The organism is Bradyrhizobium zhanjiangense, from assembly GCF_004114935.1.
Lineage (GTDB): Bacteria > Pseudomonadota > Alphaproteobacteria > Rhizobiales > Xanthobacteraceae > Bradyrhizobium > Bradyrhizobium zhanjiangense.
In genome coordinates, this window is the sequence record NZ_CP022221.1 from 6,669,220 (window position 1) to 6,898,467 (window position 229,248).

At 64.3% G+C, this 229,248-nt stretch carries 206 protein-coding genes and 2 pseudogenes (1 of these 208 only partly in view); 77 read left to right on the plus strand and 131 right to left on the minus strand.

Translation table 11 applies throughout. The features are described from left to right. On the plus strand, positions 1-1,279 hold the 3' portion of the coding sequence (locus XH85_RS31990) for a thiamine pyrophosphate-dependent enzyme (RefSeq protein WP_128935031.1). Its footprint begins 350 nt before the window's first position; only the last 1,279 of its 1,629 coding nucleotides appear in the window; its start codon lies beyond the left edge, outside the window; it ends in the stop codon at positions 1,277-1,279. A gap of 3 nt (positions 1,280-1,282) precedes the next feature. Here XH85_RS31990 and alkB read toward each other — a convergent pair whose 3' ends face one another. The 4 genes from alkB to XH85_RS32015 form a co-directional block, all read right to left on the minus strand. Next, entirely contained in the window at positions 1,283-1,936 is a 654-nt protein-coding gene (gene alkB / locus XH85_RS31995; RefSeq protein WP_208758062.1) for a DNA oxidative demethylase AlkB, read from the minus strand. A 9-nt stretch (positions 1,937-1,945) separates the two neighbouring features. Beyond that, positions 1,946-2,692, minus strand: a complete 747-nt coding sequence (locus XH85_RS32000; RefSeq protein WP_128935033.1) for a 2OG-Fe(II) oxygenase — start codon at positions 2,690-2,692, stop codon at positions 1,946-1,948. Positions 2,693-2,848: 156 nt separating this feature from the next. Next, the gene (locus XH85_RS32010; protein ID WP_128935035.1) at positions 2,849-3,535 is read right to left on the minus strand and encodes a DUF2848 domain-containing protein; all 687 of its coding nucleotides are present in this window, start codon (positions 3,533-3,535) and stop codon (positions 2,849-2,851) included. Next, a complete protein-coding gene (locus tag XH85_RS32015; RefSeq protein ID WP_128935036.1) occupies positions 3,528-4,877 on the minus strand; it encodes an amidase in 1,350 nt (449 codons plus the stop codon). Before XH85_RS32015 ends, XH85_RS32010 begins: the two co-directional genes overlap by 8 nt. 178 nt (positions 4,878-5,055) lie before the next feature. Here XH85_RS32015 and XH85_RS32020 point away from each other — a divergent pair. The 4 genes and pseudogenes from XH85_RS32020 to XH85_RS32035 all read left to right on the plus strand — a co-directional run bounded on the left by XH85_RS32020 (position 5,056) and on the right by XH85_RS32035 (position 8,756). Further along, positions 5,056-5,468 (plus strand): annotated as a pseudogene (locus XH85_RS32020) (Zn-ribbon domain-containing OB-fold protein). A gap of 3 nt (positions 5,469-5,471) precedes the next feature. After that, positions 5,472-6,611 carry a thiolase C-terminal domain-containing protein gene (locus XH85_RS32025; RefSeq protein WP_128935037.1) on the plus strand — a complete coding sequence of 380 codons (1,140 nt, stop codon included), beginning with the start codon at positions 5,472-5,474 and terminating at the stop codon, positions 6,609-6,611. Between the two features lie 5 nt (positions 6,612-6,616). Continuing rightward, positions 6,617-7,531, plus strand: a complete 915-nt coding sequence (locus XH85_RS32030; RefSeq protein WP_128935038.1) for an SDR family oxidoreductase — start codon at positions 6,617-6,619, stop codon at positions 7,529-7,531. A gap of 115 nt (positions 7,532-7,646) precedes the next feature. Then, complete coding sequence (locus tag XH85_RS32035) at positions 7,647-8,756, plus strand: SMP-30/gluconolactonase/LRE family protein (protein WP_128935039.1); 1,110 nt, start codon at positions 7,647-7,649, stop codon at positions 8,754-8,756. Positions 8,757-8,810: 54 nt separating this feature from the next. Here the strand turns inward: XH85_RS32035 and ppc are convergent, their stop codons facing one another. The 3 genes from ppc to XH85_RS32050 form a co-directional block, all read right to left on the minus strand. Beyond that, positions 8,811-11,609 carry a phosphoenolpyruvate carboxylase gene (gene ppc / locus XH85_RS32040; protein ID WP_128935040.1) on the minus strand — a complete coding sequence of 933 codons (2,799 nt, stop codon included), beginning with the start codon at positions 11,607-11,609 and terminating at the stop codon, positions 8,811-8,813. Between the two features lie 779 nt (positions 11,610-12,388). Then, positions 12,389-12,583: a hypothetical protein gene (locus XH85_RS32045; RefSeq protein WP_245473815.1), complete on the minus strand. Its 195-nt coding sequence runs from the start codon at positions 12,581-12,583 to the stop codon at positions 12,389-12,391. Next, a complete protein-coding gene (locus tag XH85_RS32050) occupies positions 12,583-13,995 on the minus strand; it encodes an IS1182 family transposase (RefSeq protein ID WP_128935042.1) in 1,413 nt (470 codons plus the stop codon). Before XH85_RS32050 ends, XH85_RS32045 begins: the two co-directional genes overlap by 1 nt. 675 nt (positions 13,996-14,670) lie before the next feature. Between XH85_RS32050 and XH85_RS32055 the strand changes: the two genes are divergently transcribed. Then, positions 14,671-16,206: a PAS domain-containing sensor histidine kinase gene (locus XH85_RS32055; RefSeq protein ID WP_128935043.1), complete on the plus strand. Its 1,536-nt coding sequence runs from the start codon at positions 14,671-14,673 to the stop codon at positions 16,204-16,206. A 190-nt stretch (positions 16,207-16,396) separates the two neighbouring features. Here XH85_RS32055 and XH85_RS32060 read toward each other — a convergent pair whose 3' ends face one another. The 4 genes from XH85_RS32060 to XH85_RS32075 form a co-directional block, all read right to left on the minus strand. Further along, a complete protein-coding gene (locus XH85_RS32060; protein ID WP_245473265.1) occupies positions 16,397-16,756 on the minus strand; it encodes a hypothetical protein in 360 nt (119 codons plus the stop codon). Positions 16,757-17,357: 601 nt separating this feature from the next. After that, the gene (locus XH85_RS32065; RefSeq protein ID WP_128935044.1) at positions 17,358-17,762 is read right to left on the minus strand and encodes a YccF domain-containing protein; all 405 of its coding nucleotides are present in this window, start codon (positions 17,760-17,762) and stop codon (positions 17,358-17,360) included. 159 nt (positions 17,763-17,921) lie between these two features. Next, entirely contained in the window at positions 17,922-19,463 is a 1,542-nt protein-coding gene (locus XH85_RS32070) for an acyl-CoA synthetase (protein ID WP_128935045.1), read from the minus strand. 162 nt (positions 19,464-19,625) lie between these two features. After that, the gene (locus tag XH85_RS32075; protein WP_128935046.1) at positions 19,626-20,435 is read right to left on the minus strand and encodes a crotonase/enoyl-CoA hydratase family protein; all 810 of its coding nucleotides are present in this window, start codon (positions 20,433-20,435) and stop codon (positions 19,626-19,628) included. A 105-nt stretch (positions 20,436-20,540) separates the two neighbouring features. On the opposite strand from XH85_RS32075, the gene XH85_RS32080 reads away from it, so the two are divergent. Both XH85_RS32080 and XH85_RS32085 read left to right on the plus strand, forming a co-directional pair. Further along, positions 20,541-21,413 (plus strand): SDR family oxidoreductase, encoded by an 873-nt coding sequence (locus tag XH85_RS32080; RefSeq protein ID WP_128935047.1) that lies wholly within the window; start codon positions 20,541-20,543, stop codon positions 21,411-21,413. 224 nt (positions 21,414-21,637) lie between these two features. Further along, entirely contained in the window at positions 21,638-23,215 is a 1,578-nt protein-coding gene (locus XH85_RS32085; RefSeq protein WP_128935048.1) for a fatty acid--CoA ligase, read from the plus strand. Positions 23,216-23,449: 234 nt separating this feature from the next. Here the strand turns inward: XH85_RS32085 and XH85_RS32090 are convergent, their stop codons facing one another. Then, positions 23,450-24,724, minus strand: a complete 1,275-nt coding sequence (locus XH85_RS32090; protein WP_128935049.1) for an acyl-CoA dehydrogenase family protein — start codon at positions 24,722-24,724, stop codon at positions 23,450-23,452. 211 nt (positions 24,725-24,935) lie between these two features. On the opposite strand from XH85_RS32090, the gene XH85_RS32095 reads away from it, so the two are divergent. Next, a complete protein-coding gene (locus tag XH85_RS32095) occupies positions 24,936-25,715 on the plus strand; it encodes an enoyl-CoA hydratase-related protein (protein WP_128935050.1) in 780 nt (259 codons plus the stop codon). 343 nt (positions 25,716-26,058) lie between these two features. Here XH85_RS32095 and XH85_RS32105 read toward each other — a convergent pair whose 3' ends face one another. From XH85_RS32105 to XH85_RS32115, 3 genes are read right to left on the minus strand one after another with little or no spacing between them, the layout of a single operon-like run. Continuing rightward, entirely contained in the window at positions 26,059-26,436 is a 378-nt protein-coding gene (locus XH85_RS32105; protein ID WP_128935052.1) for a DUF6285 domain-containing protein, read from the minus strand. A 2-nt stretch (positions 26,437-26,438) separates the two neighbouring features. After that, entirely contained in the window at positions 26,439-27,425 is a 987-nt protein-coding gene (locus XH85_RS32110; RefSeq protein ID WP_128935053.1) for a phosphotransferase family protein, read from the minus strand. Then, positions 27,422-28,210, minus strand: coding sequence for an enoyl-CoA hydratase/isomerase (locus tag XH85_RS32115; protein WP_128935054.1), 789 nt, complete (start codon positions 28,208-28,210; stop codon positions 27,422-27,424). Before XH85_RS32115 ends, XH85_RS32110 begins: the two co-directional genes overlap by 4 nt. A 167-nt stretch (positions 28,211-28,377) precedes the next feature. Here XH85_RS32115 and XH85_RS32120 point away from each other — a divergent pair, with 167 nt between their 5' ends. The 3 genes from XH85_RS32120 (at position 28,378) to XH85_RS32130 (ending at position 31,245) form a co-directional block, all read left to right on the plus strand. Beyond that, positions 28,378-29,157: an SDR family NAD(P)-dependent oxidoreductase gene (locus tag XH85_RS32120; RefSeq protein WP_128935055.1), complete on the plus strand. Its 780-nt coding sequence runs from the start codon at positions 28,378-28,380 to the stop codon at positions 29,155-29,157. 131 nt (positions 29,158-29,288) lie between these two features. Continuing rightward, complete coding sequence (locus XH85_RS32125) at positions 29,289-29,669, plus strand: VOC family protein (RefSeq protein ID WP_128935056.1); 381 nt, start codon at positions 29,289-29,291, stop codon at positions 29,667-29,669. 298 nt (positions 29,670-29,967) lie between these two features. Continuing rightward, entirely contained in the window at positions 29,968-31,245 is a 1,278-nt protein-coding gene (locus tag XH85_RS32130; RefSeq protein WP_164935241.1) for an acyl-CoA dehydrogenase family protein, read from the plus strand. A 186-nt stretch (positions 31,246-31,431) separates the two neighbouring features. Here XH85_RS32130 and yghU read toward each other — a convergent pair whose 3' ends face one another. Then, positions 31,432-32,304, minus strand: coding sequence for a glutathione-dependent disulfide-bond oxidoreductase (gene yghU / locus XH85_RS32135; protein ID WP_128935058.1), 873 nt, complete (start codon positions 32,302-32,304; stop codon positions 31,432-31,434). Positions 32,305-32,573: 269 nt separating this feature from the next. Here yghU and XH85_RS32140 point away from each other — a divergent pair, with 269 nt between their 5' ends. Both XH85_RS32140 and XH85_RS32145 read left to right on the plus strand, forming a co-directional pair. Next, positions 32,574-33,707, plus strand: a complete 1,134-nt coding sequence (locus tag XH85_RS32140) for a nitronate monooxygenase (RefSeq protein WP_128935059.1) — start codon at positions 32,574-32,576, stop codon at positions 33,705-33,707. Positions 33,708-33,893: 186 nt separating this feature from the next. Then, positions 33,894-35,408 (plus strand): acetyl-CoA acetyltransferase, encoded by a 1,515-nt coding sequence (locus tag XH85_RS32145; RefSeq protein WP_128935060.1) that lies wholly within the window; start codon positions 33,894-33,896, stop codon positions 35,406-35,408. A 104-nt stretch (positions 35,409-35,512) separates the two neighbouring features. Here XH85_RS32145 and XH85_RS32150 read toward each other — a convergent pair whose 3' ends face one another. The 6 genes and pseudogenes from XH85_RS32150 to ltnD all read right to left on the minus strand — a co-directional run bounded on the left by XH85_RS32150 (position 35,513) and on the right by ltnD (position 43,599). Beyond that, complete coding sequence (locus tag XH85_RS32150; protein WP_128935061.1) at positions 35,513-36,709, minus strand: efflux RND transporter periplasmic adaptor subunit; 1,197 nt, start codon at positions 36,707-36,709, stop codon at positions 35,513-35,515. After that, on the minus strand, positions 36,696-39,875 hold the full coding sequence (locus XH85_RS32155; protein WP_128935062.1) for an efflux RND transporter permease subunit: 3,180 nt from the start codon (positions 39,873-39,875) through the stop codon (positions 36,696-36,698). The genes XH85_RS32150 and XH85_RS32155 overlap by 14 nt, the downstream gene beginning before the upstream one ends. A 169-nt stretch (positions 39,876-40,044) precedes the next feature. Beyond that, a pseudogene (locus XH85_RS32160) lies at positions 40,045-40,353 on the minus strand (methyl-accepting chemotaxis protein); the annotation flags it as partial. Positions 40,354-40,608: 255 nt separating this feature from the next. Then, the gene (otnK, locus tag XH85_RS32165; RefSeq protein ID WP_128935063.1) at positions 40,609-41,886 is read right to left on the minus strand and encodes a 3-oxo-tetronate kinase; all 1,278 of its coding nucleotides are present in this window, start codon (positions 41,884-41,886) and stop codon (positions 40,609-40,611) included. Then, positions 41,883-42,665, minus strand: coding sequence for a 2-oxo-tetronate isomerase (gene otnI / locus XH85_RS32170; RefSeq protein ID WP_128935064.1), 783 nt, complete (start codon positions 42,663-42,665; stop codon positions 41,883-41,885). Before otnI ends, otnK begins: the two co-directional genes overlap by 4 nt. 16 nt (positions 42,666-42,681) lie before the next feature. After that, complete coding sequence (gene ltnD / locus XH85_RS32175; RefSeq protein ID WP_128935065.1) at positions 42,682-43,599, minus strand: L-threonate dehydrogenase; 918 nt, start codon at positions 43,597-43,599, stop codon at positions 42,682-42,684. 105 nt (positions 43,600-43,704) lie between these two features. Between ltnD and otnC the strand changes: the two genes are divergently transcribed. Then, positions 43,705-44,379, plus strand: coding sequence for a 3-oxo-tetronate 4-phosphate decarboxylase (otnC, locus tag XH85_RS32180; protein WP_164939975.1), 675 nt, complete (start codon positions 43,705-43,707; stop codon positions 44,377-44,379). Positions 44,380-44,622: 243 nt separating this feature from the next. Then, positions 44,623-45,024: a hypothetical protein gene (locus XH85_RS32185; RefSeq protein WP_128935067.1), complete on the plus strand. Its 402-nt coding sequence runs from the start codon at positions 44,623-44,625 to the stop codon at positions 45,022-45,024. A gap of 16 nt (positions 45,025-45,040) precedes the next feature. Here XH85_RS32185 and XH85_RS32190 read toward each other — a convergent pair whose 3' ends face one another. The 6 genes from XH85_RS32190 to XH85_RS32215 form a co-directional block, all read right to left on the minus strand. Further along, on the minus strand, positions 45,041-45,745 hold the full coding sequence (locus XH85_RS32190; RefSeq protein ID WP_128935068.1) for an ABC transporter ATP-binding protein: 705 nt from the start codon (positions 45,743-45,745) through the stop codon (positions 45,041-45,043). Next, positions 45,729-46,460 (minus strand): ABC transporter ATP-binding protein, encoded by a 732-nt coding sequence (locus tag XH85_RS32195; protein WP_128935069.1) that lies wholly within the window; start codon positions 46,458-46,460, stop codon positions 45,729-45,731. Before XH85_RS32195 ends, XH85_RS32190 begins: the two co-directional genes overlap by 17 nt. Next, positions 46,457-47,440 (minus strand): branched-chain amino acid ABC transporter permease, encoded by a 984-nt coding sequence (locus XH85_RS32200; RefSeq protein WP_128935070.1) that lies wholly within the window; start codon positions 47,438-47,440, stop codon positions 46,457-46,459. Before XH85_RS32200 ends, XH85_RS32195 begins: the two co-directional genes overlap by 4 nt. Beyond that, the gene (locus XH85_RS32205) at positions 47,440-48,318 is read right to left on the minus strand and encodes a branched-chain amino acid ABC transporter permease (RefSeq protein ID WP_091895304.1); all 879 of its coding nucleotides are present in this window, start codon (positions 48,316-48,318) and stop codon (positions 47,440-47,442) included. Before XH85_RS32205 ends, XH85_RS32200 begins: the two co-directional genes overlap by 1 nt. Before the next feature lie 229 nt (positions 48,319-48,547). Beyond that, a complete protein-coding gene (locus tag XH85_RS32210; protein WP_128935071.1) occupies positions 48,548-49,792 on the minus strand; it encodes an ABC transporter substrate-binding protein in 1,245 nt (414 codons plus the stop codon). A gap of 89 nt (positions 49,793-49,881) precedes the next feature. Beyond that, positions 49,882-50,697, minus strand: coding sequence for a putative hydro-lyase (locus XH85_RS32215; RefSeq protein WP_128935072.1), 816 nt, complete (start codon positions 50,695-50,697; stop codon positions 49,882-49,884). A 120-nt stretch (positions 50,698-50,817) separates the two neighbouring features. Between XH85_RS32215 and XH85_RS32220 the strand changes: the two genes are divergently transcribed. From XH85_RS32220 to XH85_RS32235, 4 genes are all read left to right on the plus strand, one after another. Continuing rightward, entirely contained in the window at positions 50,818-51,735 is a 918-nt protein-coding gene (locus XH85_RS32220) for a LysR family transcriptional regulator (protein ID WP_128935073.1), read from the plus strand. Positions 51,736-51,767: 32 nt separating this feature from the next. Beyond that, positions 51,768-53,018 (plus strand): Zn-dependent hydrolase, encoded by a 1,251-nt coding sequence (locus XH85_RS32225; protein ID WP_128935074.1) that lies wholly within the window; start codon positions 51,768-51,770, stop codon positions 53,016-53,018. Positions 53,019-53,030: 12 nt separating this feature from the next. After that, entirely contained in the window at positions 53,031-53,942 is a 912-nt protein-coding gene (locus tag XH85_RS32230) for an NAD(P)-dependent oxidoreductase (RefSeq protein ID WP_128935075.1), read from the plus strand. Between the two features lie 125 nt (positions 53,943-54,067). After that, positions 54,068-55,141: a malate/lactate/ureidoglycolate dehydrogenase gene (locus XH85_RS32235; protein ID WP_128935076.1), complete on the plus strand. Its 1,074-nt coding sequence runs from the start codon at positions 54,068-54,070 to the stop codon at positions 55,139-55,141. 267 nt (positions 55,142-55,408) lie between these two features. Here the strand turns inward: XH85_RS32235 and XH85_RS32240 are convergent, their stop codons facing one another. Further along, positions 55,409-56,482 (minus strand): tartrate dehydrogenase, encoded by a 1,074-nt coding sequence (locus XH85_RS32240; protein ID WP_128935077.1) that lies wholly within the window; start codon positions 56,480-56,482, stop codon positions 55,409-55,411. Between XH85_RS32240 and XH85_RS47460 the strand changes: the two genes are divergently transcribed. The 3 genes from XH85_RS47460 (at position 56,475) to XH85_RS32250 (ending at position 58,954) form a co-directional block, all read left to right on the plus strand. After that, positions 56,475-56,609, plus strand: coding sequence for a hypothetical protein (locus tag XH85_RS47460; protein ID WP_276484778.1), 135 nt, complete (start codon positions 56,475-56,477; stop codon positions 56,607-56,609). The two genes, XH85_RS32240 and XH85_RS47460, sit on opposite strands and share 8 nt — an antisense overlap. Before the next feature lie 28 nt (positions 56,610-56,637). Then, positions 56,638-57,414, plus strand: a complete 777-nt coding sequence (locus XH85_RS32245) for an SDR family oxidoreductase (protein ID WP_128935078.1) — start codon at positions 56,638-56,640, stop codon at positions 57,412-57,414. 121 nt (positions 57,415-57,535) lie between these two features. Beyond that, positions 57,536-58,954, plus strand: coding sequence for an amidase (locus XH85_RS32250; protein ID WP_128935079.1), 1,419 nt, complete (start codon positions 57,536-57,538; stop codon positions 58,952-58,954). Positions 58,955-59,106: 152 nt separating this feature from the next. Here the strand turns inward: XH85_RS32250 and XH85_RS32255 are convergent, their stop codons facing one another. Both XH85_RS32255 and XH85_RS32260 read right to left on the minus strand, forming a co-directional pair. Beyond that, on the minus strand, positions 59,107-60,213 hold the full coding sequence (locus XH85_RS32255; protein ID WP_128935080.1) for an amino acid ABC transporter permease: 1,107 nt from the start codon (positions 60,211-60,213) through the stop codon (positions 59,107-59,109). Positions 60,214-60,215: 2 nt separating this feature from the next. Further along, positions 60,216-61,403, minus strand: a complete 1,188-nt coding sequence (locus XH85_RS32260) for an amino acid ABC transporter permease (RefSeq protein ID WP_128935081.1) — start codon at positions 61,401-61,403, stop codon at positions 60,216-60,218. Between the two features lie 88 nt (positions 61,404-61,491). Here XH85_RS32260 and XH85_RS32265 point away from each other — a divergent pair, with 88 nt between their 5' ends. From XH85_RS32265 to XH85_RS32280, 4 genes are all read left to right on the plus strand, one after another. Continuing rightward, entirely contained in the window at positions 61,492-62,364 is an 873-nt protein-coding gene (locus XH85_RS32265) for a MurR/RpiR family transcriptional regulator (RefSeq protein WP_128935082.1), read from the plus strand. A gap of 3 nt (positions 62,365-62,367) precedes the next feature. Further along, the gene (locus XH85_RS32270) at positions 62,368-63,717 is read left to right on the plus strand and encodes an aspartate aminotransferase family protein (RefSeq protein WP_128935083.1); all 1,350 of its coding nucleotides are present in this window, start codon (positions 62,368-62,370) and stop codon (positions 63,715-63,717) included. Positions 63,718-63,729: 12 nt separating this feature from the next. Continuing rightward, positions 63,730-64,743 carry an amino acid ABC transporter substrate-binding protein gene (locus tag XH85_RS32275; RefSeq protein WP_128935084.1) on the plus strand — a complete coding sequence of 338 codons (1,014 nt, stop codon included), beginning with the start codon at positions 63,730-63,732 and terminating at the stop codon, positions 64,741-64,743. A 155-nt stretch (positions 64,744-64,898) separates the two neighbouring features. Next, positions 64,899-65,537: an aspartate/glutamate racemase family protein gene (locus XH85_RS32280; protein ID WP_128935085.1), complete on the plus strand. Its 639-nt coding sequence runs from the start codon at positions 64,899-64,901 to the stop codon at positions 65,535-65,537. Here XH85_RS32280 and XH85_RS32285 read toward each other — a convergent pair. After that, a complete protein-coding gene (locus XH85_RS32285) occupies positions 65,534-66,178 on the minus strand; it encodes a TetR/AcrR family transcriptional regulator (protein ID WP_128935086.1) in 645 nt (214 codons plus the stop codon). The genes XH85_RS32280 and XH85_RS32285 overlap by 4 nt on opposite strands. Positions 66,179-66,310: 132 nt before the next feature. Here XH85_RS32285 and XH85_RS32290 point away from each other — a divergent pair, with 132 nt between their 5' ends. The 5 genes from XH85_RS32290 to XH85_RS32310 are packed head-to-tail and all read left to right on the plus strand — an operon-like array spanning position 66,311 to position 71,069. Then, a complete protein-coding gene (locus XH85_RS32290) occupies positions 66,311-66,520 on the plus strand; it encodes a ferredoxin (protein ID WP_060911080.1) in 210 nt (69 codons plus the stop codon). Between the two features lie 56 nt (positions 66,521-66,576). Next, positions 66,577-67,797 carry a cytochrome P450 gene (locus tag XH85_RS32295; protein WP_128935087.1) on the plus strand — a complete coding sequence of 407 codons (1,221 nt, stop codon included), beginning with the start codon at positions 66,577-66,579 and terminating at the stop codon, positions 67,795-67,797. A 33-nt stretch (positions 67,798-67,830) separates the two neighbouring features. Then, positions 67,831-69,153 carry an MFS transporter gene (locus tag XH85_RS32300; protein WP_128935088.1) on the plus strand — a complete coding sequence of 441 codons (1,323 nt, stop codon included), beginning with the start codon at positions 67,831-67,833 and terminating at the stop codon, positions 69,151-69,153. Positions 69,154-69,156: 3 nt separating this feature from the next. Then, positions 69,157-69,819 carry a sulfite oxidase-like oxidoreductase gene (locus tag XH85_RS32305; protein WP_128935089.1) on the plus strand — a complete coding sequence of 221 codons (663 nt, stop codon included), beginning with the start codon at positions 69,157-69,159 and terminating at the stop codon, positions 69,817-69,819. 26 nt (positions 69,820-69,845) lie between these two features. Beyond that, the gene (locus XH85_RS32310) at positions 69,846-71,069 is read left to right on the plus strand and encodes a bifunctional alpha/beta hydrolase/OsmC family protein (RefSeq protein WP_128935090.1); all 1,224 of its coding nucleotides are present in this window, start codon (positions 69,846-69,848) and stop codon (positions 71,067-71,069) included. A gap of 1 nt (position 71,070) precedes the next feature. Here the strand turns inward: XH85_RS32310 and XH85_RS32315 are convergent, their stop codons facing one another. The 16 genes from XH85_RS32315 to XH85_RS32395 form a co-directional block, all read right to left on the minus strand. Further along, positions 71,071-72,150 (minus strand): YeeE/YedE family protein, encoded by a 1,080-nt coding sequence (locus XH85_RS32315; protein WP_128935091.1) that lies wholly within the window; start codon positions 72,148-72,150, stop codon positions 71,071-71,073. Positions 72,151-72,268: 118 nt separating this feature from the next. Next, positions 72,269-73,273 carry a quinone oxidoreductase family protein gene (locus tag XH85_RS32320; RefSeq protein WP_128935092.1) on the minus strand — a complete coding sequence of 335 codons (1,005 nt, stop codon included), beginning with the start codon at positions 73,271-73,273 and terminating at the stop codon, positions 72,269-72,271. 64 nt (positions 73,274-73,337) lie between these two features. Continuing rightward, positions 73,338-74,669 (minus strand): phenylacetate--CoA ligase PaaK, encoded by a 1,332-nt coding sequence (paaK, locus tag XH85_RS32325; RefSeq protein WP_128935093.1) that lies wholly within the window; start codon positions 74,667-74,669, stop codon positions 73,338-73,340. Between the two features lie 42 nt (positions 74,670-74,711). Then, positions 74,712-75,161, minus strand: coding sequence for a hydroxyphenylacetyl-CoA thioesterase PaaI (paaI, locus tag XH85_RS32330; RefSeq protein WP_128935094.1), 450 nt, complete (start codon positions 75,159-75,161; stop codon positions 74,712-74,714). A gap of 55 nt (positions 75,162-75,216) precedes the next feature. Then, positions 75,217-76,299: a 1,2-phenylacetyl-CoA epoxidase subunit PaaE gene (paaE, locus tag XH85_RS32335; RefSeq protein WP_128935095.1), complete on the minus strand. Its 1,083-nt coding sequence runs from the start codon at positions 76,297-76,299 to the stop codon at positions 75,217-75,219. A gap of 131 nt (positions 76,300-76,430) precedes the next feature. Then, a complete protein-coding gene (gene paaD / locus XH85_RS32340) occupies positions 76,431-76,934 on the minus strand; it encodes a 1,2-phenylacetyl-CoA epoxidase subunit PaaD (RefSeq protein ID WP_128935096.1) in 504 nt (167 codons plus the stop codon). Further along, positions 76,928-77,704, minus strand: a complete 777-nt coding sequence (gene paaC, locus XH85_RS32345) for a 1,2-phenylacetyl-CoA epoxidase subunit PaaC (RefSeq protein WP_164939974.1) — start codon at positions 77,702-77,704, stop codon at positions 76,928-76,930. The genes paaD and paaC overlap by 7 nt, the downstream gene beginning before the upstream one ends. Continuing rightward, entirely contained in the window at positions 77,704-77,991 is a 288-nt protein-coding gene (gene paaB / locus XH85_RS32350) for a 1,2-phenylacetyl-CoA epoxidase subunit PaaB (protein ID WP_106942621.1), read from the minus strand. The genes paaC and paaB overlap by 1 nt, the downstream gene beginning before the upstream one ends. A gap of 10 nt (positions 77,992-78,001) precedes the next feature. Next, positions 78,002-78,994, minus strand: coding sequence for a 1,2-phenylacetyl-CoA epoxidase subunit PaaA (gene paaA, locus XH85_RS32355; protein WP_128935098.1), 993 nt, complete (start codon positions 78,992-78,994; stop codon positions 78,002-78,004). 76 nt (positions 78,995-79,070) lie between these two features. Next, on the minus strand, positions 79,071-79,937 hold the full coding sequence (gene paaX / locus XH85_RS32360; protein WP_128935099.1) for a phenylacetic acid degradation operon negative regulatory protein PaaX: 867 nt from the start codon (positions 79,935-79,937) through the stop codon (positions 79,071-79,073). Between the two features lie 225 nt (positions 79,938-80,162). Next, positions 80,163-80,933, minus strand: coding sequence for a lipase family alpha/beta hydrolase (locus XH85_RS32365; RefSeq protein WP_128935100.1), 771 nt, complete (start codon positions 80,931-80,933; stop codon positions 80,163-80,165). A gap of 202 nt (positions 80,934-81,135) precedes the next feature. After that, positions 81,136-82,422 (minus strand): DUF445 domain-containing protein, encoded by a 1,287-nt coding sequence (locus XH85_RS32370; protein ID WP_128935101.1) that lies wholly within the window; start codon positions 82,420-82,422, stop codon positions 81,136-81,138. A 172-nt stretch (positions 82,423-82,594) separates the two neighbouring features. Further along, positions 82,595-83,050, minus strand: coding sequence for a phasin (locus XH85_RS32380; RefSeq protein ID WP_128935103.1), 456 nt, complete (start codon positions 83,048-83,050; stop codon positions 82,595-82,597). 215 nt (positions 83,051-83,265) lie between these two features. Further along, a complete protein-coding gene (locus tag XH85_RS32385; protein WP_164939973.1) occupies positions 83,266-83,859 on the minus strand; it encodes a GNAT family N-acetyltransferase in 594 nt (197 codons plus the stop codon). Continuing rightward, the gene (locus tag XH85_RS32390) at positions 83,856-84,938 is read right to left on the minus strand and encodes a PHA/PHB synthase family protein (RefSeq protein WP_128935105.1); all 1,083 of its coding nucleotides are present in this window, start codon (positions 84,936-84,938) and stop codon (positions 83,856-83,858) included. The genes XH85_RS32385 and XH85_RS32390 overlap by 4 nt, the downstream gene beginning before the upstream one ends. Next, positions 84,935-85,318: a hypothetical protein gene (locus XH85_RS32395; protein ID WP_128935106.1), complete on the minus strand. Its 384-nt coding sequence runs from the start codon at positions 85,316-85,318 to the stop codon at positions 84,935-84,937. The genes XH85_RS32390 and XH85_RS32395 overlap by 4 nt, the downstream gene beginning before the upstream one ends. 158 nt (positions 85,319-85,476) lie before the next feature. Here XH85_RS32395 and XH85_RS32400 point away from each other — a divergent pair, with 158 nt between their 5' ends. Both XH85_RS32400 and XH85_RS32405 read left to right on the plus strand, forming a co-directional pair. Next, complete coding sequence (locus XH85_RS32400; protein ID WP_128935107.1) at positions 85,477-86,391, plus strand: alpha/beta fold hydrolase; 915 nt, start codon at positions 85,477-85,479, stop codon at positions 86,389-86,391. Positions 86,392-86,508: 117 nt separating this feature from the next. Continuing rightward, positions 86,509-86,973: a nuclear transport factor 2 family protein gene (locus XH85_RS32405; protein ID WP_128935108.1), complete on the plus strand. Its 465-nt coding sequence runs from the start codon at positions 86,509-86,511 to the stop codon at positions 86,971-86,973. Positions 86,974-87,002: 29 nt separating this feature from the next. Here XH85_RS32405 and XH85_RS32410 read toward each other — a convergent pair whose 3' ends face one another. The 6 genes from XH85_RS32410 to XH85_RS32435 all read right to left on the minus strand — a co-directional run bounded on the left by XH85_RS32410 (position 87,003) and on the right by XH85_RS32435 (position 94,847). After that, on the minus strand, positions 87,003-87,677 hold the full coding sequence (locus XH85_RS32410) for a spermidine synthase (protein ID WP_128935109.1): 675 nt from the start codon (positions 87,675-87,677) through the stop codon (positions 87,003-87,005). Between the two features lie 153 nt (positions 87,678-87,830). Next, the gene (locus tag XH85_RS32415) at positions 87,831-91,067 is read right to left on the minus strand and encodes a bifunctional cytochrome P450/NADPH--P450 reductase (protein ID WP_128935110.1); all 3,237 of its coding nucleotides are present in this window, start codon (positions 91,065-91,067) and stop codon (positions 87,831-87,833) included. A 117-nt stretch (positions 91,068-91,184) separates the two neighbouring features. Beyond that, the gene (locus XH85_RS32420; protein ID WP_164939972.1) at positions 91,185-92,180 is read right to left on the minus strand and encodes an alpha/beta fold hydrolase; all 996 of its coding nucleotides are present in this window, start codon (positions 92,178-92,180) and stop codon (positions 91,185-91,187) included. 10 nt (positions 92,181-92,190) lie between these two features. Then, positions 92,191-93,741 carry a WS/DGAT/MGAT family O-acyltransferase gene (locus XH85_RS32425; protein WP_128935112.1) on the minus strand — a complete coding sequence of 517 codons (1,551 nt, stop codon included), beginning with the start codon at positions 93,739-93,741 and terminating at the stop codon, positions 92,191-92,193. Positions 93,742-93,789: 48 nt separating this feature from the next. Further along, complete coding sequence (locus XH85_RS32430; RefSeq protein WP_128935113.1) at positions 93,790-94,590, minus strand: alpha/beta fold hydrolase; 801 nt, start codon at positions 94,588-94,590, stop codon at positions 93,790-93,792. Then, entirely contained in the window at positions 94,590-94,847 is a 258-nt protein-coding gene (locus XH85_RS32435) for a DUF6489 family protein (protein WP_091891548.1), read from the minus strand. The genes XH85_RS32430 and XH85_RS32435 overlap by 1 nt, the downstream gene beginning before the upstream one ends. A gap of 398 nt (positions 94,848-95,245) precedes the next feature. On the opposite strand from XH85_RS32435, the gene XH85_RS32440 reads away from it, so the two are divergent. The 12 genes from XH85_RS32440 (at position 95,246) to XH85_RS32495 (ending at position 108,948) form a co-directional block, all read left to right on the plus strand. Then, a complete protein-coding gene (locus tag XH85_RS32440; RefSeq protein ID WP_128935114.1) occupies positions 95,246-96,844 on the plus strand; it encodes an ABC transporter substrate-binding protein in 1,599 nt (532 codons plus the stop codon). A 101-nt stretch (positions 96,845-96,945) separates the two neighbouring features. After that, entirely contained in the window at positions 96,946-97,926 is a 981-nt protein-coding gene (locus tag XH85_RS32445) for an ABC transporter permease (protein ID WP_128935115.1), read from the plus strand. 1 nt (position 97,927) lies between these two features. Further along, positions 97,928-98,890: an ABC transporter permease gene (locus tag XH85_RS32450; protein WP_128935116.1), complete on the plus strand. Its 963-nt coding sequence runs from the start codon at positions 97,928-97,930 to the stop codon at positions 98,888-98,890. 13 nt (positions 98,891-98,903) lie between these two features. Then, positions 98,904-99,890 (plus strand): ABC transporter ATP-binding protein, encoded by a 987-nt coding sequence (locus XH85_RS32455; protein WP_128935117.1) that lies wholly within the window; start codon positions 98,904-98,906, stop codon positions 99,888-99,890. Continuing rightward, positions 99,887-100,876, plus strand: a complete 990-nt coding sequence (locus XH85_RS32460; protein ID WP_128935118.1) for an ABC transporter ATP-binding protein — start codon at positions 99,887-99,889, stop codon at positions 100,874-100,876. Before XH85_RS32455 ends, XH85_RS32460 begins: the two co-directional genes overlap by 4 nt. A gap of 81 nt (positions 100,877-100,957) precedes the next feature. Further along, positions 100,958-102,763 (plus strand): gamma-glutamyltransferase family protein, encoded by a 1,806-nt coding sequence (locus XH85_RS32465; protein ID WP_128935119.1) that lies wholly within the window; start codon positions 100,958-100,960, stop codon positions 102,761-102,763. A gap of 10 nt (positions 102,764-102,773) precedes the next feature. Next, positions 102,774-103,484 (plus strand): DUF1028 domain-containing protein, encoded by a 711-nt coding sequence (locus XH85_RS32470; protein WP_128935120.1) that lies wholly within the window; start codon positions 102,774-102,776, stop codon positions 103,482-103,484. Then, entirely contained in the window at positions 103,481-104,470 is a 990-nt protein-coding gene (locus XH85_RS32475) for an ABC transporter ATP-binding protein (protein ID WP_128935121.1), read from the plus strand. The genes XH85_RS32470 and XH85_RS32475 overlap by 4 nt, the downstream gene beginning before the upstream one ends. Further along, positions 104,470-105,576 carry an ABC transporter ATP-binding protein gene (locus XH85_RS32480; protein ID WP_164939971.1) on the plus strand — a complete coding sequence of 369 codons (1,107 nt, stop codon included), beginning with the start codon at positions 104,470-104,472 and terminating at the stop codon, positions 105,574-105,576. The genes XH85_RS32475 and XH85_RS32480 overlap by 1 nt, the downstream gene beginning before the upstream one ends. Positions 105,577-105,598: 22 nt before the next feature. Continuing rightward, a complete protein-coding gene (locus tag XH85_RS32485) occupies positions 105,599-107,107 on the plus strand; it encodes an ABC transporter substrate-binding protein (RefSeq protein ID WP_128935123.1) in 1,509 nt (502 codons plus the stop codon). Between the two features lie 10 nt (positions 107,108-107,117). Then, the gene (locus XH85_RS32490) at positions 107,118-108,059 is read left to right on the plus strand and encodes an ABC transporter permease (RefSeq protein ID WP_128935124.1); all 942 of its coding nucleotides are present in this window, start codon (positions 107,118-107,120) and stop codon (positions 108,057-108,059) included. Positions 108,060-108,063: 4 nt separating this feature from the next. Continuing rightward, a complete protein-coding gene (locus XH85_RS32495; RefSeq protein WP_128935125.1) occupies positions 108,064-108,948 on the plus strand; it encodes an ABC transporter permease in 885 nt (294 codons plus the stop codon). Between the two features lie 105 nt (positions 108,949-109,053). Here XH85_RS32495 and cnbZ read toward each other — a convergent pair whose 3' ends face one another. The 9 genes from cnbZ to XH85_RS32540 all read right to left on the minus strand — a co-directional run bounded on the left by cnbZ (position 109,054) and on the right by XH85_RS32540 (position 120,470). Then, the gene (gene cnbZ / locus XH85_RS32500; protein ID WP_128935126.1) at positions 109,054-109,800 is read right to left on the minus strand and encodes a 2-amino-5-chloromuconate deaminase CnbZ; all 747 of its coding nucleotides are present in this window, start codon (positions 109,798-109,800) and stop codon (positions 109,054-109,056) included. 9 nt (positions 109,801-109,809) lie between these two features. Next, the gene (locus XH85_RS32505; protein WP_128935127.1) at positions 109,810-111,060 is read right to left on the minus strand and encodes an adenylate/guanylate cyclase domain-containing protein; all 1,251 of its coding nucleotides are present in this window, start codon (positions 111,058-111,060) and stop codon (positions 109,810-109,812) included. Beyond that, entirely contained in the window at positions 111,057-111,446 is a 390-nt protein-coding gene (locus XH85_RS32510; protein ID WP_018315558.1) for a response regulator, read from the minus strand. Before XH85_RS32510 ends, XH85_RS32505 begins: the two co-directional genes overlap by 4 nt. After that, a complete protein-coding gene (locus XH85_RS32515; protein ID WP_128935128.1) occupies positions 111,443-114,025 on the minus strand; it encodes a sensor histidine kinase in 2,583 nt (860 codons plus the stop codon). Before XH85_RS32515 ends, XH85_RS32510 begins: the two co-directional genes overlap by 4 nt. A gap of 125 nt (positions 114,026-114,150) precedes the next feature. After that, on the minus strand, positions 114,151-117,249 hold the full coding sequence (locus tag XH85_RS32520; protein ID WP_128935129.1) for a MexW/MexI family multidrug efflux RND transporter permease subunit: 3,099 nt from the start codon (positions 117,247-117,249) through the stop codon (positions 114,151-114,153). A gap of 69 nt (positions 117,250-117,318) precedes the next feature. Continuing rightward, positions 117,319-118,512, minus strand: a complete 1,194-nt coding sequence (locus tag XH85_RS32525) for an efflux RND transporter periplasmic adaptor subunit (protein WP_164934647.1) — start codon at positions 118,510-118,512, stop codon at positions 117,319-117,321. A 1-nt stretch (position 118,513) separates the two neighbouring features. Next, positions 118,514-119,200 (minus strand): TetR/AcrR family transcriptional regulator, encoded by a 687-nt coding sequence (locus XH85_RS32530; protein WP_164939989.1) that lies wholly within the window; start codon positions 119,198-119,200, stop codon positions 118,514-118,516. A 140-nt stretch (positions 119,201-119,340) separates the two neighbouring features. Beyond that, positions 119,341-119,931, minus strand: a complete 591-nt coding sequence (locus XH85_RS32535) for a thiamine pyrophosphate-dependent enzyme (RefSeq protein WP_128935132.1) — start codon at positions 119,929-119,931, stop codon at positions 119,341-119,343. Then, positions 119,928-120,470 (minus strand): phosphonopyruvate decarboxylase, encoded by a 543-nt coding sequence (locus XH85_RS32540; protein ID WP_128935133.1) that lies wholly within the window; start codon positions 120,468-120,470, stop codon positions 119,928-119,930. The genes XH85_RS32535 and XH85_RS32540 overlap by 4 nt, the downstream gene beginning before the upstream one ends. 106 nt (positions 120,471-120,576) lie before the next feature. On the opposite strand from XH85_RS32540, the gene XH85_RS32545 reads away from it, so the two are divergent. The 3 genes from XH85_RS32545 to XH85_RS32555 all read left to right on the plus strand — a co-directional run bounded on the left by XH85_RS32545 (position 120,577) and on the right by XH85_RS32555 (position 125,378). Next, positions 120,577-121,809, plus strand: a complete 1,233-nt coding sequence (locus XH85_RS32545) for a cytochrome P450 (RefSeq protein ID WP_128935134.1) — start codon at positions 120,577-120,579, stop codon at positions 121,807-121,809. 228 nt (positions 121,810-122,037) lie between these two features. Further along, positions 122,038-123,252 (plus strand): ornithine--oxo-acid transaminase, encoded by a 1,215-nt coding sequence (rocD, locus tag XH85_RS32550; protein ID WP_128935135.1) that lies wholly within the window; start codon positions 122,038-122,040, stop codon positions 123,250-123,252. 593 nt (positions 123,253-123,845) lie between these two features. Next, complete coding sequence (locus tag XH85_RS32555; RefSeq protein ID WP_245473264.1) at positions 123,846-125,378, plus strand: Spy/CpxP family protein refolding chaperone; 1,533 nt, start codon at positions 123,846-123,848, stop codon at positions 125,376-125,378. A 120-nt stretch (positions 125,379-125,498) separates the two neighbouring features. On the opposite strand, the gene XH85_RS32560 is transcribed toward XH85_RS32555, so the two are convergent. The 9 genes from XH85_RS32560 to XH85_RS32605 all read right to left on the minus strand — a co-directional run bounded on the left by XH85_RS32560 (position 125,499) and on the right by XH85_RS32605 (position 135,483). Then, entirely contained in the window at positions 125,499-126,362 is an 864-nt protein-coding gene (locus tag XH85_RS32560; protein WP_128935136.1) for a sugar phosphate isomerase/epimerase family protein, read from the minus strand. Next, the gene (locus XH85_RS32565) at positions 126,362-127,567 is read right to left on the minus strand and encodes a dihydrodipicolinate synthase family protein (protein ID WP_128935137.1); all 1,206 of its coding nucleotides are present in this window, start codon (positions 127,565-127,567) and stop codon (positions 126,362-126,364) included. The genes XH85_RS32560 and XH85_RS32565 overlap by 1 nt, the downstream gene beginning before the upstream one ends. A 165-nt stretch (positions 127,568-127,732) precedes the next feature. Continuing rightward, positions 127,733-128,884, minus strand: a complete 1,152-nt coding sequence (locus XH85_RS32570; protein ID WP_128935138.1) for a Gfo/Idh/MocA family protein — start codon at positions 128,882-128,884, stop codon at positions 127,733-127,735. After that, positions 128,881-130,278 (minus strand): enolase-like domain-containing protein, encoded by a 1,398-nt coding sequence (locus XH85_RS32575; RefSeq protein WP_128935139.1) that lies wholly within the window; start codon positions 130,276-130,278, stop codon positions 128,881-128,883. Before XH85_RS32575 ends, XH85_RS32570 begins: the two co-directional genes overlap by 4 nt. 204 nt (positions 130,279-130,482) lie before the next feature. Continuing rightward, positions 130,483-131,313, minus strand: a complete 831-nt coding sequence (locus XH85_RS32580) for an ABC transporter ATP-binding protein (protein ID WP_128937502.1) — start codon at positions 131,311-131,313, stop codon at positions 130,483-130,485. A 14-nt stretch (positions 131,314-131,327) separates the two neighbouring features. Further along, positions 131,328-132,320, minus strand: coding sequence for an ABC transporter substrate-binding protein (locus XH85_RS32585; RefSeq protein WP_164939970.1), 993 nt, complete (start codon positions 132,318-132,320; stop codon positions 131,328-131,330). A gap of 74 nt (positions 132,321-132,394) precedes the next feature. Further along, a complete protein-coding gene (locus XH85_RS32590; protein ID WP_128935141.1) occupies positions 132,395-133,204 on the minus strand; it encodes an ABC transporter permease in 810 nt (269 codons plus the stop codon). Between the two features lie 485 nt (positions 133,205-133,689). Continuing rightward, the gene (locus tag XH85_RS32595; protein WP_206732758.1) at positions 133,690-134,427 is read right to left on the minus strand and encodes a TetR/AcrR family transcriptional regulator; all 738 of its coding nucleotides are present in this window, start codon (positions 134,425-134,427) and stop codon (positions 133,690-133,692) included. A 207-nt stretch (positions 134,428-134,634) separates the two neighbouring features. After that, the gene (locus tag XH85_RS32605; RefSeq protein WP_128935143.1) at positions 134,635-135,483 is read right to left on the minus strand and encodes a VOC family protein; all 849 of its coding nucleotides are present in this window, start codon (positions 135,481-135,483) and stop codon (positions 134,635-134,637) included. Between the two features lie 219 nt (positions 135,484-135,702). On the opposite strand from XH85_RS32605, the gene XH85_RS32610 reads away from it, so the two are divergent. After that, positions 135,703-136,596, plus strand: coding sequence for a sugar kinase (locus XH85_RS32610; RefSeq protein ID WP_128935144.1), 894 nt, complete (start codon positions 135,703-135,705; stop codon positions 136,594-136,596). 18 nt (positions 136,597-136,614) lie between these two features. Next, positions 136,615-137,523 carry a ribokinase gene (gene rbsK, locus XH85_RS32615; RefSeq protein ID WP_128935145.1) on the plus strand — a complete coding sequence of 303 codons (909 nt, stop codon included), beginning with the start codon at positions 136,615-136,617 and terminating at the stop codon, positions 137,521-137,523. A 167-nt stretch (positions 137,524-137,690) separates the two neighbouring features. Here rbsK and XH85_RS32620 read toward each other — a convergent pair whose 3' ends face one another. After that, on the minus strand, positions 137,691-138,911 hold the full coding sequence (locus XH85_RS32620; RefSeq protein WP_128935146.1) for an NAD(P)/FAD-dependent oxidoreductase: 1,221 nt from the start codon (positions 138,909-138,911) through the stop codon (positions 137,691-137,693). A 228-nt stretch (positions 138,912-139,139) separates the two neighbouring features. Between XH85_RS32620 and XH85_RS32625 the strand changes: the two genes are divergently transcribed. Continuing rightward, a complete protein-coding gene (locus XH85_RS32625) occupies positions 139,140-139,934 on the plus strand; it encodes an enoyl-CoA hydratase/isomerase family protein (RefSeq protein WP_164939969.1) in 795 nt (264 codons plus the stop codon). A gap of 17 nt (positions 139,935-139,951) precedes the next feature. Here XH85_RS32625 and XH85_RS32630 read toward each other — a convergent pair whose 3' ends face one another. From XH85_RS32630 to XH85_RS32645, 4 genes are all read right to left on the minus strand, one after another. After that, entirely contained in the window at positions 139,952-141,292 is a 1,341-nt protein-coding gene (locus XH85_RS32630; RefSeq protein ID WP_128935147.1) for a TRAP transporter large permease, read from the minus strand. After that, a complete protein-coding gene (locus tag XH85_RS32635; protein ID WP_128935148.1) occupies positions 141,289-141,867 on the minus strand; it encodes a TRAP transporter small permease in 579 nt (192 codons plus the stop codon). Before XH85_RS32635 ends, XH85_RS32630 begins: the two co-directional genes overlap by 4 nt. A gap of 209 nt (positions 141,868-142,076) precedes the next feature. Further along, a complete protein-coding gene (locus tag XH85_RS32640) occupies positions 142,077-143,084 on the minus strand; it encodes a TRAP transporter substrate-binding protein (protein ID WP_128935149.1) in 1,008 nt (335 codons plus the stop codon). A gap of 61 nt (positions 143,085-143,145) precedes the next feature. Next, positions 143,146-144,864: an IlvD/Edd family dehydratase gene (locus XH85_RS32645; protein WP_128935150.1), complete on the minus strand. Its 1,719-nt coding sequence runs from the start codon at positions 144,862-144,864 to the stop codon at positions 143,146-143,148. A 177-nt stretch (positions 144,865-145,041) separates the two neighbouring features. Between XH85_RS32645 and XH85_RS32650 the strand changes: the two genes are divergently transcribed. The 3 genes from XH85_RS32650 to XH85_RS32660 all read left to right on the plus strand — a co-directional run bounded on the left by XH85_RS32650 (position 145,042) and on the right by XH85_RS32660 (position 147,696). Further along, positions 145,042-145,728, plus strand: a complete 687-nt coding sequence (locus tag XH85_RS32650; RefSeq protein ID WP_128935151.1) for a GntR family transcriptional regulator — start codon at positions 145,042-145,044, stop codon at positions 145,726-145,728. Between the two features lie 355 nt (positions 145,729-146,083). Next, entirely contained in the window at positions 146,084-147,085 is a 1,002-nt protein-coding gene (locus XH85_RS32655) for a TAXI family TRAP transporter solute-binding subunit (RefSeq protein ID WP_245473262.1), read from the plus strand. Between the two features lie 35 nt (positions 147,086-147,120). Then, positions 147,121-147,696: a hypothetical protein gene (locus tag XH85_RS32660; protein ID WP_128935153.1), complete on the plus strand. Its 576-nt coding sequence runs from the start codon at positions 147,121-147,123 to the stop codon at positions 147,694-147,696. A gap of 190 nt (positions 147,697-147,886) precedes the next feature. On the opposite strand, the gene XH85_RS32665 is transcribed toward XH85_RS32660, so the two are convergent. Genes XH85_RS32665 through XH85_RS32675 form a run of 3 tightly spaced genes read right to left on the minus strand, consistent with a single transcriptional unit; the run spans position 147,887 to position 150,378 of the window. Then, positions 147,887-148,429, minus strand: coding sequence for a 4-hydroxylaminobenzoate lyase (locus XH85_RS32665; protein WP_128937504.1), 543 nt, complete (start codon positions 148,427-148,429; stop codon positions 147,887-147,889). 24 nt (positions 148,430-148,453) lie between these two features. Further along, entirely contained in the window at positions 148,454-149,134 is a 681-nt protein-coding gene (locus tag XH85_RS32670; RefSeq protein ID WP_245473255.1) for a nitroreductase, read from the minus strand. A 23-nt stretch (positions 149,135-149,157) separates the two neighbouring features. Beyond that, complete coding sequence (locus XH85_RS32675; protein WP_128935155.1) at positions 149,158-150,378, minus strand: ABC transporter substrate-binding protein; 1,221 nt, start codon at positions 150,376-150,378, stop codon at positions 149,158-149,160. Between the two features lie 209 nt (positions 150,379-150,587). Between XH85_RS32675 and XH85_RS32680 the strand changes: the two genes are divergently transcribed. Continuing rightward, positions 150,588-151,565 carry a LysR family transcriptional regulator gene (locus XH85_RS32680; protein WP_128935156.1) on the plus strand — a complete coding sequence of 326 codons (978 nt, stop codon included), beginning with the start codon at positions 150,588-150,590 and terminating at the stop codon, positions 151,563-151,565. 163 nt (positions 151,566-151,728) lie between these two features. Here XH85_RS32680 and XH85_RS32685 read toward each other — a convergent pair whose 3' ends face one another. After that, the gene (locus XH85_RS32685; protein WP_128935157.1) at positions 151,729-152,553 is read right to left on the minus strand and encodes an NAD-dependent epimerase/dehydratase family protein; all 825 of its coding nucleotides are present in this window, start codon (positions 152,551-152,553) and stop codon (positions 151,729-151,731) included. 90 nt (positions 152,554-152,643) lie between these two features. Between XH85_RS32685 and XH85_RS32690 the strand changes: the two genes are divergently transcribed. Next, positions 152,644-153,624: an SMP-30/gluconolactonase/LRE family protein gene (locus tag XH85_RS32690; RefSeq protein ID WP_128935158.1), complete on the plus strand. Its 981-nt coding sequence runs from the start codon at positions 152,644-152,646 to the stop codon at positions 153,622-153,624. A 160-nt stretch (positions 153,625-153,784) separates the two neighbouring features. On the opposite strand, the gene XH85_RS32695 is transcribed toward XH85_RS32690, so the two are convergent. After that, positions 153,785-155,215 (minus strand): aldehyde dehydrogenase family protein, encoded by a 1,431-nt coding sequence (locus tag XH85_RS32695; RefSeq protein WP_128935159.1) that lies wholly within the window; start codon positions 155,213-155,215, stop codon positions 153,785-153,787. Between the two features lie 275 nt (positions 155,216-155,490). Beyond that, positions 155,491-157,854, minus strand: a complete 2,364-nt coding sequence (locus XH85_RS32700) for a transketolase (protein ID WP_128935160.1) — start codon at positions 157,852-157,854, stop codon at positions 155,491-155,493. Positions 157,855-157,988: 134 nt separating this feature from the next. Here XH85_RS32700 and XH85_RS32705 point away from each other — a divergent pair, with 134 nt between their 5' ends. Then, positions 157,989-158,450: an Lrp/AsnC family transcriptional regulator gene (locus tag XH85_RS32705; protein WP_091891703.1), complete on the plus strand. Its 462-nt coding sequence runs from the start codon at positions 157,989-157,991 to the stop codon at positions 158,448-158,450. Positions 158,451-158,551: 101 nt separating this feature from the next. Here the strand turns inward: XH85_RS32705 and XH85_RS32710 are convergent, their stop codons facing one another. The 11 genes from XH85_RS32710 to XH85_RS32765 form a co-directional block, all read right to left on the minus strand. After that, positions 158,552-159,631, minus strand: coding sequence for a zinc-binding dehydrogenase (locus tag XH85_RS32710; protein WP_128935161.1), 1,080 nt, complete (start codon positions 159,629-159,631; stop codon positions 158,552-158,554). Positions 159,632-159,690: 59 nt separating this feature from the next. After that, on the minus strand, positions 159,691-160,632 hold the full coding sequence (locus tag XH85_RS32715) for a DMT family transporter (RefSeq protein ID WP_206734901.1): 942 nt from the start codon (positions 160,630-160,632) through the stop codon (positions 159,691-159,693). A gap of 188 nt (positions 160,633-160,820) precedes the next feature. Then, on the minus strand, positions 160,821-161,660 hold the full coding sequence (locus XH85_RS32720) for an aldo/keto reductase (RefSeq protein WP_128935163.1): 840 nt from the start codon (positions 161,658-161,660) through the stop codon (positions 160,821-160,823). A 179-nt stretch (positions 161,661-161,839) separates the two neighbouring features. Then, positions 161,840-162,736, minus strand: coding sequence for an SMP-30/gluconolactonase/LRE family protein (locus XH85_RS32725; RefSeq protein ID WP_128937505.1), 897 nt, complete (start codon positions 162,734-162,736; stop codon positions 161,840-161,842). Between the two features lie 234 nt (positions 162,737-162,970). Beyond that, positions 162,971-165,673, minus strand: coding sequence for a nitrate reductase (locus XH85_RS32735; RefSeq protein ID WP_128935165.1), 2,703 nt, complete (start codon positions 165,671-165,673; stop codon positions 162,971-162,973). Between the two features lie 14 nt (positions 165,674-165,687). Next, the gene (locus XH85_RS32740) at positions 165,688-166,905 is read right to left on the minus strand and encodes an NAD(P)/FAD-dependent oxidoreductase (protein WP_164940597.1); all 1,218 of its coding nucleotides are present in this window, start codon (positions 166,903-166,905) and stop codon (positions 165,688-165,690) included. Positions 166,906-166,915: 10 nt separating this feature from the next. Continuing rightward, positions 166,916-167,344: a globin family protein gene (locus tag XH85_RS32745; RefSeq protein ID WP_128935167.1), complete on the minus strand. Its 429-nt coding sequence runs from the start codon at positions 167,342-167,344 to the stop codon at positions 166,916-166,918. 122 nt (positions 167,345-167,466) lie between these two features. Then, on the minus strand, positions 167,467-168,858 hold the full coding sequence (locus XH85_RS32750) for an MFS transporter (protein WP_128935168.1): 1,392 nt from the start codon (positions 168,856-168,858) through the stop codon (positions 167,467-167,469). A 340-nt stretch (positions 168,859-169,198) separates the two neighbouring features. After that, positions 169,199-169,993, minus strand: coding sequence for an ABC transporter ATP-binding protein (locus tag XH85_RS32755; RefSeq protein ID WP_128935169.1), 795 nt, complete (start codon positions 169,991-169,993; stop codon positions 169,199-169,201). 13 nt (positions 169,994-170,006) lie between these two features. Further along, positions 170,007-170,903: a nitrate ABC transporter permease gene (gene ntrB / locus XH85_RS32760; RefSeq protein WP_128935170.1), complete on the minus strand. Its 897-nt coding sequence runs from the start codon at positions 170,901-170,903 to the stop codon at positions 170,007-170,009. Positions 170,904-170,963: 60 nt separating this feature from the next. Further along, positions 170,964-172,283, minus strand: coding sequence for a CmpA/NrtA family ABC transporter substrate-binding protein (locus XH85_RS32765; protein ID WP_128935171.1), 1,320 nt, complete (start codon positions 172,281-172,283; stop codon positions 170,964-170,966). A gap of 166 nt (positions 172,284-172,449) precedes the next feature. Between XH85_RS32765 and XH85_RS32770 the strand changes: the two genes are divergently transcribed. The 3 genes from XH85_RS32770 (at position 172,450) to XH85_RS32780 (ending at position 175,592) form a co-directional block, all read left to right on the plus strand. Continuing rightward, positions 172,450-172,731 carry a hypothetical protein gene (locus XH85_RS32770; RefSeq protein ID WP_128935172.1) on the plus strand — a complete coding sequence of 94 codons (282 nt, stop codon included), beginning with the start codon at positions 172,450-172,452 and terminating at the stop codon, positions 172,729-172,731. 224 nt (positions 172,732-172,955) lie between these two features. Then, positions 172,956-173,795 (plus strand): formate/nitrite transporter family protein, encoded by an 840-nt coding sequence (locus XH85_RS32775; protein WP_128935173.1) that lies wholly within the window; start codon positions 172,956-172,958, stop codon positions 173,793-173,795. 60 nt (positions 173,796-173,855) lie between these two features. Beyond that, positions 173,856-175,592, plus strand: coding sequence for a bifunctional protein-serine/threonine kinase/phosphatase (locus XH85_RS32780; RefSeq protein WP_164940600.1), 1,737 nt, complete (start codon positions 173,856-173,858; stop codon positions 175,590-175,592). A 125-nt stretch (positions 175,593-175,717) separates the two neighbouring features. Here the strand turns inward: XH85_RS32780 and XH85_RS32785 are convergent, their stop codons facing one another. Continuing rightward, a complete protein-coding gene (locus XH85_RS32785; protein ID WP_128935175.1) occupies positions 175,718-176,635 on the minus strand; it encodes an intradiol ring-cleavage dioxygenase in 918 nt (305 codons plus the stop codon). A gap of 179 nt (positions 176,636-176,814) precedes the next feature. Here XH85_RS32785 and XH85_RS32790 point away from each other — a divergent pair, with 179 nt between their 5' ends. Next, entirely contained in the window at positions 176,815-178,089 is a 1,275-nt protein-coding gene (locus XH85_RS32790; RefSeq protein WP_128935176.1) for a serine hydrolase domain-containing protein, read from the plus strand. Positions 178,090-178,154: 65 nt separating this feature from the next. Here XH85_RS32790 and XH85_RS32795 read toward each other — a convergent pair whose 3' ends face one another. The 4 genes from XH85_RS32795 to XH85_RS32810 form a co-directional block, all read right to left on the minus strand. Further along, positions 178,155-179,474, minus strand: coding sequence for a TRAP transporter large permease (locus XH85_RS32795; RefSeq protein ID WP_091892777.1), 1,320 nt, complete (start codon positions 179,472-179,474; stop codon positions 178,155-178,157). Beyond that, positions 179,471-179,986 (minus strand): TRAP transporter small permease, encoded by a 516-nt coding sequence (locus XH85_RS32800; protein WP_128935177.1) that lies wholly within the window; start codon positions 179,984-179,986, stop codon positions 179,471-179,473. The genes XH85_RS32795 and XH85_RS32800 overlap by 4 nt, the downstream gene beginning before the upstream one ends. Positions 179,987-180,067: 81 nt before the next feature. After that, positions 180,068-181,066 (minus strand): TRAP transporter substrate-binding protein, encoded by a 999-nt coding sequence (locus XH85_RS32805; protein WP_128935178.1) that lies wholly within the window; start codon positions 181,064-181,066, stop codon positions 180,068-180,070. Positions 181,067-181,453: 387 nt separating this feature from the next. Further along, the gene (locus tag XH85_RS32810; protein WP_128935179.1) at positions 181,454-181,687 is read right to left on the minus strand and encodes a hypothetical protein; all 234 of its coding nucleotides are present in this window, start codon (positions 181,685-181,687) and stop codon (positions 181,454-181,456) included. Positions 181,688-181,826: 139 nt separating this feature from the next. Here XH85_RS32810 and XH85_RS32815 point away from each other — a divergent pair, with 139 nt between their 5' ends. Next, positions 181,827-182,171: a DUF1236 domain-containing protein gene (locus XH85_RS32815; RefSeq protein WP_128935180.1), complete on the plus strand. Its 345-nt coding sequence runs from the start codon at positions 181,827-181,829 to the stop codon at positions 182,169-182,171. Positions 182,172-182,657: 486 nt separating this feature from the next. Here the strand turns inward: XH85_RS32815 and XH85_RS32825 are convergent, their stop codons facing one another. The 3 genes from XH85_RS32825 to XH85_RS32835 all read right to left on the minus strand — a co-directional run bounded on the left by XH85_RS32825 (position 182,658) and on the right by XH85_RS32835 (position 185,584). Continuing rightward, positions 182,658-183,122 (minus strand): DoxX family protein, encoded by a 465-nt coding sequence (locus XH85_RS32825; RefSeq protein ID WP_128935182.1) that lies wholly within the window; start codon positions 183,120-183,122, stop codon positions 182,658-182,660. Between the two features lie 67 nt (positions 183,123-183,189). Beyond that, positions 183,190-184,548 (minus strand): MFS transporter, encoded by a 1,359-nt coding sequence (locus tag XH85_RS32830; protein ID WP_128935183.1) that lies wholly within the window; start codon positions 184,546-184,548, stop codon positions 183,190-183,192. Further along, entirely contained in the window at positions 184,517-185,584 is a 1,068-nt protein-coding gene (locus XH85_RS32835) for an amidohydrolase family protein (RefSeq protein WP_128935184.1), read from the minus strand. The genes XH85_RS32830 and XH85_RS32835 overlap by 32 nt, the downstream gene beginning before the upstream one ends. A 159-nt stretch (positions 185,585-185,743) precedes the next feature. Between XH85_RS32835 and XH85_RS32840 the strand changes: the two genes are divergently transcribed. Then, positions 185,744-186,298 (plus strand): MarR family winged helix-turn-helix transcriptional regulator, encoded by a 555-nt coding sequence (locus XH85_RS32840; RefSeq protein ID WP_164940866.1) that lies wholly within the window; start codon positions 185,744-185,746, stop codon positions 186,296-186,298. Between the two features lie 20 nt (positions 186,299-186,318). After that, a complete protein-coding gene (locus tag XH85_RS32845; protein WP_128935186.1) occupies positions 186,319-187,515 on the plus strand; it encodes a 3-hydroxybenzoate 6-monooxygenase in 1,197 nt (398 codons plus the stop codon). A gap of 46 nt (positions 187,516-187,561) precedes the next feature. Here the strand turns inward: XH85_RS32845 and XH85_RS32850 are convergent, their stop codons facing one another. Together XH85_RS32850 and XH85_RS32855 are read right to left on the minus strand one after the other, a co-directional pair. Beyond that, on the minus strand, positions 187,562-188,293 hold the full coding sequence (locus XH85_RS32850) for a cytochrome c biogenesis CcdA family protein (RefSeq protein ID WP_128935187.1): 732 nt from the start codon (positions 188,291-188,293) through the stop codon (positions 187,562-187,564). A gap of 203 nt (positions 188,294-188,496) precedes the next feature. Further along, positions 188,497-188,763 (minus strand): hypothetical protein, encoded by a 267-nt coding sequence (locus XH85_RS32855; RefSeq protein ID WP_091892755.1) that lies wholly within the window; start codon positions 188,761-188,763, stop codon positions 188,497-188,499. 481 nt (positions 188,764-189,244) lie between these two features. Here XH85_RS32855 and XH85_RS32865 point away from each other — a divergent pair, with 481 nt between their 5' ends. From XH85_RS32865 to XH85_RS32880, 4 genes are all read left to right on the plus strand, one after another. Next, entirely contained in the window at positions 189,245-190,294 is a 1,050-nt protein-coding gene (locus tag XH85_RS32865; RefSeq protein ID WP_091892753.1) for a LysR family transcriptional regulator, read from the plus strand. Positions 190,295-190,320: 26 nt separating this feature from the next. Further along, positions 190,321-190,692 (plus strand): helix-turn-helix domain-containing protein, encoded by a 372-nt coding sequence (locus XH85_RS32870; RefSeq protein ID WP_020608151.1) that lies wholly within the window; start codon positions 190,321-190,323, stop codon positions 190,690-190,692. Positions 190,693-190,987: 295 nt separating this feature from the next. After that, entirely contained in the window at positions 190,988-191,809 is an 822-nt protein-coding gene (locus tag XH85_RS32875; RefSeq protein WP_128935188.1) for an enoyl-CoA hydratase, read from the plus strand. Positions 191,810-191,914: 105 nt separating this feature from the next. Further along, positions 191,915-192,202 carry a hypothetical protein gene (locus XH85_RS32880; RefSeq protein ID WP_128935189.1) on the plus strand — a complete coding sequence of 96 codons (288 nt, stop codon included), beginning with the start codon at positions 191,915-191,917 and terminating at the stop codon, positions 192,200-192,202. A gap of 34 nt (positions 192,203-192,236) precedes the next feature. Here XH85_RS32880 and XH85_RS32885 read toward each other — a convergent pair whose 3' ends face one another. From XH85_RS32885 to XH85_RS32920, 8 genes are all read right to left on the minus strand, one after another. Continuing rightward, positions 192,237-193,316, minus strand: a complete 1,080-nt coding sequence (locus XH85_RS32885; protein ID WP_128935190.1) for an isocitrate/isopropylmalate dehydrogenase family protein — start codon at positions 193,314-193,316, stop codon at positions 192,237-192,239. Between the two features lie 134 nt (positions 193,317-193,450). Then, positions 193,451-194,518: an alcohol dehydrogenase gene (locus XH85_RS32890; RefSeq protein ID WP_128935191.1), complete on the minus strand. Its 1,068-nt coding sequence runs from the start codon at positions 194,516-194,518 to the stop codon at positions 193,451-193,453. Between the two features lie 80 nt (positions 194,519-194,598). After that, entirely contained in the window at positions 194,599-195,570 is a 972-nt protein-coding gene (locus XH85_RS32895) for an ABC transporter ATP-binding protein (protein ID WP_091892747.1), read from the minus strand. Continuing rightward, positions 195,567-196,559, minus strand: a complete 993-nt coding sequence (locus tag XH85_RS32900) for an ABC transporter ATP-binding protein (protein WP_128935192.1) — start codon at positions 196,557-196,559, stop codon at positions 195,567-195,569. The genes XH85_RS32895 and XH85_RS32900 overlap by 4 nt, the downstream gene beginning before the upstream one ends. Further along, positions 196,556-197,428, minus strand: coding sequence for an ABC transporter permease (locus XH85_RS32905; RefSeq protein ID WP_128935193.1), 873 nt, complete (start codon positions 197,426-197,428; stop codon positions 196,556-196,558). The genes XH85_RS32900 and XH85_RS32905 overlap by 4 nt, the downstream gene beginning before the upstream one ends. Beyond that, complete coding sequence (locus XH85_RS32910; RefSeq protein WP_128935194.1) at positions 197,415-198,365, minus strand: ABC transporter permease; 951 nt, start codon at positions 198,363-198,365, stop codon at positions 197,415-197,417. The genes XH85_RS32905 and XH85_RS32910 overlap by 14 nt, the downstream gene beginning before the upstream one ends. A gap of 7 nt (positions 198,366-198,372) precedes the next feature. After that, complete coding sequence (locus XH85_RS32915) at positions 198,373-199,908, minus strand: ABC transporter substrate-binding protein (protein ID WP_128935195.1); 1,536 nt, start codon at positions 199,906-199,908, stop codon at positions 198,373-198,375. Positions 199,909-200,042: 134 nt separating this feature from the next. After that, positions 200,043-201,239, minus strand: a complete 1,197-nt coding sequence (locus XH85_RS32920; RefSeq protein ID WP_128935196.1) for a CaiB/BaiF CoA transferase family protein — start codon at positions 201,237-201,239, stop codon at positions 200,043-200,045. A 194-nt stretch (positions 201,240-201,433) separates the two neighbouring features. Here XH85_RS32920 and glgA point away from each other — a divergent pair, with 194 nt between their 5' ends. After that, complete coding sequence (glgA, locus tag XH85_RS32925) at positions 201,434-202,849, plus strand: glycogen synthase GlgA (protein WP_128935197.1); 1,416 nt, start codon at positions 201,434-201,436, stop codon at positions 202,847-202,849. A 141-nt stretch (positions 202,850-202,990) separates the two neighbouring features. Here glgA and XH85_RS32935 read toward each other — a convergent pair whose 3' ends face one another. From XH85_RS32935 to XH85_RS32945, 3 genes are all read right to left on the minus strand, one after another. After that, positions 202,991-203,941, minus strand: a complete 951-nt coding sequence (locus XH85_RS32935) for an oxygenase MpaB family protein (protein WP_164939234.1) — start codon at positions 203,939-203,941, stop codon at positions 202,991-202,993. A 91-nt stretch (positions 203,942-204,032) separates the two neighbouring features. After that, positions 204,033-205,181, minus strand: a complete 1,149-nt coding sequence (locus tag XH85_RS32940; protein ID WP_128935199.1) for a patatin-like phospholipase family protein — start codon at positions 205,179-205,181, stop codon at positions 204,033-204,035. Positions 205,182-205,251: 70 nt separating this feature from the next. Then, a complete protein-coding gene (locus XH85_RS32945; RefSeq protein WP_128935200.1) occupies positions 205,252-206,076 on the minus strand; it encodes a 3-hydroxybutyrate dehydrogenase in 825 nt (274 codons plus the stop codon). A 193-nt stretch (positions 206,077-206,269) separates the two neighbouring features. Between XH85_RS32945 and XH85_RS32950 the strand changes: the two genes are divergently transcribed. Continuing rightward, a complete protein-coding gene (locus XH85_RS32950; RefSeq protein WP_128935201.1) occupies positions 206,270-207,157 on the plus strand; it encodes a LysR family transcriptional regulator in 888 nt (295 codons plus the stop codon). Between the two features lie 107 nt (positions 207,158-207,264). Here the strand turns inward: XH85_RS32950 and XH85_RS32955 are convergent, their stop codons facing one another. The 3 genes from XH85_RS32955 to XH85_RS47725 form a co-directional block, all read right to left on the minus strand. Then, the gene (locus XH85_RS32955; RefSeq protein WP_128935202.1) at positions 207,265-208,611 is read right to left on the minus strand and encodes an IS5 family transposase; all 1,347 of its coding nucleotides are present in this window, start codon (positions 208,609-208,611) and stop codon (positions 207,265-207,267) included. 250 nt (positions 208,612-208,861) lie between these two features. After that, positions 208,862-209,590, minus strand: coding sequence for a peroxiredoxin-like family protein (locus XH85_RS32960; RefSeq protein WP_128935203.1), 729 nt, complete (start codon positions 209,588-209,590; stop codon positions 208,862-208,864). Between the two features lie 81 nt (positions 209,591-209,671). Further along, positions 209,672-209,956 (minus strand): hypothetical protein, encoded by a 285-nt coding sequence (locus tag XH85_RS47725; RefSeq protein ID WP_128943982.1) that lies wholly within the window; start codon positions 209,954-209,956, stop codon positions 209,672-209,674. A 237-nt stretch (positions 209,957-210,193) separates the two neighbouring features. Between XH85_RS47725 and XH85_RS32970 the strand changes: the two genes are divergently transcribed. After that, entirely contained in the window at positions 210,194-210,673 is a 480-nt protein-coding gene (locus tag XH85_RS32970) for a cupin domain-containing protein (RefSeq protein WP_128935205.1), read from the plus strand. An 86-nt stretch (positions 210,674-210,759) separates the two neighbouring features. Continuing rightward, positions 210,760-211,962, plus strand: coding sequence for an MFS transporter (locus XH85_RS32975; RefSeq protein ID WP_128935206.1), 1,203 nt, complete (start codon positions 210,760-210,762; stop codon positions 211,960-211,962). On the opposite strand, the gene ccoS is transcribed toward XH85_RS32975, so the two are convergent. The 10 genes from ccoS to XH85_RS33025 form a co-directional block, all read right to left on the minus strand. Then, a complete protein-coding gene (gene ccoS / locus XH85_RS32980; protein WP_128935207.1) occupies positions 211,940-212,125 on the minus strand; it encodes a cbb3-type cytochrome oxidase assembly protein CcoS in 186 nt (61 codons plus the stop codon). The two genes, XH85_RS32975 and ccoS, sit on opposite strands and share 23 nt — an antisense overlap. After that, on the minus strand, positions 212,125-214,314 hold the full coding sequence (locus XH85_RS32985) for a cation-translocating P-type ATPase (protein WP_128935208.1): 2,190 nt from the start codon (positions 214,312-214,314) through the stop codon (positions 212,125-212,127). Before XH85_RS32985 ends, ccoS begins: the two co-directional genes overlap by 1 nt. 12 nt (positions 214,315-214,326) lie before the next feature. Beyond that, on the minus strand, positions 214,327-214,812 hold the full coding sequence (locus tag XH85_RS32990) for a FixH family protein (RefSeq protein WP_128935209.1): 486 nt from the start codon (positions 214,810-214,812) through the stop codon (positions 214,327-214,329). 16 nt (positions 214,813-214,828) lie between these two features. Then, positions 214,829-216,295 carry a cytochrome c oxidase accessory protein CcoG gene (gene ccoG, locus XH85_RS32995; protein ID WP_128935210.1) on the minus strand — a complete coding sequence of 489 codons (1,467 nt, stop codon included), beginning with the start codon at positions 216,293-216,295 and terminating at the stop codon, positions 214,829-214,831. A 120-nt stretch (positions 216,296-216,415) separates the two neighbouring features. Further along, entirely contained in the window at positions 216,416-217,288 is an 873-nt protein-coding gene (gene ccoP, locus XH85_RS33000) for a cytochrome-c oxidase, cbb3-type subunit III (RefSeq protein WP_128935211.1), read from the minus strand. 6 nt (positions 217,289-217,294) lie between these two features. After that, entirely contained in the window at positions 217,295-217,459 is a 165-nt protein-coding gene (locus XH85_RS33005; RefSeq protein ID WP_063691463.1) for a CcoQ/FixQ family Cbb3-type cytochrome c oxidase assembly chaperone, read from the minus strand. Between the two features lie 13 nt (positions 217,460-217,472). Next, on the minus strand, positions 217,473-218,207 hold the full coding sequence (gene ccoO, locus XH85_RS33010) for a cytochrome-c oxidase, cbb3-type subunit II (RefSeq protein ID WP_128935212.1): 735 nt from the start codon (positions 218,205-218,207) through the stop codon (positions 217,473-217,475). 12 nt (positions 218,208-218,219) lie between these two features. Further along, positions 218,220-219,869, minus strand: a complete 1,650-nt coding sequence (gene ccoN, locus XH85_RS33015; protein WP_128935213.1) for a cytochrome-c oxidase, cbb3-type subunit I — start codon at positions 219,867-219,869, stop codon at positions 218,220-218,222. A gap of 309 nt (positions 219,870-220,178) precedes the next feature. Beyond that, a complete protein-coding gene (locus tag XH85_RS33020; RefSeq protein ID WP_091892710.1) occupies positions 220,179-220,604 on the minus strand; it encodes a CBS domain-containing protein in 426 nt (141 codons plus the stop codon). A gap of 42 nt (positions 220,605-220,646) precedes the next feature. Next, positions 220,647-221,480 (minus strand): universal stress protein, encoded by an 834-nt coding sequence (locus XH85_RS33025; RefSeq protein ID WP_128935214.1) that lies wholly within the window; start codon positions 221,478-221,480, stop codon positions 220,647-220,649. A 204-nt stretch (positions 221,481-221,684) separates the two neighbouring features. On the opposite strand from XH85_RS33025, the gene fixL reads away from it, so the two are divergent. From fixL to XH85_RS33045, 4 genes are all read left to right on the plus strand, one after another. Continuing rightward, on the plus strand, positions 221,685-223,202 hold the full coding sequence (fixL, locus tag XH85_RS33030) for a sensor protein FixL (RefSeq protein ID WP_128935215.1): 1,518 nt from the start codon (positions 221,685-221,687) through the stop codon (positions 223,200-223,202). Between the two features lie 3 nt (positions 223,203-223,205). Further along, positions 223,206-223,823: a response regulator FixJ gene (gene fixJ / locus XH85_RS33035; protein ID WP_128935216.1), complete on the plus strand. Its 618-nt coding sequence runs from the start codon at positions 223,206-223,208 to the stop codon at positions 223,821-223,823. Positions 223,824-223,881: 58 nt separating this feature from the next. After that, on the plus strand, positions 223,882-224,298 hold the full coding sequence (locus tag XH85_RS33040; protein WP_128935217.1) for a response regulator transcription factor: 417 nt from the start codon (positions 223,882-223,884) through the stop codon (positions 224,296-224,298). Positions 224,299-224,401: 103 nt separating this feature from the next. After that, entirely contained in the window at positions 224,402-225,100 is a 699-nt protein-coding gene (locus XH85_RS33045; protein WP_164934639.1) for a helix-turn-helix domain-containing protein, read from the plus strand. Between the two features lie 41 nt (positions 225,101-225,141). Here the strand turns inward: XH85_RS33045 and XH85_RS33050 are convergent, their stop codons facing one another. The 3 genes from XH85_RS33050 to XH85_RS33060 are packed head-to-tail and all read right to left on the minus strand — an operon-like array spanning position 225,142 to position 229,228. Beyond that, on the minus strand, positions 225,142-226,455 hold the full coding sequence (locus XH85_RS33050; RefSeq protein ID WP_128935219.1) for an MFS transporter: 1,314 nt from the start codon (positions 226,453-226,455) through the stop codon (positions 225,142-225,144). Between the two features lie 23 nt (positions 226,456-226,478). Continuing rightward, entirely contained in the window at positions 226,479-227,000 is a 522-nt protein-coding gene (locus tag XH85_RS33055) for a PRC-barrel domain-containing protein (RefSeq protein ID WP_164939904.1), read from the minus strand. Positions 227,001-227,023: 23 nt separating this feature from the next. Next, a complete protein-coding gene (locus XH85_RS33060) occupies positions 227,024-229,228 on the minus strand; it encodes an amylo-alpha-1,6-glucosidase (RefSeq protein ID WP_128935220.1) in 2,205 nt (734 codons plus the stop codon). Between the last annotated feature and the right edge of the window lie 20 nt (positions 229,229-229,248).

Sequence of the window (229,248 nt, forward strand, 5' to 3'; positions counted from 1 at the left end):
GCCGGACCAGCTCGCGACCGTGCGGACCTATGTGAAATGGGCCGATCGCATCGAATATCCCGGCAACGCGCCGACGGTCGTCGCGCGCGCGTTCCAGGAGATGACCTCCGGCCGCCGCGGGCCTGCTTCTGTCGAGATGCCCTGGGACGTTTTCACCCAACGCGCCGACACCGCGGCCGCACAGCGGCTGGAACCGCTGCCTGCGCCGCAGCCCGATCCTGACCTGATCAAGCAGGCCGCCGCGCTGATCAAGACTAGCAAGGCGCCGATGATTTTCGTCGGCAGCGGCGCCATCGATGCGCGCGAGGAGATCCTCGAACTCGCCGAGATGATCGATGCGCCCGTCGTTGCCTTCCGCAGCGGCCGCGGCATCGTCTCCAATGCGCACGAGCTCGGACTCACCATGGCCGCCGCCTACAAGCTGTGGCCCACGACCGATTTGATGATCGCAATCGGCACCCGCGCGGAGCTGCCGGCCTCGGGCTTCCGCTGGCCCTATCAGCCGAAGGGACTGAAATCTGTCAGGATCGACATCGATCCGGCCGAGATGCGCCGGCTCGCTTCCGATACCGCTATTGTCGCCGACGCGAAGGCCGGCACCGCCGATCTCGTCGCAGCCGTGAAGAAGGCCGGCTATGCGCGAAGCCGCGGCCGGCGCGGAGACATCCGCGAGGCCACCGCAACCGCGCAAGCGGAGATCCAGCGCATCCAGCCGCAGATGGCGTATCTCAACATCCTGCGCGAGGTGCTGCCGGCAAACGCGATCGTGACAGATGAATTGTCACAGTTCGGCTTCGCCTCCTGGTACGGCTTTCCAGTCTATGAGCCGCGCACCTTCATCACGTCAGGATATCAGGGCACGCTCGGCTCCGGCTTTCCGACTGCGCTCGGCGCCAAGGTCGCCAACCCCGACAAGCCGGTGGTGGCGATCACCGGCGACGGCGGCTTCATGTTCGGCGTGCAGGAGCTCTCGACCGCCGTGCAGTTCAACATCGGCGTGGTGACGCTGGTGTTCAACAATAATGCCTACGGCAATGTGCGCCGCGACCAGCGCGAACGCTTTGACGGCCGCGTGGTAGCCTCGGATCTCGTCAATCCGGATTTCGTCAAGCTCGCCGAATCCTTCGGCGTTGCGGCGGCGCGCATCACCGCGCCGGACCAGTTCAAGGCGGCGATGGAGAAGGCGCTCGCCCATGGCGGGCCCTATCTGATCTCGGTCGAGGTGACGCGGGACTCCGAAGTCAGTCCGTGGGCGTTCATTCACCCGCCGAAGCCGTAAGCGTCAGCGCGTCCTGCGGAAGGTCAAATTGATCCGCTTCCGTCCGAGCAGCGCATGTTCGCCGTCGGCGAGCGGCGCGACGCCGTGATAGGCGAGCCTGCTAGCGCCGCCCCAGACCACGACGTCGCCATGCACCAGGCGGAAGCGGCGCGGCTTATCGCTGCGCGCCAGGCCGCCGAACAGGAAAGTCGCGGACAGGCCGAGCGAGACCGAGGCGATCGGGGCCGAATAGTCGAGCTCGTCCTTGTCCTGATGCAGCGACAGCCGCGTGCCGGGCTCGTAGCGGTTGACGAGGCAGGCATCGGGCGCGAAGTCTTTGAAGCCGCCCTGCTCCGCCGCGCGGCGGGCGAGAGCCCGAAACACGGGCGGCATCGCGGGCCAAGACGCGCCAGTTCGCGGATCGATCGGATCGTAGCGATAGCCGGTGTGATCGGTGATCCAGCCGCGCTCGCCGCAATTGGTCATGGCCACCGACATCTGGTAGCCGCCGGGCGTCGTCATGCGCCGGAACGGCGATTGCGCCACGATGGCGCGCACGGCTTCGAGCAGCTCGCTCTCGATCGGCTTGACGAAGCCGCGCAGCAGCACGGCGCCGTCGGCGATCTCCTCGCGCGATGGCTGCGCCTCGGCGACGCTGTCGAACAGATCACCCATCAATCGCAGCGCTCATTTGGCATCATGAAAAATCACACCCAGCGTGTGGCGCTGGCCGGACCTGATACGGCTGACGCCATGGCGGAGATTAACGCGGTAGGTGCCGCGTGTCCCCTGCACCGGCCGGTGATGCACGGCAAAGGCCACCGCATCGCCCTGTGCCAGCGGCACCACCTCGGCGCGGGACTGCATGCGTGGCCGTTGCTCGGTCAGCACGAACTCGCCGCCGGTGAAATCGCGCCTAGGCTCTGACAGCAGGATCGCGACCTGGATCGGGAACACGTGCTCGCCATAGAGATCCTGATGCAGGCAATTGTAGTCGCCAGCCTCATATTGCAGCAGCAGCGGCGTCGGCCGGCTCTGGCCGGCCTCGTGGCAGCGCTTCAGGAAAGCTGCGTGCGCGGCGGGATAGCGGATGTCGATCCCCATCGCCTCGTTCCAGCGGTTGGCGACGCCCTGAAGATGCGCATAGAGCGCCGGACGCATCTGCGCGATCAAGTCGGGGAGTGGATAGGAGAAATATTTGTACTCGCCTCGGCCAAAGCCGTGGCGGCCCATGACGATGCGGCTGCGGAAGTGTGTGTCGTCGGGATAGAGGGCGGTCACGGCGCGGCATTGGTCCGGCGTGAGCAGGTTCTTCAGGACGGCGCAGCCCTGGCTGTCGAGTTCGGCGGTGATCTGCGGCCAGTCGAGGATGTCGACGTGGGAGGCAATGTCGACGGATAGCTTAGGGGCTGATTTGCGTGCTGTTGCTGTCATGGCTACGACTCTCGCAATATGCCGCCCTCCGCCGCCACCCGATTTCCGACTATCTTCCCGTCATTGCGAGGAGCCCTTGCGACGAAGCAATCCAGAGTCCCTCCGCGGAACCAGTCTGGATTGCTTCGCTTCGCTCGCAATGACGATGGAGAGCTATCAACCCAGCACCGGGAGCGTCACCACGTCATAGCCGTGCTTGATCGTGCGCTTCAGCACGGGATCCTCCAGCTCGAAATCGAAGCGGCCGGCGGGGCGGATGCCGCCCTTGGCGGCGAAGGTGCCGCCGAACATGGCGCAGCCGTCGGGCAGCTTCCCGCCCGGAAAGCCGCGCGTGATGAGGTCAGGGACCGGGAGCATCGCATCGAGCGTGCCCTCCTGGTAGAGCACGCGCTCGCCGTTGATCGTGGCGTAGGATCGCAAAATCATCCTGTCCCAATGGCCGATGACGTCCTCGAGCTCCCACAGCGTGGAGGCGATCGGCTTGTCGCACATCTGCTTTGAGACCGTGACGCTATAGGCCTCGACCTTGCGGTCGGTGTGATCGGAGCCGCAGCCGACGAAGATGCGGCCCTGCCAGCCGATCAGCACGAACTCGACCTCGCCGGACGACTCGCCGCCGGTACATTCGATGCGGTCTTCCATCGTCAGCCGCCGCGCCGAGGCGCGGTAGTAGATCGGCGTCGAGGCCGGAGGGGCGATGCCCATCTCTTGCAGCTCGGCGATGTGCTTGTCGCGCGCGACAGGATCGCGGCCGGTCCAGCCGGCGATGATCATCTGGTCGATCGCCAGCGTCAGCGGCGTCGTGGTGTCCTGGGCGTCGACGGTGAAGGTCAGGTCAAACACGGATCACGGCCTCCATGCCGGCAGCAAGTTCGAAGATACGGCGGTCGGATCCGCCGGCGCCGGCCAGCATCAGGCCGACGGGAACGGCGCCCTGACGATGCGCAGGCAGCGAGATGGCGCAGCCGTCGATCATGTTGATCAGGGTGCAATTGCGCAGGGCACGCAGGTTCTGGGTGGTGAACGCCTTGTCGTCGGCGAGATCGGCAATCTTCGGCGGCGTGTTGGCGGTGGTGGGCAGCACCAGGGCGTCATAGGGCGCGATGCGTGCATTGACGCGGGCGATCAGCGAGCGGCGCTCGTTGAGCAGATCGATGTAGTCGGCCGCGCTCTGCGCCTCGCCGCGCATGATGCGGACAGCGACGCGTGGATCGTAGACATCGCCCTTGGACGTGATGAGATAGCGGTGCCAGGCATAGCTCTCGGCCGCGGCAAAGCCGCCCTTGGCGTTCATCGGGCCGATGTCGTGGAATTCAGCCATCTCGATGCGCTCGATGATGGCGCCGTGATCGGCGAGCGCCTTCAGCGCGCGCTCGAAGGTTTCAGAGACGGCTGTGTCGAGGTCGTCGAGCGCGATCGTGGTCGGCACGGCGAGCCGCATGCCCTTTACGGGTCGCGGCTTCACCGCGGTGATCGGCTCGTTGGCGAGCACCGCATCGAGTATGGCACAGCAACTGACCGATCGCGCCAGCGGGCCGATGCTGTCGAGCGAGAACGACAGCGGCACAGAGCCGTCGAGCGGCACACGGCGCTGCGTCGGCTTGTAGCCGACGATGCCGTTGAAGGCGGCCGGAATCCGACAGGAACCGCCGGTATCGGTGCCGAGCGCGCCATGCGCCATGCCGTCGAGCACGGACACTGCCGCGCCCGAGGACGAGCCGCCGGGGACGTGGCCCTCCGCCCGGTTCCAGGCGCCCTTCGGCGTGCCGTAATGCGGATTGATGCCGATGCCGGAATAGGCGAACTCGGTCATGTTGGTTCGCCCGATCACGACGAAGCCGGCGCCGCGCAGCCGCGCAACCGCCGCCGCGTCGTGCTCCGCCGGATCGGAATCGTCGAGCGCACGGGAGCCGGCGCGCGTCGTCTGCCCCTTGATGTCGAAGAGATCCTTGATCGAGATCGGAATACCGGCATAGCGCGATGGCGCGGCCTTGGCCTTGCGCAAGCCGTCCATCGCGTCCGCCGCCGCGAGCGCGGCGTCCTTGTCGACATGTATGAAGGCGCGTTGGCCCTCACCGGTGGGATCGGCGATCCTGGCAAGGCACGCCTCGACCAGCTTGCGGGAGGTGGTGCGGCCGCTTTCGAGGTCTTCGGCGAGCTTCGCCAGCGTCGGAAAATCGGGCATGTCTGTCTCACGGAATATTGGCGCGCGCAATCTATAGCGCTGGCTCAGTTCGACACAAGCATTGTGCGCATGATGGCATGCATGTGCATTGCTGGACCGTTGACGCACTATGGTCGATTGTCGCATCAAGATCGAAACAGGCGGGCGCGAAGCCTGTCTCTTGGGAGGAGCTGCCGATATGGCCGAACCGCAGCGCGCGCGACCGAAACCAACGCCGGAAACCAGCATTTCTGGGACGGTACAAAGGCGGGCGAATTGCGCCTGCAGCGTTGCGACGCCTGCGCGCATGTCTACTTCCCGCCGCGCCCGTTCTGCCCTTCCTGCGCCTCGCGCAAGGTCTCGGTGTTCAAAGCAAGCGGCAAGGGCTTTCTTTACAGCTACGTGATCAATCACCGCCCTGCCGCGCCCGGCTTCACGCCGCCCTACGCGATCGCGGTGGTCGAGCTCGCCGAGGGGCCGCGGATGATGAGCAACATCATCGACTGCCCGCAGACGCCGGAGGCACTCGAGCTCGACATGAAGCTCGAGGTCGCCTTTGAGAAACTCGACGACAAGATCACCCTCCCCGTCTTCCGTCCGGCGAAGGGGTAAGCCATGCGCAAGAACCAGGTTGCCGTCGTCGGCGCGGCCGAGACCACCGAACTCGGTGTCATCCCCAACGCCTCGCAGCTCCAGCTCCATGCCGACGCGGCGCTCAATGCCATCGCCGATGCCGGGCTGAAACTCTCCGACATTGACGGCTTTGCCACCGCGGTCGAAACACCGCAGCAGGTCTGCCATTATCTCGGCATCAAGCCGACCTGGGTGGACGGCACCTCGGTTGGTGGCTGCTCCTTCATGCTGCACGTCCGGCATGCCGCCGCGGCGATCGAGGCCGGCCTGTGCAAGACCGTGCTGATCACCCATGCCGAGAGCGGCAAGTCGATGATCGGCAAATTGCCGCGCTCGACGCCGGCAGACAGCCTCAACGGCCAGTTCGAGGCGCCCTATGGTGTCTACGGCCCGCCCAGCATGTTCCCGATCCCCGTGCTGCGCTTCATGAAGACCTACGGCATCACGCATGAACAGCTGGCTTCGGTCGCAGTGGTGCAGCGGGAATGGGCGGCGAAGAATCCGCGCGCGACGATGAAGGACCCGATCACGGTCGCCGATGTCCTCAACTCGCGCATGATCGCCTATCCGTTCCGCCTGCTCCAATGCTGCCTGGTCACCGATGGCGGCGGCGCGCTGATCCTGACCTCGGCGGATCGGGCCAGGGACTTTCCGCGCAAGCCCGTCTACATCATGGGCACCGGCGAGAGCGTCGAGACGCCGATGGTCAGCCAGATGGAGACCTTCAACTCCTCGCGCGCGTTCAAGACCGCAGGGCCCCTCGCCTTCAAGGAAGCCGGCATCGCGCACGCCGACGTCGACCATCTCATGATCTACGACGCGTTCGCACATCTGCCGCTGTTCGGTCTCGGCGATCTCGGCTTCATGCCGTATGAGGAGACCGGCGGGTTCATCGCAGACGGCAACACGCGGCCGGGGGCCAAGCTGCCGCTCAACACCAATGGCGGCGGATTGAGTTACATGCACTCCGGCATGTACGGCATGTACGCGCTCCAGGAGAGCGTGCGCCAGATGCGCGGCATCGCGCCGGCGCAGGTCCCTGGCGCGAAGATTTCGGTGTGTCACGGCGTCGGCGGCATGTTCGCGGCATCAGGCACGATCGTGTTTACGAACGAGAGGTAGTTCACATGAGCAAATCACTGCAGGACAAGGTCATCATCGTCACCGGCGCAGGCCGCGGCATCGGGCGGGAGATCGCGCTGCTGTGCGCCGCGGAAGGCGCCAAGGTCGTGGTCAACGATCCCGGCGGTGCCGCCGACGGCGCCGGCTCGAACGCGGCGCCTGCCGAGGAGGTGGTCGAGGAGATCAAGAAGCGCGGCGGCACTGCGGTTGCGAACTTCGAGTCGGTGGCCGAAGCAATTCCCGCCAGCAAGATCGTGAAGACCGCGACCGATCATTTCGGCCGGCTCGATGGCGTCGTCAACAATGCCGGCATCTTGCGCGACATGATCTTCCACAAGATGAGCGTGGAAGCGTTCGAGGCCGTCATCAAGGTGCATTTGATGGGCTCGTTCTACGTGTCCCACGCCGCGGCGCGGATCTTCCGCGAGCAGGAGTCAGGCTCCTTCGTGCACTTCACCTCGACCTCCGGCCTGATCGGCAACTTTGGACAAGCCAATTACGCCGCCGCCAAGCTCGGCATCGTCGGGCTCTCAAAATCCATTGCGCTCGACATGGGCCGCTTCAACGTCCGCTCCAACTGCGTCTCGCCGTTCGCCTGGACCCGCATGATCGGCACCATCCCGACCGAGACCGAAGCCGAGAAGGCGCGCGTCGAGAAGATCAAGCAGATGGGACCGGAGAAGATCGCCCCGCTCTGCGGCTATCTTCTCTCAGATCCCGCCAAGGACGTCACCGGGCAGATCTTTGGCGTGCGCATGAACGAGATCTTCCTGTTCAGCCAGAACCGTCCGATCCGCTCGGTGCAGCGGAGCGAAGGCTGGACGCCGCAGTCGATCGCGGAACATGGCATGCCGGCGCTGAAGGGCTCGTTCTACAAGCTCGACCGTTCCGCCGACATCTTCACCTGGGATCCCGTCTAGCCGCGTTTCCGGCATCCCTGCCCTGCGATCTCCGGCTGCCTCGGCCTGAGATCGCCCTGCTTTACGCCCGAATGCGGGCGGATGGTGCCCTCCCAACAAACTTTGGGAGGAAACCATGACAAGAATACTGACTAACCCCGACATCTCTGCCACCGGCGGCCTTGGGCGCCGCGCTCTCCTCAAAGGCACGGCGGCTCTCGCCGCCTCCACCGTCCTCGCCTCGCAGGCCAACGCGCGCGACTTCGGCGCCAATGCCGAGCCGCAGCGCTATCCCGACCCCGACATCGTCGTCATCGACCCCAAGCGCTTCAAGGCCAAGGTCGGCAACACCGCGATCAAGCGGCTCTATACCGGCTGCCTGTGGGCGGAGGGACCGGCGTGGAATGCGCAGGGGCAATATCTCGTCTGGAGCGACATCCCAGCCAACCGTCAGCTTCGCTATCTCGACGACGACGGTCACATCTCCGAGCAGTTCCACAAGCCGTCGAACGAAGCCAACGGCAACTCGTTCGACACCGAAGGACGTCAGATCAGCGCCGAGCGCACCCGCCTCGTCCGCTACGAGCACGACGGTTCGGTAACGGCGCTGGCCGAGCAGGCAGGCGGCAAGCCGCTCAACGGCCCGAACGACATGGTGGTGCATCCTAACGACAAGGCGATCTGGTTCACCGATCCCGGTTATGGCGCGATCAGCATCTACGAAGGCAAGCTTGCCAACACCGGCTCGCTCCAACCTCATCAAAAGGAAGCTGTCTATCGCCTGGACACCCAGACCGGGCAGGTCGCGAAGGTCGCCGACGAGCCGTTCAAGCCGAACGGCATCGCCTTCAGCCACGACTACAAGAAGCTCTATGTCTGCGATACCGGCATCACGCATTATCCGCAGGCCGAGAACGTGGTGTGGTCCTACGACATCGACGGTGCCAAGCTGTCGAACCCGAAGAAGCTGATCGACATGAAGCTCGACAGCAAGTCGGGTTTCCCCGACGGCTTGCGCGTCGATACCGAAGGCAACATCTGGGTCGGCGCCGGCTGGGTCGGACCCGGCTATGACGGCGTGCAGGTGTTCGCGCCGACCGACGGTGCGCGCATCGGCCAGATCCTGCTGCCCGAGACCTGCGCCAATGTCTGCTTCGGCGGCAAGAAGCGCAACCGCCTGTTCATGACCGCAAGTCAGTCGCTCTATGCCGTGTATGTGGAGACGCAGGGCGCGCATTTCTGTTGAAGTAAGCGAATAGTGAGTGGCGAATGGCGCTACTCGCCATTCGCCACTCGCCGCTCAACCCGTATTCCTCAGCCCCGCCGAGATGCCGTTGATCGTGAGCTGGATTCCACGCAGCACCTGCTCATCCGGGTTCTGCGCGCGGTGCTCCTTCAACAGCTCGACCTGCACATGGTTGAGCGGATCGAGATAGGGGAAGCGGTGGCGCACGGAGCGCTCCAGCAGCGGGTTGCTCTGAAGCAACCGATCCTGGCCCATGATGTCGAGCAGCGTCTCGATGCAGGAATGCCATTCGCGGCGGATACGACCGAAGATCTTCTCGCGCAGGGCTTCGTCCGGCACGAGTTCGGCATAGCGCGAGGCGATCGCGATCGAGCTTTTCGCCAGCACCATGTCCATGTTCGAGAGCAGCATGCGGAAGAACGGCCATTCCCTGTAGAGCTCTTTCAGGAACGGCATGCCCTGGTCGGGATGATCAGCGATCCACTGCTCGACCGCGCTGCCAAAACCGTACCAGCCCGGCAGCATCAGGCGGCATTGCGCCCAGGAGAACACCCAGGGGATCGCGCGCAAATCCTCGATCGCCCGGGTCTTCTTGCGCGAGGCCGGGCGACTGCCGATGTTGAGCGTTGCGATCTCGTTGATGACGGTGGAGGCCCAGAAATAATCGACGAAGCCGTCGGTCTCGTAGACGAGGCCACGATAGGCTTTGAAGGCGAGGTTCGACAATTCGTCCATCGCGGTCAGGTATTCGCGGCGCGGCGCGCTCTGGCGCGGATTCAGGAGACTCGCCTCCAGCGTCGCCGCGGCGAGGATCTCCAGATTGCTGCGGCCGACCTCGGCGTTGGAATATTTCGACGAGATGATCTCGCCCTGCTCGGTGATGCGAATCTGGCCGTTCACGGCACCGCCGGGCTGCGCGATGATGGCATCATAGCTCGGCCCGCCGCCGCGGCCGACCGAGCCTCCGCGGCCGTGGAACAGGCGCAGCCGGACGTGATGCCGCTCGAATACTTCGACGAGCCCGATCTCGGCCTTGTAGAGCTCCCAGCCCGAGGTGACGAAGCCGCCATCCTTGTTGCTGTCGGAATAGCCGAGCATGACCTCCTGCACGCTGCCGCGGCTGTCGACGAGGCGGCGGTAATCGTGCAGCGACAGCATGCGGTCCATGATGCCGGCGGAAGCCTGCAAATCCTCGATGGTCTCGAACAGCGGCACGATGTTGATGGCGCTGCGCCCGGAGGGATGGACGAGGCCGACCTCCTTCAAGAGCACCGCGACTTCGAGCATGTCGGACATGCCCTTGCACATCGAGATGATGCATTGGGGGATGGCGTCCGAACCGAACTTCGCATGCGCTTCCGCGGCGGCATGGAACACGTTGAGCTCGCCCATCGTTTCGTCGCTGTATTTGACGAAGGGCGAGACCAGCGCGCGCGTTGAGCGCAATTCGTTGGTGAGCAGCGAAATGCGGGCGTCCTCGCCGAGCGCGAGATAGGACATGCCGGGGTTGGCAGCGTCCATCAGCTCGGCGATGGTGCGCTCATGCACGGCCGAGTTCTGGCGGATGTCGAGCCGCGCCAGATGGAAGCCGAAGCAGTCCACCGCGCGCCGCAAGCGCCGCAGCCGGCCGCGGGCGATGACGCGGGCATTGTTGGAAATCAGCGAGCGGTGCAGCACGTCGAGATCGGCTTGTAGCTCCCTGACGCTCTCGTAAGGCTTGCCCTTGCCGACCGGCCGGCGGGTGATCTCGACCTCAAGCTTTTCGGCCGTCGCGGTGAGGCGCGCATAGATGCCGGAGACCGCGAGGCGATAAGGCTCGCCGCTTCGGTGCGGCGAGGTGTCCGGCGAGCGTTCCGCGAGTGTGCGCAGCTCTTCGGAGACGTCGGCGAGATGGGCTGCGATGGAAAGTTCGGAGCCGAGCACGTGCAGCTCGTTGAGGTAGAACTGCATCACGCGGCTCGACTGCAGCCGCAGCGTGCCGCGCATCACGTCGGCGGTGACGAAGGGATTGCCGTCGCGATCGCCGCCGATCCAGCTGCCCATGCGCAGGAACGAGGCGAGCTCGCTTGCCGCCTGCTCGCCGCCCTCCTCCAGCCGGTCTTCCAACGCGTTGACCAGGCGCGGCACCTCGCGCAGGAAGGTGTAGTCGTAGAACGACAGGCCGTTGGAGACCTCGTCGAGCACGGTGAGCTTGGTCCGACGCAGGAGATTGGTCTGCCACAGCGTCAGCACCTCGCGGCGGAGTTGCTCGTCGCTTGCGGCGGCCTCCTCCGCGGTCAGCGCAACGCGCTCGCGGCGGTCGAGCAGGGCTGCAATCTCCATCTCGCGGTCCATGGTGCTCTTGCGGCGGACCTCGGTCGGGTGCGCGGTCAGCACCGGGCTGACCAGCGCGGACTTGAAGAAAGTGCGCAGCGCGTCGGGGCCGATGCCCGCCGCCTTGGCATGGGCGAGCGTTTCCGCCAGCACGCCGGAGCCGCCGTTCTTGCCCGCGCCGCGGGCACGCATCTGGCGGATGTTGTTCTGGTCCTCGGCGATGTTGGCGAGATGGGAGAAATAGCTGAAGGCGCGGACGATCCGCACCGTCTCGGAGGTCGACATGCCATCGAGGATCTGCTCGAGCTCGCGGCGCGCGAGCCGGTCCTCGTCGCGATGGAAGCGGATCGAGGTCTGGCGGATGCGCTCGACCAGATCGAACACGTCAGCGCCCTCCTGGTCGCGCACGGTATCGCCGAGAATGCGCCCGAGCAGGCGGATGTCGTCGCGCAGGCGCGCATCCGCCTCCATCGCCTGGACGTCCTCCGGGCGGTTGGGGCGATGCTCAGTGGCGTCGGATGATATGGTCTGGAGGGACATGGCTCGCTCCCCTTTAAGAGCTCCCTGGCTCCTCGGTCCGGAGGAGTGTGCGATATTTGTCTACCGCAGTGCAAGATGAACTTGGTGGCGGCGCGGCAGAACAGCGTACACACGTCCTCGGTCTCGCGGCGCAGGCGCCCGAGCTTTGCTGTCCGTTTCGCCCTCATCGAGAAGAAAGGGCGCAGGGAAGGCCGGGCGCCGGCTGGCACCCAGGGTCCGCACGCGAGAAACGCACGCGGGGTGACCACAGGTGACGCCGGGACATCCCGGCCTTCCCTGCGCAACGGTTTTACGGCTTATGGCGCGCTCTCCCCGGGGAGCGATGCACTATTGCCCCCGCCGCCTTGCGGTTGACTGATGCGCGCGGTCCGGTCGGGCCGCTTCACCACCGCAAGCCTTGACGCACAGACCCCGGGCGTCAGGACCACACGCTTTTGCCGCCGCGGACGTCCCTCCCAAACATTCGGAAGCTCGCGCGTGCTCGCCCCCGAAGCCGAAAGGAAACGCTGTGACCGCGCCGTGTCGATCGCGCGGATCGCGATGGCTCACAGGCGTAGCCCGCCCTGCCACCTCGTCACGCGCCGGCGCTACCGCGTCCATCGCATCCCGGCCTACGTATCGTGACGATCGCGAAACGTCCCTTTGACGGGCCGGGATGCCTTGCGGTTTAACCGAAAGCGTGAATTCGGTCAATCAGAATATTTTGTGCCCCTCTCCCTTGACCTGCATGTGGCGTGATTTGCCCGTCGAGGCCGGGCAAGAATTGGTCGTTGGCGGCCTCAGGCCGGAACGGACCGGCCGATTGCGAGCCGCTGCCGGATATTGGTCCAGAATGCCTCTGGAGCAGCCAAGATGCGCTGCAGGAGGGCTGCAAGGATACATCGGCAAACAGCAAGCGTCTTTGCGAGCGCGGCCAGAAACCCGTCAAAGCCAAGGATGTTGAGCGCACGGGTGAAGTTGTAGCAGAGCGCCATCAGGCTCCATTCGCCGCGGACCTTGTCGAAGCCGCGGACCAGGAAATGACGATAGCCGGCACGGCATTTGAGCGTGCCAAACGGATGCTCGACAATCCCGAACGACGGCGCATCAGATCGCCCGCGCCCTGCATGCGCGCGCGGTGACGTTCGAGAACATCTTCATGCTCCCAGCGACCGATGGTCCGGTAGGTCGTGGTCGGTGAGAGACAGCGGACCTTGAGCGGGCAGGTCCTGCAGATCGCTCCGCGGGCTGCGTAGCGGATCTCGATGCGGCCGCTGGTGTTCTTTTGCCTGCTCTTGAGCGGATGCAGCGGCTGGCCCGCGGGACAACGGTAGGTGTCGGTTGCGCCGTCATAGTTGAAGTCCTTGAGCGCAAAGCGGCCTTGCTTCTCGAGCCGCGCGTTACCTTCGGGCAGCGGCACATAGGCAATGATGCCCTCGTCCTCGCACGCCTTCAGCTCGAAACTGCTGTAATAGCCCTCATCGGCCAGCGCCTGCAGTGTCTCGGCTCCAAGGGCTTCTTTGGCCGCCTTGGCCATCGCAGAGAGCTGTCGAACATCGCTGCTGTCATTGACCACCTCGCTTGCGACAATGAGCTTGTGCTTGTCGTCAACCGCGGTCTGCACATTGTAGCCTGCAATGCCCTGACCGTTCTTGACCAGAAGCCGGGCGTCCGGATCGGTCAGCGACAGTTGTGTCTCGCCATTCTCTTCCAGCCGAGCGAGATCGGCCTCGGCACGCGAACGCTTCGCCATCAGCGCCGCGACCTTCGCACCGATATCGCCGCCATCTCCTCGGCCATCACCGCCCGCGCGGTCCTTCCCCACCTTCTTGGCTTCTGCCGCATCATTGTCTTCGAGAGACTTGCGGTAAGCCTCGATCTCCTGGTCCAGCCTTGCGATCTGGTCGCCGAGCCGCTTGCGCGTGAAGATGGAAGCCTTGCTGGCGTCGCCGTGGAACAGGGAGCCATCAATCGCAACGATCGTGCCGCCGACAAGCCCAAGCTCCCGAGCCAGCAGCACGAAGCTCCGGTTCGCGGCCTTCAGGGCCTTCCAGTTCTCCTTGCGGAAGTTGGCGATCGTCCGATAACCCGGCTTCAGTCCCTTCAGCAGCCAGATCAGCTCCAGATTGCGGCCAGCTTCCCGCTCCAGCCGGCGCGACGACCTGACCTGGTTGATGTAGCCGTAAAGATAGAGCTTCAGCAGATCGGCAGGATCGTAGGGCGGCTGCCCGACTTCTTCCGCGCCACGATCCGCGTGGCGGAAGCCAAGCTTTGCAAGATCGAGCGCGCAAACGAAGCTCTCGATCGCCCGGACCGGATTGTCCGGCCCGACATAGTCCTCAATCCGCGCAGGCAGAAGACTGGGTTGTTCCCGGCTCTCGCCGGTCTTGAAAGTGCGATTCGCCATAAGACGAATCCTACATCAACTCCCAAAAAGCGCCGTTCTTGCCCAGCCTCGTCGGGCAGCGCGAGGGATTGGGCGCGCAAGCGCCCGAGCTGCCTCCTTCCACCCGCACTGGTCGGGTAAAGATACAAGTCAGCAGTCAAGTCGGGCGGGCCAAATGAAAGGCGCTGTCGCAAGGTGGTCTCGCGGCTCATGAGTGTTCATAGCACACGGCGGAGCGGCGACCACCCTTGGTACGGTCCGCTCCAGGTAAAATAGCGCCGGCTCAAGTGCCCACGAATGAGGTCTGATTCACCCCAATCAGCTGAGGTCCTTCGCGTGAGTGCCAACAGGCGACCTTACTCGGTCGGCCACTGGCGGCGGACATTGGTCGATGCCAGCGGCACAAGAAACAGGCTCCGCCCCATACGCATGCGTTGATGGAACCGGAGTTCAGCTCGCGTTGTTTTCGGGTCAGGCGTCAAAGCAATATGGCTCAGAGAAGCCTTGTATACGTGAGTATAGTCGTCACAAGGCACATTCCTGATCGATCATTGGCCGCTGCGAGGCCAGGTTCGACCCGCCGTGCATCGTTAGCGATCGCCGGCGCTATTTGCCACTCCGGGGGCGAGAAGCAGCCCCGCAAGCCGGTACGAGAGATGCGTCGGTTGATTCATCGCTCGTGAGCAAGAGGTGATTATGCAACATCCGATTCAAGTGCCGTCGGTCGCGCTCGATTCGAATGGGCGCAAGCGCCCCGAGGAGGCACTGCGCGAGAGCGAGGAGCGCTTTCGCACTTTGGTGCAATTCTCCTTTGATGTGTACTGGGAAACTGACGCGCAGCATCGCTTCATCCGCCAGGAGTTCGCTGAGACACTTCCCGAACCGCCGGTCTCCGAGATCGGCAGGACACGATGGGAGGTCCCTTATCTGGAGCCTAGTGCAGAGGGCTGGCGCAAGCACCGGGAGATACTCGATGCCCGCCTCCCGTTTCGTGATTTCGAGCTCGCGCGGCCGACGCCCGACGGCGGCAAGCGCTATGTTTCCGTCTCTGGGCTGCCCATCTTTGACGAGACGGGGCAGTTCATGGGCTACCGCGGTGTGGGGCGCCACATCACGGAGCGCAAGCGCGCCGAACAGGCGCTGATCGAGAGCGAGGCCCGTTTCCGTACCTTCGTGGACCACGCGACCGATACGTTCATGCTCCACGGTGAAGACGGTCGCGTTCTCGATGTGAATCGAAATGCCTGCGAAAGCCTCGGCTACAGCCGGAGCGAACTGGTCGGGGCAACTGCGTCCTTGTTCGATCTGGAGATGGATGAAGCGACCTGGCGTATCAACCGCGAGCGCCTCAAGGCCGGCGGCATCGCTACGCTCGAGAGTCGCTATTGCCGAAAGGACGGCACTGTGTTTCCCGTCGAAGTGCGTATGCGGGAATTCTACGAAGGCGGCCAGTCACGGATCATTTGTCTGAGCCGCGACATCACCGAACGGAAGCGAACCGCCGAGACGTTCCGCGAGATGCAGGCTGAACTAACACGCGCCAATCGCGCGGCGGCAATGGGCCAGGTCACGGCTTCGGTGACACACGAATTAAGCCAACCAATCACCGCGATGCTCTGCAACGCAGAAGCCGCACTGAACTGGCTAGGAACTCAATCTCCGAATCTCGAAAAGGCACGGCAGGCGCTCGCATCCATTGTCGCAGAAGCCAAGCGAGGCAGCGAGATCATCGGTTGGATCCGTTCCCTGATCAAGAAAACTCCGGCGCCGAAGGAGAGCGTCGACATCAATGGTGCAATCCTGGACGTGATCACCATAGCCCGGAGCGAACTGCTCAAACATGATGTCTTGATCCAGACTGACCTCGCCCCGGGCTTGCCGCTCGTGAACGGATATCGCGTCCAGCTGCAACAGGTTGTTCTCAATTTGATCCTCAACGCGATCGAGGCAATGAACTGCCTCGACGTCGGGAGACGGAAGCTGCGGATCAGCACGGCTGTAGATGCCTCAAGTCTAGTAGTTGTCGCCGTGCGGGATAACGGTCCCGGATTTGACGTGGCAATGGTTGACCGCCTGTTCGAGCCCTTCTACACCACCAAGCCGGACGGGACCGGCATGGGGTTGTCGATCTGCCAAACGATCATCGAGGCGCACGGAGGACGACTTTGGACCCGTGCGAATGAACCACGCGGGGCCGTGTTTCTGTTTAGTCTGCCTTCGGAACAGGGGTGATCCACTTCGCTTTTCATGAGCGGGCGCTGCGCAGGCGGGAGCCCACGGCCTCAAACGCAGCACGTAGGATGGGTTGAGCCCTTGCGAAACCCATCATGCTGCGTCATAGGCGGGAATTGATGGGTTTCGCTTCTACCCATCCTGCGAGCTCTGCTCCCTGCGGGCGACCTCTGGCCTTGGCTCAGCGCCCTCAATTGCGCTGTGCGGTCCAGTAGCCCGAACAGCGCGCGTTTCCTGAATGGCCGCTCCACGTCCCGCGGCCAAAATTGCTGGAGAGCCTACCTGAGCCGGAGGCGAATTTATCCTGAACTGTCACCGACGCCCGAACTGCGCCGGAACGCGCCACATAGCCTCTGAACCTGACTAAATTCGGATGTGTCACTATTCCGTTGGTGATGTTGACGGTGAAGTTATAGGTCGCGTCGCAAGGTCCTCTTTGCGTCACGAAAACGAGGCCCCAGGAGCCGTCGAATGCAGAGCGGGCTTGCGCGACGGAGTGGAAGGCGACCAGGCAGCCCAGGATCGCCACACAGGTGAAAAGCTTCTTCATTGTCTGCTCCAAGCTGTCTCCCACACATGGCGAGCGAAGCTGGCGAGTTCAATGCGGCTCGCCGGGGGCCGGAGAAGTGATGTCGGCTACGGGTCCGAATGCGCAGAACTCAACCTGAGCAAATCTAGCACGGAGGATGGGTTGAGCCCTTGCGAAACCCATCATCGCTTCGTCATCGCCTGGCGGATTGATGGGTTTCGCTTACGCTCTACCCGTCCTACGAACTAAGGTTCCGAAGACGATCGACGTAGGCGGAAGAGTGGCCAGATCGCGAACGACATTACGATCCACCAGAAGCCAAGGAGGCAGAGCCCGAACCAAAGGTGATGTGCGCCTTGGCTGACCGACCCAGAACGCATCTCACGCCTATCGGTGGACATAGCACGTTCGACAGACGAACCAGCCAGGTTGCTGGCATCCAAACGACTGCGAAAACGGGCTCTGCAGCTCCGTGACTAACAACACCTATTGCAATCACGGCCAGCGCGCAGATCAATCCGACGACCAAGTGCAAAATCAAACGCATTGCGTCCTTAGACCTTCGTAAGCAGCGGACGAATCGATGGGTTTCGCTGGCGCTCCACTCATCCTACATCTACGCCTAGGCCGGCACGATCACCTTGCCGATCGGCCAAAGCGCGATGCCCGCGAGCTTCAGATGGGCCCAGGCGAAGGGGATGCCGATGATGGTGACCGCGAGCACCAGCGCGGTCACGAGGTGGCCAAGCGCCAGCCACCAGCCGGCCAGCACGAACCAGATGATGTTACCGATCACCCCGAGCGGGCCGGTGCCGATATCCTCGACACCGGTGACATCGTAGCGGCTGACCGCCTTCGAGCCGAACGGCAGCAGCGTGTAGACCGCGATGTTGAACGCCGCACGGGCCCAGGGCAGGCCGATGATGGTGATGGCCATGATGATCGCAGCGACCAGCCAGCCGAACGCCATCCAGGCGCCGCCGATCAGGATCCAGAGCAGGTTGAGCAGGATGGAAACGGGAGCCATGGGATGATCCGGAAGTGGATGACCACGTCTATATAGGCTCGAAATCTGTCGCCGCTAAGACGGACGTAGCCCGGATGGAGCGCAGCGCAATCCGGGGTCGTGCCACAAGCTGCGACGGTCCCGGATTACGCTTCGCTCCATCCGGGCTACGAACTGCGGCTAGATCTTCCGGCCCAGCTGCTCCCAATAGGGATCGCGCAGGCGGCGCTTGAAGATCTTTCCGGAGTCTTCGCGCGGCAGCCCGGCGCGGATCTCGATGTGCTTTGGCACCTTGTAATCGGCGAGATGGGCTTTCAGGCTGGCGCGTATGGAGGCTTCATCGAGCGCGACGCCGGCTTGCGGCTCGACCACCGCCATCAGCGCCTCGCCGAATTCGGCATCGGGGATGCCGAACACCGCGCAATCGTGCACGCCGGGCACGGCATGCAGCACGGATTCGATCTCGGCCGGGTAGATGTTGACGCCGCCCGAGATCACCATGTCGCGCTTGCGGTCGCAGATGAAGACGTAGCCGTCCTCGTCGATATAGCCAACATCGCCGGAGGTGATGAAGCCGTCGCGATCGATCTCGACGCGCTTCTCCGGCTTGTTGTGATAGGTGAAATCGGCCATATCAGGCATGCGGGAATAGATCTCGCCGATCTCGCCGACGCCGAGCACGCGGCCGTCCTCGCTGAGGAAGCGCAGCTCGGCGCCGGGCGAGATCTTGCCGACCGTGCCGGGCTTCTTCAGCGCGTCCTCGGAGGTCGCGAAGGTAACGGCGCCGGATTCGGTCGAGCCGTAGAATTCATAGATCACCGGCCCCCACCATTCGATCATGGCGCGCTTGACGTCGGCCGGACATGGCGCGGCGGCGTGGATGACGTGGCGCAGCGAAGAGACGTCGTACGTCTTGCGGACCTGCTCCGGCAGCTTCATCAGGCGGATGAACATGGTCGGCACCATGAAGATGGTGTCGACCTTGTAGCGCTCGATCAGCTGCAAAAACTCCTCCGCCTCGAAACGCGGCATCAGCACCAGCGCGCCGCCGAGCTTGCCGGCACGGATGCCGAAAGAATTCGGCGCGGAATGATAGAGCGGGCCCGGCAGCAGCGCGCGGGCGCCGGGCTTGAGCCCGTAGATCATCGCGCGCATGCGCTCGCCGGCGGCCTGCTGCTCCAGTGTCGGCGCATTGCGGCGGACGCCTTTGGGATGGCCTGTCGTCCCCGAGGTGTAGATCATGTTCATCGGCTGCGGCACGACCGGGCCGTCATAAGGCTGGTGCTGCGCGAGCCAGGACTCGAAATCGATTGCGAAGTCCGGCGTCGCCAGATGATGGGGATCGATCTTGTAGCTGGACAGGATCTCCGGCGGCGTCGGCACGCTGAGCACCGTAACGCCTCTCGGGATCGCATCGCGCAAGGCATGCAGCATATCGGCATGTCCGATCAGCACGGACGTGCCAGTATCTCCGAGGATGTAGTTGATCTCCTCCGGCTTGAAATGCCAGTTGATCGGCACGCCATAGGCGCCCAGACGCATCGCGGCGTAGGCGGCCTCCAGGAAGGCGATGTCGTTGCGCATCAGCATGCAGACGCAATCACCTGGCTTGACGCCGAGCTTGGCGAGGCCGGAGGCGATGCGATCGGCACGGTCAGCGATTTCGGCGTGGGCACGGCGGCCGCCGGAGACGATGCCGAGGAATTGGGACGTTTCGCTCATTTTTGTTTTCCGATCTTTCGTCGGGTTAAGAAATGTGGAGACCACCAGCCCGTCGCTCCGGGGCGATGCGAAGCATCGAGCCTGGAATCCATTTCACCTCAAAAAATGTGGCTCGATGGATTCCGGGCCTGCGTCTACGGCGCATTCCGGAATGACAAGTTGCTAATCCGCAAATTTCGGCGCGCGCTTCTCCAGATTGGCGCGGACCGCCTCGGTCTGGTTGGCACTGCCGATCAGCTTCTGCTGCTCGACGGATTCGGCGAGCAGCGCGGGGCCCGGATCGACCGAGAGATTGTTGAGCAAACGCTTGCCGGCGCGGATCGCATCGGGACTCTTGCCGGCGATCTCGCGCGCGACTTCGAGGGCGCTAGCGCGCGGGTCGTCGCAGATGCGCGTGGCGAGACCGTAGGTCATCGCCTCCTGCGCGGAGAAGATGCGGCCGGTATAGGTGAGATCGCGCAAGATATCGTCGCGCACGAGCGAGGCCAGGATCGGCGTGCCCGCCATATCAGGGACGAGGCCCCATTTGATCTCCATCACCGACATCCGCGCGTCCGCCGAGAGGAAGCGCATGTCGGCGCCGAGTGCGAGCTGGAAGCCGCCGCCGAAAGCGACGCCGTGCACGGCCGCGATCACCGGCACCGGAAGCTGGCGCCAGCCCCACACCGCCTGTTGCGGGAAGTTCGCCTGGCCATGGGTGCGCTTGGTGAGATCACGATTTTCGCCACCCGGAATTCCGTTGCCACCTTTCTCCTTCATGGCGGCAAAGCGCCCCATGTCGAGGCCGGCGCAGAAGGCGCGGCCCTCGCCGGACAGCACGACGACGCGTACACTCTTGTCGTTCGAGAGACGCTCGGTTGCGGCGACAAGGGCCTCGAACATGGCCTGATCCAGCGCATTCATCTTGTCCGCGCGCACCAGCCGGACGTCGGCAACGCCTTCCGAGATCGAGATCGAGACGCGCTCTTCCATGGATGAATTCTCCCCTGTTCTTGTTCGGTGCCGCTTTACAGGAAGCCGGCGGCCAGATTTAGTCAATCGACCAATTAACTGACAATCCGTACGGGAGAAACAGCCATGTTCAAGGAAAATCTTCTGGCCGGACGGCGCATTCTCGTCACCGGCGGCGGCACTGGGCTGGGCAAGTCGATGGCGGCGCGGTTCCTCCAGCTCGGCGCCGAGGTGCACATCTGCGGCCGGCGCAAGATCGTGTGCGACGAGACCGCGACCGAATTGATGGATCTCCATGGCGGCCGCGTCACCAGCCACGGCGTCGATATCCGCAACGCGCTCGCGGTCGAGGAGATGATCGAGACCATCTTTCGCGACGGCCCCCTCACCGACCTCATCAACAATGCCGCCGGCAATTTCATCTCGCGCAGCGAGGAGCTCTCGCCGCGCGGCTTCGATGCCGTCGCCAACATCGTCATGCACGGCACGTTCTACGTCACCCACGCGGTCGGCAAGCGCTGGATCGCCTTGAAGCAGCCCGGCAACGTCGTCTCGATCACCGTGACCTGGGTGCGCAACGGCTCTCCTTACGTGGTGCCATCGGCGATGAGCAAGTCGGCAATCCACGCCATGACGATGTCGCTCGCCACCGAATGGGGCCGCTACGGCATCCGCCTCAACACCATCGCGCCGGGCGAAATCCCGACCGAAGGCATGAGCAAGCGCATCAAGCCCGGTGATGAAGCCGGCGCACGCACCAAGGCGATGAACCCGATGGGCCGCGTCGGCACCATGGAGGAACTGCAGAACCTCGCAGTGTTCCTGATCTCCGGCGGCTGCGACTGGATCAACGGCGAGACCATCGCCATGGATGGCGCGCAGGCGCTCGCGATGGGCGGCAATTTCTATCAGCTCCGCGACTGGAGCGACGACGACTGGAAAGCCGCGCGCGAGAGCATCATGGCGCAGAACGAGAAGGACCGGGCGAAGCGGGGGTAGTTATCGTCGTCCCGGCGAAGGCCGGGACCCATACGCACTGAATTTTGTTTGGCGAAGATTGGTCACGACCAGTCTTCGTCAAATTGCGTTCAGTGGTTATGGGTCCCGACCGTCGCCGGGACGACGGCGTTGAGAGAGTTGCGCACTCTCCCTCCCCCACCTTGTCTTCACCTGCGGATGACGCCACACTTCCCCGCATAAAAACAAGACGCGACGGGAGAAACATGACCACACAGCCATTGGCCAATCTCGCCGACATGGTGCGCGAGCGCGCGACAAGCCGCGGCGACGCCATCGCCTACGAGTTCGAGGGCCGCCTCACCAGCTTTGCAGAGTTCGATATCAAGACGAACCAAGTCGCCAACGCACTGATCGCGATGGGCGTGAAGAAGGGCGACCGCATCGCCTATCTCGGCAAGAACAGCGACTTCTATTTCGAGCTGTTGATGGGCGCGATGAAGGCCGGCGTGGTGATGGCGCCGGTGAATTGGCGGCTCGCGGGACCCGAGGTCGCATTCATCGTGGAGGACTGCAAGGCGCCGGTGCTGTTCGTCGGGCCGGAGTTCATCACGCTCGTCCGCCAGATCAAGGACAAGCTATCGAGCGTACGGACAATCATCACCACCGAGGGCGGCGCGCCGGAATGGCCGGATTTTGCGGCCTGGCGCGATGCGCAGAGCGGTGAGGACCCGAAGGTGCCGATCGCTACCCGCGACATCGCGATCCAGCTCTACACGTCGGGCACGACGGGCAAGCCGAAGGGCGCGATGCTGTCGCACGCAAACTTCCTTAACCTGGTGCAGTCAGGCAATGCCGAAGACAAGCCGGAGTGGAACCGGTGGTCAACCGACGATGTCTCGCTGGTGGCGATGCCGGTCTTCCACATCGGCGGTTCGGGCTGGGGCGTGATGGGGCTCTATCACGGCGCGCGCGGCGTGATCGCGCGCGAGTTCGATCCGACAAAAGTGCTGGATTTCCTCGAGCAGTCGGGGATCACAAAGCTGTTCATGGTGCCGGCGGCGATGCAGTTCGTGGTGCGGCAGCCACGCGCCAGGACAGTCGATTTCTCGCGCCTGAAATACATGCTCTATGGCGCCTCGCCGATACCAGCGGCGCTGCTGAAGGAGTGCATCGAGGTTTTCAAGTGCGGCTTCGTGCAGCTATACGGCATGACCGAGACCACGGGCACGATCGTCGCCCTGCCGCCGGAAGACCACGTCGAGGGTCTGGAGCGGATGCGTTCGGCCGGCAAGGCACTGCCGGGCGTCGAGATCGCGATCCTGGACGTGGACGGCAAGCCACTGCCGCCGCGTGAGGTCGGCGAGATCGCGACGCGCTCCGGCTCGAACATGGCCGGCTATTGGAACCTGCCCGAGGCGACCGCCGCGACGCTGCGCTCGGACGGCTGGCTGCGCACCGGCGATGCCGGCTACATGGACGAGGACGGCTATCTCTACATCCACGACCGCATCAAGGACATGATCATCTCCGGCGGCGAGAACATCTACCCCGCCGAGGTCGAGAGTGCGTTGTGCGATCATCCCGATGTCGCCGAGGCCGCCGTGATCGGCGTGCCCGACGACAAATGGGGCGAGGCGGTGAAGGCCGTCGTGGTGATGAAGCCGGGCAAGCAGGCGAGTGCCACCGACATCATCAACTTCACCCGCGAGCGCATCGCCGGCTACAAGACGCCGAAGAGCGTGGAGTTCCTGCCGGCGCTGCCGCGCAATCCATCAGGCAAGATCTTGCGGCGGCAATTGCGCGAGCCGTATTGGGCGGGGAAGGACCGAAGGGTGAATTGATCGTCATTGCGAAACCGAAGCGATGAACAATCCAGCATCCCGCCACGGCGACATTCCTGGATTGCTTCGCTCCGCTCGCAATGACGATGTAGAAGCAGATGCACACCTCTCTCCTCCGTCATTGCGAGGAGCTCGCGACAAAATTGCGGAGCAATTTTGCGCTGATGCGACGAAGCAATCCAGACTGTCTCTGCGGAAACTCTCTGGATTGCTTCGCTCCGCTCGCAATGACGGCTAATGTTTCCCCGGCCCCATATAGCCGAACAAAAACCCCGCCACTTTCCGCATCTGGATCTCCTCGCTGCCCTCGGTGATCCTATAACGCCGGTGGTGGCGGTAGATGTGCTCGAACGGCTTGTGGCGTGAGTAGCCCATGCCGCCGTGGACCTGCATGGCGCGGTCGGCGGATTCGCAGCAGAGGCGGTTTGCCCAGTAGTTGCACATCGAGACGCGGTCGGAAAGCGTGCGCTCGATCTGCTCCTCGGTGAGCTGGTCCATCTCCCAGGCGGTCTTGCGGATCAGAAGACGCAGCATCTCGGCCTGCGTGGCGAGCTCGACCAGCGGGAACTGGATCGCCTGGTTCTCGGCAAGTGCCTTCCCGAACGGCTTTCGCTCGCGCGCGTACTTCACGCTCTCGTTGATGCAGTAGACCGCAGCTCCCAGCGAGCTCGCGGCCTGCCGGATACGGTTCTGGTGCACGAAGCACTGCGCCAAGGACAGGCCGCGGCCGACCTCGCCGAATAGCGCATCCTCCGGCACGAACACGTCGGTAAAGCTGACGCGGGGATGGTCGGTCGGCATGTTGAAGGTCCACATGTATTCTTCGACCTTGACGCCGTGGCTCTTCGCCGGCACCAGGAAGCAGGTGATGCCGCGCGCATCGCCATCATTGCCGCTCGTGCGCGCAAACAGCGCGCAATGCGTGGCGACATGCATGCCGGTCGTCCACATCTTCTCGCCGTTGATGATCCAGCCCTTGACGTTATCCCGGGTCGCCGGCACCGCACGCGTCTCCATGTGGGTCGCGTCCGAGCCGTGATGCGGCTCGGTCAAGCCAAAGGTGATGCGGTACTTGCCTTTGATCGAGCCGTCGATCATCGCCTTCTGGTCGTCGCGGCCGTAGCGGTCGAGCATGGTAACGACGGGGAAATTGCCGACGATGGAGTGCTCGTTCTGGAGGTCGTTGTGCAGGCCGAGACCCTTTGCGGCAAAATGCTCGCGGATCACGGCCATCCAGAGATTGGAGCCGTCCTTGCCGCCATATTGCTTCGGCACCGGAAAGCGCAGATGGCCGGCGGCGTCCGCAAGGTCCTTGGCCTTGCGCAGCAACACCTCCCATTCGTGGCGTGGCAGGCCGCCATTCTCGAAATCGGTGCGCGCCCATTCGCGGCGGTGATCGAAGAAGCGGATGTTGTCGTCGGCTTCTTCCAGCGGCTTGATCTCGCGTTCGATGAAGCGGTCGAGCTCTCCGAGATAGGCGACGAGATCGGCAGGCAATGAGAAATCCAAGGGCTCTCTCCCGGAATGATTTTTCGTTTTGCGTTAAGGCGCTACGCGCATTCTTGCTTCGCATGATTAAGCGGAGAAGAGCGCATCCAAGTCAAGCAAGCCGAGACGTGTGAGGCGCGCAAGGCGCGCTTGCGCAATTCGATGGTGTTCAGACGCACCCGCGCGCTACTATGCCGGCAATATTCCTTCACGAGAAAATGCGGGAGCGATCATGGAGCTGAAATTTTCGAAGGTGGAACGCAAGGGCCCGATCACGATCGTCACGCTGTCGCGCCCCGAGGTCTACAACGCGCTGCACACCGATGCGCATTTCGAGCTCAACAAGGTGTTCGACGACTTCTCCGCCGATCCCGAGCAATGGATCGCGATCGTCACGGGTAGCGGCGACAAAGCGTTTTGCGCCGGCAACGATCTGAAGTGGCAGGCGGCGGGCGGCAAGCGCGGCTGGGACAAGGGCGGCTTTGCCGGCCTGACCTCGCGGTTCGACTGCGACAAGCCGATCATCGCAGCGGTGAATGGCGTCGCGATGGGCGGCGGCTTCGAGATCGCGCTGGCCTGCGACCTCATCATCGCCTCGGAGAACGCGACCTTCGCTCTGCCCGAGCCGCGCGTCGGCCTAGCCGCACTCGCCGGCGGCCTGCATCGGCTGCCACGGCAGATCGGGCTCAAGCGCGCCATGGGCATGATCCTCACCGCACGCCATGTCAGTGCCAAGGAAGGCCTCGAGCTCGGCTTCGTCAACGAGGTGGTGCCGCAGGACGAAGCACTCAACGCCGCGCTGCGCTGGGCAGAGATGATCACCAAGAATTCGCCGATGTCGATCCGAGCCTCGAAGCAGGCGATCCAGAAGGGGCTTGGCGTCTCCCTGGAGCAGGCGATCGAGGAGCAGCGCGAGTATCCGGCGGTGAAGGCGATGGCGGCGTCGCAGGATTACATCGAGGGCCCGAAGGCGTTCTCGGAGAAGCGGCCGCCGAAATGGGTGGGGAAGTGACCGCGCTCGGCGCCGTCATTCCGCGCGCCCTAACATCACTGGTGTCATGCCCCGGCTTGACCGGGGCATCCAGTACGCCGTCGCTTCTCCGTATGTCACTGCCGTCTCTCGAATACTGGATCGCCCGCCTGCGTGGGCGATGACAGCTGAGAGCTTGGATGACGAGTACCACAAACTCGTCATTGCGAGCCAGCGCCGCGGGAAGCGCGGCCCGATGACAGGCTCCGCGAAGCAATCCAGAATCTTTCCGCGGAAGCAGTCTGGATTGCTTCGTCGCATCAGCGCAAAATTGCTCCGCAATTTTGTCGCGAGCTCCTCGCAATGACGGAGCAGGTGGCTACGCCTACCCGCCTCGCCCGAGCTCCCGCTTGTATGACGCGTAATTCGGCTGATCGACTGCGAGCTTGTCCATCGTGGTCGCCCAGAGGTGCTCGGCAAGGCCCGGCGTTGCGAGATCGACCTCGCCTTTGGCGATGCGATCGGCGAGCGCTTGATTGAGCTCGGCGACGGAGCCGTCCACGCCCAGCAGCGCGCGCAGCCGCTCCACCTCCCGTGCATCGCTCTCCTCCTCCCGTGTCAACTGCCGCGTGACGAGGTCGAGGATGTTGATGGCGACGCGCAGCTTGAAGGCCTGGTGGCCGGAGATCAGCGGCGTGATGTCGTTGCGCAAGAAATCTGCGACTGACTTGGTCAGCTCGATCGGTGTGGGTTCGTCCTGCATGGTCAACTCCCGCGCGGCGCCAGCAGCCGCAACAGATCGATCTCGGTCTCGGACGCGCGGCGGCCGATCATGGCGCGCTCCATGGAATGGTCGGGCCCCTCGCGGAACCGCTGCATCATGCCGCCGCACATGATGCCCCAGCGCAGCGTGCCCATCACTTCCCAGAATTTCACGCGCGCCGGATCGACCTTGCGGCCCGCGGCCTCATAGCCCGCGAACAATTCCTCGCGCGAGCCAAAGCCGCCGACCGGCTTGTCGATCTCGCCGAAGCGCCAGGAGTTGACGCAGACCCAGCCGAGATCCTCCATGGGATCGCCGAGATGGGCGAGTTCCCAATCTAGGACCGCACGGACACCGTCGGCGCCGATGATGAGATTGCCGTTGCGGAAATCGCCATGCACCAGCGTCTCCACGGCCGAGGGGCCGGGATCGTGATCGCGCAGCCAGCGCAGCGCCAGCTCGAACACGGGCTTTGGCCAGTTCAGGCTGCGATAGTCGCGCTCGAACTCGCCGATCTCCTTCGTTGCGGTCATGCGGCGCAGCTCGGGCAGCTTGTCCAGCGGCAGCCTGTGCAGGCCGGCGAGCACGCCGCCGATCTGCCGCGCGAGATGCGGCCGTGCAGCTGCGAACTCGTCATCGCGAAGGATCTTGCGGGCGATGGTCTCGCCCTCGACCCGCTGCATGATGAAGCCGGTGCCGAGATCGTCCTCCGGCGCGAGCACATGCATCACCCGCGGCGACGGCACGCCGGCCTCGTATGCGAGCTGCATCAGCTGCGCTTCAGCGGCAAGACCGGCCGCACGCGTTGGCGCAGCGCCATAGCCCTTCGGCGAGCGGCGCAGGATCGCGCCGATCGGCCCATCAGGATGCACGACGTCGAAGCGCCAGGTTTCCTGGCTGGCGCCGCCCGAGAGCTTTGCCGCGCCGGTGACGCCGGTCGCACCTTCGCACCAGCGCACCACGCTGCGGGAGAGTTCCGCCTCGATCATTTGCCTTTGAACTGCGCGGGCCGCTTCTCCAGGAACGCGCCGACGCCCTCGCGAAAATCCTGGGTGTCGCCGGCGCGGAGCTGGCACTGGAATTCAAGGTTGAGCTGATCCTCGAAGGAATTTTCCGGGCTGTCCCAATAGAGCTTGCGGATCAGCGACAGCGCGACCGTCGGGCCGCTGGCGAGCTCGCGCGCGAGCTTCATCGCTTCCTCCATCAGCACGCCGTCATCGTAGACGCGGTTGACGAGACCCCATTCCAGCGCCTTCTCGGCCGGCAGCCGCTCGCCCATCAGCGACAATTCGATCGAGCGCGCCCGGCCGATGAGGCGCGGCAGTAGCCAGGTCGAGCCGCAATCGGGCACGAGACCGATGCGGCGGAAGGCTTGCAGGAAATACGACGAGCGCGCACACAGGATCATGTCGCCGAGCAGCGCGAAGCTCATGCCGGCGCCGGCGGCCGGGCCGTTGACCGCAGTGATGATGGGGCAATGCAGGTTGCGGATGCGGCGCAGGAAGGGATGAAAGCCGGTCTCCAGCGTCAGGCCGGCCTTGGTCTTCTTCGACTGATTGTTGCGGCCCTGGAGATTCGCGCCGGTGCAGAACGCCCGCCCCGCGCCGGTCAGCACGACGCAGCGCACCTCGTCCCTCTTCTCCTCGATGGTGTCAAGCGCTTCGGCAAGACCGCCCAGCATGTCCAAGGAGACTGCGTTCATCACCTCCTGATGGTCGAGCTTGAGGATCGCGACCGCGCCATCGAAATCGAGCGTGACGTGTTTGAACTGCATGGTTTCCTCGTCAGTTGCGGGCCTGCGTCAGTTTCGCAGACCGGAATTTGTTTTGCCGGGGCGCATATTTGATTTTTGGCGCGGCCTTGTCCATGGTGATCGGGACATAGCAAGCAATCTTGTGCGCAGCGGCTGACGCGCGCCATGCCAAATATGGGAAACGCGCCATGAACCTTTTCGACCTCACCGGCCGCGTCGCCGTGATCACCGGCGGCAATGGCGGCATCGGGCTCGGCATCGCGCAGGCGCTCGCCGGCCAGGGCTGCAACGTCTCGCTCTGGGGCCGCAATCCTGACAAGAACAGAAGCGCTGCCGCGAGCCTGGCCGACCTTGCCGGCAAGGTCGATACCCGCGTCTGCGACGTCACCGATCCGGCCTCGGTCAATGCCGCGATGAAGGCGACGCTCGACACGTTCGGCCGGGTCGACGGCTGCTTTGCCAATGCAGGCATCGGCGGCGGCGGCCGGCGCTCCTTCATCGAGCGCACCGAGGAGGAATGGCGCACGATGTTTTCGACCAATCTCGACGGCGTGTTTCATGCGTTCCAGGCCGCGGCGAAGCACATGACCGAACGCGCCAATGCCGGCGATCCCTTCGGCCGGTTGGTTGCCACCTCGAGCCTCGCCTCGATCTTCGGCACCGCGCGCAACGAGCACTATGCGGCGACCAAGGCCGCCATCAACGCGCTGGTGCGCGCGCTCGGCGTTGAGCTGGCGCGTTACGGCGTCACCGCGAACGCGATCCTGCCCGGCTGGATCAAGAGCGACATGACCGCCGGCATCATGGCGAACGACAAATTCGTCGCCAATGTGATGCCGCGCATTCCGGTGCGCCGCTTCGGCGAAGCCTCCGATTTCGGCGGCATTGCCGTGTATCTGATGAGCAAGGCGTCGTCGTATCACACCGCCGATACGTTCGTGATCGACGGCGGCTATACGGCGTTCTGATTTTTTGTAGGGTGGGCAAAGGCGCTCTTGCGCCGTGCCCACCATAGGCATCTTCCAATGTCGTGGTGGGCACGCTGCGCTTTGCCCACCCTACGGCTTCTCGTTTTGTCAGCGCAGAAGGGAATGGGCAAATGTTCTCGCACGTCATGATCGGCACCAACGACTTGGACAAGGCCAAGGCGTTCTACGACAAGCTGCTCGGCACGCTTGAGGTACGGCCGGCCAGGGTCGACGGCCATCGCATCTTCTACATCACCAAGACCGGTGTGTTCTCGGTGTCGAAGCCGATCAACGGCGAACCGGCGACCTGCGCGAATGGCGGCACGATCGGCTTTGCTTGCAATTCGCCGGAGCAGGTCGAGGCTTGGCACGCGGCCGGAGTCGCCGCCGGTGCAAAATCGATCGAGGATCCGCCTGGCATCCGCCAGGGCCCCGGCGGCAAGCTCTACCTCGCCTATTTGCGTGATCTCGACGGCAACAAGATCTGCGCGATGCATCGGCTGCCGGCGTGAGCTAGCTACATCCACCGCTGTCATTCCCCGCGAAAGCGGGGAATCCAGTACGCCGCGGCTTCTCGATTCAATCACTGCGGTCTCTGGAATACTGGATCGCCCGGTCTTCGCCGGACGATGACAGCGGAGAGTGAGGCGCGCGCCTGCCGCCTCTCGCCCAGCACCATTCAAACAACATTTCAAACGCCCGCGCAAAATTCCATCGCATGGCATGGCGCGCGTGAAAAATGCGTGCTCGCACTTTGGCAGCGCTGCGACTATTCTCCGGCTCAGCAGTCTCAACGATCCGGGAGGAACAATGACAAAACACACCTACATTCCCCGCACCACCAACTACACTCTCAATCCCGGCGACGAGCTCAACGACCTCAGGATGTCGGACCAGGTCCGGCCGCTCTATGATCACGTCAAGAAGTTCATCCGCGACACCGTCGAGCCGATGTCGATCGAGTTTGCCAAGGCTGGCGAGAGCAAGGAGGATCGCTGGAGCTTTACCCCGAAGCAGCTCGAGGTGCTGGAGAAGGCCAAGAACAAGGCCAAGCAGGAAGGCCTCTGGAACTTCTTCCTGCCCGACGACGAGACCGGCCAGGGCCTGAAGAATCTCGACTACGCCTATATCGCGGCCGAGCTCGGCAAGAGCCCGCTGGCTTCGGAGACCATGAATTGCTCGGCGCCCGACACCGGCAACATGGAGGTGCTGGAGCGCGTCGGCACCAAGGAGCAGAAGGAGAAGTGGCTAAAGCCGCTGCTCAACGGCGAGATCCGCTCGGCCTACGTCATGACCGAGCCGAACGTCGCCTCCTCCGACGCCAAGAACATCTCGACGACGGCCAAGCTCGTCGGCGACGAATGGGTCATCAATGGCGAGAAGTACTACATCTCAGGTCTCGGCGATCCCCGCTGCAAGATCCTCATCGTGATGGTGAAGACCAATCCGGATGCGCCGCCGAGCAAGCAGCAGTCGCAGATCCTGGTGCCGCGCGACACGCCCGGCGTCGAGGTGCTCGGCCCCATGTACGTGTTTGGCCAGGACCACGCCCCGCGCGGCCACATGCATATGCGCTTCAACAACGTCCGCGTGCCGAAGGAGAACATGCTGCTCGGCGAGGGCCGCGGCTTCGAGATCTCGCAGCTCCGCCTCGGACCGGGGCGCATCCACCATTGCATGCGCACCATTGGCAAGGCCGAGAAGGCGCTCGACCTCATGGTGCAGCGTGGCCTCACCCGCGAGGCCTTCGGCAAGAAGATCGCCCATCTCGGCGGCAACATGCAGATCATCGCGCAGGCGCGCTGCGAGATCGAGGCGATGCGGCTGATGGTGCTGAAGGCGGCGAAGGCGATGGATGTGCTCGGCAACAAGGAGGCCCGCGTCTGGGTCTCCATGGTCAAGGCCATGGTGCCGGAGCGCGCCTGCAAGATCATCGACCAGGCGATCCAGATGCACGGTGCCACCGGCATCTCGCACTGGACCCCGCTGGCCGAGATGTACCAGGACGTCCGTCACCTGCGCTTCGCCGACGGCCCGGACGAGGTGCACTGGATGGTGGTGGGGCGCCACGAGTTGAGCATGGCGTGAGGCGCCGCTCTATCTTTCCCCTCTCCCCGCTTGCGGGGAGAGGGTCAGGGTGAGGGGACTCTCCACAAGGACGGTGACAGATGGACTCGCGGAGACTCCCCTTCACCCGCCGCGCTCAGGACGATGCCTCGCATCGCCCAGAGCGCGTCGGCCTCTCCCCGCAGGCGGGGAGAGGCGAAGACCGCCTCACGTCACCGGCGCGAGCTTGTCCTGCGTCTTGGTCTCGAAGTCGCTCGCATCGTGGCGTTCGTGGAGCTGGCTGGCGGGATCGCCGGAGACGCGGTTGACCATGCGGCCGCGCTTCACGGCCGGGCGCTTGGCGATCCGGTCGGTCCAGCGCTGCACGTTTTTGTAGTCCTGCACCGAGAGGAATTCGCCGGCACCATAAACCAGCCCCTTGGCGAGCGCACCGTACCAGGGCCACACCGCCATGTCGGCGATGGTGTACTCGCTGCCCGCGAGATATTCGTTGTCGGCGAGCCGCCGATCGAGCACGTCGAGCTGGCGCTTGGTCTCCATCGCGAAGCGATCGATGGCGTATTCGATCTTGGTCGGCGCGTAGGCATAGAAGTGGCCGAAGCCGCCGCCGAGATAGGGCGCGCTGCCCATCTGCCAGAACAGCCACGACATCGCCTCGGTGCGGGTCTTGACGTCCTTCGGCAGGAAGGCGCCGAACTTCTCGGCGAGGTAGAACAGGATCGAGCCGGACTCGAACACGCGGATCGGCTCGGGCCCGGAGCGGTCCATCAGCGCCGGGATCTTGGAGTTCGGATTGATGTCGACGAAGCCGCTGCCGAACTGGTCGCCGTTGCCGATCCTGATCAGCCAGGCGTCGTATTCGGCGCCCTTATGGCCGAGCGCCAGAAGCTCCTCCAGCATCACCGTGACCTTCACCCCGTTCGGCGTCGCCAGCGAGTAGAGCTGGAGCGGGTGGCGGCCGACCGGCAGCTCCTTGTCGTGGGTGGGCCCGGCGATCGGGCGGTTGATGTTGGCGAACTGCCCGCCATTTTCCTTGTCCCAGATCCAGACTTTGGGCGGTACGTAGGGGGTGTCGGTCATGAAAATGCTCCGGCGCGGAAGGGCGCGTGCAACGTTAGCTAGCGAGACCGGTAAAATTGACAAGGGCGCCGACATGCATTGCCGGGCGGGGCCGCTCTCCATTTCGTCATGGCACTCGTCCCTGCAACCCGTCCTGCACATGGCGCCTGCACGCAAGATGCGCCTCAGAATCCGGCGTGGCATCGCCGGTGGTGATGGGCTAGCGTCGGGATGCCTTCGCCCGAGGAAAGCAACAAGAGCAAGCGAAGGCCCGCCGCCGGGAGAGAGCCATGAAATCGCCGATCTGCGACATGCTGGGCATCGAGTTCCCGCTGCTCGCCTTCAGCCATTGCCGCGATGTCGTTGCCGCCGTCAGCCGCGCCGGCGGCTTCGGCGTGCTGGGCGCCACTGTGCACACGCCCGATACGCTCGAACGCGAACTGAAGTGGATCGACGATCACGTCGACGGCAAGCCCTACGGCATCGACGTGCTGATCCCCGAAAACATCTCCACCGCAGGCGAAAAGGACGTCACCTGGAAGAGCCTGGAGGCGCGCGTGCCGCAAGAGCACCGCGACTACACACGCGATCTTCTGAAGAAATACGATATCGAGCTGACCGCCACTGAAGTGGCAGACAATCAGCCGCAACCGTTCGACGGGAAGACCGCACTTCAATTGCTCGAGGTCTCCTTCAAGCATCCAATCCGCTTAATCGCAAATGCGCTGGGCGTGCCGCCGAAGGCGATGATCGAGATGGGCAAAAAGCATGGCGTGCCCGTTGCCGCACTTGTCGGCGCCAAGGAGCACGCACTGCGCCAGGTCGCGGCCGGCGTCGACATCCTCGTCGTGCAGGGCACCGAGGCCGGTGGCCATTGCGGCGAGGTCTCGACCATGGTGCTGGTGCCGGAGGTGATCAAGGCGATTAAGCCGATCCGCGACGTGCCGGTGCTGGCGGCCGGTGGCATCATGACCGGACGGCAGATGGCGGCCTGCATGGCGATGGGCGCGGCCGGCGCCTGGACCGGCTCGGTGTGGCTGGCCACCGTCGAGGCCGAGACCACGGAGATTTTTCGCGAGAAGATGATCGCGGCGTCCTCGCGCGACGCGGTGCGCTCGAAGGGCCGTACCGGCAAGCCGGCACGGCAGCTTCGCTCGGTCTGGACCGATGCCTGGGACCGCGCGCCGGACAGCCCGGGCGCGCTGCCGATGCCGCTCCAGAGCATCATCAGCCGCGACGCTTTCAACTCGATCGACCGCGCGGCGGCGAGCGGCAACGCCAAGGCGCGCGATCTCGTCAGCTATTTCGTCGGCCAGGGCGTCGGGTTGATCGACAGCGTGAAATCGGCCGGCGCCGTGGTGCAGGAGTTCAAGGAAGAGTTCGCCGAAGCCGTCGAGCACATGAATGCGCTGGTGGCGGAGTAATGGTGTGTGGCCGCACTAGCGCCCGTGGCCCATCCTTCGAGGCTCGCCCGACCGCGCGTTGCGCCGTCAGCCTCGCACCTCAGGATGACGCTTCCCCCGTAGCCGTCACCCTGAGGTGGCCGCTTCTTCAGCGGCCCTCGGAGGGCGACGGCGTGCCCAAGATCTGAAACGTGAAGCAAGAAGAAAATGAACAACTCCTCTATCCCCGCAGACCGCATCCCCGTTATCGTCGGCATCGGCGAGATCGTCGACCGTCCCAAGGAGATCACGGATGGCCTCGAGCCGCTCGATCTCCTGGAACAGGCCCTGCGCCGCGCGGAAGCAGACGCCGGCGCAAAGCTGCTCGGCGAGGTGCAATCGCTCGACGTCGTCAACTTCCTGAGCTGGCGCTATCGCGATCCGGAGAAGCTTTTGGCGCATCGGCTCGGCATCTCGCCGTCGCATTGCTACTACGGCCCGGTCGGCGGCGAGAGCCCGATCCGCTACATCCACGAAGCCGCAAAGCGCATCGCGCGGGGTGAATGCACCGTGGCGGCCATCTGTGGCGCCGAGGCGCAGTCGACCGTGACCAAGGCAGAGCGCGCCGGCGTCAAGCTGCCGTGGACGCCGTTCGCGCACGACGTCGAGGAGCCCAAGCGCGGCGCGGCGTTCCAGAAGCCGCTCGCTGTGAAGCTCGGCGTGTTCCGCCCCGTCACCGTCTATCCGTTCTATGAGGCGGCCTCCTCCGCGCATTGGGGCCAGACGCCGCGCGAGGCGATGGCGGAATCCGGCACGCTGTGGTCGCGCTATTCGGAAGCCGCCGCACAGAATCCCAACGCCTGGCTGAAGCGGCGCTATGCGCCTGACGAGATCACGACGCCGACCGCGGACAACCGCCTGATCGCGTGGCCCTACAACAAGCTCATGGTCGCCAATCCCAGCGTCAACATGGGCGGCGCGCTGCTGCTCACGAGCCTCGCCAAGGCGCAGGCCGCTGGGATCGCCGAGGACAGACTGGTCTATCCGCTCGGCGGCGCCTCGGCGGAGGAGCCGCGCGACTATCTCCTGCGCGACCAGTTCTACGAGAGCCACCCGCAGAACGCGGTGCTGAAGGCCGTGATGGACCTCGCCGGCGGCGACGGCAAACAGTTCGACGCCATCGAGCTCTACAGCTGCTTTCCGTGCGTGCCCAAGATGGCGCGGCGGACGCTGGGCCTGGGCGTCGACGTGCAGCCGACCGTGACCGGCGGCCTCACCTTCTTCGGCGCCCCGCTCAACACCTACATGACGCACGCGGCCTGCGCGATGGTCCGCCGCGTGCGCGACGGCGCCAAGCTCGGCCTGCTCTACGGCCAGGGCGGCTTCGTCACCAAGCATCATGCGCTGGTGGTGTCGAAGACGCCGCCGCACGAGGCGCTGGTGCAGGAGACGAGCGTGCAGGCGGTGGCGGACCGCAACAAACGCACGGTGCCGGAGTTCGTCACGGAGGCAACTGGCAAAGGCAAGGTCGAGAGCTTTACCGTGCTCTACGGCCGCGGCGGCGACGTCGAGCACGGCGTGGTGATGCTGCGCACGGAAGACGACCGGCGCACGCTCGCGCGGATTCCGGCGAGCGACAGCGCGACGCTGGCGCATCTGCTCAACATGGATCGCACGCCGGTAGGCTCACGCGGCGAGATCACAATGGCCACCGACGGGGTGCCGGAGTGGCGGGTGGTGTAGCTCTCGTAGGGTGGGCAAAGCGGAGCGTGCCCACCATCTTGCCACGATGGCGGACGTAATGGTGGGCACGGCGCAAGAGCGCCTTTGCCCCCTACGATACTGCCTCAGCTCCTCGGCGCCTGCTTCTCCGAAGCTGTCGCCGGCTTGGCCTTGGCGCCAACCACGCGCACCGCATCCCCATCCGACAGGCCGTCCGGCGGTGCGGTGACGACGCGATCATCCGCTGCGATCCCCGAGGCCAGCTCGATCTCGCGGCCGAGGTCACGGGCGATGGTGACGGTCTTGAACAGCACCTTGTCGTCGGGACCGACAGTCGCAACGCGCAGGCCGCTGCCGTTGAAGATCAGCGCGCTGGCGGGGATGCTGAGCGGCGCGGCATCGCGCTGGAGGTTCAGCTTCACGCTGGCATAGCCGCCGGGCATCAGCTCGCCTGAGGAATTGCCGAGCCCGAGCTGCATGCGCGTGGTGCCGGAGGCGACGTCGACGGCCTGGGAGGAGGCTTCCACTGTCGCCTGGAACGTCCGGTTCGGATATTCCGGCAGGGTGATGGTGGCCTTGGCGCCGATCTTGATCGCCGGCACATAGTTCTGGGGCACGTTGACGTAGACGCGCAGCTTGGTGATGTCGGACACCACGAACATCGCCGGGCCCGCCCCGCCGCCGGCATTGATCAGCGCGCCGACGTCGGTGTCGCGCGCGGTGACGACGCCGTCGAACGGCGCGGTGATCTTCTTGTAGCCGGCCAGCGCTTCCAGGCGCTCCACATTGGCCTGGCCCGAATGCACGGCGGCGTTCTTGTTGGAGAGATCGGCGGTGCGCTCGTCGATCTCCTGCGCGGAGACGAAGTTCGAGGCGACCAGCGTCTTGCGCCGGTTCAGCGTTGCCTCGGACAGCCTGGCGCTGGCCTGCTGGCTGGCGAGGTCGGCGCGGGCCTGCAAGAGCTGCTGATCCAGGTCCGGCGCCTCGATCTCGGCAATCACCTGCCCTGCCTTGACGCGGGCGCCGATGTCGGCGTTCCAGGTCTTCAGGTAGCCCGACACGCGCGCGAAGATCGGCGCGCGGTAATAGGCTTCCAGCCGGCCCGGCAGATCGATGGTGGCGTTGAGGACCTTGGCGTTGGGCTGGGTCACCGCAACGCTGGGAACGGCCTGATCATCGGTCCATTCCTTTAGCTTGGAGCCCTGCTCCTCGCGGGCACGGATGCCGGTGCCCACGACGAGGCCAGCCGCGATCAGCGCCACCACGCCGAAGATGCCCAGTTTCCGGCGCGACACCGGGGAGCGGGGTTCAGTGGGCGACATGCGGGGTCTCCAATGAGGCGGCGGCTTTGGCGCCTTGTTTCTTGTGTACCATGCTGAACACGACAGGAACAAACATCAGCGTGGCGAAGGTTGCAAAGATCAGGCCGCCGATCACGGCGCGGCCGAGCGGCGCATTCTGCTCGCCGCCCTCGCCGAGCCCCAGGGCCATCGGCGCCATGCCGATGATCATGGCGAGCGCGGTCATCAAGACGGGGCGGAACCGGACGAAACCGGCTTCGAGCGCAGCGGCGACGGGATCGCCGAGCTCCTCGTAGCGTTCGCGCGCGAAGGAGATCACGAGCACGCTGTTGGCGGTGGCAACGCCCATGCACATGATGGCGCCGGTGAGCGCCGGCACCGACAGCGTCGTCTCCGTCATGAACAGCATCCAGACGATGCCGGCGAGCGCCGCCGGCAGCGCCGTGATGATCACGAAGGGATCGGACCAGGACTGGAAGTTCACGACGATCAGGAAATAGATCAGCACGACGGCGCCAAGCAGGCCGAACAGGAGACCAGTAAAGGCGCTGTTCATGGTCTGCACCTGACCGAGCAACACCACGGAGGACCCCTTCGGTACCTCCTTCGCGGTGTCGGCGATCAGCTGACGGATATCGGCGGCGACCGCGCCGAGATCGCGGCCCGACGTGGTCGCGAAGATCTGCACCATCGACTGGATGTCGTATTGCGAGACCACGGCGCTCGAGGTCGAGCGCTTGATGTCGGCGATGCCGCCGAGGATCGGCGACTGCGCATTGCCGGCGGCGGTGATCGGCAGCGTCTGCAGCGCGCTGAGCGAGTCGATCTGGTATTGCGGCGTCTGCATCACGATCGAGTAGGACACACCGTTGTCGGGGTTGAGGTAATAAGTCGGCGCCACCTGCGAGGAGCCGGCGAGGTTGACCACGAGGCTGTTGGTGACGTCGCGCTCGGTCAGGCCGACATATTGCGCGCGGGTGCGATCGACATCGATGTTGAAGGTCGGATTGTTCGGCGACTGCTGGATGCGCGCATCGGCAACACCGGGAATCCTGCGGACCTTTGCCAGCAGATTATTCGCGTAAGCGAAGTTGGCGCTGAGATTGGCGCCGCGGATCTGCAGGTCGATCGGTGCCGGCGCGCCGAAATTCAGGATCTGGCTGACGATATCGGCGGGCAGGAACGCGAAGCTGACGCCGGGGAACAATCGCGGCAGCTGCTCACGCAGCACGCGCACATGTTCTTCGGTCGGCTTGTGGCCTTCTTTCAGCTTGATCTGGATATCGCCGTCCTGCGGGCCGATGACGCCGGTGTTGTTGTAGGTCATATTGATGCCAGAGATCGGCATGCCGATATTGTCGGTCATGGTCTCGATCTCGCCCGGGATCAGCTTGCGGACGGCCTTCTGCACGTCGGCAAGCTGGTTGGCGGTCTCCTCGACCCGGGTGCCGACCTGGGTGCGGACGTGCATCAAAATGTTGCCGGCGTCGACCGCAGGAAAGAAGTTGCGTCCGAGGAACGGCACCAGCGCGAAGGACGCGCCGACGACGCAGAGGAAGCCGATCACGAACACCGCACGGTGCGCCAGCGCGAGCCCGAGCAAACCACGATAGCCGCCGCGAATGCGCTCGAACCGGGCCTCGAAGCCGCGCTGGAACCAAACGAAGGGATTGCGCGACTTCGGCGGCCCGCCGTCGTGATGGACATGCGCCTGCAGCAGGTAGTTCGCCATGGTCGGCACCAGCGTGCGCGACAGGATGAACGACCAAATCATCGCGAACATCACGGCTTCCGCCATCGGCACGAACAGGAAGCGCGCGACGCCGGTCAGGAAGAACATCGGCACGAACACGATGCAGATGCAGAGCAGCGACACGAAGGCCGGCGTCACGATCTGGTTGGCGCCGTCGAGGATCGACTGCTCGACCGGCTTGCCCTGCTCCAGATGGTAATTGATGTTCTCGATCGTCACGGTGGCGTCGTCGACGAGGATGCCGACCGCGAGCGCGAGGCCGCCGAGCGTCATGATGTTGAGCGTCTCGCCGATCGCCGACAGCATGATGATGGCGCCCAGCACCGACAGCGGGATCGAGACCGCGATGATGATGGTCGAGCGCCAGCTGCCGAGGAACAAGAGGATCATGACACTGGTGAGCAGCGCCGCGATCACGCCTTCGAAGGCGACGCCCTGGATCGCGCCGCGGACGAACACCGACTGGTCGCCGATGAAGCCGATCTTCAGCGCGTCGGGCAGCTGGTCCTTGACGTCGATCACCTTCTGCTTGATGCCGGCGATGATGTCGAGCGTCGAAGTCGCGCCCGCCTTCAGCACCATCATCAGCACCGAGCGGTTGCCATCGACGTGGACGATGTTGGTCTGCGGCGGGTTGCCGTCGCGCACGCTTGCGACGTCGCGCACATAGACCATGGCGCCGTTGACGGTCCTGATCGGCAGATTGCCGAGTTCGTCGATCCGGAGCGGCGAGTTGTTGAGCTGAATGTTGTATTCGAACTGGCCGATCTTCTGAGTGCCGACCGGCGTGATCAGGTTCTGGGCGGCCAGCGCATTGGCGACGTCCTGGCCCGAGAGGCCGCGGGCCTGCAGCGCGGTCGGATCGAGATCGATCTGGACCTGGCGCTGCTTGCCGCCGAACGGGTACGGGATCGCCGCGCCGGGCACGGTGACCAGCGGCGTGCGAAGCTGGTTGATGCCGATATCGGCGAGGTTCTGCTCGGTAAGCCCCTCGCCCGACAGCGCCACCTGAATGATCGGCACGGTGGAGGCGGAGTAGTTCAGGATCAAGGGCGGCGTCGCGCCCGGCGGCATCTGCTTGAGCAGCGTCTGCGAGATCGCGGTAACCTGCGCGTTCGCGGTGCGGATATCGACGTTGGGCTGGAAGAAGATCTTGATGATGCCAAAGCCGTTATAGGAATTGGCAGTGATGTGCTCGATGTCGTTGACCGTCGTCGTCAGCGCGCGCTGGAACGGCGTCGTGATGCGGCCGGACATCTGGTCGGGCGGCAGGCCGGTGTACTGCCAGACCACGCCGATCACGGGAATGCGAATGTCCGGGAAGATGTCGGTCGGGGTCCGCAGTGCCGCGAGCGGTCCGATGATCAGCAGCAGCAGCGCGAGCACCACGAAAGTATAGGGCCGGCTCAGGGCAATACGGACCAGAGCAATCATGCGCCAGACAATTCCAGGTCAACGAGGATGTGGAATCCGCCCCCGGGCGATCCCCATTTCCCCCTTTACCCGAGCACCGCCGGAAACGCTAACCTCCGGCGGCCTTCGCGCATTCACTTCCCTGCTACCGCACTGCGAAATCTACATTGCAGCCATGCGGCCGCGTGCTTCACGCAGCGCGGACCGAGTCCAGGAACTTGCCGACCTCGAGCTTGGGGCGGTTGGAATCGCGCGACAGCATCTGCGCCGCTGACAGTACCTGAGACGAGGCCGAGCCGGTTTCGGAGGCGCCGCGCTGGACGTCGGTGATGTTGGAGGAGACCTGCTGGGTGCCTTGAGCAGCCTGCTGGACGTTGCGGGCGATCTCCTGGGTCGCCGCGCCCTGCTCTTCGACGGCCGCCGCGATCGCCGATGCGATCTCGGACAAGCGCGCGATGGAGCCGCCGATTTCCCGGATCGCAGCGACGGACTCCTGGGTGCCCTTCTTGTATTCTTCCGACTTTTTGGACCACTCGCTGTACAGAGCTCGTTCTTCGGGCGAGCTGATCATACCCTCGTAAGACTTGCGGAATTTTGTGTTCGCCTCGACCACTGTTGCCAAGGTTTTCTCGGCCGCAAGCTTTTCCTCCAGCGTCTCCGACAGCATGTGCTCGCGTTGCGGTAGGTGATGACTCCGGCACGGAGGTCGCCGATCACGCGGACGCTGGAACGGGCGACTAAGAATGCTCTGCGCTCAGCGCATGAGCCCAAGCGCGTCGGAGAAAAACTCCGGACCGCCAAAATTGCCGGATTTCAGAGCGAGCAACATCTCGCCTGCCTGCGCACCGACCGCACGCAGCACCGGGACGCCCGCGGCTATTTCCACGCCCACGAGAAACCCAGGAATCCTCAACCGGTCGACCACGGCGCCCGACGTCTCGCCGCCCGCAACGATCAGGCGCCGGACCCCGGCCTGCACCAAATCCTCGGCGATGTCGGCCATCGCCTGCTCGATGGCATGCCCGGCCGCGTCACGGCCGTGACGCGCCTGAACGGCGGCAACGGCTTCCGGTGTCGCGCTCGAGGCGATCAGCACAGGACCATCCGCCAGGCGCGGCCGCGCCCAGGCCAGCGCGCGCTGCGCTTCGCCAGTACCTGCAACGATCTGCTCGGGATCAAGATGTAACACCGGCATGACACGCTCGGCGCTGGCGATCTGCTGAAGCGTCGCCTGCGAGCAACTCCCGGCAAGGCAGGCCGCGGGGCCGCCAACCGCCGCGCCCCCCTCGGCGCCCGCCGCGCTCGACCGCACCTTTCCGGTCGACACCAGCGCCCGCGCCAGGCCAAGGCCGATGCCGGAGGCGCCGACCGACAGCCGATGCTCGGCGGCAACGAGGCCGATGGTCTCGAGGTCGCGGTCGAACACGGCGTCAATGATCGCGGCACCGATGCCCTTGCCCGCGAGCTCGGCCAGCCGCGCCCGCACCGCGTCTGCCCCGCGCGTGACGGTTGCGAGATCGACGAGGCCGATCTGCGTCTTGCTCTGGCGCGCCAAGACGCGCACCAGGTTGGAATCCCGCATCGGGTTGAGCGGATGGTCCTTCAGCGGACTCTCGTTCAGCGGCACTGCACCGACGAAGAGGTTGCCCTGATAGACGGTGCGGCCGGTCTCCGGAAAGGCCGGCGTCACCAGCACGGTCGCCTCGCCGCAATCGGCGCGGAGTGCGTCCATGACGGGGCCGATATTGCCGGCGTCGGTGGAATCGAAGGTCGAGCAGATCTTGAACAGCACGTGGCCGGCGCCGCGGCCGCGCAGCCATGTCTCCGCCGCGCGTGAGCGCGACACGGCAAGGCCCGCCTCGATCGAGCGGCTCTTCAGTGACACAACGACGGCATCGACCTCGGGCAACGCCAGATCCTCGGCAGGCACGCCGATGGTCTGCACCGTGCGCAGGCCGGCGCGCGTCAGCGTGTTGGCGAGATCGGAGGCGCCGGTGTAGTCGTCGGCGATGCAGCCCAACGCAAGTGTCACGGCTTCACTCCAGCGTAAGGCTTGAACCAAGCGAGCCCATCCGTTGTCTTGCCGCGCGGATTGTATTCGCAGCCGACGAAACCGGCATAGCCGAGTCGGTCGAGCTCTTCGAACAGGAACGGATAGTTCAGCTCCTCGCCGTCGGGCTCGTTGCGCGAGGGGATGCTGGCGATCTGGATGTGGCCGATGATCGGCATCATCTCGCGCAGCCGCATGGTGACGTCGCCATGGATGATCTGGCAGTGATAGATGTCGAACTGGAGCTTCAGGTTCGGAAGTCGCAACTCCTGGATCAGGTCGCGGGCGAAGCCGAAATCGTTGAGGAAATAGCCGGGCACGTTGCGTGCATTGATCGGCTCGAGCACGATATCGATGCCGTGGGGCGCGAAGAACTCGGCGGCCCACGCCACCGATTTGTAGAACGCCTCGATCGCGACGCGCTCGCCGCGGTTGGCGATACCAGCCATCAGGTGCAGGCGCTTGACGCCGGTCGCCTTGGCATACGGCAGCGCCGTCTCCAGGCTCGCCTTGAGATCGGAGAAGCGCGCTGGCAACGCCGCAAAACCTTTCTCGCCGGCATTCCAGTCGCCCGGCGGCAGGTTGAACAGCGCCTGGGTCAGGCCGTTACGCTTGAGCCGCTCGCCGACCGCCTCGGCCGGATGCTCGTAGGGAAAAAGGAACTCGACGGCGGCGAAGCCGGCTTGCGCGGCGGCATCGAAGCGGTCGAGGAACGGCACCTCGGTGAACATCATCGAGAGGTTGGCGGCAAAACGGGGCATCGGAGTCCTCTCAGTTCTACTTGTCGCCGGGCAGCTTGACGCCGGTGACCTGCGCATACATCCGCGCCACCGACGCGTCGTCGTCGCGGCCCATGCCGGCGGCTGATGTCATCAGAAACATCTGAAGTGCGGCGGCAGAGACCGGCACCGGGAATCTGGCGCTGCGCGCCATGTCCTGGATGATGCCGAGGTCCTTCACGAAGATCTCGACCGCGCTACGCGGCGTGTAGTCGCCGTCGAGCACATGCGGCATCCGGTTCTCGAACATCCAGGAATTGCCGGCAGAGGCCGTGATCACCTCATAGACCTTGCGGATGTCGAGGCCCTGCTTGGCCGCGAACGCCATCGCTTCGGAAGCCGCGGCAATGTGGACACCGGCGAGGAGCTGATTGATCATCTTGAAGGCAGCGCCCTGCCCCGCGGCCTCACCGAGCTCATAGAGCTTTGCGGCCATGGCGTCGAGCGCTGGACGCGCCTTGGCAAAAGCGGCGGAGCTGCCGGAGGCGAGGATGGTCAGCTCACCTTGCGCGGCGCGCTGCGCCCCACCGGAGATCGGCGCATCCAGATAATGCCGGCCGGTGGCCTCCAACTGCTTGGCAAGGCGCCGCGCGATATCCGGGTCCATGGTCGCCGAGGATATGAAGACGCTGCCCTTCGGCATGGTCTCGGCGGCGCCGTCCTTGCCGAACAGGACGGTTTCGGTCTGGGCGGCGTTGACCACGACGCTGACGACGATATCGGCGTCCTTGGCCGCCTCGGCCGGCGTCTTGGCGCCTGCGCCGCCGTCCTTCACGAAGCGCGCGACGGCATCCGCCGAAACGTCGCAGCCGGTCACGGCATGGCCGGCGCGCTTCAGCGAGGTCGCCATGCCAAAGCCCATCGAGCCGAGCCCGATCACGGCGGTGCGCTGATTTTGTGACGTGGAGGCGGACATGCAACTAACCCTTGCGAAACGTTTCCCGGACGGCCGCCCTTTGCGGCGGCTCGGCGAACCGATAACACGGCTTGGCCGCGCTGCCAAAGCATGAGACAAGCAGGCATGACGGCCATGAACAACGAGACACGGCTGCGTGAGGATATCTGCCGCTTCGGGCGGTCGCTGTTCGAGCGCGGACTGACGCCGGGCTCCTCCGGCAATATCAGCGTCAAGCTGGACGATGGCGGCTGGCTGGTGACGCCGACCAACGCCTCGCTCGGCTTCCTCGATCCGGCGCGGCTGTCGCGGCTGGACGGCCGGGGACGGCTGGTTTCCGGCGATGCGCCGACCAAGGAAGTTCCGCTCCACAGCGCGCTCTACGACACGCGCGGGAGCGCACGCGCAATCGTGCACCTGCATTCGACCCATTCGGTGGCACTCTCGATGCTGCCCGAGATCGATCCGCGCGCCGCGCTGCCGCCGATGACGGCCTATTACCTGATGAAATGCGGCGCCACCGCGCTCGTGCCCTATTACCGCCCGGGCGACCCTGCGGTGGCGGACGCGATCAAGGGCCTGGCGGGGAAATATTCATCGGTGCTTCTCGCCAATCACGGCCCTGTCGTCGCCGGCGACACGCTAGAGGCCGCGGTGTTCGCCACGGAAGAGCTGGAGGAAACGGCGAAGCTGTACCTGCTGCTGCGCGGAATGAACCCGCGGTATCTGTCGCCGGAGCAGGTGAAGGATCTGGTGAAGGTGTTCGGGGTGACGTTGCCGGAGCATGGGGATGGGCATTAGCCCGGCTCTAACCCCGTCATTGCGAGCTTAGCGAAGCAATCCAGAATCCCTCCGCGGGAAGACTCTGGATTGCTTCGCTGCGATCGCAATGACGGAGGATGTGGTGACGACAGTAGCCCGCATGGGCGGAGCGATATGCGGGACCAGCGGACCGGAATTGATTTGCATCACCGGGATCGCGAGCACATGATCCCCCTGTAATTGACTGAAGGAGTTGTTTCATCGATCGCTAGGAGAATTGTCATGGATTTCAAAATATCCTGCGCCCTCCTCTCTGCCGCCTGCTTTATTGCCCTGCCACTTTCCGCAAACGCCCAGACGTCCGCGCGCGGCGGCGTCCCCGATCTCAAGGTCGAGGCCAATTGCAAGGCAACTCAGGAGATCGACAAGTCGCTGACCGAGCCGCAGTCCTACGAGGCCTGCATGAGCGACGAACAAACCGCACAGCAACAGCTCGGGTCCATCTGGACGACAACGCCGGAGAAAATTCGCACCCAATGCTACGCCGAGGCCTCCGCCGGTGGCATCGAAAGCTATGTCGACCTTCTCTCCTGCATCCAGATGAATGGCTTCGGGCAACCCTCGGCACCCGCGTCAACGCTGCGCGGCGCAAGCAAGAACCGGAACAAGAAGCAATCAGGATAGGGATCGTCGCGAGCGGCTATAATCCGAGGTACGCCTTCCTGACGTCGGGATTGCCCTTGATCTCCGCGGACGGGCCCTGCATCAGCACGCGGCCGGTCTGCAGGATGTAGGCGCGGTCGGCGATCTCGAGGCACTCGGCCATGCGCTGCTCGACGATCAGCACGGTCATGCCGGCGTCGCGGATGCGCTTCACCGCCTGAAAGATCTCGTCGACGAGCTTCGGCATGATGCCCTGCGAGGGCTCGTCCAGCATCAACAGCCGCGGGCGCGTCATCAGCGCGCGGCCGATCGCGAGCATCTGCTGCTCGCCGCCGCTTAGCGTCTCGGCGCGCTGCTCGAGGCGTTCGGACAAGCGCGGAAACAGGTTGAAGACGAGATCGAGCGGCTCCTCACGGTTTGCCTCGCCGCGATAGAGATAGCTGCCGAGGCGGAGATTGTCGCGCACTGACAGGCGCGGAAACAGCCGGCGGTTCTCCGGCACATAGGCGATGCCGGTGGCGGTGATGTGGTGCTGCGCCATGCCGTCGAGGCGCTTGCCGTCGAACATCACGGAGCCCGAACGCGGGCGCTCGGCGCCGGCGATGGATTTGAGCAGCGTCGACTTGCCCGCGCCGTTGGCGCCGGCGACGCAGACGATCTCGCCCTTCTGAACCTCGATCGAGACCGAGGAGATCGCGACCAGGCCCTGATAGGCCGTCGTGACTTCACGCACCGACAGCATGACGATCTCCCAGATATGCGCTGATCACCTTGGGATCGCGGACCACCTCGGAAGGCTTGCCCTCGACCAGCACCTTGCCGAGGTCGAGCACGATGGCGCGATCGACCAGCGGCATCACGATCTCCATGACGTGCTCGACCATCAGCACGGTGATGCCGGCATCGCGCACCTTACGCACCAGCGCCACGCCGGTCTGTGCCTCGGTCGGAGTGAGGCCGGTGAGAACCTCGTCGAGCAGCAGCAGCTTTGGCTCGGTCGCGAGCGCACGGGCGACTTCGAGGCGGCGCTTCTCGGCCGGCACCAGGTCGCTTGCGAGCACGTCGGCGCGCGCGGCAAGGCCGGTGAACTCCAGCACCTCATGCGCCTTGCGGCGCGCCTCGCGCATCACGGTGTTACGAACCAAAGCGCCGACAATGACGTTGTCGACAACCGTCATGGTCTCAAAGCTCTTGACCACCTGGAAGGTGCGCCCGATGCCGCGCTGGCAGCGCTCGGTCGCCGGCATATGGGTGACGTCCTCGCCGTCGAACCAGATCGAGCCTTGCGTCGGCGGCAAGACGCCGGCGATGAGGTTGAACAGCGTCGACTTGCCGGCGCCGTTCGGGCCGATCAGGCCGACGATCTCGCCGCGGCCGACCGAGATCGAGACGTCGCTGTTGGCGACGAGGCCACCAAAACGCTGCCAGACGCCGCGGGTTTCAAGGAGCGCGGTCATCGCGTGGCCCCCTTCGCCTTGGTACGCGAGAACAGGCTCACCAGACCCTGCGGCAGCGCCAGCGAGATCAGCACGATCAGGGCGCCGTAGACGATGAGGTCGACGCCGCGCCCGGAGCCGCCGATATAGGAGCGCGTCAGCTCGGTCATCGGGATCAGGATGGCGGCCCCTAACACCGGCCCCCAGAGGGTGCCGATGCCGCCGAGCACGGCCGGCAATGCCATCAGCAGCGAGAACTGGAAGCCCATCACGCTCTCGGGATCGATATAGGCGAGAAACTGCGCATAGAAGGCGCCACCAATGGCGACGAGGAAGGCGGAGACGGCCGCCGCGCCCATCTTGGAGTTGAACACGACGACGCCGAGGCTTTCGGCCGCCTCCGGATTGTCCTTCACCGCACGCCACCAAAAGCCCCATTTGGAGTCTTCCAGCCACCAGGTGACGAACCAGGCGAGGCAGCAGAGTGCCAGCGCGAAATAGAAGTACGGCAGCTTGGTGCGCAGGAACTGGAATTTCAGCCAGCTGTCGCCGCGGATCGGAATGGTGATGCCCATCGCAGCTCCCGCCCACTCCCAGTTCTGGAACAGCAGCAGACCGATTTCGGCGATGACGATGGTCGCGATCACGAAGTAATGGCCGCGCAGGCGAAAGAAGGGATAGCCGAGGCCCATCGCGATCAGGGCGGCAATCACGCCGCCGCCGAGCATGCCGAACCAGGGCAGCACGCCGAACTTGGTGAAGAAGAGCTCGGTGGTGTAGGCGCCGATGCCGAAATAGAGCGCGTGGCCCAGCGAGATCTGTCCGCAATAGCCGGAGAGAATGTTCCAGCTCTGCGACAGTGCCGCATACATCAAGGTCAGGATCAGGATGTTCTGGACGTAGACATCCTTGATGAACAGAGGCGCGAGCGCGGCGAGCCCGGCCAGCACCGCGGCGATGATGAGGTCGCGGCGGCGCCGCGCGGCAAAATTCTTGTCCATCACATCGACCCGAACAGGCCGCGCGGCCGGATGAAGACGACGAGCAGGTAGACGGCGTAGATGCCGACCGACTTCAGCGACGGCGGCAGCACCAAGGCGGTGACCGCTTCGACGAGACCGACGATGATGCCGCCAGCGAAGGCGCCGAACACGCTGCCGAAGCCGCCGAGCGCCACGGTGACATAGGCGATCAGCGCAAAGGAGGCGCCGACATCGGGATAGATGTAGAAGAACACCGCCATGATCGCGCCGGCGAGGCCGACCAGCGCGGCGCCAAGACCCCAGCCGAGCGCGAACACGCGGTTCTTGTCGATGCCGACGAGGGCCACCGCGCCGGGATCCTCACGCGTCGCTTCCAGCGCGCGGCCGAAATCGGTGCGATGGATGAAGAAGTAGAGACCGGCAAAGGCGAGAATCGAAACCAGCGCGCCGATCAGCTGCGGCTCCGGCAGGAAGATGCCGGCGACCGAAATAGTTTTGCCGCCGAGCCATGACTGCGGAATGCTGCGATAATCCGGCGTGAAGAAGAACTGCGCCAGGCCGCGCATCACGATGGCAAGGCCAAAGGTGGAGAAGATCTGCACCATGCCGGCATTGGCCTTGGCTCGCATGGCGAAGCGTACAATGAGCAGGTAGACCACCGCTCCGAACACGAACAACGCCGCCGCAACCAATGGCGCCGACAGCAAGGGATCGATGGCGAAGAAGGCGAACAGAAAGAAGCTCGCATACATCGCGATCATCAGGAACTCGCCATGGGCGAAGTTCACGACGTCCATCAGGCCGAAGATCAGCGCGAGGCCGACCGCGATCAGTCCGTAGAGCAGGCCCATGAGCAGGCCGCTCGCGAGACTCTGGATAATGGCTTGGGCTGTCACTGCTTTGCCTCCACCAGAAAAACGTCACGGTAGGGCTCCGTCATTGCGAGGAGCTCGGGACAAAATTGCGAAGCAATTTTGTGCTGATGCGACGAAGCAATCCAGATTGTCTTCGCGGATTCATTCCTGGATTGCTTCGCTTCGCTCGCAATGACGGAGAATGCGGTTAGCGGCTCGATCTTCTCGGCTCTCACAATGCTTGGTTCCCTGCCCCGGCGCTGCGTCCCGCTTACTTCATCGGCCAGATCGCCTCGGCGATCGCGGCCTGCGGCGGGAAGATGGTGACGAACTTGCCGCCGACATATTGCAGCAGCACCGGGTCGGCGTCGTTGTTCTGGCCCGCCTCGTCGAACTTGACGCGCTTCCAGGGCATGATGGTCTGCTCGCCGGGGATGTCTGTCGCCGCCAGCGCATCGCGGATCTTCTCGCCGTCGGTCGACTTGGCGCGGCTGATGGCGTCGGCGAGGATGATCAGGCCCATGAACTGGCGCGAGGTGAGGTCGTTGAAGTCCTTGCCCGACCGCGCCTTGAACATCGCGTTGATCTTGCCGACCATCGGGCGCTTCTGCGCGAGGTCGAGCGAGAAGGTGCCGCGCGAGATCACGCCTTCGAGCTTGTCACCGACGGCATCATAGAGCGCCTTCTCCGAGAAGCCGGCGTCCTGCGCCACGATCGCGTTCGGCTTGTAACCGAGCTCGGCCATGGTCTTGACCAGCAGGATGCCGTCGGTGGTGTAGCTCGAGGGCATCAGCACGTCGGCATTGGCGGTCTTGAGCTGCTGCACCTCGGCCGAGAGCGACGGCGAGTTGGCGCGATACTTGATGTCGGTGACGATCTTGTAGCCGCGCTCGCCGGCGATCTTGGCCTGGGCGTTGCCGGAATCGGTGCCGAAGATAGTGTCCTCGTGGAACAGCGATAGCGTCTCGATCTTGGTGCCCTTCTTCTTCATGGCATCGAAGAAGTCGAACATCGCGGCCGAGTACATCTCGTCATGCGGCGCGGCGCGGAAATAGTATTTCAGGCCGCGGCGATGCAGGCTCGGCGAGGAATTGTCGGCGGAGACGAACGGGATCTGGTAGCGTTCGCAGATCTGGCTGACGGTGACGGCGACCGCGCTCTGATAGGTGCCGATGATGGCGGCGACCTTTTCCTGCGTGATCAGGCGCTCGGCCTCGGCGCGGCCCTTCTGCGGATCGGCCTGATGGTCGGCGAACACGAGGCGCACTTTTGCGCCGCCGAGGCCCGGCAGGCCCTCACCTTTCGCCAGCGGCAGGTCGAAATCGGTGTCCTTGTTGATCACCTCGAGCGCGGTCTCATAGGCCTTCTGCGCATCGACGCCCTGCTGCGCGCTGCCGCCGGAGAACGGATAGATCACGCCGATCACGACTTCCGAAGTCTGTGCGCGCGCTGCCAGCGGCACCAGGGCGGCTGTAGCGGTAGCTCCCAACAACACGTCGCGGCGAGAGATCGTCATGGCAAAGTCCCCTGTTACTGAATTTCGGCTGATCGAATGAAGTGATTGATGGCTGCGGTAAAGCCCGAACAAGCAGCAAACGCTGCCTGCTAAATCACGGCCATGGTCCTGTTCTTGAGATCCGTCACCAGCATCAGGCCGGGCGAATGCGTGATCGCGAACGGCAGCTTCGCGGCGTTGATGACGGATTGCGGCGTGACGCCACAGGCCCAGAACACCGGAATCTCATCATCGGCGACCGGCACGGGATCGCCGTAGTCGGGCTTGGCAATGTCCTTGATGCCGATCAGATGCGGATGGCCGAGATGTACCGGCGCGCCGTGCACGGCGGGATAGCGCGAGGTGATCTGCACCGCGCGGATCGCATCCGCCGGCTTGAACGGACGCATCGACACCACCATCGGGCCGGCAAACGGTCCGGCCTCGCCGCAGGGGATGTTGGTGCGGTACATCGGCACGCGCACGTTCTTCTCGATGTGGCGGATCGGCATTCCCTCCTCGAGCAGGGCCTCTTCGAACGAGAAGGAGCAGCCGAGCACGAAGGTGACGAGATCGTCGCGCCAATACGACGTCACGTCGGTCGGTTCGTCAACGACCTCGCCGTCGCGCCAGACGCGATAGCGCGGCACGTCGGTGCGGATGTCGAGATCGGCGCCGAGCGAAGGGATGTAAGGGCTGCCGACGTCGGACATGCCGATGATCGGGCACGGCTTGGGATTGAGCTGGCAGAAGCGGTGAAAGGCGCTGGCATATTCCGCCGGCAGGATCGCCAGATTGCCCTGAACGAATCCTGGGGCGACGCCGGCGGTGGAGGCGACCAGCCCGTTGCGGTAGGCGAGCCGGGCCTTGCGGCTCGGGAGCATGTCGGGCGTTTCAGTTTGCTGCGCTGCCACCAAAACAGTCATGGGATCGACCTGCCTATAAACTCGACAAAGACAAGCCAACACCAAGCGTGCTATAAAGTCTAATCGTCGTTTCTAATCAATCTCGATAAATCTGATTTATCGACTGGGAAAATCCTTCCAATGCTGGACTTCAGGTCGATCGAGACATTCCTCTGGGTTGTGAAGCTCGGCAGCTTTCGGGGCGCTGCACAACGGCTCAACACCACCCAGCCGGCGATCTCCCAGCGCATCGCCCAGCTCGAGCGCGAGATGGGCGTGAAGCTCCTCAATCGCGATCATCGCGTCGCTTCGCCGACGCCGAGCGGCCGGCAGATGATGGTCTATGCGGAGAAGCTGATCGGCCTGCGTGCCGCGATGATGGCGGAGATCGGCGACCGCTCGGCGATGCGCGGCGTCATGCGCCTCGGCGTCGCCGAGACCATCGTGCACACCTGGCTGCCGCGCCTGGTGAAGAGCGTGAACGAGGTCTATCCGAACCTGTCGCTGGAGATCGAGGTTGACATCACGCCGAACCTCACCGCGCGCCTGCTCGCGCAGGAGATCGAGCTTGCGTTTGTGGTGGGACCGCTGTCCGCTTCCGGCGTGCACAATCGCGTGCTCGCTGATTATCCGATCGGCTTCCTCGCAAGCCCCTCGCTCGGCCTCGGCCAGGGTCCGGTGACGCCGGCGGAGCTCGCGCGATTTCCGATCATCACCTTCCCGCGCAAGACCAAGCCTTACGAGGTCGTGCGCGAGGTGTTCGACCGGCCTGAGCTGCCGCCGATCCGGCTGCACGCCTCCGCCTCGCTGGCCACCGTCATCCACATGGCGGTCGAAGGACTCGGCATCGCCGTGATCCCCGATGCCATCGTCGAGAACGAGCTTGCCGACGGGCGGCTGCAACTGCTCGACACCGATCTCGCGATCGCGCCGCTGACCTTCACCGCGAGCTGGCTCGCCTCGCCCGACGTCGTGGCAGTCGAGCGCGTCGCTGAGCTGGCACGGCAAATTGCGCAGAGCAGCCTCACGGTTGACGCGCCCACGCTGGCGCGTCATTGAAAAAGGCGCCGGACAATTGAGAGACTGACCGCATGAGCCGAGCCGCCACCAACCTGCAGATCGATTCCGCCCGCCTCTGGGGCTCCATCCACGACACCGCGCAGTTCGGGGCGACGGCCAAGGGCGGCGTGCGGCGGCTGACGCTGAGCTCCGAGGACAAGCAGGTCCGCGACTGGTTCCGCAAGGCCTGCGAAGACGCGGGCCTGGAGGTGCATGTCGATGCGCTCGGCTCGATGTTCGGCCTGCGCAAGGGCCGCGACATGTCGAAGCCGCCCGTCGGCATCGGCTCGCATCTCGATACCCAGCCGACCGGCGGCAAATATGACGGCATTCTGGGTACGCTCGGCGCACTCGAAGTGATCCGCACGCTGAACGATGCCGGCATCGAAACCGAAGCGCCGATCTGCGTCGTCAACTGGACCAATGAGGAAGGCTCGCGCTTCGCGCCGGCGATGATGGCCTCTGCCGCCTATGTTGGCGACTTCACCACCGACGACATTTTGTCGCGCAAGGACGCCGAGGGCACGACCGTCGGCCAGGCGCTCGACGGCATCGGCTATCGCGGCGACAAGCCGGTCGGTTTCCAGAAGCTCGGCTGCTTCGTCGAGTTGCACATCGAGCAGGGCCCGATCCTTGAGGCCGAAGGCAAGACCATCGGCGTGGTCGATTCCGGTCAGGGCGTGCTGTGGTACGACGGCAAGATCAGCGGCTTCGAGAGCCATGCCGGCTCGACGCCGATGCCGCTGCGGCGCGACGCGCTGGCAACGCTGTCCGAGATCGTGCTGGCGATGGAGGAGATCGCGAAAAAGCATGGACCGAACGCGGTCGGCACCATCGGCGAGGCCGTGATCGCAAACCCCTCACGCAACGTCATTCCCGGCGAGATCGCTTTCACCATGGATTGCCGCAGCGCGGATGGCGCCATCATGGACGCGCTCGATCGCGATTTGCGCGCCGCGATTGCCGAGATCGCCGCGCGCCGCAAGGTCGAGGTCAAGATCGACCTGGTCTGGCGCAAGCCGCCGACGCATTTCGATCCCAAGCTGATTGCGGCGGTCGAGAATGCGGCGAAGACGCTCGGCTATTCGTCTCGCCGCATCACCTCCGGAGCTGGTCACGACGCCTGCAACCTCAACACCGTCATGCCGGCGGCAATGGTGTTCGTGCCCTGCAAGGACGGCATCAGCCACAACGAGCTGGAGGACGCGACGCAGCCCGACTGCGCCGCGGGCACCAACGTTCTCATGCATACCGTGCTGGCGATCGCCGGCGTCGCATCCTGATCGGAGAGAGCCATGCGCGGAGTTTTCGTCGACGCCAATGAAACGCTTGCCGTGATCATGGAGCGGCTGGAGAAGCCGGGCGATCCCAAGGTGCGGATCCACCGGAATCCCGACATCAAGCCCGAGCAGTACCCTGATATTCTCGACGGCGCCGAGATCGCCATCGTCGATCACACCGCGCTGCCGACCGACGTCGCTAAGAGGTGCGCCGGGCTGAAGCACGTCGTGTTCCTCGGCACCGGCGCGCGCAGCTACATGAATCCGGAGGAACTGGCCGAACTGGGCATCTCCGTGCATCTGATCAAGGGCTACGGCGACACGGCGGTGGCGGAATCCGCGATCGCGCTGATGTGGGCCTCCGCCCGGGTCATCGCGATGATGGATCGCGAGATGCGCGGCGGCAACTGGCTGCGCGAGGACGGCATGCAGCTCACCGGCAAGACGCTCGGACTGATCGGCTTCGGCGGCATTGCCGCGGAAGTTGCACGCATTGCGTCCGGCAGCGGCATGAAGGTGATCGCCTGGAACCGCTCGCCGAAGAGCTGTCCTGGCGTGGAATTCACCGATCTCGACACCGTGCTGGCAAGGAGCGACGTGGTGTCGCTGCATCTGCTGCTCAACGATGAGACGCGCGGCATGATCACGCGCGAGAAGATCCTTGCGATGAAGCGTGGTGTCATCCTCATCAATACCGCCCGCGCCGCGATCGTCGACGAGGCTGCGATGATCGACGCGCTGAAGTCGGGCCACATCCGCCATGCCGGTCTCGACGTCTTCAACATCGAGCCGCTGCCCGGCGATCATCCGCTGACAAAATTGCCGAACGTGACATTGTCGGCGCATTCCGCCTTCCGCACGCCGGAGGCGAGCGAAAACCTGATTGAAGCGGCGTGGGAGCACTGCCGCCGAATCGTAAGTTCGTAGGGTGGGTTAGCGAAGCGTAACGCACCGCTGTCTATTTCCGCTGGGGCAGAAGAGGTGGGTTACGGCTTCGCCTAACCCGCCCTACGCCCCCCCGCCGGATCGTAAGAGGATAAGAGCAATAACAAATGGCCGACTATCGCACCATCAAGGCAGAGCCGCTCACCAGTGTCATCTATGCCATCGCCAAGGCCGGCGGATCCACCGATCGCGAAGCCGAGCTGGTCTCCACCAACCTCGTCGAAGCGAATCTGAAAGGCCACGACTCGCACGGCGTCGGCATGATTCCGCGCTATGCCGAGGCGGTCGCCGAGGGCGGTCTCGCCATCAACCAGCACGTCAAGATCGTGATGGACACTGGCCCCCTGCTGACCCTCGACGGCCTGACCGGCTACGGCCAGGTGATGGGTCATGAGGCGATGGAGCTCGGCGCCGAGCGCGCCAAGCGCAACGGCGTCTGCGTCGTCGGCCTCTCCAACTCGCACCATATCGGCCGCATCGGCCACTGGGCCGAGCAGTGCATCGACCACGGGCTGGTCTCGATCCACTTCGTCAACGTGATCTCGCGCCCGATCGTGGCGCCCTGGGGCGGCAGCGATGCGCGCCACGGCACCAACCCCTTCTGCGTCGGCATCCCGCGCGCGGGCCACGAGCCGATCGTGCTCGACTTCGCCACCAGCAAGATCGCGCAGGGCAAGACCCGCGTCGCTCACAACAAGGGCGTCGCGCTCGAGCCCGGCACCATCATCGACAACGAGGGAAAACCAACGACGAACCCGCGTTACACCGTGATCGCGCCGCACGGCGCCATCCTGCCGTTCGGCGAGCACAAGGGCTCCGGCCTCGCACTGGTGTGCGAAATCCTGGGTGGCGCGCTCTCGGGTGGCGAGGTTGTCAAGGGTCCGGCCGACGGCAAGCGCCGCGTCCTCAACGGCATGCTCTCGATCATCATCGATCCCAACAAGCTCGGCACCGGCGAGAACCTCGCTCGCGAAGTCGAGAGCTTCGTCGCCTGGCACACCGGCTCGCCACCCGCCCCCGGCGTCGACAAGGTGAAGATTGCCGGCGAGCCCGAACGCGAAATCAAGAAGCAGCGGCTGGCCGAAGGCATTCCGGTCGATCCGAACACCTGGCAGGAAATTCTGGATGCCGGGAAGCGGTTCGGGCTGGATCGGGCCGCAATCGAGAAGATCGTGGGGTAAGTAATCTGCTGCGCGGGAATGGAAGAGTCATTTTCCGCGCTGCCCTCCCTTCTCCCCTTGTGGGAGAAGGTGGCATAGGCGGCCTTCGGCTGCCGTTCTTGGGAACGCCGATGCTTCGCATCGGCTATGGTGCCGGATGAGGGGTTCGCTCCACGAGGTGTCCTTCAAATGAGAGGCCTGTCTCCGCGGATAGAGACCCCTCACCCGGCCTCGATGCTCCGCATCGAAGCCACCCTCTCCCACAAGGGGAGAGGGTGAAGCACCGAGCTAGTCGACCATCTCCGCGACGGCCTTGCCGCAGGCCGCCGTGTCGGCGTTACCGCCGAGGTCCTTGGTCCGGAGCGTGCGTTCGGCGAGCGTGCGCTCGATCGCCTCGACGATCGACTTGCCGGCTTCCTTCTCGCCGAGATGTTCCAACATCATCGCGCCCGACCAGATCATGCCGATCGGGTTGGCGATGCCCTGCCCCGCGATGTCAGGCGCCGAGCCGTGCACCGGCTCGAACACCGACGGGAAATCGCCCTCGGGATTGATGTTGCCTGACGGCGCGATGCCGATGGTGCCGGTGCAGGCGGGGCCGAGATCGGAGAGGATGTCGCCGAACAGATTCGAGCCGACCACCACGTCGAACCAGTCCGGATGCAGCACGAAGTTCGCGGTCAGGATGTCGATGTGATACTTGTCCCACTTCACGCCCGGGAACTTCTTGGCCATCGCCTCCACGCGTTCGTCCCAATAGGGCATCGTGATGGAGATGCCGTTCGATTTCGTCGCCGACGTCAAGTGTTTCTTCGGCCGCGACTGGGCAAGCTCGAAGGCGAACTTCAGGATGCGGTCGACGCCGATGCGGGTCATCACCGTCTGCTGCGTCACGAACTCACGGTCGGTGTCCGGGAACATGCGGCCGCCGACGGAGGAATATTCGCCTTCCGTGTTCTCGCGCACCACCCAGAAATCGATGTCGCCGGGCTTGCGGTTCGCCAGCGGCGCCGGCACGCCGGGCATCAGCCGCACCGGGCGCAGGTTCACATACTGGTCGAACTCGCGGCGAAACTTGATCAACGAGCCCCACAGCGAGACGTGGTCCGGAATCTTGGCCGGCCAACCGACCGCACCGAAATAGATCGCATCGTGCTTGCCGATCTTTTCCTTCCAGTCATCCGGCATCATCTGGCCGTGCTTCTCGTAATAGTCCCAGGACGAAAAGTCGAAATGGTCGAATTGCAGGGACACCCCGTGCTTCTTCGCCGCCGCCTCCAGAACGCGCTGGCCCTCAGGCATCACTTCCTTGCCGATGCCGTCGCCGGGAATGACCGCGATCCGGTATTGTTTCTTGCTCATCGAGAACGTCCTTGATTGGTTCGGCAGCCGCCGCCTTTTGATCGCACTGCAATGGACCAAACGCGGCGGCAGTGCAACGCTGCACTGCAATGTTGACCATGGCGCGACCGAGCGCCTACTGATTTGATGCTGTTCCTATCCTGCGAGTCCCCTTCATGGATCTGCATCTGCGTGGCAAGCGCGTCCTGATCACGGGCGCATCCAAGGGCATCGGCGCGGCCGCCGCCGAGGCGTTTGCCGAGGAAGGCGCGCATCTGCTGCTCGCTGCCCGCAGCGGCGAGCAGCTCAAGGCGCTGGCAGAGCGGTTGCGCTCCGCGCACCAGGTTGATGCTGCGACGAGTGCCGTCGATCTACGCCAAGCCGAGGACATCGCGCGGCTCGCCAACGAGGCTGCGGACATCGACATCCTCGTCAACAATGCCGGTGACATCCCTGGCGGGTCCATCGACAAGATCGACGAGGCGACCTGGCGGCACGCCTGGGAATTGAAAGTGTTCGGCTACATCAACCTCACGCGGCAGATCTACGCGCAGATGAAGGCCAAGGGTGGTGGCGTGATCGTTAACGACATCGGCGCGGCGGGCGAGAAATTCGATGCCAATTACATCTGCGGCAGCGCCGGCAATGCCGCGCTGATGGCCTTCACCCGTGCGCTCGGTGGAAAAAGTCTCGCCGACAACATCCGCGTGGTCGGCATCAATCCCGGACCTGTCGGCACCGACCGCCACGTCACCCTGCTCAAGACGCGGGCAAAGCACCAGTTCGGCGACGAGAGCCGCTACAAGGAATTCCAGAAGAGCCTGCCGCTCGGCCGCCCTGCGCATGCGCGCGAGATCGGTGATCTCATGGCGTTCCTGGCGTCGGATCGCTCGGGCTATACGTCGGGGGTGATCTACACCGTTGATGGCGGCATCAGCGCCGGGTGGGGCTAGCTCTATCCCCGTCATTGCGAGCGAAGCGAAGCAATCCAGAAATGCCCCCGCGGTGAAAAGACTGGATTGCTTCGCTTCGCTCGCAATGACGGCACCAAGTACAAGCATAGGAGTAAAATAATTGTCTCAAGAGCTGATCCGCGAAACCGCGTGCGCCGTCGTCGACAAATTGCGGTCTGGCGACGTCTCGCCGCTTGAACTGCTGGATGTGGTGGAGAAGCGCATCAGCGAGGTCGATGGCAGGGTCAACGCGCTGCCGACGCTGTGCTTCGATCGCGCCCGGGATAACGCCAAGGCGCTGATGCAGAAGCCGGCCGGCGCGCGCGGGCTGCTCGCGGGCCTGCCGGTGCCGATCAAGGATCTGAGCGACGTTGCGGGCGTGCTGAACACGCAGGGCTCGCCGATCTTCAAGGATAACATCCCCGCGAAATCCGACCTCATGGTCGAGAACCTCGAAGCCAATGGCGCGGTGGTCTACGCCAAGTCCAACACGCCGGAATTCGGCGCCGGCGCCAACACCTTCAACGAGGTGTTCGGTGCGACCCTCAATCCCTGGGATACTTCGAAATCTGCGGCCGGCTCCTCCGGCGGCGCGGCAGTGGCGCTGGCCACCGGCATGGCCTGGCTCGCGCAGGGCTCCGACATGGGCGGCAGCCTGCGCAGTCCGGCAAGTTTCTGCGGCATCGTCGGCATGCGGCCGAGCATCGGCCGCGTCGCGCATACGCCCAAGGCGGGCATCGACCGCAATCTCGGCGTGCAGGGCCCGATGGCCCGCAATGTCGAGGATCTCGCACTGCTGCTGGATGCCATGAGCGGCGACTATGCCGCCGATCCGCTGTCGCTGCCGGCGCCGCTGACTTCGTTCCTGTCGGCTGCCCAGTCCGGCAAGAAGCCGAGGCGCATCGCCTATTCGCCCGATCTCGGCATCACGCCGGTCGATCCCGAGGTCAAGGCGATCACACGCAAGGCGGCTGAACGCTTCGCCGAGGCCGCCGTCACCGTCGAGGAGGCGCATCCGGACTGGCGCGAGGCGCATGAATGCTTCCACGTGCTGCGCGCTTTCGACTTCGCGATCAGCAAGGCACAACTTCTCCGCACTAAGCGTGACCTGCTCAAGCCCGAGGTGATCTGGAACATCGAGGAAGGCCTCAAGCTCACCGTCGAGCAGTTCGAACGTGCCGAGGCCCAGCGCGTCGGCATGACAGCGCGCGCGGTCGAGTTCTTTAGGACCTACGATCTCCTGCTGGTGCCGACCACGATCGTGCCACCCTTCCCAGTCGAAAATCGCTATGTCGCCGAATGCGCGGGCAAGCGATTTGACAATTACGTCGAATGGCTCGGCATCGTCTACGCCATCACGCTCGCATGCTGCCCGTCACTGTCGCTGCCCTGCGGTTTCACGGCGTCAGGCCTGCCGGTCGGCGTGCAGGTGGTCGGCGCACCACGAGCGGATGCGCAAGTGATCGCAGGCGCGAAAGTGCTGGAGGATATATTGGGCCTGCGCGGCACGACACCGATCGATCCGAGGGTGAAGAATTAATCTCTCGCTCGTGCCCCGGACGCAGCGCAGCGCCTCTTCCGCGGTGCGCTGCAGAGCCGGGGCCCACCTCGCCGAGACCTCCCGTGCATCTCCTGGGTCCCGGCTCTGCGGCGCAGCGCTGACGCGCTGCACCTTGTCCGGGACACGAGACCTCACCTCCCGCTCGTCGCCTCAAGACTCCGGCTGTAGCGCGACATCGCAAAGCAAAAGACAAAATAGATTGCGGCGACGAAGATATAGACCTCGACGGAAAACTGCTGCCAGGCGGGATCGATGATCGCGGTCTTCGCCGTCGTCAGCAGGTCGAAGATGCCGATGATCAGCACGAGACTGGTGTCCTTGAAGAAGGCGATGAAGGTGTTGACCAGCGGCGGGATGACGTGGCGGATCGCCTGCGGCAGGATGATCAGCCGGTTCTTGCGCCAGTAGGACAGCCCGAGCGCGTCGGCAGCCTCATACTGCCCTCGCGGCACGGCCTGAAGGCCACCGCGGATGACTTCAGCAAGATAAGCGCCCGCGAACAGGATGATCGCGATCTGTGCGCGCAACAGCTTGTCGATGTTGAACCCACTGGGCATGAACAACGGAAACATCACGCTCGCCATGAACAAGAGGCTCACCAGCGGCACGCCGCGGATCAGCTCGACATAGAGCACACTGAGCGAACGGATCGCCGGAAGCTTTGAACGCCTGCCGAGCGCGACAAGGATGCCGAGTGGAAAGCCGAACGCGAGTCCAAACGTCGCCAGGATCAGCGTGACCGGCAATCCGCCCCAGCGATCCTGCGAGACGAAAGAGAGTCCCAGCACCCCGCCCCACATCAGGACGCTGATTAATGCGAGCGCACCGATCCAGATGAAAACGAGCTCGCGCCTCCACAAGGCTCGGCGGGTCGAGAGATAGAACAGCGCGATGAACAGCACGACCGACAGCGCCGGCCGCCATTGCTCGTCGAACGGATAGGTGCCGAACAGGATGAAGCGGTACTTTTCAGGAATGACCGCCCAGCAGGCGCCGATGCCGCGCACCGCGCGGCAAGCGCTGGAATCATTCACCGGCGTAAGCCAGACCGCACTGGCAATGCCCCATTGCACGAAGCTGATCACGCCCTTCGCGAGCACTGCCAGCAGCACGATCGTGAGGATGCCGTTCGGGATCGACGAGAACAAGTTGGCGCGCAGCCAGCGCACCATCGGATTACCAACTTGCGGGCGGCGAGCGGCCCGCGGCACGTCCGGCATATCGCTGATCGCCGTCATCCTCAGCGCTCCACCAGCGCGATGCGCGCATTATACCAGTTCATGAAGAAGCTGATGCCGAGACTGATGGTCAGGAATACCGCCATGATCAACGCGATTGCCTCGATCGCCTGACCTGTCTGGTTCAGCGTGGTGTTCGCGATCGAGACGACATCCTGGTAGCCGATCGCGACCGCGAGCGAGGAGTTTTTTGTCAGATTGAGGTACTGGCTCGTCATCGGCGGCACGATGACGCGTAGCGCCTGCGGCAAGATGATCTGCCGTAGCATGAAGCTGCGGCGCAGACCGAGCGCGTTGGCGGCGTCCCACTGTCCCCGCGGCACCGACTGGATGCCGCTGCGCACGATCTCGGCGATGAAGGCCGAGGTGTAGGTGACGAGTGCGATCAGCAGCGCGAAATATTCCGGCGCCAGCGTCAGCCCGCCGACGAAGTTGAAGCCGCGCAGCTGAGGCCATTCGATCCGCCAGGATACGCCGAGCAGCACAGACACCAGCGCCGGCAACGCAATCACCAGCGCAACCGCAAAGGGCCACGCTGGCCGCGGCCTGCCATCGCGCATCTGCTGCGCGACCAGCCATCGCCGGACGACATAGAACACCGCGCAACCCAGCACCGCGGTGCCGAGGACCGCGAGCTGCGGCGGGCCGAACGGGATCGCCGGCAGGATCAAGCCGCGATTGGAGAGGAACACACCCTCGACAGGTCGCCACGCAGCGCGTGCGGCCGGCAGCGCCTGCATCAACACGTACCAGAACAGGAGCTGAAGCAGCAGCGGGATATCGCGAAGCGTCTCGACATAGACCGCGGCGAGCCGTGACAGCAGCCAGTTCGCCGACAATCGCGAAATGCCGATTAGCGTGCCCAAAATCGTCGCGAGCACGATCCCGATCACGGCAACGCGCAAGGTGTTGGCGACCCCGACGACGAACGCCCAGAGGTAAGTGTCTCTCGGACTATAGGCGAGCAGACTGTCGGCGATCGGCATGCCGGCCTCGCGGCCGAGGAAGGCAAAACCGGTGGTGATGCGGCGGGCCGAGAGGTTGGTGACGGTGTTGGACCAGAGGAAGGCGACGACCGCAACCGCGATGCCGACGACCAGGACCTGCCAGAACAGGCCCTTCAGCTCGCGGCGCCCGAAGGCGCCGAAGAAGCGGCGGCGCGGCGGCGGTCTCGGCGCATCTGAGGTCACGGCACAAAAATCCTTCTCAAGGGGCAGCGATTTCCGGCAGCGCACGTCAACTGTTGCACCAAACTTCGATTCATGCAACAAATGTTTCATGGCCGAGCCCGCGAAATCCTCGCCGTTGAGCGAGCTGCGTATTGCATTGCCATCGCTCCCGATGCGCTTGCAGGAGGTCGGACGCTTCGTCGCCGCCAACGACTACGACGCCACCACCCGTTCGATGCGCGATCTGGCGGCGGAAGCCGGTGCCGATCCTGCTGCATTCACGCGGCTTGCGAAGGCGATCGGCTATTCGGGCTGGGAGGCGTTGCGCGCGGCGCTGACCGAGGCGCGGCGACCGTCGCAGACCGCGCCCTTCTCCGGCCGCGCAAGAGGCCGTCGCCACGGGCCGAACGCCGATGTCGCGCTCGTCACCGACAAGCTCGAGGCCGAGGCCGCCGGCCTTCCGCGGATCCCGGCACACCCGATCGCAGAAGCTGCCCGCGCGCTGCACGATGCCAAGCGGATCTGGATCGCCGGCTATCGCAGCTGCCGCAGCGTCGCGGAATTGCTGAACTACGAGCTGCGACTGTTTCGGCCCGAGCAGGTCCAGTTCGTCGGTGCTTCCGGGCCCGACGACCTCGATCTCGGCGCGTTCCGGCCCGGGGAAGCCGTCATCGTCGTCGGCTTCCTACCCTACACGCATGCAAGCGTCCGCGTCGCACAGGCGGCCTATCGCGCCGGCGCGACACTGATCGCCATCGCGGATAGCCTCTCGGCACCAATGGCCGAGGGCGCCGACCACGTGCTGCTGTTCGAGGCGGCCTCCTCTCCGGGCTTCTTTCCTAGCCTCACGGGCGCGATTGCGATCGCGCAATCGCTCGCGGCGGTCACGTTCGCGCTCGGCGGCGTTACCGCGAAGAAGCGTCTGGAAAGTACCGAGGCGCGGCTCGCTGCGACCTCCACTTACGTCCCAGAGAAAGGTTGACCCATGGCCGCTCGCACCAGCCGCGTGCTGCACCGCTCGTTGCGCGAAACGCCGCCCAAGGCGATTGGCGGCGAAGGCGTCTATCTCTTCGCCGAGGACGGCCGGCGCATCATCGATGCCTCCGGCGGCGCGGCGGTCTCCTGCCTCGGGCACCAGCACCCGCGCGTGATCGCGGCAATGGCGAAGCAGGCCACGACGCTTGCCTATGCTCATACGGCGTTCTTCTCCTCCGAGCCGGCCGAGGCACTGGCTGAGGTGCTGGTCGGACATGAGCCTGGCGGGCTTGCCTACGCCTATTTCGTCAGCGGCGGATCGGAGGCGATCGAGGCCAGCATCAAGCTCGCCCGGCAGTATTTCATCGAGCGCGGCGAGCCGCAGCGGCAACACTTCATCGCGCGGCGACAGAGCTATCACGGTAACACGCTCGGCGCGCTTGCCGCTGGCGGCAATGCCTGGCGGCGCGCGCCCTATGCGCCGCTGCTCTCGGCGGCATTCAGCCACGTGACGCCGGCCTTCGCCTATCACGAGAAGCGCGAGGGCGAGTCGGATGCGCAGTTCGTCGCGCGCCTTGCCGCCGAGCTCGAAGCCGAGTTTCAGCGGCTTGGCCCCGGCACCGTCGCGGCGTTCCTCGCCGAGCCCGTCGTCGGCGCCACCGCCGGCGCCGTGACTGCACCCGAGGGCTACTTCAAGGCCATGCGCGAGATCTGCGACCGCCACGGCGCGCTGCTCATCCTCGACGAGGTCATGTGCGGCATGGGCCGCACCGGCACAACGCACGCCTGGGAGCAGGAAGGTGTCGCGCCCGACATCCAGGCCATCGCGAAGGGTCTCGGCGGCGGCTATCAGCCGATCGGCGCGATGCTCGCGAGTGGCAAGATCGTCGACACGATCCGCGCCGGCTCCGGCGCGTTCCAGCACGGTCACACCTATCTGGCGCATCCCCTTGCCTGCGCGGCCGCGCTCGCGGTGCAAAACGTGATCCGCGAAGATGGCCTGCTCGATCAGGTCAGGGAACGCGGACGACAACTCGAGCAACGGCTGACCGAACGCTTCGGTAATCACCGCCATGTCGGCGACATCAGGGGCCGCGGGCTGTTCTGGGCGATCGAGCTCGTCGCCGATCGCGCCAGCCGCACCTCGTTCGATCCAACGCTCAAGCTGCACCAGAAGATCAAGGCGGAGGCGCTCGCCAACGGGCTCGGCTGCTATCCCGGCGGCGGCACCGTGGACGGGGTGCGCGGCGACCACGTGCTGCTGGCGCCGCCCTATATCGCTTCCGCAGACGAGATCGATCTGATCGTCGACAGGCTCGGCACGGCCGTCGACAACGTGTTGCGTAGTGTCAATCACTGAGGGGAGACTAGCATGATGAGGAAAGTGGTTATCGCAGCGGGCGTGCTCGCAGCATCGACGGTCGTCGCTTCGGCCGCGACGCTCGACACGGTGAAGAGCCGCGGCACGCTGGTGTGCGGCGTCAGCGCCGGCTTTGCCGGCTTCTCCGCACCGGACTCGCAAGGCAACTACAAGGGTCTCGACGTCGACTATTGCCGCGCCCTCGCGGCCAGCGTGCTCGGTGATCCCAACAAGGTGCGTTACGTCTCGCTGACCGCGCAGAACCGCTTCACCGCGCTGCAATCGGGCGAGATCGACGTGCTCTACCGCAACTCGACCCAGACATACTTGCGCGGCGTGACGCTGGGCCTGCGGCAAGGTCCGATCAACTTCTACGACGGCCAGGGTTTTGTCGTGAAGAAAGACCTCGGCGTGAAGGAGCTGAAGGACCTCAAGGGCGCCACCGTCTGCGTGGCTCAAGGCACCACGCACGAGGTCACGCTGGGTGATTACGGCCGTGCCAACGGTATCGACTGGAAGCCGCTGGTGTTCGACCGCATCGACACCATGTATCAGACCTTCTTCGGCGGCCGCTGCGATGCCATGACCCAGGATGCCTCCGCGCTGGCTGGTGCCGTGACGACCGCGGCGCCGAACCCGGCCGACTACGTCGTGCTGTCGCAGACCATCAGCAAGGAGCCGCTCGGCCCCTTCACTCGCAACGGCGACGAGATCTGGAGCGACATCATCACCTGGCTGCATTACGGTCTGATCGAGGCCGAAGAACTCGGCGTCACGCAAGCCAATGTCGACGAGATGGCGAAGTCGCAGACGCCTGCGATCCAGCGGCTCCTTGGTGCCTCCGGCGACCTCGGCTCGCGGCTTGGGCTCGACAACAAATGGCTGGTCACGGCGATCAAGGCCACCGGCAATTATGGCGAGATCTATGAGCGCAACGTCGGCAAGGCCAGCACGCTCAAGCTCGATCGCGGCCTCAACGGCCTCTGGAGCAAGGGCGGCTTGATGTACGCGCTGCCGTTCAAGTAGACGGTGCTTCACCTCTCCCCGCCTGCGGGGAGAGGTCGACCGCGCAGCGGCCGGGTGAGGGGGAGCTTCCGCGAGTCCAACTCTCACCGTCCCCGCGGAGACTCCCCCCACCCCACCCTCTCCCCGCAAGCGGGGCGAGGGAGACGAGACATCCCATGCGCATCGCCCTCATCCACGCCCTCAAGCACTCCATCACGCCGATCGAAGCGGCGTTCGCGCAGGCGTGGCCCGAGGCGCGGCTGATGAACCTGCTCGATGACAGCCTGTCGGCGGATCTGGCGCGCGACGGTGCGCTCACCGACACCATGACCGAGCGCTTCCTGGCGCTCGGCGATTACGCCGTCGCGACGGGGGCGGACGGGATCTTGTTCACCTGTTCGGCCTTCGGTCCCTGCATCGATGCGGTCGCGCGGGCGCATGCGCCGATGCCGGTGCTGAAGCCGAACGAGGCGATGATCGAACGCGCCGTGACCATGGGTAAGCGCATCGGGCTGCTCTCGACCTTCCCGCCGACCCTGGTCTCGATGCCGCCGGAATTTCCTGCGTCCGTCCAAATCGTGCCGAAACTTGCCGAGGGCGCGCTGGCCGCTCTCGACCGCGGCGACCGCGCCACGCACGACCGGCTGATTGCGGAGGCCTCGCGCGATTTGCGCGATTGCGATGTTATCGCGTTGGCCCAGTTCAGCATCGCGGCAACGGCGCCGCTGGTTGCGGAAGCCACCGGCTGCCCTGTCGTGACGACGCCGGACAGCGCCGTCGAGAAGCTGATGAGCCTGCTGAAGGCGAAGGCTTAAGCGCCCTTCTTTTTTCGCCGAGCATCCTTGATCGCGACTGCGAGCGCGGCCTTCGTTTCGCTCACGAAATCCTGGACGAGATCCTCGCGCGTGGCATGTGCGGCCTCGCCGGTGAACAGGCCCTGCTCGGCCAGCATCACCACGCCGTGCAGCGCCGCCCAGATCTTGAGGGCCTGCCGTTCGCGCAAATAGCCGACGGCAGGCACCTCCAGGGCCTCGATCACGAGCGCAAACGTCTCGCGCGTGGCCTCATGCAGCTCGCTGCCCTTGGCGGCGCAGGACACGATGCGCGAGGCGAACATCAGGCGATAGATGCCGTTGCGGCGCAATCCGAAGTCGAGCATTGCCTGCGCCAGCCGCGACAGCTTCGACTGCTCTGACGATTTCGCCATCGCCGCCCGAAAGGTTGCACTGAGCTGCCGGAACGCCTCCGCCGTCACCGCCGCAAGCAAGGCTTCGCGGTCGGCAAAATGCCGATATGGCGCCGGCTGCGAGACGCCGAGCTGCTTGGCCAGCGCCTTGATGCTGATCGCCTCGGCGCCGCCGCGTTCCGCTTCGCGCAGCGCGGCCTTGATCAAGGCATCGCGAAGATCGCCATGGTGGTAGGTCTTCTCGGGCTTGCGGGCGAGTTGTGAGCGCATGTCGGGGCGAGCCTATAAGTTTGCGCTTGACAAGGGAAGCCTACCGCGAATGTAATAGGATATAACTTATAGAACGAGATGAGGAAACGCGCCGCCTTCGGGCCTCGCGCGCACACGACCGAGGAAGCCGCAATGACAGAGCGACTGAAGGTTCACGTCGATCCCGACAAATGCCAGGGCCACGCCCGCTGCAAGGCGCTCGCGCCGGAGCTGTTCGAGCTCGACGAATACGGCAACGCCCATGAAGCTGGAGACGGCACCGTCCCGCCGGGACTGGAAGACAAAGCCTGGCTTGCCAAGTCCAATTGTCCGGAGATCGCAATCGATGTGATCGAAGAGTAGCGCGCTTTCCGCGTCGTGCGTGCCTTCAGCGAACACGAGCCCCTGGGGATTCCGAGATGTCCGACGTCAGCCAACCCGCCGCTCATCCGCCCGTGACCGACTGGGTCCATGATTTCGACCACACCGATCCGCAATGGACGGACGACCCCTTCCCGATCTGGGACGAGCTGCGCGCCACAAGCCCGGTCGTGCATACAGAACGCTTCCTCGGCTGCTATCTGCCGACGACCTATGAAGCCGTGCGCGAGATCGCCAACGACACCGAGCATTTCTCCTCCCGCCGCATCATCGTCCGCGACGTGCGCCCGGAGATCGCCAGGAATGCGGCCCCGCCGATCACCTCCGACCCGCCCGTGCACAAGCCAGCCAAGCAATTGCTGCTGCCGCCGTTCACGCCGGACGCGATGAAGAAGCTCGAGCCGAGGGTTCGCGCCATCTGCAACGAGCTGATCGACGACTTCATCGCCGAGAAGAGCGTGGACGCCGCGGCGCGCTACACGAAGCACATTCCGGTGCGCGCGATCGCGCACATGCTCGGCATTCCCGAGAGCGACAGCGATCTTTTCGTCAACTGGATCCACATGATCCTGGAGCTCGGCATCAAGGACGAGACCAAGCTGCTCCAGGGCGTGCAGGAGATGAGCGCCTATTTCAGCGGTCATATCGAGGCACGCAAGACGAAGCCGACCGACGACCTGATCTCCTACCTGATGAACGCCAGGGACAAGGACGGCAATCCGCTCGAGGACTCCCACGTGCTGGGCTCGCTGCGCCTGCTCTTGATCGCCGGCATCGACACCACCTGGAGCGCGATCGGTTCCTCGCTCTGGCATCTTGCGAAAATGCCCGCCGATCGCGAGCGGCTGATCGCTGAGCCCGGGTTGATTCCAACCGCAGTGGAAGAGCTGCTGCGCGCCTATTCCCCGGTGACGATGGCGCGCGAGGTGGTCAAGGACACGACTATTTCGGGCTGCCCGGTGAAGTCGGGCAACATGGTGCTGCTATCCTTCCCCGCCGCGAACCGCGATCCCAAGATGTTTCCGGACGCTGACAAAGTCGTGATCGACCGTCGCGAGAACCGTCACGCCGCTTTCGGCCTCGGCATCCATCGCTGCGTCGGTTCCAACCTTGCGCGCATGGAAATGCAGGTTGCGCTGGAGGAATGGCTGAAGCGGATTCCGGATTTCGCCCTCGACCCGGCAGGCACCGTAACCTGGTCGCAAGGCACGGTGAGAGGTCCCCGCCAGTTGCCATTTCTGCTTGGAAAGGCGATGTAGGCCTCTCCAAACAACGATACGGAGAGGCCGGACGTGACAGAGCAAGCAACGAACCCGGCCTCTGCGTATTTTGACCTCGCCGACGCCGAGCGGCGGATCAAGGCGATCTTCATCGGCTCGATCGGCAATCTCGTCGAGTGGTACGATTTCTACGCCTATACGGCGTTTGCGCTCTACTTCGCTCCCGCGTTCTTCCCTGGTAACGACCCCGTCGTCCAGCAATTGAACGTCGCCGTCGTATTCGCGGCGACCTTCCTGATGCGGCCCCTGGGCGGCTGGTTCTTCGGCTATATCGCCGACCATTTCGGCCGCCGCATCTCGCTGACGCTGTCCGTCGTGTTCATGTGCTTCGGCTCGCTGATCATCGCGCTGACGCCGACCTATGCCACGATCGGCTTTGCGGCACCGGTGATCCTGGCACTCGCCCGCGTGATCGAGGGCTTGAGCCTCGGCGGCGAATATGGCGCCAGTGCCACTTACCTCAGCGAAGTCGCCGATCCCAAGCACCGCGGCTTCTATTCCAGCTTTCAGTACGTGACGCTGATCGGCGGCCAACTCACCGCAATCATCGTGCTGCTGCTCCTGCAAAAAGTCTTCCTCACGCCGGCGGAGCTGAAGGACTGGGGTTGGCGTATCCCCTTCGCAATCGGCGCGGCGCTTGCGATCTTCGCCGCGGTGATGCGGCGTGGCCTGCACGAGACCGAGGCGTTCGAGGAGGCCAAGAAGGTGGTGAAGCCGACCGGATCGATCACCAACCTGCTGCGTTATCCACGCGAGCTCTTGCTGGTGGTCGGCCTCACCGCCGGCGGCACCGCGGCGTTCTATACGTTCACCACCTACATGCAGACCTTCGTCAAGCTCTCGGTCGGTCTGACCGAGGACCAGACCACTTTCGTGATCTTCGGCACGTTGATCTTCGCGACCATCCTCCAGCCGATCTACGGCGCGATCTCCGACAGGATCGGACGCAAGCCGCTGCTGATCTTCTTCGGTATCGCTGGCACGCTCGCGACCGTGCCGCTGCTGATGACGCTGAAGGAGACCAAGTCGCCCTTCGTGGCGTTCATCCTGATCTGTGCCGCCTGGCTGTTCGTCGCCGGCTACACCTCGATCAATGCGGTGGTGAAGGCCGAGCTGTTCCCGACTAATGTCCGTGCGCTCGGCGTCGGTCTGCCCTATGCCATTACGGTCTCGATCTTCGGCGGCACGGCGCCGGCGATCGCGCTCTATTTCAAGAGCATCGGGCACGAGGAGTGGTTCTATTTCTATCTTGCCAGCATCATCTGCCTGTCGCTGATCATCTATGCTACCATGCGCGACACCAAGCACGCCTCCGCAATGCATCGGCACGAGTAGGCCATGGCTGACGACAACGAGCCGCCCGATAGCAAGCTGACGCGCACCAAGGAGAAATGGGCGCGCGAGGGCCGCTTCCTCACGGGCAAGATCACGCGGCCGGAGGACCAAAGGCTGCCGCCCGGCCAGCACCTCACCAAGGATTGGCCGGTGCTCGATCTCGGCGTCGTGCCGCCTGTGTCGCGCGAGCGCTGGCGGCTCGACGTCTATGGCGCGGTCGATGCCCCCGTGTTCTGGACCTTTGCCGAATTCACCGCGCAGAAACAGGCCCGCTTCACCTCCGATATCCACTGCGTGACGACTTGGTCGCGCTACGATAATGAGTGGGAAGGGCTCGCAACGCGCGAGCTGCTCGTGGCCTGCCAGCCGCGCGAGGATGCTCGCTTCGTCGTGCTGCATTCCTATGATGGCTATACCACCAATCTCGCGCTGGAAGACTTCGCCGCCGAGGACGCTTTGCTCGCCCACAGCTGGTCGGGCCAGCCGCTGTTGGCCGAGCATGGCGGCCCGGTGCGGCTGGTCGTGCCGCATCTGTATTTTTGGAAGAGTGCCAAATGGCTCCAGGCCATCGAATTCCTGACTGAGGACGCGCCGGGCTTCTGGGAAGTCCGCGGCTATCACAACCGCGGCGATCCCTGGGCCGAGCAGCGCTATTCAGGCGATTAGGTTCAACAAAGGACGGGGGAAGTCCAATGCCGACGGAACGCTTTCAATTCACGGGTGAAGGCGGCCATCAGCTTTCGGCCGCGCTCGAACTGCCGGACGGTGAGCCCGCGGCTTTCGCGCTGTTCGCGCATTGCTTCACCTGCGGTAAGGATACGCTGGCCGCCAAGCGTATCTCGGTCGCGCTCGCGGCCAAGGGCATTGCAGTGCTGCGGTTCGACTTCACCGGGCTCGGCTCCAGCGAGGGCGATTTCGCCAATTCCACCTTTTCCTCCAATGTGACCGATCTCGTGCGTGCCGCCGATCATCTGCGCGCAACGCGCAAGGCGCCGTCCGTCCTGATCGGCCATAGCCTCGGCGGTGCCGCGATCCTCGCGGCAGCAGGACAGATCCCTGAAGCCAAGGCGGTTGCGACCATCGCGGCGCCGTCCGATCCCGTCCACGTCACCGGGCTATTCAAAGAGCACATCAATAACATCCGCGCGCAGGGCGAAGTGGAAGTCTCGCTGGCGGGCCGCCCGTTTCGGATCAGACGTGAATTCCTCGACGACATCATCGAGCATGAATTGATGAAGGACGTCACCGGCCTGCACAAGGCGCTTCTGGTGATGCACTCCCCGGTCGACGACATCGTCGGCATCGACAATGCGACCAAGATCTTCGTGTCGGCGAAGCACTCCAAGAGCTTCGTCTCGCTCGACCACGCCGACCATCTGCTGACGGCGCCTGCTGACGCTCTCTATGCGGCCGATGTGATCGCGGCCTGGGCCAGCCGCTACATCGACACCGCAAAGCCCGCGAAGGCGATGGATCTCCCCGAGACGCCGCGCCAGGTCGTGGTGCAGGAGACCCGCAAGAGCAAGTTCAACCAGATCATCTCGGTCGGTCCGCACCGTCTGGTGGCGGACGAGCCTGTGGCTGCTGGCGGCGAGGACGCTGATCCCGGGCCCTATGATTTCCTGCTCGCAGGCCTCGGCGCCTGCACCTCCATGACCATGCGCCTCTATGCCGACCGCAAATCGTTGCCGCTCGACCGCGTCACCGTCACGCTGAAGCATTCCAAGATCTACGCCAAGGACTGTGCGGAGTGCGAGACGCGCGAGGGCATGCTCGATCAGATCGAGCGCGACATTGCGATGGAGGGCGCGCTCGATGCCGAGCAGCGCAAGAAATTGATGGAGATTGCCGACAAGTGCCCGGTGCACCGGACCCTGACCTCCGAGATCCGCATCGTGACGAAAGCCGTGAAGTAATTCAAGCGGCCGGCGAACCTGCCCCGGTTGCCGCCTCGAAGGGTTGAACGCGCAACGCACCGCGCAGGCCTGCCGTCGTGCCGAGCAGGATGCCGGTGACCGCGACGAATGAGCCCAGCGCCAGCGTCGACATGCCGGTGAGTCCCTGCCCGATCGAGCAGCCGAACGCCATCACGCCGCCGATTCCCATCAGCGCGGCGCCGCCGGCCGAACGCAGCATGTGTCGGGGCGAGGAATAGCCTTCGAGATGGAAACGACCTGTGGCGAGCGCGGTGACCAGGCTCCCCGCAAAAACGCCAGCAACCGTCGCGATGCCGAAATTGAGTGTCAGGCCAGTCGAGAGCATGGCGTATTGCAGGCTATCGGCGATCGGCGCGATGAAGGTGAGCGAAGTCACCGGCACCGGATTGAAATCGTCGGCGCCGAGAGAGCCGGTGACAAACCAGCCGGCGGCGACGAGCAGGCCGACGACGACGCCCGCGGCGATCTGGCCCGGCGAGCGACGAAATGCCGGATGCGCGAATGCAAACAGGATCAGCCCGACGACAAGCGCGGCAGCGGCCAGCGCGCGCGAAAGAGCTTCAGCCGGGCCAAGCGTTGCCAGCAGCGCCGGCAGCGAATTGGCGTTGACGGTGGTTTGCGAAGCCTGAACCAGCGCGATACGCGCCGGTGCAATCAGGCCCTTGAGCGTCATCTGCGCGGCGATGGCAAGCACGATCACGACGACGAAGGAACGCAGATTGCCGCGGCCGAGCAGCACCAACGCCCGCGAGCCACAGCCATTCGACAGCACCATGCCATAGCCGAACAGCAGGCCGCCGAGGAATAGCGCTGGCACCGAAAACGTCTGTTGCAGATAGATCGACTTGCCGAGATCGACCGTGCCGCTGCCCGCCAGCAATTGGCTGGCGGCAATCGCAACGGCAACCGCCAGCGCATAGGTGCGCACCAGCCGCCCGTCGCCCTTAGCCAGAAAACCACGCATGCTGCTCATCAGGCAGAAGCCGCTGAGCAGGCCGACGGCGCCGTAGATCAGGCCAATGACGAGGCCGGCGAGGATGACGAGTTGCGTGGATTCCATCGGTTGTTCTCAGAACTCTCGCCAATCTCCGTCATTGCGAGCCAGCGAAGCAATCTAGTCTGTCTCCGCGGGTGCATTTCCGGCTTGCTTCGCTGCGCTCGCAATGACGGTGTGTGTGTTACGGCTTCAGGATCACTCGGTCGCGCGACGACCCAGCGACAGCGACATAAGCATCTCTGGCGCGCTCCAGCGGATAGACCGCGCTCGCCTTGATCGGGAACGGTTTCAGATGCCCGCTTGCGAAGCCCGGGCCGAGATCACGAAGCACCGCACCGGTCGCAACCGACGAAAGGCCGAGCGTGTCGATACCGACGTAGGTGTGCTGGCCACGGTAAAACTCGAGAATGTTGAACTGCACGATGCGGTCGATCGCGGCGATCAGGATCTGGCGGCCGCGCAGGGCAAGTGACTTGTGCGCCGCCTGGAAATAGGGATCGCCGACCGTGTTGAAGACGATGTCCGCGCCTTTGCCGCCGGTCAAATCGCGCACGCGCGTGGCGACATCGGTCGTGGAAGCATCGATCACCTCGAGCGACGCGTTGGTGTGGCCTTCATAGGCCTCCGCTTTGCGCACCACGCCGATCACGCGCGCGCCCTGCCAAGTCGCGATCTGCACGGCGGCCTGGCCGACCTTGCCGTTGACGCCGAAGACCAGAACGGTGTCGCCGGGCTTTGGAATGCCGGCGCGACGAAAGCCTTCCATGGCCGTGACGAAGGGCACGCCGATGCCGGCAGCTTCCTCCCAGGGCACCGTCTTCGGCTTCTCCACCACGGCATCGGCTTCGACCACGAGATGGGTTGCATGAGTGCCGTCGCGGCGGATGCCGAGATCGCCGGAGGAGCCGAACACCTCGCGCCCGATCGTCCCGGCCGGCCCGTCGATCACCACGCCGGCGTAGTCACGGCCGGGCGTACGCGGGAAGACGGCATAAGGCATCAACCCCGTTGCAGCCTTGACGTCGGATGGATTGACGGCAGCGGCCCTCACCTCGATCAGGAGATCGTTCGGACCGCGCGTGAGCGTCTGAGGCTCGATCACCGGCGCAAGTGCCGCGGCGTTCTCGGCCTTGGCATTGAGGCGGACGCAGCGCGCTTCGACGGTTTTGGTATCGGCTGGCGACATCGAAAGACCCGTGATTTCTTGCGGGCCTTGTCGCCTTTGGGGCCGGTCAAGTCAATCCGTCAAGTCAGTCCTTGGGCCGCTTGTCGTAGAGCCGCTTGGCCTTGCCGAGCGAGCGCTCCAGCGTGGCCGGCGCGACCACCTGAACCTTGGAGCTGATCCCGATTGTGTTCTTGATGTGGGTCGATACCCTGTCGGCGTGATCGACGAGACCGCGACCGTCCCAGCTTTCGGGACGCGCTTCGGCGATGATCGTCAGCTCGTCCATGCGGCCTTCGCGGGTGAGTTCCAGGATGAAGTGGCCGCCGCACCAATCGGTCGCGAGCAACACCTCCTCGATCTGGGTCGGGAACAGATTGACCCCGCGCAGGATGATCATGTCATCCGAGCGCCCTGTCACCTTCTCCATGCGCCGCATGCCCGGCCGCGCCGTGCCCGGCAACAGCCGCGTCAGGTCGCGGGTGCGATAGCGGATCACCGGAAACGCCTCTTTGGTCAGCGAGGTGAAGACCAATTCGCCCTTCTCGCCGTCCGGCAGCACCGCACCCGTTTCAGGGTCGATCACTTCGGGGTAGAAATGGTCCTCCCAAATATGGAGCCCGTCCTTGGTCTCGATGCATTCCTGCGCCACGCCGGGGCCGATCACCTCGGAGAGACCATAGATGTCGGTCGCATCCATGTCGAAGGCGTCCTCGATCTCGCCGCGCATGGCATTGGTCCAGGGCTCAGCGCCGAAGATGCCGACCTTGAGCGAGCATTGGCGCGGATCGAGCTTCTGACGCTTGAACTCGTCGAGGATCGCCAGCATGTAGCTCGGCGTCACCGTGATGATGTCGGGCCGGAAATCGTTGATGAGCTGTACCTGCCGTTCGGTCATGCCGCCGGAGATCGGCACCACGGTGCAACCGAGCTTCTCGGCGCCGTAATGCACGCCGAGGCCACCGGTGAAGAGACCATATCCATAAGCATTGTGGATGATCATGCCGGTGCGGCCGCCGGCGGCGCGGATCGAGCGCGCCATCACGTTGGACCACGTGTCGATGTCGGCCTGCGTATAGCCCACGACGATCGGCTTACCCGTCGTGCCGGAGGAGGCATGCACGCGCACCAGTTTTTCACGCGGCACGGCGAACATGTTGAAAGGATAATTGTCGCGGAGATCCGTCTTCACGGTAAACGGGAATTTTGCGAGATCCGCGAGCTCGCGAAAATCAGACGGATGCACGCCGGCCTTGTCGAAGGCCTTGCAGTAATGCGCGACGTTGTCATAGGCGTGCTTCAGCGACCAAGCCAGCCGCCGCTTTTGCAGCGCCATGATCTCGTCGCGCGAGGCGCGCTCCTGCGCGTCCATCTCGGCGCTATAGGTGTTGCCACCTTCCTTGCGTCTCGTCAGAGCCATCCTCGTTTCCCCACATTGTCGTTTGTTCTTTTCTTTGGTCTCTTATTGATCCTGCGCCGGCAGCCACGTGCCGGGAATGACACGCGAATGCCCGCGGAATTCCGCGATGACGATGTCGCCTACAGTGACACGCACGTCGTAGATTCCGGAGCGGCCGCCACGGGTGATCTCTCTTGCCATCGCAATCAGGCGATCGCCAAGCTTGCCCGGCCTGATGAAAGTGATCTGCCCCTGCGCCGCGACGACGCGCTCATTGTGCGAGTTGCAGGCAAATGCGAAAGCGGAATCGGCGAGCGTGAAGATGAAGCCGCCATGGGCGATACGCTGGCCATTGACCATGTCCGGCCGCACCAACATCGCCAGCGTCGCAAAGCCCGGGCCGATCTCGACGATCTCCATGCCGAGTCCCTTGGAGGCATCGTCCTCCGCCCACATTGCATCGGCGCAGGCCCGCGCGATATCCTCGGGCGACAAGGTGGCTTTGACGTTCACGCGTTTCTCCCGGGCAAGTGTCTATCCATCATGCTCTGCTGCTTGGCCAAAACTGTCAAACGTGGTCGTAATCGACCACGACCCGCTCCGACGACGGCTTTGCCTGACAGGTCAGGATAAAGCCGGCCTTCAGCTCCCAGGGTTCCAGCGAGTAGTTGATGTCCATCGGCGCCTCGCCCTCGACCAGCTTGGCGCGGCAGGTCGAGCACATGCCGCCCTTGCAGGCGAAGGGCAGATCGACGCCGGCGCGCAGCGCGGCATCGAGGATCGCCTCGTCCTCGGCAACAGGCACGTCGCGGCGCTTGCCGTCAATGATGAGGGATGCGACCGCCTTCGGCGGCGCGTCGGGCGCAACGGCTTTCTTCGGCCGCGGCTTGCCGCCGAATTCGGAGACGAAGCGCTCGACATGGATCCCCTCTTCCGCAATCCCGAGGTCGCGGCAGGTCGCCTCGACGTCCTCGCTCATGCCTGATGGACCGCAGATGAAGACATGATCGACGCTTTCCGCCGGCACCAGTGAACGCAAGAGCACCCTCACCTTGTCGCCGTCGAGCCGGCCATGCAGGATCGGAATATCCTGTTCCTCGCCGGAGATGACGTGGAAGATCGAAAGGCGGTCGATGAAGCGGTCCTTCAGCTCCTCCAGCTCTTCGAGAAACATGATGTTGTCGGTAGCGCGGTTGCCGTAGAACAGAAAGAAGCGGCTGTCGGGCTCGCGCACGAGCGTGCCCTTCACAATCGAGAGAATGGGCGTGATGCCGGAGCCCGCGGCAAAGCCGACATGAATGCGCCCGGCCTCCGCCGGTGGGACCAGGCCGAAGCGCCCCGTCGGTGTCATCACATCGAGCTCGTCACCGCATTTCAGCTCGTCCGCCGCCCAGTTCGAAAACGCGCCGCCGTCGACCTTCTTCACGGCGATGCGGATCTCGCCGTCGTCGGGTCCGGAACAGATGGAATAGGAACGGCGCACTTCTTCGCCATCGAGTGTCGTGCGGAGTGTCAGGTACTGGCCGGGCGTGAAGGCATAATCACTGGCGAGTTCGCCGGGAATGGCGAAGGTCATCGAGATAGCGTCCGAGGCCTCACGGCGGAGGTCGTTGACGGCCAAGCGATGGAAGCGCGGTGCGGCTGCTGACATCAGAGATACCCTACACTAGTCTCACCGCCGTCATTGCGAGCGCAGCGAAGCAATCCAGAGTCCCACCGCGGAGATAGTCTGGATTGCTTCGCTGCGCTCGCAATGACGATGAGGTTGGCATCGCACGTTTCTCAATGACACTTGAAATAATCGAAGGGTTCGCGGCAGGCCTTGCAGCGCCAGAGCGCCTTGCAGGAGGTCGAGCCGAATTCGGACAAGAGTTCGGTCTTGTCAGAGCCGCATTGCGGACACGCGACGGCCTGTCCGCCGAATAGGGCGCGGCGCGAGCTTGAGGCCTGCGGCGGCGCGATGCCGTAGGCGCGCAGCTTCCGGCGGCCCTCCTCGCTCATCCAGTCGGTGGTCCAGGCCGGCGACAACACCGTGCGCACCTCCGGACGACGGAAGCCGGCGCGCTCCAGTGCAAGCTCGATTTCGAGTGCGATCATGTTCATGGCCGGGCAGCCCGAATAGGTCGGTGTGATCGCGACCTCGACGCGATCGCCGTCCAGAATGACGTCACGGAGCACGCCGAGATCGGCGATGGTCAGCACCGGAATCTCGGGATCGACCACGCTCGCAGCAGCATCCCAGGCCCGCTGGCGTAGCGCGCTATCGCGTTCCAGCACCGTCACCATGTCGACCCCGGGAAGGTGCGCTGCATCGATTGCAGCTCGGACAGGAGATGGCCGAGATGCTCGCTGTGCCGGCCAGAGCGACCACCCTGCTGCATCCAGTCGTTCTGCGGCAGCTCAAGTGTCGCCTCTCTGACGATATCAGACAACGTCGTCAACCAACGATCGCGCAAGCTCGCCGGATCGATGGCAATATCGGCATGGATCAGGGCGCGCTCGGCTTCGTCCACGGCAAACATCTCACCGGTGAACGCCCAGAGATGATCGATCGCGGCCTGCGCCCGGGCGCTGCTTTCGTCCGTGCCGTCGCCGAGCCGGATGATCCACTCCGAGGCATGGCGCAGATGATAGGCGCTCTCTTTCTCCGACTTGGCCGCAATGGCGGCAAGCGTCGTATCGCGCGAGGTCATCATCGCGCGCCAATAGAGGTCGGCGAAGGCGGAATAGAAGAACTGCCGCACCAGCGTCTGGGCGAAATCGCCGTTCGGCTGTTCGACCAGCAGTAGGTTACGGTATTGCCTGACGTCGCGCAGATAAGCGAGTTTGTCCTCGTCGTTGTCGTTGCTTTCGACCTTGGCGGCGTAAGTGTAGAGCTCGCGCGCCTGGCCGATCAGGTCGAGCGCGATGTTGGACAGCGCCATATCCTCTTCCAACATCGGCGCGTGCCCGCACCATTCCGACAACCGGTGGCCGAGGATCAGCGCGTCGTCGGCGCGGCGCAGCGCGTACAGCACCAGCGGCGTTTCGGAGACCTGGATGTTGGCGGCTGGCATCACATGTGCCCCACTTCTTCGGGCACCTCATAAAAGGTCGGGTGCCGATAGATCTTCGACTCCGCCGGTTCGAACATCATGCCCTTGTCGGCCGGATCGCTCGCGGTGATCGCTGTGGACGGCACGACCCAGATCGACAGGCCCTCGCCGCGGCGGGTGTAGATGTCGCGGGCAGCCTGCAGCGCCATCGTCGCGTCGCTCGCATGCAGCGAGCCGACATGCTTGTGCGCAAGCCCGTTGCGGCTGCGAATGAAGACTTCCCACAGCGGCGTGTTCGGCGTGGCCATCGTGATCTCCCTATTCCGCGGCTTGTGCGGTGTGACGCTGCGCGCGCTTTGCCGCGTAAGCGGCTGCCGCCTCACGCACCCAGGCGCCGTCCTCGTGTGCCTTGCGGCGCGCGGCCATGCGATCGCGATTGCACGGGCCGTTGCCGGCGAGCACCTGCTTGAATTCGGTCCAGTCAATCTCGCTGTAGCGCCAGTGCCCGTCCACATCCTGCGTCATGGCTGGATCGGGAATGGTGAGGCCGAGATATTGTGCCTGTGGCACGGTGGCATCGACGAACTTCTGGCGCAGCTCGTCATTGGAGAAACGCTTGATCTTCCACTTCGTCGAGGTGTCGCTGTGCTGGCTCGTCGCATCCGGCGGGCCGAACATCATCAGCACCGGCCACCACCAGCGGTTCAACGCATCCTGCGCCATTGCCTTCTGTTCGTCGGAGCCGCGGCACAGCGTCAGCATGATCTCGTAGCCCTGGCGCTGGTGAAAGGATTCCTCCTTGCAGACGCGGATCATCGCGCGCGCATAGGGGCCATAGGAGCAACGGCACAGTGGGATCTGGTTCATGATCGCGGCGCCGTCGACCAGCCAGCCGATGGTGCCGATGTCGGCCCAGGTCAGCGTCGGATAATTGAAGATCGAGGAGTATTTGGCTTTCCCCGCCAGCATGGCGTCGACTAGCTCTTCGCGCGAGGTCCCTAACGTCTCGGCGGCGGCATAGAGATAGAGCCCGTGGCCGCATTCGTCCTGCACCTTGGCGAGCAGCGCGGCCTTGCGGCGCAGCGTCGGCGCGCGGGTGATCCAGTTGCCCTCCGGCAGCATGCCGACGATCTCGGAATGGGCGTGCTGGGAGATCTGGCGGGTGAGCGTCTTGCGGTAGGCCGCCGGCATCCAGTCGTTCGGCTCGATGCGCTCCTCGGCATCGATGCGGGCCTGGAATTGCGCAGCTCTGGCCGCGTCCTCAAGACCGCGATCGTCGGTCTCGGCCGTGTTCAGCGCCTGCGTGTACATGCGCACCCTCCCGATTTGTTGGGAGAAAATATATAACAGAATTTAGTTCATGCAAGATATTTCTGTAACATATAGATCAGGCGCCGAACCTCCGTTCCAGAAGCTTCCGCGCCGCCGGCAAGGGTCCCCTCTCGTTGGTTCCATGGCTGTCGAGCCATTGTTCCGACGGAGCCAGCAGTGCGCGATAGATCTCGCCACAAAGCGCACGCGCTGCCCTGCCCGGCCAATCCGCCGGCAACAGGCTTTCGGGCAACAGCGGATCGCGCAGCACGACGCGGCGGTAATAGTGGATCAGGAGGATGCGCGCGGTGAAGGCGTCAGCCTCGGATAAATCCGTGCCGCGCGCGATCGCGGCACGGAGCGGCTCGAACGTCTTCATGAATTTCAAATAGGCATCCGCGGTGCGGTCCAGCGGCCAGCTCGCGCTGAGCAAGCGGCGGCCGCTGTCATCCTCCGCCGAGACTTCGAGACGGATCGCGCCCACGGCCTCGTCGGGCACCGGTACGCCCGACGGCGCGACCCATACGCCCGGCAGCGGAGTGCCGAAGCCGGCATTGCGGAGCGCTTCGCGCGAGGCGTCGCGGTCCTCGCCGTTGCCGATCAGGAGCAGCTCGAAGCGCCCGGTCCAGTCGGACGGCGGCGGATCGTAGATGTGGCGCGTCGCGGCCTCGAAGGTCTGGCGCCCCTTTTCGGCCAGCCGGTAGAAGCTGTTGCGGCCGACCTTTTCACGCGTCAGCCAGCCATCGGCCGCAAGGCGCGACATCGCGGTGCGCACCACGCCGCTGTCGATGTCGAGGCTTTCGAAGAACTCCAACAGCGTGCCGAGCCACACCACACCGCCGCGCGGCACGATGGCGTCACCGAACACGGTGATGACGATGGAGCCGGTGCGCGACGGCTCGCGCTTGAGCTGGTCGATGATGCGGGACAACGGATGCGCCATGCGCGAGGCATAGCGCGTTTGGTGCGGGCGCGACAATGGACGGGAGCGACGAGGCGAGAGCCAGGCTCGATCCTTCGAGACGGCGCTTCCTCTTCTCCCTCTCCCCGTTCTTACGGGGAGAGGGTTGGGGTGAGGGGCTGTATCAGCAAACTCAGTAGCAGACGGACTCGCGGAGATTCCCCCTCACCCGCCACGCTTCGCGTGTCGGCCTCCGAAGGAAGCGATCTACCTGTGCGGATCGGGATAGGCGAGGCTCCGCCAGCCGCTGCGATCGAACGGCCGCCACTGGCCTTCTTTCTGCGCGAGGCGGTCGGCGACCGCATAGACCACGGCGGGATGATGACCCATGCCGCAATGGCTGCTTTCGACCTCGATGCTCTCGGTCTGCGCTCCCGATTTCTCCATGCAGCCCTGCCAGGCGCAGACGCCGTCGGTGCGGCTGAAGATGGCGGTGGTCGGCACCGGCGGCGGGAGGGCGAGCTCGCCGCCGAAACGCGGATCGACCTCGTCGGCCTTGCGCCCGCTCGCCCATTCATAGACGCGCCAGGCATTGGTCGAGCGCGGATTGCCGGCAAAGGGACTGCCGAGCGTGATCACCTGGCGTACGCGCTCCGGCATCATCTTGGCGAGCTGGCGCGCATAGAGGCCACCGAGGCTCCAGCCGACCAGGCTGATCTTGCGGCCATGGCTGTCGCTGAGCTCCTGGACCAGATCGACCATCGCGTGCTGGACGCCGGGGCGCAGGCCGTAGTTGCGACCCTGGCGCCAGCCGCTCACCGCATAGCCCTTGCTGGTCAGAAACGCGCGCAGCGCGCGCGTGGACGCATCGGAGGCCACGAGGCCTGGCAGCACTAGCACCGGATGCCCATCGCCGCGGGGCGCAAGGCTCAGCAGTGGCAGCGCGCCGAGGAAGGCGCCGAACTCATGGATCGCACGCCCCTCCAGAAACATCAGGGTGCGGGACGGCGGACGCAGCGTCTGGGCAGTTGCGGTCATCAATGTTTCCCCTGGGACGAATTCCTGGAAAGGCCGCCGGCTGCGATGCCGGCAAACGGGCGTGAATTCCAATACGCCGGCTTCTTGATCGTTCCGCAGCGCAACATGAATCAGCTAGGCGGCCGGTTCCCGACATTCAAGCGGGAGAGACGCAAGGCGACAATAGGCCCGCACGTTAATGCTAATGGCCGTGACGCAAAAGTCACAGCAATCGGAGCAGGAATTCTACGGAGTAGAGCGCAAGTCCCGCGAGGCCGCCGATCAGCGAACCGTTGAAGCGGATGTATTGCAGGTCGCGGCCGATGTTGATTTCGATCAGCGAAATCAACTGCGTCATATTCCACGCCTTGACCTGGTCGGAGATGAAAGTCGAGACACCGCCCTTCTGATCGGCGACGACGCTGCGCAGCACGGTCACCAGGCCCTTGTTGATCTCCCCGCGCAGTTCGGCATCGCCGGCGAGCGCTTCGCCCGCCGCGACGAACATGCCGGCGAGATGATGCTGGAGCACTTGCGTCTCGCCGCTTGCGCTGCGCTCGATGAAGGAGCGCGTGTTGGCCCAGACGGTGCGGGCGAGATCGGCAAGCTCCGGCCGCGCCAGCAGATCGCGCTTCAGGCCGTCGATGCGGTCGATATAGGCTCGGTCGGTGCCGAGCTGGTCGACGAAGTTCAACACCATGCGATCGAACTCGCCGCGGAACGGATGTTTGGGGTCGCTGCGCACTTCATTGAAGAAAGCGGTGGCAGACGCCATGATCTTGTTCACCAGAAACTTGTCGGCGCGATAGAGCCGCAGCAACGTCGGCAATTCCGCGCGCACCTTCTCGCGGATCATCGCCATCGTCTCCTTCTGATTCAGCGTGTCGTGCATCACGCGCAGGAGATCGTCGAACAGAATCTGGTGCCGCCCTTCCGCCACGAAGCCGCGCAGCGTGCCGGCCGCAAGCGGTGCAAGATCGATCGCCTGGAGCTGGGAGGACATGCGGCGGATGATGAAGGTCATCAGGCCCGAGCTTTCCGTCGCTGAGAACGCCTCCGGCAGCAGGCGGAGCGCAAAGCGCGCGAGATCGTCGCTGCGCTTGCGATCACGCAGCCAGTCGGCAACGAAGGAGCCGAAATCGATTTCCTTCAATTTGGCCTCGACGGGAGCGGTCTCGAGGAAATGCACCTGGATGAATTCGCCGAGTTTGTCGGCGATGCGGGCCTGGTTGCTCTGGATGATCGCGGTATGCGGGATCGGCAGGCCGAGCGGCCGTTTGAAGAGCGCGACCACGGCATACCAGTCGGCGAGCCCGCCGATGGTCGCGGCTTCCGCGAAGGCCGCGATGAAGCCGAACACGGGATGCACGTTCAGCAGGAGTTTTGCGACAGTGAACAGAGCGAGTGTCGAGGCCAACACCAGCGTCGCCAGCGCTTTCACGCGCCGTAGCTCCGCCGCGCGTTCGGCGTCACCGGGGGTGTCGAAGAGATAGGTGCCTGATGAACCCATGACTGCATCACCCTACCCGTCATTGCGAGCGAAGCGAAGCAATCCAGAATCTTTCCGCAGAGAGACTCTGGATTGCTTCGTCGCAAGGGCTCCTCGCAACGACGACTGCGGCAGCGCAAAACAAAGGCCCGCCGAAGCGGGCCTCAAATTCAGTTTGTCGTCGGGCGCCGTATCACGCGGTCTTGTTGTAGACCTTGGCGAAATTGTCCTGAGCGGACTTCGCGCCGTTGGCTGCGAGCTTGCCGAGATAGTCGGCGGTCGCCTTGGCACGCGAGACGAACACTTCACCGCGGGCGCGGAGCAGGCTCGACTGGATCTCGACGGCCTCGCTGACCGACTTGGCGGACGCGAGCTTGTCGATGCCCGAGAAGAACGCCTCGGCGTCCTCATAGATCGCCTGCTGGATGTTGCGGCTGATCTTGCCGGCCTCGGCGACGGATTCGGTCACCGCGTTCTCGACGGCGGCGGTCACCCGCTCGGAGCCGGCGAAAGCTTCGGCAGCACGGTCCTTGGCGGTATTGGCGGTCTTCTTGACGAACTCGCGGGCGGCCTCGGGAACTTCCAGATTCTGGATGTTCTTGAAAGCGTCCTTGAAGCCCTCGAAAGCGGTGTTGGTTTCAGTGGTCATGGGGTTCTCTCCATCCTCATTGGTCTGAGCTATGGGCTCACCCCGTCCGCATCGGCCCGGGGCACGGCTTATATGGCATAGTGAATTGTGCGATGCAATATTCGTATTGCACTGCGATATCACGAAATCGTGAAAAGCCTTAACAAAAGGCGCCACACTGCCCTAGTTGGAGGCCGTCTCGGACAAATTAGGTCCGTACCGGAGCGATCTTCGCCTTAGTGCTGGACCGCGCCTGGCAATCCATAGGCCTCCATCTGAGCCTGAACCTGCGCGATGTTGTGCCCCAGCACGACAATGTCATGGGTCTTGCCGTCGATATCCCGCACGTGGTCGCGCAGCAGCGCCTCGGCCTTGAAGCCGAGGCCTTCGAACAGGGCGACCGCCGCCTGCTGGTCGACCGTCATCTGCACCGAGAGCTTTTCCAGGCCAGCACCGAGTGCAAGTGCAAAGGTCTCCTGTGAGAGCGCCTTCCCCACACCCTGCCCGCGCACGTCGGGCGAGACCACCATGCGGATCTCGCCGACATGAGGCGACCAGGAATGCGGATCGCGCACCAGCGTGCCGCAGCCAACGACCTTGCCGTCCCTCACCGCGAGCAGGCTCGTGATCGCGCCGCGCTCGATCTCCTTGACCCAGGCGGAGAGCACCTTCGGCTCACTGATATTGCGTGGCAGGAACAACAGATCGTGGGACGGAAGACCTTGGCCGAAGGCGAGCACCGCGGCTTCGTCTCCAGGCGACATCAGGCGGATCTCGATATCACCAGCATCGGTCTTGGTGTGACGCGGATAGGAACGCTGCTCACTCATGTCGATCTCTTTCCCAGCCAGGAGTCCAGTTTCGGCCACAGCCGCTTCACCGCGTTGGCACCGGCGACGAGGGAGACGTGGCCGCCCTTCAACATCACCTCTTCCTTGTCCTCGGAGCCGATCTTCGCGATCAGGTGCTTTGCGGCGTCATAAGGCACGATGTGATCGTGCTCGGCGACAGCGTGCAGGATCGGCACCTTGATGTTTTCGAGCTTCGCCGCGCGGCCGGCGACCGACATGGTGTCGTTGAACAGCTTGTTGTCCCACATCAGGTCCTTGGTGATGGTGCGGAAATACTCGCCCGCCAGCGGCAGCGTGTCGGTCGCCCAACGGTCGAACATGCGGTAAGACTTGACGAACTCGTCGTTCCAGATGTTTTCCCAAAGCTGGATCTGGCTAACAGTGCGCGAGGCCGGGCGCAGCATCTCGAACGAAGACAAGATCATCTCCGGCGGCACATTGCCGACGCTGTCGACGAGATGGTCGACATCGAAATAGCGGCGGTCGGAGAAATTCGAGAACAGCTTCATCTCGCGGAAGTCGATCGGCGTGGTGAAGCAGATCAGATTCTTCATCGGCCCGTCCTTGTGGATCGAGCCGTAGAGCAGCGACAGCACGCCACCGAAGCAATAGCCGATGATGGAAACGTCCTGCTCGCCGGAATCCTGCTGGACGCGACGGACGCAATCCGGGATGAAGTCGAGGACGTAGTCCTCCATCCGCAGGCTCTTCTCCTCCGGCCGCGGTGCGGTCCAGTCCAGCATGTAAACGTCGTAACCGCGCTTGAGCAGGAACTCGATGAAGCTCTGGCCGGGGACGAGGTCGAGAATGTAGCCGCGATTGGTCGTCGCCATCACGATCAGCACCGGGATGCGGTAGATCTCGTCCGACATCGGCCGGTAGTGGTAGAGGCTCATCGTGCCGCGCGAATGCAGCACGTCCTTCGGTGTCGAGCCGAGCGTGGGGCCGGAGGTCGAGAAATATTCGACACCCTTGATGCTGCGCTGGATCGCGCGCTGCACCTCGGTCTGGATGCGCTCCGGGATAGATGCGAAATCAAGTCCCGTCGGCGCATTCATTTCTGCTCTCCGTTTTCGGAGGGCGGACGCTTCGTCCGCGGCGGCCGTGGCGTCCCATCGGAGCCTTGCGAGATGCCCGAACTCGCCGCCATTTGGCTCAGCATCGACTTCATCTCGCCGAGCTGGGCTTCAATGGACTGGAGCCGCTCCGCAAGACCCGTGACCTGCTCCCGGCTCGGCAGGTTCATTGCGACGAGGTATTTCTCCACGAGCTCGCCGATCTGCTTCTGAGCACCTGCAGCAACTCCTCCCGCACGGTTCATCGCCTGTGAAAACTCGGGCGATGACATGGCCTGGTTGGCGAAGGAGTTGAACCCCTTCTCCATCTCGCCCACCATCTTCTGCCACACGGCGACGGGGTCGTTGATCTTGTCGGTCATCGGCGTCCTCCAGATGTCGAGAGCTTCGATGCCCTTCTTTTTGGCCATACCACACCGTTGCGAGGGGCCGGTCAACCGGCAAGCGGCCCGCACACGCGGCTTCTTTGCCGCGGGAAACCGTGCAATACAACATTGGTCAGCAGCAAGGGATCGCGACCGTGACCGTCCATCAGCCGCCCCAGACCGTACGCGCCAACGGCATCGACATCTGCTACGAAATCTTCGGCAACGACAATGCCGAGCCGCTGCTGCTGATCATGGGGCTCGGGGCGCAGATGATCCATTGGGACGATGCGTTCTGCGAGCAGCTCGCCGCGCGCGGCTTTCGCGTGATCCGCTTCGATAATCGCGATATCGGCAAGTCGAGCCATCTGACTGGCGGCAAGCGGCTGACGCCGCTCGAGCTGTTGAAGCTGCGCTTCCTCAGGATTCCCGTGGCAGCGACCTACAAGCTGATCGACATGGCCAGGGACACGGTCGGGCTGATGGATGCGCTCGGCATCAAGTCGGCGCATCTGGTCGGCGCCTCGATGGGCGGCATGATCGCGCAGGAAGTGACGCTGTCGTTCCCCGAGCGCGTGCGTTCGCTGACCTCGATCATGTCAACGACAGGCAATCCGCGCGTGCCGCCGCCGACACGCGAGGCGGCCGCCATGCTGATGGCGCCGCCGCCGCGCAGCAAGGAGGAATTCATGGTCCGTTTCGGCCAGACCTGGAAGGTGCTGCGTGTCGGGCATTTTCCCGAGGAGGAAGCGCTCGACCCTGGTCGTGCCGAGCGGGTGTTCGCGCGCGGACTCAATCCGGCCGGCGTTGGCCGGCAGCTCCGCGCCGTGCTCGCCTCCGGCAGCCGCAAGGAACGGCTGCATGGCGTGAAGACGCCGACGCTGGTCATTCATGGCACCGTCGATCCCCTGGTCCATCCCGAGGGTGGCAAGGACACGGCAGAGTCAATTCCGGGCGCAAAGCTATTGATGATCGAAGGCATGGGCCACGCGTTGCCTATGCGGTTCTGGCCGGAGATCATCGGCGCGATCGACAAGCACGCGCATGGCGCGGCGGCGCAGGCGGCGTAGACCGCGTCTCCTTACGGTGACCATGTGAGCGGCTGGTTACTCTCTTAACGAAAGCCGGCACGGAAGCTATACAGGCCTTCCTCAATCGCAAAGAGGCTGCGGCCTCTCGGAGCTCACATGCATTCGATCGTCCGACCAGGCGCAATGATCACTGCTGCAATTCTCATGCTCTCGCTCGCCAGTAGCGCTGCGATGGCCGGTAGCGCGCAAGAAGAAGCCAATCGCAAAACCGTGCTAGCCTTCTACGAGAAGGGGCTCAATCAGAAGGACGCTGATGCGGCCCTCACCCATGTCGGCGACCGCTACGTCCAGCACAATCCAAACGCGGCCGATGGCCCGGATGGCTTCCGAAAATTCATCGGCTTCCTGCGCGAAAAGTTTCCGAACTCGCATAGCGAGATCAAGCGCAGCTTCGTGAATGGCGACTTTGTGATCCTCCACGTTCACTCCGTTCGCGAGCCCGGCAGCAAGGGGCGCGCGATAGTGGATATCTTCAAGCTCGAAAACGGCAAGATCGTCGAACACTGGGACGTCGTTCAGGACATTCCTGAAAATCCCGCAAACAACAACACGATGTTCTGACGGATAGAACCGGCGCTGCGGATACGGGCCTAGCGCTTCCGCGCGATCCAAATCACGTGGCGCGCGCCGCCGCCCCTGCCGGTGGCGCGGACGTTGACTTCGTTGACGTCGAAGCCGGCACGGCCGAGGCGTTTGGTGAAGGCGGGGTTGGGTCCTGAAGACCAGACAGCGAGCACGCCGCCAGGCCGCAGCGCCGTCTTCGCCGCCGTGAGCCCGCTCACGTCGTAGAGCGCATCATTGCCCTTCCGGGTCAGCCCTTCCGGCCCGTTGTCGACGTCGAGGAGAATGGCGTCGAAGACGGAACGCTGCGCCCGGATGATCTCGCCAACGTCGGTCTCCCGGATGCTCACCCTGGGATCATCGAGGCTGTCGCCGAAGACCTGCGCCATCGGGCCGCGTGCCCAGGCCACCACCGCAGACACGAGTTCGGCGACCACGACCTTCGCGTCGCTTCCGAGCACGGCAAGCGCCGCACGCAGCGTAAAGCCCATGCCGAGGCCGCCGATGAGGACGACGGGCTTTAAGACATTCTCGATCTGCTTTGCCGCCAGCGTCGCGAGCGCCACCTCCGAGCCCGACAAGCGGCTGTTCATCAGCTCGTTGCTGCCGAGCTTGATGGAGAACTCCTTGCCGCGCCGCATCAGGCGCAGCTCACCGTCGGAACCCGGGATTTGCGCGGTGTCGATCTTTTCCCAGGGAATCATGGGAGAGCTTTAGCACGATCGGAAATCGGTAGGGTGGGTTAGCCGAAGGTGTAACCCACCACTTCCGTATCCGCGGTAAGAGACCTTGATGGGTTACACCCAGCGAACTGCGCTTCGCGCGTTCGCAAGGCTAACCTACCCTACAATCTCGCCCTATCCGCCCGCCCAGACGTCCAGCACATAGCGGTTCTTCGCACCCATCTCCTCGATCCAGCGTGCGCTGGCCGCGGCATCGTTGCCGCTCTTCTCGCGGTGGATCGCGACGAGCGCTGCCTTCACGTCGGGCTCCATCTTACCGCCGTCGCCGCAGACGTAGATGATGGCGCCCTGCCCGATCAGGGGCCAGACCTTGTCCTTCTGCGCGGCAAGTACGTGCTGCACATAGGTCTTGGGTCCATCCGCGCGCGAGAACGCCGTGAAGAGCTCGGCGATGCCGCTTGCCGCCAGCGCCTTCAATTCGTCCGCATAGAGAAAGTCCTGGTCGGGGTGGCGGCAGCCGAAGAACAGCATTGCGGGACCGAGCGTGGCCCCCTTCGCCTTGCGCGCGGCGCGCTCCTGAAGGAAGCCGCGGAATGGGGCAAGTCCCGTGCCCGGCCCGATCATGATGATCGGCACGGATGAATCATCGGGAAGCCGGAAACCGGCCTTGGTCTCGCGCACGGTCGCATAGATCGCATCGCCCGCGCGACGGTTGGCGAGATAGTTCGAGCAGATGCCTTTGTAGGTGCCGCTACCGGAGGCTGCCGGACCTTCGACCACGCCGACGGTGACGCTGCATCGCGCCGGGTCGACCGACGGCGAGGACGAGATCGAGTAGTAGCGCGGCGCCAGGAGCGAGAGCATTTCCAGATAGACGTGGAAGGGCAGTTCGCAGGCCGGATATTCGAGCAGCAGGTCGAACACCGATTTGCGCCTGGCCAAAATCTCGGTGCGGTAGCGCTCGAGCGTTTCAGGCTCCTCGCCAACGAACCCCAGCAATTTCGGCTTGGTGACCGGGCAGCGGGTGTGCTCGGCCATGATCTGGATCTGCTTGCGCGTCGCGATCTGCTGCAGCTCGACGAATTCGCTGAGCAGACGGCCGACCGACACGGCCTCGCCGACCGGCAATTGCGCACGGCGGCCTTCGGCCACCTGAAGCCTGATCTGATCGGCCGGCAGGAAGCCGAAGCGGCGGGCGACCGAATCCACCAGTGTCGGGTCGTTGCGCGGAACGACGCTCAAATGGTCGCCGACGCGATAGGTGACGTTGGACGGCAGTTGCACCTCGATGTGGCGTGTCGAACGCTCCGATGGATTGGCCCCGCTCCTGTTCTGAAGCTCATCATTGACCAGCACCTTCATCGCCACCGCGCCGCCCTGGGCGACGATGGTGTTGACGGCAGTCACCGCCACCGGCTCGATCGCGTAAAGCGGATCGTCCTCCGCGGTGCGGGTGAAATTCCAGTCGATGCCGAATTCCTTGGTCGCGACCTGGGCAGCCGCCGGGAACCATTTCTGGAATTGACCGTCGAGATCGCTGCGCGCATCGCCTTCGCCGCGCGGGAAGACGGCGCGCCCGCCATGCGCCGACAATTGCTCGTCGATGAAGCGCGGCACCGACTGATAGGTCGCAGCCCAATCGCTATTGCCGCAGCCGAACACGGCGTAGCGCACATTGGCAAAGGCATCCGTCGGCAAGTCACCGCCGAGCCATTTGACGAACTGCGTCGCATTGTCAGGCGCCGCGCCGTTATAGGAGGCGCAGATGATCAGCACGCCGCCTTCCTGCGGCAGCTTGCCGACGTAATCGTCGAGCGGGCCAAGGTGAACGGCAAAGCCGTTGATCTCGGCGAGATCAGCCATACGCGTCGCCAGCTCCTCGGCGGTGCCGAGATTGGACCCGTACAGCACCAGCATCGGCGTGTTGTGGCCCGGCCGCGCGGTCGGCTGGCGCGGCGCCCTCGGTGCCGAGGCCACAGCCGCGATGGGCCCGCCGTAAGCACCGCGCTCGCGATCGGCGCGTGGGCGCACCTTGATCTTGAAGCCTTCCGGCTTCATCGTCAGCGTTTCCTTGAGGTGCATCTGATAGCGCTGGTGATCGATCAGCTTGAAGCGCTGCAGGATCATGCCGAGCGCAAGCGCAGCCTCGTGCATGGCAAAGCCGCGGCCGATGCAAGCGCGCTGGCCGTTGCCGAACGGCTTCCAGGCATTGATCGGCCGCTTCGCTTCCGCTTCGCGGCTGAAATTCTCGGGATCGAACGCATCCGGGTTCGGTCCCCAGACGCTGGGATCGCGATGCAACGCCGTCACCAGGATGGTGGTGAAGGTGCCCTTCCTGAGCTTGTACTTGCCGCCGCCGATGGTCTCGTCGTTGAGCGGCGAGATACCATAGGCCGGCGCCGGCGGCCACAGCCGCAGCGCCTCCTTCAGAATCTGCGTGATGTAGGTGAGCTGCGTCACCTGCTGATAGGTCGGCTTCGCATTGACGTCGGGGCCGAAGACGCGGTCGACCTCATCATAGGCCTTCTTGAGGATGTCCGGATGCTTGAGCAGTGCATAGAGCGTGTAGGACAACAGGCCGCTGGTGGTCTCGTGGCCCGCGATCAGGAAAGTGTTGATCTGGTAGCGAATGTTGACGTCATCGAGCTGCTCGCCGGTCGCGCGGTCGACGCCGGTCATCATCGCGGCCAGCATGTCCTTCTTGTCGTCGATCCCGTCCGCACTCTTGCGGCGTTCTGCGATGATCTCGTCGACCATCTTGTTCATGAAGGCGACGTCTTCGGCCAAGGTCTTGCGCCGCTTCTGCATCCAGAGCTGCTCGAACGGCAAGCCGCGCGTCATCATGATGGTTTCGAGCGAGCGCACCAGCGACTCGACGAAGGGGTGGTAGTCGCGCCGGTAGAACGAGTTGAAGCGATAATCGAAGCCACACAGGCCGATCGTATCAAGCGTCAATGCGGTCATATCGTGGACGACGTCGATCTCGTCGTCGGCGTTGAGCCGCTCCCATTTGTGGACGAGTTGCTCGGCGATATCGACCATGCTCGGATGATAGGACTGCATGGCGCGGTTGCCGAACGGTTGGAGCAGAATGTTGTGCGCCTTGCTCCAGTTCGGCTCCTTGGTATCGGCCGTGAACAGGCCGTCGCCGCCGACCGCACGCACACGCCGCAGCGCGCCGCGCACCGTCTTGTCGAAGCGCTTCTCGTTGGAGAGCTCGTCGACGAGATCATGGCCGGAGACAACGACGATCGGCGAGCCCATCATGTCGAGCCAGAAGATCGGACCGAGCTCCTTGGCGAGCCGCGTCAGGTGCTGCACGGGGGCGGCCGAATCCAACGACAACATGTTGCCGACCACCGGCTTGGTCGGCGGATGCGGGATCGGGTCCAGTCGGTTCTTGGATGACATGAAAAGCGCTTCCCCCTCAGTAACCCTCGTCATTGCGAGGAGCTCTTGCGACGAAGCAATCCAGAGTCTCTCCGCGGACACATTCCTGGATTGCTTCGCTTCGCTCGCAATGACGACCTAGCCAAACCTCCTTCTACGCCATTCGATCAGTTTGGCGCTGACCTCCTCCGGCTTCTCCTGCTGCGTCCAATGGCCGCTGTCCGTGACGAGATACTTTTCGAGATCGGGAATCAGCTTGTCCATGCCATCAGCGGAGGATGGCGGCAACACCGCGTCATTCTCGGCCATGATCATCATCGACGGCACGCGGACCGTATGATCGAGCCCTTCGGCACGCGTCCAGTTGCGCGACATGTTGCGGTACCAGTTGATGCCGCCGGTGAAGCCGGTTCTGGTGAAGGCATCGACGAAGACTCTCTTCTCTTCCGGCGACAGGATCGGCGTACGCGGATCGTGCTTCGCGTCATAGCCGGCAATCATCTGCGGAAATGCCAGATTGAGCCGCGGCGAAGCGCCGACACCGGCAACCACCTCCTCCGGCGGCGCGTCGGCCGGGCGCGGCACCGGCTTACGCATGAACGCATCGAAGGTCTGTTCGACACGGCTGCCGAAAATCCTGTCCGGCTCGCGCGCCGGATCCTGGAACTGCACGATGTACATCTTCTCGCCGAAGCGTGCACGCAACAGCTCGATCGGATCGGCCCAGGCGCGATTGGTGTGGGGCGTGTTGATGCCGACCACGCCGGCGACCCGGTCGATGTGCCGCAACGGCATCTGCCAGACGACGAAGCCGCCCCAGTCGTGACCGACGAAGATCGCCTTGTCGATCTGCAGATGATCAAGCAGTCCGACGAGATCGCCGGTCAGGTTCTCGATGTCGTAGGCCTCGACCGGCTCGGGCCGGTCGGTCGCACCGTAGCCGCGCTGGTCCGGCGCGATCACGCGGATGCCGGCCTCGCTCAACGCCTTGATCTGGTGGCGCCAGGAGAAGGCGAGCTCGGGCCAGCCGTGGCACAGCACCATCGGCGGCTTGTCATCGGCCGGGCCAGCCTCGTAATAGCCCATGCGGATTCCGTTCGTCGTCGCGAACTTGAGCGGTGGCATTTCAATCATGGCGACCTTCCTACTCGGCAGCGCTCTTGACGTCGGCCGCGGGCGGCACATAGGCCGCTTCCAGTGCGGCGAACTCTTCCGGCAGCATGTCGCACATCACCTGTACATGCGGAATGATATTGGCGCCAACGATGAAGCCGAAATCGAGCTGGTCCCGATAGCTCTGCACGGTGATGTTGAGCGCCTGCCCATGCGTCGCGATCGACACCGGGAAGATGTGCAGCAGCTCGGCCCCTGCGGCATAGAGCGTCTGCCGCGGTCCCGGCACGTTGGACACCGTGATGTTGGCGGCCGGCGGCAGCACGTCCGACAGATTGGAGCGGCTGTAGAGCAGCGCCAGGATCTGCACCATGATCGGTGCGCCCAGCATCGAGATATTGGAGACCTGCGGCATCAGTGCCCGCAGCGGATGCGACATCTCCTTGGACTTGGTCGATTGCGCGATGATCGCTTCGAGCCGCGCCTTTGGATCGGCGATGTTGGTCGCGATCGAGCAGATCATGCCGAACACCTGGTTGTTGGCCTCGGTGTTGCCCTCCTCGCGCAGCGAGATCGGCACGGCAGCCGTGAGGGATTTCGCCGGCAGCGTGCCATATTGCTGCAGATAGCGGCGGACCACGCCTGAGGCGAGCGCCAGCACCACGTCGTTGAGCTTGCCGCCGGCCTGCTTGGCTAGCGCCTTCGCCCGTGAAAGTGAAATCGATACGCCGGCGAAGCTGCGCTCCGACGAGATGGTCTTGTTGAGCATGGTCGGCGGCGACACCATGCTGGCGAGGCTCTCGCGCGACTTCGGGTCGGCGACCTTGCCGAGCACGTCGGAGACGCTCTTGAGCACGGTCGGGATGTTACCGGCAAAGCGAACCGCGCTCTCGATCTGGTACATCGCGTTGTCGAACAGGATCGAGCCGATGTCGCTCTTGCCGGTGCGCGGCAATTGCAGGTTCTTCGCGGCCGCCGACGCATCGAGCGGCTGGCTGAAGAGCTGCTGATAGGAATCGAGCAGGTTGGCGGCGATGTCGCGCGGCTCCTGTCCGGGCTTGGCTCCTGCCGTCGGAGGATCGACCTTCCGCGGAATCGGCGAGATGTCGTAGATCATGTTGGTCAGGGCCGCACCGGCGCCGCCGTCGATGGCGGCGTGGTGCATCTTGGAATAAAGCCCGACCTCGTTGTCCTTCATACCCTCGAACACGTAGAACTCCCAGAGCGGACGGGCCCGGTTCAGGAGCTTGGCATGCATCCAGCCGACAATGCGTTCGAGCGTGGCGCGGTCGCGTGGCTGCGGCAGGCTGGCGCGGAAAATGTGGCGGTCGATGTCGAACTGGTCGTCCTCGACCCAGGAGGGATGATCGATGTCGAGCGGCGCCTTCTCCAGCCGCGCCTTCAGGATCGGCGCGATGTGCAGGCGCGAGACGATCATCGCCTTGAAGTCTTCGAAGAAGTCGCCCTTGTAATCGTCGGGTAGGCGAAAGATCGCCATGCTGCCGACATGCATCGGCATTTCCGGCGTTTCCAGATAGAGAAACGACGCGTCCAGCGACGACAGCTTCTTCCCGTCAGCCATAGTTCCCTCCCGCAGGATTTCGACGGGCGCCTTGGTCGGCGCTTCTCGTCAGGCCGATACTGCCTGTTCCGGCGGGGCATATGCAATGGCAAACGGCCCGGCCCGGTCAAATGGCCAGAATTCTCCCTCCGGTTGTGCCAGGCGGTCCGCCACGGCCCATAGCGCCGCGGGGTTGACCCCGAGCCCGATATGGCTCGCCAGGTGCACCTCGATGTTTTCGGCACGGTCGGAAGGACGCAGCAGACAGGTCCGCCAGTTCACGACACCGTCGGCGCGCGAATAGATCGAGCTCGTGGGCACCGGCAGATCGCCGGCGATCGCCTCGCGCTGTTCGGCAAAATCCTCGACCCGCTCGCCGGACAGCGCCTCGTATAGCCGCGTGGCGTTGGTCGCCCGCACGTCGTTAGCAAAAGGGCTACCGAGCGTGACGACATAGCGGACCATTTCCGGCGCCTGAAGTGCGAGATCACGGGCATAGACGCCGCCGAGGCTCCATCCGACCAGGCTGACCTTGCGTCCGGACGCGGCATGGATTTCGCCCAGACGAACGCGCAAGGCGTCCCGCATCCGTCCGAGCCCGCCGAGATTGCGGCCCATCCGCCAGGCATGTGCCTCGTAACCGAGCTCGCTGAGATAGCGCCGCATCGGCGCCATCGAGAGATCGCTGGCGAGGAAGCCCGGCAGCGCCAGCACCGGATGGCCGTCGCCCCTTGGTGCGCGCATCAGCAGCGGTGACAGCAGCAGGCTCGCATTGAGTTCGAACAGGCCCCGCGCCTCGGCAAGCAGCAGTCCGACACCCGGCGGACGAAGCCGGCCTGGATCCAGCGTCCCGTCCGGCCCTGACGACACTATTTCTTCTTGTCGCTACTGCGCGTGCCGCCGAGGCCGGCCATCGCGACGAACATGTCCTGAAACCGCTCGGCGAGCTTGGGATCGTATGTAAACCAGCTCTGAACCAACGATTCGGGCGAGACCTTGTCGATGTTGCTCAAGACCTGCTGCTGTAGCTTGTCCATCACCGCCGTCTGCATCGGCGACACGTCGGGCAATCCAAAGAATTGGCGGGCCTCGAGGGGGGTGCAGTCGATTTCGATGTTAACTTTCATATCCCCTCCTGATGAGATTCGAGCGGCCTGCCGCCAGTATCGCCGCGAGTTGTGGTGCGACGCAAGCGACCTGAGGGGAAGCTGCGGCGACCGGCTTTCGCAATCGACGGGAATGGTCAATCAAATTGTCCGGCGCGACCGCAGCGGACGGCTGAAACGAAGAGGGCCGCCAGGGCCCATCTCCATCGTTCCGGAGGACTTCACAGGGCGAAAGTCGGATGTCGTTTGCGCGCCAGCCTCCCCTAGATTGCCGGGCAGCATTGCTGCACAGCGGTGCAACTTGGCGCGTTCCTTGCTGGAATGGCGCTTGCACGGGTCGTGAACTCTGGGCAACATGGATCGATCGGCCCCGCCGAACAATCAAAAATGACGGTCGGGGCGAGTGGAGAGGGTCAAGAATGTCAGTCGGACGAAGTTTGTTTGCGGCGACGCTCGCCGGTGCGCTTGCGTTGGCGGTCTCGCCGGCGTCGAGCCAGACGCTGCGCTACGCCAACCAGGGTGAGCTCAAGTCGCTCGATCCCTACACGCTGAACGAGTCGACCACCAGCGCGCATCTCGGTCATGTCTATGAGGGCCTGGTCGCCCGCGGCAAGGACCTGAAGATCGTCCCGGCGCTCGCCGAAAGCTGGGAGACGCCGGAACCGACACGCTGGCGTTTTCACCTGCGCAAGGGCGTGAAATTCCACAATGGCGACCCCTTCACCGCTGACGACGTGGTGTTCTCGGCCGAGCGCGTACGAGCAAAAGGCTCGAATTTCCAGAGCCGCGTTCCCGCCGATGCCAAGGTCGTCAAGGTCGACGATTACACCGTCGATTTCATCCTGACCTCGCCCAATCCGATCCTGACGGCGCTGTGGGCGACCTGGTACATCATGGACAAGAAATGGGCAGAGGCGAACGATGCGGTGGCACCGACGCCAGCGGCCGCCACGACTCCGAGCTATGCGTCGCTCCATGAAAACGGCACCGGTCCGTTCGTCATCGAAAGCCATCAGCCGGGCGTGAAGACCGTCTTCAAGGTCAACCCGAACTGGTGGCGCAAGCCGGAACATAATCTGAAGGAGATCATCTTTACGCCGATCGCCAACCCCGCCACCCGTGTTGCGGCGCTGTTGTCGGGCGAAGTCGACGTGATCGAGCCGGTACCGGTGCAGGACATCGAGCGCGTCAAAGCGAGCCCCAACGCCACGGTGCTGACGGGACCTGAGCTCCGCACCATCTTCGTCGGCATGGATCAGGCGCGCGACGAGCTCCTGTATTCCAACGTCAAGGGCAAGAACCCGTTCAAGGACGTTCGCGTCCGTGAAGCCGTCTACCGGGCGATCGATGTCGACCTGATCAAGAACCGCGTCATGCGCGGGCTGTCCACGCCGTCCGCATTGATGGTCGCACCGGAGATCTATCCGTCGAAGGGCTTCACCCGGCCGAAATTCGATCCCGACGCCGCCAAGAAGCTCCTTGCCGACGCCGGCTATGCCGACGGTTTCGAGGTGACGATGGACTGCCCGAACGATCGCTACGTCAATGACGCCGCGATCTGTCAGGCCATCGTCGGCATGCTCGCCCGCATCAACATCAAGGTGGATCTTCTGGCGCAGCCCAAGGCCCAATATTTCGCCAAGGTGCTCAAGCCCGGCGGCTACAAGACCTCGCTGTTCATGCTGGGCTGGACCCCGGATACGCTCGATTCCCAGAACGTGCTGCACGACATCATGGGTTGCCGGGACGATCCCAAGGATCCCAACCGCGGCGAAGCCAATCTCGCCGGCTATTGCAACAAGCAGTTCGACGAGCTCGCCGACAAGGTTCTCGTGGAATCCGACACGGCCAAGCGCGATCTCCTGATCAAGCAGGCCTTCGAGCTCTCGATGAAGGACTGGGCCTATATCCCGCTGCACCAGCAGGCGCTCGCCTGGGGCGTGTCGAAGAAGGTGAAGCTGACCCAGCGTGCGGACAACATGGTCATGCTCTACTGGGCGACCAAGCAGGAAGAGTAAGCGTCGACAAGTTGTGAAGTCCCGGAAGCCTTGGCTTCCGGGACTTGCCGTTTCGGGTTAACGCAATGATGCGTGCTGCTGAAGAGATGTGAAAGGAACAGATGCTCGCTTTCACACTGCGCCGGGCCATCCAGGCCATCGGTGTCATGATCGCCGTCGGGATCATCGCGTTCTCGATGTTCCGCTTCGCCGGCGATCCCGTAAACCAGATGGTCGGGATGGACACGTCGGGCGCTGAACGCGCCGCGATCCGCAAATCGCTCGGCCTCGACGACCCCGTTCTCGTGCAGTTTGGCCGCTATATCGGCAACGCCGCGCAGTTCAAATTCGGCGTGTCCTATCAGTTCCGCCTCCCCGTCAACAATCTGCTGATGGAGCGGATGCCCGCGACGCTGGAGCTCGCGATCTGTGCCACCATCTTCGCGATGGTCAGCGGCATCCTGATGGGCGTCTATTCGGCGCTGCGCCGTGACAGCTGGCTCGCGCACATATTTCAAGCCGTCTCGCTGATCGGCATCTCGCTGCCGACCTTCCTGATCGGCATTCTCATGATCTACCTGTTTTCGGTGACGCTCGGCTGGTTGCCTTCGTTCGGGCGAGGCGACGTCGTGCATATCGGCTGGTGGACGACTGGCCTTCTGACGTTGTCGGGCTTGAAAGCGTTGATCATGCCCGCGATCACACTTGGCCTGTTCCAGATGACGCTGATCATGCGCCTCGTGCGCGCGGAGATGCTGGAAGTGATGCGGACGGACTACATCCGCTTCGCCCGTGCGCGCGGACTGACCACGCGGGCGATCCATTTCGGTCACGCGCTGCGCAACACGCTGGTTCCTGTCATCACCGTGGCAGGCCTGCAATTTGGCTCGGTCATTGCCTTCGCAATCATCACCGAGACCGTGTTCCAGTGGCCGGGCATGGGGCTCCTGTTCGTGCAGGCCGTTCAGAACGTCGATATCCCGATCATGGCGGCCTACCTGATGATGGTCTCCCTGATCTTCGTCACCATCAATCTCGTGGTTGATATCCTCTACACCATCGTCGATCCGCGGCTGCGCTCGACGGTCAGCCGGGCGCACTGACATGAGTGAGGCCGTCGTTCCGCATAGTGTCGAGAAGCGCGCCGCGGCCGCACCTGGCTGGTTCAGGCGCGCGCTCGACAGCGACCTGTTCTATTCGTTCCGCCGCTCCAAGATCACCATGATCGCTGCGGGGGTAACGCTTCTGTTCTTCCTGCTCGCGATCTTCGCCTCGGTGCTGTCGGTGCAGAATCCATTCGATCCGGCGCAGCTTCAGTTGATGAATTCTCGCATCTCGCCGCTCTGGACCGCCGACGGTCAGAGCCCGTTCCTGCTCGGCACCGACGAGCAGGGACGTGACGTGCTGTCCGCGATCCTCTACGGCCTGCGCATTTCGCTGCTCGTCGGCGTCCTCGGCGTGGTCTTGTCTGGCGTACTCGGCATCCTGCTCGGGCTGACGGCGGGTTATTTCGGCGGCGCAGTGGATGGATTGATCATGCGCATCGCCGACGTGCAGCTTTCTTTCCCGGCCATCCTGATTGCACTCTTGATCAACGGCATCGCTAAATCGGTCTTTGGCAACAAGCTCGACGAGATGAGCATGTTGGCGGTTCTGGTCTTCGCGATCGGCCTGAGTTTTTGGGTGCAGTACGCGCGCACTGTGCGTGGCTCGGTCCTGGTCGAGAAGAACAAGGATTATGTCGCAGCAGCGCAATTGATCGGCCTGCCCGCCCCCGTGATCATGCTACGCCACGTGTTGCCGAACACCACGGGACCGATCCTCGTGATCGCTACCATCAATCTCGCGCTCGCCATCATCACCGAGGCAACACTGTCGTTCCTCGGCTCGGGCATGCCCGAAACCATGCCGTCGCTCGGCACGCTGATCCGCATCGGCAACGGCTATCTGTTCGCAGGCGAATGGTGGATCGTCGCCTTTCCAGGGCTCGCGCTCGCGGCGCTGATTCTGTCGATCAATCTGCTTGGCGACTGGCTGCGCGACGCGCTCAATCCAAAACTTCGATGAGTATGCCTCGCCCATGACCGAACCCGTTCTCTCCGTGCGCAACCTCCAGGTCGAGTTCGCCTCCCGCCGCGGCACGCTGCGCGCCATCGACGGCGTCTCCTTCGACATCGCCAAGGGCGAGGTGCTCGGCGTGGTCGGCGAATCCGGCGCCGGCAAGTCCGTCACCGGTCTCTCGGTGATCGGCCTGATCGATCCGCCCGGCCGCATCGCCGGCGGCGAGATTCATCTCGCGGGCCTGCGAATCGACAATCTGCCACCTGAGGAGATGCGCCGCATCCGGGGCAAGCGCATCGGCATGATCTTCCAGGATCCCCTCACCTCGCTCAATCCGCTCTACCGGGTCGGCGACCAGATCGTGGAGACGATCCGGACCCACCTCAATCTCTCCGAACAAGCGGCGCGCCGCCGCGCCATCGATCTCTTGGCCGAAGTCGGCATTCCCGCGCCGGAAAAGCGCATCGACGGCTATCCCCACGAATTCTCCGGCGGCATGCGCCAGCGCGTGGTGATTGCGCTGGCGATCTGCGCCGAGCCGGAACTGATCATCGCAGACGAGCCAACCACCGCGCTCGATGTCTCCGTGCAGGCGCAGATCATCTCCCTGATCAAACGGCTCGGGCGCGACCACGGCACCGCCGTGATGCTGGTGACCCACGACATGGGCGTGATCGCGGAGACGTCGGACCGGGTCGCGGTGATGTATGCCGGCCGCATCGCCGAGATCGGTCCGGTGCAGGATGTCGTGAAGAATCCGCTGCACCCCTACGCCAGGGGGCTGATGGGCGCGATCCCGACGCTGGCCGGAGACGACAAGCGTCTCGTGCAGATTCCCGGCTCCATGCCGCGCCTGTCGGCGATTCCGCCGGGTTGCTCGTTCAATCCGCGCTGCGCCTTCGCCTTCGACCGCTGCCGGGTGGAACGGCCGGAGCCGCTCCCACGTGGCGCGCAGTCGGTTGCCTGCCACCTCTATGACAATGTGCCGGCGGAGAGCGCGGCATGAGCGTTCCCTTCGTCCAGGCTACAAATCTACGCCGCGTCTTCGACGTCTCGAAGCCATGGCTCAATCGCGTGCTCGAAGGTGGGCATCTCGAATACCTCAAGGCGGTCGATCACGTTAGCTTCGAGATCAGGAAGGGCGAGACGTTCGCCCTGGTCGGCGAATCCGGTTCCGGCAAGACCACGGTGGCGCGCATGGTCGTCGGCCTGTTGCCGCCGAGTTCTGGCGATGTGCTGATCGACGGCGTGTCGATGACCGATCCGCGACAGGCGTCGGCGCGGCGGAAGCTACGCCGCCGCATCCAGATGATCTTCCAGGACCCCTATGCCAGCCTGAACCCTCGCTTCCGGGTCGACGCCATCATCTCCGAGCCGATCCGCGCCTTCGACCTGATCCAGGGTGAGCGCGACATCCAGGCTCGCGTCGGCGAGCTGCTCAGCCTCGTCGGCCTGCACCCCGACGACAGGCTGAAATTTCCGCACGAGTTCTCCGGCGGCCAGCGCCAGCGCATCGCGATCGCGCGCGCGCTCGCATCGGACGCCGAGTTCATCGTCTGCGACGAGCCGACCTCGGCCCTCGACGTCTCCGTGCAGGCCCAGATCCTGAATCTGATGCGCGATCTCCAGGACAAGTTCGGCCTGACCTACATGTTCATCAGCCACAACCTCGCCGTGGTCCGCCACATGGCGAGCCGGGTCGGCGTGATGTATCTCGGCCGCATCGTCGAGATCGCGGAAGGACGCGAGCTGTTCGCCCGTCCGCGCATGCCCTACACCAAGATGCTGCTGGGTGCCGTGCCAGATCTCGCCATGAGCGGCCGCCAGCGCGTTCCGGTGAAAGGCGAGATCCCGAACCCGATCCATCCCCCCTCCGGCTGCGCCTTCAACCCGCGCTGTCCGCTGGCGTTCGATCTCTGTCGCAAGGACACGCCGGAGCTGATCGACGGCGTCGCCTGCCACGCGGTCAACACCGCGCCAGTCCCGGCGTGACGCGCGCGTGCCATGCAGCCTGCGCATTTGGCGGCGGCGTGGCCCTGTGATCAATTGCGCGCGTCGCAAATGAGGTAGCCCATGACCAGCAAAATCAATCCCGATCCGTTCACGACGAGGCCGGAGATCGAAGGCACCTTCGGGGTCGTCGCCACCACGCATTGGATTGCGACCGCCGTTGGCATGGGCATCCTGGAGAAGGGCGGCAACGCCTTCGACGCCGGTGTCGCCACCGCCTTCACGCTCCAGGTGGTCGAGCCGCATCTGAACGGCCCCGGCGGCGACGTGCCTGTCATCGTCCATGACGTCAAGCGCGGGCGCACCGAAGTGATCTGCGGTCAAGGCCCGGCACCGGCACGCGCCACCATCGCGCACTACAAGAGCGAAGGCCTCGACATGGTGCCCGGCACCGGTCTGCTCGCCGCCTGCGTTCCCGGCACCTTCGAATCCTGGATGATGCTGCTGCGCGACTACGGCACAATGCGTGTGCGCGATGTGCTGGAGCCCGCGATCTCCTATGCGCGTGACGGCTATCCGCTGGTCGAGCGCGCCTGCGCCACGATCCAGACGGTCGAGCAGCTGTTCCGCAAGCATTGGCCGACCTCGGCCGCTGTCTACCTGCCGAATGGCGAGGTGCCGAGGCCCGGAACGCTGTTCACCAACAAGACGCTGGCTGCGACCTATACCCGCATTCTCAGCGAGGCCGAGAGCGGCGGCGGCGGCCGCGACGCCGAGATCGAGCGCGCGCGAAAAGCCTGGTCGCAAGGTTTCGTTGCGGAAGCCATCGACAAATTCTGCCGCACCCAGGAGGTCATGGACGTTAGCGGTTCGCCGCATCGCGGCGTCCTCTCGGCCGACGACATGGCACGCTGGCAGCCGACGATCGAGGCGCCGCTCACTTACGATTACGGTCGCTACACCGTCTGCAAGGCCGGTGTCTGGAGCCAGGGCCCGGTTACGCTCCAGCAGCTCGCTCTTTTGAAAGGCTTTGCGCTCGACGGGCTCGATCCGACCGGGCCGGAGTTCATCCATCTCCAGATCGAATGCGCCAAGCTGGCATTCGCCGACCGCGAAAAGTTCTACGGCGATCCCAAATTCAACGAGATCCCGATCACGACGTTGCTGTCGGATGCCTATAACGACGAGCGCCGCAAGCTCGTCACCGAAAGGGCCTCGCTCGACTTCCGCCCCGGCTCGGTCGAGGGCTTTGGCGGCGTGGTCAAGCTTCGCCGCGCCGAGGGCCAGCGCGAGGCGGTCGGCGCGCTCGGTGCCGGCGAACCGACCGTGGGGCGCTTCGGCGAAGTGCACGGCGACACCGTGCATTTCGACATCATCGACAAGGCCGGCAACATGGTGTCCTCGACGCCGTCGGGCGGCTGGCTGCAATCCTCGCCGATCATTCCCGAGCTCGGCTTCTGTCTCGGCAGCCGCGCACAGATGTTCTGGCTCGAGGAGGACCATCCCGCGGCGCTCGCGCCGGGCAAGCGGCCGCGCACCACGCTGTCGCCGACCATGGCGCTGCGCGATGGCGAGCCGTATCTCGCCTGGGGCTCGCCCGGCGGCGACCAGCAGGACCAGTGGATCACGCAGTTCTTCCTGCGCCACGTCCATTGCAACCTCAATCTCCAGGAGGCGATCGACGCGCCGGCCTGGCACTCCGAACACTTCCCGATCTCGTTCTGGCCGCGCACCGCGCGCCCGGGCGTGCTCGTGGTCGAGAACCGCGTGCCGAAGGCCACGATCGAGAACCTTCGCGAGCGCGGGCACATCGTCGAGGTCGGTCCCGACTGGTCGGAAGGCCGCCTCACCGCAGCCTCGCGCGTCGGCGTGCGCCGGCGCGCTGCCGCAAATCCCCGCGGCATGCAGGGCTACGCCGTAGGACGCTGATGGGCAGAAAATGACCTGGTCGATCATCGCGCGAGATCCTGCCACCGGCCAGTTCGGCATTGCCGTTGCGACGCGTTTCTTCGCCGTGGGCGCGCGTGTCCCGTACATTGCCGCTGGACTCGGGGCAATCGCCACACAGGCCTTGGTCAATCCCTATTACGGCATCGACGGCGTCAAGCTGCTGCGCGAAGGCCTCAATGCACACGACGTGCTTGCCGCGCTGATTGCTGCCGACGACGGCCGCGAAAGCCGCCAGATCCACATCATGGACGCGAGCGGCGAGATCGCCGCGCATACCGGGCGCGATTGTATCGACTGGTGCGGACACATCGCGGGCAGCGGCTTCTCCATCGCCGGCAACATGCTTGCGGGCGCCGACGTGCTCGACGAGACCGCAAAGACCTACATCGCCAATGATAGCCTGCCCTTCCCGCGCCGTCTGCTCGCGGCGATGTGCGCCGGCGAAGCCGCCGGCGGTGACAAGCGGGGCAAGCAGTCGGCGGCGCTGCTGATCCATGGCGAGGAGGAATGGCCTGCGTTGGACATTCGCGCTGACGATCATCCCGATCCGCTCGGGGAGCTCGAACGACTCGAGCAGGTCAGCCACGAGCTCTGGGTGCACTTCCGCGCCTCCATGCCGACACGGCAGAACCCGGCCGGCAACACCGATCGCAGCGTCATCGACGCCAGCATCAAAGCAGCCCGCGCAAGACAGTCATGAGCGCCAGTCCCCTCATCGAGATCACGGATCTGCGCATTCGCTTCCACGGCGACGATGGCCGTGTCACCCACGCGGTCGATTGCGTCGATCTCAGCGTCGCCAATGGCGCCACGCTCGGCCTCGTCGGCGAATCCGGCTGCGGCAAGAGCGTGACGTCGCTGGCGATCATGGGCTTGCTGCCGAAGCAAAGCGCGGAGATATCGGGTATGATCCGCTTCGAGGGGTTCGACCTGCTGAGCACCCCGGACCAGACGCTACGTGACCTGCGCGGTAACCGTCTGGCGATGATCTTCCAGGAGCCGATGACCTCGCTCAACCCGAGCCTGACCATCGGCGACCAGATCATCGAGACGATCCTGCGCCATCGCGGCGGCTCGCGGCGCAATGCGCGCGAGCGGGCGATCGAGCTCCTGCGCCGCGTCCACATCCCCTCACCCGAGCGTCGGATCGACGAATTCCCGCACAAGCTCTCCGGCGGCATGCGCCAGCGCGTGATGATCGCCATGGCGCTTGCCTGCGATCCGCGCCTCTTGATTGCTGACGAGCCGACCACGGCGCTCGATGTCACCTTGCAGGCCCAGATTCTGGAGCTGATGCGGGAGTTGAAGGCCGCGAGCGGTGCCGCCATCATCCTGATCACGCATGATCTCGGCGTCGTCGCCGAGGTCTGCGACGAGGTCGCGGTGATGTATGCCGGCGAGATCGTCGAGCGCGCGCCGGTGGACGAATTGTTCTCGGCACCGCAGCATCCCTACACCGTCGGCCTGCTCGGCTCGATCCCGCGCCTCGACCATCGCGCCGAGCAGCTTGCGACGATCGAAGGCATGGTGCCGAACATGGCGCAGCCGCCCGTCGGCTGCCGCTTCGCCCCGCGCTGCCCGTTCGTGCTGGGCGCCTGCACCAAGGCGCCGCCGCCACTGATCGAAGTCAGTCCCGGTCACCTGTCGCGCTGCATCCGCGCGCCGCTTGAACGTCTGGTGTCGTGATGGCACTGCTCGAGGTCGAAGGCCTGGTCAAGCATTTCGTGGCCGAACGCTCGCTGTTCGGCCGCGCTCGGGCGCATGTCAAGGCCGTCGATGGCGTCTCCTTCTCGGTCGAAGCCGGCAAGACGCTGGCCCTGGTCGGCGAGTCCGGTTGCGGCAAATCCACCGTCAGCCGTCTGGTGCTGCGGCTGATCGAGCCGGATGCGGGTACGGTACGCTTTGACGGCCGTGATCTTCTCTCCCTGGACGCCAATGCACTCCGCGCCTTCCGCCGCGAAGCCCAAATCATCTTCCAGGACCCCTACGCCTCGCTCAATCCGCGCATGACCGTCGGCCAGATCCTGACCGAGCCGCTGGCGCTGCACGATCTGGTACCGCCGAAGCAACGGCGCGAGCGCGTCGTGGAGCTGCTGCGGCTGGTCGGGTTGGAGCCGCGGCTGGCGCAGCGCTATCCGCATGAATTCTCCGGCGGTCAGCGCCAGCGCATTGCCATCGCCCGCGCGCTCGCGGTCGAGCCGAAGCTGATCATCTGCGACGAGCCGGTCTCGGCGCTGGACGTCTCGATCCGCTCGCAGATCCTCAACCTTCTGCGCGAGCTCCAGGATCGGCTCGGCCTCGCCTACATCTTCGTCTCGCATGACCTCGCTGTGGTCAAGCACATCGCCGACCACGTGGCGGTGATGAATCTCGGCCAGATCGTCGAGACCGCGGAGGCCGACGCGCTCTTCGCAGCACCGCGACATCCCTACAGCCGGGCGCTGTTGTCCGCGATCCCCCTGCCACAGCCGAAAGCGAAGCGAACGACGGTCCTATTGGCAGGCGAGATCCCGAGCGCGCTCAATCCGCCGTCCGGCTGCCGCTTCCACACCCGCTGCCCCTTCGTTATCGAGCGCTGTCGCACCGAGGCGCCGGAGCTCGTGGCCGACCGCGCGGGCCACGCCGCCGCCTGTCACCGCGTAGGCGAGCTGCCGTCTGCCGACGCCATCCTGCCGGCGGCCGGCGGGTTTTCGCCAGCACTTGCAAAATTGGTCGCGGCCTTCAGCCAAAAGACGGAAGGCACAGCCGTCTCCGGGGTTGGTATACAAGACACCGCGCCCACAACGACGTAGCCGAAGCAATAGGGATTGTCCGATGAAGATGTTTCGCCTGGCCGCAACGGCCACCGCCTTCCTGCTGTCGGTCGTAACAGCGCAAGCCCAAACCACGCTGCGCATCGGTCTTGCCGAGGACCCCGACATCCTCGATCCATCGATGGCACGCACCTATGTCGGCCGCATCGTGTTCTCCGCGTTCTGCGACAAGCTGTTCGACATCGACGAGAAGCTCAACATCGTGCCCCAGCTCGCGCTGTCCAGCGAAACGGCCGATGATGGCAAAGCGCTCGTCATCAAGCTCCGCCCTGGCGTGAAATTCCACGACGGCGAGCCGTTCGATGCCGAGGCCGCCAAGTTCTCGCTGGAGCGCCACCTGACCTTCCCGGGTTCCTTCCGCAAGCCAGAGCTGGCCTCGGTCGACCACATCGACGTCGTCGATCCCCTCACCATCAAGCTGGTGCTGAAGTCGCCGTTCTCGCCGCTGCTCGCCCAGCTCACCGATCGTGCCGGCATGATGGTGTCGCCGAAGGCGGCGAAGGAAGCCGGCGATAAGTTCGGCCTGCGTCCGGTCTGCGCGGGTCCTTACAAATTCGTCGAGCGCGTGCAGCAGGACCGCATCGTGTTCGAGAAGTTCGCCGACTATTGGAACAAGAACAACGTCTTTATCGACCGCATCGTGTTCCAGCCGATCGTCGATGCCACGGTGCGGCTCGCGAACCTGAAGTCCGGCGGACTCGACCTGATCGAGCGCGTGCTCGCCACCGACCTCAAGGAGGTTCGCGCGGATTCGCGGCTGAAGGTCGCGACCGCCATCGAGCTCGGCTATCAGGGGGTCACCCTCAACATCGGCAAGGACAAGGCCAAGGGGCCGCTCAGCCAGTCCGCCAAGGTGCGACAGGCGCTCGATCTCGCCATCGACCGCGAGGCGATCAACCAGGTCGTGTTCAACGGCGAGTTTCAGGTTGGCAATCAATGGGTCAATCCTGATCATCCCTATTATCAGAAATCCCTTCCAGTCCGTCCCCGCAATGTCGAGAAAGCCAAGGCGCTGCTGAAGGAAGCCGGCGTGACGCCGCCAGTCAGCGTCGATTTCCTGGTGCCAAAGGGCGCCGAGACGGAGACGCCGGCGCAGGTGATCCAGTCCATGGCGGCCGAAGCCGGCTTCGATATGAAGATCCGCCTCACCGAATTCGCGACCGGACTGAAGCAGGCCGAGGCCGGCGACTACCAGGCCTACATGCTCGCCTGGAGCGGCCGCGTCGATCCCGACGGCAACACCTACGTCTTCCTGCACAGCGGCGCGCCGCAGAACTACGGCGCGTGGAACAATGCACAGGCTGACAAGGCGCTGGAGGATGCGCGAGCGGTGACCGATCCCGCCAAGCGCAAGGCCAGTTACGAAGCTCTGGCGAAACTGGTCCAGGAGGAAGAGCCCCTCCTTTACATCTATCATCGCCGCATCATCATCGCGCACACGACCAAGCTCGAAGGTTACAGGCAGATGCCCGACGGCCTCGTGCGCGTGGTCGGTCTCAAGCTGAAGTGACGCCGAAGGGATGCTGAACTTCCTCGCCCGCCGCCTTGTGCAGATCGTGCCGACGCTGTTCTTCGTGTCGGTGCTGATCTTCTCGCTGCAACAATTGCTGCCGGGCGATCCCGCGCTGGTGATGGCGGGCGAAGAGCGCGATCCTGCGGTGATCGAGCAGATCCGGCATCAGTACCGGCTCGATCAGCCGGTTCCCGTGCAGTATGCCTACTGGATCAAGGGCGTCCTGTCGGGCGACTTTGGCGAGTCGCTGCGCAACAAGATGCCGGTGCGCGAGCTGATCGCGCAGAAGCTGCCGGTGACGCTACAGCTCGGCTCGATGGCGATCCTGATCGCGTTCTGCATCGGCATTCCCGCCGGCATCGTCGCGGCCGTGAAGAAAGGCACCGCCTGGGACTACGGCGCCAATTTCTTCGCGCTGTGGGGCATCTCCACGCCGAATTTCTGGCTCGGCATCATGTTGATCTTCCTGTTCTCGATCGAGCTCGGCTGGCTGCCGGCCTCGGGCTATGTGCCGCTCACCGAAAACTGGCGCGCGAGCCTGGCGGCCACCATCATGCCCGCCTTCGTGCTCGGCAATGCGATTGCCGCGATCCTGATGCGTCATACCCGCAGCGCCATGCTCCAGGTGCTGGAGAGCGACTATGTCCGTACTGCGCGCGCCAAGGGACTGTCGGAACGCTCGGTCATCCTCAAGCACGCGATGCGTAACGCACTGACGCCCATCATCACGCTCGGCGCGCTCGAGCTCGGCACACTCTTGTCGGGTGCGGTGCTGACCGAACAAATCTTCTCCATCCCCGGCTTCGGCAAGCTGATCGTGGATGCCGTGTTCAACCGCGACTATGCGGTCGTGCAGGGCGTGGTGCTGGTGACGGCCACGGTCTACATCACGCTGAATCTCATTGCGGACGTCGCTTATATCCTCGTCAATCCGCGGCTACGGGGCTAGTGCCATGACTGACACGGCGCTCGCCAGTCCCGTCACGCAAGCTCACGAGCCGGACAGCCCGGCACGCCGCGCCCGGCGGCGTCTGTTCAGGCGCAAGGCCGCTGTGTTTGGCCTCATCGTGATCATCGCGTTCATCCTTCTTGCGGTGCTTGCACCGGTCGTCGTTCCCTATGATCCCGTCGCGACGAGCTGGAGCCTGGTGCGCAAGCCGCCGACCGCCGCGCACTGGTTCGGCACCGACGAGCTCGGCCGCGACATCCTGAGCCGCGTCATCTACGGCGCGCGAGCCTCGCTGCTTGCAGGCTTGATCTCGGTCGCGATCGCGCTCGGCATCGGCCTGCCGCTGGGCCTCCTCGCCGGCTATCGCGGCGGCTTCGCCGATGCGCTGATCAGCCGGATCACCGACGCAATGCTCGCCTGCCCGTTCCTGATCCTGGCGATTGCGCTGGCGGCATTCCTCGGTCCGAGCCTCGGCAATGCCATGATCGCGATCGGCATCTCCGCAACCCCGATCTTCATCCGCCTGACCCGCGGCCAGGTGCTGAGCGTCAAGGCCGAGGACTATGTCGAGGCCGCGCGGGCACTCGGCAATCCACCGTGGCGGATCGCGTTCTCGCATATCCTGCCGAACATCCTGCCGGCGCTGCTGGTGCAGGCGACACTGTCGATCGCGGCGGCCATCATCGCCGAAGCGGCGTTGTCCTTCCTCGGCCTCGGCCAGCAGCCGCCGGCACCGTCATGGGGCAGCATGCTCAATGCCGCACAGCGCTTCCTGACCCAGGCGCCCTGGATGGCGATCTGGCCGGGGCTTGCGATCTTTCTGGTGGTGCTGTCGCTGAACCTGCTCGGCGACGGCCTGCGCGACGCACTCGACCCGCGCCAGCGCTAGCTGTCCCTCATGGTGATACGCGCGTCTCGAATCATGAAGGCCCGACTGTCACCTGTAGCCATCCTTCGAGACGCGGCCTAACGGCCGGTCCTCAAGATGAGGATCTTAAATGACGATCTCCCGCATCACGCGGCGGCAATCCATCTCATATTCGAGATCGACCACGGGAGGCCGGGCAAAATGCCAGGTCAGGCCGGAGCGCAGCGCGCCGCGACGGACCAGCTCGTCGACCAGCGCGTGGTGGAAGTCGTGCACCGAATAGGCCTGCACGCCGGTGGTGTCCTTCCAGCCGAAGCCAAAGGTTGCCATCCGATTCTCCATCTGCGAAGTCGTGGTGAAGCGCACCTTCTCCCGCAGCCCTTCCGGGCTGAGATCGCGGTAGCGCACCGTGCGCTCGACATAGGTGCCGCTGCCCTCACGTGCCTCGGCGCCACCGGCGATCACGAAGCTCGGCGCTGTCGAGCGGGTTGGGCGCGTGAAGGAGAACGCGTAGAATGACGGCTCGGACGGAGGATCGATCTCGGGGCAGACATTGCTGCGTGCCACCGGATTGGTGGTGCCGTCGAAGATGCCCCATTCCGACAGTGTCTTCACATAGTGCAGGTTGAACGCCCGAAAGCCTTCCTCGCTGAAAGCCGCCGGCGAGCGCAATTCGCAGGCACAGAATGCCGTCAACGGCCGCCCGGCCTCCTGGATGAACTTCGCCGCCAGCGCAAATCCTTCCGCAAGCGGCACCAGGCGGTCGAACCGGACGCGCTCGATCTCGTAGCCGTCATCTGCGGCGGCACCCGCCGAGTACTGGAACACGGACGGAATGAAACGATAATTGCCGGCAGAGAACTCACGAATCATGACGGACTCCTATTCCAGTTGCATGCGAATGCCCTTGGCGCCGTTGAGCAGGCGTCTTAGGTGAAAGCCGGCCAGGGGATCATCGGCGTGCATGCCGACCAGCGCAGCAAAGGCCGGCATAGCGGCGGCATCGCCGGCCTCCATCTTGGCGAAAGCCTCCGAATATAGTGCCGTCTCAGGCGCTTCGAATTTGGCCTGCGGCAGCGGTTCGAACGCGCGCAGCGGCTCGCTGCGTCCGCGCAGCATCAGCTCGCCTATGGGGCGGCCTTGAAAGTTTTCGGCCGACTTGGCGACGCTGGCGCTGACGCAAATGCGCGTTCCCAGATGCTTGTTGGCAGCCTCCAGCCGCGCCGCGATATTGATGGTGTCGCCGTAGGCGGTGTAGTCGAAGAAGCGATTGCCGCCGAAATTGCCGACCAGCGCCGGGCCCGCATGCACGCCAATCCGCGTGGTCCCGAAATTCACGCCTCTCGCCCTCCAACGCGCCGAGAAGTCCTCCGCCCAGGCATCGAGATCGTGGGCGCAGGCGACCGCACGCGTCGCATAATCCGGCTGGTCCCCCGGCGCGTTGAAGAGCACCTGAATCGCATCGCCGATGATTTTCGTGACCGTCCCCTCATGCGCGAAGACGATCTCGGTCATGCCGCCGACATACTCATTGAGGAGCTCGCCGAGCATCTGGGGCGCCGCGCTCTCCACCAGCGACGTGAAGCCGGTGATGTCGGTGAAGATGGTCGCGACCTCGCGCCACTGCACGTCCATGCCGTCGCCGGCGACCTCCGCCGCCAGGCGCCTGGCGATCTCCGGCGAGAAGAAGCGCGACAGCGACGCATGGGCGCGCTCGGCCTCCAGCTGGCGCCGCCGCACCTCGCGCAGCATCTCGACGTGGCGAATGGTTTTATCGATCGTGGCTTCCAGGTCGGCGAAATCGATCGGCTTGGTCAGGAAGTCGAATGCGCCGCGGTTCATGGCGGTACGGATGTTGCTCATGTCGCCATAGGCGGAGACGATGATGGTCGACTTCTTGTCCTCGGCCTCCTGGAGCTTCGCGAGCAGAGACAGTCCGTCCATCCTGGGCATGTTGATGTCGGAGACCACCATATCGACATGCGGATTCTGCTCGAGCGATTGCAGCGCCTCGAGGCCGTCGCGCGCGAACATGATATCGATGCGCCCCTCCCGGATCTGCCTGCGGAATTTTTGCAGGATCAGCGCCTCGAGGTCCGGCTCGTCATCGACGAAGAGGATGGTCGCAGTCATGCGGCTTGCTCGAGCCTCGTATCGATCTCCTGCCGCAGCAGCGCAAAGTCGATCGGCTTGGTCAGGAGCCCGACGGCGCCGCGCTCGATCGCCTTGCGGCGCGTTTCGGCGTCGCCATAGGCAGTGATCATGATGACGGGAACGTCCGGATGCGCGGCACGTACCTTCGGCAGCATGTCGAGCCCGCTCATGCCGGGCATGTTGATGTCCGAGAGAATCAGGATCAGCGAGGGATCGCGAACCTCGGCGGCGCGCTTGAGTGCATCGGGCGCAGAGGACGCAAATTCCATCTGGAAGCGTCCCGCGCGCAGCTCCCGCCGGAACTGCTGCCGGAACAGCGCCTCGACGTCGGGCTCGTCATCGACGACCAGGATGTAAACGTTCAAGTCTCGTCTCCAGTAGTTCCGCCTGCCGCCATCGTGCGCGGCAGCGTGATGATGAATTCGGTGAATACACCGGGCTCGGTGTTCACGTCGATCGTGCCGCCGTGCTGCTTCACGACGATGTCATGGCTCATGGAAAGGCCGAGCCCGGTGCCCTCGCCGGCCGGCTTGGTGGTGAAGAAGGGATTGAACATCTTCTGCTTCACCTCGGGCGGAATCCCGGTACCGTTGTCGCGGATCCGGATCTCGACCCTGTCGGCGAGGTTCTTCGTTGCCGCGCGCAAGGCCGGCTCGAACGCCTCGCCCGCGCTCTCCTTGCGCTTGGCAGTGGCATAGAAGCCGTTGGAGATCAGGTTGAGGAAGACGCGCGTGATCTCCTGCGGATAGATATCGACCATGCCGGCGGCCGGGTCGAGCTCGCGCTGAAGCGTGACGTTGAAGGCCGGTCTTTCGGCACGCGCGCCGTGGTAGGCCAGATTGAGGCTCTCCTCCACGACTGCATTGATATCCACCGCGCGATGCTCGCCGGAGCCCTCGCGCGAATGCAGCAGCATGTTCCTGACGATGGAATCGGCGCGCTTGCCGTGCTGCACCACCTTCTCGAGATTGGCCCTGAGCATGCCGGTCAGCTCGTCGACCTCCTCCTTCGTCTTGCCATCGAGCGCGGCCGACTGCAGGGTCTCCTTGAGCTCGTCGATCAGCTCGGTCGACACCGCGGAGAAGTTGTTGACGAAATTGAGCGGGTTCTTGATCTCGTGGGCGATGCCCGCCGTGAGCTGGCCGAGGGAGGCGAGCTTCTCGGTCTGGATCAGGCGGTCCTGGGCAGCGCGCAGATCGTCGAGCGACTGCGACAACTCTCTGGTCCGTTCCTGGACCTCTTCGAACAATCGGACATTCTCGATCGCGATAAGGGCCTGGTCTGCGAAGGTCGTAGCGAGTTCGATCTGCTTCGCGCTAAACGGCCGCACCTCGTGCCTTGTCAGAACGAACACCCCGATCGGTGCTCCCTCTCGAAGCAAGGGCACACCCAGCATCGTACGCACGTTGGCGCGCCTTCGGGCGGACGAGGGCGCATATTCCGGATCGGCCTGCACATCCGGGACATGAACCGTCTTGCCATCGAGCAGCGTGCGGCCGACCACACTTCCCCGTTCAGGTACAGAGGCGAATGTCCGAAGCTTGTTTTCCTGTTCCGCGTCGAGTCCGCAGCTTGCCGCCAAATAGAAAACGCCATCGTTGGGCCGGAAAATCGTCCCCTCGTCCGCGTCACACAAGCGAGCTGCCGAGCCAACAAGCGTGTTCAGCACGGCTTGCAGGTCGAACGCCGAACGGCTGATGACTTTCAACACGTCGGCGGTCGCAGTCTGCTGCTGCAGGGACTCGCTCAATTCCGCTGTGCGCCGTTCGACCTTGTTTTCGAGGTCGGCATAAGATTCCTGCAAGCGCGCGCCCATCTCGTTGAACTGGTTGGCGAGGCCTTCGAGTTCGTCGCCGGTCTTGATCGAGATGCGCTGGGAGAAGTCGCCGCCGCCGATCCGCTCGGCGCCGCTGCGCAGCGCCTGGATCGGCCCGACCATGCGGCGCGCGAGAAAGATCCCCGCAAGCACCGCGAAAATCGAAGCCGCCAGCAGCACGATCGCGAGCCGCTGCAACGAGGCATAAAGCGCGGCATAGGCCTCCTCGACAGGAAGCTCTACGAACATGGTCCAGCCCAGCGGCGCGATCGGGGCCGATGCGGTCAACACCTTCTGCCCCTGGATATTGCGCGCTTCGGGAAGCGCGTCGGAGGTGGGGCCACTGCCGGCCTGCGCGGCGCGCACTTGCGCAAGACCCGACATGTCGGTGTTGCGTAGGACCAGGCTGATATCGGGATGCGCGATCAGGCGCCCTTCCGGTCCGACCACATAGGCATGCCCGTGCTCGCCGACCTTGATTTGCGACACGACGTCCCAGATCAGCTTGAGATTGACCTCGGCGATGCTGACGCCGGCATCTTTGCGCGCGCCGCCCAGCGCCAGCGTCATGTAGGGCTCGGACTCCCGGCGGAAATAGACCGGCCCGTAATAGATCTTGTGTGCGAGCGCCTCGGTGAATTTCGGATCGCTCGACAGGTCGATCCCGCTGTCGACAGAGTTCATCGCCAGCCGCGAGACGCGCAACCGCTCCTTGCCGGTCGAATCCACCTGGGCGAGCTCGGTGACGGCAGGCACTTGGCGGAGCAGCCGCAGCGCGTCGAAGCGGCGCTGCTCGATCGAGCCCCCCGACCAGGGCAGTTGCGTGGTCCAGCCGAGCTGGCTCTCGATCTCCTTGACGAACTGGCCAATCTTGGCCGCGGCTGCCTCGGCCTGCTCGTGCTGGACCCGGATCAGCGAGGCCTTGTGCTCACGATAATAGAAGAAGACCTCGAACAGGCCGTTGGCGAGCAGCGCGACGGCGACCACTGCCACGAACAGCGCGACATATTTGGTGAACAGCCGGGTCCTGATGCCGCGGCCCGCCGCTTCGCCGGACGCGCCCTCCCCCGGCGCCGCGCTCGGCAGCGTCCTGGCTTGCGGGGTGTCGGGATGGAGGGAAAGGCTCATCCCTCGGAACCTAGCAAGAAGACCGGACCTTGTCTCTCGCAAGCGCGGGAACGGACTCTTGCTGGAGCCGAGAACGAAAAAGGGCGGCAACCCATTGCCGCCCTCTGGATTCGCTCGGATGGGCCTCAGGTCGGCCGCAGGGCCTTGTCGGAGCCGAGGTCGAGATCGGCCACCTGCTTGTTCCGCTCCGAATCGGCCGCCGCGCGATGGTCGGTCGCCAGCACCACGTAGACCGCCGGCAGCACGAACAGCGTGAACAGCGTGCCGATCGACATGCCGGCGACGACGACCAGACCGATCGAGAAGCGGCTGGCCGCGCCCGCGCCGGTCGCGGTCAGGAGCGGGATCAGGCCCGTCACCATCGCGGCCGTGGTCATCAGGATCGGCCGCAGGCGGATGCGGGCCGACATCTCGATGGCCGAGCGGCGGTCGAGCCGCTCGTTGACCTGGAGCTCGTTGGCGAACTCCACCATCAGGATGCCGTGCTTGGTGATCAGGCCGACCAGGGTGAGCAGGCCGACCTGGGTGTAGATGTTCATCGTCGCCGCGCCGAAGAACAGCGGGATCAGCGCACCGACGATCGCCATCGGCACCGAGATCATGATGACCAGCGGGTCACGCAAGCTCTCGAACTGCGCGGCCAGCACCAGGAAGATGATGATCAGCGCGAAGCCGAAGGTGATGGCGAGCTGGTTGCCTTCCTGCACGTATTGCCTGCTATCGGCCAAATAGTCGTGACTGAAGCCTTGCGGCAGCTTTTTGGCCTCGCCTTCGAGGAAGTCGACCGCCGCACCAACGGTCACGCCGGGCATGGGCACGGCCGAGAACGTCGCCGAGTTCAACTGATTATAATGCGTCAGCGAATTTGGGTCGGTCTTGGTCTCGATCGACACCACCGTCGACAGCGGGAGCTGCTGACCGGTGTTGGTCGTCACATAGTAGCCGCCGAGCGATTCCGGCGACAGACGCTTGCCGCGTGGCACCTGCGGGATCACCTGGTAGGAGCGGCCCTCGAGGTTGAAGCGGTTGATGTAGTTGCCGCCAAGCAGCACCGCGAGCGTAGAGCCGAGGTTCTGCATGTTGACGCCGAGGTCCTGCGCCTTGGTGCGGTCGATCGTGACCTTCACGTTCGGCTGGTTGTAGGCGAGGTCGCTGTCGGAGACGATGAACATGCCGCTCTTGCGCGCGGCGTCCTTCAGCTTCTCCATCTGCTCATAGACCGTCTGGAAGCCGGCGGTGGAATTGATCACCATCTGAATCGGCAGACCACCCGGTCCGCCCGGCAGCGGCGGCAGGTTGAAGGCGAAGGCCTGCACGCCCTCGATCTTTGAGAGCTCGGCCTGCACCAGCGGCTTCAGCTGGATCGACGAACGCTTGCGCTCGTCCCAGGGCTTCAAGAGCATGCCGGCGATGCCGCCCTGCGGGCCGTTGATGCCGTTCAGCACGAAACGCAGATCGGTCTCGGGGAATTTCTGGAATTCCTTGTCGAGCTTCTCGCCATAGAAATCGACATAGTCGATGTTGGCGTATTTCGGCGCCTTGGTCACCGCAAACACGATGCCCTGGTCTTCCTCCGGCGCCAGCTCCTTCGAGGTGTGCATGTAGAGGAAGCCGACCAGGCCGAGGATCGTCACCGCGAACAGGCCGGTGATCGCCTTGTAGTCCAACGAGCGATCGAGCTTGCGCCCGTACCACCGCGTGATCGCACCGAACACCCGGTTCACGAGCTTGGCGAAGCGGCCCTCTTCGGTGTTCTTCAGCAGCACCGAGCACATCATCGGCGACAGCGTCAGCGCGATCACGCCCGACACGATCACCGAGCCCGCGAGGGTGAACGCGAATTCGCGGAACAGCGAACCGGTGAGACCGCCAAGGAAGCCGATCGGCGCGTACACGGCGGCGAGCGTGATGGTCATCGAGATGACCGGCCCGACAATTTCGCGCGCGCCCTGCAGCGACGCCTGGACCGGCGTCTTGCCCTCCTCCAGATGGCGGTGGATGTTCTCCACCACGACGATGGCGTCGTCGACCACAAGGCCGATCGCGAGCACCATCGCGAGCAGGGTCAGGAGGTTGAAGCTGAAGCCCAACGCCAGCATCAGGGTGCAGACGCCGATCATCGACAGCGGGATGGTGACGACGGGAATGATCACCGAGCGGAGCGAGGCGAGGAACAGGAAGATGACCACGATCACGATGATCACGGCTTCGCCCAGCGTCTTCTCCACCTCGTCGATTGAGGATTGGATGAACTTGGTCGAGTCGTAGGCGACCTTCATCTTCATCGACGGGGGCAAATTGCGTTCGAGCTCAGGGAACAGCGCGCGCACGCCCTTGACCAGCGTCAGCGGATTGCCCTGCGGCGTTGCCTGCACGCCGATGAAGATCGCGTGCTCGCCGTTGAAGGCAACGCTCGCATCGGTGCTCTGGGCCGCAAGTTCGACGGTGGCGATGTCCTCCATCCGCACGAAGCCGCCGTCCTTGGCCTTGACGATCATCTTCTTGAACTGGTTGACGTCGGTCAGGCCCGTATTCGTCGAGACGTTCGAGACGATGAGATAGCCCTTGGCCTGGCCCGCCGCAGACTGGAAGTTGTTGGCAGTGATCGCGGCGGCGACGTCGGCCGGTGACACATTGCGGCCGGCCATCTTCACGGGATCAAGCCACAGCCGCATCGCGAAGGTCTGACCACCAAGAATGTCGGCCGAGGCCACGCCGTCGACGGTCGACAGCACCGGCTGCACCACGCGCGTCAGATAATCCGAGATCGCCGAGCCCGATAGCTCCTCGGACGAGAAGCCGAGATACATCACGGCCGTGGTCTGGCCCGTGGTCTTGGTGACGATCGGGTCGTTGGATTCTTTCGGGATCAGGTATTTGACCGAGTTCGTCTTGGCCAGCACCTCGGTGAGCGCCTGGTTCGGATCGAAGTTCAGCTTGATGTAGACCTGGATCGTCGAGGTGCCGAGCACCGAGGACGAGGTGATGTAGTCGACGCCCTCGGCGGAAGCGACCGCCTGCTCGATCGGCGTCGTGATGAAGCCCTGGATCAGGTCCGCGGATGCGCCGGGATAGACGGTCGTGATGTTGATGACCGTGTTCGATAGCTTGGGATATTGCCGGATCGGCAGCACCATCGCCGCGCGCAAGCCGATCAGCAGGATCAGCAGGCTAACAACGACCGACAGGACCGGTCGCTTGATGAAAATGTCGGTAAAGGCCATCGCGGCGATCTCGATTTCTATGTCTCAAGAGGCGTGATCCGGCCGAGCCGGATCACGTGAATGTATTTGTCAGTAGCGCGGCGGCTGCGCCGGGATTGCCGGGGCCGGATCGGTCGAGATCGACACCGCCGCGCCCGATTGCAGCTTGAGCTGGCCCACGGCGACGACCTTGTCGCCCGGCTTCAGGCCCTTGACGATCTCGACGCGACCTTCGACCCGGTTGCCGGTCTGCACGAAGGTGCGCACCGCGGAGAGGCTGGTCTTGCCGTCCTCTTCCTTCTTCTCGGTGATCACGAACACCGAGTCGCCGTACAGCGTGTAGTCGACCGCCGTCTCCGGCACGGTGGTCACGGCCGGCTTGTCTGGCAACACCACCGTGGTGGTCACGAACATGCCCGGCTTCAGGATCCTCTCCGGATTGGCAATCGTTGCCTGCACGCGGATGTTGCGGGTGTCGGTCGAGATTTGCGGCTCGATCGTGGTGATCTTGCCCTCGAAGGTGCGGCCCGGATAGGCATCGACCTTCAACCGCACAACCTGTCCAACCTTGAGGCTGCCGGAATCCTTTTCCGTCACCGTGAAGTTGGCCCAAAGCTCCGACAGATCGGTCAGCGACACGATGGCGGTGCCGGCCGTCAGATACTGGCCGACCTCGACCTTGCGCATGCCGAGATCGCCGGAGAACGGCGCGCGCACCAGCTTCTGCGAGATCAGCGCCTCGGTCTTGGCGATGCCCGCCTGCGCCTGGTCGTAGGCGGCCTGCGCCTGGTCGACGGTCGCCTGCGGACCGAACTGACGCGAGGCCAGCTGCTTGGCGCGGTCGAGCGACAGCTGGGCGACGGTCGCCTGCGCCTTGTAGTTGGCGAGATCGCCCTGCTCGGGCGTGTCGAACAGCTGCACCAGCGGCGTGCCGGCTTCGACACGCGTACCTGGCTCGAACTTGATCTCGGTGACGCGACCGTTGACGTCGGCGGAGACGTCGACCTGGTGCACGGCGGCAAGGCCGCCGACCGCGGTGAGCAGGTTCGGCACCACTTCGGACTTCGCCTCGGCGGCGCTGACGGCGACCGGCGGCGGCTTGTTGTTGGCGAAGAACTGCTTGATCATCTGGCCGCGGAAATAATTGAACCAGACGAGACCACCGACGAGCACGGCCAGAAGCGTGCCGACGATGATGAACCAGCGCACCGGCCTGACCGGACGCTTGGGAGCCTTGTTGTCGATCGGTTGGCCCGAAATCTTGTGTTCGGCTACGATGTTCATGTCATGCACTTTCTGCAATTGCCGTCTTGCCGGCATCCGCCGCCTGATTGTGGCTCAGATGCGAAGCAATTGCGGCGTCGTTAAGTCCGATACCCCTCAGGAGAAACTCACAGAGCTGCCGCTCCAGATCGTTTGCCTTACCGTAGGCGAGACAGGGCGCGGCTGGCAGCCTGGTCAGCGCCGCGGTCATCACCGAATGATGCGCGAACCAGAACAGGTTGAGCGGATCGCCAGTGCACGGCCGCGCGTCCCCGGCCGCAATCGCGCGCTCGAGCGAAGTGACGAAGACAGCCCCGATCAGCGTCTCGATCTTGGCGTAAAGCAAACGGGCGAATTCACCATCATCCAAATGGCTCGTAGCCATCAACCGCAGGCGCTGCGCCTCTTCCTGGTCGGGCCCGTCCGCGATCGCGAGGAAATGCTGGACCATGCCGCGGATCAGCTCGACCAGTGTAGCCGTCGATGGCTCCCGTTCGAGCAACTCCATCAGGGCCGGATCGGCCTCGCATTCGTCGCTCAGGATCTCGGCGTAGAGCGCCGCCTTGGACGGGAAATGCTTGAACAGCAACGCCTCGGAAATGGCAGCGGCGGCCGCCACGCTCTTGGTCGTGGTGCCGTTATAGCCGTGTCGGGCAAAGCAGCGTTTCGCGGCACCGAGGATCAATTGACGCCTCAGGTCGCTCGTCATACGCAATGAGCTCATGTTAGTGAGTAAGCACTCACCCACGCAGAAGTCAAGCAATATGTTGCATCGCAACCTCTGGATTCAGTGGAAACTGGCTAGAGTACACGGCGCACAGCAGAACGGGACGCCCGGCAAGGCTGGCCCTAGATCGGCTGGAAGCCCAGGTCGCCACGGATCCGGTTGACGATGTAGGTCCCATCCCGGGTCGGCAAGATCCGCTCGACGCTCGCGCTGTCGATCTTCACATTGGCAAAGCGGGGGCCCACGGAGACGTCGTGGACGGCCGTTGCGAAGGCCTCGACCTCGGCCATGGTCGTGACGGCCCGGCTGTCCTCGATGCCGCAGGCCCTGGCGATGCCGACGAGGTCGGCGGCCGCGGAGGTATGGCTGGTCTGGCCGCCGGTCTCGCCATAGGCCTCGTTGTCGAGCACGACGATGGAGAGATTGGCCGGCTTTTGCAGGCCGATCGTGGCGAGGCCGCCCATGCCCATCAGCATCTCGCCGTCGCCGGTGATGACCAGCACCGGCAGCTTTGGCTGCGCCAGTGCGAGCCCGAGCCCGATCATCGCCGCGCCACCCATGCCGCCCCAGAGATAGAAGTTGCGCGCGTGGTCGCCGGCCGCGCACATGTCGTTGGTGGAGGCACCCAAGCCGCCGATCGCAACGATGTCCTTGCGGTCCGCGAGCAGCGTGGACACCACCTGGCGGCGGTCGAGAAGATTGGCCTTGCTCATTTGGTGAAAACCTTGGCGCCGATCAGGCGCTGCGACAACAGGACGGCGGTGGGGGTCAGCGCGTTGTAGGCCTGCGCCGCAGCCGCCTCCAACACGGCCGGCACCTCGGCCGCGTTCGAGGCGCGCAGCACCTTGACGCCAGAGAGCTCGAACACGCCCTGCGTGGTCGATCCCATCGGCACCTGCCACGGATTGAACTCGCCCCATTCGCCGCGCATGGTGACGAGGGTGAGGAAGGGAAAGCGCAGGATCGGGATCAGCGACAGCATGTTGATGCAATTGCCGACGCCGCTCGACTGCATCAGCAACGCGCCGCGCTGTCCGCCCGCCCAGGCGCCAGCGAGAAGTGCCACGCCCTCCTCCTCCGTCGTCAGCGCAATGCCGCGCATCGTGGAGGAGGCCAGAACGCGCTGAATCAGCTTCGAGTGACCGGCGTCGGGCACGTACGGCACCTGCCGGACGTCGAAGCGCTGCAATGTCGCGAAAATATCGTCGGGCCAATTCGGGGCCGTGTCGGGAGCGTCAGCGCGCGCGTGCATTTTCCTGTCCGGTCGGCTAGCAAAGACGGCGCGACTGTAGACGCATGCGTGCGTCGATCAGAACAACAAAAACGGCATATCGGCTTTAACCGGCGAGTATAACGGGATGAACGCAGATGCGAAGGAGCTGGCGGCAAGCTTCGATCTCGAGAAGCTGACGCCTGAGTTCTACGACAACCCCTATCCGACCTATCGTGCACTGCGGGAGAACGAGCCGGTCAAGCGCCTGCCGAACGGCACCGTGTTCCTGACCCGCTATGACGATCTCGTCACCACCTACAAGAACACCAAATCGTTCAGCTCGGACAAGAAGCGCGAGTTCGCGCCGAAATACGGCGACAGCCTGCTCTACGAGCACCACACCACCAGCCTCGTCTTCAACGATCCGCCCTCTCACACCCGCGTGCGCCGCCTGATCATGGGCGCGCTGTCGCCGCGCGCCATCGCCGGAATGGAGGGCGACCTCATCAAGCTGGTCGACGGCCTGCTCGACGCCATCGCCGCCAAGGGGGCTTGCGAGCTGATCGAGGACTTTGCCGCCTCCATTCCGATCGAGGTGATCGGCAATCTGCTCGACGTGCCTCACGAGGAACGCGCGCCGCTGCGCGACTGGTCGCTGGCGATCCTGGGCGCGCTCGAACCGGTGGTGACGCCCGAAGCGGCTGCGCGCGGCAACAAGGCGGTACAGGACTTCCTCGCCTATCTCGAGACGCTGGTCGCGCGCCGACGCCAAAAGCCCGGCAATCCCGACCGCGACGTGCTGACGCGCCTGATCCAAGGAGAAGGGAGCGGCGAGGAGAACGGCGAGCGGCTGACGGAGAAGGAGCTGCTGCACAATTGCATCTTCCTGCTCAATGCCGGTCACGAGACCACCACCAACCTGATCGGCAACGGCCTCGTCGCGCTGCATCGGAACCCGGATCAGAAGCAGCGCCTGATCGACAACCCCGACATGATCAAGACCGCCGTGGAGGAGATGCTGCGCTACGAGAGCTCCAACCAGCTCGGCAACCGCATGACGACCGAACGGGTCGAGCTCGGCGGCGTCGTGCTCGATGCCGGCACGTCGGTGACGCTGTGTATTGGGGCGGCCAACCGCGACCCCGCGCAGTTTCCGGACCCCGAACGCTTCGACATCGCGCGCACGCCGAACCGGCACCTCGCCTTCGCCACCGGCGCGCATCAATGCGCCGGGATGGCACTGGCGCGGCTGGAAGGCGCGATCGCGATCGCGCGCTTCCTGGCGCGCTTCCCGAACTATGCCGTGAGCGGGCAGCCGGTCCGGGGCGGACGGGTCCGGTTTCGCGGCTTTTTGAGCGTGCCCTGCGCGATCGGCTGAGGCCTCCAAACAAAAATGACGAAAACAACCCCATGCACAGTAGAGCCTGGGTCGGCGAACCATGCCCTGATGCTCCGCAGAACTACCTGACATCTCAGGCAAATCAGGCCGCGCCACGCATTGGGGCGCATCAAGGCTTCCAAGGCGACAGTCCGATCCCCAGATCAAGCTGAAGGCCGCCGGTGCAGTCGGTTGACGCCCCCGCGCGCAGCAATGGAGTGACGGCAGATGAGCGCGTCGGTCATTGATTTCATCGCAACGGAAGCACGCTTTGGGGCCCGTAATTACGAGCCGATCGGGGTCGTCCTATCGCGCGGCGAAGGTGTCTGGGTCTGGGATACCGAAGGCAACCGTTACCTCGATTGCCTCTCGGCCTATTCGGCGGTCAGCCAGGGCCACTGCCACCCCAAGATCCTGGCGGCGATGGTCGAACAGGCGCACAGGCTGACGCTCACCTCGCGGGCCTTCCACAACGACCAGCTCGCCTTGTTCTACGAGGAGATCGCGGCGCTCACCGGCTCCCACAAGGTGCTGCCGATGAACAGCGGGGCTGAGGCGGTCGAAAGCGCGATCAAGTCGGTCCGCAAATGGGGCTATGAGGTGAAGGGCGTGCCGGACGGCCAGGCCGAGATCATCGTCTGTGCCAACAATTTCCACGGACGCACGCTGGGCATCGTCGGCTTTTCAACCGATCCCGAGACACGCACACATTTCGGTCCGTTCGCGCCTGGCTTCAGGATCATCCCGTTCGGCGACGCCGCGGCGCTGGAAGAGGCCATCACGCCAAACACCGTCGCCTTTCTGGTCGAGCCGATCCAGGGCGAAGCCGGTGTCGTCATTCCTCCAGCCGGCTATTTCACTGAGGTGCGGGAGCTCTGCACCGCCAACAACGTGATGCTGGTGCTCGACGAGATCCAGACCGGGCTCGGCCGCACCGGCAAGCTGCTTGCCGAACAGCACGAGGGAATCGAGGCGGACGTGACGCTGCTCGGCAAGGCCTTATCCGGCGGCTTCTATCCGGTGTCGGCCGTGCTTTCGAACAACGACGTGCTCGGGACATTGAGACCCGGGCAGCATGGCTCGACCTTTGGCGGCAATCCGCTTGCCTGCGCGGTGGCGCGCGCGGCGATCCGCGTGCTGGTCGAGGAAGGCATGATCGACAACGCGGCCAGGCAGGGCGCGCGCTTTCTGCAAGGCTTGAAGGACATTCGTGCCAATACGATCCGCGAGGTGCGCGGACGCGGCTTGATGCTGGCGGTCGAGCTGCATCCCGAGGCCGGGCGCGCACGCCGCTACTGTGAGGCGCTTCAGGGCAAGGGCATCCTCGCCAAGGATACCCATGAGCACACGATCCGCATCGCCCCGCCGCTGGTGATCACCAGCGACCAGGTCGACTGGGCGCTGGAGCGGCTCGCCACCACCCTGACGCAGGATTTCTCTTGAGACCGCCTGCGTCGGAAGATCGCAATGCCTGAAGCGGCCAACAACGAACGATTCCCCCATCTGCGCGTTGAAACGTCGTGGGCGATTACGAGCTGGGAGCTGCAATCATGCTTCCGCGTGGCTTTTGCCTTACGGCTGTTTTAGTTGGTGTCTCGATGCTGTCGGCGAGCCTCAGTGCGTTCGCCCAAGGACCCGGCCAGGGACACGGAAGGGGCGGACCACCCGGTGCGGGCGCAGCGCCGGCAGCTCGGCCAGCAGCACCACCGGCCATGGCCCGTCCGGCGGCGCCGCCAGCCATGGCGCGTCCCGCTGCGCCGGCATTCCATCCCCCGGCCATGTCGCAACGACCGGCCATGCCGCAACATTCGGCGCCGCATATCGCCTCACCGCCATCGCGCCCGACCCCGCATTTCGCTGCACCGCCGTCCCGCCCGACACCACATTTCGCTGCACCGCCGTCGCGGGCGGCGCCGCACGTGGCGGCTCCGCGGCCTGAAATCCATCGGGCGCCGGCAGCAACGCAGCGTCCGGCCATGGCACCCCAGCGGACGCCGCATATCGCCGCCCCCTCGCGCCCAAGTGCACCCCCGGCCGTGAGTGAGCGACCGGGACCGCCGCGCGAGACGCTGTCGCGCCAGTCCGCGGAACGCCAGGGCCGCATCGACCGCTTGCAGCAGCGCGTGCAGCAATTGCAGTCGCAAAAGCCACCAGAAGGCGCAAGGGCGCAACGCGAGCAACAACGGTTGCTGCAGTCGCAGAGCCGGCTGCTTGAACGCGAGCAGCGAGTGCAACAGCGCGAGCAGCACGTCGAGCAGCGGCAGCGCGAGATGCTGTCGCGCCAGAGCACAGAACGGCAGACCCGCATTGACCGCTTGCAGCAGCGCGTCCAGCAACTGCAGTCGCAGAAGCCGGAAGGCCTGCGGGCGCAACGCGCGCAGGAGCGGATGCTGCAGACGCAGAACCGGCTGCTGCAGCGCGAACAGCGCTTGCAGCAAAGTGATCAGGCGCGCCTGCAGCGGTTGGGACCTGAGCCGACGACAGTTGGGCGAGCCGCCACGGCTGCCGCTGTGCAGGCCGCCGAGCGCGGGCGGTTTGCGGAGCGCTTCCGTGAGCAAGCCGCTCCGCAGACCCAAGCCGCCCTCCTCACTCGCCAGAGCGGCTGGGCTCCCCGGCAGGCCTGGCGTCACCGCCATCCCGCGGTATTCGTGGCGTGGCTTGGGCCGGTGTTCTGGCCATACGCTTACTCCGACATTTTTGACTACACGTTCTGGTCCTATGCTTATGAGCCCGGCTATTGGGCGTACGCGTATGACGACTTCGTCGACACCGTGTTCTGGGGCGGTGGCGGCCCCTATTCCGCCTTTGCCAGCACCACCCCGTATGACTATCCGCAAGCCGGCGGCGGTGGCCGCGCGCGTCCGCGCGCCAGCGTGAGCCCGCAAACGCTACAGCAATTGTGCGGCACGCCGGACAAGGGCATCACCGCTTGGCCGCTTGCCGATATCGCGAAAGCAGTGCAGCCCACGCCGGAGCAACGCGCGCTGCTCGACGAGTTGAAGACTGCGGCGGCCGAAGCTGCCGGTGTGTTCAAGGATTCCTGCGCGGAGACTTATGCACTGACGCCGCCTGGCCGCTTGCGCGCGATGATGAACCGCATCAGCGCGACGCTGGAAGCCGTCAAGATCGTGCGACCGGCGCTGGAGAAGTTCTACAACTCGCTCAGTGACGAACAGCAGGCCCGCTTCAACGCGCTCGGCCCCAATGTCGGCGACCGCTCGTCACAGCAGCAGCAAGCCAGTGCCGAGGGCTGCGGTGATCCCAAGTCCAGCCTGACCCAGTTGCCGATCCAGAGGATCGAGGCCGTGCTCCATCCCGCAGGCAAGCAGAAGGAGGCGCTCGACCGCCTCGGCGAAGCGACGGCGAAGGGCGTTCAGGACTTGCAGGCAGCCTGCCCGAACGATGTGCCGCTAACGCCGGTCGGACGGCTCGAGGCAATGCAGCGCCGGCTCGAGGCCATGCTGACGGCCGCCAAGCTGGTCGAACCTGCGCTGGACGAGTTCTACGCCACGCTGAGCAGCGAGCAGAAGGCGCGCTTCAACACGCTGCAACAGGTCGCAAGCCCGTGAGGGCAGCGCGCGCGTGACCTAGAGCACTATCGGTTCTGATTGAATCAGAACCGGCGCTCTAGATTTTTGTTTTGAACCGGTATCCACTTCGCTCGAATATCCACTTCGCTCGAAAACGCTTTACACCACCGTCTTATGTCGCGCGATGCAGGTGCGCAGCACCTCGTCCATCGGCTTGGCCCACCAGTCATTGGAGAAGATTTCGATCTCCGAATAGCCGGCAAAGCCCTGCGCTTCGACCGCTTGACGCACCGATTTGATGTCGATGACGCCGTCGCCCATCATGCCGCGGTCGTTGAGGATGTCCTTGGTCGGCACCATCCAATCGCAGACGTGGAAGGCGAGCAGGCGATCTTGGCCGGCGCGCGCGATCTGCCCCATCAGCTCCGGGTCCCACCAGATGTGATAGACGTCGAGCGCGACGCCGAGCATGCCGCTGCGGCCGGGGTCGAGCCGGTCGCAGATGTCGATCGCCTGTTTTGTGGTGTTCACGCAGGCGCGGTCGGCTGCATAGGCCGGATGCAACGGCTCGATCGCCAGCGGCAGGTCTGCCTGTCTGGCGTAGTCGAGCATCTCGGCGAGCGCTTCCTCGACCTGCCCCCGCGCTGCGGCGATGTCCTTCGACGCCTCGCTGCCCGGCCGCGAATATTGCGGCAGGCCGCCGACGACAAGCACGATGCAGGGCGCGCCGAGCGCCTTGGCTTCATCGACGCAGCGGCGGTTGTCGTCGCGCACTTCGCTCCGACGCGACGCATCCGAAGTAAACATACCGCCGCGGCAATAGCCCGAGAGATCAAGGCCGGCATCGCGCACCGCGCGTGCGGCACGGTCGAGACCGACGGCGGCAACTTGGTCGCGCCAGGGATCGATGGCGCGGATGCCTTGCCTGCCACAAGCTTCAATGATCTCGACGAGGTCACCCTGCTTGCGGACCGTCGCCGTGTTCAGCGACAGCCAGCGATGGTCGGACGAAAAATCGCGCATCAGTCTTCCAGTCCGTGCGAGGCCAGCACAGTCTTCATCCGCTGTGTCGCCAGTTCCGGATTGGCGAGCAGGCCGGCCTGATCGGCCAGACGGAACAACTCGGCCAGATGCAACATCGAGCGCGCGCTCTCCTGGCCGCCGACCATGGTGAAGTGGTCCTGGTGGCCGTTGAGATACGCCATGAACACCACGCCCGTCTTGTAGAAGCGCGTCGGCGCCTTGAAGATGTGGCGCGACAACGGCACGGTCGGCCCCAGCACGTCATGGAAGCCGGCTTCGTCGCCGGCTGCCAGCCGCGACAGCGCATAGGAGGCTGCCGGCGCGATCGCATCGAAGATGCCGAGCAGCGCATGCGAAAAGCCTTGATCGTCGCCGGCGATCAGCTCTGCATAGTTGAAATCGTCGCCGGTGTACATCTTGATGCGCTTGTCGAGCCGGCGGCGCATGTCGATCTCACGCTGCTTGTCGAGCAGCGACACCTTGACGCCGTCAACGTTGGCGGCGTTGCCGTTGATGATGGCCGTGGCCGTATCCATCGCCTTGTCGAGATCCTTGGTGCCCCAATATCCCGTCAGCGCCGGATCGAACATGTCGCCGAGCCAGTGGATGATCACGGGCTCCCGAACCTGCGACAGCACGCGGTCGTAGACCTTTGCGTAGTCGTCGGCGTTGCGGCCGAGTTTGGCGAGCGCACGCGAGGCCATCAGGATGATGCGGCCGCCGACCTTCTCGACTGCCGAGATCTGCTCCTCATAAGCGCGGATCACGTCGTCGAGGCTCTTGGCATCCTCGACTGCGAGGTGGTCCGTGCCGGCTCCGGAGAACACCAGCGCGTTGCGGCGCTTTGCGGCAGACACCGATCGCGTGATCAGCTCCAGCGAGGTCGGCCAGTCCAGCCCCATGCCGCGCTGCGCGGTATCCATCGCTTCGGCGACGCCAAGGCCGAGGTCCCAGACGTGCTCGCGGAAGGCGATGGTCTTGTCCCAGTCGACAGCGACCGAAAGCCAGGGATCATTGTCCGCGAAGGGATCGGCCACCGTGTGCACGGCCGAGAAGGCGATGCGGTTGAGCGGCCCCTCGAGCTTTGCGGGGAACGTGCGCGAGGCCGCGAGCCGATAGGTCTCGATCGACCGGTCGGCCTTCGGCAATTTTAGCGACAATGACGACATTGAAGGGACAGGCTTGGGCTGGACGGGCTTGTTCATGACTTCGAACCTCTCCTCGTCATTGCGAGCGAAGCGAAGCAATCCAGAATGCCTCCGCGGCAACAGTCTGGATTGCTTCGTCGCCAGCGCAAAATTGCTTCGCAATTTTGTCGCGGGCTCCTCGCAATGACGGCTTAGTAGACATCGGGGCTTATCCAATAGACCTCAGGCCTTGATCGGGGCGACGTCGATCCAGCGCCGCTCCTTCCAGCTCTTCAGCGCGCATTCGGCGAGCTGCACGCCCTTGGCGCCTTCGAGCAGCGTGAACTTATAGGGCGCATCCTCGTAGACGTGACGGATGAACATCTCCCACTGCTCTTTGAAACCGTTGTCGTAGGAGACGTTGTCGGGCATCTTCTGCCAGTCGCCGTAGAAATCGTGCAGCCGCTTCTCGTCGGGATTCCACACCGGACGGGGCGTCGCCTGCCGCGCCTGGATCATGCAGTCGGTGAGCCCTGCGACCGCCGAGCCCAGCGTGCCGTCGACCTGAAAGGTGACGAGGTCGTCGCGATAGACCCGCGTTACCCAGGACATGTTGATGTGGGCGATGACACCGCCCTTGAGCTGGAACGTCGCGTAAGCCGAGTCGTCCGCGGTCGCCTTGTATTTCTTGCCCTGCTCGTCGTAGCGCTCGGGAATATCGGTGTTGCCGATGCAGCTCACGCTCTCGACTTCTCCGAACAGGTTGTCGAGCACATAGCGCCAGTGGCAGACCATATCCAAAATGATGCCGCCGCCGTCCTCGTCGCGGTAGTTCCAGGACGGCCGCTGCGCCTCCTGCCAGCCGCCTTCGAACACCCAATAGCCGAACTCGCCGCGCACCGAGAGGATGCGGCCGAAGAAGCCGGAGTCGCGCAGGAAGGCGATCTTCTTCAGGCCGGGCAGGAACAGCTTGTCCTGCACCGTACCGTGCTTGACGCCCTTGGCATTGGCGAGCTTCACGACCTCGACAGCCTCCTCGAAATTCGTCGCGATCGGCTTCTCGCAATAGACGTGCTTGCCGGTATTGATCGCCTGGGTCAAAAGACCAGGGCGCGCCTGCGTGGTCGCGGCGTCGAAGAACATGGTGTCGTTCTTATCGGCGAGCGCGGCATCCAGATCAGTGGTCCAGCGCGTGATGTTGTAGCGCGTGGCGAGCGCTTCGACCTTCTCGGCGCTGCGGCCGACCAGGATCGGATCGGGCATGACGCGGTCGCCGTTCTTCAAGCGGACGCCGCCCTGCTCGCGGATCGCGACGATCGAGCGGATCAGATGCTGGTTGAGCCCCATGCGGCCGGTGATGCCGTTCATGATGAGGCCGAGGCGCTGGGTGGTCATGACAATTGCTCCTGAAGTGATTTTGGCTGTTCGAACGGGCGGAGCGCCGACCAGTCCGGATGGACCGAGGTGGCGAAGCCCGCAGCATGAAGCGATCCCGTCAGGAGATCGCCGTCGTGAATGGACAGCCGGATGCCCTGTCCGGCATCGACGTAGAGATCGGGATGCGCGGCCGCAAAGGCCTGCGCTTCAGCGGCGGGCATGTCGCCAAAACCGTCGACATAGTGATGGCCGTTCCGCTCCGCGTGGGTGACGCCGATCAGGGCGCCGAGCGCGAGGTCCTGCTGCACGGCAAGGCCTGCCTGACAGGTCAAATCCTCACCGGTCACGAAGAACGTCTCGCCTTCCGCGCTCCATTTCGTCGCCCGCGTGGCGTTGACGATGGACTTGTAGAGGCCCTTGCAGGATTTCGATGAGATGCCGCGATAGCCGAGCGCCCGCGCTGCCCGGAAGGCGTCATAGGAATCATCCGCTTCGTCGATGATGAAGCCACGTGTGGCCAGCGAGCCCAACGGCGACTGCCTTGTGATGTCGCGCGGCATCGGCTGCTCGACATAGAGCAGGCGCTTGGCGATCGGCCGCAACGCGGCGTCATGATCGAGCCGAGCCATCAGCGCCTGCAGCGCGGCGAGATCGGCGTACTGCTCGTTGGCATCGAGCGTCACCTTGTAATCAAGTCCCAACGTCTCGAGCTCCTTGCCGATCCGCGCCAGCCGCGCCGCATCGACTGCGGGATCTCCCGAGAGCTTGAGCTTGAAATAGCGAGCACCGGCGTTCTCGCGGGGATCGGCAACACCGCCCTCACCTTCCACCGCATCATCAAGTCCGACGGTATGCCTGATGGCAACACGCTCCAGCCGCGTCCGGCCGGAGAGAAACGTCCTGATGTCCCTCTCGCTCAGGTCAGGCGACAGCCGCGCATCGATGCCCGCGATGTTAGCGGCCATCCCGTCGAAAAAGCTGGTCTCGGCAGCGCGCAGCAGCGCATCGAGGATCGCCTTGTCGATCTCGGCTGGACCGTAAGCCGCTGCAAGCGAGGGAATGTCCTTCTTCGCACAAGTCGCAACCTGCGCACCGATGCACGCGGCATGCAGATCGAACGCCGTCAGATATCCAGTCCGCGCCAGATAAAGACCGCGTGCGATCTGGAGCGAGCGACGCAGGCCATCGACCGTCTGCGCCGGCGACAGCTCCGGGCGCTTGTCGAACCACTTTGGCACCAGCAGTTCCGCACTGGCGCCAACTGCAACGCCCCTGCCCTCGACCTCGATCTCGGCCCGCACGAACAGCTGCGGCGTCGCGTTGATGGTAATCGCGCCAAAGCGGAACGGCCGCGCAAACTGCACGGGACGTTCGAAGAAGGCGATGTCTCGCAACTTCAGGCGCGGCGCCATGGTGCTACTTGGCTCCGGAGGTGTGGCCGCGGGCGCGGTGCACCTCTCCCGCTTGCGGGAGAGGTCGGCGCGCAGCGCCGGGTGAGGGTTCTCTCCTCTTGGGCGTTTCCCGCTGCGGAGACACCCTCTCCCCAACCCCCCCCCGCAGGCGGGGGAGGGAGCGCACCGTCGCCGCGGTTGCAGCCGGACTCAATCGCATTGCCCTTAGTCCAATGCACCTTGTGAGAAGAAATGCTTGCGGATGCGCTGCACGAGCTCGGTGAAAACAGGATCGGCCATCACGTCGAGCGAGCGCGGGCGCGGCAGCGGCACGTCGTAGATCGCGGCGACCGCTCCGGGGCGCTCGGTCATGACCAGCACGCGATCGGCGAGGAACACGGCCTCCGGAATCGAATGCGTGATCAACAGCACCGTTTTCTTGGTCTCGCGCTGGATCCGCATCAATTCGACATTCATACGTTCGCGCGTCAGCGCATCGAGCGCGCCGAACGGCTCATCCATCAGCATGATCTTGGGATCGTGCACCAGCGCGCGGCAGATCGAGGCGCGCTGCTGCATGCCGCCGGAGAGCTGCCAAGGCAGCTTCTTCTCGAAGCCTTCGAGCCCGACCAGCTTCAGCAGCGACTTGGCGCGATCGAGATATTGCTGCCGCGGCAGCCGCTTCATGTCGATCGGCAGCATCACGTTGTTGAGGATGTTGCGCCAGGGCAGCAGCAACGCGTTCTGGAACACGATGCCGACATTGCCGTGCGGCTTCGTCACCTTCTCGCCCTCGACCAGGACCTCGCCCGTGGTCGGCGGCAGCAATCCCGAGATCAGCTTGAGCAGCGTGGACTTGCCGCAGCCGCTTGGGCCGACCACGACGAAGAACTCGCCGTCGTTGATGTGGAAATCGAGCGGCCGTAGCGACGGCACATCGCCGTCGCGCGTCCGGTAGGTTTTTGACACGCCGGACAGCTTGATGCCCGACGCATCGCCGGCAGCCCGGTCGCTCACCAGTCTCAGATGCGCGGCCGGCTGCACGGTTTCGCTCATTACGGTCGCTGATTTCACGAGCCACTCTTCGGCAGATAATCGTTGGTGTAGAACGCCTTCGGGTTCTCCTTGGCCTTGGCGTCGAGGCCGCCATATTCGACCAGCAGATTGACGGTCTCGCTCATGTTCTGGTCAGTCACCTGGAACGGCCGCTTGCTCTTGGTCTCCGCGGTCCGGTAGAGCGGGATGGTCAGCTCAAAACCCTGGGTCAGCGTATCGATCTTGCCGCCCTTCGGGTTGGCATCGAGGATCGACTGCGCCGCGGCCTTCGGCTCCTTCTCGGCGGCTTCGACCGCCTTGGTCGTCGCCGACATGAAGCGGCGGACCAGATCGGCATTGGCCTTCACATAGTCGGTGTTGGCGATGATGCCTGACGAAACCATGTTGATGCCGTAATCGGCGAACTTGATCGGATAGACGTCCTTGCCGGTGGCGTCCTTGATCTTCATCGACTGGTCCATGACGTAGCCGAGCAGGAGATCAGCCTGGCCATTGATGACGGCGTTGAGCTTGGTCTGGCCATCTCCGGCGACTGTTTTGAAGTCGCTCTCCTTCAGGCCGGTCTTCTTCAGGAACAGCGGCCAGATCTGGGTCATGGAATCGGCCGGCGTGATCGCCACCGTCTTGCCCTTGATGTCCTCCGGCTTCCTAATGTTCTTGTCGACGAAGCCCATCGCGGACATCGGGCTGGTCTGGAGCAGCACGCCGGTCGCAACCACCGGCGCGCCCTTGATCGCGGCGCGCATCATGGTGGGAACGTCGACATAACCAAAATCCGCAGTCTTGGCGGCGACGGCTTGCGTTGTCGCAGCCGAGCCGCGGCCTTCCTGGATCTCGAGATCGATGCCCTCGGCCGCGTAGATGCCCTTGGCCTTGCCGTAATAGAACGGCGCGTGCTCGCCATAGACGTACCAGTTCAGCATCAGCACGACCTTGTCGGCCGCCTGCGCCGGCATCGCCGCAAGCACCATCAGCGCCGCCGAGACGATTCCTATCCACCGCTTCATTGTCACTCTCCCTTGCCCTTATTGCGTCGACCGTTGGCGGCCGCTCGTTGCTTCACTTCAGCGCCTGAAAATACTTAAGAGGCGAAAATCACGTCTTCGCGCTGGCTGACATGCCAGGGGATGATCAGCTTCTCGATGCGGTCCACGATCCAGAACAGGACCACGCCGAGCAGCGCCAGGATCACGAGGGCCGCAAACATCGTCGGCAGATCGAAGGTGCCGATCGAGCGCTGCATCACGTAGCCGATGCCGGAATTGGAGCCGACGAACTCGCCGACGACGGCGCCGACCACGGCAAGGGTCACCGAGACTTTGAGACCGGAGAAGATCGCCGGCAGCGCATGCGGCAGGTTCACCGCGCGGAACACCTGAAAGCGGCTGCCCTGCATGGCGCGGGCGAGATCGACCATGTCAGGATCGACCGACTTGAAGCCCTGCACGGCCGACACCACCACAGGAAAGAAGCCGAGCAGGAAGGCCGAGATCACCTTCGGGATGATGCCGAAGCCGAACCACACCACGAACAGCGGCGCGATCGCGATCTTCGGCACGGACTGCGAGAACACCAGCAGCGGATAAACGTAGCTCTCCACCGTCTTCGACCCCGCGATCAGCATGGCGACGGGAATTCCGAACAGCGCCGACAGCAGGAAGCCGCAGACGGTCGCATAAGTGGTCGGCCACGACTGGCGCAAGAGCTCCGGCCATTCAGTGCGCAGCACCGCGACGACATCGGCCGGCGACGGGATCTGGTAGGCGGGAATCTTGAACAGCCGGATTGCGAGATCCCAGGCGACCACGATGAAGACCAGGAACAAGAACGGCCGAACCCAGGCCGCATTCAGCATCTTGGACACCGCACTCTGCGGCTTCAACTCAGCCACGTCTCACTCCCGGCATTCTTCTTCGTTACGGGGAGAAATTAACCCGTTGGATAAATACTGTCCAGCCCTTTCCCTGTGACGTTTTGCGGCGGGTTCCGGGCGTTTGGGATCATGCAGCTCGCCAAACCAGCAGTGTCGTCCCGGCGAAGGCGGAACCCATAGCCACAGGGGGAAATTTGGCGAAGGCTGGTCGTTCGGGATTGGCACTAAACACAGCCGAGAGTTCACGCGGTATGGGTCCCGGCCTTCGCCGGGACGACGATGAGGAGGCATATTCGCGCCGCACTCTCGGTGTCATTCCCCGCCACCGGGTCTCGCCTTCGGCGAGCCCGATGACAGGCTCCGGCGGGGAATCCAGTACGCCGCGGCTTATGGGTTCAATCTCAACCGCCTCTGGAATACGGGATTGCCCGCCTGCGCGGGCAATGACGGCGGAGATTGAGGAAACAGCTGGCGCGACGTCGACCAGCGCGCGAACCGCAGCGCTAAACCGTCTGCACCACGCTCGCGCGCGACTTCGGCGCCTTGGCGAGCTCGAACAGCGCGGCGGACTGCCCCGTCAGGGCGGCGAGCACGAGGCCGACCATGTGCGCGAGGCGCTCGTCCTTGGCGTCCTTGGCGAGCAGATCGCGGCCGAAGATCACGCTGAGCGTCGCCGAGTTGGAGAGGTAGAAGAAGCAGAGTCCCGCGATCGAGATGTAGAGCTGCACCGGATCGACCGCGACCTGGAAATCGCCACTGTCGACGCCGCGCCGCACCACGGTGCGGATCATCTCGACGAAGGGCGAGTGCATCGACTTGACCTTGGTCGAGCGCTTCAGGTGCTTTGCGCGCGCGAGGTTCTCGGTCTGCAGCAGCGACAGGAATTCGGGATTGCGCAGGAAGTAATTCCAGGTGAACTCGATCAGGCGGCGGATGGCCTCGGGCGGGTCGAGATGTTCGAGGTCGAGCCCCCGCTCCTCGCTGCGGATCTTGTCATAGGCGCCTTCGAGCACGGTGAGATAGAGCTCGTCCTTGTTGCCGACGTGATAGTACAGCATGCGCTTGTTGGCGCCGGCCTTGGCGGCGATGCGGTCGACGCGCGCGCCGGCGAGGCCATGGGCGGAGAATTCCTGCTTGGCGGCTTCGAGAATGCGCAGCCGCATCCCCTCAGGGTCGCGCTGCCATTTCAGAGTTCGCTTTGCCTTCAAACCGGTTGCTCGCTGGGTGCTGCCGGTATGCATGTAACACGCGGCCGGGCCGCCGCATAGTTTCGTCATTGCGAGGGCGACGGCGGAAGCTAAGCAGGCAGCTTCGTAGGGTGGGCAAAGGCGCGTTTGCGCCGTGCCCACGTCTTTCATCAAGTCGCCAAAACGTGGGCACGCTCCGCTTTGCCCACCCTACGGGAGTCTTCGTCGCATCCGCACAATGACGACGGAAAGACCGGCTCCCTACTCCACCGGCTTCGGCGAGCGCTCCAGCAGCACGGTCTGGATGCCGCAGGTGCCGTTCCGCACTGTCATCACCCTCGTGCCCGGCTTGCGGCCGTTGCGGACCTCCGAGACGTCGAGGCCGCCAGCGATGAGGCGGGCGCGGCTGGCGTCGATGTCGGCGACGCGCCAGCTCAGGCCCCAGAGCCGGTCGTGCGCGGGATCGCCGCCCGCCACCGGGCGGCGCACCACCTCGACGATGAGATCGCCGCAGCGGAAGAACATCAGCTGGCCCCAATCCTGGTGGGAGCGGTCGAGCGCAAGATCGAGCCCGAGCCGCGCGCCATAGAGCGCGGCGGCGCGCTCGGAATCCTCCGTCGTGATCACGACGTGATCGAGCGCGTCGATCGGTGCGATGTCGGTCGCGACCGACTTGGGCCGCTCATCGGCGAGCTCGAGGAAGAACATGCGCACGCCGCGCGTGAGCTCCGTGGCGGCACGCGTGCGCTTCCAGTGCAGCACCGCATCGGATGCGGCATCGCTGCTTTCGACCTCCGCAACCGGATCCGGCCTCAACGCCACGCGCTCCAGCCGGCGGTGCATCTTGCTCATGTCTGCGACACGAAAGCACAGGCTGGCGAGCACGCCCTCCTGGTCGTCGAGCAGCGCGCGCATGCGGTCGGCACTGACGCTGAAGCCGCTCGGCGCCATCAATTCGATCGTCATGTTGTCGAGGGTGAACAGCACCCGGTCAGCGCCTTCGCCGGAATTCTGCCAGGCCGGCGCGCGGGCGAGCAGCGTCTGATAGGCCGCCTTGGCCGCACCGATATCCCTGACCAGAGCGACGACGTGATCGAGGCCGGTGATCATCTTCCCCCCTTTTTGACCGCCCCTTGTCGACCCGGAACCAAGGCCGAAAAACGGCGTTTGTCCGGGCTTGGCATTTCCCTGTCATGGTCGTATTCCCCCACCATGCTGACCTCAAGCGCTTCGGGCGGCAGTCTTGCGAATATTTTCAGCGATCCCTCGGCGGAACCGGTGTTAGAGTAGGCGTGCCGGCCGGGACCACAAGCGCATCACGGACAAGCAATGCAGGCTCTCTTCATCGGACAGACCTATATCGACGTCGTCTTCATCACTGACCACATGCCGACCGGCGACGAGAAGCACGTGGCTTCGGACTACGCGGTTTCCTTCGGCGGCAACGCGGTGACGGCGGCGTTCTGCTGCGCCAAGCTCGGCATCGTGCCCGATCTCATCGCCACCGCCGCCAATGACTGGCTGGGGCGGATGTTCCAGGACATGTGCGCAAAATACGCGATCTCGCTGCACGCGCGGAAGGTGAAGCAGTCCTCGCTCTCCTTCATCATGCCCAAGGACGGCAAGCGTGCCATCGTCCGTTGCCGCGACGACGAGCACATCCATCCGTTCCCGATGCTCAATCTCGGTGGCTGCCGCGCGCTGCACGTCGACGGCCACCAGCCGGATGCGGCGATCCACTATGCCAAGGTGTGCCGCGAGGCCGGCATCTTAACCTCGCTCGACGGCGGCGGGCTGCGCACCAATACCCACGAGCTGCTGGAATATATCGACGTCGCCATCGTCGCCGAGCGGCTGTGCGAGCAGATGGACCTGACGCCGGAGAAAATGCTCGATTACCTCAAGAGCCGCGGCTGCAAGATCGGCGGCGTCACCATGGGCGAGAAGGGCCTGTTCTGGTATGACGAGACCGGGACGGTGCAGGTGATGCCGGCGATGCCGATCCCGCGCGAGCGCGTGATCGACACCAACGGCGCCGGCGACGTCTTCCACGGCGCCTATGTCTATTCCTACCTCGCCCATCCCGGCAAAAGCTGGCGCGAGCATTTTGATTTTGCCCGCGCCGCATCGACCTACAAGATCCAGCGCCTCGGCAACGAGGCCGGCCTGCCGACGCTCGTCGACATCGCCAAGGTCAGGCACGAATTCGAGGTCAGGGTCTAGCGTTCGGAAGGGTGTGTCATGGGGCGCGTCTTCGTCGCCGGAAGCATCAACATGGATGTAGTGGCGACGGCCGATCGCCATCCCAAGGTCGGCGAGACCATCGCCGGCCGCCAGGTGCTGTATTTCCCGGGCGGCAAGGGCGCGAACCAGGCGGTGGCGGCGTCGCGGCTCGGTGCCAGGACCACGCTGATCGGGCGGCTGGGGAAGGATTCCTTCGGAGCTGAGCTTAAGGTTTTCCTGCGCAGTCAGGGCATCGATCTCGGCTATCTCCAGGAGACGACCGCTGCGCACACCGGCACGGCCATCATCACGGTGGCGGAGGCCGACAACACCATCGTCGTCATCCCCGGCGCCAATGCATTGGTCGACGCCGATGACGTCAGCGTCGTGCCGCTGCTGGACGGCGACGTCGCGGTCAGCCAGTTCGAAATTCCGCTGCCGGCGATTGCCGCGTTCTTCCAGCGCGCACGCGCCGCCGGAGCCATGACGCTGCTCAACCCGGCGCCGGCGCAAAGCATGCCCGGCGAGCTGCTCGCGCTGGTCGACATCCTCGTGCTGAACGAGACCGAGCTCGGCTTCCTCGCCGGCACCGAGCTCTCCGACGGCGACGAGGCCGCGCGGATCATCGAGGTGGCACGGCAGCTTCAGGCGCGGCCGGACCAGACCATCTGCGTCACGCTCGGCAGGCGCGGCGTGCTCGCACTGGCGGGGCGCGAGGAGATTTCGGTGCCGGGGCGCGCGGTGCAGGCGGTCGACACCACAGGCGCCGGCGACTGCTTCGTCGGCGCGCTCGCGGCGCGCCTCGCCGATGGCACGGCCTTGCGCGACGCGCTCACCTTTGCCAACGCCGCCGCTTCGATCAGCGTCCAGCGGATGGGCGCCGGGCCGTCGATGCCGACGGCGAAGGAAGTGGCTGCGGTCTCGTAAGACGGAGCGCTTTCATCACCTCGCCCCGCTTGCGGGAAGAGGTCGGATTGCATCGAAGATGCAATCCGGGTGAGGTGGAATCTCCGCGAGCCCAGCTATCACCGTCCCCGCGGAAAGTCCCCCTCACCCCGACCCTGTCTCCGCAAGCGGGGCGAGGGAGAAGAGACTCAAGCCAGCGCGCTCTTCAGGTCAAAACTCTCATCGGCGGCCTGCTCCGGCGTGATCGAGCGATCCATGGCCTGCAAGCGGCGGCCGAACATGTGGTCGCCGGCGCGGTTGATCGATTCGATGCCGAGCAGCTTGTCGCCGTGGTAGCAGAACGCCGAGAACGCCTTCTTGGCGGGATCGCCGCGCAGCACGACGCGGTCATAGCCGGTGGTGAGACCGGCGATCTGGAGCTTGTCCTCGCCCTGGTCGCTCCAGAACCAGGGATGGCCGTCATAGGGCCTTCGGTCGCCGGTCAGCCGCGCCGCGAGGCAGCGGGCGTGATCGGTGGCGTTCTGCACCGATTCCAGCCGCAGCGAGCCGCCGAAGCGCGGGCTTGCGAACAGCGCGCAATCACCGATCGCGGAGATATTGGGATCAGCCGTCGCAAGATATTCGTCGACGATGATGCCGGAGGCAACCGGCAGCCCTGCCTCTGCGGCAAGCTCGATATTCGGCAGCACGCCGACGCCGACCACGACGAGATCGGCGGGCAGATGCCGTCCGTCGCTCAAGGAGACGCCGGTGACCTTGCCGCCCTCCGCCTCGATGCTGGTTGCCTGCACACCGAGATGAATGCGGATGCCGGCCTCGCGATGCCGCGCCTCAAAATACTCCGAGACCTCAGCCGTCACCGCGCGCGCCATCACGCGCGGGGCGAGCTCGAGCACGTCGACCTCGAGGCACTTGATCCGCGCGGTGGCGGCGAATTCGAGGCCGATGAAGCCGGCGCCGATCACCACGACACGTGTCTTCGACGGGATGATCTGGCGCAGTGCCTCGCTCTCGTCGAGGATGCGCAAGTATTTCACGTCGGGCAGATTGGCGTTGGGCAGGTCGAGCAGGCGGTTGCGCGCGCCCGTGGCCAGCACGAGGTGGCCGTAGGGCAGCGCCTCGCCCGAGGCGAGATGCAGCTTGCGCCCCGCCCGGTCGATCGACACAGCGCGGCCGGCGATCAGCTCGATGGTCTGGTCGTGGTAAAACTTCTCAGGGCGGAACATCAGGCTCTCCGGCCCGGCCGAGCCCTTGATGTAGGCCTTGGACAGCGGCGGCCGCTGATAAGGCAGATGCGCCTCGTCATTGATCAGGCAGATGCGCTGCGAAAAGCCCGCCTGGCGCAGGGATGCCGCGACCTGGTAGCCGCCATGGCCGGCACCGACAATGATCACCGGACCATCCGTCATTGCAACAGCCCACTTCCGGAGACACGAGCGTGACCCATGTCGTCTCCTCTCTCGCTGATTTTGATTTGCTGGCCTTACGAGGAGCCGGCGCTCGTGTCCGTCCCTTGGCGAAGGCGGGCCCATTTGAGCCTATCGTTCCGCCCAACGCAAGAGCGGCGGACGGGGATTGTCACCCCTCGCCTTCTGCGATTTAGTTGCAGCAACGAACCTCTTGCCGGGGATTTCAAGATGCCAGCTCCCGTCTCCCAGCCCGATGATCCTGCCCTGCTGCGGATCGATGGCCCGATCGCGACCATCACGCTCAACCGCCCCGCCGCGTTCAATTCCATCAACCTCGCCATCGCGCAGAGGCTCGAACAGCTCGCGTCCCAAATCGAAGGCGACGACAGCATCCGCGTCGTCGTCCTCGAGGGTGAAGGCCGCGCCTTCAGCGCCGGCGGCGATTTGCAGACGATCGGTGCTGCCGCCGAAGCGGGCACGGTAACACCTGTCGTCGGCGAACTGCTCAAGCACTATCACGCCTTCATCGAGATCCTCCGCCGTATGCCAAAGATCTCGCTGTCCAGCGTGCACGGTTCGGCCGCCGGCGCCGGCATGGGGCTCGCTTTCGTCACCGATCTCTGCATCGCCGCAGACGACGCCAAGTTCACGCCGGCCTATGCCAAGATCGGCGTGTCGCCGGATGGCGGCTCGACGGTCGGCATCGTCGGCACGGTCGGCTCCCGCCGCGCGCTGCAGGTCTTCCTGGCCGAGGATAATTTTACCGCGCAGCAGGCCCACGACTGGGGTCTGGTCGCCAAAGTCGTTCCTGCCGCGGAGCTGAAGGCGGCGACGCGGCAACTCGCCGAACGGCTGGCGCAGAACCCACCGGCGGCGATCGCCGGCACAAAGTCGTTGGTCTACCAGGCCGCGACCATGCCGGTGAAGCAGCAGTTAGATGCCGAGGAGCACAAGATCATCATGGCAATGAACACGGAGGCGTTCCGCACCGCCGTGAAGAAGTTCACCAGCAAGGGCAAGTAGCGTTCACTCGAGCAGGCCTACTGCGGACAGATATAGCCCGTGCCGGCCGGCGACTTGAAGCAGCCGACCGACTCGGGGAGCACGTGCCGCGGCAGCCACAGCACCACGCTCGGGAAATAGATTGCAAACGCGATGGTCGCGAGGAATACCAGATAGATCGGCAACGCCGCCCGCAAGGCCTTGGCAAAACTGATGCCGACGAATTTCGACGCCATCAGCAGCACCAGCCCATAAGGCGGCGTGATCAGGCCGAAGGCGAGCGTCGCGATCAGCACCACACCCATGTGCACGGCGTTGATCTCGCCGGCCTCCGTCAGCGCGTTGACCAGCGGCATGAAGATGATGATGGTCGGCACCGGCTCGATGAAGTCACCGACGATGGTGAAAAGTAGCACCATCAACAGCATGATCAAATGCGGGTCGTTCCCGGCGATCGAGGTGATCCACTCGGCGATGTAGGTCGCCCCGCGCAAATAGGCGAGCATCCAGCCGAAGGCGTTGGCGGCGCCGATCGTGATCAGCGGCAGCGAGAAGATCAGGCCCGCGAGGCAGAAATCATAAGGGATTTTCCTGAAGTGCCCGCGATTGAGCGCGGGGATCACGACCAGGACGATCCAGACCACGGCGACGACGCCGGCTTCCGTCGGTGTGAACCAGCCGGTCAGGATGCCGCCGAGCAGGATCACGGGGATCATCAGCGGCAGGGCGGCATCGCCCGCGGCGAACACCACCTGTCGCAGCGGCGCGCGCGGCTTGCGCAAGCCGGAGGGGCCGAAGAAGTAGCAGTAGATCATCAGGCCGAAGCCGATCATCAGGCCCGGCACCACGCCCGCCATGAACAGGCCGGCGATCGAGACGTTGCCGACCGCGCCATAGACCACCGCGGTGATGCTCGGCGGCACTAAGGCGGCGATAGTGGAGGCAGAGGCAATGATGGCGGCGATGAAGGCGGGCTCATAGCCCTCGCGTTTCATCGGCCCACCCAGCGCGCGGCTCATCACGGCGACGTCGGCGGTGGTCGAGCCCGACATCTCCGAGAAGAACATGCTGAAGACCACCACGACTTGCGACAGCCCGCCCCTGATATGTCCGACCAGCGACACCGAGAGGTTGGCTATTCGCACCACCACATTGGCCGAGCTCATAAGCTCGCCGACCAGGAGGAAGAACGGGATCGCCAGCAGCGCCTCGGAATCGACGCCGTCAAAGATCTTCTGGATGATCGCGGCGAGCGACACGTCCGACAGGAGCGCGCCGATGAAGACGCCGGCCATCAGCGAAAACGGCACCGGCACGCCGAGATAGCCGAAGGACAGGAAGCAGGCCGTCATTAAGGCCAGGACGATGGGTGCGCTCACGGCTGCACCCCCATCTGTGCGGCAGCGGCGATCGGCTCCGCATCCTCATCCGGCGGCTCGGGGTGATCGAAGCCGTTGCGCAGGCCATTGACGAGCTGCTCGATGGTGAACAGGCCGATCAGCACGCCCGACAGCGGAATGATCGCATAGAGCGAGGCGATCGGCGTGCCCGACGGCAGACGAAAGCTGCCGAAGCCGCGCAGATAATTCTGGTAACCGTACCAGATCAGGCAGAAGGCGACGCCGAGCACGACGAGGCGGATGATCACCTCGACGATGAGCCGCGAGGTGCCGTGCATCGCCTCGGAGATCGCGGTGAGATAGAGATGGTCGTTGCGCCGGGTCGCGGCCGCCGTCCCGATGAAGATCGCGTAGATGAACAGCGTCGACGTCACCTCCTGCAGCCACAGCCAGGGATGGCCGATGGTGCGGGTGATGATGTCGGCGGTCACCGACAGTGAGAAGCCAAAGCACAGCAAGCCGCAGAGGATCATCAGCGCAAGTTCGAGCCAGTCGAGCGCGCGCCATTTCAGGTGGCGTTGGCGTTGAACGAGCAGTTTGTCGGCGATGGCCATTCAATGTCCCCCGTCGTTCCGACGTGGTGCGGAACGATTTAGTTGAGTCGGTGGCTGTGGGTTGTCTGAACTTCTCCCGCTTGTGGGAGAGGTCGGCGCGGAGCGCCGGGTGAGGGCTCTGCCCCATTGGGAGTCTCTCCGAGGAGACACCCTCTCCCCTACCCTCTCCCGCAAGCGGGAGAGGGAGCGCACCGACTTCCGGCACCACGTCAATTAATCGACCGGATCAAATCCTTGATCTTCTCGGCATGCGGGCCGAGCTCCTTGGCGAGCTTGTCGAGATAGGGATCGGCGATCGCCGTAAAGCTCTTCTTGTCGACGTCCTGGACGAGCTTGACGCCCATCTTCTTCAGCTTCTCAGCCGCGGTTCGCTCAAGCTCGAACGCTTTCGCCGGCTCCTTGGTGCTGATCTCGTTGGCCGCCATCTGCACCCACCCCTTCTGCTCGGCCGACAGGCTCTGCCAGAGCTTGTCGGAGACGAACACCAGCGCGTTGTTGGCCTCGTGCTCGGTGATGTTGAGGACGGGCGCGACCTCGTAATGCTTGTTGACGAGGTAGACGTTGATGCTGTTCTCGGCGGCGTCGACCACGCCGGTTTGCAAGCTTGTGTAGACGCTACCGAACGGCATGTGCACGGTCTGGGCGCCATAGGCGGGGAACATGGTGTCCTCGGTCGCGGTGGCCTGCACCCGGACCTTCAGGTTCTTGACGTCGCCGACGTTGTGGATCTCTTTCTTGGAGTACATATGGCGCACGCCCTGCGATCCCGTCGCGATGACGTGCAGGCCCTGCGTGGTCTCGTCGATCATGGTCCTGAGCGCTTCGAAGACGCGGGGATCGGCCAGCCCCTTGATCACGTGGTTCTCATCGCGGAACAAATAATGCAGCGACATCACGCCGGCCTGCGGCGAGATCGTCGCGGTGTTGGCCGAGGAGATGATCGAGAATTCGACGTCGCCAGCTTTCACGAGCTGGAGCACCTGCGGCTCCTGCCCGAGCTGCGCGCCCGGATACTGGTCGATGATCATGGTGCCCTTGCTCAATTCCTTGAGCTTCTCGGCAAAGAGGTCGCCCGCGATGGAATAGCCGGTGTTGCGGGGCTGGTCATAGGCGAAGCGATAATGCTTCACCTCCTGTGCCCCGGCCTCCGTGACGAACAGCACGGCGGCCATGGCCGCCAACCCATGTAAGAATCTTGGCGTGGATCGCGCAATCATCGTTTCCCCCCTGTTTTATCGCCCGCCGCTTGTGCGGTCTGAGCGCTCGTTCGAGTCTTGATCAGCCCTTCTCGGTCTTCTTCCCAGTCCCTTGCATGAAATCGAAGTCGCAGCCCTCGTCGGCCTGCATGATGGTCTCGTTGAACAGCCAGGCGTAGCCGCGCCGGGCCTCCTCGGGCGCTGCGGTCGGTTTCAACGCGGCGCGCCGCCGCTCCAGCTCGGCCGCATCGACCATCAGCTCGATGCTGCGCTTGGCCACATCGAGGCGGATCATGTCGCCGTTCCGCACCAGCGCCAGCGGCCCGCCGACGGCGGATTCCGGTGTGATGTGCAGCACGATGGTGCCGAACGCGGTGCCGCTCATGCGCGCATCCGAAATGCGCACCATGTCCTTGGTGCCGCCGCGCGCCAGCTTCTTCGGGATCGGCAGATAGCCCGCCTCGGGCATGCCCGGCGCACCCTTAGGGCCGGCATTGCGCAACACCAGCACGTCGTCGGAATTCACGTCGAGATCGGGATCGTCGACGCGCAGGGTCATATCCTCGACGGATTCGAACACCACCGCACGCCCGGTATGCTGCAGCAGTTTTGGACTCGCGGCCGACTGCTTGATCACCGCACCGCGCGGCGCGAGATTGCCGTGCAGGACGGCAAGACCGCCTTCCGTCTTGATCGGATTGTCGCGTGGACGGATCGCGTCCTGGCCGGGCACGTCCTCTGCATTCGCCGCGATATCACGCAGGGTCTGGCCGGTGATGGTCCTGGCGTCGAGGTCGACGAGATCACCGAGCTGCGCCAGCAGTTTCGGCACGCCACCGGCGTGATGGAAATGCTCCATGTAATGTTCGCCGGACGGCTTGAGATCGACCAGCACCGGCACCTCGCGGCCGATCTGGTCGAACACTTCGAGATCGAGCCGGTGCGGCGAGCGATGCGCCATCGCGGTCAGATGGATCAGGCCGTTGGTCGAGCCGCCGATCGCCTGAAGCACGACCTGCGCGTTCCTGAAGGACGCCGGCGTCAGCAACTCGCTCGGCTTCGGCCCCTTGGTCTTCGCCATCTCAGCGGCCACCTTGCCGCTCGCCTCCGCCAGACGGAAACGCTCGGCATGCGGCGCCGGGATCGTCGCGCTCATCGGCAACGACAAGCCCATCGCCTCGATCATGCAGGCCATGGTCGAGGCCGTGCCCATCACCATGCAGGTGCCGACCGACGGCGCGAGGCGCCCGTTCACCGCCTCGATCTCGGCATCGTCCATGTCGCCGGCGCGATATTTTGCCCACAGCCGGCGGCAGTCGGTGCAGGCGCCCAGCACTTCACCCCTGTGATGGCCGACCACCATGGGGCCGACTGGAATGACCACCGTCGGCAAATCGGCGCTGATCGCCGCCATCACCTGCGCTGGCAGCGTCTTGTCGCAGCCGCCGATCACGATGACCGCATCCATCGGCTGGGCGCGGATCATCTCCTCGGTGTCCATCGCCATCAGATTGCGCAAGTACATCGAGGTCGGATGCGCAAAGCTCTCGGCAATCGAGATGGTGGGGAACACGAACGGCATGGCGCCCGACAGCATCACGCCGCGCTTGGCGGCTTCGATGATCTGCGGGACGTTGCCGTGGCAGGGATTGTAGTCGCTATAGGTGTTGGTGATGCCGACGATCGGGCGCTCAAGCGCGTCGTCGGAATAGCCCATGGCCTTGATGAACGCCTTGCGCAGGAACAGCGAGAAGCCGGCATCGCCATAGCTCGTCAGACCCTTGCGCAAACCACTCGTCATCGTGCCACTCCATTCACCTTGCCATTGTGGTACAGCCTGCCCCTCGATTGTCAATAAGATTGGCCAATATTGTCGCACTTTCTGGCTTTTGGCATCCCTTGCGGCACAAATTATTGACAATCCAGGCTTCCCCTGCTCCACAGGGACAAGCCGGCCAACCGCCGGGAGGCTGAGGGCATGTCCGACATTCGCACTGCAGACAGCATGCCGGTCCGGCGCGACGATCCGGACGACGTCGTCGCTCGCCTGGAAGAGGACATCATCTTCGGCCGCCTCGCACCGGGCGCGCGCCTCACCGAGGACGCGCTGATGTCGCGCTACGGCACCTCCAGGCACTTCGTGCGTCAGGCGCTGGTGGAAGCCGAGCGGCGCGGTATCGTCCGCCGCGAGAAGAACGTCGGCGCCACCGTAAGGTTCTACTCGGCGGAGGAAGTCCGGCAGATCTACGAGGTCCGGGAGATGCTGACGCGGCAGGCCGCGCTGATGATCTCCCTGCCCGCGCCGCAAGCCCTGATCGACGAACTCTCCGCGCTGCAACGGCAATATTGCGCGAAGGCGGATGTGCAGGATCTGCGCGGCATTCACGAGGCCAACGACGCCTTCCACCTTGCGCTATTCTCGGCCTGCGGCAATCCCTATCTGGTGCGCTCGCTCCAGCACTACATGAACCTGACGCTGCCGATGCGCGCAAAGAATCTCGCCGACCGCGAGGGTCTTGCACAATCGCGGCGCCAGCACGAGCTGATGATCGAACTGCTCAAGGGCCGCGACAGCTGGGCGTTGGCGCAGCTGTGTGTCGACCACATGCAGTTCAGCAAGTCGGATTATCTCAAGCGCATCGCTGAGGATAAGGCCGGGCTCTAGGTGGGGGCTTCCCGCCACGAAACGAGCCTTATTCGCTCCCCGGAACGTCGCAAGCCCCGGCGCGTTGGAAGGCTCGAGCGAGCTTCATTCGCCCGTCATGCTTTGGACGTAGCCGGGTGACGATCGATCAGCATGTCGGCCCAAGGGAGGGCCGGCTATTTGAACAATGAGGGTCTGCGGAGCGATGCGGGCCGGTTTGTTCATCGCGTTGATTGCAGCGGCCTGGCTCGGCGGACAGGTCCAGGAGTCCCTCGCACAAAAGCGACTGCCCGCGTCTCCGAGTGAAACCGGGAAAGCTCTGCGAAAAGAAAGCACCCCGCGGAAGGAAACGGGACGATCTGCGGATCCGTATACGGTGGGATTCGTAACCGGCACACCGCAATGCACTGAATTCGCGATCGCTCAGGACATTGCAACCACGCTCGCCGGCGGCCAAGAGACCGGCCCTCGTGGCGAGGTCGCCTTGCGGGTCCTGCCCATCGTGGGAAACGGCGGTATCCGCAACGTCCTTGATGTGCTCACCCTCGCAGGTGCCGACGTGGCGATCGCGCCCGTCGTCCTGGTCGACCGGCTCCGGGAGACAAGGACCTTCGGAGATATCTCTGACAAGCTGACCTACATTGCCCCGCTCCATATCGAAGAGTTCCATCTTCTCGCGCGGCTCGAGATCAGAAGTCTGTCGGAGCTGTCGGGAAAGAGGGTCAATCTCGGGGACGACGGCAGTGCCGGCGCCATACTCGGCCGCGAAGTGTTGAACCGTCTGGGCGTCAAGGTCAGCGAGTCGAACTTGGGACCGGAGGCCGCGCTGGATGGTCTGAGGAAGGGAGATATCTCCGCCGCTCTGTTGGTCTCAGGAAAACCGGTCAGCTTCCTGACGCAGGTCTCGCAGCTCGATGATATTCACCTCCTGCCCATCCCCTACTCCAAAGAGCTGCTGCAACAAGACTATCTACCATCGACGCTTCGCCATCAGGACTACCCGAACATCATCGCGGCCGAAGCAAGTGTCGACACGATCGCGATCAAATCCGCTCTCTTCGCCTACAACTGGCCAAGCGGCAACGAGCGATTTCGGTTGCTGGAATTCTTCGTCCAGACATTGTTCGCGCGCTTTCCCGAATTTCTCGGCGATGCACATCACCCCAAATGGCGCGAGGTGAACCTGGCCGCGCTGCTCCCGGGATGGCAACGATTCCGACCGGCAGAGCGCTGGCTCCAGCAGCAATCCGGGGGCGAGGCCGCGCTTCGCAAGGCGTTCGGCCGCTTCCTCGAGGGAAAGCCAACCGCCAATCCGCCAGACCGCGAAGAATTGTTCCGGGACTTCCTGCGCTGGCGAGAACGCAATCCGGACAAGTGAGCAAAATTTGGCAGGCAAATCTCGGGGAGATGTCGATGCGCAACGCGCTTATGAAGGCAGCCCTGGTTGCGTTGCTCGCCTTGATCGCCGACGTAAGGCGTCCTGCCGCCCAATTTGCTCCCTTCTTTCCGCCAGCGCCGCAGACGCTCGCGCCAGCCACCGCGCCGCCGGCCGCCAAGGTCGATCAAACCAGGACAGCCCCTCACCGAAGCAGCAAGGCGCACAGGAAGCACGAAGAGAAGCCCGAAGTCGTTCGTCGGCCGCCAAATCAGCGGAAGGTCGCCGAAAAAAACGGATATAAGCGGGTCAGCGATCTCGTGAACTTCCCGAAATTCTTTCCGGGCCTCGGCGTCATCTTCGTCAAGCCCGACACTTTGCCGCTGGGGCCGTTCCTGTGCTTCGATCGCAGGGATCGCTTGGTGGCGACCGTGTACATGGTCCCGAACAAGGACATCGACGATCACAAGTCATTGGAGGGGGTGGGGTCCGCGGCACCCGTTGATCATGTCAGCTTATATTTCAACGCGGGTCACCCCGGCGTGGATGTGCCGCATTACCATGTGGTGCTCTGGCATGTGACCAAGAAACAGGAAGCGCGCGTTGCAATATGACGTGCGACAGCTCGTGCGATCAAAGGGGCCCGCTTGTTCGAACACGTCACGGACGATCTGCGCGCGGCGCCCGCGGACATGCGGTGATCGGCAACAATGGCGCGACTTGAACTGCAAGCCGGACGCTTGGCCCGGTCGCAGCAATGTCAGGAATTGACGAGAGCGCACCCGAGCGCTTCGCGTCGCGCAATCATCCGGCCGGTGCCTTGAAATCGTATGAGATGCGCCCAGCCGGCAGATAGAACAGTGCAATGACCGCGCCGCCCCTGACTTCAGGATAGTGTCTGCTGCCTGGATCAGGCGCCGTCCAGCCGGCTCCCTGCCAACCCTGTAATCCCCTCAACTCCGCGCCCTTGTTCAAGGGCACCACAAGGTTGAGCTCGCCGTAGGGATGGCCGTGATATTGTCCCCGCAACACGTCGTGGTCGTCCTCGTCCTTGAAGCGGCGCGGATCGGCGCTGTTCATGTACACAGCAGTGATGCTGAACTGGAACGTGTCAGCCGTCGGCTCAAGGATGCGGCTGCGCCGGTAGTTTGGGCCGTCCACCTCCTGGTTTGCGGCCCATCCTTCCTCGACCCCGACCTTGATCAGGCGAGCGAGATCCTGATAGAGCGCGCTCTCTTCCCCATATGTCTCGTTGAGCCAACGCTCCATCTCAGCTCCCGGGGTCATGTCCTTGACCTCCCGAAGAAACGGAATGCTGCACTGGATCAGTTCTTCTCGGCTTTGCATCGTGATCTCCTCTTCGACCAAGCTTCAATCTTCGAAACCAAGGAACGTCGCGAACTCATCGATGTCCGCCCGCGGCATCAATCTGTCCTGCCCCTGAAGCTTGGCCTTGCCGACCGAGATGCCGCACACCACCATTTGCTCTGCCGGAATCGACAGCAGTGGGCGCAGGATTCGATGGTATTTTGCGAACGTTTCCTGCGGGCACGATTGAAGCCCGCGTCCTGCCGCCGCGAGCATTATGTTCTGCACGAACATTCCGAGGTCGAGCCAGCTACCGACTTCCAGGCGACGGTCGATGGTCACGATCAATCCCACGGGCGCGCCGAAGAATGTGTAATTCTTCGCGGTCTGTCTGCTCCTCCCCTCTGAATCGGCTTGATGAATGCCGAGCGAGCCATAGAACAGCCGGCCGAACTCCTGCCGCCGTTTGAGATACAGACCGGGTAAATCGCTGGCGTAGTATTTGTACTCCGAGACGTGTTCGTCACGAGAGGTCTCGTGCGCCTCCAGCAGCGCTGCCGACACCTTGCCCTTGACCTCGCCTGTCAGCACGTAGACGTGCCAGGGCTGGATGTTCGCACCGCTGGGCGCGAATCGCGCGACACGGAGGATCTGCTCGATCGTTCGTCGGGCGACCGGAGCGTTGCAGAACTGGCGGCATGCAAACCGGCCGGTCAGGATCGCGTCGATCGGGCTCGGCGCCACGATACGCGCCTCATCTCCAGCCATCACGGCTTCTTCAGGAGCGGACATCCTCCGTCCTCCATCGGCCTGAAGGCCTCTTCTCCGGGAATGGTCGCGAGCAGCTCATAGTAGTCGAACTTATGTTTCGATTCCTGCGGTGACTTGACCCGGAAGAGATACATGTCCCGGATCAATCTGCCGTCTTCGCGGATCCGGCCATTCTTCGTCATGAAATCATTCACCGGCATCTCGCGCATCTTGGCGGCAACGGCAGATCCATCGAGAGTGCCCGCCGCTTCGGCCGCCTTGAGATAGTGCATCACCGCGCCGTAAGTGCCGGCATGAATCATGGTCGGGACCTTCCGGGTCTTCTCGATGAAGCGCTTCGACCATGCACGCGTGTCGTCGTTCATATCCCAGTAGAATGCCGAGCTGAGCATCAAGCCTTGAGCACTCTGCAATCCCAGACTGTGAATGTCCGCGATGAAAACGATCAGACCGGCAAGCTTTTGCCCGCGCGTGATCCCGAACTCGCCGGCCTGCTTGACCGCGTTGATGAAATCACCGCCAGCATCGGCCAGTGCGATCACATCCGCCTTCGAAGATTGCGCTTGCAGCAGGAAGGAGGAGAAATCCGGCGTGTTGATAGGATGCTTGACCGCGCCCAAGACCTTGCCACCGGTCGCGCCGATGACCCGGCGGCTATCGGCCTCGAGCTGTGCGCCCAGCGAGTAATCGGCGGAGAGGAAGAACCAGGTCCTTGCGCCAAGGCGCGCGATCGCTTTGGTTGTGCCCTGCGACAAAGCAAAGGTATCGTAGGTCCAGTGAATGCCGGTCAGCGAGCATTCGTCGCCGGAGAGGCGCGAAGTGGCGGCGCCAGTGGCGAGAAACAGCTTCTTCTTGTCACGGGTAATGCCTTGTACAGCCAACGCGACGGCCGAATTGGGGACATCGAGAATCACCTCGACACCCTCGTTCTCGATCCAGCGCCGTGCAATCACCGATCCTACGTCAGCCTTGTTCTGGTGATCGCCGGCAATGATCTGGACGGGACGCCCCAAAACCCTGCCCTTGAAATCGTCAACGGCCATTTGCGCCGCGACCACTGACCCTTGCCCGCCATTGTCGGCATAAAGCGAGGACATGTCGGTCAGCACCCCGAGCTTGATCGGTGCCTCGTCGGCAATCGCGGCGGTCGTGAGCATCAGCGAAATCAACGTCGCAACAACCGCCTTACCGGTACCTGTCGTCGCGGTCGATCGCATCGCTCACCTCCTCCGAACACAGCGACTGAATAATGCCGGGATCGGTCTCTTGCGGAAGTGAAACTCTTGCAGATTGATCCTGAACCTCCTTCAGTTTGCCCGGGACTCAAGGCTTGGTTCGATCGTTTGCACCGGTTGCATCTACGGCGCCCCTGACCTTAACTGGTCGCCGTCGCGGCGCGCCGTCAGCCATCAACTGGATCCTCACCGTGTCGGTTTCATTCAAGACATTGGACCTGAATCTGCTCAAAGTGTTCGACGCCGTCATGGAGGAAAGGAGCGTATTGCGCGCCAGCCAGAAAGTCGCGCTCAGCCAGTCCGCCGTAAGCCACTCGCTCGCCCGGCTTCGAGAGATGCTGGAAGATGAGCTGTTCGTGCGCACGGCCGCGGGCATGCAACCGACGGCGCGGGCCTTGACGATGGCCCCCCAAATTCGCGAGGCGCTACGCGTGCTCGAGGCAGCTGTGGAACTGCCGACCTTCGTTCCGGCGACGTCAACCAAGCAGTTTACGCTGGCCGCCAATGACTTTGCCACGATGGTGCTGGCGTCGCCCCTCTTGAAGATACTTGGGCGCGAGGCGCCCCACATTGACCTGACGATCAAGCCGGTCACGCGGATCGACCTTGCCGAGCAGATCGACCTCGGTCGCATCGACGTTGCGATCGGCGTCTTCTCGCTCCCGCCGAGTCGTTTCCGCACGTCGCTGCTATTCGAATATGACGACGTGCTGATTGTCGGCAAAAAGCGCAAGCTTGGTCGGCTGGACAAGGCGATGCTTGCACGGCTGCCGCTGGTGGTGGTCTCCTTCGGTGGAGAGCAGGAGGGCGCGATCGGCGGCTTCATCTCCGAGCGAGGCCTGGCGCGGCGCTCGGAGATGTACGACCGCGATGCGCTCGAGCGGGCGCTCGCCGAGAGCGACCGGCCGCCGCGGATGGCGGTGTCATTGCCGCATTTTCTCGCGGTCCCAGCGCTGATTCGGGATTCCGAACTGGCAGCTATCGTCCCGCGCCCGCTCGCGCAAACACTGGAGCAAAACTACCCGATCGCGATCTACGAGCTTCCCTACACAGCGACTCCGCTGGAGGTCCGGCTGCTATGGCACGAGCGCGTCGACGGCGAACCCTCGCACGAATGGCTCCATGACGTCCTTAGACGCGCTGCTGAGAACCTCAGACGCGGAGACTAGGATGAAGCGTGCGGCGGTATGCAGACCAAGGGCAACAGACTTCCGCGAGTCCAACTCTCACGGTCCTCGCGGTGAAAGCCCCTCACCCCAACCCTCTCCCCGTAAGAACGGGGCGAGGGAGTGCACCTGCATGGTGGCGAGAACCTAGGCTACATCAACAGCCCTACCGCTTATTCCAGTCGATGATCCGGCTCGCATCGCCGTCGAACTCGCTGCTGCAGAAGGCGCCGCCCTGATAGTGGTCGCCGATCGGGTCCGGCTTCAGCTTGGCCTGCTCGGCCATGGCGTGCGCCACATGATCCTCGGAGCGGCCGGTGGGGCGGTAGCCGAACTCGTAGGCACGGTGGTTGTCCCACCAGGCGCGCTCGTTCAGGGACACGCCGTAGAAGATCTCGAAATGGATGTCGGGATGCTCGAGCCCGATCTGGCAGAGCTGCACGAGGTCGTCGGGCTTGAGCCAGATCGCGAGCCGGCGCTGGTCGAGCGGCATGTCGCCGAAATTGCCGATGCGCAGGCACGTCACCTTCAGCCCGTGCTTGTCGGCGTAGAGCGCGCCGACGGCCTCGCCGAACACCTTGCTGACGCCATAGCGACCGTCGGGGCGCGGGGTGACGTCGGTGCCGATCTTGTGGTGGCGCGGATAGAAGCCGACGGCGTGATTGGACGAGGCGAACACCACGCGCTTGACGCCCTTGCGGTACGCGGCCTCGAACAGATTATAGCAGCCGATGATGTTGGCCTGGAGGATGTCGTCCCAGGGGCCTTCGACCGAATAGCCGCCGAAATGGATGATGCCGTCGACGCCCTCGCAGATCGCCTCGCATTGCGCGAGGTCGGACAGGTCCGCCGCCCTAAACTGCTCGTTGGGGCCGAGATCGGCCGGCTTGCGGATGTCGCTGAGCAGCAGGTCCGGATAGATCGACGGCAGCAGTTTCCGCAGGCGCGTTCCAATCCCGCCCGAAGCTCCCGTCATCAAGATGCGCGGCATGTCTTTCCTCATAGTTGCGACCGATTTGCGGCCGTAGATATCTGATGCTAGCAGACTTGGACAGAGGGAACGCAACAACGAGACCTGCACATGAACGATGCATCGTCCCAGACCCAAGAACGGCCGCAAGGCTGGCGGCCGGCGACCTATTACCCCGATCCGGCGATACGTGCACTCGATCCCCGCTTCGAAAAATACTGGCTGAAGCTTTCGGCGATAGAGCGACTCGCGACCGGCCTGCGCTGGGCCGAGGGGCCGGTGTGGTTCGGCGACGGGCGCTATCTGCTGTGCAGCGACATCCCGAACCAGCGCATCATCAAGTGGGAGGAGGAAACCGGCGCCGTCAGCGTGTTCCGAAAACCCTCGAATTTCGCCAACGGCAACACCAGGGATCGTCAGGGCCGGCTCGTCACCTGCGAGCATGGCGGCCGCCGCGTGGTGCGCACCGAATATGACGGCAGCATCACCGTGCTGATGGATCAATTCAACGGCAAGAGGTTGAACTCACCGAACGATGTCGTTGTTAAATCGGACGGCTCGATCTGGTTCACCGATCCGACCTTCGGCCTGCTCGGCAATTACGAGGGCTACAAGGCCGAGCCCGAGATCGAGCCGAACGTCTACCGGCTCGATCCCGCGACCGGTAAAGCGACCATCGTCGCCGAGGGCGTGCTGGGGCCGAACGGGCTGTGCTTCTCGCCCGACGAGAAGATTCTGTACGTCGTGGAATCGCGTGGGCAACCGAACCGAAAGATCCTCGCCTATGATGTCTCGCCTGATGGCGCCACGATCTCGGGCAAGCGCGTCCACATTGATGCAGGTCCCGGCACGCCGGACGGCATGCGCTGCGACATCGACGGCAATCTCTGGTGCGGCTGGGGCATGGGCGATCCCGAGCTTGACGGCGTGGTCGTGTTCGCGCCCGACGGTGTCATGATCGGCCGCATCGCGCTGCCCGAGCGCTGCGCCAATCTCTGCTTCGGCGGCGTCAAGCGCAACCGCCTGTTCATGGCAGCGAGCCAGTCGATCTACGCGCTGTATGTGAACACGCAAGGCGCGGTTGGGGGATGAGGTCGCTCCACCGTCATTGCGAGGAGCACTTGCGACGAAGCAATCCAGACTATCTCCGCGGAACGATGCTGGATTGCTTCGCTTCGCTCGCAATGACGGAAACAAAAAAACGCCGGAGCGGTTTCCCGCTCCGGCGTCGCGTTCATTCAGACGCTAAAGCTTACGCCGCGTTGAAGCCGGCGACGGCCTTCACTTCGAGGAAGTCCTCGAGGCCGTACTTGCCCCACTCACGGCCGTTGCCGGACTGCTTGTAGCCGCCGAACGGCGCGGTGCGGTCGTTGGGCACGCCCTGGAGGTTGACGTTGCCGGCGCGGATCTGGCGGGCAACGCGCCTGGCGCTTTCCACCGTGTCGGCCGAGACGTAACCGGCGAGGCCATACGGCGTGTCGTTGGCGATCTTCACCGCGTCGGCCTCGTCCTTGGCGCCGATGATGGTCAGCACCGGTCCGAAGATCTCTTCCCGGGCGATCGTCATGTCAGGGGTGACGTCGGCGAAGATGGTCGGGCGGACATAGAAGCCCTTGTTGACGCCTTCGGGCAGGCCCGGGCCGCCGGCGACGAGCGTTGCGCCCTCGTCGATGCCCTTCTTGATCAGCCCCTGGATCTTGTCCCATTGGCCGCGGTTGACGACCGGGCCAATGGTGGTGCCTTCGGCGCGGGGATCACCGGCCTTGGTTTTGTCGGCGACGGCCTTCGCGATCGCGGCGACTTCCTTCATCTTCGAGGCCGGCACGATCATGCGCGAGGGCGCGTTGCAGGACTGGCCGGAGTTGTTGAACATGTGCATCACGCCGCCGGTCACCGCCTTCGTGAGGTCGGCGCCTTCGAGGATGACGTTCGGCGACTTGCCGCCGAGCTCCTGGCTGACGCGCTTCACGGTCGGCGCCGCGCGTTTCGCCACGTCGATGCCGGCGCGGGTCGAGCCGGTGAAGGAGATCATGTCGATATCGGGGTGCTCGCTCATGGCCGCGCCGACCTCGGGGGCGAGGCCGTTGACGAGGTTGAACACGCCCTTCGGCACGCCGGCCTCATGGAGGATTTCCGCGAAGATCAACGCCGAGGTCGGCGTGAACTCCGACGGCTTCAGGATCATGGTGCAGCCGGCGGCGAGCGCGGGGGCGACCTTGCAGGCGATCTGGTTGAGCGGCCAGTTCCAGGGCGTGATCATGCCGACCACACCGATCGGCTCGCGCAGCACCATGGCGGTGCCAACCGGCTCCTCGAAATGATAGTTCTTGAGCACGTCGAGCGTGGTCATGAGATGGCCGAGGCCGGCGCCGGCCTGGAGCTTCTCCGCCATCGGCAGCGGCGCGCCCATCTCATCGGAGACGGCAGCGCCGATCTCCTTGAGCCGGCCCTTGTAGATCTCGATGATCTTGGAGAACAGCGCGACGCGCTCTTCGCGGCTGGTCTGGGAGAACGTCGCAAAGGCGCGCTTGGCAGCGGCCACGGCCTTGTCCACATCGGCCTTGGAGCCCAGCGCAACCTCGTACATCGCCTCTTCCGTCGCCGGATTGACCACGGCGGTGGACTTCTTGACGGCGGGATCGACCCAGGCGCCGTCGATGTAGAATTGCATGCGATTGACCATCGTTAACCTCTTCTTGGGGGCTTGGAGGGGGCGTTTCGGCAGGCATCCTTGCACGAAAGCGCCAGCAATTGAACCCGCCATATGCGGGGCCAGTGTTGCGGCGGACGGAGATTATATGAGCCGGTGGCGCGAGCGAGGCAAGGTCTCAACTGCCGTCGTCCTGGCGAAGGCCAGGACCCATTACCAGTTGGCTTGCTCAGACATCTACCGCCCGTCGCCTACAACACCCGCCGCGGCGTATGGGTCCTGGCCCTCGCCAGGACGACGACGGAGACTTAAACCGCCATCTTCCGATGCAGCACCGGCGCGCCGGTGGTGAGGCTTTCGGCCGCATCGATGATGGCATTGGCATCCAGGCCGTAGTGGCGGTAGAGGTCAGCGATCGTGCCGGTCTGGCCGAACTGCTCGACGCCGAGTGCCTCGACGCGGTGGCCACGGACGCTGCCGAGCCAGCCGAGCGCGGAGGGATGGCCGTCGATCACCGTCACGATGCCGCAGTCGCGCGGCAACGGCGCCAGCAGTTTTTCGATGGAGCTGAGATGCTGCACGCCGCGGCGGTCGCGGCGCAATTTCCGTGCGGCGGTCCAGCCTGCGTGGAGGCGGTCGGCCGAGGTGATCGCGAGCAGGCCGACATCGCGGCGGCTCTCGCCGATGAAGCCGGTCGCCTCGATCGCTTCCGGCGCGACCGCGCCGGTATAGGCGATCACGACTTCGGCATTCGGCCCCGGCTTGCGCAGCCAATAGGCGCCGTCGGTGATGCCCTGCCTCAGCTCCGGCGTCATGATGCGCTGCGCCTGCTCGATGCTGCGCGTCGAGAGCCGCAAATAGACCGAACCGCCCTCGCCCGGATCGCGCTGCATGTGCTCGAAACCGAAAGCCATGATCACGGCGAGCTCGTCGACGAAGGCCGGCTCGAACGAGGCCAGGCCGTCCTGCGCCATGCCGATCAACGGCGTTGCGATCGACTGGTGCGCGCCGCCTTCGGGCGCGAGCGTGATGCCCGATGGCGTCGCCGCCACCATGAAACGCGCATCCTGGTAGCAGGCATAGTTCAGCGCATCGAGCCCGCGCTCGATGAAGGGATCGTAGAGCGTGCCGACCGGCAGCAGCCGCTCGCCATTGATCTGGTTCGACAGGCCGAGCGCCGAGAGCATGATGAACAGGTTCATCTCGGCGATGCCGAGCTCGAGATGCTGCCCCTTGGGGGAAGCATCCCAATTGTAGGTCGAGGGAATTTTCTCGCTGCGGAATAAGTCCGCTTTCTCGGCGCGCGCGAACAGGCCGCGCCGATTGACCCAGGGGCCGAGATTGGTCGAGACGGTGACGTCAGGCGACGTCGTGACGATGCGCCTCGCGAGCTCGCTGTCGCTGCGTGCGATCTCGTTCAGCACGAGACCAAAGCCCTGCTGGGTCGACATCTGCGGCGACGGCTTGAAGGCGAGCTGCTGGGGAACCTCGACGACAGGCGCGCTCAACCGGCGGCCGTCCTGGTTGAACGGCACGCGCGCGAGGAAAGCCTCCAACTCGGCCGCATCCTGCGCCAGGCCCTCGAACTTGTCCCATTCATGCCCGGGACGGATGTTCTGGCTGTCGCGATATTTCTCCATCTGCGTGACCGTCATCAGGCCGGCGTGGTTGTCCTTGTGGCCCTGGAACGGCAGGCCGACGCCTTTGATGGTGTAGGCGATGAAGCAGACCGGGCGATCGTGGTCGATGGACTCGAACGCCTCCAGCATGCTCGCCATGTCGTGGCCGCCGAGGTTCGACATCAGCGCCAGCAACTCGTCGTCGCTGCGCTTGTCGATCAGTTTGGTGATCGGGCCCTGGTCGCCGATCTCGTCGTGCAGATGCTTGCGGAACGCCGCACCGCCTTGAAAGCACAGCGCGGCGTAGAGCGCGTTCGGACAATTGTCGATCCAGCGCTTCAGCGCCTCGCCGCCGGGCTCGGCAAAGGCCTCGCGCATCAGACGCCCGTATTTCACGATCACCACGTCCCAGCCGAAATTGCGGAACATGGTCTCGAACTTCTCCCAGAGCCCTTCGCGCACGACCGCGTCGAGCGACTGGCGGTTATAGTCCACCACCCACCAGGTGTTGCGCAGGCCGTGCTTCCAGCCTTCTGCAAGAGCTTCGAAGATGTTGCCCTCGTCCATCTCGGCGTCGCCGACGAGCGCGATCATCCGTCCCTCGCGGCGATCCTTCATCCAGCCATGCGCCTTGACGTAATCCTGCACCAGCGAGGCGAACAGCGTCTGCGCGACGCCGAGGCCGACCGAGCCGGTGGAGAAATCGACGTCGTCGACGTCCTTGGTTCGCGAAGGATAGGACTGCGCGCCCTTGAAGCCGCGAAAATTCTCCAGCTTCTCGCGGGTCTGCCGGCCGAACAGATATTGGATGGCATGGAACACCGGGCTCGCATGCGGCTTCACCGCGACGCGATCCTCAGGGCGCAACACGTGGAAGTACAGCGCCGACATGATCGTGGCGAGCGAGGCGGATGAGGCCTGATGGCCGCCGACCTTGAGCCCGTCCGCGTTGGCGCGGATGTGGTTGGCGTGGTGGATGGTCCAGGACGACAGCCACAGCGCCTTGCGGCTGAGGGCGGTCAATGTGTCGAGACGAGCGGAATCAACGGGCATGGCAATGCTCCCGGAAACAGACGCTGCGATGATACGCCTGCGGGCGGGGGCAAACTTCTCAATTTTTCACGCCATACCCCGAGATATTGGGATATTTTACCAATGTAGCCCGACGAAAGACAGGTTCCATCCCAATGCCCGAGCTCGACGCCATCGACCGCAAGATCCTCGCTTTGCTCCAGACCGACAGCCGCATGACCATGCAGGAACTCGCCGATAAGGTCGGGCTCTCGGTCTCGCCCTGCCATCGCCGCGTCAAGCTCCTGGAGGAGCGCGGCGTCATCTCGCGCTATGTTGCGACCGTCGACCAGAAGGCGCTTGGCCTGCATGTCAGCGTCTTCATCTCGATCAAGCTGGCGCGGCAGAAGGAGGAGGATCTCAACCGCTTCGCACGTGCGATCTCGAAATGGGACGAGGTGCTGGAATGCTATCTGATGACCGGCAACCGCGACTATCTGCTGCGCGTCGTGGCGGCCGACCTCGCCTCCTATGAGACTTTCCTGAAGACCAAGCTGACCCGGCTCGACGGCATCGCCTCGATCGAGTCGAGCTTCGCGCTGAGCCAGGTGAAATACTCGATCGCGTTGCCGGTGTGACGGTTGTCCTCGTCATTGCGAGCGTAGCGAAGCAATCCAGAATGCATCTGCGGAGACAGTCTGGATTGCTTCGTCGCTTCGCTCCTCGCAATGACGATGCATCACCGCCATGGCTGCACGATGATCTTGGTGTGCGCCTCGGGATTGGCGAGATCGGCGAAGGCTTTTGCGACGCCGTCGATACCCACCTCCGCCGTCACCATCGCCGCCGCATCCACCTGCCCTTCCGCGATCAGGCGCAGTGACGCTGCGAATTCGTCTGGCGTGTAGCCGAGCACATACTGGACATTGAGCTCCTTCATGATGCCGAGCATCGGCTCGCTCTTGTCGGTTTCCATGCAGACGCCGACCACGACAATGCGCGCGTCACGCGGCGCGCCTTCGAACACCTGCTGCAACAGGCCGGGCACGCCGACACATTCGAAGATGATCGCAGGCTTCAGCGCCGGCAGCATGGCCTGGAACGGCGGTCGCGCCGCCTTCTCCGCATCCGACATCTGCGCGTGCTCGGCCCATGTCGCATAAGGCTGCGACACCTTGGGGTCGACGACGATATCGGCGCCGAGCCTCGCCGCAAGCGCACGCCGCGCCGGCGAATAGTCGGCGGCGACAATCGGATGCAAGCCTTTGAGCTTCAGCGCTGCGATCACCGCGAGGCCGACCGGGCCGCAGCCGATCACGAGCGGCACCTCGTCACCACGGATACTGGCTTTTGCGACGGCGTGAACCCCGACCGCGAGCGGTTCAGTCAGCGCGGCATGTTCCGGCGCAAGACCGTTGGGCACCTCGAGCAGCAGCGCTTCGCTGAGCAGCATCGCCTCGGCATAGCCGCCGATATTGTCGTTGGAATAGCCGATGCCTTCGATGCCCGCAGGCGTCACCAGCGCCGGCAGCGAGCAGACGCGTGTGCCCGGCTTGAGCTTGCGCGCGGTGTCTGGACCGTAGTCGACGATCTCGCAGCAGAACTCATGACCGAACACGACATCGCGGCTGAGGTCCATCGGCTTACGCCCGGTCTTCCGCGCCATCTCCACCATGCGGTGCGCGTGCTGTCGCGCGTGCAGATCGGAACCGCAAATGCCGCAGGCGAGCGTCTTGACCAGAACCTGACCGGGACCCGGCGTCGGCTCAGCCATCCGGTCGACGACAATCTCACCGTTCCTGAAAATCGCAGCGCGCATCCGGCTCCTCCCGTGGTGTCGGAGCCGTTCATAGCACGACGCGGGCGTGCGATCTTGCGTCAGGGGTTCGGGGAACGCTCTTCCAGCACCAGGAGCTGGGCGCGGCGCACCCGCTCGCGATGGGCGATGTAGAGGCCGCTCGCGACGATGAAGGCCGCGCCGATGATGGTCCAGAGATCAGGCACCTCACCGAAGATGAAGAAGCCCAAAATGCTGACCCACAGCAGCTGCGTGTAGGAGAACGGCGCCAGCACCGAGGCATCGCCATAGCGATAGGCCAGCACGATGATCCACTGGCCGACGGTCGAGGCAACACCAATCACGATGCCGAGCCCGATCGCGGTCCAGCTCGGCGTGACCCAGACGAACGGCACCATCACGGAAAGGATCGCAACGCCCGTCAGCGCGGAATAGGCCATGGTAGTGAGCACCGCCTCGCGACCGCTCATCATGCGCGTCAGGATCAGCGCGGCAGCCCAGCAGAACGCCGAGATGATCGGGAAGAACGCGGCGGCATGAAACGCGCTGGAGCCCGGGCGCAGGATGATCATCACGCCGGTCAGACCGATCGCGGTGGCGATCCAGCGGCGCAGGCCGACCTTCTCGCTCAGGAAGATGATCGACAGCGCGGTGACGAACAGCGGCGAGACGAAGCCGGTGGCAGAGGCTTCCGCAATGGGGAGGAACCGCAGACCGGTGATGAAGAACAGCGAGGAGCCAAGCAGCGCGGCGCCGCGCATTAGCTGCAGGCCGATCCGCTCGGTGCGCATCGCATGCAGCGGTGAGCCCGGCAGCATCACCGGCGTGAACATCAGCGCGAAGGTGACGAAGCGGATCCAGGTGATCTCGATCGACGGCAGGCTGGTCGAGAGATATTTCGCGGTCACGTCGGAGGTGCCGAGAAACACCGTCGACAGCAGCACCAGCGCAATGCCTTTGAAGGGATGATCGACGCGCGCGGGCGCACGACGAGCCGCCTGCTTCTTCTCCGGTACGGGCATGGGAATACTGTCGAGCCTTGCGGCTGCGGCGGGCGGCGGTGTCACGGCTGGAACCCGGAAATAATGCGAATCGAGAACGCTCGTAAAAAACGACAAATGCGCCGCGTTCACAACTTCCGAAAACAGGATGCCGATATGCGCTGACGTCCGCGCGCGTCAATATTCCATTAATAATGGGCGTTTTTGCACTACAACATGGGCAGGCTGCGCGGCTTCGGCCCGCGCGGAAACGCCGCATCGAGCGCCGCAATCTCCTCTTTCGTCAGCACGAGATCGCCGGCGGCCGCATTTTCGGCGGCATGTTCCGCGGATGAGGCTTTCGGAATCGCGAACACCGTAGTTGCACGGGTGAGGAAGCTCAGTGCGACCTGACGCGGTGTCGCGCGACGCGTCTCCGCGATCTTCACCAGCACGGCGCCGCCCTTGCTGCGCACATCCGGAAAATCATCGTGTCCGAACGGCGAATAGGCGATCACAGCGACACCACGCCGCTCACACCAGGGGATTACGGCGTGCTCGATCGCGCGTTCCTTGAGATGATAGAGCACCTGATTGCATGCGATCCGTCCCTCGCCCGCAACGTCGAGAATGTCGTCGAGATCGTCGGCATCGAAGTTGGAGACGCCCCAGGACTTGATCTTGCCCGCTTTCACCAGCTCATCGAACGCAGCGACGGTGTCCTCGAGCGGATAGGAGCCGCGCCAATGCAACAGATAGCAGTCGAGACGATCGGTCTTCAGCCGCTTCAGCGAACGCTCACAGGCCGTGATCGTGCCGCGGCGCGAGGCGTTGCTCGGCAGCACTTTTGAAACGAGAAACACCTCATCGCGACGGCCCGCAATCGCGTCCGCAATGACGAGCTCGGCGTCACCGTACATCTCGGCGGTGTCGATGTGGGTCATGCCGAGATCGAGCCCGCGCTGAAGCGCGGCAATGGCGCGCTTGCGGTCGCCGTGGTCGGGATACCAGGTGCCCTGCCCGATGACGGAGACGTTGGCGCCGGTCTTGCCGAAAGGGTTTGTGTTCATGTTCTTTTCCGATCTCCGCTCTGTTCTCTCCCTCTCCCCGTTCTTACGGGGAGAGGGTTGGGGAGAGGGGCTGCCTCCGCCAATTCGCTAGCAGTTGGACTCGCGGAGACTCCCCCTCACCCGCCGCGCTTCGCGCGTCGGCCTCTCCCCGCAAGCGGGGCGAGGCGAAGAGCCATGCGCTACAGACCGCTGATGTCAGCGACTAGTACGCTCCCGGTCGAGGACTCCGTGATATAGAGACGATCTTTCCTTTCGCCACCGATCGCCACATTCGTGCAATTCGGCCCCGCGCACGACTTGATCCGCGCAATCAATTCGCCGTTGGGCGCAAATACGAAGACGTGACCGAGCGAAGCGTGGCCGACGAACAGCCGACCTTTGGCATCCATGGTCATGCCATCAGGGCCGCTGGTGCCGAACAGCGAGCAGAAGCGGCCGACCTTCGACACGCTGCCATCCTGCATGAACGGCAGCCGCCACACCGCATTGTCGCGCGTCATGGCGACGAACAGGACGGTCTCGGTCGGGCCGAGCACGAGGCCGTTCGGGCTGATGCCGGTGTTGATCAGGCAATCGAGCCGGCCATTCGATGCCAGCCGATAGACCCGACCACTCGGATCGTGCAGGCCGGTCTGGCCCTGATCGGTGAAATAGATGTCACCGTTGGACGCGAGATGCAGATCGTTGCAGCCACGAAACGATTCCGAATTGCGCGCGGTCAGGACCGGCTTGACGCGGCCGGCTTTGGCATTGAGCTCCATGATGCCATGCATGTAATCGGCGATCAGGATGCGGCCGTCGGATGCGACCTTCAGCCCGTTCGGCCAGCCCTCATATTCGACGACCTGCGACCACTCGCCATCAGGCGCAATACGGAAGATGCGGCCGAAGGGAATATCGACGATGTAGAGATTGCCTTCCTTGTCGAAGGATGGCCCCTCGATGAAGCTATCGGTCGGCACGCCCGGCCGGTTGGCGTCGGCCCAATCCGTCCGCACGCCCTTGCGGCGGAACTTGTCAGGCATGGCGGAGAAGATTCTTGTTTCGATCAGGCGCGGCGGCGTTTCCAGGTACATCATTGTTGTTGTGCGCGTTGAGAGGGAGAGCGCGGCAACATAAGGCACAATGGCCGGTGCGTCGATTGGGGCGGAAGGCATGGCGCCCTGTCCTTGCTGTCATTCCCCGCGAAAGCGGGGAATCCAGTACGCCGCGGCCCCACCGCCTAATCACAGTTGTCTCGGCGTACTGGATCGCCCGGTCAAGCCGGGCGATGACGGCGGAGTATACGGCGACGACTGAGAATGTCGCGCCTACCCCGCCGCGCCCGCGAGCTTGGCCTGCTTCGCCGGCGCTTCCGTCGTCGCGATCAGCCGCTTCAGTTCGGGGATGCAGGAGCCGCAATTGGTGCCGGCCTTGAGCTTGGCGCCGATCTCGGCCGCGGTGCGTGCGCCAGCGGCGATGGTGTCGCAGATGGTGCCGCGGCCGACACCGAAGCAGGCGCAGACGATTGGCCCGGTCGAGGCCGTTCCCTCCGTCGACTTGCCTGACAGCAGCATGCGGCGCTGCTCGTCGGTGACGTGATCGGCCGCAAAGGCAGTTCTGATCACCTCCCAATCGCCGGCGTCATGCCCGGGGCCGACAAACAGACAGGCCTCGATGCGATCGCCCGCGAACGAGGCAGCGCGATAGATGCCGCCGCCGAAATCGCGATATTCGGCGATGTCCTCGCCGGCAACGCCGTCGAGCCAAACCGGCCAGCGCGACAGATCCGCGTTGTCGGCGAACAGATAGCCGAAACCGCCGGCAACCGTGACGCGGGTCCACAACAGGTTCGGCGGCAGATCGAGCTGCTGTCGCGACAGCGCAAAACCGCGGAAGACGAATTCGTAAGGCGCGATCGCAGCCGGCGTCGCCTTGGACTCGGGCTGGCCCGAGAACGGATCGGTAAACGACTGCACCAGCGCGCCGACGCGGCCATGTGAGGCGTTCATCGCGCTCCAGTGGATTGGCGCGAACAGCGTGCCGCGCTGCTGGCGCTCGCTGACGACGACTTTCAGGATGCACTGGCCGTAATCGGTGGTGATGCGGGCGTAGCCGTCGTGAGCGACGCCGTATTTGCTGGCGTCATCGGGATGGATCTCGACGAAAGGCTCGGGCAGATGTGCGCCGAGCCGCTGGCTAAGGCCCGTGCGCGTCATGGTGTGCCACTGGTCGCGGATGCGTCCGGTATTGAGCCTGAGGGGGCGCGAGGCGCCGGTCTCGCTGCGCAACGACGGCACTTCCGGCGCGACGAAGCGGCCCCTGCCGTCATTGGTGAAGAAATCGCCTTCCGCAAAGAAGCGCGCGCGGGGCGCCTCGCCTTGGCGCGCCGGCCACTGCACCGGCTTGAGCGCATCGAAGGCTTCGTTCGACAGCGAGGTCAGCGCGCCGATGTCGAAATCGCGGCTGCCATCGTTCTCGAAGGCCGAGAGCGCGGCATGCTCGCGGAAGATGTCGGCGGCGGATTTGTAGTTGAAACTGTCGCCGAAGCCGAGCCGCTTGGCGGTCTCGCTCAGGATCCACCAGTCGGGGCGCGCCTCGCCCGGCGCCGGCAGGAACGAGCGCTGGCGCGAGATGCGGCGTTCGGAGTTTGTCACCGTGCCCGACTTCTCGCCCCAGGCGAGCGCCGGCAGCAGCACATGCGGCCCGGCCGCGACCGTGTCGTTGGAGAGCACGTTCTCGGAGACGACGAACAGTTCGAGCTTCTTCAGCGCCTCGCGCACCAAGTCGGCATCGGGCAGCGACACCGCCGGGTTGGTCCCCATCACCCAGAGCGCTTTGACCTCACCGCGGTTGATCGCCTCGAACAACTGCACCGCCTTCAGCCCTTCATGGGTGGCAATGCGCGGCGCCTTCCAGAACCGCCTGACACGATCGATGTCGGGCGGCGTAAAACCCATGTGAGCGGCGAGCATGTTGGCGAGGCCGCCGACCTCGCGGCCGCCCATCGCGTTGGGCTGGCCCGTGAGCGAGAACGGCGAGGCACCAGGCTTGCCGATGCGGCCCGTAGCAAGATGGCAGTTCAGGATCGCGTTGACCTTGTCGGTGCCCTGCGCCGACTGGTTGACGCCCTGCGAATAGAGCGTGACGACGCGCGGCGTGTCGCGGAACATCTGGAAGAAGGTCGCAACGTCCTGCTCGGACAGTCCCGTGGCGAGAGCGGTCGCGGTGACGCTGCCGGCAATGTTGCGCGCGCGAGCCAGCGCGTCATCGAAGCCCGACGTGTTGTCCGCGATGTAGTTCTGATCGAGCGCGCCGTTGTCGGCGAGGTGGACGAACAGGCCGGAGAACAGCGCGGTGTCGGTGCCTGGCTTGAGGCCAAGGAACAGATCGACGTCATCCGCGGTGTCGGTGCGGCGCGGATCGATCACGATCATGCGTGCACCTCGTTCCTGCCGGTTCTTCAGCATACGCTGGAACAGAATGGGGTGGCACCAGGCCGCATTCGAGCCGACGAAGACCAGCAGATCTGCCTGGTCGAGATCCTCATAGCAGCCGGGCACGGTGTCGGCGCCGAAGGCGCGGCGGTGGCCGGCGACCGAGGACGACATGCAGAGTCGTGAATTGGTGTCGACATTGGCAGTGCCGACAAAGCCCTTCATCAGCTTGTTGGCGACGTAATAATCCTCGGTCAGCAGCTGGCCGGAGAGATAGAACGCAACCGCGTCGGCGCCGTCGCGTGCCACGATATGCTGCATGCGATGCGCGACATGATCGAGCGCATCGCTCCAGGCGACACGCTCCAGCACGCCCTTGCAGCGGATCATCGGATAGAGCAGACGGCCTTCGAGCCCGACGGTCTCGCCGAGCGCGGAGCCTTTCGAGCACAGCCGGCCGAAATTGGCGGGATGCTCAGGGTCGCCGGCGATCGCTGCACCACCCTTGCTGTCGGGTGTCGCCAGCACGCCGCAGCCAACGCCGCAATAGGGACAGGTCGTCTTGGTGGCGCGGAGCGTGGGGTCGATCGCCGTCATATCAAGCTGCCTTGTCAAGCTGCCTTGGAGGGACGCGCCAGCGCGCGGCCGAACATCATGTCGGTGCGGATCGCCGCGACCTTGTCGCGATTGCGGATCAGCTCGAGGTACCAGAGCGCATCGAGGGTATCGCCGATCAGCACCGCGCCGGTGAGCCGGCCGTCGGCGATGACGAGCTTCTTGTAGGTGCCGCGCCTGCGGTCCGACAGCACGAGGCTCTCGCTGCCCTCCCCGCCCATGAAGTCACCGGCGGAGAACACGCTGACGCCGGAGACCTTGAGGTTGGTCGAGACCACGCTGCCCTGATAGGCGGCAGGACGGCCGGCCAGATGCCGCGCCAGCACCCGCGCCTGCTCATAGGCGGGCTCGACCAGGCCATAGCAGGTGCCGCGATGCTCGGCGCATTCGCCGAGCGCGAAGATGTCGGGCGAAGCCGTCTGCATCACGTCATTGACGACGACGCCGCGGTTGACCGCGATGCCTGCGTCCTTCGCAAGGGCGACGTTCGGCCTGATGCCGGCGGCGAAAATCACGGCGTCGGCCTCGATGCGGCTGCCGTCGGCAAGCTCGACGGCCTCGACGTGACCATCGCCATGGATGCGGGCGGTGGAGGCGTTGAGCAGGATGCGGATGCCCTTGCGCTCGACCAACATCTTGAGCAGGTCGGCCGCGGGCGCATCGAGCTGGCGCTCCATCAGCCGGTCCATCAGATGCAGCAGCGTCACGGGGGCACCGGCCTTGGCGAGGCCGTAGGCAGCCTCGAGTCCGAGCAGTCCGCCACCGATGACGACGACGCGCTTCTTCGCCGCAGCCAGCGTCAACAGCAGGTCGACGTCGCGCGTATCGCGAAAGGTATGCACGCCGGCAAGATCAGCGCCCGGCACGTTGAGCCGCAGCGGCGTCGATCCCGTGGCGAGCACCAGCTTGGAATATTCCATGCTCTCTTCGCCGGCGATCTTGAGCTCGCGGCGGCCGACATCGATCTCGGTGACGCGATAGCCGTAGCGCACCGTGACGCCGCGATGACGCCACCAGTCCGCCGGCCTGAGCTCGATCTCGTGCGAGCCGGTCTCGCCGGCCAGCACGGAGGAGAGCAGCACGCGGTTGTAAGCGAGCCGCGGCTCTTCACCGATCACGGCAACCGCGTAGCGGCCGAGCGCGGTCTTGGCGAGCTCGTCGACCAGACGCGCGGCCGCCATACCGTTACCGACGATGACCAGCGGTTCACTCACGAGGCATCTCCTATTCAGCGGCCTGCGGCCGGGCGCCGTAGGCTTCGGACATCATGTAGCCGGACAGCACGCCATAGGCGTCGGTCCAGGCTTTTGCCAGTTCGGGCGTCCATGCTTGGCCAAGACCCTTCTCCAGAGTCCACAGCAGGGTCGCGCCGACCACGGGATAGTGCTCGGCCATCGCACCGTAAGCGACGTGACGCTTGGCGAGCGCGGAGGCCGCGGGAAGAATCGAGTCCAGGTTCGACAGGCCGCCGACGACGGCAGCGAGCATGCCCATCAGCTTCTTGCGCTGCTCGGTCATGTCCTCGGGAAACATCGCGCGCACGGACGGCGCCACCTCGAACAGACGATCGTAGAACAGCACCGCGGCCTGCTCCGACATCGGCGCGACCTTGGCGAAGCTCTGTTGGATGAGAGTGATCTGTTCGGGCGTCATGTGGTTCTCCTGTCTGTTTCAGTTTGCCTTGGTGCGCGCCGTTGCGAACAAGGTTCATGGGTCAAACGTCATCAGAGAGTCTTCTCCCCGCGTACGGGGAGAAGCGAGTTTCATACCAAGTGTCACACTCTTGCTTCGGCGAGGCTTGGTGCGCCTTCGGTCTGCGGGCCGCGACGCAGGTAGAACCACCAGGTCAGGGCGAGACAGGAGCCGTAGAAGGCGAGGTAGATCGCGAGCGCGAGCTGCGGCCCGCCGGTCATGGCGATCGACTTGCCGAAACCGCTCGGGATCAGATAGCCGCCGACGGCGCCGATCGCGCCGATGAAGCCGACCGCCGCGCCGCTCTCGATGCTCGCGGTCTTCAGGGCAGCCGCACGCGCGACATCGCCCTTACCGCGCACCTTGAACAGGTTCTCCTCGCGGAAGATCGAGGGGATCATCCGATAGGTCGAGCCGTTGCCGATGCCGGTCGTGACGAACAGGATCAGGAACATCGACAGGAAGCCGATGAAATCCTTCTGGCCGACGAAATAGAGCACGCCGATCGTCGCCGCCGCCATCGCAATGAAGTTCCACAAGGTGATGATCGAGCCGCCGAGCTTGTCGGCAAGCCAGCCGCCGAGCGGACGCGACAGCGAGCCGACCAGCGGGCCCAGGAAGGCGATCGAGATCGTCACGGTGGGGAACTGCGTCTTGATCAGCAGCGGGAACGCCGCGGAGTAGCCGATGAAGGACCCGAACGTGCCGATATAGAGATACGCCATGATCCAGGTGTGCTTGCGCTTGACGATCGCGAGCTGGTTCTTCACCGAAGACTTGGCCGTGGTGAGGTTGTTCATGAAAAACACCGCACCGAACACGGCGACCGCGATCGGCAGCACCCACATCAGGCCGGCATTCTGGAGGAAGATGCCGTCGACGGGCGTTGCCTGGAACAGGTTGAAGACGGCGAGCGTCATCAGGATCGGGGTCAGGAGCTGCACGCTGGAAACGCCGATATTGCCGCCGGCCGCGTTGAGACCGAGCGCCCATCCCTTCATCCGGTCGGGAAAGAAGAAGGAGATGTTGGTCATGCTGGAGGCGAAATTGCCGCCGCCGAGACCCGCGGTCGACGCGATCAGCAGCATCAGCCAGAACGGCGTGTCGGGCTGGCTCACGAAATAAGCAAGCGACAAGGTCGGAATGAACAGGATCGCCGCGCTGAAGATGGTCCAGTTGCGGCCGCCGAAGGTCGTCACTGCAAAGGTATAGGGAAAGCGCATCAGGGCGCCGATCAGGCCCGGCACGGCGACGAGCTGGAACAGCTGGTCGGTGGTGTAGTGGAAACCGGCCTGCGGCAGCTTCGTGGTGACGATGCTCCAGATCAGCCAGACCGAGAAGCCGATATGTTCGGCTACGATCGACCAGATCAGGTTGCGCCGCGCGATCGTCTTGCCAGTCGCATTCCAGAACGCCTCATCTTCGGGGCGCCAGTCTGAAATCCAGCTGGAGTTCAGAGTCGGATTCTTCGTCATTGAGTATCCCTTCTAAGCTCACCGCTGCGTCGTTGCAGGCTCAGCCTCCGGGCCACGGAGGCGCGCTCCGAGGCTTCACCCCGGTGGCGAGTTCACGATGCTGATTGATGATGTTGAGGGACGTCGTCGTTGGCGTCGCTCAAAGACACTTCAATTTCCGTGCCAGTTGCGCGCACGCTGGAAATACAGGGATTTCAGCACGTTATTCGTATTGCCCGAATTTCTTGCAGGGCTTTTTCGCACGCTAAATTTGCGATTCGCTCAATCCTTGTGCGGCGCACAAGGATTGAGCGGGATGTCGATTATTTAGGCGCAGACGTTTCGCGCATTAACCTTTGGTTTACGCCGCTTCTACGAAGCGATGACGCTCGTAGAGGAATTCGAGCACGCGCTGCCGGCACTTCAAGTAAGTGGCGCTGGTCGCAAGCTCGAGCCGCTTGCGCGGGCGCGCCAGCGGCACCTCCAGCACCTCGCCGATGCGCGCGGAGGGCCCGTTGGTCATCATCACGATGCGGTCGGACAAGAGCACGGCCTCGTCGACGTCGTGAGTGATCATCAAAATGGTGTTGCCGAGCTTCTGATGCAGCGCCATCACGGAGTCCTGGAGATGCGCTCGGGTCAGCGCGTCGAGCGCGCCGAACGGCTCATCCAGCAGCAGCACCTTCGGCTCCATCGCCAGCGCCCGCGCGATGCCGACGCGCTGCTTCATGCCGCCGGAGATTTCGGAAGGACGCTTGTCCCTGGCGTGGGCCATCTGCACGAGATTGAGATTGTGCATCACCCAGGCGTCGCGTTCGGCGCGGGACTTGGTCCTGGCAAAGACCTTGTCGACGCCGAGCCTGACGTTCTCGTATACGGTCAGCCACGGCAGCAGGCTATGGTTCTGGAACACGACCGCGCGATCGGGTCCCGGCGAGTTGACCTCGCGGTTCTCCAGCAGCACGCCGCCGATGGTGGCATTGGTCAGGCCTGCGATGATGTTGAGCAGGGTCGACTTGCCGCAGCCGGAATGGCCGATGATCGAGACGTATTCGCCTTTCTCGATCGTGAGATTGATGTCCTTCAGCACCTCCGTGGTGGCGGCGCCGCGGGTGAAGACCTTGTCGATGTGGTCGAGCTTCAGATAGGCGGTCATGTGCCCCCTCCTCTCAATTCTGCGCGGTGCCGCGGGTGACGAACTTGCCGAGGCCCGCGATCAGGCGGTCCAGCACGAAGCCGACGATGCCGACATAGAACAGCGCCAGGATGATCTCGCTGATATGCGAGGAGTTCCAGGCGTCCCAGATGAAGAAGCCGATACCGACGCCGCCGATCAGCATTTCGGCGGCGACGATCGCGAGCCACGACAGGCCGATGCCGATGCGCAGGCCGGTGAAGATGTAGGGCGCGGCCGCCGGGATCATGATCTTGGAGAAGAATTCGAGCGGATTGAGCTGCACCACCGCGGCGACGTTGCGATAGTCCTGCGGGATGTTGCGGATGCCGACCGCGGTGTTGATGATGATCGGCCAGATCGAGGTGATGAAGATGACGAAGATCGCCGAGGGCTGGCCGTCGCGAAACGCTGCAAGCGAGAGCGGCAACCAGGCGAGCGGCGGAATGGTGCGCAGCACCTGGAACAGCGGGTCGAGCCCGCGCATCGCCCAGACCGACTGTCCGACCAGAACGCCGAGCGCGATGCCGGCGACGGCGGACAGCGAATAGCCGAACGCAACGCGCTGGAGACTGGCGGACAGATGCCAGAACAGACCCTTGTCGATGCCGCCATGATCGAAGAACGGATCGAGGATCAGCTCCTTTGTATCCTTGAACACCTTTGACGGCGGCGGCAGCGCCGAGCCGGCGCGGCGGCAGACCAGCTCCCACACCAGCGTCAGCAGCGCGATCACGACCAGCGGCGGGATCACGCGCACGGCCGTCTCCCGTGCCATGCGTGCGTAAGCTTCGGTGCGCGGGGGACGCTTTGGCATCATTGCGACGACGGGCGCGGCGGTGACCGCAGGCGTCGCGGTTTCAATCTCAATCTTGGCGGCAGACATATTCATTGCAATCTCTCTCCGGCTTCAAAAGACGATGCGGCCGCCCGAAGGCGGCCGCTGGCTCCATCAGACTTCGACACGCTTGATCGCGAGCGACTTCAGATAGGCAGCCGGATTTTCCGGATCGAACACCTTGCCGTCGAAGAAAATCTCCTTGCCGCGCGAGGTGGAGGCCGGGATCTCGGAGGCCGCGACGCCGAGCGTCTTGGCCGCGTCGCGCCACAGGTCCTCGCGGTTGACCTTGGCGACCAGCGCCTTGGTGTCGAAATTCGCCTCGTATTTGCCCCAGCGGATGTCCTCGGTGAGGAACCAGAGATCGTGGCTCTGGAAGGGGTAAGAGGCGAAGTCGCGCCAGTACTTCATGATGTGTGGGGAATTCTCGACCACCTTGCCGGGGATGCCGTAGTCGAACTTGCCGGCGGTGCGGTCGAGCACGTCCTCGACCGGGCAATTCATCCACTGCCGCTTGCCCATGATGGCGGCGAGCTCGGCCTTGTTCTCGGCCTTGTCCGACCACTGCTGGGCTTCCATCACGGCCATCAGCAGCGCCTTTGCCGCCTTCGGATATTTGTCGACGAAGGCCGCGCGCATGCCGAAGGATTTTTCGGGATGCTTGTTCCAGAGCTCGCCGGTGGTGACAGCGGTATAGCCAATCTTCTGGTGGATGAGCTGCAGGTTCCATGGCTCGCCGACGCAGAAGCAGTCCATGGTGCCGACCTTCATGTTCGCCACCATCTGCGGCGGCGGCACCACGATGGTCTCGATGTCCTTGTCGGGGTCGATGCCGCCGGCGGCGAGCCAGTAGCGGATCCAGAGGTCGTGGGTGCCGCCGGGGAAGGTCATCGCCGCCTTCACGGCCTTGCCGGACGCCTTCTTCTTCTCCAGCGCCGCCTTGAAGGGCGATGCATCGACGCCGAGCTTGAGATCGGCATATTCGTTGGCGACGGAGATGCACTGACTGTCGAGATTGAGCCGGGCCAGGATGTACATCGGCGTCGGCTGGTTGTTCTGCGTCACCTTGCCGGCTGAGATCAGATAGGGCATCGGGGTGAGGATATGCGCGCCGTCGATGCCGTTGCCTTCGGAGCCGAGCACGAGGTTGTCGCGCGTGGTGCCCCAAGAGGCCTGCTTCTGTACGTCGGTGTCGGGCATGCCGTATTTGGCGAACAGGCCCTTGTCCTTGGCGACGAAGAGCGGGCCGGCGTCGCTGAGCGCGATGAAGCCGAGCTTGGCGCCCTTGACCTCGGGGCCCGCCTCCTGCGCGAAGGCGCCAGCGGGGAAATTCAGCTTTGCGGCGGCGAGGAGTGCGGCGGTAGAGCCTGCGGCCTTCAACAATTGGCGGCGGCTGAGCCCATTATCCGAGGGCCGGCGGGTGCGCTTCGTCATAGGCAGTGTCGTCCTTTGCGTCGTTGCAGAATTGATTGGCGTCAGTGCACACGAGCAGCCCGTCCGTCCGGTGGCGCCGTCTTTGGCGCGTGCGAACGCACGACGGGGAAGACCCCCGTCTGGTGGCGTCAGCAAATCGGATGAGAAGTCTCGCGGGACGGCTTCAATGGCGTCGGACTGGAACCATTCAAGCTTCATGCCAAGCCCGACGACCAAGAAACAATCGAATAATCAATATGTTATGGAGGTTGCGACAGGCTGCCGCAGGATCGCCCCGCATGTGAAACTTGCGGACCGCTCAATTCTTGTGCGCCGCACAAAGTTTGTGCAACAGCTCAAGCACAAGGCTGGCGGCGCGGTGGGAGAGAATCAGGACACGGCCCATCGCATTGATGTTGCTTTCATTTTCCTCACGCACCGAGACGGCACGCAACTTGCTTATCCCTAAGCGTCAACGAAGACTGCGGCTTGCCGCATTGTTGCAGCCTCTGGCGGCTGCATTCCGGAAGCTCAACTGCTTCGCGGCCCTCTGGGCCGTCGTGACGCGATTCCCAAGGCTTCCAATCTCCATAGCCCTCGTGCGCGGCAGGCCGGCCCGCACGGCCCAAGACGTTCAGCCGCGCTCTCCAAGAGGGTGTGTCGATCTCACTTACGAAGCAAAAGGAACCATTGATGTCGTATCTCGCGCCTTCGGAATTCGTCACCAAGATGGTGGATGCAGGCGAATCCAAGATCTTCATGTCCACCCGGGATACCATCATCCGCGCCTACATGGCCGGCGCGATCCTCACGCTCGCCGCATGGTTCGCGGTCACGATCAACGTGAACACGGGCCAGCCGCTGCTCGGTGCGCTGCTGTTTCCGGTCGGATTCGTCATGCTCTATCTGCTGGGCTTCGATCTCCTGACCGGCGTATTCGTGCTCTCGCCGCTTGCGCTGATCGACAAGCGCCCGGGCGTCACTCTTGGCGGTGTGCTCCGCAACTGGGGCCTGGTCTTCGTCGGCAATTTCGCCGGCGCCTTCACCGTGGCCTTCATGATGGCCTTCGTGACAACGTTCGGCTTCACGCAAGCTCCCGACAAGGTCGGTGCCGCCATCGGCATCATCGGCGAAAGCCGGACGCTCGGCTACGCCGCGCATGGTGCGGCCGGCATGGCAACGCTGTTCATGCGCGGCATGCTCTGCAACTGGATGGTCTCGACCGGCGTCGTCGGTGCCATGATCTCGACCTCGGTCCCGGGCAAGGTCATCGCGATGTGGATGCCGATCCTGGTGTTCTTCTACATGGTGTTCGAACATTCCGTCGTGAACATGTTCCTGTTTCCGTCCGGGCTGCTGCTCGGCGCAAAATTCTCGATCCTGGACTATCTGATCTGGAACGAGATCCCGACCGTGCTCGGCAATCTCGTCGGCGGGCTCGCCTTCACCGGCATGACCCTCTATGCCACGCACGTCATGACCCTGCCGAAGCGGCAGGCCGACAAGGCCGTAAAGCCCCGCGTCGCGGCCTGATCAAACACGACTCGACAGGGGAGCCTCGCCCGCGCAGGGTGAGGCTCCCCTCTTCCGGTGATGACGATGACCCCCGGTCTCCTGATTTCGGTCGGCCAGCATTCCGACAAGGGTCGCAAGCCCATCAACCAGGATTTTCACGGCGTCCTCATCCCGGAGGAGCCGCTGCTCAGCCTGAAAGGCATCGCCGCCGTCCTCGCCGACGGCATCTCGAGCAGCACGGTGAGCCAGATCGCCAGCGAGTCGGCGGTCAAGAGCTTCCTGATGGACTATTACTGCACGTCGGAATCCTGGACGGTGAAGACCTCCGCCCGCCGCGTGCTGGACGCCACCAATTCCTGGCTGCATGCGCAGACGCGCAAGAGCCAATATGCCTATGACCGCGACAAGGGCTATGTCTGCACGCTGAGCGCCATGGTCATCAAGGCGACCACCGCGCACATCTTCCATGTCGGCGATTGTCGCATCTACCGCGTCGCCGGCAAGGCGCTCGAGCAGCTGACTGACGATCACCGTATCATCGTGTCGTCGGAGCAGACCTATCTCGGCCGCGCGCTCGGCATCAACCCGCAGCTCGAGATCGACTATCAGGCCTTCGAGATCGAAGCGGGCGACATCTTTCTGCTGGCGACCGACGGCGCCTACGAATTCGTCGACGCGCGCTTCGTCACCAGTGCACTGAACGAGTATGCAGGCGAGCTCGACGGGGCGGCGAAGGCCATCGTCGAGGAAGCCTACCGCCGCGGCAGCGACGACAACATCACGGTTCAGATCCTGCGCATCGACGCAGTGCCCCAGCGTGAGCCGTCCGGCATCTTCAATCAGACCTCACAACTGCCGCTGCCTCCGCTGCCGGAGCCACGCGCGATCTTCGACGGCTACCGAATCGTCCGCGAGATTCACGGCAGCAGCCGCAGTCATATTTACCTTGCCGTCGACACCGAGACCGAGGAGCCGGTCGCGCTCAAGCTGCCGTCGGTCGACCTGCGCGACAATGCTGCCTATCTCAAGCGCTTTCTGATGGAGGAGTGGATCGCGCGCCGGATCGACAGCCCGCACGTGCTGAAGCCGATGTCACAGTCGAGACGGCGCAGCTATCTTTACGTCGCGACCGAATTCGTCGAAGGCCAGACCCTGAAGCAGTGGATGACCGACAATCCGCGCCCCGATCTCGAAACCGTCCGTGGCCTCATCGAGCAGATCGCCGCCGGTCTGCGCGCCTTCCACCGCATGGAGATGCTGCATCAGGACCTCAGGCCGGACAACGTCCTGATCGACAAGACCGGCACCGCGAAGATCATCGACTTTGGGTCAGTCAGGGTCGCCGGCGTCGCGGAAGCCGCGCCGCCGGACGAGGCCGACGAAATCCTGGGCACGGTCCAATATACGGCGCCGGAATATTTTCTTGGGCAGGGCGGCTCGCCGCACTCCGACATGTTTTCGCTGGCCGTGATCTGCTACCAGATGCTGACGGGAAAGCTTCCCTATGGCACTCAGGTCGCCAAGATCCGGCGCAAGGCGGACGTGCGGAGACTTCAGTATCGCCCAGCCGACGACGATCGCAACGTGCCGGCCTGGGTCGACGGCGCGCTCAGGCGCGCGCTGCATCCCGATCCGTACAAGCGGCACGAGGATCTGTCCGAATTCGTCTTCGAGCTTCGCACACCCAATCCGGCCTATCTCAACACGCGGATCACGCCCCTGTTGGAGCGCAGCCCGCTGATGTTCTGGAAATTGACCTCGGCGGCGCTCGCCTGCGCGGTCGTCGTGCTGCTGGCACTGCTACACGCGCGTTAGAGCATGATCCGGACCCCGAAGGGCCGCGTTAGCGCAAAGTGTGCAGCGGTTTTCCGAAACGATCATGCTCAAACAATAACTTAAACCGCGATGCGATTCATCCTAATCTCATCGCGTTTTAGTCGTCAGGCCGGCTGGGCCGCCTTCGTCCCCAGCGGCTTCGGCGCCATGCCGCCGCCGGGCTTGAGGTGGAATTCGTAGCTCATCAGGTGCCACTTCCCATTCGCCTTACTGCCGTCGGGCATTGCCGGATCGTTGCGCGGCTCGACCTTGGCGATGAGGTCGTCTTTCACGCCGAACACGACGTCGGTATCCAGATATTTGTCGCCGTCCATGAAAACATGGGTGATCAGCGGCTCATAACCCTTCGCATTGACCAGGAAATGCACATGCGCCGGCCGCATCGGATGACGCTTGGTCTGCGTAATCATCTCGCCGACCGGGCCGTCGGTCGGAATCGGGTAGCTGCACGGCAGGATGGTGCGGAAGAAGAAGCGGCCGTCGTCGTCGGTGATGAAGCGCGCCCGCGCCGAGGTGCCGACCTCGTCATAGTTGGCCTTTTGTGAATCGTAGAAGCCGTCATCATCGGCATGCCAGACGTCGACGGGGACGTTCGCGAGCGGCTTGCCCTTCAAATCCGTGACTCGGCTCTGCACGAACATCCGCTCGCCGGTCTGGTTGTTCGGGGAGATATCGGTGCCGTGCGCGGTGACCTTGTGCTCGCCGACATAGAACGGACCGAGCACGGTGGTCTCCGTCGCGCCCTCGCGGTCACGATGGTTGACGGCATCGACCAGCATGGAGACGCCGAGCACGTCGGACAAGAGAATGAACTCCTGGCGGGTGTCGGTGCACTTCTGGCCGGTGCGGGTCAGGAAGTCGATGGCATATTCCCATTCCGCGAAGGTGAGATCGGTCTTGCTCACGTAATCGTGCAGCGACTTCACCAATTCCTGGAGCAGGAATTTCGCACGCGGGTTCGGTGTGCTGTCGAAGCTCCTGACGACGGCTTCGGTGAGTTCGGTCTCGTTGAACTGGGTCATGGTACGTTTTGCCCTGGGTTTTTCTCGTTGGCCCCATGCGAGGCCCCCTTGGGGCTCCCTGGAGGCGTTCCAGGCTGCAGCCTACACCAGCAGGCCTGCTCCCGTTAAGCGCGCCGCCCTTGGAATGAGGCCGGCATTTCGGCTATCAACTGACAGACAAAACTGCCCCGGAGGAACTGATGCTCGCGCCCACCCCTGCCTCGCCCGAATCCGTCGGCATGTCCAAGACTGCACTCGACCGCGTCGATGCGCATGTGAAGAGCCGGTACATCGATGCCGGCCGGTTCCCCGGCGCGCATCTTCTCGTCTTCCGCCGTGGCAAGGTCGCATACAGCTCGGTTCAGGGCCTTGCCGACGTCGAGCGCAAGGTGCCGGTCAAGGATGACACCATCTACCGCATCTATTCCATGACCAAGCCGCTCACCAGCGTCGCCTTCATGATGCTGGTCGAGGCGGGCCTCGTCGCGATCGACGAGCCCGTCGCCAAATACATTCCGGAATGGAAGGATCTCGGCGTCTTCGTCGCCGGCACCTATCCGGCCTTCCTGACCCGGCCGCCGTCCCGGCCGATGCTGATCGTCGACCTCCTGCGTCATACCTCCGGCCTCACCTATGGCTTCCAGCAGCGCTCCAATGTCGATGCCGCCTATCGCGCCGAGAAGATCGGCGAGGTCGAGAAGTCTGGCACGCTCCAGACCATGATCGAGAGCCTGGCAAAGATCCCGCTGGAGTTCTCGCCGGGCGAGGCCTGGAACTACTCGGTCGCGACCGACGTGCTCGGCTATCTCGTTGGCAAGATCTCAGGCATGCCGTTCGAACAGTTTCTGAAGGCACGCATCCTCGATCCGCTCGGCATGAGCGACACCGATTTCCACGTGCCGGCCTCGAAGGCCCATCGTTTCGCCGCCTGCTACTCGGCAGACCCCGGCGGCGGCATGACCTTCCATGCCGGCCAGCGGCGCGAGGGCCTGACGCTTCAGGACGATCCGGCAACCAGCTCGTTCCTGTCGCCGCCCTCCTTCATCTCCGGCGGCGGCGGGCTGTGCTCGACGGTCGCCGATTATCTCACCTTCTGCCGCGCGTTGCTCAATGGTGGCGAGCTCGGCGGCGTCAGGCTGATCGGGCCGAAGACGCTGGCACTGATGACCACCAATCACATTCCGGGCGGACGATTCCTGCCCGAGGTGTCACGCTCGCTGTTCTCGGAAGCGGCCTATAACGGCATCGGCTTCGGTCTCGGCTTCGCCGTGACCATGCGCCCGGCGGAAACGCTGATCGCCGGCAGCCCCGGCGAATATAACTGGGGCGGCGCGGCCACGACCTCGTTCTGGATCGATCCGGCCGAAGAACTGATCACCATCTTCATGACGCAGGTGTTGCCGTCGAGCGCCTACCCGATCCGGCGCGAGCTGCGCAGCATGGTCTACGCCGCGATCACCGAGAGCAATCTGTAACCATTGAATCGATCCCGCGGCCGTCGGCCGCGGGACTTTACTCTCAGAAGCTCATTTGCAGACGCTCATCTGAGCATCTCCGGCACGATCAGCCGCGGCAGGAACAGCGACACGCTCGGCCAAATGATGACTGCCGCCAGCACGAGCAGCATCGGAACCAGCATGATCACCGTATCCTTCAGAGCATAGCGCAGCCGTACACCGGCGATCGAACAGGCGATCATCAGGCATAAGCCATAGGGGGGCGTCACCAGTCCGAAGGCCAGCGATACGATGGAAATGATCGCGAACTGAACCGGATGGAGATCGACGGACTTTGCCAGCGGCTCCAGCACCGTGCCGACGATGATGATGGCCGGAATGGCGTCGAGGAAGCAGCCCACCACCAGAAAGCAGAAGGAAATGAAGAAGCCGGCGGTGACGGCGCCCATGCCCCATGTCGAGACATTGGCCAGCAGCTCCTGCGGAATCCTGTAGTAGGCGAGCAGCCAGCCAAACGCACTTGCGGTGCCGACACAAAACAGCGCCACGCCGGCAAGGCGCCCGGTGTCGAGCAAGGCCTTGTACAATTCGCGTGGACCTGTCTCGCGGTAGAAGAACGCCGAGAGCGCGATAGAATAGAGCACCGCGACGCAGGCGGACTCGGTCGCGGTGAACCACCCGAGCAGAATGCCGCCAACGATGATGAGCGGCGTCATCAGCGCCGGTAACGACTGCCAAATGGCGCATCGCATCTCGACCCAGGTCGCCTTCGGATAGGTCGGGTAGCCGCGGCGCACCGCATAGACGTGCACCGTCGCCATCTGCGCGCCGGCGATCAGCAGGCCCGGCACGATGCCGGCCAGATACATCGCCGCAATCGAGGTCGAGATCAGCCCGCCCCACACGATCATGAGGATCGACGGCGGGATGATGACCGCTAGCACTGCCGACACCGCCGTGATGGCGATCGAAAATGAGAGATCGTAGCCCTCCTTGGTCTGCGCATCGATGAAGATCTTGGACTGGCTCGCCGCATCGGCCGTGGAGGAGCCTGAGATGCCGGCAAAGAATACCGACAGCACGACGTTGATCTGCGCCAGCGATCCCGGCCAGTGCCCGACCATCGAGCGCGACAATGCCACCAGGCGGTCGGTGATGCCGCCGATGCTCATCAGGTTCGCCGTCAACAGGAAGAACGGCACCGCCAGCAGGATGAATGAATTGTACGCATTGAAGGTCTCCTGCGCGAGCGTCATCAGCGACAGACGCGGCTCGATCAGCAGGATCGGCACGCAGGCAAGGCCGAGCGCGAAAGCGACCGGCACGCGCACGATGAGCAGGCCGATGAAAACCCCAAACAGCACCATCGCGGCCTGCCCGGCAGAGAGCACATTGCCGCTCATCGCCCTGCCCCAACCAGAACGCGCATCTCATCAACGATCTGCTCACCCGCAAAGACGATCCACGTCGCGCCGGTCACAGGCCAGGCAACGTGAATCAGCCAAAGCGGCAGATCGGCCAGCTCCGAAGTTCTGTTCCAGCCAAAGCGGGTGAACTCCATGCCGGCCGATACGAACACCAGCGCCAGTGCCAGTACGCCGAGACGCGCGAGGATCCGCACCGCGGCCTCCGATCGCCGCGACAGATTGGGCCACACGTCGACCTCGAAATGCTGCGCTTCGCGCACACCGACCATGGCGCCGATCATGATCGTCCAGATGAACAGGAACCGCGCCATTTCCTCCGTCCAGATGTAGGAGGGAATGAAGGGCGTGTAGCGCGAGATGATTTGCAGCGTGACCGGAACGATCAGGACGCCGACACAGGCGGCCAGCAACAACTCCAGCAACTTCGCATAGGCCGCGGTGACGCGACGCCACAGCGACCGTGTGGACAAGTCGGGCGTTTCAGACATTGGGGCTCCGTGCGGCAGCTCATCCCCCTTCCGGGCAAGAAGCGGGGCCTGCCCGAACTATTGTCGGCGGACGCAACGACCTCAGACGACGTTGATCTTCTCGAAAATGCCTTCCGCGCCAATTTCCTTGGCGTAGGTGGCCATCACGGGATCGGCGAGCTTCTTCATGGCGTCCCGCTCCTCGAAGGGAACGCGCTTGAGCTTGCCGGCTTTCTCGAGCGTGTCGAGCTTGACCACCTCTTCGCTCGACTCGAGCTGACGGCCGTAGTCGCCTGCCTCCTTGCCGGCCTTCATGATCGCGTCCTGCAAATCCTTCGGCAAGGTCTTCAGCGTCTTCACCGAGAAGCAGATCGGCCGGATCGACACGGCGTGCTGGGTCAGGCTGAGATGCGGGGCCACTTCGTAGAACTTCATCGCCTCGACGCCGGCCGCCTCGTTTTCGCCGGCCGAAATCACCCCGTTCTGGATCGCGTTGTAGATCTCGTTATAGGCGATCACCGTCGGGCTCATGCCGACTGCCGCGAAGGTCTTCGACCAGATCGGCGCCCCCTGCACGCGAACCTTGAGACCCTTAAGATCGGCGAGATTCCTGAGCGGCTTGTTCGCGAAGATGTTGCGGATGCCACCGCCGGCGTAACCGATCAGAACGACCTCGGCCTTCGCCGCGACCTCGTCGGCGATAGGCGCCAGGATATTGGCCTCGACGACCTTGTTCATGTGCTCGATGCCCTTGAACACGAAGGGCGCATCGATGAACGGGGCCGCCTTGGCGAAGGTCGACATATGGGCCGGCGAGACGATGCCGTAATCGACCGCCTTGCCCTGCGACATGTACTCGAAATACTGCTTCTCGAGGCCGAGCGAGGAGTTCTTGTGCAGCGTGAAATTGACGGGCTTGCCGTAGTACTTCTTCACCAGCTCCTCGAACCGGATCAGCGCGCGGTTGAAGGCATGGTCGTCGTTGAACTGGACCGCGCCGTTCAGCGTGATCGGCGCTTGCGCCCTGAGGATCGACGGCATGCCAATCGTAGCTGCCGCAGTGGTCGCACCGATACCAGCGAGAAATGACCTTCGCTTCATCGTCTCCCCTCCCATTGATGCCCCGCCCCTGTCGCCGGGGCGTGAGCGCAGCCGGTTAACGGCCAGCGTTCGGGGAGCGTATGAAAAACGACGGCGGGACGGAAGTCATTTCGCGCACGCCGGAGGCACTCTTCGTCGCAGAGCGACGCCCCCACGACCTGTTGCACTGCAACTCGCACTCCTGCTGGCGTGCGGGGCCGCATAGGCGGCCTCCCGCTCTCGTAGAAACGGCAGACTTGCGGACCTGTGCGCTGCACGCAGAGGCCCGCTCGCCTTCCTCGACAGGCCTAGTGCATGTGACCAATCAGATAGATGCCGCCGCCGATCACAATGATCGCTGGCACGGCCCAGAGAATAAATACGGGGATCACGGGCATCACATTCTTCCTAATTGGATGTGCAGACCTTGACGGTCTTCATGCCGCTCTCAGCCTCGGTGCGCGTCTTGTAGACCGTGCCCGACGGGCTGACCACGGTCATGGAGGCGTCTGTCGGCTTCTTGTCGACGATGGTGCACTTCTTGGTCTTCACGTCCTGGACCACGTAGAACTCGTCGGCCGCAAAGGCCGGCAAGGACAATGCAGCAACCATCAGCGCTGCACTCGCTATTCTCAGCGTCATTATCTCCTCCTCCAATTTCCCGAGCTTCCGGGCCCGGTCGATTCAGAAACGGGAAAAAATAGCAATTTGTTCCTACGCGGGAGGAACGGCGCGCATGGTGAGATGTTGTTGCGGCGCATATTCCTGTGAGGAGGATAAGATGAAAAAGCTGTTCCTGCTGTCCGCCGCGGCGGTCCTGATTTCGACCGGCGCGTTCGCGCAGTCCACCGTGGTGACCACCACTGGAACCGGTCATGCGGCGGCAGTTCAGATCGAGCCGGAGTACCGCACCAAGATCAAATCCTACATCACCGAGCACCGCGTTCGTCCGGTGGTGACGAAGGAAAAGATCATCGTCGGTGCGACGGTGCCGACCGACGTCGAGCTTGAGGCCGTTCCGACGGATTGGGGTCCCTCACTGACGAAGTATCGCTACGTTTATTCCGGCGATCGCGTGATGCTGGTGGATCCGGGCTCACGCGTGGTCGTTCAGGAAATCGATTGATCGCGACGCGACCTCCGGGCGGCTGCTCCCCAACGGCGGCCGCCGACCTGGAGTTGACCGTATGAAATCGCATCGAGAGGCCCGGATCGTCGGGCTCAGTCTGGCAGCTGTCTACGCCACGTGTCTGCTATTGACCGCGATCGCGATGATCTGACCTCGGCCCCGACTGCATCGCAAAATCTTCTCCCGGACTGCTCGCAGATGCGAAAATCGTGGCGCCGGGCAAGTGCTGCCCTTATGGTCTTGCCAAAACCATAATCCGGCGCCACCGGCTTTGGACGGTATCCCTGCTCGATACCAAGGGCATTGTATTCGCACGCGCGCCGAACCCGAGCGAGACAGTCGGCAAGCAGGCTTCCGGCGCGGTGACGTGCGTGCTGGACGAGACGCGTTGAATGGACGAAAAGGATATCGACGATGAAGATCACTCATGTGGACCGCAAGGCCTGGCGCGCTTCGCGGTCAGCTCGTCGGCGTAGCTAAGAATTACGAGAGCTCGGGAGCACCTTTGGAGCCCGGCTTGATGGCCGCTTGCACGGCATGGATGCCCGGCCCGTAAAAGGCGATGAGCGCAAGGGCGCCCAGCAGCCCGAGATTCTTCAGGAAGTTGATGGTCTGCATCACGACCTGCGCCTCGGGAGCGGCCCAGAAATTGTGAAACATCAGCGTGGCGACGATGGTGAACGGGATCAGGACCGCCGCCGCCGGGCGCGCAAACAGGCCTAGCAGCAGGGCCGTGCCGCCTCCGAGTTCGACTGCAATCGCGCCAGCGGCCAGCACCGCGCCGAATCCCTCGGCGCCGCCGGGAAGCCGGCCCGCGGTCGTGGCAAATGCCATCACCTTTCCGATGCCGCTGTAGAGAAACAGCGGCGCAATCGCGACGCGTGCGAACAGAAGTACCCAGGCGTCGAACGCGCCTGCGGTCGCAGCGGAACGAGTGGATGTCGGCATTTCGGATCTCCTTTGGTGAAGCTGGCCAGTCAAGGCGCGGCCGGTGATTGTCGATCGGCCCGCCTCATCACTCCGCGGGTGCGATATCGGCGCGCGGCAGACGATTTGCTGCGGCAGCACTGAGCGATCCGATCGCCAGCGCACCGACGATGGACGCGCCGCCGATCGCCCAGAACACAGCGTCGGGGCCGCCGGTCGCCTGCTGCAACAGACCGATGACATAGGGACCGAGGATCGCTCCCACCCGGCCGATGCCCAATTCCATTCCGACGCCGCTGGCGCGGAAACAGGTCTCGTATGACCCGGCGGTGAAATTGTTGAGCACGTGCTGGGCGCCGATGATGCAGAAGCCCGCAACGGCGACGATGGCGAGATTGACGCCATGACCGCTGACGAAGACGAGCGCCAGTACGGCAATTCCGCCGGTCAGCCACCAGGTCGCGAGATAACGTGGCGTCAGCGAGAAATTGCGATCGGCCAGCATTGCGAGCGTGAGGCCGCCGATGAACGACATCGCCTGCATCAAGGCACCGAAGCCGAATGATGCCGCGAAGGTCTCGCCGCGCTTGAGCATGACCGTCGGAATCCACCCGGTGAGACCGAAGATCGCGAACAGGCTGAGAAACGCGGTGATCCAGATGGTCAGCGAAACGCGGCGATAGCGCGGGCTCAGCAATGCCCCAATCGTGCTCTGCGGCCGCGTACCGTCATCCGATGCGAATGACGCATTCTGGTAGGCGGCCGCCCGCTCGGGCCGCAGCCGTGCCAGCAGCGCACGCAACTCCGGGACCCGCGATCGGGTCGCCAGGAATTGCGGACTTTCCGGCAGGATGGCGTGTGCCACGAAAGTCAGCGGGATCGACAGCGCGCCAACGTAGTAGAGGATCTGCCAGCCGTGCTGCGGCGTCAGGAATACGCCGACGAGACCGGCGCAGACGCCGCCGAGCGACCAGCCCAGCGTCACGCCCCACAGCGAAAACGTGTTGCTGACACGCTTGGGCGCGAGCTCGTTGATGAAGGTCGTGCCGAGCGGCAGCAGCACGCCGAGACCGAGCCCGGTGACGAAGCGAAGAGCGCAGTAGCTCCAGAAATCGTTCGCCAGCACGGCCGTCAGCAATGTGAAGACGTTGACGACCCACAATCCTGCGAGCAGTGTGCCACGCCGGCCGAAACGGTCGGCCACGCTGCCGTGACTGATCGCCCCGAACAGAAAGCCGACGAGACCCGAGCTCACCAGAAACCCCGCTTGGCTTGGCCGGAGTCCCCAGGGCTGGACCACGTAATGGATGACATAGGCGGGATTGAAGGTGTCATAGCCGTCGAACAGCGTGATGAGCGTGATCAGGATGCCGAGCAGCTTGTGGAACGGGCCGATCGGAGCGCCGGACAATTCCTCATGCACGTCGATTTCGGACGAGAAGCTCACGGGTTTCCTCCATTGGGATTGCTGACACGTTCTGCTCTGCGGCAGATTGGGTCGTTGCTTTGCCGAGCCCGAACAGGGCACGCGCATTGTCGCGGCCGATCTTGATGCGGTCGCCTTCGGAAATCGCCGCGCTGTCGAACCAGTCGGCGGCATGATCGATGTTCTCGAACGGCCAGTCGGCCGAGAAGAGAATGCGGTCGGCACCGATCTCCAGGATTGCGTCGATCAGCGTCTGGGTGCGGAAGTTGCCCGATGTGGTGATGTAGAAATTCTCCCGGAAATAGTCGGCGATCTTGCGCCGCGCGGGATAGGCATTCTGGGTCCGCATCCACTTGTTGTGGTTGTCGACCCGCCACATCGAGTACGGCAGACCCTCCCCCATGTGACCGAGAATGATCTGGAGCCGCGGATGCGCGTCGAACAGTCCGGAGCCCATCAAGCGCAGGGCGTGGACCGCAGTCTCCTGCCCAAACGCCCAGGTCGGTCCCAGCAGCCAGCGATGCCCTTCATAGATCGCCGAGTCTTTCGGCAGCGGATTGCGCGGGTGCAGATAGAAGGGAATGCCGAGGCGTTCGACTTCCGACCAGAACGGCCAGAACTCCTTGCGGTCATAATAGATCGCATGATCGGTGCCGGCGAGCTCGCTGAAGCCGTTGACGAGCGCCCCGCGAAATCCAAGCGTGCCGACGCTGCGATCGAGCTCGCGCGCGGCCGCGTCGGGATCCTGCATCGGCAGTGCTGCAAGGCCCTGGAAGCGGTCCGGCCGCTTCGCGACCTGCTCGGCGAGGAAGTCGTTGGCACGGCGTGACAGCTCCAGCGCACGGCTGCGGTCGGGAATGGCCTGGACGGCCGGCGCGTTCAGCGACAGCAGCATTATCTCGATTCCGTGACCGTCCATCTCCGCGAGCCGGCGGTCGTGGATATCGAGCAGCCGCGCTTCCAGCTCGCGCCAGTCGTCGGCCGGCGCGAAGCCCGCGCTGTCCTGAACAGTCTCCCGAAGCGCGAAGTGCTCCTCGAGCGCGATCTTTCCCTGCATGGCGTCGTCCCTTCAATTCTGACGTTGACAAAGCAAAGCACCGGGCGCAAATACTTGTCAATGATAAAGTTGTATTTGCAAATGATGTATACGCAAATATTGCATATGCGAAGGTTGACCCTTATTCCGGGCGGAGTTCTCCCGCCAGGATCCAAGTCCATGTATCGATTTTCGAATTCGCTGCCCTATCTGCTCGCCCGGCTCGGCGTTCGCATGGGCGACCTCTTCGCGCGCGTGATCCGTCACGAGAAGTTGACGCTTCCGATGTACCGCGTGCTGGCCGCACTGTCAGAGCAGGGCCATCCGTTGCGCCTTGGAGAGATCGCCGAACTGACGTCGGCCGACGTGTCCACCCTGTCGCGCATCGTCGCGGAGATGAGCCGCACCGGCCTTTTGACACGCGACCGGCCTGAGAACGATCAGCGCAGCCTCCAGGTCGTCCTGACGCCCAAAGGTGCTGAGCTGGCAGGGCGGCTCATGCCGCTCGCCGCCTATTATGAAGAAGTCGCAACCGGCAGCATGTCCGCCAAGGAAGCGGCGGAGCTCAAGCGCGTGCTGGTCGAGCTCTACAAGAATATCGATCGGCTCGAGCAGGAAGTCGAAGCCGGATTGATCAAGGTGCCCCCATCGGCGCGGCCGAAGGACGTTCTTGACGAGCAGCCGGAGGCACGCGGCAAGGCGAGGCAGCCGCGTGCCAGGACATCAAGAAAATAGGAAACCACCGAGGAGAGGACATGCGACAGGATCCCATCATCATTGTCGGCGGCGGCATCGGCGGACTTGCGGCCGCGATCGCGCTGGCGCGGAAGGGTTTTCACGTCACCGTCCTGGAACGCGCACCGCGCTATCAGGAGATCGGCGCCGGCATCCAGCTTGGTCCCAACGCATTCCACGCCTTCGACCGACTCGCACTCGGTGATGCCGCACGATCGATCGCCGTCTTCATCGACCAGCTGCGGCTGATGGATGCGATCTCGGCGGAAGAGATCACCAGCGTCGATCTGACCAGCTATTTCCGGCAACGCTTTGGCAATCCCTATGCCGTGGTCCATCGCGGCGATCTTCACGGCATCTTCGTGCGCGCCTGCGAGGCGCACCCCCACGTCACGCTGCGGTCCGATTGCGATGTCATCGGCTACGAGCAGAACGATGCTTCGGCAACGGCACTGCTCAAGTCTGGTGAGCGTGTCACCGGGTGCCTCGTGGTTGGCGCGGACGGACTTCGCTCCCGCATTCGCCAGCAGATGGTCGCCGACGGCGCGCCGCGGGTCGCCGGCCACACCACCTATCGTTCAGTGATCCCGACCGAGCAGATGCCGGAGGATCTGCGCTGGAACGCCGCGACATTGTGGGCCGGCGCCAAGTGCCATCTCGTGCATTATCCGCTCTCGGGCTGGAAGGTGTTCAATCTCGCAATTACCTGCCATAACGATCCCGTCGAGGCGTTTGCGGCAAGGCCCGTGACCCACGAGGAGGTGCTCGAAGGTTTTCGGGACGTGCACCCTCGCGCCAAGGCGATCATTCATCATGGAAGGGACTGGAAGGCGTGGGTGACCTGCGATCGCGATCCGACCGATCGCTGGATCGACCGGCGCGTCGCTCTCCTGGGCGATGCTGCGCATCCGATGCTGCAATATTTCGCGCAAGGGGCCTGCATGGCGCTGGAAGATGCCGTCTGCCTCGCGGACGAACTCGACGAGACGGAAGGCGATGTCGCCCACGCGCTGGACCAATACAGGAATGCCCGGATGCTGCGCACTGCGCGGGTCCAGCTTCAGGCCCGGGAACTCGGCGATCACGTCTATCATCCGGCCGGAGTCCACGCGCTGCTGCGCAATCAGCTCATACGCGAGACAAGCCTGGAGCGCTTCTGCGAGAATCTCGCCTGGCTCTATCAGTCGCCGTTCCCGGAACGGGCGCCGGCTTCGTGAAAAGACCCGGGCGGTCCTGGAGCCGTTGCAGCTCGCCGATCCCGCTCTAGCCGATCGTCTGCAACGCCGGGAACGTCTCCAGCAGCCAGATGCTCACATTCGAAACCGCGCCGGTGAGGAAGCCGATGCCGGTGATCACCATCAACACGCCCATGGCGCGCTCGACATTGACGAGCTGGCCCTTCATCCGCGCGAACAGCGCGGAGAACTGCTCGATCATCAGGGCGGCGATGAGGAAGGGAATGCCGAGGCCCGCGGAATAGACGGCGAGCAGGCCGGCGCCCTTGGTGACCGTCGCTTCCGCCGCGGCGATCGACAGGATGGCGGCGAGGATCGGGCCGATGCAGGGCGTCCAGCCGAACGCAAAGGCGAGCCCCATGATGTAGGCGCCCCAGAGCCCGACGGGATTGGGGATCGGCAGCCGGCCCTCGCGCATCAACAGGCCGATCCGCGTCAGTCCCAGGAAATGCAGGCCCATGATGATGATGACGATGCCGGCGAGGATCGACAGCTCGGCCGACCAGGCGCGGATCAGGCCGCCGATCAGCGAGGCACTGGCGCCGAGCGCCACGAACACGGTGGAGAAGCCGAGCACGAACAAGAGCGCCGACATCAAGATCGCGCGCTTGGAGGCCGCGGCCGGCTCGTCGCTCTCGACATGCTCGATCGTGGCCCCCGTGAGGTAGATCAGATAGGGCGGAACCAAGGGCAGGACGCAGGGCGAGAGGAAGCTGACGAGGCCGGCAATCAGCGCCGCCGGGATCGAAACATTTTGCATGATGCAATCGGAGCCATCTCAGGCCCGACACGACGCGCGGGGAGCGCGCGGACCGGAGCCGAACCGGCTCTGGTGTAACCGATGGCTCGGAATGCGCAACAGAGGCGCGCGAAACCAGGGCTCCTCCCGATGCCGTCCGTGATCACAGATGCGGCATCGGGACGCGCACAAATCTCCCCAAAAAGCGAGACTCGGCGGCGCGGCTACTTCACCACGCGGAGCAGCGGACGCCGGGGCTGGTCCTGCGTCTGCTTGGAAGGGGACCGCGGTTCGCTCGCAGCGCTCCGCAGCATTTCGTCGCACAATGCCTTGAGATCGGCATCGTCAATTCCTTTGAGCTTCATCCTGACGTCGAGGATGACCATGGACAGCAGCTCGGCCGAGTCGCGGCTGTTGCTCGCATTGAGAACCCTGCGGCACTCTTCGAGCGTTTCCAGGACCGACTGCAACTGTTCGTCTGAATGCGACACAAGCGTTCTTTCCGTTAATTCGGCCTGCGAGAATTGTCTGTGACGACCCCTGCGGCCCCCGTGGAGCGGCAAGGATAGCACGAGGCCGCTGAGCCTCTGAACATGATTTCAGTGTGTTTCTGCGATGAAACCGCGGTTCCCGCCAACATCGTGCCACGACGCCGTTGGCAATCGTCGGAGCGATTCGGGACAAGACGCTTCGTGCGCTGCGATTGCTCCATCCGGGACCACGGCAACCGCTGTTGCGCAGGAATGTCCACTGCGGACAGCGCCGACAATCCCGCAGCCATCTCGAGGCTTGCAACGGAACTCACGCGATACCCCTCAAACGGGCAACAGGCTGCCCGATCCCAGCCCTGGCAGCACTCAAATACCGCTCGCGCCGCAGTAAGGATGACGTTCAAAACTCATCACCCCCGCAACCCGCCGTGGTTGTAGTTTGCGCCAGATTCTGCCAGTTTAGCAAACCAAAGGGAATTGTATGCACTCCTTGGCGGAAAGGGGCGTTCCGTTGGAAGAACGCCCGAAGATAAATATCAGCGGCCTCTCCGATTGGGACGCGGCCCGCATATTCCTGGAAGTCGTCCGATGTGGAAGTTTCCGCTCGGCGGCCGAACGTCTGTCCCTGTCGATCAACGCCGTCCGTCGCCGGATCGATGATTTCGAGCGTCAGACCGGCACCACCCTGTTCACCCGCGACGTCCACGGCACCCATCTGACCGATGAAGGCGCGATCGTGGTCTCTGCCGTCGAGCGCATGGAGGCGGCGGCCTTCGACGTGATGCGGACCAGCGATTCGACGGTCAACGCCCTGTCCGGCGAAGTCCGCGTCGCCGTCACCGAGGGACTTGGGACGTTCTGGCTTGCCCCGCGGCTGGTCGAATTCCAGCAAGCCTATCCGAAGATCCTGGTCGACCTGCATTGCGCGATGCGCTCGGCCGACGTCTCCCGCCACGAAGCCGACGTCGCTATCCATCTGTCACGTCCCTCGGCGCTCGACGTCAAGCTGGTGCGGCTCGGCCGCATGCATCTGATGTTCTGGGCCTCAGAGAAATACATCGCAAAACACGGCGCGCCGCGCTCGGCAGCGGAATTGATCAAGCATCGCCTGGTGCTGCAATTCGCCGACCAGCTCGCCGCCAAGGAATCTTTCGAGAGCTTCTTCCCGGGCGTTTCGGAACGTGACCTTCTGGTCATGAAAACCAACGTCTCGAGCGCCAACTACTGGGCGGTCGCGAATGGCGCCGGAATCGGCGTATTCCCGAGCTACGCCATTGCGCTTGGCGGGAAGTTGATTCCACTGGAGGTCGAGCTGAACCGACCGCTGGATATCTGGCTGTCCTACCATCCCGGTAGCGGACGGATTCCGCGCGTGCGGCACATGATTGACTGGCTGATCGAGGCTTTCAATCCGGCTCGCTTCCCGTGGTTTAAGGAGGAGTTCGTGCATCCGCATGAATTCAAGGACTCGTATATGGGCGAACCCCTGACCCAGCTCTTCGGGGGATTTTCAACCGAAGAACAACGGTGAGAAGTATGAAAGCAGCGGCGAAGAGAATGAAGCAGCGCAGTGCCGGCAAGCCGGACATTGAGCTTGGCAAGCGGATCCGTTTGCGGCGAGTCGAAATGAAGATCTCGCAGGCCGAGCTGGGCGAGAAGCTGGGCGTCAGCTTCCAGCAGGTGCAGAAATACGAGAAGGGCGTCAATCGCGTCGGCGCGGCCAGGCTTCAGCAGATCGCCTCCGCCCTCGATGTGCCCGTGACCTTCTTCTATGACGGCGACAACAAGGCGCGCGAAGTGGAGAGCCTGCTCTTCCTCGACAGCGCCTTCAGCCTCCGGCTGCTGCGCGCCTACAGCAAGATCAAGGATCAGACGGTGCAGCGTCAGCTCGTCTCGCTGATGGAATCGATCGCAGCGAACGAAAGCTGATATCGATCGACGGTCCGGCCTTTGCGGCCGACGTTCAATCCGCCGCGTCGCGGGGGCGCGGCCGGATTGGACGAGGCCGGACGAGAAGATATGTCTGCGCCCGCGCGCTTGCGCGCGGTCTTTCTCGGGGCGGTCTAGTCGCCCCTTTTTCTTGGCGATCTGCTGCCATGCGCCGAACTTCGCGCGCGCCATGCAATCGCAGCACAGGCGGATGCAAGCTCGCCTACCCCGGCTCCGGTTGACCGCGGTGGCGCCCGCGCCGCACATTGCCTCGCCAACGATCAGCGAGCGCGCGATGTCCGACATGTCCAGCACGACCGAAACGGCTTACGCCGACGGCAAGATCCTCAAGCACACGACCCGCGGCGTCGGCGTGATCACCTTCAACAATCCCGAAAAGCGCAACGCGATGTCGCTGGAGATGTGGGAGGGATTTGGCGAGGCACTGACCAGCCTGCGCGACGACGAGACGGTGCGGGTCGTAATCCTGCGCGGCGCCGGCGGCAAGGCGTTCGTCTCGGGCGCCGACATCAGCCAGTTCGAGAAGGTCAGGCACAATGCAGCGGCGTCCGAGGAGTACGCCAAGCGCAGCGCCGCCCAGCGCGCGCTGCTCGCCAACTATCCCAAGCCGACCATCGCCTGCATCCAGGGTTTTTGCCTAGGCGGCGGCATGCAGGTCGCGATGCTTGCCGACATCCGCATCGCTTCGCACGACAGCCAGTTCGGCATTCCCGCCGCCAGGCTCGGCATCGCCTATGGCTATGACGGCTTGCGTCACCTGGTGTCTCTGGTCGGCCCGTCCTGGGCGCGCCTGTTGATGTACACGGGCATGCGCATCGATTCCTCTGAGGCGCTGCGCATTGGCCTCGTCGAGCGCGTGATCCCCGACGACCAGCTCTGGGGCGAGACCATGGGAATCGCGCAGACCATTTCCGAAAACGCGCCGCTCGCCATCAAGGCCGCCAAGATCACCATCGCGCAGGTTCTGAAGGACGAGAGCCAGCGCGACATAGACACGATCAAGGCGATCGGCAACGCCTGCATGGACTCCCAGGATTTCCGCGAGGGCCGGCAGGCCTTCATGGAAAAGCGCAGACCCAAGTTCCAAGGGCGGTGAAACTGAACCTTCGTTCAGGAAGATTAAATTTCCCACGCGCACGCACCGCGATAGCAACCAGTTGATCTGTCGAAAGTTCTCTCGCCACCAACGAGGGAGATTGCGATGAAACTCAAATTTGCTGTTCTCGGTCTGGCTGCCTTGGGCGGTGCGGCGCTCGCTTCGGGTCCCGCTCTCGCGGCAATGCCGAACGGCATCCCGCAGGCGGACAAGATTGCAGGCGGTCCCGCCGCCGATGTCGATCAGGTGCGCTGGGTCTGTAACCCGTGGGGCCGCTGCTGGTGGCGTCCGAACTACTACGGCGCCTACGGCTATTATGGCGGCCCGCGACGCTTCTACGGCCCGCGTCCGTGGGGCTGGGGTCACCGCTACCACCACTGGCGCCACTGGTGAACGACAGGGGGCCTGCGGGCCCCTTTTTCCTTGACTACAGCGCCGCGAGTACCGCTTTCGTGATGTCCGCCGTGCCGTTGTTGCCGCCGAACTCCATCGGCTTGATGCCGCCGGCGTAGACCTTGTCTACCGCACGCTCGATCGTCTCGCCGGCCTCCGTCGCGCTCTCGACGCCATGCTTGTCGGCGAGCCAGTCCAGCATCAGCGCTGCCGACAGGATCATGCCGGTGGGATTGGCCTTGCCCTGCCCCATGATGTCAGGCGCGGTGCCGTGGCACGGCTGAAACACCGCATACTTGTCGCCAATGTCGGCCGACGGCGCCATGCCGAGGCCGCCGATCAGGCTCGCGGTGATGTCGGAGACGATATCGCCGAACATGTTCTCCATCACCATCACGTCGAAATCCCAGGGCCGCTTCACCAGCATCGCCGAGCAGGCATCGACATAGAGCCGGTCGGTCTTCACCTCGGGATGCTTTTTGGCGATCTCGTCGAAGATGCCGCGGAAGAAGGCGAAGGCCTTGAACACGTTCGCCTTGTCGACGCAGGTGAGCGCACCGGGCTTGCCGCGCGCCTTGCGCCGCTCGGCAAGGCGAAACGAGAACTCGAACAGGCGTTCGGACGTCTTGCGTGTGATCACCATGGTCTCGCGCGCATCCTCATGGGTGACGACGCCCTTGCCCATCGAGGCAAACAGGCCTTCGGTGGACTCCCTGATCACAACGAGATCAATGCCGCGCCGGTCGGCGCCGACGATTGGGCTCGGCACGCCCGGAATGAGCCGCGCCGGACGCACGCCGGCATAGAGATCGAAGATGAAGCGCAGCTCGATCTGCGGCGCGATCTCGGTGTTGTCGGGGTAGCGCACCGAAGGCAGGCCGCAGGCACCTAACAGGATCGCATCCGCCTCCTCGCACAGCTTGATGGTGGTGTCAGGCATCGACTTGCCGGTGGCGAGATAATTGTTGGCGCCGGCCGGGGCCTCCGTGAATCGGAAGCGCAAATCCGATTTCTGTTCGATCTTGCGCAGCACCTCGATCGCCGGCGCCATGACTTCGGGACCGATGCCGTCACCGGCGAGCACGGCAATGTGGAAGGCGTTATTTGCGGACATAAGAGCCTCAAGGAAGGAGGAGTTAGCCAAGTCGTCATTGCGAGCGAAGCGAAGCAATCCAGAATCTTTCCGCTGGGGCAGTCTGGATTGCTTCGTCGCTTCGCTCCTCGCAATGACGGAGGAGAGAGCGTTCGTTATGGCGTCAGCACGGTGCGTCCGACCACCGCGCCCTGCTGCAACTGCAGCAGCGCGTCGTTGGCCCTGGCGAGCGGCACCGTCGTCACCGGGATCGGCGGCACTTTCTTCGCTCGCACCAGATCGAGCAATTCCTGCGTCTCACGCAAATTGCCGACATAGCTGCCCTGGATCGTCACGGCCTTGATCGGAATCAGCGGCAGCGCCCAGGTCGCACCGCCGCCGAACAAGCCGACGATGACGAGCTTGCCGCCCTTGGTCAGGCAGTCGAAACCGAGCTGCGTCGTCGCGGCATTGCCGACGAGGTCGATCACGGCGCGGATCGGCCCGCCCGCCTTCTTCGCGAGTTGCTCCAGCGCATCCGGGGCCTTGGGATCGACCGTCGCGAGCGCACCGGACTTTTCCGCCGCTTCGCGCTTCTTCGCATCGATATCGACCATGATCGCGCCCTTGCCGCCCATCGCTTTCAGCAGCGACAGCGCCATTAGGCCGAGGCCGCCGGCGCCGAACATCACGATCGGCGTGTCGAAATGCTGCTCGACCTTCTTCAGCGCGCTGTAGGTGGTGACGCCCGAGCAGGCATAGGGCGCGGTCGTCGCGGGGTCGAGCCCTCGTAGATTGAGCAGATAGCGCGGATGCGGCACCAGCATATGGTCGGCATAACCGCCATCGCAATAGACGCCGAGCGAGCGCGGCGTCAGGCACATGTTCTCCTCGCCGCCAAGGCAGGTGGCGCATTTGCCGCAGCCGATCCAGGGATAGACCAGGCCGACATCGCCGAGCTTGAGGTCGCCCTGGTCGGTCGGCTTTACGTCGGGCCCGAAGGCGAGGACTTCGCCGACGGTCTCGTGGCCCATGGTCAGCGGCAAATTGATGCCGCGGTCCTTCAGCGACAGCGGCTTGCGGCCGTGACCGAGATCGTAGCCGCCTTCCCAGATGTGGAGGTCGCTGTGGCAGACGCCGGCCGCCTTCACCTTGATCAGAACCTGGGTGCCCGAGGGCTGCGGCGTGGCCTCGTCGACCTCCTGCAGCGGCGCCTTGAAATCGGCAACCTTGAAGCTCTTCATCGACGTCCTCCCGGCATGTTCTTGTTGTCGCGCCAGCATGCCACGACCGGCGAGGCGAGACAAACCCCGACCGTCTTAGTTTAGGCCAGCGGATGATGGCAAGCCGCGAACTGGCCGGGCGCGATTTCACGCAACTCCGGTATCTCCGCGCTGCATCGCTGATCGGCCCGCGGACAGCGGGTGCGGAAGCGGCAGCCGGACGGCGGCGCAATCGGCGATGGCGGCTCGCCACTCGCTACACTCTCAACGGGACGCACATCCGGATCAGGCACCGGGATCGCCTGCAACAGCAACCCGGTATAGGGATGCGCCGGCTTTGCGAACAATTGTTCCGACGGCCCGACCTCGCAGAGCCGGCCGAGATACATCACCGCGACGCGGTCGCTGACCGCTTTGACCACCGCGAGATCATGCGCGATGAACAGCAGCGTCAGGCCGAAGCGCGCCTTCATCTCCTCCAGCAGATTGAGAATCTGCGCGCGGATGGAGACGTCGAGCGCCGACACCGGCTCGTCGCAGACGATGAACTCAGGATTGAGCACCAGCGACCGCGCGATGCAGATGCGCTGGCACTGCCCGCCGGAGAATTCATGTGGCAGACGACCCGCCACGATATCAGGGTCGAGCCCGACCGCGGAAAGCACCTCGTGAACGCGCCGCTTGCGCTCGGCAGCATCCTTGACGCCGGCGATGATCAGCGGTTCGGCGACGATGTCGCCAATGCGCCGGCGCGGATTGAGCGAGGCGATAGGATCCTGAAAGATCAGCTGCACGCGGCGGCGCATCTTGCGCAGCGCCTCGCCCTCCATCGCCGTCAGATCCTCGCCGTCGAACATCACCCGCCCGGATTTGGCGCGGCGCAACTGCAGGACCGCGCGCCCCAGCGTCGACTTGCCGCAGCCGGATTCACCGACCAGCCCCAGCGTCTCGCCGCGTGCGACCTGAAGGCTGACACCGGAGACGGCATGCACCGTCTTGTTGCCGAGACCATATTCGACGACGAGATTGTCGACGTTCAGCAGCGGCTCGGGGCGCACGGCAAGCTGCATCATGCGCCGATCCCCTCGGCCATCTGGATCGGATGGAAGCAGGCATAGAGATGCCCCGGCACCTCCGCGCTCTTCAGCTCCGGCTTGGCCTCGTGACAGCGCCCCGCGGCATAACGGCAGCGCGGCGCAAAGGAGCAGCCACGCAGCGGCCGCGTCGGGTCGGGCGGACGGCCGGAGATCGCAGGCAGCGGCGTATGCGGCGCGGTCTCAAGCTTCGGGATCGCCGCCAGCAGCGCCTCGGTGTAGGGCATGTGCATGCGCTTGAACAGCGTCGGCGTCGGCGCGCGCTCGACCACCCTGCCCGCATACATCACGGCGACCTCGTCGGCGCGGCCGGCGACGACGCCGAGATCATGGGTGATGATGATCATCGCCATGTGGCGCCGCCGCTGCTCGCGCGCCAGGAGATCGAGAATCTGCGCCTGGATGGTGACGTCGAGCGCCGTCGTCGGCTCGTCCGCGATCAGCAGTTTCGGCTCGCAGGACAGCGCGATCGCAATCGCGATGCGCTGGCGCATGCCGCCGGAACATTGATGCGGATATTGCGCGAGCCGCTGCTCCGGTGCCGGAATGCCGACGGCCGCCAGCAGCTCGATGCTGCGCTTCCTGGCCGCCGGGGCATCCAGCTCGAGATGTTCCTGGATCGTCTCCATCAACTGAGTGCCGATGGTGAGCACGGGATTGAGCGAGGTCATGGGATCCTGGAACACGACCGCGAGATCGCGCCCGCGTAGGCGCCGCAGCCGTTCCGCATTAAGCCGCACCAGATCCTCGCCGTCGAACATCACCCGGCCCGTCAGCTTCGCCTTCTTCGGCAGGAGTTGAAGCACCGCGCGCGACAGCATGGTCTTGCCACAGCCGGATTCGCCGACGATGCCGAGCGTGCGGCCGGCCGCCAGCGACAGGTCGACGTGATCCACCGCGCGCAAATTGCCGCGCGGTGTCGGCAGCTCGACCGCGACGTCCTCGATGGTCAAGAGCGGCGCGCTCACAATGCCCCCTGACGCGGGTCGGTCAGGGCCCGCAAGGTGTCGCCGACGAGGTTGAAAGCCAGCACGGTCAGGAACAGCGCCGCCGCCGGCAGGAAGGCGAGCCGCGGCGCGACGTCGAGGCTCTCGCGCCCCTCGCCGATCATGCTGCCCCAGCTCGCCATCGGCGGCGGCACGCCGAGGCCGAGAAAGGACAGCGCCCCCTCGACCACGATGGTGACGGCGACACCGAGCAGGAAGAAGGCGAGCAGCGGCAGGATCACGTTCGGCAGAAGCTCGCGCAGCAGGATCCGCGCGTGGCTGGCGCCGAGCGCCTCGGCGGCAATCACGAATTCGCGCCGCGACAGCGTCAGCGTCGCCGCACGCGCCACGCGCATGAAGGCGGGAATGCCGAGCACGCCAAGGATCAAGGTCAGGTTGGGGACGGATTGGCCGAGATAGGCAGTCACGGCGAGCGCGAAGATCAGCGGCGGAAAGGCCAGCAGCACGTCCATGCTGCCGACCACCAGCGTCTCGAACCGGCCGCGGAAATAGCCGGCGAGCAGGCCGAGTGCGCCGCCGAATACAAGGCTGATCATCGGCGCGATCAGCCCGACCGTCAGCGACACTCGCGCGCCGAAAATCAGGCGGGCGAGCTCGTCGCGGCCGAGCCCGTCGGTGCCGAGCCAGTGCTCGCCGGAGAACGCCGCGCGGCGTTCCAGCATGTCCATGTCGGTCGGGTTCTGCAGCGGCAGCACCGGCGCCAGGATCGCGAGCGCGAGAATGATCGCAAGCCAGCCGCTCGCGAGCCAGAACAGCAGGCCGAGCTTGCGCCTGCCGCGAACGGGCGCGGACGCCGCCTCGTCCTGAATCGAGAGCTCAAGCGTGGCCATGGCGGATCCTCGGATCAAGCACGGCGTAGAGCATGTCGACGATGAAGTTGACGAGCACGAAGCCGCAGGCGACCAGCAGCACCACGCCCTGCAGGATGACGAGGTCGCGGGTGTAGATCGCGCCGACCAGCAGCCGTCCGATTCCGGGTAGTGCAAAGATCGATTCCACGATCAGCGTGCCGCCGAGCAGACGGCCGATATTGATCCCGGTCACCGTCACCAGCGTCAGCGACGAGGGCTTGAGCGCATGTACGAACAGGATGCGTGCGGGCTTGAGGCCCTTGGCCTTGGCGAGCGCGATATAATCCTCCTGCAACGTGGCGATCATGTCGGAGCGCAGCACCCGCATGATGCCCGGCCATTCCGCCAGCGCCAATGTCAGCGCCGGCAGCACGAAGAAGCGCAGATTGGCCAGCGGCGCCTCGGTGAACGGCACATAGCCGGTCGCGGGCAGCCAGTGCAGCTCGACCGCGAACAGATAGATCAGGAGGATCGCGGTCAGGAAGGACGGCATCGACAGCATGGCGAAGGCGCTGCCGGTCATGAAGCGGTCGAAGGCGCCGCCGGCGCGCGCGGCGCAGGCGATCGCAAGCGGCACGCCGATCACGAGCCCGATGAACTCGGCCATCAGCATCAGCTGGAGCGAGACCGGGATGCGCTCGGCCACCGCCTGGAGCACCGTCTGCCCGGTGCGGAAGGAGCGGCCGAGATCGCCCTGCAGGACATGGCCGAGCCAGCTCAGGTAACGCCACCACAGCGGTTGGTCGAGCCCCATGTCACGGCGCAGCGCCGCGACATTCTCCGGCGTTGCCTGGTCGCCGAGGATGACCAAGGCGAGATCGCCCGGCAGCAGCGAGGCAATCAAGAAGGTCAGCAGCGAGACGGCCAGCAGGACCGGCAGAATCGCAAGGAGCCGCCGAACGACGAAGTTCAGCATCGCGCTTTCATTCCAGCCAGGTGTTCGAGACGTCGATCACACCGTTGTAGATTTTCGGAAAGCCCTTCAGCTTGGCGCTCGACAGCGCGTAATAGGTGTTCTGGAAGGTCCAGAACCAGATCGCCTGCTTGTTGATCAGGCGGCTGATCGCGCAATAATCCTCGGTCCGTTGGCCGAGGTCGGCCGTGACGCGGGCATGATCGAGCAGCCGGTCGAGCTCCGGATCAGCGTAGTTGGACAGCGCGAGCGGACTGCCGCTGCGGAAGTTCGCATACATCTGCGGATCGGGATCGGCGAGATCGACGATGCGCCACGGCGTCAACTGGAACTGGCGGGTGAAGGCGCGCGACGGGATGGTGGCCTGATCGACCTGCTCGATCTCCATGTTGCCGCCGACGCGCTTCCAGAACTGCTGGAGCACCTGGCCGATCATGCGGCCGCGGGGCGTCGCGGTCACCAGCATCTTGAACTCGACCGGCTTGCCATAATCCTTGATCAGCGCCTTGGCCTTCTCGATGTCGAACGGCAGCGCGCCGTCGTCCTTGCACTTGACCCAGGAACCGTCGCCGTACGGATTGGTCGCGGGGCGGCTCAGGCCGTTGCTGATTGCCTGCGACATTTTTGGACGGTCGATCGCCATCACGAGCGCCTGCCGCACGCGGACGTCGTCGAACGGCGCGACCTTGGTGTTGAAGGCGTAGACCTGCGCGCCCGAGCCCTTGTAGGTGTGCACGGTGAGCTTTGAGTCCTTCTGCGCCCTCATGATGTTGTCGGCGTCGTTCTCATCGTCCCAGATGATGTCGGCCTCGCCCGATTGCAGCGAGGCAAAGCGCGACTGTGCGTCGGGCAGCGGCTTTAAGATGATGCGGTCGAGATACGGACGGCCCTTGTCCCAGTAGTCCGGGTTCTTCTCCAGCACCATGCGGTCGCCCGCAGTCCAGGATTTCAGGATGTAGGGGCCGGTGCCGACGGGATTGCGATTATAGTCGTCGCCCTTGGTCTTCCAGGCCGTCGGCGAATGAATGGCGTTGTTGGAGCTCTGGATGGTGATCACCGCCGGCAGGTTCACGGAGGGATCGGTGAGATTGTAGACGATGGTGTATTCGTCGGGCGCCAGCACCTCCTTGACGTTGGTGATGTAGAAGGCGCAGCGGCACTTGTTGGCGGGATCCTTCTGCCGGTCAAAGTTTTCCTTGAACGCCTGCGCATTGAACGGCGTGCCGTCATGGAATTTCACGCCCTGACGCAGCTTGAAGGTCCAGCTCTTGTAGTCGTCGGAATGGGTCCAGGACACCGCGAGTTTTGGCGCCGCCTCGCCTTTCTCGTCCAGCGTCGTCAGCGTGTCGAAGATCGCAGCGGCTGCGGTGAAGGTGGAGGTGTCGTAGACGCCGACCTTGAGCGGATCGAAGCCTGCAATCTCCAGCTCCTGACCGACGGTGATGCTGCCGCCCGACTTCTGCGCCTGCGCCGGCGCTGCCAGTGCAAATGCCGCAACAAGGAAAATCGGCACGCACTTGCGTGCCACGGCAGCCGCACTCGTCATGGTTCCTCCCGGGGTCCCTCGTCCGATGTTTCGGATCGTTGAATGACTCGGGGAGCGAGATTGGCGACAAATGTCCGCCACGGCAAGAGGAACGCACGAAGGGTTCGAGCGCCGCATACCGCGGCGCGATGCGTTCAGCACGTCGCGGCCGTTTTGCCTGATGGAATTGGCGCTTCGTCCGCGAGGCCGATCTCATCGCGTAGCGCATCCGTGTGCTCGCCGAGCACGGCCATCGTCTTGGCCGGCGTGGTGTCGGCGCCCGACATTCGGAACGGCAGATTGAGGACCTGGAATGAACCGCCCCCGTCCCGCACCTCGGACAGCGCCTGCCGGTGCGCGAGCTGCGGATCGGCCAGCGCTTCTGACACGGTGCGATAGGCCGAGGCCGGGACGCCGGCCGCGCCGAGCGCGGCAAGGCATGCATCGGTCGTGAGCTGCCGTGACCAGGCTTCGACGCCGTCCATCATGTCGGCCCAGTTCTCGCGGCGCGCGGCGTAGGTCGAGAAGCGCGGATCGGAGATCCAGGCGAGGCGGCCGATCACCCCCATCAAACCCTGAAACGTCTTCTCGCTCGCGATCGTGATCATGACATAGCCGTTTTCCGTCTCGGTCGGCCCGAACATCGGGCGCGGCGGCGGCTTCACGGCGAATTGCGAGCTCTGCAACTCGGTCAGCGTCAGCGACAGCATCGTTTCCAGCATGGAAACGTCGATGTGCTGGCCGAGACCCGTGACCGTGCGCTGATAGAGCGCCGAAGCGATCGCGCCGAAGCCGTACGTGCCGGTGACGACGTCGGCATGATAGATGCCGCAATAGTCGGGGCGGTTGCGGCCGGGCTGGTAAGCGAGATGCGCCATGTCGTAGCCCGAGGCCGCGTGGATCACCGGCGCATAGGCCGGCAGCTCGGCCGAGGGGCCGGTCTGGCCGTAGCCCGAGATCGAGCAGTAGATCAGCTTTTGGTTGACCTGACGCATGCTGTCGTAGTCGAGCCGCAGCCGGTGCATCACCCCCGGGCGGAAGTTCTCGACCAGGACGTCGGCGGTCGCGGCCAGCCGGCGCACCGCCTCCTTGCCGTCCTCGGATTTGAGGTCGAGCACCACGCTTTTCTTGCCGACATTGAGCTGGCCGAACGTGGTGCTGCACCCCTTGCGCAGCGGCGGCCGGGTCCGCATCGTCTCGCCGCCGTCGGTCTCGATCTTGATCACCTCGGCGCCCATGTCGGCGAGCATGCGCGTGCAGTGGGGACCGGCAATCGTGGTCGAAAAATCCAGGACCCGCAGGCCGGCGAAGGCCTTTGTCGTCGTCCCCTCATGCTTATCTGCTAGCTGCATGCCTGCTCACGTCCTTGGGTGTCTTAGGAACTTATCGAAGTTCTCTGTTGTTGATGCGGCGACCCTAGAGGGCGGCGGCTGAGTAGGAAAGTGTTTACCGAACCGACGCGCCGCATGGGCGGGCTTGGGAATTCCGGAACAACTGGACCCGTTCTTGCATAGCAGCGAACGGGATCGGCAGAGGGCGGCTGTTCTTGAGGGTCTTGTTCGTCACGACAGAGATGGACGACTTCGTCCGCGTCGGCGGACTTGGAGCCGTTTCTGCTGCTCTCCCCCGCGCCCTTCGCTCCTTTGCCGATATCCGGATCATGCTGCCCGGCTATCGCGACATCATCGAACAACTTACGCACATTCAAATCGTTGGCCGCTGTCCGGCATTTGCGGAGATGCCAGCCTGCTCGCTCGGGCGGGCCGCGACCAAGGACGGCCTGCCGGTCTACGTGCTGTTGTGCTCACAGCTCTATGACCGGCCCGGCAATCCCTATGGCGACGAATCCGGGCGCGACTGGCCGGACAACGACATCCGCTTCGCGCGCCTTGCCTCGGCCGCCGCTGAGCTGGCCATGGGCACGCTGGACAAGAATTGGGCAGCAGACCTGATCCATGCCAATGACTGGCAGGCCTCACTCGTGCCGGCCTATCTCGCCTGGCGCGGCGCCAAGCTGCCGTCGATCCTGACCATCCACAACCTCGCCTATCAGGGCCTCTTCCCAAAGGACTCGCTGCGGCGGATCGGCGCGCCGGAGAGCTCGTTCCATATCGACGGCGTCGAATTCTACGATCAGGTCTCCTTCCTCAAGGCCGGGCTGGTCTATGCCTCGCACCTCACCACGGTCAGCGGCACCTATGCGCGCGAGATCACCACGGCCGAATTCGGCTGCGGTCTCGAAGGCCTGCTTCGCGTCCGCTCCGACGCCGCCGAGCTCACCGGCATCCTCAACGGGATAGACGAGAGCTGGGACCCACGCTCCTGCTCACAGCTCGCCCAGCAATTCGGCGCCGGCGACTGGATCGGCAAGAAAGCGAATGCGGACTACGTGCGCAAGCAGTTCGGGCTTGCGGTCTCACGCGGCCCCATGTTCGGCATCGTCGCCCGCCTCGTGCACCAGAAGGGCATCGACCTCGTGCTGTCGGCCGCCGACGAGATCGTCGATGCCGGTGGCCAGATCGTGATCACCGGTTCCGGCGAACCGGCGCTCGAGCAGGCCGTGATCAACGCGCATCGCCGCCGCCCCGATGCCATCGGGGTCGTGATCGGCTTCAACGACGCCCAGGCGCGCCGCATCTTCGCCGGCAGCGATTTCACCCTGATGCCCTCGCGCTTCGAACCGTGCGGGCTCAGCCAAATGTACGCCCAGCGCTTCGGTTCGCTGCCGATCGGACACCAGACCGGCGGTCTGGCCGAGACCATTACCGACGGCGAGACCGGCTTCTTGTTCGCAAGGCCCTCGCGCGAATCCTTCATCGGCGGCGTCCGCCGCGCGTTCGAGGCGTTCATGGCGCAGGACCAGCTCGATACCATGCGCCGCAGCGCAATGGGACGATCGTTCTCCTGGAGCATCTCGGCCGGCTGCTACAGCGCGCTGTACCGGAAGCTGGCGTCGGTGTGAGATTGGGCCGAGGCGTGGCTACGCACTCCGTCATTGCGAGCGTAGCGAAGCAATCCAGAGTCTCTCCGCCGCGGTAGTCTGGATTGCTTCGTCGCAAGGGCTCCTCGCAATGACGGAAGTTGTTGGCAGCAGCGGAGGACCTCACCCCTTCCCGCGCACGTCCATCTGCGGCCGCCCGATCCAGGCGCGGTTCAGGCACCGGATCATCCAGTCGGGCTGCGGCTCGCCCCGCAAGCGCGCCTGCGCCTCCTGATAGGGGCCGACATAGCGCAGCCGGTCGGGCAGTTTCGGATAGACGCGCCTGATCCAGGTCAGCGCATTGTCGGCAGCTTTGATGTCGCGCGCGTCAAGCACAAGGCCGAATCCGGCGCGCAGCCGCTCCGGCAGCATGCGCGCCGCGAGCGCGCGGTACCATCGCGGTGGCCGCAACCAGGGGCGGGCGCCTCTGAAGATCTGTTCGGCGATCTGGCGCGCGGCCGGGCTGACGGTCAGCGTATCCGACTGCGCCATCGCCGCATTGTAGGCTGCGAAGCCGGACCAGTCCGCCGGCAAATCATCCCCCGTCAGTCCGAACAGGGCGCCGTACAGCCGGGCCTCGCTCCAATAGCGCTCGCGCTCCTCCGCCGAGAGCGGCGGCAGCACCAGATCATGCACCATCAGCGCGGTCTCGACCAGCGTCGCATGGACCCAGCGGAGCGAGGGAATGTCGTTGGCGCAATAGCGCGAGCCGGCCGCGAACGGACCGACGGTCTCGGGCATCTCGCCAATGATCATGCTGTGGCGCCGGTGCAGCTGCCGGGACGACAGCAGCGCCCGGTCCAGCGAGCCGAACACCATGGTAAAGACGATGTCGAAAGTGCGATGGAAGCGGCCGATCGGGTCGGCAAGGGTGCTCGAATGCTCGGCGATCGCCGCCGCCACCCACGGATGCGCCAGTTGCAGCAACAGCGCACGGCCGGCGCCGAGAAAGATCACGGCCTCCCGGTCGATGCGCCAGGTCAGCGAGGACGGACCGAACACGCCGGCGACCGGTCCCGCCGCGTTCGCACGCAGCGTTTCGAGCGACGCCTCCAGATCTTTCTCACCGACCAATTGCAAGCCTCGCGACGAAGACACGGCGACAATACCCCGGACCGCGCCGCTGCGAAATCGTCATCACGTAAAACAATGAAGAACAAGGCCCTCACTCCGCCGCAATCGGCAGCACGTCCATATGCTCGTGCAGCACCACGCCGGCGAGCGGATCGAATTCACCGATCCAGGGCTTTCGCGCAAGCACGGATCTCGTGTGGGCATAGCCTGCATCCCAGCGCTGCATGATGCCTGACGGACTGAAATCGATATCCTTGGTGTGGCTCTCGCGGTCCAGCTGCGGGGCGAGCAGGCGCACCACATGCATGCGCGTTGGGCAGCCATGGCTCGTGAGCTCGCGCACCGCCGGATCGCTGCGCTCGCGCTCGGGCAATCGCGCGGCGAGCTGGTTGATGACGTGGCGCAGGCGATGGGCCTGCTGCTGGCGCGCGATCTGGCTGGCGATCCGGCTGGAATATTGCACGTCCTTGTGACGGTTAAGCACCTCCGCCATCGTGGTCGGCTCGGCTCCAACCGGATTCCACAGATGCACCGCGAAGATCAGCGAGTCCTTACGCGGATTGTCGTCGAACACCGCCTCTGTCGGCGTGTTGGACAGGATGCCGCCGTCCCAATAGAGCTCGCCGTCGATGCGCACCGCAGGGAAGGCCGGCGGCAGCGCGCCCGAGGCCATGACGTGCTTCACCGAGAGATCACCGTCGCGGCTGTCGAAATAGCGCATCTGGCTGGTGCGGACATGAGCCGCACCGACCGTCAAGCGCGGCGAACAGCGGTTGACGAGGCTGAAATCGACGAGTTCGAGCAGCGTCTTCTCCAGCGGCGCAGTCGAATAGAAGCCGGCGTGGTCGGCGCCGAGCGGAAAGGAATCCCCCGCATGCGCCAGCGGATTGGGCCGGAAGAAGCCGGGAATGCCGTTGGTGACCGTCGACCAATAGGTCAGCTTCTCGTTGAAGCCGGGAAACGCGGTGCGCAAATTCCAGATCGGATTCTGCTCCATCCGTTTCCAGAACTCCCTCAGACGCGCGAGTCGCTGCCGAGGCGCGTTGCCCGCAATGAGGCTCGCATTGATGGCGCCGATCGAGGTGCCGATGATCCAGTCAGGCTCGATGCCGGCCTCGTGCAGCGCCTGATACACCCCGGCCTGATAGGACCCGAGTGCGCCGCCGCCCTGAAGCACCAGCACGACCTGGCCCGGCAGGTCCGTACCATTGTTCTGCGCGTTGTCCTGCATGCCGTTCATGTCTCGCTCCTCATGAGCTTGCGCCGATCGAATGTTCGCAGTCCGCCGCAGCTTGTTGCGCCGCCCCATGTCAATGCGCGGTCCAGCCGCCATCGACCGGAAGCGCAATGCCGGTGATGGAAGCGGCCGCTTCCGTCGCCAGGAACACCGTGAGCGCGCCAAGCTCCTCGACCGTGGCGAAACGCTTGTTCGGCTGCTGCACGAGCAGCACGTCACGGATCACCTGATCGCGGGAGACGCCGTGCGCCTTGGCCTGTCCGTCGATCTGCGCCTCGACCAGCGGTGTGTAGACGTAGCCCGGACAGACGGCATTGCAGGTGATGCCCTCCTCCGCGGTCTCGAGCGCCGTCACCTTGGTGAGACCGACGATCCCATGCTTGGCGGCGACATAGGCCGCCTTGAACGGCGAGCCGACCAGACCATGCGCAGAGGCGATGTTGATGATCCGGCCAAAACCGTTCCGGCGCATGGCCGGCAACGCGAGTCGCGTGGTGTGGAAGGCGGACGTCAGATTGATCGCGAGGATCTGGTCCCATTTCTCGACTGGAAACTGGTCGAGCGGCGCGACATGCTGGATGCCGGCGTTGTTGACGAGGATGTCGAGCCGGCCGGATTGGGCGATGGTGGCCGCGATCATCTCGGCGATCGATTTGGGCCTCGTCATGTCTGCGGGCGAGTAGCTCGCCTTGATGCCGAATTCGGCGGCGAGCTGCTCGCGCGTCCGGTCGATCTCGCTCGCGACACCGAGGCCATTGAGCACGATGTCGGCACCCGCGGCAGCCAGCGCCCATGCGACGCCGAGCCCAATGCCGCTGGTCGAGCCCGTGACCAGCGCAACCTTTCCGGCCAGCGCGCGCGCAGGTTGAGACGTCTGTGGCTTCAGCGATATGTTCATGCGAGATCCTCCATTGGCGATCGCTGGGCTTGGCCCCGGCGCCCGCTTTCGCAGGACCATGAAGCGGCGCCGGCCCGAATGGAAATGCCGCCTGGCTTCCGAAACCATACGCGCCCGCTATTGCGGCCGGGATGTCATTCCCTGCCCCGATCGGCTAGAGTTCTGCTGCCCGATCCTGCTGGGGAGCCGATCCATGGAAATGCATCAGGTCCGCTATTTCCTCGCGGTGGCGCAGCTGTTGAACTTCACGCGTGCCGCCGAGGAGTGCAACGTGACGCAGCCGTCGCTGACGCGCGCGATCAAGCAGCTCGAGGCCGAGCTCGGCGGCGACCTGTTTCGTCGCGAGCGACCGGCTGCGCAGCTGACCGAGCTCGGCCAGCGCATGCATCCGCTCTTGAAGCAGTGCTATGACGCCGCCGTCGGCGCGCGTTCCCTCGCCTCCTCGTTCAAGAGCGGTGAGATCGGCGCGCTCCGCATTGCGCTGACACATTCGATCGATCTGTCGCTGCTCATTCCCCATCTCAACCAGATCAGGCGGCAGTTCAACCGGCTCGAATTCCGCTTCCTGCGCGGGACGAGCCGCGAGGTCGGCGAATTCCTGAAGAAGGGCGAGGCCGAGCTCGGGATTGCCGCCGAGATCGATGAGGCCTGGGAACGGCTCGACGTCTGGCCCCTCTTCACGGAAACTTTTGAGCTCGTCGTCGGCGATGGCCATCGGCTGGCCGGCCGCAGCTCGGTCGAACTGGAGGACTTGCGATCGGAGCAGCTTCTGAGCCGGACGTTCTGCGAGCATTCCGGCCGGATCTCTGCGAGCCTGCGCGAACACGGCATCGACATCGAACATGGCCACGAAGTCTCGAACGAGCGCGATCTGATCGAGCTGGTCGACGCCGACATGGGCATCGCCATGCTGCCGCACACCTCGCCCGTGCCGGAACGGCTGACGCGCGCCGCGGTGACGGGGCTGGACGCCCGCCGTACCGTCAGCCTTTACGGGGTGGCCGGCCGGCAGCGCACGGCAGTGGGCAATGCCGTGATGCGCATGCTGCGCGGCGCGGACTGGCGAGAGCTGGCGGGCTAGCGCGGACGCTGCTTTCCCCTCTCCCCTTGCGGGAGAGGGTGGCTCGCGACAGCGGCGAGACGGGTGAGGGGTTGTCTCAGCGCGCTAGTCTCTTGCATCGTCGTCCGTTAAGAAGGCGAATTGAGCGTGGCGTGACGGACGAACGTGCGCCATAGCTGGACCAGGATGAGGCACAAGAGTTCTCTGAGCCAGGCGAGGATGCGGCGGAAGTTGTGGCCGACGGCGGAGAGGATGACGTTGGCCGCATCTCCGGCGCGGCCTTTAAGGTAGCAGCGGCCGAGGTGACCATCGGCCTTCAGGTGTCCGATGATGGGTTCGATGGCGGAGCGGCGGCGCAGCTCGCGCTTGATGACACCGAAGACGCCGCGCTTCTGGCCAGAGATGAAGACGCGTCGGGGATTTTGAGCGTCGTGGCCGCGGTATCCCTTGTCGACATAGGCCCGCTCGATCGCGCAGCCGGTGAGAGTCTCGGTGCGGTCGATGACGTCCCGCAAGGTGTGACCGTCGTACGGGTTATCGGGTAGCGCCCTGGCGTGCAGCACGAACAGGCCGCCGGGAGCACGGCGGTTGTTGGTGACGATGGAGGCTTTGACACCGAACTCGTAAGGCGCGGCTGCTTTGCCCTTGCCGATGCACTCGACCTCCGGAGCGTGGAAGGAATACAGCTTCCAGCCGCGCTGGCGCTGTTGCTGCGAGCGGATCTGCGAAGCCCGGCTGAGCGGGAGGGCGAAGGCGTTCTCGAGCACGGTCTGACCTTCGATCTTGCGGCGGATATCGCGGATGATCCGGCCCAGCCGGCTGCGCAGGATGCGCAGCTGCCGCTGATGCCGCTTGAATTGCTTGGCATGGGCGTAGCGCCCCGCCATCATGGCCGCGGTCTTGGCAATGCGAAGATAGGATTGCCGCAGCCTGACCCCGTGCTTCCTCGCCAGGCGGTTGAGCCCCTTGATCGCCGCGTGCAGCAGCTTGGCATCGGTCGGGAAGGTGATGGCCTTTGGCTGCACCGTGGTATCGACCGTGACGCGCTTGAGGTCTTGGCTGCGTAACGCGCCGGCCTCGTGCGCCACCCGCAGGCTCTCGGCCAGCAACAGCTCCAGCTTGTCGCCGAGCCGCTTGCGCCAGTGGCTCAGGTCCGAGCGCTCGTGCGGGAACGCGTGCTGGAAGAACTCTTCGCCGGTGACGTACTGGAAATACGGGTCATGGACCCAGCGCTCGCACACCCCCTCATCGGACAGGCCGTAAATCTGCTTGAGCAGCAGCAGCCCGATCATGAAGCGGGTCGCGATCCCGGGCCTGCCGTTCTCGCTATAGAGCGGCGCGACCTCGCCGTCGATCCAGTCCCAATCGACCTTACCGGCGAGCTGAACCAGCTCGTGCTTCATGTTGATGATCTGGTCGAGCCTGGCGCGGAACAGATCGTCCGATCCCGTCGTCCTGTGCTTCTTCGGTCGCATCGCCACCTCCGATGCGACCACGGAATCATGACTGGCGATTCGACGGAATCCTGAAAATGAAATCGCAAGGTTCCGACGCCCGAAGCATCAAAACCCTGCAATCCCAAAACAGCCGATCCGCCAGATTACGATTCCAGATCAGTCACTTGGTCGCTCTTAACGGACGACTAGCATCGAGGGCGCAGAGAGAACCCCTCATCCGGCGCTTCGCGCCAGCTTCTCCCACAAGGGGAGAAGGGAATAAAGCGCGTTATGCGAAGCTCAGCTTTCCCCTGCGTGCATCCTCCAGCGCGGCCAGGAGATCATCGATCTCCATGCGCTTGCGGAAATCGGGATCGACGAAGCGGGCCTTCACGAGGCCGTCGCGTCCGACCACGAACACGGCCGGGATCGGCAGGACCCAGCCGTCATTGCCGTGGAATTTCGCCATGTCCTGATAGGACAACAGATGCTGGATCTCGGCGCCGAGCCAGATCGCGAGATTGAGCGAGAGCGCGTAGCCGTTGTCGAGATCGGTCAGGATCGGAAACGGCGCACCGGCATCTGACTTCAGCTGCCGCGTATATTCCTGCGTTTCCGGCACGATTGCGACGACCTGTGCCCCTATCGCCCTGATGCGGTCGAGTGCCTGGACCACCGCGCGGACATTGAGCCGGCAATACGGGCACCAATGGCCGCGGAAGAACATCACCGCAACCGGGCCGCTCTCCAGCAGCGCATTCAGCGCGACGAGACGTCCACTCTCGTCGGGCAGCATGAACGGCGGCATCGCATCGCCCGGACGCGGCGCCGTCTCACCACCCCCGTTTCCATTTAACCGCGCGACCAGGCGATCGACCGCCTCGCCATAGGCGGGGAACACCTTCCGGCTGGCGTCGGCATAGGCGCGGAGCTGGTCGTTCAGCGTACCGTCCATGTCGCGGCAGCGCTGGAAAGCAAGCCTGAGCTGTTCGGCGTCGGCGGGCGAGAGAGACGTCATCTTCTGCTCCGGCGTTCAGGGGACGAATATTAGTTGTGTGGTCGGGCCGCCCGCAAGGGGGCGGCCGTCCTGCGCACGCGATCAGTTCACGTAGAAATTTCCGGTCGGATCCAGCCGCCCCGACGTGGAGTACAGCGTACCCTTGTCCATGAAGAAGACGGTGTTGTCGGGAACCCTCTTCGCGTTCTTCATCATGGCGTCGTGGTTCTTCTCGGCCGGCGCCATGGCCATCGCCGACATCTTGCCGGGTCCGCCATAGACGTAAGCCATGCCAGCCTTGAAGTCCCAGGCGGCCTCCGAGAAGGCCGACGTGGCGATGACGGCGAAGGCCGCGCTAAAGATCAGGGTTTTGGACACTTTCGTCATGAGATGCTCCTCCGGATTGACGTGAACGCCCGCCAATCGGGCGCCCTGCCATCGGACGCCAGATCCCCCGGAGGCGGAAATGCCGATGCCCAATCGGTTCGATAGCCGCGGCGCATCAACATAGCGCCGGGCTATCGCATCGAAAGCGAGCCGGCATTTCAACATCGACGCGGTCTCGACGAAGCTCCTGCCATAGCCGGCGACCACCACGGTTGCGGCCAACACAGGAGAGTTCCCATGTCTAGGCATCACATCGTGTCGCGCGTGGTTTGGACAGGCGTTGCCGTTCTCGGAACGCTGACATTTGCGACACCGGTTTTCGCCGGCGAGTGCCCCACCGACAAGATCAAGCCGAACGCCCAGCAGATGGTCGATTACAAGCCGGTCGGCGTCACCGACGTCACGCTCGGTGCGATCGACCTCGGCAAGCAGCCGGCGCATATCGAGGGCCGTGAGCTGCGCTTCCGCAAGCTGACGATCGCGCCCGGCGGCATCGTGCCCTGGCACAGCCATGACGACCGCCCTGCTTTGATCTTCGTGCAGCAGGGCGAGATCGTCGAATACGCCTCCAACTGCGCCGATCCGATCGTGCACAAGGCCGGCGACATCCGTCCCGAAGTCTACGGCACCTCGCACTGGTGGAAGAACCTCGGCAAGGAAACCGTCATTCTCTATGTCGGCGACGTCCGCAAGGACCCGAACGACCACCACATGTAACGAGCGCACGGCCCCGGCGTATCGTTACCCGATGTGGTGCCCGGATCTCGTGCCGGGCGCCACATCCCTCACAGGACAAGCGTGCCATGATCGATCTTTCCACTCCGATCAAACCGGGCGCGGTGCCCATGGATGGGCTTTCCCCAGGTCTCGCGCTGCGTTCGCTCGTGATCGGCCTCACCGCATTCCTGACTGTCGTCGACCTGTTCGCGACGCAGGCGATCCTACCCTCGCTGACGCGCCACTATGGCGTCACGCCGGCGGCGATGGGCTTCGCGGTCAATGCCAGCACCTTCGGCATGGCCGTCGCGAGCCTCGTCGTTGGCTTCTTCAGCCCACATATCAATCGTCGGAACGGCATCTTGCTCAGCCTGGCACTTCTTGCGATTCCGACGAGCCTGCTGGCGTCCGCACCCAATCTTGCCGTCTTTACCGCCTTACGCGTAGCTCAGGGCCTCTGCATGGCATCCGCCTTCGCGTTGACGCTCGCCTATCTCGGCGAGCAATGCAGCGCGATGGACGCCGGCGGCGCGTTTGCCGCCTATATCACCGGAAACGTCGCCAGCAATCTCGTTGGTCGGCTGATCTCAGCGGCCGTCGCCGATGGCCTCGGCCTCGCGTGGAATTTCTACGTTTTCGCTGCCCTCAATCTCGCCGGCGCGGCGCTGGTCTATGTCACCATCAAGCACGTCCAGCCGACGCATGCGATGAGCGCCACGGGGTCGCCGCTCGCCGCGATGTTCGCACATTGGCGCGACCCGCGATTGCGCGCCGCCTACGGCATCGGCTTCTGCATCCTGTTCGCCTTCATCGGCACCTTCACGTTCGTCAATTTCATTCTGGTGCGGCCGCCGCTATCGCTCGGCATGATGGGGCTGGGCTTCGTCTATGTCGTCTTCCTGCCCTCGGTGCTCACGACATTGCTAGCGGGCAGAATAGCATCGCGCCTCGGACCACGGCCGACGATCTGGGGCTCGCTCGCCGTCGCCGGGATAGGTTTGCCGTTGATGCTGACGCCGCATCTGGGCGCGGTGCTCGCGGGGATGGTCCTGGTCGGCGTCGGTACGTTCTTCGCGCAAGCGACCGCCACCGGTTTCGTCGGACAGGCGGCCACCGACGGCCGCGGCATCGCCAGCGGCACCTATCTCGCCTGCTATTTCTGCGGCGGGCTCGTCGGCACGGCCGTGCTCGGACGGCTGTTCGACGCCTTCGGCTGGCAGGCCTGCGTGGCCGGCGTGGGTCTGGCCCTCGCGGCGGCAGCTCTGCTCACGATTGACTTGAAGCGCTAGCGCTAGTCGGCGCCTGTTGCGGCGGCTCGTCGTCGGCAAACGCGCGCCAGGCGGCGCCGTCGAGATCGTCGTATTGGCCGCTCCGCAGCGACCAGAGAAAAGCTATGAGACCGGCACTGCCGAGAGCCAGCGCCAGCGGGACCAGAATGACCAGGATCTCCATCACGCCATCTCCCGCGAGGCGCTGCGCGCCCGCAACGAATTGAGCATCACCAGGATCGACGATCCGCTCATGGCAGCCGCCGCGATCAGGGGGGTCACCACACCGCTGATCGCGACCGGCACGGCGAGGACATTGTAGCCGATCGCAAGCCAGAGGTTCTGCCGCATCAAATGCAGCGCCTTGCGCGCGGAGTCGATGGCGGCGACGACTGGAGCGAGCGGCCGGCCGAGGAAGACGAGATCGGCGGTGGCTTGGCTCAGATGCGCGGCGGAAATCGGCGACATCGAGACATGGGCCGCCGCCAGCGACGGCGCATCATTCATGCCGTCGCCGACCATCAGCACTTTTGCGCCACGACGCTTCAACTCCTCGATCCGCGCGATCTTGTCGGCCGGCGTGACGCCGGCGCGCCATTCGGGAATGCCGAGCGCGTGCGCCGCCGCCTTCACCGCCGGCTCGCGGTCGCCGGAGAGGATCTCGACGCCGATGTTGCGCGCCTTCAGCGCCGTGATCACGGCTTGCGCGTCGGGGCGCAGGCCCTGGCGGACGGAAAGGATGAACTTTTCGTTGCCCTTGCTGAATGCCACGATTGAGGCTTCGGGATCAAGCGTGGCGCCGCCGACCAGCGTCTCGGCACCGCAGAACGGCGGACGGCCAAGGCGAAGCTCGACGCCGTCGACGGTCGCGCGGACTCCCTGACCGGATTCCTCGACAGCGCCGACGATCGGAGACTTCGCACCGGCAGCCTGCGCAACTGCGGCTGCGACCGGATGATGGCTCGACAGCGCGAGGCGGCCGGCGAGCGCGAAGATATCGGCAGGGATGTCGGCGGCATTCATGACTTCGAGATCGGGCAGCGTCAGCGTGCCGGTCTTGTCGAAGATGACATGGTCGGCTTCGGCCAGCCGCTCGATTGCGTCGCCCGCATTGAGCAGCACCCCCGCCTTGAACATCGCGCCCGAGGCCACCGTCTGCACCGTCGGGATCGCGAGCCCGAGCGCGCAGGGGCAGGTGATGATGAGGACGGCGACGCCGGTCACGATCGCATCGTGCCACCCAGCACCCGCGATGACCCAGCCGAGGATGGTCAGGAGCGCGGTCGCATGGACGACAGGCGCATAGAGCCGCGAGGCACGGTCGGCGAGCCGCATGTAGCGCGAGCGCGCCTGGAGCGCGTTGTCGAGCAACCGCGTGATCTCGGCGAGCAGCGTCGCCTCCGACGCCGCCGAGACCCGCACCCGCAGCGTGCCGGAGATGTTCATCGACCCCGCATAGACCGGCGTGCCCTGCTCGGCCGTCACATAGAGCGTCTCACCGGTGATCAGGCTCTGGTCGATCTCGGAACGTCCTTCGATCACGGTGCCGTCGACCGCGCAGCGTTCGCCGGGCCGCAGCAGCACGATGTCGCCGGGATGGATCGCCGCCACCGGCACGTGCGAGATTTCATCGGGGCCGACGAACTTGGCCGCCGTCTCCGCCTTCAGCGCCGCGAGATTGCCGGCGACCGCACGCGTCCGCCGCCGCATGTTCTGGTCGAGGAAACGGCCGACCAGGAGGAACGTCAGCAGCATGATCGCGGCGTCGAAATAGGCGTGCTCGGCGTGGTGGATGGTCTCGACCACGGATATGCCGAGCGCGAGGATCACGCCGATCGAGATCGGCACGTCCATGTTGGTGGTCTTGGCCGCCAGCGCGCGCCAGGCCGAACGGAAGAACGGCTGGCCGGCATAGGCCGCCGCCGGCAGCGCGATCAGCGCCGAGAGCCAGTGGAAGAAGTCGCGCTGCTCGGGCAGCATGTCGGAGACGTTGCCCGACCATACCGGGATCGACAGCATCATCACGTTCATGGTGGCGAACGCGGCGACACCGAGGCAGCGCAGCAGGAAGCGAGATTCGGCGACCTCGGTTGCCTCCGCGCTCTCGGTCTCGAACGGATAGGCCTTGTAGCCGAGCTCTTCGAGCCGATCGATGAATCGGCCAGGATCGAGCGTGCCCGCCTTCCATTCCAGCGCGACGCGGCGGTCAGTGAGGTTCACCCGCGCCAGGGTGACATCAGGGATGGCGGACAGCCCGCGCTCGATCTTGGCCATGCAGCCGGCGCAATGGACGCCTTCGACGGCGAGATCGATGTGCTGGAGGCCCTCGCCCGCGGTCCGGACGTAGTGCGAAAAATCCCGCGTGACCTGCATGACGAAATCCCTTCAGTTCAGGATCACGCGGTTGCGCGACAGGAACACACGTGCCCCCCGCGCCTCGCCCTCGATCACCAGATCCCACTGGCCGGGCGCGACGGCGGCGGCATGGCCGCGATAGATGCCGATGCCGGCTTCCGTGAGCTCGACGGCGAGATCGGCGCGTTTGTCGGTCGGCCGCTCCAGGCGGCCGCCGAACTTCAGTCCGGCGATCGGCTGGCCGCTCGCATCGCGTGCTTCGACCTGAAGCACGGCGCCGCCGTCGTTGCGGCGCTCGACATGGGCGTTGACCTTCCATTTGCGCAGCGCCTGGTCCTGCGCCGCCGCGATCTCGCGGTCATAGGTGAGGCCCGCAGCATAAGGACTGTCGACGTCGGTACCGGGCAGCGTCGCAATCGCGAGCTTCATCATGGTCACGTTGACGCTGATCACGAGACCGAAGAAGGCGACCAACATCAGGAACACCTTGGTTCCGGTCAGCGGCTTGGAAGCCATGGCTGTCTCCTGATCCTTAAGGCGTGACGAAATTGTCGGTGGCGCTCGCGGCGACGCCCAGTCCGATGTCCATGACGTGGAAGCGGACCGGAATCGACTTCTCCGGATTATTTTCGGCCGGTGCGGTGACGAGCAGCCGCAGTTCGCTGGTGGAGTCGCGCGGAACCACGATGATCGGGCGGTCCGGCGTCACCGAATCGACGCCGACGACGTGCATCGTCGGGTTGACTGGCCCCTCCACGTCGATGGCGATGACGCGGTCGTAGCCGCTCTTGTTCAGCAGACGCACCGTGTAGGCATTGCGGATCGAGCCGTCGCTGAGCTTGACCGCGACTGGATTGCGGTCGTGCAGGACGTTGACGTCGAGCAAGCTGCGGGTCGCGAGCGTATAGATCATGATGCCGCCGACCGCCGCGATGATTGCGCTGTAGACGATCGTGCGGGCACGAACGATGCGGTAGATCGGCGCCTTGCCTTCTTGACGGCGCTGGATGTTGATGTCGTTGTCGTAGCCGATCAGCCGCTTCGGCCGACCGATCTTGGTCATCACGTTGTCGCAGGCGTCGATACAGAGTCCGCACTGGATGCATTCGAGCTGCGGCCCGTTGCGGATATCGATTCCGGTCGGGCAGACCGCGACGCATTGATAGCAGTCGACGCAGTCGCCGACCTGCTGGCCGAGGGCGCGCAGCTCCGCGGCCTTCTTCACCGAGGTGCGCTTCTCGCCGCGGTCGTAGCGATAGGTGACGTTGAGCGCCCATTCGTCGGTCAGCGCCGCCTGGATCCGCGGCCACGGGCACATATAGGTGCAGACCTGCTCGCGCATGAAGCCGGCGAGCACATAGGTCGACGCGGTGAGGATGCCGATCCAGACATAGGCGATCATCGGCGCCTGGAAGGTGACGAGCTCTTTGACTAGCGTCGGCGCGTCATTGAAATAGAGCACCCAGGCGCCGCCGGTCCACCAGGCGATCAGCAGCCAGATCGAGTGCTTGAGCACGATCTCGTAGATGCGCTCGAGTTTGATCGGGTCGGACGATTTGTCCTTCCTCATCCGCTCGCGCCGGTCGCCCTCGACGAGACGCTCGACGGCATAGAACAGGTCGGTCCACACCGTCTGCGGACAGAGGTAGCCGCACCAGATCCGGCCGCCGATGGAGTTCATCAGGAACAGCGCGACCGCGGCGACGATCAACAGGCCGGTGAAGTAGTAGACCTCCTGCGGCCACAGCTCGATGAAGAAGAAGTAGAAGCGGCTGTTGGGGAGATCGATCAGCACGGCCTGGCTGGGCGCGCCGAGGCCGCGGTTCCAGCGCACGAACGGCAGGAGATAATAGACGCCGAGGCAGAACGCCATCAGGCCCCATTTGATCCGGCGAAACGTGCCGGAGACGCTCTGGGGATAGACTTTCTTGCGCGCAGCGTAGAGCGGCGCGTTGTCGTCCGCCGGCTTGAGTTCGTTCGGGTTGACGGTCTTGTTCATCGCGGAATCTTCTCAAGAGGTGCGATCAAACCTAGACCCGGCGCCGGCACGTCCCTTGATCCAACGCAAACGGGGGCGCTTTTCTTCGCCCCCGCCGGAAGTCGTTGGCCGTGGATCGGCTTATTTGCCGCCGCCGAGCGAATGAACGTAGACCGCCATCGCCTTGATGGTGGCGGGATCGAGCCGCCCTTCCCAGGCCGGCATGACGCCGGCGCGGCCCTGGCTGATGGTCTCGATCAGGCTCGCCTCGTCCGAGCCGTAGAGCCAGATCTTGTCGGTCAGGTTCGGCGCGCCCATCTCCTGGTTGCCCTTGCCGCCGTCGCCGTGGCAGGCGACGCAATTCTCCGCGAAGATCTTCTCGCCCTTGGCGGCATCAAAGCCCTTGCGGGTCGAGAGGCCCGACAGCGACCGCACGTAGTTGGCGACCGTGACGATCTCGTCGCCCTTCAGCACGCCGTCCTTGCCGAAGGCGAGCATCTGGCCTTCGTGCGTCTTGGCATGGCCGGAACGCGCGCCGTACTGGATGGTCTGCATGATCTGGTCGAGCGTGCCGCCCCACAGCCAGTCGTCGTCGTTCAGGTTCGGGAAGCCCTTGGCGCCGGCGCCGCCGGAGCCGTGGCACGGCGCGCAATTGTCGCCGAACACGGTCTTGCCCTTGGCACGGGCGAGCGCGAGCAGCGCGGGGTCCTTCTCGATGTCGGCCAGCGAGGCTGCGCCCAGCGCCACCATCTTGTCACCGCGGATCTTCTCGAGATTGGCGAGCTCGACCGCGACGTCGGCGCGCGACGAATAGCCGAACAGGCCCGTGGTGTTGCTGGCGATCAACGGCCAGGCCGGATAGACGATCCAGTAGCCGATCGCCCACACGATGGTGAGGTAGAAGGCGATCACCCACCAGCGCGGCAGCGGCGTGTTGAGCTCCTTGATGCCGTCCCATTCGTGTCCGGTCGTGGACTTGCCGGTGACGGTATCGACTTCGCTATGATCGGTCATGGTCTCTCACTCCTCCCGCAACGGCAGGTGTGCTGCTTCGTCGAACGCAGCCTTGTTACGGGGCCAAAATGCGTAGGCGATGATCGCGAGAAAGATCGCGACGAACACCGGCGTCCAGATCGTCGTCACCAGCTCGGACGCGAGATTATGGACTGTCAGGATAGCTTTCATCGTTGATGCCTTCTCAGCGAAGATTGGCTTTCTCGTTGTAGAGCTTGAAGTCGACCAGCGTGCCGAGCATCTGCAAGTAGGCGATCAGCGCGTCCATTTCGGTCGGCGTGCCGGTCTTGCCGTCGAAGTTGCGCACGACGGCCTTGGCGTAGCGCTTGCTGAAGGCATCGCCGCCGGTATTGTCCGGATCGGCCTGGGCCTTCAGGTCGGCGCCGGCGCTCGCGATCTGGTCGTCGGTGTAGGGCACGCCCACGGCCTTCAACGTGCGCATGTGGTCGGCGATCGTGTCCGGATCGACCTCGGTGTGGCTCAGGAACGGATAGCCCGGCATCACCGATTGCGGCACGATGGCGCGCGGGTTAGTCAGATGGGTGACGTGCCAGTCGTCGGAATATTTCGCCCCGACGCGGGCCAGATCCGGACCGGTGCGCTTTGAGCCCCACTGGAACGGATGGTCGAACATGCTCTCGGCGGCGAGCGAGAAGTGGCCGTAGCGCTCGACCTCGTCACGCAAGGGGCGGATCATCTGCGAATGGCAGAGATAGCAACCTTCGCGGACGTAGACGTTGCGCCCGGCGAGCTCCAGCGGCGTGTAAGGCCTGACGCCGTCGACCGCCTCGATCGTGCTCTTGAGGTAGAACAGCGGGGTGATCTCGACGAGGCCGCCGATCGCAACCACGAGCAGGATGCCGACGACCAGGATGATCGAGTTCTTTTCGAAGACTTGATGGCGTGTCCAGAATGACATTGCTTGAGCTCCTCATTCCGCCGGCTGAAGAGCGACGGGCATCTGGACTTCCTGCTCGCCGACGCGGACGGTCATCCAGAGATTGTAGGCCATGATCAGCGCGCCGATCAGGAACAGGCCGCCGCCGGCGGCGCGGATGATGTAGAAGGGATGCATCGCCTCGACGGTCTCGATGAAGGAATATTCGAGGAAGCCGAGCGAGGTGTAGGCGCGCCACATCAGGCCCTGGAGGATGCCGGACACCCACATCGCCGAGATGTAGAGAACAATGCCGAGGGTGGCGATCCAGAAGTGCCAGTTGACGAGCTTCAGGCTGTAGAGGCCCTTGCGATTCCAGGCCCACGGCACCAGGCAGTAGAGCGCGCCGAAGGAGACGAAGCCGACCCAGCCGAGCGCGCCGGAATGCACGTGGCCGATGGTCCAGTCGGTGTAGTGGCTGAGCGAGTTGACCACCTTGATCGACATCATCGGACCTTCGAAGGTCGACATGCCGTAGAACGCGACCGAGACCACGAGCATGCGCAGCACGGGATCGGTGCGCAGCTTGTCCCAGGCGCCCGACAGCGTCATCAGGCCGTTGATCATGCCGCCCCAGGAGGGCATCCACAGCATGATCGAGAAGGTCATGCCGAGCGTCTGCGTCCAGTCCGGCAGCGCCGTGTAGTGCAGATGGTGGGGACCTGCCCAGATGTAGAGGAAGATCAGCGCCCAGAAGTGGATGATCGACAGCCGGTAGGAATAGACCGGCCGCTCGGCGCGCTTCGGAATGAAGTAGTACATGATGGCGAGGAAGCCGGCGGTCAGGAAGAAGCCGACCGCGTTATGGCCGTACCACCATTGGAACATGGCATCCTGGATGCCGCCCCAGGCGACGTAGGACTTCGAGCCGAACACCGAGACCGGGAGCGCCGGATTGTTGCCGAGATGCAGGACCGCGATCGTCACGATGAAGGCGAGATAGAACCAGTTCGCGACGAAGATGTGCGGCTCCTTGCGCTTGAAGATGGTGGCGAGGAAGACCAGCAGGTAGGCGACCCAGACGATGGTCAGCCAGAGGTCGGCATACCATTCCGGCTCGGCATATTCCTTCGACTGGGTGACACCGAGCAGATAGCCGGTGCCGGCGATCAGGATGAAGAAGTTGTAGCCGATCACGACGAACCAGGGCGCGAGATCGCCGGCCAGACGCGCGCGGCAGGACTTCTGCACGACGTAGAACGACGTGCCGATCAGCACGTTGCCGCCGAAGGCGAAGATCACCGCGGAGGTGTGCAGCGGCCGCAGACGGCCGAAGCTGGTCCAGGGCAGGTCGAAATTCAGCGCGGGCCAGGCCAGCTGCGAGGCGATGATGAGGCCGACAAGGAAGCCCGCGATGCCCCAGAACATCGCCATGAAGGCGGTGAACTTGATCGGCCCCATGTTGTAGTTGGGCCGGCCATTGATCTCCGCCGGCGGCAGCGTGGCCGGCCGTTCGAAATAGCGGTTCACGATAAAGAACACCGCAGCCAGGCTCGCCGCAGCGCTGAGCGCAGCGTGGAAGGCAAAGGGCGCATCGAGCGCCTTGGCCGCAGCGATCACGCAGAGGAAGGCGGCGACTGCAAACACGACAGACAGGCCGCTTTCGCCGATGGTCATGGATTTGGAGATGGAGGGCTGGCTCATGCGGATTCTCTCTCGAAAGAACACGACGCCAGAAACCACATTCACCCTCGCGGGGAATTGATTGAAATCAAGATGGCCTTGGAGGTTAGCCGTAGCCGACGAATATTTTCTGGGTTCCTCCGTATTTTTTCGGTGCGGCCAGTTAAAGTGCCCTCTCCCCTTGTGGGAGAGGGCAGCGAGGACAGCGCGGCAAACTCGCTTGGATGAGGGGTTGGTGCGGCGGGGAACGGCGTCTCTGTGGAGACATACCCCTCATCCGGCGCTTCGCGCCACCTTCTCCCACAAGGGGAGAAGGGGGAAGGCATCGCGTCAGTCCCGCGCCGTCGCCTTGAGTGCCGCGATGACGTCCTCGCGGGCGATGATTCCGGCCAGATTCTGCGCGCCGTCGAGCACGATGATGCTCCTGATGCGATGCTCGACCATGATCTGGAGCACGCGCGTCAGCCGCGTCTCGGGGCCGACATAGATGAACTCGGGTGTCATGACGTCGCCGATCTTGCGACTCATCAAGTCGGGATAGCGCGGTAGCATCTGGCTCGGCGTGAAGGCGAAGCACTTCAGGATGTCGAACTTGGTGACGATGCCGACCACCTGGCCGTCATCCACGACCGGATACGAGTTGAAGTCGTCGGTCTCGAACATCTCGCTGAGCTCGAGCAAGTCGCGGTCGCGCTGCACCGTTTTGACGTTGCGTGTCATGTAGCGGTCGACGGTTTGTTCGAGAAATCTGTACATGGCGCGTCCTCCTCGATTCGCTACTGGCCGGGCGGCCGGCCCTCAGTGCGACAGCAGCACGCTGCGGGCAGATTGTGTGACCAGATACTGGGTGACGCCGCCCAGGATCAGTTCACGAAATCTCGAATGACCATAGGCGCCCGCAACGATCAGGCCGGCGCCAACGTCGCCGGCGACCTTGTCCAATTGCGCGGCAGCGCTTTCGTTCCGCGCCGCCTCCGAGACGCGCGCTGTCGCGGTGACCCCGTGACGGGCGAGCCAGGCGGCCACGTCGCTGACGCCGGCCATCACGACCGAGCGGTTGTCGCCCTGCTCCGGAATTTCGACGATGGTGACGTCCCTCGCCTTGCGCAGCATCGGCAGCGCGTCGACGACTGCCCGCCGCGCCTCCGGCGTGTCCTTCCACGCCACCAGCACGCTGCGCAGATCGAGCCAATTGGCGTTATCGGGAACGACCAGAAGCGGCCGGCCGGCCTGCATCACCAGGTCCTTGGCGCTTGCGAGCGCAAAGGCGTCAGAGAAGGCGGGGCTCTGTCCGCCGCTGATGACGATGTCGGCGCAGCGCGCCTGCTCCAGGACAAAACGCGTCGGAAAATCCATGGCGCTGCGCCACTCTGTGTGTCCGCCGCGATTCCTGGTGGCGGCGCGGAACTGCGCCTCGAGACCGGCGAGCCGCCGCTTGACGGACGCTTCGCCGTCCTCGATCAGCACTTGTGCTTCGGCGCCGTCGGCGAAATAAAGCGGCGGCGCGAACTGAGCCGCGGCAACGCCGACGATGGCCGCCTCGAATCGCTCGGCGAGCTCGCCCGCGACCTGAAGGCGCGCCTCGTTGGACTGATCGAGTGCGAGGCTGACCATCACGGTCGCATATGTCATCGGGATTCTCCGGCAGGCAATGAACTGCCGCGAAATCTAGCCTCGCCGACGCAAGGCAGGATGAGATAGATCAAATCGCCGGCCGTCATGTCGCAGGAATTCCGCTAATGAATTCAATCCGGCTTGCCTCCGAACGAACCTTGAGCGACATTGTCATGAGCGGTAAGCGCATCCTGCCGACCGCGCTTTAGCGAGGAGTGAAGTTTGGCGCCGACCCGCGTAACCCATCCGGCAGACGATGGTCGGGGCGAGCATTTCCGGCTCCGCATCGAGGGATTCGGGGTTGGCACCTGGGATCTCGATTTGCGAACTCGGGACCTTGAATGGTCCGAGATGTCCAAGCGGCTGTTTGGCCTCGCGCGGGATGATGCCGTCAGCCACGATCTCTTTCTGTCGCTGCTGGCCCCCAGCGATCGGGACCGCGTCTTGCAGGGAATCGAGCGCAGCTTGGAGAACGGCGCGGGATTCGACGTGTCCTTCAAGGTTGGCGGTCCTTCGGGGAAGGGCCAATGGATCCGGGCCAGGGCCGGCGTGATCCGAGACGATTCGGGCTCGCCACGTCATCTCAGCGGGATATTCCTCGACATCAACGAGGAAAGACATCTGGAAGAGGCCCTGCGCTCTCAGGAGAATCATCTTCGCTCGATTCTCGAAACGGTGCCGGACGCGATGATCGTGATCGATTCGCGCGGCATCATGCAGCTCTTCAGCAGCGCCGCGGAGCGGCTGTTCGGCTATAGCAGGCAGGAAGCCATTGGTCGGAACGTCAGCATTCTGATGCCGGAGCCTGATCAATCGCGTCACGACAGCTATATCGTGCGTTACCTCAAGACCAACGATCCCCACATCATCGGCATCGGCCGCATCGTGACCGGCAAGCGCCGCGACGGCACGACGTTCCCGATGCACCTTTCGGTCGGGCAGACGCAACGGGGCGGCGAGCTCTATTTCACCGGCTTCGTCCGCGATCTCACGGAACATCAGCAGACGCAGGCGCGGCTTCAGCAGCTGCAGTCGGAGCTCGTCCACGTTTCGCGGCTGACCGCGATGGGCGAAATGGCCTCGGCGCTCGCCCACGAGCTCAACCAACCGCTGGCGGCGATCAGCAACTACATGAAGGGATCGCGGCGTCTGCTTGCCGGCAGCGTTGATCCGAATACGACGAAGATCGAAAGCGCGCTGGACCGCGCCTCGGAGCAGGCCTTGCGCGCCGGCCAGATCATCCGCCGCTTGCGCGACTTCGTCTCCCGCGGCGAGTCGGAGAAGCGGATTGAGAGCCTGTCCAAGCTGATCGAGGAGGCCGGCGCGCTCGGGCTCGCCGGCGCGCGCGAGCAGAATGTCCAGCTCCGCTTCAATCTCGATCCGAAGGCGGACCTCGTGTTGGCCGACCGCGTGCAGGTCCAGCAGGTCTTGGTCAACCTGTTCCGCAACGCGCTGGAAGCGATGGCGCAGTCGCCGCAGCGAGAGCTCGTGGTGGCCAACAAGCCGGTTGCCGACGACATGATCGAGGTCGAGGTTTCCGACACCGGCTCCGGCTTCCAGGACGGCGTCATTCCAAACCTGTTTCAAACTTTCTTCACCACCAAGGAAACCGGCATGGGCGTAGGGCTGTCGATCAGCCGTTCGATCATCGAGGCTCACGGCGGCCGCATGTGGGCCGAGAGCAACGCATCGGGCGGGGCGACATTCCGCTTCACCTTGCCAGCAGCCGACGAGAACTGATGCATGACCAACAAGGGACATGTCTACGTCATCGACGACGACGCTGCGATGCGGGACTCGCTGAACTTCCTGCTGGATTCTTCCGGCTTCGGCGTCACGCTGTTCGAAAATGCGAAAGATTTCATCGACACCCTGCCCGGCCTCGCCTTCGGCTGCGTCGTCTCCGACGTGCGCATGCCGGGCCTTGACGGGATCGAGCTTCTGAAGCGCATGAAGGCGCAGAACAGCCCGTTTCCAATCCTGATCATGACCGGGCATGGCGACGTGCCGCTCGCGGTCGAGGCAATGAAGCTCGGCGCCGTCGACTTCCTGGAGAAACCCTTCGAGGACGATCGTCTCATCACCATGATCGAGACGGCGATCCGCCAGGCCGAACCGGCGGCCAAGAGTGAGGCCATTTCGCAGGACATCGCCGCCCGCGTCGCCTCCTTGAGCCCGAGAGAGCGCCAGGTCATGGAGGGACTGATCGCAGGCCTTTCCAACAAGCTGATCGCCCGCGAATACGACATCAGCCCGCGGACCATCGAGGTGTACCGGGCCAATGTGATGACCAAGATGCAGGCGGGCAGCCTCTCGGAGCTGGTCCGCATGGCGATGCGCGCCGGCATGCTCAACGATTGAGCCAGGTAGCCTTGAGGCAGGTCAAGGCCCTTGGCGAGACCCGTGCTAGTCAAGCAGCATGATCGAGGTCAGCTCACACCATGCGCGGCCGTCGTCTCCCACAAAACCCACCGTCTATGTGGTCGACGACGATGCCGCCGTCCTGGGATCCCTGCGGTTCCTGCTGGAGACCGACGGCTTTGCCGTGCGGACCTTCAGGAGCGGCACGGCCCTGCTCAACGCGAGCGGCGCTCCGGGCGCGGACTGCTACGTGATCGACTACAAGATGCCCGACATCAACGGCATCGAGCTCGCCGGCCGGCTGCGCCAGTCCGACGGCGAGACCCCCGTGATCCTGATCACCGGCTATCCGGACGAGAACATCTCGGCCCGGGCGGCCGCGGCCGGGGTGAAAGACGTGGTCCTGAAGCCGCTTCTCGACGAAAACCTGCTCAAGCGCATCCGCCGCGCCATCCAGGACCACCGCCACGCCTGACCTACGGGATTCTACGTAAGGCAACCCCCTTAAGATATCGCTCGAAATTTTCGAAGCCCCCGATACCGCGTACCAATGCGTCATCACAACGGAGATGGCGCAGATGCTGACCCAGACGATCAACACCAAGGCAATCAATACCCAGATTGGTGGCAAGATTGCTCCTGCCCATCCCGTCACCGACCAGTTCGGCGCGATCACGGGCCATGTCGGCCTCGTCGCCACGGAGTTCTCCTACCGCAAGGACGAGGAGATTTATGGCGAGGACGAGCCGGCCGAATATGTCTATCAGGTCATCACCGGCGCGGTGCGCAGCTACAAGCTTCTCTCCGACGGCCGCCGCCAGATCGGTGCCTTCCATCTTCCCGGCGACGTGTTCGGGCTCGAATCCGGCGCCACTCACCGCCTCGCCGCCGAAGCCATCATCGACACCACCGTGCGCCTCGTGAAGCGCGCCAGCCTCGAGAAGGCCGCCGGCATCGACGTCCAGGTCGCCCGCAAGCTCTGGGCCATGACGGCTTCCGAGCTGCGCCACGCCGAGGACCACATGCTGCTGCTGGGGCGCAAGACCGCGATGGAGCGCGTTGCGACCTTCCTGCTCGAAATGGACCGCCGCCTCGCCGTTGCTGGCATGATGGCGCTGCCGATGTGCCGCCGCGACATCGGCGACTATCTCGGCCTCACGCTCGAGACCGTGTCGCGAGCGCTGTCGCAGCTTCACACCCAGGGCATCCTGGGCTTCTCCGGCGCCCGCCAAATCGTGCTGCGCAACCGCCAGCGCCTGCACAATCTGGACGCCTGATCTCTCTTTCGTCCCCCACCTACTTGGCCGGCTGAATTCGTTCAGCCGGCCATCTCTTTGGTCGCGGTCATACCCGCGCGCCGCGTCTCCGGCATCACGAACAAAATCAGCAGAAGCCCCGTGGCGGCGATGCCGGACAGTCCGATGAAGGCGGTGGCGTTGCCGAACTTGTCGCTGACATAGCCGCCAAGCGCGGTGCTCAAGGACGCACCGATGCCGGTCGCCGTGCCGACGATGCCCTGCGCCAGGTTGAAGTGGCCGCTGCCGAATGCGACGTCGGCGACGATCAGCGGAATCATCACCGCGAACACGGCCGCGGTGAGGCCGTCGAACACCTGCACCAGCACGAGCAGATAGGGATCGCGCACGGTTGCGAACAACAGGCCGCGAACCGTCAGCGCGCCGAATCCGATCAGGAGCAGCGGCCGCCGGCCCCAGAGTTGCGCCTTGCGTCCAATGCTCGGTGACAGCAGCGCCACGATCGCTTGCGGAACGACAATGCAAAAGGCGACGAGCACCGTCGCCCACTGGCTCGACCGCGCCGTCACCGCGCTCGCCATCAGCGGCATCATCGCGGCATTCGCGAGCTGCAACAAGAGCACGCTCAGCGCGAACACGATCAGCGGACGCTGCCGGATCAGGTGCCAGACATTGGTGTCGCCGCGATCCGCGGCTTCAGGCGGCATCTCGCCGTGACAGCGTCTAATGTCGACCTCGTGCTCGCGGATGCGCGAAAGCGCGATCAGGGTCGGGATCGCGAGCAGGAAGGTAACCAGGAAGACCGAGCGGCTCGACAGCAGGTAGCCGGCGGTGCCCATCACCGCCGCCGCGACGCCGTTGCCGAGCGAGGCAAAGCGGGCATTGCGGCCGAGACGCTCGCCGATCGCGATCGGGCCGACGAGGCCGAGGCTGATCGCCGCAATCGCCGGCCCCAGCACGCAACTCGCCATCGCATGCAGGGTGGCGGCGGTCACCACGACGGGGAAGATCGGCATCGCGGCGTAGGCAAGCGCGCAGCAGCCGATGGTGGCAATCGCAAGGGCGGCCACCAGCCGTTCCGATTTGGCCGCATCGATGATCGCGCCGCCCGGCATCTGCCCGATCAGGGCGACGATGCCGCCGATCGACAGCACGAGGCCGATCTCGACCTGGGTCCATTTCTGCGTCGTCAGATAAACCGCGATGAACGGACCGAATCCGGTCTGCACATCGGCGAGGAAGAAGATGAACCAGTCGAGCCCGCGCAGGCTCTGGCGCGACGGTGCCGGAAGGCCTGCAGCCGGCGGTGCGGCGACGTTGTTCTGGTCAACGCGGCCGTCGCGATCTGCATGTTTCGGCTTCCTTGACAACAGCACAGGCGGTCAGCCCTCCGGACACCTCACTGAATCGCTTGCAGCGGTTGAAGGCTGCCGGACGCGCCGAGCACGACGATCGGCGTGTCTTCCTTGTATTCCGGCGCGGCCGCGACCTGCGCCTTGGTCAATTCGAGCGTGATGCTGTCCTTCTTGTTGGCGATCTTGCCGAAGCGCAGCGCGTTCCAGTCCACCACGATCTTGCGGCTGCCGACGCCGAGGAAGCCGCCGAAATCGATCGCCGCCGCGCGCACATGACCGGTGCGATCGACGATGACGTCGACGATGCGGCCCATGTCTTCACCGGCGGCGCTGCGCACGTCGCGGCCGAGGACGCCATGCGCCTCGCTTGCGCCGATGATGGTCACCGAGGGCGGCGGGGCGGCATCCTTGGGGGTGACCGGAACGGTCGAGGCCGGCGGCTGTGCCGTCGGCGGCGCATTCGCTTCGCTCGCGCCCGCGGGTTGATCTTCCGCGGCGTGCGAGGTCGCCACCGCCAGGCCCGAGACGATGGCTATGCCCAGGATTAGCGCTCCGATCGCACGCATCGCACCCTCCTCACGGCGCGCCGCTAGCGCGCCAGCACGATCGAGACCTGGATCTGGCCGCGCGTGCGCAACACCTCCAGCGCCACGTCGTCGCCGTGGCGGCTGACGCGCAGATCCACGCTGGACCCGCCCAGACGCAGATCGCGCAGGATCACCTCGTTCAGAAACGTCGGCAGATGCGGATTGCGCAGGCGAATCTCACAGCGTGCCACGTCGAACTCGATGCCCAGCGCCGCTTCCAGCAGCGTGAACGGCGTCGCGCTGGCCCAGGCCTGCGGCGCGCAGGCGACCGGATAGAGCGTCGGGCCGCGCCGCTTCTCGCGCCGGAAACCGCAGAACAATTCGGGCAGCCGGCGCAGGTCCATGTAGGTCGCCGCGTCGAACAGCCCCTTGAAGACATGTGCCACCGAATGTTTGAGGCCGTAGCGCGCGAGCCCGAGCGCGATCAGCGCGTTGTCGTGCGGCCAGATCGAGCCGTCATGATAGGACATCGGGTTGTAGCGCACCTCGCCTTGCGCGACGGTGCGGATGCCCCAGCCCGAATAGAAATGCGGCCGCATCAGATCGGCGGCGACGAGACGGGCGCGATCCTCGCGGATCATGCCGCTGAACAGCACCTGCCCGGCATTCGAGGTCCGCACCTTGCAGGGGCGCTTCCTGCCGTCGAGGGCGAGCGCATAGGTGCCGAGCTCCTCGCACCAGAACGCCTTCTCGAAGCGCTCGGCCAGCGCCTTGGCTTCGGCCTCGAGCTGGCGCACGCGGTCCGGCTTGCCGAGCCGCAGCGCGCAGCGCGCGGCGAGCTGCTTGGCCGCGTAGACGTAGCCCTGGACCTCGGCGAGCGCGATGTTGCCTTCCGCGAGCTGGCCGTCGGCATGGAAGATCGCGTCGTAGGAATCCTTCCAGCCCTGGTTGGCCAGCCCCTTTTCCGTCGCGCGCTGGTATTCGACGAAGCCGTCCTGATCGGGATCGCCAGGACCGTCGATCCAGGCGAGCCCCGCCTCGATCGCCGGCCACAGCTCGATCAACGTGGCCTCGTCTCCAGTGCGCTCGAAATAGCTTCCGGCGAGCAGGACGAACAGCGCGGTCGAATCGACGCTGCCGTAATATTGGGAGAACGGCACCTCGCCCAGCGCCGCCATCTCGCCGCCGCGCATCTCGTGCAGGATCTTTCCGGGCGCGGCGTCGGCGAGCGGATCGATCGCCTTCGCCTGGAAATGCGCGAGCCGTCTGAGCACGCCCTTGGCGACGCGCGGATCGATCCAGAGCATCTGTAGCGCAGTGATCAGGCCGTCGCGGCCGAACGTCGTCGAGTACCAGGGTATGCCGGCATAGGGATAACGCCCCTGCGGGGTCTCCGTCATCAGCATGTTGAGGTCGGCCATGGCCTGGCACAGCACCTCGTTGAAGATGTTGTTGGAGGTCTCGATGCTGGCGGCGCCCATGGTCGACTGCCGCATCTCGCGGCGGTGCGCCAGGAGGCCCTGGAAGAACCGCGCCGGCTTTTCCGTCACCGGCCGGTTGCAGGAGACGGCGACGAACAGCGATCTGGCCTCGTGCGGGTCGAGCTCGAGCTGCCATGTCGCGGCATTGACCGACAGCCGCGTCGGGCGCGGGTCGAAATGCAGGCCGGTGGTGCGCTCGGCGTCGTCGAGGCCGCGATACCCGAACAGCACGTCGGTCGGGCCGAGCAACCGGCTCGTGCCTGTCCCGCGGCGCGGGCGCCGCTCGCCGCGGACCTCGAACAGGTCGGCGAAGTCGTTGTCGAACAGCAGCGTCAACTCGAAGCTGGCGCGCGCGTCGCCGTGGTTCTGCACGCCGATGCGTTGATAGGCGGCACCGCGCCACAGGAAGATCGTGCGCACGATGTGCAGCAGATCCTTTTGAAACACGAGGCGGCCCTGACGGTATATGTCGGGATTGGTCAGATCGACTGTCAACGCCGAATTGTCGTCGCGCAGATTCGAGCCGAGCAGCAGCGGCTGGAGATCGTCGAGCACGAGCTCCAGCCGCGCCAGATAGCGCGTGTCGTGGTGAAACAGCCCGTCCGGCCCGCCCGCCGAAGCGCCGATGTCGCCGTGGCTGTCGAGCACGATGAAGGTGTCGTCGTGCTTGAGGGACCGCCGCGGCCGGGCGGCGGGTCCCGTCATCGGAATGTAGAACGTCTGCTCCGCGACGGCTTCCGCCGCCTGCGATATCGAAATGATCTGGGTTACGGTTTCGGCTGCCATGAGCTGCTCCCCTGCGCCTT

Excerpts from the sequence above, each read along its gene's own strand:
- paaK (WP_128935093.1), bottom strand. The coding sequence starts at position 74,669 with ATGGCTCTGACGAGACGCAAGGAAGGTGGCAACACCTATAGCGCCGAG.
- XH85_RS32575 (WP_128935139.1), bottom strand. The coding sequence starts at position 130,278 with ATGGCGCCGCGCCTGAAGTTGCGAGACATCGCCTTCTTCGAACGTCCC.
- XH85_RS32750 (WP_128935168.1), bottom strand. The coding sequence starts at position 168,858 with ATGACGAAGAATCCGACTCTGAACTCCAGCTGGATTTCAGACTGGCGC.
- XH85_RS32035 (WP_128935039.1), top strand. The coding sequence starts at position 7,647 with ATGACAAGAATACTGACTAACCCCGACATCTCTGCCACCGGCGGCCTT.
- XH85_RS32525 (WP_164934647.1), bottom strand. The coding sequence starts at position 118,512 with ATGAACATCGTAGCCGAACACAAGATTTCGGGCCAACCGATCGACAAC.
- XH85_RS33040 (WP_128935217.1), top strand. The coding sequence starts at position 223,882 with ATGATCGAGGTCAGCTCACACCATGCGCGGCCGTCGTCTCCCACAAAA.
- XH85_RS32285 (WP_128935086.1), bottom strand. The coding sequence starts at position 66,178 with ATGCGCTCACAACTCGCCCGCAAGCCCGAGAAGACCTACCACCATGGC.
- XH85_RS32565 (WP_128935137.1), bottom strand. The coding sequence starts at position 127,567 with ATGAACAAGCCCGTCCAGCCCAAGCCTGTCCCTTCAATGTCGTCATTG.
- XH85_RS32815 (WP_128935180.1), top strand. The coding sequence starts at position 181,827 with ATGAAAAAGCTGTTCCTGCTGTCCGCCGCGGCGGTCCTGATTTCGACC.
- XH85_RS32380 (WP_128935103.1), bottom strand. The coding sequence starts at position 83,050 with ATGACCACTGAAACCAACACCGCTTTCGAGGGCTTCAAGGACGCTTTC.
- XH85_RS32765 (WP_128935171.1), bottom strand. The coding sequence starts at position 172,283 with ATGACGAAGCGCACCCGCCGGCCCTCGGATAATGGGCTCAGCCGCCGC.
- XH85_RS32365 (WP_128935100.1), bottom strand. The coding sequence starts at position 80,933 with ATGACCGCAACTGCCCAGACGCTGCGTCCGCCGTCCCGCACCCTGATG.
- XH85_RS32245 (WP_128935078.1), top strand. The coding sequence starts at position 56,638 with ATGGATCTGCATCTGCGTGGCAAGCGCGTCCTGATCACGGGCGCATCC.
- XH85_RS32475 (WP_128935121.1), top strand. The coding sequence starts at position 103,481 with ATGAGCGCCAGTCCCCTCATCGAGATCACGGATCTGCGCATTCGCTTC.
- XH85_RS32810 (WP_128935179.1), bottom strand. The coding sequence starts at position 181,687 with ATGACGCTGAGAATAGCGAGTGCAGCGCTGATGGTTGCTGCATTGTCC.
- XH85_RS32450 (WP_128935116.1), top strand. The coding sequence starts at position 97,928 with ATGAGTGAGGCCGTCGTTCCGCATAGTGTCGAGAAGCGCGCCGCGGCC.
- XH85_RS32280 (WP_128935085.1), top strand. The coding sequence starts at position 64,899 with ATGCGCATCGCCCTCATCCACGCCCTCAAGCACTCCATCACGCCGATC.
- XH85_RS32905 (WP_128935193.1), bottom strand. The coding sequence starts at position 197,428 with ATGGCCACGCTTGAGCTCTCGATTCAGGACGAGGCGGCGTCCGCGCCC.
- XH85_RS32610 (WP_128935144.1), top strand. The coding sequence starts at position 135,703 with ATGCAGGCTCTCTTCATCGGACAGACCTATATCGACGTCGTCTTCATC.
- XH85_RS32940 (WP_128935199.1), bottom strand. The coding sequence starts at position 205,181 with ATGAACGGCATGCAGGACAACGCGCAGAACAATGGTACGGACCTGCCG.
- XH85_RS32775 (WP_128935173.1), top strand. The coding sequence starts at position 172,956 with ATGTCGTATCTCGCGCCTTCGGAATTCGTCACCAAGATGGTGGATGCA.
- XH85_RS32270 (WP_128935083.1), top strand. The coding sequence starts at position 62,368 with ATGGCCGCTCGCACCAGCCGCGTGCTGCACCGCTCGTTGCGCGAAACG.
- XH85_RS32685 (WP_128935157.1), bottom strand. The coding sequence starts at position 152,553 with ATGCCGCGCATCTTGATGACGGGAGCTTCGGGCGGGATTGGAACGCGC.
- XH85_RS33060 (WP_128935220.1), bottom strand. The coding sequence starts at position 229,228 with ATGGCAGCCGAAACCGTAACCCAGATCATTTCGATATCGCAGGCGGCG.
- XH85_RS32105 (WP_128935052.1), bottom strand. The coding sequence starts at position 26,436 with ATGCAGGACGAACCCACACCGATCGAGCTGACCAAGTCAGTCGCAGAT.
- XH85_RS32315 (WP_128935091.1), bottom strand. The coding sequence starts at position 72,150 with ATGGAATCCACGCAACTCGTCATCCTCGCCGGCCTCGTCATTGGCCTG.
- XH85_RS32095 (WP_128935050.1), top strand. The coding sequence starts at position 24,936 with ATGGAGCTGAAATTTTCGAAGGTGGAACGCAAGGGCCCGATCACGATC.
- XH85_RS32535 (WP_128935132.1), bottom strand. The coding sequence starts at position 119,931 with ATGAGCAAGGCCAATCTTCTCGACCGCCGCCAGGTGGTGTCCACGCTG.
- XH85_RS32055 (WP_128935043.1), top strand. The coding sequence starts at position 14,671 with ATGCAACATCCGATTCAAGTGCCGTCGGTCGCGCTCGATTCGAATGGG.
- XH85_RS32050 (WP_128935042.1), bottom strand. The coding sequence starts at position 13,995 with ATGGCGAATCGCACTTTCAAGACCGGCGAGAGCCGGGAACAACCCAGT.
- XH85_RS32825 (WP_128935182.1), bottom strand. The coding sequence starts at position 183,122 with ATGCCGACATCCACTCGTTCCGCTGCGACCGCAGGCGCGTTCGACGCC.
- XH85_RS32460 (WP_128935118.1), top strand. The coding sequence starts at position 99,887 with ATGAGCGTTCCCTTCGTCCAGGCTACAAATCTACGCCGCGTCTTCGAC.
- XH85_RS32635 (WP_128935148.1), bottom strand. The coding sequence starts at position 141,867 with ATGGCCATCGCCGACAAACTGCTCGTTCAACGCCAACGCCACCTGAAA.
- XH85_RS32970 (WP_128935205.1), top strand. The coding sequence starts at position 210,194 with ATGTCTAGGCATCACATCGTGTCGCGCGTGGTTTGGACAGGCGTTGCC.
- XH85_RS32405 (WP_128935108.1), top strand. The coding sequence starts at position 86,509 with ATGCATTCGATCGTCCGACCAGGCGCAATGATCACTGCTGCAATTCTC.
- XH85_RS32620 (WP_128935146.1), bottom strand. The coding sequence starts at position 138,911 with ATGACGGATGGTCCGGTGATCATTGTCGGTGCCGGCCATGGCGGCTAC.
- XH85_RS32865 (WP_091892753.1), top strand. The coding sequence starts at position 189,245 with ATGCACTCCTTGGCGGAAAGGGGCGTTCCGTTGGAAGAACGCCCGAAG.
- XH85_RS32420 (WP_164939972.1), bottom strand. The coding sequence starts at position 92,180 with ATGATTGAAATGCCACCGCTCAAGTTCGCGACGACGAACGGAATCCGC.
- XH85_RS32200 (WP_128935070.1), bottom strand. The coding sequence starts at position 47,440 with ATGGACAAGAATTTTGCCGCGCGGCGCCGCCGCGACCTCATCATCGCC.
- XH85_RS32230 (WP_128935075.1), top strand. The coding sequence starts at position 53,031 with ATGCGCGGAGTTTTCGTCGACGCCAATGAAACGCTTGCCGTGATCATG.
- XH85_RS33045 (WP_164934639.1), top strand. The coding sequence starts at position 224,402 with ATGCTGACCCAGACGATCAACACCAAGGCAATCAATACCCAGATTGGT.
- XH85_RS32545 (WP_128935134.1), top strand. The coding sequence starts at position 120,577 with ATGAACGCAGATGCGAAGGAGCTGGCGGCAAGCTTCGATCTCGAGAAG.
- XH85_RS32000 (WP_128935033.1), bottom strand. The coding sequence starts at position 2,692 with ATGACAGCAACAGCACGCAAATCAGCCCCTAAGCTATCCGTCGACATT.
- XH85_RS32580 (WP_128937502.1), bottom strand. The coding sequence starts at position 131,313 with ATGAGCGAAACCGTGCAGCCGGCCGCGCATCTGAGACTGGTGAGCGAC.
- XH85_RS32490 (WP_128935124.1), top strand. The coding sequence starts at position 107,118 with ATGCTGAACTTCCTCGCCCGCCGCCTTGTGCAGATCGTGCCGACGCTG.
- ppc (WP_128935040.1), bottom strand. The coding sequence starts at position 11,609 with ATGTCCCTCCAGACCATATCATCCGACGCCACTGAGCATCGCCCCAAC.
- XH85_RS32025 (WP_128935037.1), top strand. The coding sequence starts at position 5,472 with ATGCGCAAGAACCAGGTTGCCGTCGTCGGCGCGGCCGAGACCACCGAA.
- otnC (WP_164939975.1), top strand. The coding sequence starts at position 43,705 with ATGACGGCCATGAACAACGAGACACGGCTGCGTGAGGATATCTGCCGC.
- XH85_RS32640 (WP_128935149.1), bottom strand. The coding sequence starts at position 143,084 with ATGATTGCGCGATCCACGCCAAGATTCTTACATGGGTTGGCGGCCATG.
- XH85_RS32715 (WP_206734901.1), bottom strand. The coding sequence starts at position 160,632 with ATGCCCGTACCGGAGAAGAAGCAGGCGGCTCGTCGTGCGCCCGCGCGC.
- XH85_RS32745 (WP_128935167.1), bottom strand. The coding sequence starts at position 167,344 with ATGACGCCCGAACAGATCACTCTCATCCAACAGAGCTTCGCCAAGGTC.
- XH85_RS32265 (WP_128935082.1), top strand. The coding sequence starts at position 61,492 with ATGGCCGAGCCCGCGAAATCCTCGCCGTTGAGCGAGCTGCGTATTGCA.
- ccoG (WP_128935210.1), bottom strand. The coding sequence starts at position 216,295 with ATGAACAAGACCGTCAACCCGAACGAACTCAAGCCGGCGGACGACAAC.
- XH85_RS32690 (WP_128935158.1), top strand. The coding sequence starts at position 152,644 with ATGAACGATGCATCGTCCCAGACCCAAGAACGGCCGCAAGGCTGGCGG.
- XH85_RS32385 (WP_164939973.1), bottom strand. The coding sequence starts at position 83,859 with ATGAGTGAGCAGCGTTCCTATCCGCGTCACACCAAGACCGATGCTGGT.
- XH85_RS32140 (WP_128935059.1), top strand. The coding sequence starts at position 32,574 with ATGAAATCGCCGATCTGCGACATGCTGGGCATCGAGTTCCCGCTGCTC.
- XH85_RS32920 (WP_128935196.1), bottom strand. The coding sequence starts at position 201,239 with ATGCAGCTAGCAGATAAGCATGAGGGGACGACGACAAAGGCCTTCGCC.
- XH85_RS32695 (WP_128935159.1), bottom strand. The coding sequence starts at position 155,215 with ATGGTCAATCGCATGCAATTCTACATCGACGGCGCCTGGGTCGATCCC.
- XH85_RS32415 (WP_128935110.1), bottom strand. The coding sequence starts at position 91,067 with ATGTCATCCAAGAACCGACTGGACCCGATCCCGCATCCGCCGACCAAG.
- XH85_RS32220 (WP_128935073.1), top strand. The coding sequence starts at position 50,818 with ATGCTGGACTTCAGGTCGATCGAGACATTCCTCTGGGTTGTGAAGCTC.
- XH85_RS32390 (WP_128935105.1), bottom strand. The coding sequence starts at position 84,938 with ATGAATGCGCCGACGGGACTTGATTTCGCATCTATCCCGGAGCGCATC.
- XH85_RS47725 (WP_128943982.1), bottom strand. The coding sequence starts at position 209,956 with ATGACGAAAGTGTCCAAAACCCTGATCTTTAGCGCGGCCTTCGCCGTC.
- XH85_RS32130 (WP_164935241.1), top strand. The coding sequence starts at position 29,968 with ATGACAAAACACACCTACATTCCCCGCACCACCAACTACACTCTCAAT.
- XH85_RS32070 (WP_128935045.1), bottom strand. The coding sequence starts at position 19,463 with ATGAGCGAAACGTCCCAATTCCTCGGCATCGTCTCCGGCGGCCGCCGT.
- XH85_RS32065 (WP_128935044.1), bottom strand. The coding sequence starts at position 17,762 with ATGGCTCCCGTTTCCATCCTGCTCAACCTGCTCTGGATCCTGATCGGC.
- XH85_RS32645 (WP_128935150.1), bottom strand. The coding sequence starts at position 144,864 with ATGACGAGTGGTTTGCGCAAGGGTCTGACGAGCTATGGCGATGCCGGC.
- XH85_RS32570 (WP_128935138.1), bottom strand. The coding sequence starts at position 128,884 with ATGACCACCCAGCGCCTCGGCCTCATCATGAACGGCATCACCGGCCGC.
- XH85_RS32515 (WP_128935128.1), bottom strand. The coding sequence starts at position 114,025 with ATGAGCCTTTCCCTCCATCCCGACACCCCGCAAGCCAGGACGCTGCCG.
- XH85_RS32910 (WP_128935194.1), bottom strand. The coding sequence starts at position 198,365 with ATGCTGAACTTCGTCGTTCGGCGGCTCCTTGCGATTCTGCCGGTCCTG.
- XH85_RS32890 (WP_128935191.1), bottom strand. The coding sequence starts at position 194,518 with ATGAAGAGCTTCAAGGTTGCCGATTTCAAGGCGCCGCTGCAGGAGGTC.
- paaE (WP_128935095.1), bottom strand. The coding sequence starts at position 76,299 with ATGTCAGCAGCCGCACCGCGCTTCCATCGCTTGGCCGTCAACGACCTC.
- XH85_RS32370 (WP_128935101.1), bottom strand. The coding sequence starts at position 82,422 with ATGGGTTCATCAGGCACCTATCTCTTCGACACCCCCGGTGACGCCGAA.
- XH85_RS32075 (WP_128935046.1), bottom strand. The coding sequence starts at position 20,435 with ATGGAAGAGCGCGTCTCGATCTCGATCTCGGAAGGCGTTGCCGACGTC.
- paaB (WP_106942621.1), bottom strand. The coding sequence starts at position 77,991 with ATGGCCACGCCGAACACGCCGCTGTGGGAAGTCTTCATTCGCAGCCGC.
- XH85_RS33005 (WP_063691463.1), bottom strand. The coding sequence starts at position 217,459 with ATGAAAGCTATCCTGACAGTCCATAATCTCGCGTCCGAGCTGGTGACG.
- XH85_RS32455 (WP_128935117.1), top strand. The coding sequence starts at position 98,904 with ATGACCGAACCCGTTCTCTCCGTGCGCAACCTCCAGGTCGAGTTCGCC.
- cnbZ (WP_128935126.1), bottom strand. The coding sequence starts at position 109,800 with ATGATTCGTGAGTTCTCTGCCGGCAATTATCGTTTCATTCCGTCCGTG.
- XH85_RS32780 (WP_164940600.1), top strand. The coding sequence starts at position 173,856 with ATGACGATGACCCCCGGTCTCCTGATTTCGGTCGGCCAGCATTCCGAC.
- XH85_RS32945 (WP_128935200.1), bottom strand. The coding sequence starts at position 206,076 with ATGAACATATCGCTGAAGCCACAGACGTCTCAACCTGCGCGCGCGCTG.
- XH85_RS32195 (WP_128935069.1), bottom strand. The coding sequence starts at position 46,460 with ATGACCGCGCTCCTTGAAACCCGCGGCGTCTGGCAGCGTTTTGGTGGC.
- XH85_RS32425 (WP_128935112.1), bottom strand. The coding sequence starts at position 93,741 with ATGGCTGACGGGAAGAAGCTGTCGTCGCTGGACGCGTCGTTTCTCTAT.
- XH85_RS32150 (WP_128935061.1), bottom strand. The coding sequence starts at position 36,709 with ATGTCGCCCACTGAACCCCGCTCCCCGGTGTCGCGCCGGAAACTGGGC.
- XH85_RS32990 (WP_128935209.1), bottom strand. The coding sequence starts at position 214,812 with ATGGCTTCCAAGCCGCTGACCGGAACCAAGGTGTTCCTGATGTTGGTC.
- XH85_RS32755 (WP_128935169.1), bottom strand. The coding sequence starts at position 169,993 with ATGACCGCCTATCTGAAGCTCGACCACATCGACAAGGTCTTCACCCGC.
- ccoP (WP_128935211.1), bottom strand. The coding sequence starts at position 217,288 with ATGACCGATCATAGCGAAGTCGATACCGTCACCGGCAAGTCCACGACC.
- XH85_RS32595 (WP_206732758.1), bottom strand. The coding sequence starts at position 134,427 with ATGCATACCGGCAGCACCCAGCGAGCAACCGGTTTGAAGGCAAAGCGA.
- XH85_RS32720 (WP_128935163.1), bottom strand. The coding sequence starts at position 161,660 with ATGAACACAAACCCTTTCGGCAAGACCGGCGCCAACGTCTCCGTCATC.
- XH85_RS32410 (WP_128935109.1), bottom strand. The coding sequence starts at position 87,677 with ATGATTCCCTGGGAAAAGATCGACACCGCGCAAATCCCGGGTTCCGAC.
- XH85_RS33020 (WP_091892710.1), bottom strand. The coding sequence starts at position 220,604 with ATGTACAGATTTCTCGAACAAACCGTCGACCGCTACATGACACGCAAC.
- XH85_RS32530 (WP_164939989.1), bottom strand. The coding sequence starts at position 119,200 with ATGACGAGCGACCTGAGGCGTCAATTGATCCTCGGTGCCGCGAAACGC.
- XH85_RS32895 (WP_091892747.1), bottom strand. The coding sequence starts at position 195,570 with ATGATGCAGCTTGCCGTGCGCCCCGAGCCGCTGCTGAACGTCGACAAT.
- XH85_RS32470 (WP_128935120.1), top strand. The coding sequence starts at position 102,774 with ATGACCTGGTCGATCATCGCGCGAGATCCTGCCACCGGCCAGTTCGGC.
- XH85_RS32440 (WP_128935114.1), top strand. The coding sequence starts at position 95,246 with ATGTCAGTCGGACGAAGTTTGTTTGCGGCGACGCTCGCCGGTGCGCTT.
- XH85_RS32110 (WP_128935053.1), bottom strand. The coding sequence starts at position 27,425 with ATGATCGAGGCGGAACTCTCCCGCAGCGTGGTGCGCTGGTGCGAAGGT.
- XH85_RS33025 (WP_128935214.1), bottom strand. The coding sequence starts at position 221,480 with ATGACATATGCGACCGTGATGGTCAGCCTCGCACTCGATCAGTCCAAC.
- rbsK (WP_128935145.1), top strand. The coding sequence starts at position 136,615 with ATGGGGCGCGTCTTCGTCGCCGGAAGCATCAACATGGATGTAGTGGCG.
- XH85_RS32725 (WP_128937505.1), bottom strand. The coding sequence starts at position 162,736 with ATGTACCTGGAAACGCCGCCGCGCCTGATCGAAACAAGAATCTTCTCC.
- XH85_RS32650 (WP_128935151.1), top strand. The coding sequence starts at position 145,042 with ATGTCCGACATTCGCACTGCAGACAGCATGCCGGTCCGGCGCGACGAT.
- ltnD (WP_128935065.1), bottom strand. The coding sequence starts at position 43,599 with ATGTCCGCCTCCACGTCACAAAATCAGCGCACCGCCGTGATCGGGCTC.
- XH85_RS32675 (WP_128935155.1), bottom strand. The coding sequence starts at position 150,378 with ATGCGATCGACCGCGACGACAGGTACCGGTAAGGCGGTTGTTGCGACG.
- XH85_RS32875 (WP_128935188.1), top strand. The coding sequence starts at position 190,988 with ATGTCCGACATGTCCAGCACGACCGAAACGGCTTACGCCGACGGCAAG.
- XH85_RS32800 (WP_128935177.1), bottom strand. The coding sequence starts at position 179,986 with ATGTCTGAAACGCCCGACTTGTCCACACGGTCGCTGTGGCGTCGCGTC.
- XH85_RS32835 (WP_128935184.1), bottom strand. The coding sequence starts at position 185,584 with ATGCAGGGAAAGATCGCGCTCGAGGAGCACTTCGCGCTTCGGGAGACT.
- ccoS (WP_128935207.1), bottom strand. The coding sequence starts at position 212,125 with ATGGAGATCCTGGTCATTCTGGTCCCGCTGGCGCTGGCTCTCGGCAGT.
- XH85_RS32950 (WP_128935201.1), top strand. The coding sequence starts at position 206,270 with ATGGAAATGCATCAGGTCCGCTATTTCCTCGCGGTGGCGCAGCTGTTG.
- XH85_RS32125 (WP_128935056.1), top strand. The coding sequence starts at position 29,289 with ATGTTCTCGCACGTCATGATCGGCACCAACGACTTGGACAAGGCCAAG.
- XH85_RS32665 (WP_128937504.1), bottom strand. The coding sequence starts at position 148,429 with ATGCAAAGCCGAGAAGAACTGATCCAGTGCAGCATTCCGTTTCTTCGG.
- XH85_RS32710 (WP_128935161.1), bottom strand. The coding sequence starts at position 159,631 with ATGCGCGCTGCGATTTTCAGGAACGGTGAGATTGTCGTCGACCGGATG.
- paaC (WP_164939974.1), bottom strand. The coding sequence starts at position 77,704 with ATGCCAGCCGCCAACATCCAGGTCTCCGAAACGCCGCTGGTGCTGTAC.
- XH85_RS32505 (WP_128935127.1), bottom strand. The coding sequence starts at position 111,060 with ATGACTGCGACCATCCTCTTCGTCGATGACGAGCCGGACCTCGAGGCG.
- XH85_RS32295 (WP_128935087.1), top strand. The coding sequence starts at position 66,577 with ATGTCCGACGTCAGCCAACCCGCCGCTCATCCGCCCGTGACCGACTGG.
- XH85_RS32850 (WP_128935187.1), bottom strand. The coding sequence starts at position 188,293 with ATGCAAAATGTTTCGATCCCGGCGGCGCTGATTGCCGGCCTCGTCAGC.
- ccoN (WP_128935213.1), bottom strand. The coding sequence starts at position 219,869 with ATGAGCCAGCCCTCCATCTCCAAATCCATGACCATCGGCGAAAGCGGC.
- paaA (WP_128935098.1), bottom strand. The coding sequence starts at position 78,994 with ATGTACACGCAGGCGCTGAACACGGCCGAGACCGACGATCGCGGTCTT.
- XH85_RS32840 (WP_164940866.1), top strand. The coding sequence starts at position 185,744 with ATGTATCGATTTTCGAATTCGCTGCCCTATCTGCTCGCCCGGCTCGGC.
- XH85_RS32485 (WP_128935123.1), top strand. The coding sequence starts at position 105,599 with ATGAAGATGTTTCGCCTGGCCGCAACGGCCACCGCCTTCCTGCTGTCG.
- XH85_RS32145 (WP_128935060.1), top strand. The coding sequence starts at position 33,894 with ATGAACAACTCCTCTATCCCCGCAGACCGCATCCCCGTTATCGTCGGC.
- XH85_RS32790 (WP_128935176.1), top strand. The coding sequence starts at position 176,815 with ATGCTCGCGCCCACCCCTGCCTCGCCCGAATCCGTCGGCATGTCCAAG.
- XH85_RS33055 (WP_164939904.1), bottom strand. The coding sequence starts at position 227,000 with ATGCGTGCGATCGGAGCGCTAATCCTGGGCATAGCCATCGTCTCGGGC.
- XH85_RS32495 (WP_128935125.1), top strand. The coding sequence starts at position 108,064 with ATGACTGACACGGCGCTCGCCAGTCCCGTCACGCAAGCTCACGAGCCG.
- XH85_RS32955 (WP_128935202.1), bottom strand. The coding sequence starts at position 208,611 with ATGCGACCGAAGAAGCACAGGACGACGGGATCGGACGATCTGTTCCGC.
- XH85_RS32120 (WP_128935055.1), top strand. The coding sequence starts at position 28,378 with ATGAACCTTTTCGACCTCACCGGCCGCGTCGCCGTGATCACCGGCGGC.
- ccoO (WP_128935212.1), bottom strand. The coding sequence starts at position 218,207 with ATGTCATTCTGGACACGCCATCAAGTCTTCGAAAAGAACTCGATCATC.
- XH85_RS32255 (WP_128935080.1), bottom strand. The coding sequence starts at position 60,213 with ATGACGGCGATCAGCGATATGCCGGACGTGCCGCGGGCCGCTCGCCGC.
- XH85_RS32015 (WP_128935036.1), bottom strand. The coding sequence starts at position 4,877 with ATGCCCGATTTTCCGACGCTGGCGAAGCTCGCCGAAGACCTCGAAAGC.
- XH85_RS32885 (WP_128935190.1), bottom strand. The coding sequence starts at position 193,316 with ATGTCCGCAAATAACGCCTTCCACATTGCCGTGCTCGCCGGTGACGGC.
- paaX (WP_128935099.1), bottom strand. The coding sequence starts at position 79,937 with ATGGCGCATCCGTTGTCCCGCATCATCGACCAGCTCAAGCGCGAGCCG.
- XH85_RS32915 (WP_128935195.1), bottom strand. The coding sequence starts at position 199,908 with ATGACGAGTGCGGCTGCCGTGGCACGCAAGTGCGTGCCGATTTTCCTT.
- XH85_RS32030 (WP_128935038.1), top strand. The coding sequence starts at position 6,617 with ATGAGCAAATCACTGCAGGACAAGGTCATCATCGTCACCGGCGCAGGC.
- XH85_RS32060 (WP_245473265.1), bottom strand. The coding sequence starts at position 16,756 with ATGAAGAAGCTTTTCACCTGTGTGGCGATCCTGGGCTGCCTGGTCGCC.
- XH85_RS32210 (WP_128935071.1), bottom strand. The coding sequence starts at position 49,792 with ATGACGATCTCTCGCCGCGACGTGTTGTTGGGAGCTACCGCTACAGCC.
- XH85_RS32190 (WP_128935068.1), bottom strand. The coding sequence starts at position 45,745 with ATGCTGTCGGTGCGTGAAGTCACGACGGCCTATCAGGGCCTGGTCGCG.
- XH85_RS32705 (WP_091891703.1), top strand. The coding sequence starts at position 157,989 with ATGCCCGAGCTCGACGCCATCGACCGCAAGATCCTCGCTTTGCTCCAG.
- XH85_RS32735 (WP_128935165.1), bottom strand. The coding sequence starts at position 165,673 with ATGACGGCGATCGACCCCACGCTCCGCGCCACCAAGACGACCTGTCCC.
- XH85_RS32080 (WP_128935047.1), top strand. The coding sequence starts at position 20,541 with ATGTTCAAGGAAAATCTTCTGGCCGGACGGCGCATTCTCGTCACCGGC.
- XH85_RS32975 (WP_128935206.1), top strand. The coding sequence starts at position 210,760 with ATGATCGATCTTTCCACTCCGATCAAACCGGGCGCGGTGCCCATGGAT.
- XH85_RS32870 (WP_020608151.1), top strand. The coding sequence starts at position 190,321 with ATGAAGCAGCGCAGTGCCGGCAAGCCGGACATTGAGCTTGGCAAGCGG.
- XH85_RS32185 (WP_128935067.1), top strand. The coding sequence starts at position 44,623 with ATGGATTTCAAAATATCCTGCGCCCTCCTCTCTGCCGCCTGCTTTATT.
- XH85_RS32045 (WP_245473815.1), bottom strand. The coding sequence starts at position 12,583 with ATGGCGCTCTGCTACAACTTCACCCGTGCGCTCAACATCCTTGGCTTT.
- XH85_RS32085 (WP_128935048.1), top strand. The coding sequence starts at position 21,638 with ATGACCACACAGCCATTGGCCAATCTCGCCGACATGGTGCGCGAGCGC.
- XH85_RS32155 (WP_128935062.1), bottom strand. The coding sequence starts at position 39,875 with ATGATTGCTCTGGTCCGTATTGCCCTGAGCCGGCCCTATACTTTCGTG.
- XH85_RS32310 (WP_128935090.1), top strand. The coding sequence starts at position 69,846 with ATGCCGACGGAACGCTTTCAATTCACGGGTGAAGGCGGCCATCAGCTT.
- XH85_RS32845 (WP_128935186.1), top strand. The coding sequence starts at position 186,319 with ATGCGACAGGATCCCATCATCATTGTCGGCGGCGGCATCGGCGGACTT.
- XH85_RS32520 (WP_128935129.1), bottom strand. The coding sequence starts at position 117,249 with ATGGCCTTTACCGACATTTTCATCAAGCGACCGGTCCTGTCGGTCGTT.
- XH85_RS32805 (WP_128935178.1), bottom strand. The coding sequence starts at position 181,066 with ATGAAGCGAAGGTCATTTCTCGCTGGTATCGGTGCGACCACTGCGGCA.
- XH85_RS32700 (WP_128935160.1), bottom strand. The coding sequence starts at position 157,854 with ATGCCCGTTGATTCCGCTCGTCTCGACACATTGACCGCCCTCAGCCGC.
- rocD (WP_128935135.1), top strand. The coding sequence starts at position 122,038 with ATGAGCGCGTCGGTCATTGATTTCATCGCAACGGAAGCACGCTTTGGG.
- XH85_RS32540 (WP_128935133.1), bottom strand. The coding sequence starts at position 120,470 with ATGCACGCGCGCGCTGACGCTCCCGACACGGCCCCGAATTGGCCCGAC.
- XH85_RS32960 (WP_128935203.1), bottom strand. The coding sequence starts at position 209,590 with ATGACGTCTCTCTCGCCCGCCGACGCCGAACAGCTCAGGCTTGCTTTC.
- XH85_RS32115 (WP_128935054.1), bottom strand. The coding sequence starts at position 28,210 with ATGCAGTTCAAACACGTCACGCTCGATTTCGATGGCGCGGTCGCGATC.
- XH85_RS32985 (WP_128935208.1), bottom strand. The coding sequence starts at position 214,314 with ATGCAGGTCACGCGGGATTTTTCGCACTACGTCCGGACCGCGGGCGAG.
- XH85_RS32605 (WP_128935143.1), bottom strand. The coding sequence starts at position 135,483 with ATGATCACCGGCCTCGATCACGTCGTCGCTCTGGTCAGGGATATCGGT.
- yghU (WP_128935058.1), bottom strand. The coding sequence starts at position 32,304 with ATGACCGACACCCCCTACGTACCGCCCAAAGTCTGGATCTGGGACAAG.
- XH85_RS32235 (WP_128935076.1), top strand. The coding sequence starts at position 54,068 with ATGGCCGACTATCGCACCATCAAGGCAGAGCCGCTCACCAGTGTCATC.
- XH85_RS32320 (WP_128935092.1), bottom strand. The coding sequence starts at position 73,273 with ATGTCGCCAGCCGATACCAAAACCGTCGAAGCGCGCTGCGTCCGCCTC.
- XH85_RS32660 (WP_128935153.1), top strand. The coding sequence starts at position 147,121 with ATGCGCAACGCGCTTATGAAGGCAGCCCTGGTTGCGTTGCTCGCCTTG.
- XH85_RS32785 (WP_128935175.1), bottom strand. The coding sequence starts at position 176,635 with ATGACCCAGTTCAACGAGACCGAACTCACCGAAGCCGTCGTCAGGAGC.
- paaD (WP_128935096.1), bottom strand. The coding sequence starts at position 76,934 with ATGGTGACGGTGCTGGAACGCGATAGCGCGCTACGCCAGCGGGCCTGG.
- XH85_RS32445 (WP_128935115.1), top strand. The coding sequence starts at position 96,946 with ATGCTCGCTTTCACACTGCGCCGGGCCATCCAGGCCATCGGTGTCATG.
- XH85_RS32625 (WP_164939969.1), top strand. The coding sequence starts at position 139,140 with ATGCCAGCTCCCGTCTCCCAGCCCGATGATCCTGCCCTGCTGCGGATC.
- fixJ (WP_128935216.1), top strand. The coding sequence starts at position 223,206 with ATGACCAACAAGGGACATGTCTACGTCATCGACGACGACGCTGCGATG.
- XH85_RS32480 (WP_164939971.1), top strand. The coding sequence starts at position 104,470 with ATGGCACTGCTCGAGGTCGAAGGCCTGGTCAAGCATTTCGTGGCCGAA.
- XH85_RS32275 (WP_128935084.1), top strand. The coding sequence starts at position 63,730 with ATGATGAGGAAAGTGGTTATCGCAGCGGGCGTGCTCGCAGCATCGACG.
- XH85_RS32290 (WP_060911080.1), top strand. The coding sequence starts at position 66,311 with ATGACAGAGCGACTGAAGGTTCACGTCGATCCCGACAAATGCCAGGGC.
- XH85_RS32305 (WP_128935089.1), top strand. The coding sequence starts at position 69,157 with ATGGCTGACGACAACGAGCCGCCCGATAGCAAGCTGACGCGCACCAAG.
- XH85_RS32395 (WP_128935106.1), bottom strand. The coding sequence starts at position 85,318 with ATGACCGACAAGATCAACGACCCCGTCGCCGTGTGGCAGAAGATGGTG.
- XH85_RS32560 (WP_128935136.1), bottom strand. The coding sequence starts at position 126,362 with ATGCGCGATTTTTCGTCCGACCATCGCTGGCTGTCGCTGAACACGGCG.
- otnI (WP_128935064.1), bottom strand. The coding sequence starts at position 42,665 with ATGCCCCGTTTTGCCGCCAACCTCTCGATGATGTTCACCGAGGTGCCG.
- XH85_RS32770 (WP_128935172.1), top strand. The coding sequence starts at position 172,450 with ATGGCGTCGGACTGGAACCATTCAAGCTTCATGCCAAGCCCGACGACC.
- XH85_RS32225 (WP_128935074.1), top strand. The coding sequence starts at position 51,768 with ATGAGCCGAGCCGCCACCAACCTGCAGATCGATTCCGCCCGCCTCTGG.
- XH85_RS32435 (WP_091891548.1), bottom strand. The coding sequence starts at position 94,847 with ATGAAAGTTAACATCGAAATCGACTGCACCCCCCTCGAGGCCCGCCAA.
- XH85_RS32795 (WP_091892777.1), bottom strand. The coding sequence starts at position 179,474 with ATGAGCGGCAATGTGCTCTCTGCCGGGCAGGCCGCGATGGTGCTGTTT.
- XH85_RS32465 (WP_128935119.1), top strand. The coding sequence starts at position 100,958 with ATGACCAGCAAAATCAATCCCGATCCGTTCACGACGAGGCCGGAGATC.
- XH85_RS32215 (WP_128935072.1), bottom strand. The coding sequence starts at position 50,697 with ATGACTGTTTTGGTGGCAGCGCAGCAAACTGAAACGCCCGACATGCTC.
- XH85_RS32880 (WP_128935189.1), top strand. The coding sequence starts at position 191,915 with ATGAAACTCAAATTTGCTGTTCTCGGTCTGGCTGCCTTGGGCGGTGCG.
- XH85_RS32240 (WP_128935077.1), bottom strand. The coding sequence starts at position 56,482 with ATGAGCAAGAAACAATACCGGATCGCGGTCATTCCCGGCGACGGCATC.
- XH85_RS32585 (WP_164939970.1), bottom strand. The coding sequence starts at position 132,320 with ATGAAGCGGTGGATAGGAATCGTCTCGGCGGCGCTGATGGTGCTTGCG.
- ntrB (WP_128935170.1), bottom strand. The coding sequence starts at position 170,903 with ATGAATATGTCTGCCGCCAAGATTGAGATTGAAACCGCGACGCCTGCG.